Raw genomic sequence first — 230,686 nt, forward strand, 5'->3', positions numbered from 1 at the left:
ATTCCTCTCCACCCCAACGTGCAAAAATATGTTCAGGTGCAATTTTAGATTTTATAAGTTCCGCTAATTGAATTAATGCTAAATCACCAAAATCATGACCGTATGTGTCATTCACTTTTTTAAAATCATCTATATCCAAAAGAATAAGTGCGATTGTTTGATCTATTCGCTGCTCCTTTTCCAATCTTTCATCTAAAATTTGTTGAAATTTCAAACGGTTATATACTTCAGTTAGAGAATCAATTGTGGCAAGCCGTTCTTGTTCTTGATATAGTTCATCTAATTCTGTAATATCTGTACACTTAACAATAAACCTAGATAAATCTTCTGGTAAAGGTGCCGCACGTAGTAAAAAAACAAATTCGTCTCCTTCATAATTGTACATTTTTATTTTTCTAGCTTGCGATAAAGAATCATCCAGCCAAGTTACATCATGATTTGTCGCATAATATCCCTGTTTTTGAATAAAATGTTCCGCAAATACCATGTGATGTTCATGATATAAAAGTAAATTCTCATATCCAAAAAAACTCAAAAAGTTTGTATTACAGTCGACGATTTCATCATCCTCTACAATAAATAATAAATCATTTTGAAAATCAAACATCATTTGGAGAAGCTCTTGTTGCATACGTACTTGCTGTAATAATGATAATTGATAGAGGCACTTATTCACCTCTTCTAGCACAACTTGCGGAGTAACTGGGGGGATAATAATATTCCGTATTCCAATTTTGAGCATCTCTACAAACTTGGTTGTCACTGGCTGATCCCAAATAATAATAAAAGAGCTCTGTGAATTATATATGTGTTTTATATACTCTACTTGTTTACGTTTTGACACATAAATAATTACAATTTGTGGTCGCACTTTTTCAAACAGTTTTTCACCTTCTTCAAAACTACTGGCTACAAACATACATTTTGGATGTACATTCGCAATCATATGCTGATGCTTACATCCTTCTTCTATATAAAGTACATTTACCTGAAGATCTTGTAATACATTTTGAAAAATCGTATTCTCTAATAAAAAATGCAATATGTTCACCACTGGTCTTCACTCACTTCATATATCCTGTTCTACTGAATTCCTCACCATCTTGTTTATAAGGGATTTTCATCAAAAGAACCCGATTTGTGAGGGCTTCTATCAGCAGGAGTGAAGAACTCTCCCACTGACAGGAGCCTTACTTTCTCCATTCTTAATCTACGAATCATCTTTTTATTGTATGACTACACGAATAATAGCGTTTGTACGAATGCCCTCATTTATTCTATTCTCAAAAACTTGACAATCAAAATAGAGATATTATATTCTTTTACAGTAAAAACTTACAAAATGTAAGTAAGTGATTTATTATATTTTATATTTGACAGTAATTTGGAGGAAATATGATGACAACAAAAGATTTTTTTAGCGTTTTATATGAGCGTACATCTACTCGTGCATTCAATCCAGAAAAAGAAATTTCAAACGAGGAACTACAGGAAATTTTAAAAGCAGCTGCCCAAGCACCGTCAGCTTGGAACTTACAACATTGGAAATTTCTTATTTTCCAAGGTGAAGATGTACAAAGTCGCTTACATCCTATTGCTTATAATCAACAACAAATTCTTGATGCTTCTGCAGTAGTCGCTATTCTAGGTGATTTAGAGGCATATAAAAACGTTTCACCTGTTTATGGTCCAATTGTTGAACAAGGATTTATGAAAGAGGAAGCGAAAGAACGTTTAGCACAAAATATTGAATCTGCATACAACCGTGAACAATATCCACGAGATGCAGCATTCTCTAATGCATCTTTAGCCGCAATGCAACTTATGCTTGCAGCAAAGGCAACTGGTTGGGATACTTGTGCGATTGGTGGATTTAACCCTCAAGCATTAATGGAAGAATTTAATGTTTCTTCTCGTTATGTACCAATTATGCTAATTACAATTGGTGAAGCTACACTAAAAGGCCATCCTGCGCCACGCATGACTGTAGAACAAGTAGCTGAATGGGCAAAATAAGATAACATGAACCTTTAGTCAGTCTAGAAAATTGCCTATCTGCTTTTCTTTCACTAAGTTTTGAAGTGAAACAATTACTGACTATGAATAACAAATTAAAACGAAGGCCAGTGTCCTTCGTTTTTTCATGTCATCTTCTTGTAATATTCCTATATAAAAATCGACATAACATTGTAATCCCAACTTTGATATCCTCTTATCCACATCTTAAGATGACATATTATGTCGAACTTTGTTCCACATTTGAAATATAGGGGTGTTTTTTTGTTACAATTATGATACAATAGTGACAAATAGATAACAAGAGAGGGATTTTCATTGAATTCATATGGAAGCTTTATTGCATTTTTAAGCTACGCCGTAACTGTACTGCTTCTATACTTTATTGGTGATGCCACAAATATTGCAATACTACAATTTTCAAAAGAAAAAGCATTCCAAGTAGAAGACGGATTACATACCTCACGACCTATCGCACCATTACTTTTAGCTCTTCCAGTGTATATAATCGTTTTATATAAAAATAAAAAAGCGTAAAGGCTACCTTTTTATAAATGAAGGTGGTCTTTTCTATTTTCTCCTTCATACAAAATCCCAAAAAATCTACAGTATATCTGGCGAACAACCTCCCATAAAGCTATGATTCCTGAAAGCTAATTATCAATAGGAGATACAGGTCACCTACTGACAAATCAAAACTTTATTTAGCCCTCACCAACCAGACTTTTACAGATAATAAAACCCCTACCTAATTTCTTAACGGGTTCGGATTTGAAGTACAAAATTATAAATAACCATTTAAAAAGAGGTGCAATTAGCACCTCTTTTGCATTTATTTTAGCAATTAAATTAACACCTAAATTGGTGAACTTTTGATAATATCAGTTTATCACTAATTTGTCCTAACGGTTTCTTGGAGTTTTTCCAGTACCCTTGATAAAGCTAAAATTGAATTTGTTGTTTCGAATTCTCCAATATCCAAGGAATGGTTTGCATTTTGGATAACCTCTATTTTAAAATTTGATTTACTTAATTGCTCGATTTGATTTGAATTGAAATGAGGGTCTTTGTCTCCAATAACTAAAAACCCTTGATGTTCACTATCCAAGATTGAATCAAAAATCGAATCAAACTTTATCAGAGGGGTGAGTAAAATCATTTTTGACTTTAAAAAGTCATCTCTTTTCATTAGGTCATTAGCGATTGGTATAGTTCCGAGTGATTTACCTAAAAAAATCGTTTCATTGTATTGACCATTTTTAAGAACATCCAATATGACTGGATTTACATCATCCATCATTGTTTTTGATATTTCTTCAAGAGATTTTTTAAATACATGTTCATCATAGTTGTAATGGATATGAACAATATCAATTTTATTTTGAAGCATTGTCATAGTTGCATAATAAAATAGGGGTTTATCGTAATTGTAACCTGAACCTGAAAACATAAAGCAAATCGTCTTGGAACCCATTTCTATATGTGTATAACTAATCGCTTTGTCGTTTGTTTGTATCTCCTTTTTATTTCCTTTCATCATTTTCCCCTCCGAAACTTTTATAACATTATAACATAAATTACCAATTTTTTTATATCCTTTATGTCAAAAACCTTTTTAACGATACCTAACCGCTATGCAGGAGTACCAATGACTTCTTGCTTTCCTTCCTTTGTCTTATATACCAAACAGAAATTGTAATAAGTCTGAAGGATGGTCAAAGTCACTCAAGCATATTTAGGATTGAAATTAGAATAAATATAGCTTTTTCCATCACCACAAGCCGTTGTCAGCGGTCTTTCTAAAATGGATAACCTTCTCCTAATATGTTGAATGAAAGTGTTCGTGGCATTATCATTCACATTTACAATGAGTGATGCAATATCCTTCGGTTCGAGAAAAGATACATCTGTTGTGCAATCCACTGACCGAAATCCTCTATCTAGAGTAGCTAAAGGATGTTCGATTCGATTATCCGCATATTCGTTATGAGAACTTGTCCCATTTGATACGACTTTATGGAATTTGTGAGTTTCAAATAATTCTTTAAGATACAGATTTGCTAATTTGCGTAAAGAGGTAGTTCCAATATCTCTTACTGAACCCTATTCCAATAAATTCGCTTTTACCTCTTGAAACTCCTCATAGGCTCTTTTTCGGGGTTTTGTTTTGTCCGTTTGACATAAAAATGGTGCCCATCTGTACGGCGAACTTTTTGCGAGAAAACACGGTGGATGGAGTTGATTAGTGATTTATCATCATCAGCTACAAAACGCCATTCAGAAGCCTTTACGAGTTGTTTAATAAACCAAAAGTGGGAAATAGTGGTGTAAGCAACCTGAACGTGGAGTCCATCAATGTACTTTTCCCTACGTTCCATTTTAAGCAGTTCTCGATGGTATTCGGATTGCGTTTGTGTATCATTTTTTGATGGCGGTTGCGGATAATGAGAATACCCATCAAATTGAGCGTGTTTCTTAGCGAATTCGCTTAAATGGTCTTCTTTTAACAATACTGTATCAAGGACGATGTCATTTAGGGCAATTTCCCAATCATATGCTACATCGTATCGAAATACATACCTTGATAAAACATCAGCAGAAATGACCACACTTGTAGGCAGTTTATCTCCCACCTAACTTCTTTGCTTCCGCCGAATTTTGAGGTGAGAGTATTACTGCCCACAAATAGCGGAATAAAAGTTTTACTTTCTCTCTTACTTATGGTGTTTGCCCTATCCATATAGCATAAGGTAACAAACACCTACCTAGTCATTTAAAATAAGAAAATATCCCAGTAAAAATTCCACGCTCTGTCCAATCACTCCATGTGTAACTTACATACATTATAAGTGTGAAGGGGGTGATGAGAATTATGTTTGGATCTTTTGGATGCCGTGACGACTTTAGAGGTTGTCACTTCGACAATGATTGTAAAAAAGATGATTTCCGAAAAGATGATTTCCGAAAAGATGATTTTAACAAAAAATCACTATGTAATGTCCTGTTTAATATTTCAATTGGAACAAAAATTTCTCTTCTAAAAATTAAAGATCATGGTACGTTCCGTGATGTAATATTTGAGGGATTTTCCTGTGGGGTAGCTCTCTTCTCCAATCAAGACCATAAACACGATTGGGATGATGAAGATGAAAATTGGCATAAAGACAAATTTAGAGGGTTATTACGCGTTTGCCCAGAGGATATAATTGCGATTGCAGTTTAAGACTTTCGTCTTTATTAGATTAGAAAAATTACACTTGCACAAAAAAACCTGAGACCGATTTCAAATCGGCTCAGGTTTTCTTTTTTATTAGATGCTTTTAACTAATTCAACAACTTCTTCAGTAGTTGACATTGTTAATGCTTTTTGTGCTAACTCTTCCATTTGTGCTTTTGACAACTTGCTTAGTTGTGTTCTTGCAGGAAGAATAGATGTTGCACTCATACTAAATTCATCTAATCCTAATCCAAGTAGTAATGGGATTGCAAGTGAATCTCCTGCCATCTCACCACACATACCAGCCCATTTGCCTTCTTTATGAGCAGCATCGATAACCATTTTTACAAGACGTAAAATTGATGGGTTATATGGTTGGTATAAGTAAGATACACGCTCATTCATACGGTCTGCAGCCATTGTGTATTGGATTAAATCATTTGTTCCGATAGAGAAGAAATCAACTTCTTTAGCAAACTGATCTGCTAATACCGCTGAAGCAGGGATTTCAACCATCATACCCACTTCAATATCGCTAGAAACAGTTGTACCAGCTTGAACAAGTCTTTCTTTCTCTTCTAATAAAATTGCTTTTGCTTGACGGAATTCATCAAGAGTTGCAATCATTGGGAACATAATTTTTAAATTACCATATACGCTAGCACGAAGTAATGCACGAAGTTGTGTACGGAACACATCTTGTTCTTCAAGACATAAGCGAATCGCACGGTAACCTAAGAATGGGTTCATTTCTTTTGGTAAATGTAAGTATGGAAGCTCTTTATCTCCACCAATGTCAAGTGTACGAACAACAACTGGTTGACCTTCTTTTACACCTTCAAGAACTGCTTTATACGCTTCGAACTGTTCTTCTTCTGTCGGAAGATTGTCACGGCCCATGTATAAGAATTCTGTACGGTATAAACCAACGCCTTCTCCACCATTATCGATAATACCTTGTACATCATTTGGTGTTCCGATATTTGCAACAAGCTCAACGTGATGTCCATCGCTTGTTACAGTTTCTTGGTCTTTTAATTTTGCCCATTCAGCTTTTTGCTCTTCAAATTTTGCTTTCTTTTCCTCAAAAGTACGAAGAGTTTCTTCAGATGGATTTACAATTACTTCTCCATCTAAACCATCGATGATTACCATATCGCCGTTTTGGATTTTCTCCATAACAACTTTTGTACCAACAACAGCTGGAATTTCCATAGAGCGAGCCATAATTGCAGAGTGAGATGTACGTCCACCGATATCAGTTGTAAAACCTTTTGCATATTTGCGGTTTAATTGTGCCGTATCAGATGGTGTTAAATCTTCAGCAATAATGATTACTTCTTCAGAAATTGTACCTGGATTTGAGAAGTTAATTTCTAGTAAATGTGCAAGAACGCGTTTGGTTACGTCGCGAATATCCGCTGCACGTTCTTTCATATATTCATTATCCATGTTTTCAAACATAGTAATGAACATTGTTGCAACTTCGTCCATTGCAAATTCAGCATTTACTTTTTCGTTATTTACTTTATCTTTTACTGGATTTACTAGTTCTGGATCATTCAATACTAATAAATGTGCTTCAAAGATAGCAGCTTTATCAGCACCTAGCTCAGCAAAAGCATGGTCCTTAATAGCTTCTAGTTCAGATTTTGCTTTCTCAAGCGCAGCGTCTAAGCGTGCAATTTCTGCAGCTTCATTCGTAATCGTTTTCTTTTCAATGTTAAATTCAGGATTTTCAAGTCTGAAAGCCTTTGCAATAGCAATCCCACTTGATGCAGCGATCCCTTGAATATTAAGAGTCATTATTCTCCTAATCCTTCGTTTTTCATAGTTTCTTCGATAGCTGCTAGTGCTTGAGCTGCATCATCACCATTTGCAGTGATTTTAATTTCCGCGCCTTGTTGAATACCTAAAGACATAACGCCCATGATTGATTTTAAGTTAACGTTCTTACCGTTATACTCTAAGTTAATGTCAGCACCGAATTTACTTGCAGTGTTTACAAGTAGAGTTGCTGGACGAGCATGAATTCCTGAATCGCTAGTTACTTTAAAGATTTTTTCCATAATAATTTATCTCCTTTAAATACAGTATTTTTTTAGTTGTATAGACGTGAGTACTACATCATCTATTGTATATAATAGGCGATGTTCGGTCAACCACATCGCCTATTATAATTATAAACATTTTGCGTCAATTTCCTACTGAATGTCAATAATAGCTGTTTCACCTTTCTTGACATTTCCATCTTTTTTCAATTTAACTTGTTGCCCTTGCCCTAAATTTGTAAAAATAATTGGTGTAATAATAGATGGTGCATTTTCTTTTACAAATGCAAGATCTACTTTTAATAATGGTTGCCCTTGCTTCACTTTATCGCCTTGTGCAACAAGCGCTTCAAAACCTTCACCATTTAATTTTACAGTATCAATACCAAAGTGAATTAAAATTTCTTTTCCGCCTTCAGATTGAATTCCAATTGCATGTTTTGTTGGGAATACATTGACAATTTCACCATCAACTGGGGATACTACTGTTCCTTCTGTTGGTTCAATTGCAAATCCATCACCCATCATTTTTCCTGAAAATACTTGATCAGGTACTTCTGTAATTGGTAAAAGTTTTCCTTCGATTGGAGATACAATTGTTTCATTTATATCTGTTTTTTGCACTGTTTCTTCTACTTTTACAGGCTCCTCTTTTTCAACATGAGGCGCACGCCCTGACATAATATCATGAATTTGTGATTTTAACGTGTCAGATTTCGGTCCAAAAATAGCTTGAATGTTATTTCCAACTTCAAGTACTCCCGCTGCCCCAAGTTCTTTTAGACGATCTTTGTTTACATTTTTTTGTTCGTTTACTTGAACACGTAAACGTGTAATACAAGCATCTAAAGAAGCAATATTTTCTTTACCACCAAGTGCTACTAGCACTTCACGTGGAAGTTCACCTGCTTCTGTTTTCCCAGCGCCATCAGTATCTGTTGTTACTTCACGACCAGGTGTTTTTAAATTCCATTTACGAATTGCAAAGCGGAATCCGAAGTAGTAAATAACTGCCAGTACAAGACCTACAACAATTACCCACCACCATGGTGTACGGCCAGGTAAGACACCAAATAACATAAAGTCAATTAAACCACCAGAGAATGTCATCCCAATTTTAACACCTAAAATGTGCATAGTCATAAATGATAGACCAGCGAATACAGCATGTATTCCGAATAACACTGGTGCTACGAATAAGAATGAAAATTCAAGTGGTTCTGTAATACCTGTTAAGAAAGATGTTAACGCAGCAGACCCTAAAATACCAGCTGCTAATTTTTTATTTTCTGGACGTGCTTCATGATACATCGCTAACGCAGCTGCTGGAAGACCGAACATCATGAACGGATACTTACCTGTTGTAAATGTACCAGCTGTTAATTCTACGCCGTCTTTTAACTGTGCCATAAAGATTTTTTGGTCACCGCGGATTAACTCGCCAGCTGCATTTGTATACTGACCGAATTCAAACCAGAATGGTGAATAGAAAATGTGATGTAATCCAAATGGAATTAATGAACGCTCAATTAAACCGAATACAAGTGCAGCTAAAGTTTTATTTGCATCAATCATTTGATGTGAGAAAGTATTTAAACCACTTTGAATGTACGGCCAAACGAAACACATTAAAATCCCTAAAAGTAAAGAGAATGTTGCAGTTGCGATTGGTACGAAACGCTTGCCTGCAAAGAAACCTAAGTATGATGGTAATTCAATATTGAAGTATTTATTATAACAATATGCCGCTAATATCCCGACAATAATACCACCAAATACTCCTGTTTGTAACGTTGGAATCCCTAATACATTTGCGTAAGCTGGATCCGTAAAACCAATTTTAACTGGATCTGAACCAGTACTTGTTACTTTTACTAGCTTATCTACTTCCAAGAACACACTCATTGTCTTGTTCATAATTAAATAACCAACGAATGCTGCTAATCCAGCTACTCCGTCTCCACCAGCTAGGCCAATCGCTACCCCCACTGCGAATAATAGCGCAAGGTTTGCGAAAATAATATCACCAGATTGTTCCATGATTTTTGCAACCATTACAAACCAATCTGCTTTTAAAGCAGGAATTAAACTTGTTAGCTGTTCATTTTGAAATGCGTTACCAAATCCAAGTAAAATACCTGCTGCCGGTAAAATCGCTACTGGAAGCATAAGCGCTTTTCCGACTTTTTGAAGAACACCAAAGATCTTCTTAAACATGGAAACCCTTCCTCTCTTATCTATATTGATACTTTTCGACAAACGCCAAAAAGGCATGAGGAAAAAAAGATAGAACGATAGCTATACAAAGGGTAGTATGTCCCTTTCTCTAGCTTACATTCCTGGCTTTTCTCCACTCATGCCTGATCGAATCAGTAACACGTGTCAAAAATAGGTTTACATATAAGTTCACTATTTTAAAGCAAACGTTTTCGTCGCTTGTCGAATTTTGTATAACTTTGCATGACTTATTATACAAAACAATTGTAAGCGATTCAATCATTTTTTTTAACGTTTTCATTTTAGACAAAAACAAAGCGATTCTATACCTGTTCTGCTTTTACTAATCTTTGCAAATGCATCGTTAAATAAATGCTTTCCGCTTCATATACAGGAAGCTGTAATTCTTTTTGCATTACTTTCACAAGCTTCCATGCTAGATTATAACAAATTGGATACTCTTTTTTTAACAACTCAGCAAAACCTTGAGACTCTTCTACCTTCTCACCATTTTTCACCCGCTCGATTGCATATTGTAAATGACGAATAAGACGTAAATAATGAATGCTTTCTTGATCTAGTGTAAGATGTAGATTTGTTTCAATTAAAGAAACGAGCTGTGCAATAAGACGGGAGTTTTGATTAACAGAAGATAGATCAGAGTTTGTTAACGAACTATAAATATGGAGTGCAATAAAACCAATTTCCCCTTCCGGTAATATAATTTGCAAACGGGAATTAAGGAGCTGTACGACACCTTCAGCAATTTTATATTCTTCTGGGTACAACATTTTTGTTTCCACTAAAAAAGGATTATCTACTGTAAATCCTTGTTTCAATCGTTTAATTGCGAAAGAAATATGGTCTGTTAGGGCAATATGAATATGTTCATTTAATGGTGACTCGGCTTTTTCTTGAATATACAGCATAATGTCATTCATAAGTTCAATTAACTTTTCACTTACATGTGGAACTAATAGCTTATATTGTTCACGGTCACGTTCATTTTTTAAAACAAACATTTTTTCAATTTGTTTTGCCTCTAGTACATCTTTCGCCTTTTTGCCAAATCCAATCCCTTTACCAATCACTACTACTTCCTTATGTTCCGGATGAGCAGCAATGATGACATTATTATTTAAAACTTTTTTAATTTCTAGATAATTATTCATATAACACCACCCTCGGTACTTGACATTCTGCTTTTATGTTACAGAACATCCATCTTTTTCGTCAATGCAAAACATCTACCATTTTTAAAAATGTCCTTTTTTAGACATGATTGTACAAGATGCGTATAATGTAAGAACAAATGTACATAGAAAGGAGAGAGCAACATGATTAAAATGTTTGTAAGCGATATTGATGGTACAATGATGCAACATAGAGGTGTGATTGATCAGCAAGATATTGCAGCACTTCGCAGTCTTGCGAAGCAAAATGTGATTCTATGTTTTGCCTCCGGTAGGCTTGATAATGAAATTGCTGATTTGATGAAAGAGGTTGGAACACATTTTCACCGCATCAGCGTGAACGGTGTCTTTGTATATACACATGAAAATAAACAGCTCTTATCAGCAACATTTGATTCCAATATTTTACCTGACTTATTAGCTATAACAAAAGAAGAACCATATTTTCGTTATGTAAGTGATGAACATAATTATTACATTGAAGAAAAAACACCTTTTATCCATGAACTTGAAAAACAAGTAATGATGACCTCAGTAGAAGAACCTAATTTGCTACAAAAAATTGATGATACAATTTTCCCAAATAAAATTTCTGTCGGGGGAACAAAAGAAGACCTACAAGTACTTCAGAAAAAAATTGATACGAAGTTTAGTGGAAAAGTGAGTACTTTTATTTCAGCTGAACAATGCTTGGATGTCATGCCTCCAGATATTAGCAAAGGATCTGCTATTTCTGTTTTATTACAAGAATTCCAAATAAAACCTGAAGAAATTGCTTGTGTCGGTGATTCTTACAATGATATTCCAATGTTTCATTTAACTCCTCATAGTTTTGCTATGGTACAAGCAGACGAAGCAGTCAAAAAACATGCACATGATGTCGTAAACTCTGTTAAAGACGCTGTAGAATATGTGCTAGCCTATAATAAAAATACGACTCACTCCTTATAAGGATGAGTCGTATTTTTCCTTTACATACGAAATGAATGAAACGTTTACTGCATTTCACAAAATAAAGTATATTACTTATTTCGTGAAATACTCGTAATAAACTTATAACGGTCACCACGATAAATACATTTCACGTATTCTAACGGTAGTTCACCTTCTGCATATGACCATTGTCGCATTACAAGCACAGGTGCTTTTTTAGGAATATGCAGATGCTCCGCTTCATCATCCGTTGCAATTGAAGCTTCAATTGCTTGGGTAGCACGAACAAGCTTAAAGCCCAACTTTTTCTCTAAATGTTCGTATAAAGATTGTTGCAGAATTTCTTCGTTAATATCTTTCACAAGAGTTAGCGACAAATACGTCGTCTCAAAAGCAATCGGTTCATCATCAGCTAAGCGTATACGCCTCACTTCATAAACCGATTCCCCCTCTTGAATTCTAAGCCGGTCTGCTATTTGAGCAGTAGCGGGAACTAGGCGGAAGCTTAATAATTGACTGCTCGGTTTCATACCACGAGAAAGCATATCCTCTGTAAATCCGGTCATTCCTTGCAGCTTCTGCTCCACTTTCGGAAGTTGAACAAACGTTCCAATTCCGCGTTTTCGATACAAATACCCCTGTTCCACTAAGTTATTAATTGCCTGTCTGATTGTCATGCGACTTACTTCGAACTTATCACAAAGTTCATTCTCAGATGGAATTTTATCTCCCGGCTTCCATTCACCGTCCTCAATTAGCTGTTTCACCCACTCTTGAATCTGATAATAGATCGGAAATGGTGAATACTTGTCGATGTTCATCAGCAATCGCCTCACTGCATAAAGATAGAGCTTCTTGATCAGCAATTACGGTTACATTCGGATGACGTTGCAGCACTGTAGCAGGACACGCTTCGCTAAATTCACCTTGTAATAATTCTTTGATTGCTTCTGCCTTTTTCGGACCCATAGCAACAAGGAGAATTCGTTTCGCTTTCATAATGCTTCCAATACCCATTGTAATTGCATGAGTTGGTACATCTTCTTCGTTTTCGAAGAAGCGAAGGTTCGCTTGGCGCGTAGACTCTGTTAATTCTACAATATTAGTTGGAGAATTAAATGCTGTTCCTGGCTCGTTAAATCCGATGTGACCGTTTTCACCGATTCCAAGAATCTGTAAGTCAACTGGGTTAGCTGCTAGAATGCTTTCATAACGCTTGCATTCCTCTTCCAAATCACTTGCCATCCCATTTGGTACATAAGTTTCTTTGAAAGGAAGATGATTAAACAACTGTTCTTGCATAAAGTAATGATAGCTGTTTTTATCTTCATGTGGTAAATTTACGTACTCATCTAAGTTTACAGTGGTTACACGGCTTGTATCAAGTTTATTTTTTCGCATTTCTGCATAAATACCAAGTGGAGAGCTTCCTGTAGCCATTCCTAACGTTGGATTTTCTTTTGATTTTACAACTTCTTCAATTAATTTATAGCCTGCCTCAGCTAATTCTTCTGGAGTTTTTACAACAAGAATATTCATCTATTTACTTCCCTTCCTTCATATGAATTCCTAATCGAACTGTATCATATACATGTAAATCTTCAGTCATAACAACAAAATCAGCATCTTTCCCTGCTACTAATGCCCCTTTATTTGTTAGTCCAAACTCTTCTGCTTGGTTAACTGACGTCATAAGTACAGCCTCTTCAACAGAACATCCTGTAAATTCAATTACATTACGAAATGCTTGGTCCATTTTCAAAATACTACCAGCTAACGTTCCATCTTCTAATCGTGCACTACCATCTTTTACATGTACAGGCTGTCCGCCAAGTTCATATAATCCATCTTCTAGACCTTTTGCACGCATTGCGTCAGTAATGACACTTACTTTTTTAGGCCCTTTTAATTTATATGCTAATTTCACCATATCTGGATGAATGTGAATACCATCAGTAATTACTTCAACCATTACATCTGGGTTTAGTAAAACATGACCCACAACCCCTGGCTCACGGTGATGTAAACCACGCATTTGATTGTATAAGTGTGTAGCATGTGTAATGTTTCTGTTTTTGAGGTCAGCATCAATCGCATCAGTATGCCCGATTGTGCCAACAACACCAGTCTCAGCCAGATACTGTTCAAACGCTTCTGCACCTTCTTCTTCTGGTGCATACGTTACTAATTTAATTAAATTACCACTTGCTTCTTGCCATTGCTTAAATTGTTCAATATTCGCAGGAACGATATGCTCAAGTGGTTGTGCTCCTGCACGTTTTTTTGAAACATACGGTCCTTCTAAATGAATATATTCAAAATGTGCTCCTTTTTCTTTCGCTTCTTTTGCAGCATGTAAAGCTGCTTCAATTGCTTCTGGAGCTTGCGTCATTGTTGTTGGGAAGTAAGTTGTAACCCCTTCTTTTAACATTTCTTTACCAAGGGTTACTAAACCATCGCTATTTGCATCCATCGCATCAATATCGTATCCACCATGAATATGAACATCGATCATACCTGGAATCACAATCTTTCCTTCTGCATCAAAAACAGTTTCATTTTCTTGTGATACATATTGAGCCATCAAACCAATTTCTTCAATTTTTTCTGCGTAACGAATAAATCCACTTTCCATTACTTCTTGACCTGTATAAATGTTGGCATTGATGACAACTTGCGTTTTCATTTTCATCGATCCTTTCCCCTAAAATACCTACTTGTTATTATTACCTATTTGCCTAACCCCATCTTAATATATACACGAGTAGTTGTCTATACATTATAAATAAATTTCCTCTTTGTTTAGTAAAAAAGGAAATTTACATTTCTTCTCTAATTATAATATATATTATTCATTTTTTCCAAAAGAAGACAGTTCACCTTTTATGAATTTTGGTAACGATTCCTTATTCATTGTATGAACATATACTCCTTTTTACTTTAACAGTGGGTATGGCGAATTAGGCAACATTGCAATATGCTCACCATCCGTCTCAATCTCTATCGTTTGTTTATCTGTTGCATATATCATTACACCATATCGCTTTAATCTTTTTACTACACTTTGGTGTGGATGCCCATATGGGTTTTTATTCCCATAAGAAAGAATAGCAAATTGAGGTCCTACCTTTGTCAAAAAGGTTTCACTAGTTGAGGTGTAGGAACCATGATGCCCAACTTTTAATACATCTGCATGTACATCATAATCGTTTATTATTTTTTTCTCCGTTTGTACGTCAGCATCTCCCATTAACAAAAAATCAGCCTTACCATATCGCACCTTTAAAACAATGGAGGACTCATTATTTTCATCTTTTGATTTCCCATTATTCAACACTTGAATTGAAACATGCGGATCCAATGGGATATGTTGACCTTGTTTAACACGAATAAACGGAATCCCCCTCTTTTTAATATTTCTTCTATACGTATGATACGTAAAAGAGCTATATGTTTTCCCACTATCTAATACGAGTGATACTGGCATTTGTTCTATAATTGGAATAAGACCACCTATATGATCCATATCAGGATGAGTTCCTACTACAACATCTAAATGGTTAATTCCCTTTTGAATTAATTTTTGAATAATTACTTCACCCGCTTCATAAGGCCCTCCATCAATCAACATTGTTTTGCCATTTGGGAAAATAATAAGCGAAGCATCCCCTTGTCCTACTTTCAAAAAGCTAACTTTCATTTTCCCAAGATGTGGACGTTGCATATATAAAGAAGACGCAGTATGAATAGACGTCATATATCTTTTGACAGATGTGCTGTTTAATGAACAACATAATAAAACAGAAACTAACAACAGAATAATCCGTACCCTCTTCATAACCCGTCTCCTTTTTTTCATTTAGTATGACTCGCTATGTATTTCATATACAAAAAAAGCTTAGCAAAATGCTAAGCTTTTATTTAGATAATTCCTGCAATGAGCCAAAGAATAGATCTGCCTCATTCATTTCTTCATTTTCTTCAGAAAGAGCTGGTAGATCATCTAATGTCTGTAATCCAAACGTATCTAAAAACTCTTTTGTTGTGCCGTACAAAATGGGACGTCCCGGGCCTTCTGCTCTACCAGTTTCTTTGATAAGCAAATGTGATACCAGTGTTTGCAATGCCCTGTCCGTTTTCACACCACGAATCTCTTCCATTTCACTTCTTGTAATTGGTTGACGATATGCAACAATCGCTAATGTTTCAAGAGCTGCCTGAGAGAGAGAAGCGGCTGTTGGTGTATCCATTAACTTTTGATAATATAGCGCGTGTTCCTTCTTTGTAGCAAGGCGATACACTTTTGCAAATTGTACAATTTGCAATCCTCGCTGCAGCCCTTCCCATTCTTTTTGCATTTCTTCAATCATTTTAATTACATCTTTCACTTCAACTTCAAGTACTTTTGCAATTTGTTCTGGATAAATCCCTTCATCTCCCGCAACAAATAAAAGCCCTTCAATAATCGCCATCTGTTCTTTTCTATTCAACGTACGATCTCCTTTCTCATATTTTCATTCGAAAAATATCCACAACAAAAACCGAATCACAGCATACTGTGCCCGGTCTAACATCCCTTTTATTGTTCCAAATGGTAAAGTGAAATTTTAACCAGAGGGTGAGATAACCACCTATGCATAGCAGGATAAAGTGAAACTTCCACTAGTCAGCTACGCTCAACTAATAGAAAGCTTTCACTAATCACCATACTCCTATTTCCTCACACTTCTGCTCTATACCTTATTACTTATTTAGAACGCGACAAAAAGATTTCATCAAAGTTTTGTTCTTGCTCGATAACAATCTGTTGGTTTTTCATTAATTCAAGTATAGCTAAAAATGTTACAACCATTACTTCACGTTCTTCATCAGCAAATAAATCATAAAAACTTTGACGACCGCCTACTGTTTCCAACTGTTTTAAAATATCAGTCATCCGCTGTTCAATCGGTATTTCTTGTCGAGTAATCCGCGTTGTTACTGGACGCTTTGATTTTTTACGACGTATGAGCTTTTGGAACGCTGCTAACATATCATAGAGTGTGACATCCAGAGGTAAGTTTGTCTCTTCTTCTTGCTGAAACGATGTAAAATCGATCGGTGGACGTGTATAGAGCTGAGCTCTTTCCTGTTCTCTCTCTTTTAACTCAGTAGCAACTTGCTTATATTTTTTATATTCAATTAACCGCTCCATCAATTCTTGACGAGGATCATCTATAAAATCTTCCCCATTATCAGGTATATCTTCCTCCTGCTTCGGTAACAGCATCTTACTTTTAATTTGTAATAGCGTTGCAGCCATCACCAAGTATTCACTTGCAACATCCAACTGCAAATCTTTCATCGTATGAATATAGGATAAATACTGCTCTGTAATTTCCGCTACAGGAATATTATATATATCAATTTCATAACGATGAATTAAATGTAACAATAGATCTAAAGGCCCTTCAAAAGCCTCTACCTTAAAATTATATTGCACAAAGCATCCCACCACATTTTTTCTATAACAACATAAGTATAGAGCATACTTATGTTCTATCCAACCTTTTTGAGAAATTTAATTAAAAATAGACACTTACCCATGCAACAATGCCCACCCCTTCATATGATAGCAGTGTAGTAAGTACAATGTAGGAGGTTAAAAAACTATGGGCCATGTTGATTGTGGTTTTAACGGCGGTTTCGCGTTACTTGTTGTACTATTTATTTTATTAATTATTGTAGGAGCTGCTTGCTTCTGCTAATGCGTATTGTAGTAAACGACTAGAGAAATCTAGTCGTTTATTATATATATCGTACTAACAATTGTATTTCTACATCACTTTTTAGCAAGTAACAAAGAAGTTGATACTCTCCCCACTCATCACCATTTCACTTTATGATACACTGTACATAAAACCGTTTAGACAGGAGCGAGCAGGATGTATCCTACAGCATACATACAATTTTTAACTCATTTTCACGGAGACTACGATTATTTTGAATGTCATGAAGTGTTAGAAGAATATTGGAAATTAAAGCCACGAGGAATGCGTGATAACTACTGGGTTGGTTTTATTCAAATTGCCGTTTCATTATACCACCAAAGACGATTGAATTGGAATGGTGCAGCAAAAATGATGAAAAGCGCAATTACTATTTTAGAAAAAGAACAGGACTCCGTGTATAAATTGGGACTAGATTATCAAGAACTTTTATCTTTACTAAAAAAACAACTGCAATCTATTCAAATAAAAGAATCTTTCACACCTATATTTTTACCCATTTTGGACATATCTTTAGAAAACACATGCATAAAATTATGTACCGAAAGAGGTCTCTCTTGGAAAAACGCGCAATCCTTCCCCAATGAATATATTGTCCATAAACATACTTTACGCAACAGAAGTGATGTAATATTCGAACGAAACGAACAACTAAAAAAAAGAAAGCAGAGATGACACGATTTCTATCTCTGCTTTCATAAATGTATATTCTCTTCGAATTCCTTACACTTTTCACAAAAACTAGCAGTTTGTTCATTTCCACAAATTGCAATTCCTTGAAATTTATTTTTCAGTTCTTGAACCATCATCGTTCCAATTCCCATGTAACGATGAGATGGATTCACACTAAGATGTTGAACCTCTAATACATTTTCTTCTTTTTTAATAATCCCAATTATCCCAACAAAGTCATCATTTTGTTTCCACAAATACAATTGCCAATTATCTTTTGTATCATATTCCTTCATTGTCAATTGTAATGTTTTCACATCTTTTTCAGTTGGCATAAAAGAAAGAAGCCCCATTGCAATCTTTTCATAACTTTTTTTAAAACGAATTAACATAAACTTTATCCCTTCTTACAAAAGTTACAAACTGTCTATCCCCTCAACCACTACTTCTACATCACATCTATTCTACAATATTTTCACTATAGTGAGAAGAGCTGTCAAAACAACTTGATAATCATACAAAGAGAAATTAGGAAAGTCAACCGTACACAAATCCTTTATTCCTTACTCATACAATGACTCTTTTTAAGTAAGGCGGTTCTAGAGAAAGACCGTTCCCTTCTTGTGGTCCTTTCGCTAATAGATTATTAAAAGTAAGATATAAACTCTACTGCATCCTATGTATTTTTACGAAATACGTTTCTCAGTATGACATTCATTTTAATGCAATAAACTTTGTCCTCCTACTTTATCATTTACTGCACGTTACCTACCAATTCCTGTTTATTAAGTAAAAAAGTCCAACTTCATCTATTCTCATCAATAAATCCGAATATACCTTACAATATTTCGAAACTAAAATAATCTAACCGCTATGTTAGCCTGAACAGTAACCTGCTGACAATATAACAAAACAAAAAAAGAGAGCTAAATAGCTCTCTTTAACTTATTCTTCCCAAACTTTAACTTCTTTCATTACATCGCCTTGACGCATGTTCAGTACTGTTTCGATGCCGCTTGTTGCTTTACCAAATACAGTATGCACACCATCTAAATGTGGTTGTGGCTCATGAACAACAAAGAATTGGCTACCACCTGTATTACGGCCAGCATGTGCCATAGAAAGTGATCCAACTAAATGTCTATGAGGATTTCCTTCAGTCTCACATGGAATAGAGTAACCTGGGCCACCTGCTCCTGTTCCTGTTGGATCTCCACCTTGGCTTACAAAACCAGGAATAACGCGGTGGAATGTAACCCCATCATAAAATCCTTGCTCTGCTAGTTTCTTAAAGTTTTCAACTGTTTTTGGTGCTTCCTCTGGGAAAAATTCTAATTCGATTTTTTCACCATTCTCCATTAATATGTATCCTAAAGTTTTCATACGTATATATCTCCTTTCAACTATCTCAGCACTATATTACCATATTCGTGCCGAGAAACAAAAAGAATCCGACAATCTGTATACTTCTTTTTTAAAATCAACAAGAAGATGGATGACAAATTTAAAAAATATACTATAATTACTGTGTTGCCCGCAAATTTCAGAAAGAGAAAGGGAGCGATTTTTCGTGAAAACGAAACTATTAGCTCTGCTATTAGCTGTTACGGTATTCATGATTCCTACAGCTTCATTTGCAGACGTGATTGAGGGAGAATCAATCGTTACATTAGGAGAAAATTTATCTGAACAACAAAAACAAGATCTTTTAAAAGAAATGAAAGCGCCAAAAGATGCGCAAATTATCACTGTATCTAATGCGGAAGAACATAAATTTTTAGAAGGTATCGTTCCAAAATCACAAATTGGTACGAGAGCGATTTCCTCTTCTATGATTACGTATACAAAACCAGGATCTGGTCTTATTGTACGAGCAAAAAATATTAATTGGGTAACAGATGCAATGTATACAAATGCACTAATCACAGCCGGTGTGAAAGATGCGGAAATCCAAATCACTGCACCATTTAAAGTATCAGGAACAGCTGCTTTAACAGGCTTAATGAAAGCTTACGAAACAACATCAAAAAAAGAAATTCCTGAAGAAGTAAAAAAGGTTGCCAATGAAGAAATGGTTCAAACAGCTAAACTTGGTGACAAAATTGGTGACGAAAAAGCTGTTCAGCTTGTCGCAAAAGTAAAAGAAGAAATTTCCAAAGAACAGCCAAAAACAACCGAAGATTTACGTGCATTAATTAAAAAAATTGCAGAACAACTTGGCATTACACTAACAGATGAACAGTTAGATAGTTTAGTTTCACTCTTTGATAAGATGAAAAACTTAAATATTGACTGGAACCAAGTTGGTAGCCAATTAAATAAAGCGAAAGAACATGTTTCAGCCTTCCTAGGATCGGAAGAAGGCCAAGGGTTTCTAGATAAAGTAAAAGATTTCTTCTCTAGTATCATTGATTTTATTAAATCACTATTTAAGTAAAAGCTCGTCAATGACGAGCTTTTTTCTATATAAATCCAATTTAAAAAACGACATAAACTCCTTCTTTTTAGGTGGAAGAGAAAACGAGCGCAAATCACCTTTTGTTCTTCATAGTAGCAACTTATATGTCGAAAAATCAAAATGGATTTATATATTACATAAGCAAAGGTAATTTCATAATTGCTTCTTCTACAGAACGAACGACATGACATGCTTTATCTTTTACATACGGATGCGCATGATGAAGTGTAAAAGAATGCGGCGTTACTGCAAACATGGAAATATCATTGAACGAATCACCAATACACGCTACTTCATGTGCTTCAACCTTTAAATGCTCCATTAAACGTTTTAAAGCACTTCCTTTACTAACACCCATGGGCATAATATCAACGTATCGTTTCCCAGAAATGAAAATTTCAGCTTGCTCATGAAAATTTTCTCTTAACTCTTGATCCAAATTCACAATTTTTTCTTCTTCTCCATACACAAATAACTTTGCAGGGCGGACTGTTTTACCGAATTCTTCTTCCAATGATTCTACTTCAGCAATATGTACACCCATATACTCCTCAAAAATATGATGATGTTTATTTTTTCTTTTCGTATATCTCTGCTCTTTCGCACACACAATATCAGCTAGTCCTTTTTCATGTATATATCGATATATTTCCTGGGCAACTCTATCATCAAACGTCGATTCATGAAATATTTCCCCATCTGGTAATAACATCGTAGCCCCATTGAGTCCCGTCGTATAATACGGAAAGGTAAATTTGTTAACCGCATGATGAATTCGATGTGTGAACCGTCCAGAAGCAAAGCAAATATTTGTCCCTTGGTCCGCCAACCAACAAAGCGCTTTCTCATCTCCTTTATCCATATGACTCACATTATAAACAAGTGTATCGTCTAAATCACTTACAAATAATTTAATCATGCTCTCTTCCCCTTTCATACACAATGTCTACTCTAAGTGTACGAAAAAAATGTTGTGTTTTTGTTAAAAAATGATAAATTTATAATAAAAAATAAGCAGGAAAATCACCCTGCTTATTTTTGTCTACGTATATTTTGCGGATGTACAATGCTTGGACGCACTTTTAAGCTCGATATCGTCGGGCGTAATAATATTGTTTTTAACGCTCCCCAGTCAAATGGTAAGAATGGCCATAAATATGGTGTTTGTAAACTTTTAATAGATGTTAAAAATAAAATCAGCAGCGTCATTCCAATCACAAATCCCATCTCATGGAAAAATCCAGTTAAAATAATGACAAATAATTTTCCGATTTTATTTCCGAGCCCCAATTCATAACTTGGTGTTGCATACGATCCAATCATTGAAAGTGCTGTATATAAAATAACTTCTGGAACAAATAAGCCAACATCAATGGCAATCTGGCCGATTAAAATTGCTGAAATAAGACCAGCAGCTGCTGATAATGGACTTGGAGTATGAATCGCTGCCATCCTTAAAAATTCAAGTCCAATATCCGCCATAATAATTTGCAATAAAATTGGTAGGTGCGTCATTTTATTTGGTCCAATAAAAGCCAGTTTCTCCGGTAATAATGTTGGATCCAAAACAAATACAAGCCAAAATGGTACTAAAAATAAAGAAAATAAAATACCAACAAATCGTACCCAGCGTAAAAATGTTCCTACCGCTGGATTTTGCCGAAACTCTTCTGCATGCTGCACATGATGAAAATATGTTGTTGGTGTAATCATAACACTTGGTGATGTATCAACAATAACGAGCACATGCCCCTCCAATAAATGGGTCGCTGCTACATCTGGTCTTTCTGTGTAGCGAATAAGCGGGAAAGGATTATAACCTTGTTTTACTAGAAATTCTTCGATCGTTTTGTCAGCCATCGTAATTCCATCTACTTCAATATTCTCTAGTTCTTGCTTAATAATCTTTACCATATCTGGATTCGCAACATCTTGAACATAAGTAATACAAATATCCGTTTGCGACCTATCCCCTACTCGAATAATTTCGTTTCGAAGACGCGGATCACGAATACGTCTTCTTATGAGCCCTGTATTTACAATAATATTTTCTACGAAACCATCCCTTGCTCCGCGCACCACTTTTTCTGTATCTGGTTCTGTCGGTGTTCTTCCTGGATAACTACGGACATCAATTGCAAAGGCCTCTGTTTCACCTTCTACAAAAATAATAATAAGACCAGATAATACTTGTACCATTACCTCATCCATCGTTTTCACTTTACTTACTTGTTGATGAATAAAGCGATTTTCTAGTAGCTTAACAGTATCTTCCTCAACATGTCCTAGCTCATTCGTATCCACTACTTCTTCTAAAATTGGGATAATATAGTTCGTATCACACAATCCATTTACAAACAATACACCAATTTCTTTATCAAGAATTTGAAATTTACGAATCCCAACATCAAATGTGACACCCAGTCCAGCTGTTTGCTTTAAATAATTTTCATTGTCGCTCAAAAAGGAAGAAATCGGGATATTAACTTTCTTTTGTTTTGTCATAAAACCCACTTCTTTCTAAAATTAATTGAATTGCTTTTTTAGTAATTGGTGATCCTCGCTCCCATTCATCATTTCCATACATCTTTCCAACATCACCAATCCCAACAATAATAGGAACATTCAATTCATCTAAACAATAAATTGTATCTCCATTAATCCTTCCAATTTCACCATCAGGAAGTCCAAATTTATCAACACCATATTCTGTTAATCTGCCTTCTCGATCTACACTCACATCTACGCGTGCCCACTCCCAATGATGTGTATTAGACGCGACTGCTAAAACACCGAGAACATCAATTTGTTTATGTATCGCTACATATTTCAATGCCTTCTCACCAGGACCTTCTCCAATAAATCCACTATCATCAAACATAACAAATACAGGGTCATATGGCGTTTGCATAATAAGCTCAACAATCTTCTTTCCTGTCAATTTCGTTGGATTGCTTTGCGATGCTGAAATACATCGTCCGTTAAATTCTTTTGCTATCAATGCAATTGTTCGCTGTGCATATTCATCTCCATCTGTCACCAAAATAACCCTTCGTCTCATTTGATTTATCCTTTCGGTTTACATATAAGTGCTACAAAGAACGAAAATACTATGGCTGCTGTAATACCCGCGGAAGTTAAACTAAACATCCCTATTCCTATTCCTAAATAACCATGCTTTTCAGCTGATTGTAACGCCCCATGTAGAAGGGAATGCCCAAAACTCGTAATAGGAACTATCGCCCCAGCACCTGCAAATTTTATGAGCTTATCATATATACCAAAGCTATCTAAAATAGCTCCAGCTACTACAAAAGTTGCCATTAAATGAGCAGGCGTAAATTTTGCAAAATCCAATAAAATCTGTCCTACTACACAAATGGCTCCTCCAACGATAAATGCATATATAAAATCCACAACTTTACACTCCTTTTACTCTTTCGAATACAACGCCGTGTGCAATCGTTGGGATTGTTTCTTTTTGTTGCATCATAATCGGGCTTAATAACGCTCCTGTTGCGACTACAAAAATACGCTGTAAATTCCCTTTTTTCATTTCTTGTAGTAAATGGCCGTATGTTACAACTGCTGAACAAGCACAACCGCTTCCACCTGCAAAAACTTCTTCTTGATCCCCGTGATAAATCATTAACCCGCAATCATGATATATATTCCCTAAGTCATATCCTTCCTCAAGTAAAAGTTGCTTCGTAATAGGCGCTCCAACACCTGATAAATCCCCTGTAACGATAAGATCATAGTCAGCTGCACTTCTCCCTAAATCTTCAAAATGTTGTTGAATCGTATGAGCAGCAGCTGGTGCCATCGCCGATCCCATATCAAAAGGATTCGTAATTCCTAAATCCTGTACTTTCCCAATCGTCGCAGCCGTTATTTTAATTTGGCTTTGTTCTTTACTAATTAAAGCTGTTCCTGCTCCAGTAACAGTTGAATTTGCTGTTCCAGGCTTTTGAACGCCATACTCTGTCGGATAACGAAATTGTCTTTCAGCAGTTGCATTATGACTACTTACTGCAGCAATCACACGGTTAGCAAAGCCTCCATCAATAAAAGCCGATCCAATCGCTAAAGTTTCCATCGATGTTGCACAAGCACTGAACACACCTAAAAAAGGAATCCCCAGCTCACGAGCGACGTAATTTGCTGTCACCGTTTGATTTAACAAATCCCCTGCTAAAAAAAAATCAATTTGCGATTTTTTTACATTCCCTTTTTGCATAACTTGTTGAATAGAATCTTTCATTAATTTCCTTTCAGCAAGTTCCCAATTTTCTTCCCCGCAATGTAAATCATCATATGCAATGTCAAAACACTTACCAAGTGGACCTTCCGCTTCTTTCGGACCGACAGCCGTACCCGTTGCATTCACAAATATATGATTTTGAAATACCCATGTTTGCTTCCCTGTCAATCTCATATCTAATCTCCTTTTATCCCGCTATTCGCGGGCAGTAATCCCTCATTAAAAAACAAAGAAGTTAAGCGTGAGGTAAACTACCCGTGAAAGTTTGATTGTTGAGGTCTGGTACTCAGTAGAAAATGATGTCTCCCAATGAGTATCCTTTCACTTTATGACATTAAAATTTTAAATGTATATCGAATTAAGCCAACAATATACGCTCCAACAACCCCAAACACAATTACACTTCCCGCAAGTTTAAACATATTTGTAGCAACACCTAGTACAATTCCCTCACTACGATGCTCTATTGCAGCACTTGCTATAGAATTTGCAAATCCAGTAACAGGAACCACTGATCCAGCTCCCCCAAATTGGCCGATTTTATCATATACACCAAAGCCAGTTAATAGCGCTGATAATAATACAAGAGTTGCTATCGTAGAGTTTCCCGCATTTTGCTCACTAAAGTGAAAATAGTGCATGTAAAATTTCAGAAAGCATTCTCCCACTGCACAAATCAATCCCCCTACAACAAACGCCTTTACACAATTCATCACATAATTTGGCTTTGGATGATAATCTTTTATTTGATTTATGTAATCATCTTTTAATTTTTTTTGTTTCATCTTGATGCCTCCTACCTTACGAAATAAATCCAATGAAACAAAGATCCCATTACTTTACCCAGCACAAGTGCAACGAGTAGCACTACAATTTTCCCATCTACCCCTATCCTTTTTGCTAATATCGGTAGAACATTTAATACTTCAGTTAAAGCTGCAGCAAGCATCCCAACAAACGTTCCACAAAATAACCCAAGCACAATGAGCCAATATTGAGATACGTGAAACGTGATATCGCGTAAACTACACCACGCTCCAATTAAAGAACCACCAATAACTGCCCACTCAAAAAATTGAATACAATGTCCACTTCTTGTTAACTGAGCTAAACGAGGAATTACACCAAGTACAGCTAAAAACGCAACATACCCGCCTCCAACTGCAATTCCACCAGCAAGACCAATTACGATAACCAACCCGTACTCAATCATCAGCAATTTGTTTTGCACTCTCTTTATTCTCATGAATCATGACATATTGATCGAGTGACTGTTGATACTGAAACATTTCAACTTCTAATGGACTGGGTTCTTCGTTAATTCTTTTCTGAAACACATGGTTAAAAAACAAAACCATACCTAATCCAAGACCTAAAGAATATGGGATTTGAAATAAGAGTGGTTTATAGTTAATTTCCCCTGTAATCATGTAATATAAGCGCAAATGTACTTGCTGCATACTCACATCCTCATGAAAATAAATAATAGCAAGAGCCGCACCGACAAAAAGTAGCATCCAAACCATTGCAAGGAAAATTGGATGTACTTTCTTTTTTTCATACACGATTTCCACGAGTATTTGTCCAGGACCTAGTAAATTAACTTGTATATGCTTGGTAGTCTGATGAATCATTTGAATGACTTTCATCGCATCAATTACAACATGTGTTTTATCATGTTTTGTAATTTTATAAACAGATTGTCTTTTTACTTTTTCTACTACCTCAGAATCCCCCACTACTTGTGCAATATCCTCAATTTTCAACTCATATGAAGGAGATACTTGCAGACGATTTCGCATTTTGAGATAGATTGTTTGTTCCAACTCCATTCACCTCTTCCCTATTCCTCGTAGTTGTAGTATGGTTTCTGGAAAATTTTCTAATACAACTTTTTTTATAAACCGCAACTTAATCCGATATTTTTATCAATCATTATTCGTAGATTGAACTTATAAGTTTCGCTCCCTATTCATAAAACAAAAAACATCTACACCATTTTGGTGTAGATGTTTTTTGTTTTATGCTTTCTTTTTCTTAAATAAATTTGCAATGCTTAGTGCGAGCCCTCCCCAAATCACTACAATTCCAATAAGCATCATCATAATTGCTGATCCACTCATCATGAAACACCTCGATCTTTCCATTCTTTTTCAAGCTGGGCTGAATCTGAATGTATTTGTGTATTCCATTTTTTCAAACTAATAATTAATGCAACAACAAGAAACGCCGCTGCGAGACCCCAACCATACGTCACAACAAATTGTGTCGGATAACCACCATAATTCTTTTGAATGTTTTGAATCGTACCATCAATAAGCATATACCCTAACATAAGTGGTGTAATAACAAGTAAACTAACTCTCCAAAATGTTCCTAGCTTTATATCCGATACAAAGTTAGCATGATTTTGATACATTGGTAAACGCTGAAGAATGATCCCTACCGTAACCACTTCCGCTAATGCTATTATAATTAGTCCAAAGTTATTAGCAAAGTAATCAACAACATCCAAGAACATAAGTCCACCACGTGTCGCGAAAACAAGAGAAACCAATACAAGAAGCGTGCCCATAATTCCAATTGTCTTTTGACGGCTTATACTAAATTTTTCAGATACAGCTGCAAAACATACTTCTGCCAATGAAATAAGTGATGTAATGCCAGCTACTGTTAATGATAAAAAGAATAGTACCCCAAATAGTGGTGACATTGGTAATTCATTAATAATCTGTGGAAACACGACAAATGCAAGCCCAACACCAGCACTCGCTACCTTATCCACTGGTACCCCCATGTTATTTGCCATAAAACCAAGAGCTGCAAAAACACCAATTCCAGCTAATAATTCGAATCCTGAGTTTGCAAATCCTGTAATAAAAGCATTATTTGTTGTATCTGAGTTTTTTGGCAAATAACTAGAGTACGTAATCATAATCCCGAACGCTAGCGATAGACTAAAGAAAATTTGTCCGTAAGCTGCGAGCCACACTTTCCCATCTAAAATACGACTCCAATCTGGTTTAAAAAATGCATCGAGTCCTTGCATTGCCCCTTCCATCGTAACAGCACGAACAACAATAATTAGAAACATCACAACAAGCAAGGGAATAAAAATGCGGTTTACAACTTCAATCCCTTTCTTAACCCCTTTAAATGCAACACCAAGTACAATAATCCAAACGAGTGCGAGTGGGATTAAAACTTCCGGAACAAGACCGCCAAATTGTCCCGGCTTATCAGCAACTTGTAAGTACTCTTTAAATAAAAACGCTTCTGTATCTTTTCCCCACGCCCCATTAATAGAAAAATACGTATAAGAAATGGACCATGCAATAATAACGGCATAATACGTTGAGACAATAAATGTAACAGCCATTTGCCACCACCCAATAAATTCAGCACGTGGATTGATACGAAAGAATGAAAGCGGCGCTGAACCACGGTGACGATGTCCAAGAGCGAATTCAAAAGCTAATAATGAAATACCAGTCGTTAATAATGCAAATAAGTACGGTAAAAAGAATGCGCCTCCTCCATTTTCATACGCAGTATACGGAAAGCGCCATATGTTCCCTAATCCAACGGCAGAACCGATTGCTGCAAAAATAAAGCCAGCTCTCGTTCCCCATTGCTGCCTCGTTTCCATGTTTTCTTCCCCCTTTATGACAAGTTTATACTTGGATTATATTTTAAATTTACTAAATTATCAATAAATTCTGTTAATTTTATTAATGATTGAAATGATTTAATTTTAGAAAGAATAACATCGATAGAGAGAGATAGACTGTGAATCTTAATCTTATTTAAAGCATCTTTCTATTTTAGAATAAAATAAAGAATCGAATAGATGCTACTCATCTATTCGATCCTTCATCTGTTTCAATATTTTCTTTTCAAGTCTTGATACTTGTACTTGCGATATTCCAATCCGCTCCGCTACTTCCGATTGAGTTTGATCTTTATAATAACGCAAGTATACAATTAAACGTTCTCTTTCATCTAGTTCTCTAATTGCCTCTTTTAAAGCGATCTTATCAAACCATTTTGTTTCAGATTGATCTGCAATTTGATCCAGGATTGTAATGGGATCTCCATCATTTTCATAAACTGTTTCATGTATAGAAGATGGAGCACGGCTCGCCTCCTGCGCAAGGACAACTTCTTCTGGCGTCAGCTCAAGCGCTTCTGCGACTTCATTAATTGTTGGAGCCCGTCCATATTCTTTTGAAAGCTCATCTTTCATTTTTCGAATCTTATTTCCTGTCTCTTTTAAAGATCGACTTACTTTCACTGATCCATCATCACGTAAAAAACGCTGTATTTCTCCAATAATCATCGGGACTGCATATGTTGAAAATTTCACATCGAAAGATAAATCAAATTTATCTACCGATTTCAAGAGGCCAATACAGCCAATTTGAAATAAGTCGTCTGGTTCATATCCTCGATTGAGAAAACGCTGTACAACCGACCATACGAGACGCATATTACTTTGGACAATCGTATCTCTTGCTTGTTGGTCTCCATCTTGACTTTTTTGAATTAACGCTTTTAACTCATGGTCTTTTAACTGAGGTTTCTTCTTCTCATTTCTGACCTCTATGTCCATAGGCAATTCTCCTTAATTGCATAGAGCGTTACTATTTGATAAGTATTTTGTCAAATGGATTGTTGTCCCGAAAGATTCGTTTGAAATAACTTCTACTTCATCCATAAAATTTTCCATGATAGTAAATCCCATTCCGGAACGCTCTAATTCAGGTTTAGTTGTAAAAAGAGGTTGTCTTGCCTCATCTAAATTAAAAATGCCAACCCCTTCATCTCGAATCGTGAGTTTCACCATTGCTTCTTCCAAAACCGCTGAAATGTAAACAACACCTTCTGCATTCCCTTCATATCCATGAATAATTGCATTTGTCACCGCTTCAGACACAACTGTTTTAATCTCTGTCAATTCTTCCATCGTTGGGTCCAATTGTGCAATAAAAGCAGCAACTGTTACGCGAGCAAATGATTCATTTTGACTCAATGCTGAAAATTGAAGGTTCATCTCATTTCTCATTATGCCACCCCCAATGTCGCGAGCGCATGCGCTTCACTTTCTTCTAAACGAACGATCTTAAACAGACCCGACATTTCAAACAAACGTTTTACAGGGGCTGAGATTGCACAGACGACCATCTCCCCTCCCAAACCTTTAACATGTTTATATCGGCCTAATATAACACCTAGCCCAGAACTATCCATAAATGTTAAGTTTTCTAGGCTTAATACAATATGATGAACACCATGCGTCTCAATCATATCTGTTACTTTCGCTCGCAACTCTTCAGCAGTATGATGATCTAATTCACCCGCTAACCTAACACATAAGACGTCACGTTTTACTTCTAAATGCATGGAAAGACTCATACGATTTCCTCCTTATGCTCAAACTTTACTCATTTACATAAGATTTTCGTGAATACAAAATAAGAATCCTTCCTATTGACAAAAGAAGTACTATTTCGCCATAATGTGCACCTTTTAGCAATTATTCTATCTTTTTCATGTATGTGGGTAGGAAAGCAGCAATACCTTTACCGCTATTTTGATGTTGAAAACATCCCAAAACTTCTTTTAAATAACTCCCACCAACTTGCAGCAGCGACATCTTCTTTCGCCACAATCGCCTGCTTCAATAAAACATCCTTGTCTTTTTTTACAACAAGCGTACCAAGTACATCACCTTTTTTAATTGGGGCTTTCACTTTCTTTTCAGCAATAACTTCTTGCTTTACCTTGTCCATACTTTCTCCTTTTTTCATAAGAAGAGATACATTATCTGATGCCACTAAATCTACCTTTTCTTTCTTACCTTTTCCGACATTTACAGTCTTAATTTTTTCACCACGTTTATACAGCTTCTTCGTCGTAAATTGTCCAAACGCATAATCAAGGAGCTTTGTTACTTGATTGTTACGTTCTTTTGATGTCGGTGCTCCCATTACAACAGAAATGACCCGCATTCCATTTTTCTCAGCTGATGCTGTTAAACAATATTTTGCTTCTGTCGTAAATCCTGTTTTTACCCCATCTACCCCTGGATAAAAACGAACTAATTTATTTGTATTTACAAGCCAAAACTTTTTCTCCGTGTCTTCACGTAAATAATCTTCATATTTCCCTGTATATTTCCGAATGAGTGGATATTTCATCAATTCTTTTGCCATAATTGCCATATCATATGCTGTTGAATAATGATCTTTTGCCGGAAGCCCCGTTGGATTTTGGAAATGTGTATTTTTCAATCCTAAATCCTTCGCTTTTTTATTCATCATGTTTACAAATCCTTCTTCCGAGCCAGCGATATGCTCAGCAACTGCAACAGATGCATCGTTTCCAGATGCAATTGCAATCCCTTTTAGCATTTCATTCACTGTCATCTCTTCACCAGGCTCCAGGAAGATTTGTGAACCACCCATTGAAGCTGCATGTTCACTTGCTCTGACTTTATCATCTAGTTTCAATTTTCCCTTTTCCACTTGTTCCATAATAAGCAACATCGTCATAATCTTCGTCATACTAGCAGGTGGTAGTTTTTCATTTGGACTTTTTTCAAATAAAACTTTACCTGTATCTTGCTCGATAACAATTGCTGACAATGCTTGTTCCGCTAACTTCGGTGTCGTTTCTACTTCTGTTCTTTCAGACTGCGTTTTCTCAGATTGGGCAAAACCAACTGAAGCACCAGAAAGCAGCAACATGAAACAAATAAGCATTCCAAAAACTCGCCTCATGACTAACCCTCCATTCTATATCAAACCTATTTTTTCCAACCAACACTTTTTTATACCATATTTTTCTATTTTAGTATTGACAAACAATCCTGGCGCATATATTGTATTAAGTGTATTACATCTAATAGTACACTTAAATTTTATCAGGAAGGAGACATTGCTCTTGCACATTCAACTCGATCCAAGAAGCAACACTCCGATATGGGAACAAATTGTTCAAAGTATAAAAGAACTCGTATTAAAAAATATGTTAGCTCCAAGCGATAAACTGCCCTCTGTACGTGAACTCGCTTCACTCCTTGTTATTAATCCAAATACCGTCAGTAAAGCGTATCAAGAATTAGAAAGGCAAGGGATTATTGAAACACTGCGAGGAAAAGGAACGTTTGTCTCTCAATCGATTACACCGACATTAGATGAAAGGAAAATTGCTATGGTTGAAAAACAATTTCATCAATTATTGCTAGAAGCTTCTTATCTTGGTATTACAAAAGATAAAATTCATGATTGGATTGACTCATACTATAAAGAACTGGGAGGGAATACGGATGCTAAAAGTGGAGAACCTGGGGAAAACAATTGATAATCAAGTCATTTTAGAAGATGTTTCTTTCACATTACCAAAAGGAAGCATTGTAGGATTACTCGGAAGAAATGGTGCAGGGAAAACAACTTTACTTCGGACGCTTGTTGGTATTTTAGATTCCGACGAAGGAACCGTTACATACGACGATGTAGATGTTCATAAGCATCCAGAAATTAAACAAAAGGTCGCTTATGTGCCGGATTCTACTAATATATTAAGCGGATATACAGTAAAAGAAATTGCGACGTTTTATAAGGCTGTTTATACAAACTTTAATGAAGAATATTTTTATCAACTGCTAGAGCGCTTCCATCTACCTAAAAAACGCATTCGTAGTTACTCACGTGGTATGAAAGCACTTCTCGCTATCATTTTAGCTTTTTGCACAGGTGTAGAATATATTATTTTAGACGAACCAACAAATGGACTGGATCCGATTGTAAAAAGACAAATTCTACAATTTTTAATTGAAGAAGTAGCGGAACGGGAGATTACCATCCTCATTTCTACTCATCATTTAGATGAAGTGGAAAAAATTGCAGACACAGTCATTATTTTAAAAAATCATACGATTGCTTCGATTACAGCATTAGACGATACGAAATCTCGCTATGCAAAAATACAAGTCGCTTACGAACGTTCGCTACCGCAAAAACTAGAGAACTTAAATAATGTAAAAGTATTAAACCAAACAGGCAAAGTGTATACAATTTTAATTGAAAGCAATGTAGCAACTACGCTAGAGAAATTTCATAAAGAACAACCACTTTTATTAGAAGAATTACCAATGTCACTCGAAGATATATTTGTCACGACATTTGAGGAGGATTCACATGTTTCATAAAGCTTTATGGATGCGACAATGGAAGCAGGGGAAATATATTATTCTACTGTTTTGGTTAAGTAGTTTATATCTACTACCGTATAAATATTATAAGGCTGCACAAATGGAACTAAGCCAATCAAAAATGAAAATCGATGACTATGTTTATTATTATTCCTACTCTTTTAATACATTTGATAGCGCCTTCGTAATACAAGGAGTCATTATTATTACACTCGCTTGTCTTTTAATTGGCTGGGAACGTAACAATCAATCTACCGATTTTTTATTATCAATGCCTTTTAAGCGAAAAGATATCTTTTTAACAAAATGGTTGTTTGGCGTTTTGAATATCATTACAGTAAATATCATTTGTTGGATTAGCATGTACGGAATAAAAAACATATCGTTTCACAATGAGTATCAAATCTTTACTCCGTTCCATATTTACTTTTTATATACTACAGTTGTACTCATTGCCGTCTATACATTCGCTTTATTTATCGGTACGATTACTGGAAATATTTTCTCACAAAGCAGCTTAACTGCAATTTTATTATTTCTACCATACGGTTTAGTATTATTAATATCCGGGTTTGTTTACACCCATACACAAGGGTCAGTAGAAGCATTGGGAGAAATAGAATATAAGACTCATAAATATTTACAACATGCAGGTATCGCTTCACCATTAGAATCTTTCAATATCACTTATGATTACCACCCTAGAGTAACTTTCGATGAGAAAGGGAATGAAATTTCTAAATCACCACAGGACAATCCAATGGAACATACATCTATTCCTTCTCCTTGGAAACTATTAACGCCATTTACTTATATTATTACCTTTTTACCGATTGCAACTTTTCTATATACACGTGCGCCGAACGAACAAAACGGAAAAATATTATTGTTCCCTAGGTTACAGAAATGGTTCATGTTTTGCACCGTTCTTTGTTTTGCTTTATTTGGTGGTAGATTACTTGGCGGAAGAGATGCACTCCTTTCTTATTACGTCGGATTTTTCATGGCAAGTATTATCAGCTATTTCATTTTTACTCGTTTGCTAAAATTGAAGTTTTCTTTTGGCGGAAAATAACGACAGTAATTAAAGTAGGAATAAGAAATAAAAATTGAGGTGGGATATATGTTTCATAAAGCGTTATGGATGCGCAACTATAAACAAGGAAAATATGTGATTTGGCTCTTTTGGCTTAGTACTTTATACGCCTTACCATATAAATATTATACGAGCGCACAGCACACGGCCGAGTATTTACGCAGAACAACAGGTACTTATTATGGATATCATTTACAGGGAGCTGACGCTATACTATTTCCAGCTCTTCTATTAATGGGGCTCTCCCTTCTATTAACAGGATGGGAACGTAATAGTCAAACAATCGACGTACTATGGTCTATGCCATTTAAACAATCACATCTATTTTTGTCGAAATGGTTATTAGGAATCATTCATATTGTGAGCGTACTTAGCCTCAGTTGGCTCCTTATGTATATTATCTATAGAAGCACGATACATGCTCAGTATCAATCCTTTTCACCATTTCATATATACTTTTCTTATGCAATTATTACCCTAATTGCAGTCTATACGTTCACGCTCTTTATTGGAACGATTACAGGAAACATTATTTCACAAAGTGTCTTAAGTTACATTCTCATGATTTTTCCTATCTATATCTTTGGGTTAATATTTCCTTTCTTCGCATTACATGTAGATTTATCACAAGAAGAATACAATTATAATTATAATAAATATGTAAATTATACAGAGAATACAAGTGTAGTAGCTCCTCTTACTCATTTTCGCATTAACTACAACTACAATCCACAGAGAGACACTTTCAAAGATGAGTTTGGAAACATACACGTAGGACCTGATTATCACCACATCCCGTCTGCTTGGACACTGTTAAGTCCGATTCTCTATATACTTGTTTGTCTTCCGCTAGGCGCTTATTTATATACACGTGCTCCGAATGAGCATAACGGAAAAATATTGCTATACCCAAGACTTCATGTATATTTCTTAATCTGTACTTCTATTTGTTTCGGACTTCTTGTTAGTAGTATTTTTACTAACGGCAGTAATTCTTTGCCTCTTTACTATATCTATTTTATAGGATCTGGCATACTGACATATGCTATCTTACATCGACTGTTAAAACACAAGCTTTCTTTATATGTAAAATAACCTCCTCACCCAGAGGAGGTTATTTATTATTTGACATTCTCTCGTCTTTTCCCATACTCCTTCTCTTCCACCATTCCAAACCCATCACCATTCTCAACAATTTGATCTGTTGGCGCGACCACACTTTCAGCAATTTTCCACTCACCACGTTCTTTCACAAATACTTGGAGAAAGTAATTCATTCCATTAAGCTGATATGGATTTTCTTTTTGCACGTTATACCGCACTGCCACGTAATAAACTTGAATGTTTTCTTTTCCGGCTCTTGAAACGTATTGAGATAGTCTTGGAATATACACAGATGCTTTTATAAATGGTAACTGCTTCGTTTTTACAAGAGATGAGCTTGTCACATTGCGAAGCGTATCTTGATGACGAATGTTATCACTGTGATGAAACAATACTGTATTTTGCATCGAACGAATCCATAATTTTGAATATAATACTGGATTATCTTTCGCAATGTATTGCACTTCTTTTTGCATAACTTGAAGAGGCGTGTCAGCATACATCAATTTACTAAAACAAAAAAAGCTCCCTATAATAATGATCAGTGAAATAATTTGTTTCATTATTTTTCCTCCGATACTTTTTATTTCAAGTATCGGAATTTCAAAATACTTTTATTCAAAAGAAAAAAGGTAGGAAAGCACATTGCTTCCTACCCTCATTTATCATATTATAGTACGCGACCAAATAACTCCAATACCATTTCAATCTCTTGATCGCTCCAACCTTTAAATTTCTCTTTATAGTACTCTTTACGTACAACTTCAAGCTTCTCAGTTACTTCTTTTCCATGATCTGTAATTTCCAGATACACAATACGACGGTCTGAATCAGAACGTTTTCTCGTTACAAAACCTTTTTGAACAAGACGATCTGTTACAGCTGTAATATGACTGGATGTTACGTTTACTTCACTTGCAATTTGCGAAGCCATTTGTGGGCTCTTCAAAAATAACGCACGTAATACAGAGAATTCATTATATGGCATATGCTCTGAAAAACGTGTATTAATATCATTTTGTAATAAACGTATCATCTTTCGAAATGATGTAGATAAATCTAAAATCAGTTCTTCTCTTTTTTCGTTCACTAGCCTCGACCCTTTTTTATCATATTTATACATATTATAATCTATAAATACCTATGTTGTATATGTTTTCTTTGCCCTTGATTCTCAATTATGTAACTTTTTACATACAATTTTCTCGCTCCTCCACTCATATACATATAAAAAGGATGGTGAGCAAAAATGCAAGTTGGCATGAATCCCTATTCACCCGATATCCGCAATGGAAAACAAGCAACCATTACTGTACAAGGAGAAGGCGTCATCAAAGCAAAACCAAATGTTGTTATATTAACAATTGGTATTAGAACAGATAATAAAGATGTGAAACAAGCGCAGGAGGAAAATGCAATCCAATCTAAACAATTACTTGCTGCACTTAAACAAATTGGTATCCCTGATAAAGATATAGAAACTATTTCATACACAATTACTCCTCAATATGAACACATAAACGGGAAAGCAGTATTACAAGGTTACCGCGTAGAGCACTTGTATGAAATTACCGTTTTAAATGTACAAAAAGCTGGGGAAGTATATGATATAGCCGTTACAAATGGAGCAAATGTAGCAAGAGGATTACGCTTTCGTATTTCCCATCCAAACGCGTACTATCAACAAGCACTGTTACAAGCAGTCCAGCACGCTCAAGAGAAAGCTCGTACAATCGCGAGTTCATATAATTTAAATATTAATCCTGTCCCACTTTCACTCGTTGAAGAATCAGCACAATTACCGCGCGAATTTATGTCTCAAGCTACGTTACAAGCACATGCCGCTCCTCCAATTCAACCTGGAGAATTAGAAATCATCTCTACTGTTCGTGCTATTTTTATTTATTTGTAACACCACTTAACTTTTAAGTAACCGTTCTCATTTTCTTTATTGTAAAAAGATTATGTTCTGATATAATAAAGAACGGTGAGCTCTTTACAAAAGGGATATCACGGGTGGGAGAGGGATATGAAAAAGAAGGTTTAACATGAAAGGAATACTTGAAAGAACATTTAAATTAGACCTACACCACACATCACCAAAACAAGAAATATTAGCTGGAGTGACATCATTTTTCACAATCGTTTATATTATGATTGTAAATGCGTCAATTTTATCAGATGCCGGCATTCCGCTTGAAGCAGGAATTTTGGCAACTGTTTTTAGTTCATTTGTCGGATGTCTAATGATGGCATTTTGGGCAAATGCCCCTGCTATTCTTGTACCAGGTATGGGTGTAAATGCATTCTTCACGTACACAGCTGTGCATACGCTTGGACTAAGCTGGCAAGAAGCTTTAGCCGCTGTCTTTATCGCTGGTATTATTTTTGTAATTGCCGCGTTTACACCGATTGCTCGTGTGCTCTCACTATCGATTCCAAAATCGTTAAAAGAAGCAATTACTGTCGGCATCGGTTTATTCTTAGCTTTTATTGGATTGCAAAAAGGTGGTCTAGTCGTTTCACATCCGAACACTGCTGTTGCATTAGGAAAATTAAGTAGTCCTGTTGTTCTTGCAACACTACTTACACTTATTGTAGCACTCGTTTTATTTGTTCGTAATGTGCGTGGAAACTTTTTATGGACGATTGCAATTGGAACTGGTATCGCATGGCTATTTGGTCTTGTTGATACAAGTCAAGTAGGAAGCAGCTCATTTTCATTCGCTAGCTATGGGGATGTATTTGGAGCTATGTCATTTGGAAAGCTTTCTTCCTTGCCATTTTGGATTGCAACATTCTCCTTAAGCATGGTGCTTATTTTTGAGAACATGGGACTATTGCACGGATTATTAGAAGATGATCGTAAATTCCCACGTGCTTATCAAGCAAATGCAATTTCAGCAATGACATGCGGTCTATTCGGCACAAGTCCTACCGTTTCAACCGTAGAAAGTGCTGCAGGTATCGCAGCGGGAGGCAAGACAGGTCTGACGTCTATCGTTACAGGGATGTTATTCTTCGCATCACTATTTGCACTTCCGTTTGTCAAATTAATTCCTGATAGTGCCATTGCACCAATCTTAATTATTATTGGTGGTCTAATGATTACAAACATTCTACAAATCCCTCTAAATGACTTTTCAGAAGGATTTCCAGCGTTTTTAATCATCGTTATGATTCCACTCACATATAGTATCGCTGATGGCATTGCGTTCGGATTTATCGCTTATCCTATTTTAAAGATTGCTCTTGGAAAGCATAAAGAAGTCGCACCATCCATGTATGTTATTACATGTCTGTTCTTAGCCATGTTTGTGTTACACGCTATTGGCTAAAAAAACGCCGGGGAATTTCCCAGCGTTTTTTTATTTAAACCACCCTTTTTTATAAAACCACACCATCATTCCCCCACCTATGAATGCCATAACTGCTAAACAAATAAAATAACCATACTCCCATTTTAACTCTGGCATATTATCGAAGTTCATCCCATATACACCAGCAATAAATGTTAATGGCATGAAAATGGTTGAGAATACCGTTAATGTTTTCATTATGTTGTTCATATGGTGAGAGTTTAATGAAAAATAACTATCCCGAATATCTGCTGTTAATTCTCGACTTGCTTCAATCATTTCTGATAGCTTTAACAAATGATCATGAATATCTTTAAAATAAATTTCATGATCACTTACACCGTAAAAACGAGTCGAATTTAAAATACGATACAACAAATCACGCATCGGTATAATCGTCCGTCTAAGCTTAGATAGGTCCGCACGAATATCAAATACTTCTTCTAATACACTTCCTGCTGTCTCTCCTGTTAAATTATCATCAATTGCATTCAAATGATCTTCAATATAGTAAACAGGTGCAAAGTAATCATCAACAATTTGATCGATAATCGTATGTGCTACATGCAAAGGACTCTTCTTGATACGTTTACTCTCACCAAGTGTTGTCCACACTCTTTCAATTGCATTATTATGTGAGAAATGAAAAGAAACAATATAACGATCACTAACAAATAAATCAATTTCATGTGGTTCTAATCCATCTTCTCCAAATGCATGGAGAACTAAAAAGTTATAACCATCATAAAAATCTACTTTTGGCCTCTGTACATATTCTACACAATCTTCAATTGCAAGAGGATGGAATTTAAAATGGTCTCGTAAAATATATGTATACTCTTCTTTCGTTGGCTTATATAAATCAAGCCAATACCATACAATGTCTTCTCTCTTCGTTTCTTCTAATGAAACATCATATAATACTTCATCTTCTTTCGTTATTGCACAAATTCTAATCATAATTTCACCCATTATTATTATAAACAAAAAACAGCAAAAAAAGCCAAGGAGAAGGCTCCTTAGCTTTTTCATTTTATTTCGTTACAATACCATGCACTAATTTCGGTGCATCGACATGCGCTGTCGCTATTTTCATGTTCTCATAAATTTTCGCTTTTACATCTTCTACATTGTCGCGGTTTGCGTAAATCGTAACAAGTGAGTCACCTTTTTTCACACTATCGCCAACTTTTTTGCGAAGCATAAGTCCAACTGCTAAATCAATCTCAGATTCTTTCGTTGCACGTCCTGCACCTAAAAGCATCGCTGCTGTTCCAATTTCATCTGCAACAATTTCAGACACATATCCGTCTTCTTTTGCTTCTACTTCAATTTTGTACTCTGCTTGTGGAAGCTTAGAAGGATCATCAACAACAGAAGCGTCCCCGCCCTGCGCCGCTAAGAACGTTTTAAATGATTCTAGCGCTTTTCCATTGTTCATTACTTCAATTAACTTTTCACGCGCATCCTCTAAAGATGAAGCTTGTCCAGCAAGGTATACCATTTGACTTCCAAGCGTTAAACATAGCTCTTCTAAATCTTTCGGTCCTTTACCTTGTAATGTATCGATTGCTTCTTTTACTTCTAATGCGTTACCAATTGCTTCACCAAGTGGTTGGCTCATATCTGAAATAACTGCCATCGTTTTACGACCAACGTTATTACCAATGCGCACCATTGCTTCCGCTAAGCGTTTTGCATCTTCATCCGTTTTCATAAATGCACCTGCACCTGTTTTTACATCAAGTACAATTGCATCTGCACCAGCTGCGATTTTTTTACTCATAATAGAGCTTGCGATAAGCGGAATAGAGTTTACTGTAGCAGTTACATCGCGCAGTGCGTATAACTTTTTATCAGCAGGTGTTAGGTTTCCACTTTGGCCGATAACAGCAATTTTATTTTCATTTACAAGACGAATAAACTCGTCATTTTCAATTTCCACATGGAATCCCGGTACTGCTTCTAATTTATCAATTGTACCACCTGTATGTCCTAAGCCACGGCCAGACATTTTTGCAACTGGTACATCTAAAGCAGCAACTAATGGACCTAATACAAGCGTAGTTGTATCACCAACACCGCCTGTTGAATGCTTATCTACTTTTACCCCTTCAATCGCTGATAAGTCAATTGTATCGCCGCTATTCACCATTGCCATCGTTAAATCAGCACGCTCTTGATCATTCATATCTTGGAAGAAAATCGCCATCGCCAGTGAGCTCATTTGATAATCTGGGATATCACCATTTGTATAGCCTTCTACAATAAAGTTAACTTCTTCTGTCGTTAATGTATGTCCATCACGTTTTTTTGCAATTAGGTCCACCATTCTCATTGTGAACTCACCCCTTCATTTGTTTTACGATTGCTTTTACTAATGCTAAGAAATTAGATTTCACACGTTCTGTCGTTTCAATTACTTCATCATGATGAAGTGGTTGATCTAAAATACCAGCTGCCATATTTGAAATACAAGAAATACCAAGTACTTTCATGCCAGCATGACGCGCGACAATTACTTCTGGTACAGTTGACATTCCAACTGCATCTCCGCCAAGTGTACGAAGCATACGAATTTCAGCAGGTGTTTCGTATACTGGACCTGTCATCCCAACGTATACACCTTCTTGTACTTTAATATTTAAGTCCGCTGCAACTTGTTTCGCCATTCCGCGAAGCTCTTTGCTATATGACTCAGACATATCAGGGAAACGTACGCCCATTTCAGAATCATTTGGTCCAATTAATGGGTTAGTCCCCATGAAGTTAATGTGATCTGAAATTAACATAAGATCGCCTGGTTCAAATGTTGTATTTACACCACCAGCTGCGTTTGTTACCACAACTGTTTCTACACCTAATTCTTTCATAACACGAACTGGGAATGTTACTTTTTGCATGTCGTATCCTTCGTAATAATGGAAACGTCCTTGCATTGCTACTACTGTAACACCTTGAAGTATACCAAATACAAGTTGACCAGCATGGCCTTCTACAGTTGATACAGGAAATTCAGGAATTTCACTATATGGTACTGTTACTGCATTTTCGATTTCATCTGCTAATACGCCTAGTCCAGAACCAAGGATAAGTCCTACTTGTGGTGTTTCTTGGAATTTCTCTTTTAAGTATGAAGCTGATTTTGTAATAAGTTCACGATTCATTATATTGTCCCCCTTATTTCTTTAAGTCGTTTAAGAAACTTTTTCCGTATTTTGGCATTGTGACACCGAAGTTTTCTGCTACTGTTGCACCAATATCAGCAAATGTTTGACGAAGTTCTAATTCTTGTCCGCCTTCTTCCATGCTTGGGCTATACGCTAGTAATGGTACATATTCACGCGTATGGTCAGTACCAGGGTGAATCGGGTCATTACCATGATCTGCTGTAATGAGTAATAAGTCATCTTCTTTTAGTTTTTCAAATACTTCCGGAAGACGCGCATCATATTCTTGCAATGCTTCTCCGTACCCTTGAGGATCGCGGCGGTGACCGAACAACGCATCAAAATCAACTAAGTTCAAGAAGCTTAAACCTGTAAAGTCCATGTTTAATGTATCTACAAGCTTGTCCATTCCGTCCATGTTAGATTTTGTACGAAGAGATTCTGTTACCCCTTCTCCGTCATAAATATCAGAGATTTTACCAATTGCAATTACATCATAATCGCTATCTTTTAACTCATTCATTACAGTGCGACCAAATGGTTTTAATGCATAATCATGACGATTTGGTGTACGTGTAAAGTTTCCAGGCTCTCCAACGAATGGACGAGCAATGACACGGCCTACCATATATTTCTCATCTAACGTTAACTCACGCGCAATTTTGCAAATCTTATAAAGTTCTTCAAGTGGTACTACTTCTTCATGAGCTGCGATTTGTAATACGCTATCAGCAGAAGTGTACACAATTAAAGATCCTGTTTCCATTTGCTCTTTACCAAGCTCATCAAGAATTTCAGTTCCAGAAGCTGGTTTATTACCGATAATTTTGCGTCCTGTTTTTTCTTCTAACTCGTCAAGTAATTCTTTCGGAAATCCTTCTGGAAACACTTGGAATGGCGTATCAATATAAAGTCCCATAATTTCCCAATGTCCTGTCATTGTATCTTTCCCAGTAGATTTCTCTTGCATTTTTGTATAGTAACCAAGTGGTTTCTCTACTTTAGAAATCCCCTTCATTTCACGAATGTTACCAAGACCTAATTTCACCATGTTTGGCATTTGTAATCCATTCATATGCTCAGCGATATGACCAATTGTATCAGAACCTAAATCACCAAATTTTTCAGCATCTGGTGCTTCCCCGATTCCTACAGAGTCCATTACGACTAGGAAAATACGTTTATATTTATTCATAACTGCAACCTCCTATATGTTCAGTTCTACTTCTTGTAGTATGTTCAAAACGCTGTAAAGTGAAACTGTTATCAGTGATATTTCCCACTAAGAAAAACCACTTCTTTTAGTCGTTCTCCAACCCTCTTCGCCCTATTTTCAAACGAAGCAAACACTTTCCTGGTTTTTCTAAGTCAGATGTCAGACATCTAATATTGATATCATAACATGTTTACGCTTTCTTTTTAATACATTTTCGTAGAAATTCTTATTTTCCTTACACCTTCTATTCTGACTACTTCCACAGCTAAAGCAGTGGGAATCTTATGTACTTAAGAGAAGCGTTACAAAGCTCTCCACAGATGGTGTTTCCATGTCCTGTGTACAACATCTTTGATTTATCTTCTATTCCATAAGACTTTCTTATTTACACAACCAATGTTGTGTTGACAATAAGCTTTGACGAAGGTAGGTAGCTCTACCTACGAAGGAAACATTCCCTTACATGATTTGTTTGATACCCATACTTAGAGGTATTGTTTTTTTGATTTGTCGCAATTCTTCTATGTGTTGATTGTGTAACCTTAAAAAGGTAGCAAAGGTTTTATTACATAATTCTCGATTGGTTTGTTGCAAATCTACGTCACTATTCATGAGTAAGAAAGCACTATATAAATCACGTTGTACGAGATGATTACCTATTTGACTCCATCGTTGATGGAGTTTTTTCTTTTCATAACTATTCTCTATATGATTGTATTGACTTGCCCTAAAAGTTATCGTGTTTACTTTATGAACGGTTTGTTTTGTATATCCTAATTTTTTGTTGATTATTTCAACTAACATCGCAGGAGCGTGATTCCCAATACTGGTTCCAAATCTCTTTTTAGATAAAAACTTACCTTGTTTATTTGTTTTGGTTTCTTTTGTACGCTTTGCTAGTCCTTTAAAATGCATGGTCTCGATATACACTTCATCACCAAGAGATAAAATGACATTTGCTAAAGAACCATGTTGCTCTTTGATATACGAAACTTTCTTTCGATACAACTCTTTTAATTGATATAATTTTTTTTGATAGTTTTTGCTGTATGTCCAGTGTAACTGAATCCCTCGTTTCAAAGTGCTGTCACTTCTAAAGTTGTCAGGATTTGTACTTCTACGACTTCTGTCCAACTTGCGTAATAAACGTCTCTTTTGTTTTTCAAATATAGGTACATTCGGAGCAAGTTGTTGGAGACAAACTGTTTCTTCTGAAACAATCGCAATGATAGAAGGACCAATATCTATACCTATTCGCTTTTGTTTTTGGTACTGATGACGAAAGGCTCCTGTAGAACTGATTCTCTTTGCAGGGGGAATCCCATCCATGACGAGTTGCACATAAAAGGTATGTTTCCCACGAATGATTTTTTTGACAATACGACAATATTTTACGGTATGAAGAGCAAGAGATTCCTCTACAAACAAATCTTGTTTTCGGATACGAACAGGAAGCGCTAATCCATTCCAATATACTGTATTTTCTTTAAAGCGAATGCCTGCTTTATTCGATTTGCCTTCTACAGAATGAAGCATTCCATACCGTTTGAAATGAGCTTTATTTCCTTTGAATACGATTTCTTGAACAGCTTTCCAAACTGTAGAAACAATTTTTTGAGAGGCATGGCTATCTATATGTTTTTTATAATTATGCTGATGTTTTTTTATGTAGGTGTGAAGTTGATATTCACTTAATCCAAAGGATTGACGAATACCATCTAATTCCTTCGTATGCTGTTTCAACTCTTTTTGGTTATTCGCTTTTATTGCTTTTATTGTATTTTGATACAAACGTAATTGTTTTCGATAACGTTTAGATTCTTTCATTAACGTATATTGTTTTAATGCATACGACAGAGTTTTATTGTAGAGTTTACGGGCAATTTCAAAGCGTTTCAATAATATATCTTTTTGCCATGAATCTACCATTAACTTTAGCTCTAAAACAAAACAATCTTTTTTAGATTTCGGCATTGCCCGTCACCCCTTTCTCTTTTCTCTATTTCTATTATAAAACTCAACGCTCGTTCTATAAAGGGAAATTTTTCTTCTGTATCGTGGAAAAAATATATATAATTCATAATACAATTGTTTTTGTTCTTCTATAGTTGTTTATCATGTTTACATTGTGTTGGTTTGATTACTAAACCGCAACACAATGCTTAAAAAATAAAGATACCAACATTTTGGATACTTGAAGTACCACAAACCTTATGTTTTTTAGTGGCGCTCCGTATCCAACCTCACTTTCACCCCATACCTAAAGGTGATTGGCTTTCTCGTTCGGAAAAGGCTGTAATATAAAAATAAAAAAGCAGCTCTAAAGAGCTGCTCCTCATTTTACTTCTACTGTTTCTTCTTTATGTTCGTGAAGTTCGCCTTTTCTCACATGAACTTTCACTTTATAAGCCGCTGCATCTTTAAACGTGTGTTTGCTTACATACTCGCCTTTATTACCTTCTTTAGCGGGAATAAACTCATGCTTTTCCACGCCATCTTTCCAAATTTCAAGTTGTACTTCAGCACCAGTTAACGCTTCTTCTTTTTGTTTTAGATGTACTTTCATTGTTGATTCAGCATTTGCTTTTACATCACCAGCCATAAGGTGAATCATCGTGTCGCTCTTGTGATCACCATGACCACCCTTTTCTTTCTTTGCGTCCTCAACTTTTGCATTTCCTACAGCTATTTTCACTTCTGGCATTACGTGCATTTCACGTGCATTTGTATGTGCAATAACATGATACACACCGTCAGATGGGAATGTTTTCTCTACTGCATAAACACCTTTTCCTTTATGCTTACCATTTAGCATTTCATGTTTCTCTTCGCCGTCTTTCCAAATTTCAAACTTCACATCGTCAGCATCCGTTACTTTTTCTTTCCCTTGTGTAACAAGTGCCTGCACTTCAGTTTTTTCATTTGGTTTAATTTCTTTCGGATTTGTTTGAACCGCTACCTTAACTTCTTCAAGTTTCTCTTTTTTCGTTGTGTCTTCTTTCTTTGTATTACAACCAGCTAACGCTAGCATCGCGATAAATAAAGTGATTACAAGTTTTTTCATAATTATTTCCTCCTTCATACTTTACTTAGTATAGAGGAAATGCGTAGTTATATTCTAGCCTTCTGCTGAAAACAATGTACGAAATGTTTGTGAAGTTTTTGTGAAGTGCTTAATTTTGTTGATTTTCCATTTTCAATATACATTCTAGAATTACTAGTAAACTAAATCCGGTAATAGTGAACTATTACAAAAAGAGCATAATTATTATGCCCTTGGATGGAACTGTTTATATACATCTTTTAATCTAGTTTTTGAAACGTGTGTGTAAATTTGTGTTGTTGAAATATCAGCATGTCCAAGCATTTCTTGCACAGCACGTAAATCCGCTCCATTTTCTAATAAATGTGTTGCAAACGAATGACGCAACGTATGCGGTGTTAGCTCTTTTTCAATATTCGCTTCTTTTGCCAGTCGTTTTAAAATCTTCCAAAACCCTTGGCGAGATAATCGATTACCATGATGGTTCAAAAAGAGTGCATCGACTGTTTTTTTTCCCATCAATTCTTTTCTACCTTTTTCAATATAGCGTTGAATGGCTTCTGTAGCTAAACTTCCTAGTGGAATAATTCTCTCTTTATTCCCTTTTCCAGTGCAACGAACAAATCCCATTGTCAAATGAACATCCTCTAAGTTTAGCGCTATTAGTTCTGAAACGCGAAGTCCCGTTGCATACAATAGCTCTAGCATTGCTTTATCTCGAATACCAAATGCGCTCGTCGCTTTTGGTGTTTGAAGCAATGCTTCTACTTCACTTACTGATAATACTTTCGGTAATTTCCGTTCGCCTTGTGGTGTTTCAATATGTACAGATGGATCATGCTCCACAGCTCGTTCACGAAGTGAAAATTGATGAAACGAACGAATAGACGCAATATGACGCGCTAATGTTTTGGAGGATTTTCCATTCTCTTTTAAGTACTGCAAAAAATTCACAATGTGTATCCGCGTCACTTCCTGAAATGTTTTCGTCTGCTCCACATTCTGTAAATACTTCACATAACTCTTTAAATCTCTTTCATAAGATACAACTGTATTTTTCGCTAGTCCTTTTTCGACAATCATATAATGAATAAAATCTTTTAATTGATCTTCCAATCTACACTACTCCCCATTTTCATAGAAAAAAATCATTCTATTTACGAAAGCATCCTTTGCTGGTTCCTCATTCCCTGATACTTTTTCTACTGTCTCTTCTTTTGGCTTTTCATAACGATGGTAACTTTCATATTCTTCATTTATCCATAGTATAGCGAAATAAAACAAAATCGTACAACTTGTAAATAATAAAAATACTTTCATTCCATCAAAAGTTAATTTCAAAGCTCGGCGCATTGTAAATTCCTCCAAAATATATGTTATTACAACATATGCCAAGCTTTCAGTGATTTATACCTAATCTAAATAAAAAACCTCTTCCTAGCTAGATAGGAAAAGGTTATTTTTCATCCGTTTCATTTTCTTGACAATTTTTACAAATCCCATGGAAAGTTAAACGATGATCTTTCACCTTAAAGTTCCAATCACGCTCTACTTTTCTTTCCACTTCACCAAGTAAATCTTCTTGAATTTCTTGTACAGCACCACATTTTGTACAAATTAAATGATGATGGAAACGCTGTGCACCTTCTTGACGTAAGTCATAGCGTGAAACACCATCTCCGAAGTTAATCTTATCGACAACTTTTAACTCAGATAATAACTCTAAAGTTCGATAGACGGTTGCTAATCCGATCTCTGGCGACTTTTCTTTCACAAGGAGGTAAACATCTTCTGCGCTTAAATGATCTTCTTCATTTTCTAGCAGCACACGAACTGTTGCTTCACGTTGTGGTGTTAATTTATAGCTCGCTGCATGCAATTGCTTCTTAATTCGTTCAATTCTCTCTTCCATTCGGTACTACTCCCTCCTCGCCACTCTTACACCATTATATCAGAAGAAGGGCTTCTGTCAAAAGAAAAACAATCAAAATAACTTGATAATTATTCTCATGTAGTATTTATTTTTTATTAATAGCTTCCACGACTTCTTTCATTAAAACTGGTGAGGCATATGCCTCAATGCTAGAAGCAATCGCTACCACCACCCCAATTATAAGAAAAAAGCAAGTGTACCGAATTAACATCGGTAATACAGGCTCATTAATTTTTCGAATAAATTGATGCCTAATCATCCTTAAAGAGAAACTTGCAGCAATTGTCGTCATGACAAGAAACGCTGGAATGATAATTAAATTTTGTGGCAATACAGATACAAATGCTAACAATAGTCCGTTCCAACCGTGCTGGCTTACTAGAAAGCCGACTGTAAATCCAACAACTACCCCTTTTAAAAACAATAAAATAAAAATGAGTGGTAATCCAATAATAGAGATCCCTAAAATCCAAATAAACCCAATGTATTTTAATTGTGAAAAGTAACTTTCTCGAAACATTTCACCCGCAATTGCAAATTCACCTTTGGAAACTTGTCCAAAAAAACGATTCAAATAAAAAGATAAATCTTGTTTTTGATTCACTTGTAAACTATTTACAAGAATCGCTCCAAATACTACACCCATCAATAACAAAACAGAAACAAATATGTAAAGCGAAGAATTTTCTTGTATATGAGAAATCACACGATCTTGCCACGTTTTTCGCAACATTTTTTCTTCCCTCCGTTCACACTCTTACTACAATGTATGAAAGAAAGAAAAAAAGTATGACGAATTAACATTGAAATTCCGCTCTACTTTGCTAAACTTAAAAGTAGAGAATAGGAGGGATTTTACTTGAAACCATTATTATTAGATTTTCCAACATTATTTCAAACTGAGCGCTTGCAAGTACGCAAACCATTTCCTGGTGACGGGACAGAGGTATATGAAGCTGTTCAAGCTTCTTTAGAAGATTTACAACCATGGATGCCAATTACATCCGAAACTGAAGAAAGTGCTGAAGAAATAGTTCGAGAAGCTCACGGGCAGTTTTTACTTCGTGAAACGTTAGCTTTTCACTTATACGATAAAGTATCTGGCACATTTATTGGAGCCCTGACTCTTCACCCAGAGAACTGGGATATTCCTAAGTTTTCGATTAGCTTCTGGTTACATAGTGCGTATACAAAACAAGGTTATATGACAGAAGCGATAAAAGGTGCTGTCCAGTTTACTTTTGATAAGCTTGGTGCTAGACGACTTGAAATTCGCTGCGATGCTACAAATGTAAATGCATCTGCCTTAGCAGAACGCCTTGAATTCATTTTAGAAGGTACACTTGAAAATGATTTTCTTGCGCCAGACGGCAGCTTACGCGACACACGCGTATATGCCAAAATTAATTAAAACACTCGCCTTAGGCGAGTGTTTATTTTTGTAATTGCAAATATTGAACAGCGAACATCGTCTTTGCATCATGAATACGCTGATTTTGCATAAGCGAAATCGCTTCTTCTAATGACACTTCCATTAATTCCACAAATTCATCTTCATCTAGCGCTGCCTTATGTTCTTTTTTCTTTAATCCAGTTGCTTTATATACATATAAAATCTCATCTGCAAAACCTGGTGATGTGTAAAAGGATGTGATGAACTCCATTTTGTCACATACATATCCTGTTTCTTCTTCTAATTCACGAACTGCTGTTATTTCTGGTTTTTCTCCAGGCTCTAATTTTCCGGCAGGGATTTCCACGATCTCTTTTTCTAGTGCTTTACGATACTGCTCTACAAGCACAATCTTGCCTTCATCTGTAACAGCAATAATAGCAACTGCTCCCGGATGATTTACAATCTCACGTTTACTCATTTCTCCATTTGGTAATACTACTTCATCAACACGAACTTTAATAACTCTACCATCAAAAATCGGTTCAGTTGCAACAGTTCTCTCTGCAAGATTACTCACAATACTTCATCTCCCTGTTCTATTTCCTAATCGTTCTTCATACATTTTACCACACTGAAAGGAGCGTGATAAAAATGAAAGTATATATTTTACCAAATCGTATCACGTTGGTCGGAAAGGCTTGGCAAATTCGGCACATGCTAAAACAATATGGAAAAGATTACGAAACCGTACAAGAATGGATTACAGCAAACAAAAAATAAATTGAAACGTTAATCAGTGGGTGCTTTATCCCTCGCTCATTATTAGTCCTTACCAATCGGGATAAACGTTTGTCAACCTCCTTCAGCTTTCGTACAATGAAAGAAAGCTAAAGGAGGTTGACTTATGAAAAAAAGAAAATTAGGAAATTCAGATTTATATATTACTGAAATGGGACTCGGTTGTATGTCTCTTGGCACATCTGAAACCGAAGCTACACGTATTATTCATGAAGCAATTGATTTAGGTATTAATTTTTTTGATACAGCAGATTTATATAATTTTGGTCAAAATGAAGAATTTGTTGGAAAAGCTCTTCGTGGAAAACGGGACCAACTCATCCTCACAACGAAAGTAGGAAACCGTTGGACAGAAGAAAAGAACGGTTGGTCTTGGGACCCTTCAAAAGCTTATATTAAGACTGCAGTAAAGGAAAGTTTACGCCGCCTGCAAACAGATTATATTGACCTATACCAACTACATGGTGGGACACTTGAAGATCCTATCGATGAAACGATTGAAGCATTTGAGGAATTAAAACAAGAAGGTGTCATTCGCCATTACGGTATTTCTTCTATTCGTCCAAATGTCATTCGTGAATATGCAAAGCGTTCTAGTATCGTTAGTGTACTAATGGAATATAGCCTATTAAATCGTAGGCCAGAAGAATGGTTTTCACTGCTTCAGGAGCAGCAAATTAGTGTTATTGCTCGGGGACCACTCGCGAAAGGTTTGTTAACTGACAACAATGAAAGAAAAATAGAAAAGGTGAAAGAAAAAGATTATCTTTCTTATTCCTATAACGAGTTAACAGAAACGCTAGCTACTGTAAAAGCAATTACAAAAGAACGATCCTTAACTGAAACTGCTCTTGGGTATTGTTTGCATGATCCGGCTGTTGCAGCTATTATTCCTGGTGCTAGCTCGATCCAGCAGCTACGCGAAAATGTACAAGCTAATAATCAATCTCCATTAACAACTGAAGAATATAAACAAATTCAAACAGCTGTTAAATCTGATACATATGCATTACATCGTTAAAAAACGCTACCATTTTCGGTAGCGTTTTTTTACATCGTATCGTATTTATCAGGATTTGTGCCCACGTGTAGATTACGATCAAGTGTATCAATTTGCTTGATTTCATCTTCTGTTAATGCGAAATCAAAGATTGTAAAGTTCTCTTTAATACGAGATGGCGTAACTGATTTAGGTATTGTAACGATACCACTCTGAACATCCCAGCGTAAAATGATTTGTGCTGGTGTTTTACCGTATTTTTCAGCAAGTTCTTGAATAATTGGATGATGAAATACTTCGCCACCTCTCATTAATGGGCTCCATGCTTCCATTTGAATTTGTTTATTTTGACAAAAATCACGCAGTTCAAATTGTGCTAGCATTGGATGAAGTTCCACTTGGTTCACCATTGGTTTCACATTACAATTTTGCAACAACTGCTCTAAATGATGTTGATGAAAATTTGAAACACCAATTGCACGTACTTTTCCCTCTTCATATAATTTTTCTAAAGCACGATATGTATCTATGTATTTCCCTCTGATCGGCCAGTGGATTAAATATAAATCTACATAATCCATTTGTAATCTCTGTAGACTTTTTTCAAACGCTTGCAGTGTCGTTTCATAACCTTGATCGTCATTCCATACTTTGGTCGTAATAAATAATTCTTCACGTGCAATACCTGATTTACGAATCGCTTCTCCGACACCGCTTTCATTTTCATATACAGTCGCTGTATCAATAGAACGATATCCAACTTCTAAAGCTGTTTTTATCGCTTGCTTTACTTCTTCTCCTTCTTTTGCTTTATATACACCTAAACCAAGCATCGGCATTGTCACGCCATTATGAAGTGTAGTTGTTGGAATATACATGATGGTTCCTCCTTCTTCTCTCCCCAAAATTCTATAAAAAGATGTCACTATTTTTATAACTGTCACTTTATTTGAACAAGATTTACGAAAAAAGTCAAAAAATATATACAGTTTACATAATAATTTTATAAAAATGAGACCGTTTCATCTTATAGCTTCTGTAAAAATTCCTCTAATTCAGCTGAAGTTTTGAAAATAACAATGTTTTTCTCAGCAGATATAGCTTGCAATTTCCCCAAAATAACAGGCCGTTTCACTTTTGGATACGTCCATACCCATTTCAAAAATTCAAAGTCTAGTTGTTCATTGCATCCTTCTCCCATATCTGGACGCGTTTTGTTATGATATTGTACTCTCCTTTTTATTACGCGATATAGGCATTGTATTCTTGGTAAATCAATGAAAATGATTGTATCAGCTGCCTCTAATCGTATATCCATTGTAAAACCATAATTCCCATCTATAATCCAAGAGTCTTGTGTCACTAACTCTCTTTGCACTTGTATCTGTTCTTCATGACTTGTTAGCACCCAATCTTTTTTCCAATAGAGCGCATCAAGGTGATATACAGGTAGTTGTAAGACTTCTCCTAATCGCTGTGAAAAAGTTGATTTTCCAGCTCCCCCAGAACCAATAATCATTATTTTTTTCATCGCTGCTCCCCCCATACCAAAAATAACGCAAGCTTACTCGCTTGCGTTATTTTCTCTCCACTCAAGTGCCTTTTTATCAATATTACGTACAAAGTCAGTTTTCCCTTCTGTATATTGACCTCCATCATATGTATACTTTTCTGCTAAATCTTTTTTTAATGCCGTATATGCCTCCGCTTCTTCACAATGCGCCATCATATAATCACGAAACGCTAAATGACGTGTAATTTCTGGATTTCCCGTTTCAAATACATGTAAATGATATGCTCGTTTTTCTTCCGTTCCATGAATAAAAAATCGACGACCCGAAATGCCATTTTCCCCTTTGACAATATAACCAAGTTTTTCTAAAATCTCGTTCCAATTATCTACTTGCTCAATATCTCCTACCTCCATAATCATATCAACAATTGGCTTTGCTGCTAGCCCCGGTACTGATGTACTACCAATGTGATGCACTTTCACAGCTTCTGGCATCGATGCTTTTAACCTCTGTGATTCTAATTGAAATTTCTCACTCCAATGGTTTTCATAAGGAACAACTACAATCTTTCTCATCCCAACTCCCCTTTTCTCATCAAGTCGTAAAAAAATCATCAGGACAATTGTCCTGATGATTTTTACATTATTTAAAGTCTTTCCAAGTGAGACTACTTTCACTTAATAGCTCTTCAAATGATTTATTTTTTTCACGTTCTCTTTGCTCTTTACGCTTTCTTTCTTGTTCTTCTATTTCCTTTTGCTCTGCTCTTACTTGTAATTCTTTCTTCTTACTTTTTAATTGATCCATTAACGATCTATTCAATTGATCTCCAATTGTAATGGAATCATTTTCTGATTGATTCATTTGTGTTTGTCTTTGCACTTGTCTTTGTTTCTTTTTCTTCATACTACTCACCTTTTACTTTTTTCTCCATTATAGGTGAAATGAATGACTCTCGACAATAAAAAAGGGAATTCACTCTCTTTTTTTCTATTATTTATATTTTGTAAAGATGTAAAGAAAAAATAAAATTTTATTAATTTTTATAATAAAGAGATTTTTACGTAGAAATAACTCTCTCAATCTATTAAAATTATGTCGTATGATGTCAGATTATAAAAAAGGGAGAGAAAACACATGTGGAAAAAAGCTATTCCTATTGCTCTAGCGTTAAGTACAATTACTTTTTCAAACGTATTTGCTGCACCTCCATCTCAAATACCTACAGAACAAAATCGTTACATAGACGTACAAATGCTTGGCATTAACGATTTTCATGGTCAACTAGATACCGTGAAGAAAATTAATAACAAAGAAGCAGGCGGTGCTGAATATTTAGCTACCTATTTACGCGATCGCGAAAAACAAAATCCAAATACATTAAAGGTCCACGCTGGTGATATTGTCGGAGCAAGTCCTCCAGTTTCAGCACTACTACAAGACGAACCAACAATTGAATTTTTAAATGATCTAAAGTTTGATGTTGGAACCATTGGAAATCATGAATTTGACGAAGGCATCAACGAAATGAATCGCCTTATTTATGGGGGATATCATGAAAAAACAGGGAATTTTAAAGGAGCAAGCTTCCCTTACGTCGCTGCCAATTTTTACAATAAATCAACTGGCCGCTTATTTTTACCACCATTCACTGTAAAAATGGTAGAAGGAGTCCCTGTCGGCTTTATCGGGGTTGTAACAACAGATACACCTAATGTCGTTATGCCTACTATGCTTAAAAATGTACAAATTACAGATGAAGTGGAGGCTGTTAATAAATCTGTAAAACAACTGAAACGACTCGGTGTCAAATCTATCGTTGTTCTTGCACATGTCGGCGGTACAACCGATGATACCGGGGTAACAAATGGGGATCTCGTTCGCTTAGCAAATGAGACTGATCCAGAAGTCGATGTCATTTTTGGCGGGCATAGTCATACTTTTGTAAATGGAACTGTTAATAACAAACTTGTCGTACAAGCGAATTCTTACGGAATGGCTTTTGCTGATGTTGATGTGAAAATCGACCGTAAAACAAAAGATATTATTGAGAAAAAAGCAGAAGTTGTTACAACCTACCATGAAGGAATAGAGCCTGACCAACAAGTGAAAAAGAAAATGGATCAATATAAAGAAAAAATCGCACCTCTTGTAAATCAGATTGTTGGAAAATCTACTGCTCCAATAGATCGTAAACAAAATGCAGCTGGTGAATCCACTCTTGGAAATTTAGTTGCCGACGCTCAGCGTACAACGATGCAAGCGCAAATTGCCCTTATGAATCCTGGTGGTATTCGAAATGACTTAGATACTGGTGATATTACATGGGGAGAGTTATACGGAATTCAACCATTCGGAAATCAATTAATCAAAGTCAATTTAACTGGTCAAGACATTCGTGACATTTTAAATCAACAATGGCAAAAAGATAAAACAAGAATGCTTCAAATCTCAGGTATTCAGTACACTTGGGATTCCAATAAACCAGATGGTGAAAAAGTTACAAATATTCATTTAACAAGCGGAGAAGAACTAGTTGCATCTAAAACCTACACCGTTGTTGCGAATGCTTTCCTAGCTTCAGGTGGCGATGGATTTGTATCCTTTAGAAATGGTAAAGATGCTGAAACAGGCCCAAATGATTTTGAAGCGTTACTTGATTATGTAAAACAAGCAAAAGAACCGATTCAACCAATCATTGATGGGCGAATTCAAAAAATCAATTAACCTTTTGCATCATAATAAGGATAATCCCAACCAAAACATAACATGTTTCATCTAATAAAAGAGAGGAGTCTATATCACTTCTCTCTTTCATTTTGTTCCAATTCATCAACTTCTTTGTATCTTTGCAAAAATTCTTTTAACGCTTCTTCTACAATTTTAGATTTTTGAATCCCTGTCGTACCAGCTACAACGTCTAATCCTTCTAAAATCTCCGTACATATAGAAAAAGTACGCTTTTTCTTTTCACTATTTTTGAAGTTTTTTGTAACAATAATACGCTCCTCACGTTTCCGCAACAATTCATAAATACTTTGCAATTGTTCATAAATCAAAACTTGGTAATCCGTTTTTACAGATTGAAGTGCAGTAGCTTCTTGAAAATATAAATGACGAGGTTCTTCTCCCTCTCCAATGAATATTCGTTTCTTTTGTTCACCATCATATTCATATCCAAGCACCCTTAGCTTTTTCGACAATGTATACGGGCTTATCTCGAGGCGCTTTGCAATAATCGCAAGTGGTTCACGTTTGTTTAAGCGATCTATAATTTCTCCAATCGTCACTTCCGTCCTCCTCTCCCAAGCGCGTATAGTTGAAAGAAAGTTGGCATGTTATGATACAATATTTTTTTAACAGTATATGCAAAATTGATAGCCTGTGCGATACATATCATTTCAAAAGAGGAGGTTTTTTATATGCTTTTTCGTAGCCATACCCCACCATTTTACAATGAAAGAAAAAAACTAACCCCCACAAGTGTCGCTACGATAGAAAGCGTTGTAATTAATAAATGTAAACACTCTTTACTTATACGTGGTCAAGATATAGATCAACCTATTTTATTATGTTGTCATGGCGGCCCTGGTATGGCACAAATTGGATTTATTCGTCATTTTCAAGAAACGTTAGAAAAGCACTTTATTGTCGTTAATTGGGATCAGCGCGGCGCAGGAAAATCCTTTTCATGGCGAGATATAAACAAATCCTTTACAATCGAAGAATTTGTTTTAGATACACTTGAAATCATTCAGTATCTTCTTTCTCGCTTTAAAAAACAAAAATTATTTTTTGCTGGGCATTCATGGGGAAGTATTATTGGGTTACAAATTGCACATAAATATCCCAAGTACCTTGAAGCTTATATTGGAATTGGTCAAATTGTACACATGAAACAAAACGAAGAGTTACTGTATCAACATTTAATTCATTCTGCTAAAAAACATGGACACGAGCAAGCTTTAACATCTCTTACAAAACTAGGTAAACCTCCTTTTTTAGACATGCGGCGTCTTATTATTCAAAGAAGATGGCTTGGTACATTTGGAGGAGCAGTTCAAAACGGGTCATCCTTTTCTTTTATTCGAAAAGGATTACTTTCTCCAGAATATACGTGGATAGATTGGTTAAAATTCCTCGCAGGAAATATGAAAGCTGGAGCATTATGGGAAGAAATGCTTACTATAGATTTCTTTTCTACTATTTCAAAACTCTCCGTACCTGTTTATTTTTGTTCTGGGCGTTTTGATTATCAAACACCTTATGCGCTTGTTCAGCAGTATTGTGATATGGTTCAAGCACCAATCAAAAAAATGATTTGGTTTCCAAACTCCGCCCATTCACCAAATTTAGAAGAACCCGAGCTGTTTGCGAGGTCTTTATGCTCTATTAAACAAGAGTTATCTTTTCCACACGGATAACAAATCTTATCCCTTTTACATTTTACAGAAAACATTTTATAATGATATGTCACAACTTTGATCAGTAGGGTTCTTTACCACTCACTGATCTTGCTTTTACGAACTGGCAATTCCCCATCCAACCTCTTTACTTTCAGTTCATTTTGAGGCGAGGTATTGCCGGCCTTACATAACAAAATTCACAGAATAAAAATCAGGGAGATTACATTTATTATGAACGCTGTACTTATCGCAGTAGCAGTGATGCTACTGCTTAGTTTATTACGCGTCCAAGTCATCGTCGCTATTATTGTTGGTGCCTTAACAGGTGGACTAATTGGCGGGCTTGGCATTTCAGAAACAATTAACACTTTTACCACTGGTCTTGGAAACAGTGCTCCAATCGCTTTAAGTTATGCCATGCTCGGCGGATTCGCTATTTCTCTTTCCAAAACAGGGCTTCCCGATGCTATGATTCAAACTGCATTAAATTGGATTGGCAACGAACAAGATACGAAAAAGCAAGTCTATTCAAAAATACTTATTTTATTTATCATCTTAGCAATGGCTTGTTCTTCACAAAATATAATCCCTGTTCATATTGCTTTTATTCCAATCCTAATTCCAGCACTTTTAAAAATATTAAACGAGCTAAAAGTAGACCGCAGGCTTGTTACGTGTCTCATTACATTCGGGTTAATTACCCCTTACATGTGGATTCCAGCAGGATTCGGAAAGATTTATCACGACGTATTACAAACAAATGCTCAGCAAAGCGGCCTTACATTTGATGTAGCGCTCATTCCAAAAGCCATGACAATTCCAGCAATCGGGATGATTATTGGGCTATGCGTCGCGGTCTTCATTACATATCGGAAACCGCGTACTTATCATACCGAACAAATCCCTGCTTCATCTGATGAGATTGCTCCTTACACAAAAAGAAGCATTTCCTTTGGTTTATTATCTATTATTGCAACATTAAGTGTACAATTAGCAACTGAATCAATGATCTTCGGGGCATTAGCAGGAATTATTGTCTTGTCCGTTAGTGGTAGCCTTCCTCTAAAACAAGCTGATGCTATTTTAACAAGCGGGATGCGTATGATGTCATTTATCGGTTTTGTCATGATTTCTGCTGCAGGATTCGGAGCTGTTCTCAGAAAAACAGGACATGTTGAATCACTTGTACAAACGAGTGCTCATTTAATTGGAAACAACAAACCACTCGCTGCTTTTCTCATGCTTGTCATTGGTCTACTCGTTACGATGGGGATTGGTTCTTCCTTTTCAACGATTCCAATTTTAACAACCATTTTTGTACCGCTATGTATCCAGCTTGGCTTTAGTCCGATGGCAACCATCGCTATTATCGGTACAGCTGGCGCATTAGGTGATGCAGGATCTCCAGCCTCTGATAGCACCCTTGGACCTACCTCAGGTTTAAATGCCGATGGTCAGCATCATCATATATGGGATACATGTGTTCCAACTTTTCTTCACTACAATATTCCATTACTTATATTCGGCTTTATTGCCGCAATTACATTGTAAAAAGGTGCGTCAAATAGACGCACCTTTTTACTTTGTGGATTCTCTCTCAATGCATGCAAATTCTTTTTCTAATTCTTCCTGCTGCATTGGTTTATTTTTTATTTTCCCGACCAATTTTTGTAGCGCTACTTCCCCTTGTTTTTCAAAAGAGGCTCCAATTGTTGTCAATGAAGGAGTAACCCATTCCCCCTGCAAACTCCCGTTAAAGCCAATGACTTGTAACTGCTTAGGAATTTTGATACCAAGAGATTTTGCCGCCCGGATAATCGTAATTGCAATATCGTCACTAGAAGCTATAACACCATCTATGTATGGGTATTTTCGTAATAGCTCGATAATCTGTTTTTCTTTACATCCTTCTATGGTTACTTCACGATAAGCAATTCTGTCTTCCCAAACACCATCTAAAAATCCCGATATATGCTCTTCCATCGCCTCATCTTCTATCTTTTCTCCAATATAAGCAAGAAAATGACAACCTTTTTCTTTTAATAAAACAACTGCCTTTTTCGCACTTTCATAATAGGTAGCAGGCTCTGATTCATCCAGTACAACAAATGGAATTGAAATTCCCTCCAATTTCTGAAATACCTCGCTCGTCATAATGACACCAGCAATATTATTTTGCATCAATACATCTATATATCCACTCTTATTTTCTGTATTACAAACAACAATTTGATACCCCTCTTTATATGCAGCTTCCTCCACTGAACGAAGCAAAGTTATATATGATGGATCCCGTAAATTGGATACGAGTATAGCAATCATTGTTGAAGATTTTTTAAATAAAGCCTTTGCTACGGCATTTGGTTTATATTTTAATTCTGTAATTGCTTGCTTTACTTGTTTTACTGTATCTTCATGGACATACCCTTTTTCATTAATTACTCGTGAAACGGTTGCGACTGAAACACCGGCTAATTTTGCAACATCACGTATGGTTGCCACATCGTCACCCCTTAATATGGTAATAGCTTACAATTTAAAATTAAAACAAAATATGACATTCGTCAAGTTTATTATTTTATATTTCTGAAAATTGTTACATATAAAAGTACATGCCGTAAACCTTCTAGCAGTGTAGAACTTACCATCTGATAGCGGCCGCCTAAATTACACCTACTTGTATTTCAACTCCAATTGAATTTCATGCAAAATTGGGATGTTATCATATCCCAAAAGCGGAATTTCCGGTTTTATTTTTCTTGCTTGTATCACGGCATCCATATATAAATTTGTCATTACAAAACCTTTCTTCTGATAAAAACGAAGTGCATTTGTATTGTCATTCGTTGTAATTAACCATACTTTTTCAAAACATTTCTCTTTTGCCACCCTAATAACACACTCTACAAGCTTTGTCCCAATTCCTTTCTTTTCATCAAAACTATCCAATGATACAATCTCACAGCAATCTTCTATTAATTCATACGTTATAATTCCTACTATTCTGTCATTTTCAATTGCAACAAAACCAGGTAATTCATCTAATTGGTGTAGTTTCTCACGTGAAACCATCTGTGTACTTCCCCAATTTTCGCGCATAAAAAGTTCAATTGTTTTCCCATTTCTTCTGTAATTTTTTGTATATGAATCATACTCTACGTTCTCCCCTTTTAACATCCTTATGATACAATATAAGTGTATCATAAGGATGTATTTGGAGGATGAGGTATGAAACGTTTTCTCACAATATTGTTGACCCTACTAGGTGCGTTCATCGGCATTGGTATCTTCTTTACCAATAAAGTAATGTACTTAAAGAAAAAAACAGAAGAAGAAATTTTAGAGCGTGAAACGAAAAAGCATTTTCGTTTAGAGGACTTTAACGCGGTTCCCAAAGAAGAAGTTCGTATTCCTTCTCAATTTGGATACGACATTCACGGTTACTATATTTCTGCAGGAAACTCAAATAAATTTATGGTTTTTTGTCATGGTGTAACCGTAAATAAAATAAACTCTGTCAAATATGCAAACCTATTTTTAAACAAGGGATATAATGTATTTATTTATGATCACCGTCGCCACGGGAAAACAGGTGGGAAAACGACAAGTTATGGCTATTATGAAAAATATGATTTAAAAACCGTAGTCGACTGGCTAAAAAATCGTTTTAGCGCCAATATTACACTTGGTATTCATGGCGAATCAATGGGGGCTGCAACACTCCTTCAATACGCAGGGATGGTGGAAGACGGTGCAGATTTTTATATTGCCGATTGTCCTTTCTCTGATTTTTATGAGCAGTTGCATCATCGCTTAAAAGTCGAATTCCATTTACCAAAATGGCCACTATTACCGTTAGCAAACGCATTTTTAAAAGTTCGTGACGGCTATACAATACGTGAAGTTTCTCCCATTGATTGTATAAAAAACATAAAAAATCCAGTCCTCTTTATTCATAGTAAAGACGATGATTATATTTTATGTGATATGACCAAGTCACTGTACGAAGCGAAAGAAGACAATAAACAGCTTTATATTGCAGAACACGGTGCACATGCTTGCTCTTATAACGAAAATAGACATGAATATGAAGCGGCAGTTGATCAATTTTTAAGAACATATGTAAAAGAAACAAAAAACAGGCTTGCATAAGCCTGTTTTTTGTTAGTTACTGTGCTAAAACATCTGTAACTTGTTCCATATTTTCAGAAATCCACATCATCGCTTCATCAAGCGTTTGAAATTCTGTCGTTTGAAAAGTTACCTCATCTTGAAGTAACCACACATCTTTTGGTTCTTGTCCTACACCTGCAATCGACCAATGAAGCAAACTATACGGATGATTATCATTTAAAAATGATGCCCAAGTACGCTCATTCGCAATATTTTGTAGTGTACGTAATTGTTTATTCATGTTTTTCACCTTACTGTATCAATTATAAACGTTATTATAACACTCTCTTCTCTTACACACAAAGGTATATTTTTATTGTCAAGTACTTCCTGCAATTATATGATGGACATAAGCGTTTGGGAAGGAGGGATAACGTTGGCAAAAGTACAGATTAAAGTGAATGATAACGGTTCGTTTCGCATTACAGGGGATGTGGAACTAGTTGACTCACAAGGGAATGCATTTCCCGCAAAACCTGCATTTTCCTTATGTCGTTGTGGCTTATCAAAAAACATGCCTTATTGCGATGCTTCGCATAAGGGAAAATTCGAGTCTATCGTTCGAGCACCAAAAGAAGATTAATAATGCAAGAAGCACGTACAATAATTTGTAGGTGCTTCTTTACATGCGTCCCATATAAAAACCTAAAAATGCAGAAAAAATGCCTAGTATATAACTCATTATTATATATAATGCCGCCTTTTGTCCTTCACGTTTATGTATCAACTGAACAATTTCAAGTTTAAATGTCGAAAACGTCGTAAATGCTCCCATAAATCCTGTTCCCCATAATAATAGCCATGTGCTACTTACCTCAGTTCCATACAATAGTCCGAGTATAAATGAACCTACTATGTTTACAAATAGTGTTCCATATGGAAACAAACTCCCATACTTTTCTTTCATTGCATTACTAATAAAAAATCTAGCAACTGCCCCGAAGAAACCACCGATTCCTACAAGTAATATATTCATAGTGACCCTTCTTTCTTCATCCTTTTTTCATACAATACATTCCCAAGATAAAACCCAACTAAAGATAGGAGCAAGCCACCAACTACACTTGTACTCACATAATAAAATGCTATTAAAAAAGCATCATACTGCATGAGTTTCAATGTCTCTACACTGAACGTTGAAAAAGTTGTAAATGAACCAATCATTCCGGTTCCAACCGCACTCGTTATCACGTATGAAACATGTTTCACACGAAACAAATATATTGTTAAAAATGCTAATAAAAAACTACCAATCATATTCGCTAACCATGTCGCTAACGGAAAAGCCTCTGCAGAATGAGTACCAATCCATTGACCTAATCCATACCGTGTTAAAGCTCCGACAATGCCACCGATTCCTACCGCAGTATATTTCATATTTCCACCTCATTTACATATATACCGAAATCTTTCCCGTACTAGTATAACAAAATTTATCCTCTTATTTACGAGCGGTACTACCACATCTCAACATACAGAACAAGAAAAGAAGCTAAACGAGAAAAATGAATTGATGAAAACTTACCATCAGCAGATGAAGTTTCACTTTATTCATCTTTCATTTTCACACAATTCTTCACATTCGAATATTTTTTACTATCCTTTTTTCTTTTTTGTGCTATAATGTGAGCAAACAGCATCCTTCGGGGTCGGGTGAAATTCCCAACCGGCGGTGATGAAGTGCACACTTCTAAGTCCGTGACCCGTTTTCAAGCTTGAAAACGGTGGATCTAGTGAAACTCTAGGGCCGACAGTATAGTCTGGATGGGAGAAGGATATGTTTTCTAGTGCTTATATAGCGAATACACTTTTATTTTGGCATACACATTTTTAGAGATTTGATGTAAATCACTGTATATGTTTTATTTCATATACCTATGTTTCTATGCTGAAATAAAAAGATACGACTAGCGTATGAAAAAATTGATAGTTTGCTAGGCTTCTTTCTAATGCAAAAATATCAATCATCGTTAGGTTTCTTTCCTATACTTTCGTATTCAAGCTATATTTCTAGAAATCACGTCTCCCAAACCCCAAGGATACTATTATCCTTGGGGTTTTTTGATTTTTCTTAGGAGAGGTGAAAAGAATGACAGACCAAGAATATATGAGGGTTGCCTTGCAATTAGCACAAAGTACTGAGGGGCAAACAAGTCCAAATCCAATGGTCGGTGCTGTTATTGTAAAAGATGGAAAGATCGTTGGAATGGGAGCTCACCTGCGCACAGGTGAAGATCACGCAGAGGTTCACGCTCTTCGTATGGCAGGAGATAAGGCGAATGGCGCTACTGTGTATGTAACACTTGAGCCATGTAGTCACTTTGGAAAAACGCCACCGTGCTGTGAATTACTTATTGAAAAGCAAGTAAAGCGTGTTGTGATTGCTACTCTCGATTGCAATCCGCTTGTTTCAGGTAATGGAAAAAAACGATTACAAGATGCTGGTATTCATGTAACAACTGGTATTCTTGAAGAAGAAGCCACCTTATTAAACCGATACTTTTTTCACTATATGAAAACAAAACAGCCATTTGTAACAATAAAAACAGCCATGAGTTTAGACGGAAAAATAGCAACTACTGCTGGAGAAAGTAAATGGATTACAGGTGAGAAAGCTCGCGCAGATGTTCATCAATCCCGTCATACACACGATGCCATTCTTGTCGGTGTGAATACTGTTGTAACTGATAATCCGCATTTAACAACGCGGCTTCCAAACGGCGGGGAAAATCCGATTCGAATTATTTTAGATACACACTTACGAACTCCGCTGTCCTCTCATGTTCTTACAGATGGGATGGCACCAACATGGATTGTTGTTGGTAAAGACGTAGAAAAAGAAAAAATAAAAGTTTATGAATCTCAGAATGTATCTGTACTTCAAATGCAAACGAGTCAAATTGAAATATGTGACCTCCTCTCCCTTCTTGGCGAGAAACAAATCCTTTCACTCTTTGTTGAAGGGGGACAATCGGTACATGCAAGCTTTTTAGAAGCAAGATGTTTCAATGAAATCGTAACTTATATAAGCCCAAAATTAATTGGCGGAAAAGATGCACCGACTTTGTTTGGAGGCACTGGATTTATAAAACTGCAAGATGCACTTTCCTTGCAAATTCAAGAGATGAAACAAATTGGTGATGATATAAAAATTGTTGCCAATGTGCGAGATGAGGTGTCTGAATGTTTACAGGAATTGTAGAAGAGCTTGGAACTGTTTCGAATATAAGACAAAGTGGAGAAGCCATGAAGCTAACGGTTACAGCAAATTTGATTGTATCAGACGTCAAATTAGGTGACAGCATCGCTGTAAATGGTATCTGTTTAACTGTCACTTCTTTTACAGCGTCTTCTTTCACTGTTGATGTTATGCCCGAAACGATGCGAGCAACATCCCTCTGTATGCTAGGGCCCCGTTCTAAAGTGAATTTAGAGCGAGCGATGGCTGCAAACGGACGCTTTGGTGGGCACTTTGTCACGGGACATATCGATGGAATTGGCACCATTTTAAGCAAAAAGCAGCACTACAATGCTATATATTACAAAATTGGAATTTCAGATCATTTACTCCGTTATTGTTTACCAAAAGGATCCATTGCTGTTGATGGTACGAGTTTAACGATATTTGATATAGATGAAGCTTCAATTACCATCTCACTCATTCCACATACTGTAAGCGAATCTATTATTGGTGAAAAAGTAGCTGGAGATATTGTAAATATTGAATGTGACATGATTGGAAAGTATATCGAACGTTTTATTTCAAATCCAACAAAACGAAGCACTTCAGTTACAGAAAGCTTTTTACAAGAAAACGGATTTCTATAAGGAGGAAGCACAATGTTTCATCGAATTGAAGAAGCGTTAAAAGATTTAAAACAAGGAAAAGTCGTTATTGTATGTGATGATGAAAGCCGTGAAAACGAGGGCGATTTTATCGCTTTAGCAGAGTATATTACACCAGAAACAATTAACTTTATGATTACGCATGGCCGTGGCCTCGTCTGTGTACCAATTACAGACCAATATGCAAATCGCTTACAATTAGAGCCTATGGTGTCTCATAATACAGATTCTCATCATACTGCGTTCACAGTTAGCATTGATCATATTTCTACAACAACAGGTATTAGTGCTTACGAACGAGCAACAACAATTCGCGAATTATTAAATCCAGAAGCTAAAGGCACAGACTTCAACCGTCCTGGTCATATCTTTCCGTTAATCGCCAAGGAGGGCGGTGTTCTTCGTCGCGCAGGACATACCGAGGCTGCTGTTGATTTAGCAAAGTTATGCGGAGCAGAACCAGCAGGAGTCATTTGTGAAATTATAAATGAAGATGGCACAATGGCACGTGTGCCTGACTTATTACAAGTTGCAAAACAATTTGATATAAAAATGATTACCATTGAAGATTTAATCACTTACCGTCGCCATCACGAAACGCTTGTAACAAGAGAAATTGAAATTACATTACCAACAGATTCTGGTACATTTCATGCAATCGGCTATTCTAATTCATTAGATACAAAAGAACATGTCGCTCTTGTAAAAGGAGATATTTCAACAGGGGAACCAGTTCTCGTTCGCGTCCATTCTGAATGTTTAACTGGTGATGTATTTGGCTCATGTCGCTGCGATTGCGGTCCACAACTACATGCCGCTCTCGCTCAAATTGAACGTGAAGGAAAAGGAGTTCTTCTTTATATGCGACAAGAAGGACGCGGCATCGGGCTACTTAATAAACTCCGTGCATACAAGTTACAAGAAGAAGGATTAGATACTGTAGAAGCAAATGAGAAGCTAGGGTTCCCAGCTGACCTTCGCGATTATGGTATTGGCGCTCAAATCTTAAAAGATCTAGGATTACAGCAATTACGATTATTAACGAATAATCCAAGAAAAATTGCAGGCTTACAAGGTTATGATTTAGAAGTTATTGAACGCGTACCATTGCAAATGCCAACAAAAGAAGAAAACAAAGTATACTTACAAGCAAAAGTAACAAAATTAGGTCACTTATTAAACTTATAATCTATGAATTAAGGGAGAGATATAATATGGTATTCGAAGGTCATTTAGTTGGTACAGGATTAAAAGTAGGGATTGTTGTTGGACGTTTTAATGAGTTTATTACGAGTAAACTTTTAGGTGGTGCTTTAGACGGATTAAAGCGCCATGGGGTAGAAGAAAATGATATTGATGTCGCATGGGTTCCAGGTGCATTTGAAATCCCATTAATCGCAAAAAAAATGGCAAACAGTGGAAAATATGATGCGGTCATTACGCTAGGTACAGTCATTCGCGGCGCTACCTCTCATTACGATTACGTTTGCAATGAAGTCGCAAAAGGGGTTGCCTCTCTATCACTCCAAACAGATATTCCAGTTATCTTCGGTGTATTAACGACTGAAACAATCGAACAGGCAATCGAGCGTGCAGGTACGAAAGCAGGTAACAAAGGTTATGAGTCCGCAGTTGCTGCTATTGAAATGGCTCATTTATCAAAGCAATGGGCATGAAAAAAGAGGCTTCGGCCTCTTTTTTCTTCTATTAATACTTAAGACACTACTTTTAATCCCACAATGCTAATCACAATACCACTAATAAAAATAATTCGTTTTATATCTTTTGATTCTTTAAAGAGTAGCATACCAACTAATACACTTCCAGCTGAGCCAATTCCAGTCCAAATCGCATATGCTGTACCTACTGGTAGTGTTTGTACAGAAGACGATAATAAATAGAAACTTGCTCCTCCAAACAACAGACACGAAATAGTTGGCTTTATTTTCGTAAATCCTTCTGTAAGCTTTAATGAAATTACGCCTACAATCTCACACAATCCTGCTATTATTAACATTGCCCTGATCTATTTAGTTTAGCTGACAATATAGTTATACATTTTATTCTTTAACTTTTTTCCTCACATCTTTTATCAATTCATCCATCGTTTTTCCTTCTGTTTTAATACGAAGCTTTTGAGCAGTCTTCCAAACATTCTCCCTTTTCTTTTCTTCCTCCACAAAATGAAGTTCTTTCCGCACTTCCTTTAAATCTTTTCCATCAGTCTCAATACCAAGATGCTCAGCTTGTGTTCGAAAATGTTGTTCAATTCTTTGTTGCATTTCTTTCTGCTCTGGATTTTCAGCTACTTTAACTGGATCAGCACTGATTGCCTTTAATAATATAAGAAAAGCCATAATAGCTAATATATACTTGTGCATACGCGATCCTCCAACCCGAGATAAATTACACCTTTACTATGCACAATTAGAGGATGGAAAATTCGTCCACACATTTTATTTTTCCGCTAAGAAACCACTCTCTTCAAGGCTTCAAAAGATTTTATTACATTTTATTTACAAAAAAAGAAAGCCTCCTCAGGAGCTTTCTTTTTTCATGATATATCACTATTTGCAAATAGGAATCCTCTCTTATGAAAACTCCACTTTATAATGCACATTCCTCAATTTCAAATCCTAAATCTTCAATCATACCCCAGTCAGCTGTCGGCTCTTGTCCCTCTGTTGTTAAGTAGTCACCAACGAAGATTGAATTTGCTGCAAATAGCCCCATTGGCTGTACAGAGCGTAAATTAATTTCACGACCACCAGAAATACGAATTTCTTTTGATGGATTCACGAAACGCATCATCGCTAGCACTTTTAAACATTCTACCGGCGTTAATTCTTTTTGCCCTTCAAGCGGTGTTCCTTTTACAGCAACAAGGAAGTTACATGGAATGGAATCCGCATCTAAACGTTTTAATTCAAAAGCAATTTCAGCGCGTTGTCCTACCGTTTCTCCCATTCCGAAAATTGCACCTGAACATGGAGAAATACCAGCTTGTTTTGCTTTTTCTACTGTATCCACACGGTCATCATACGTATGGGTTGAGCAAATACTGTCGTAATTATTTGCATGTGTATTTAGATTGTGATTATAGCGGTGAACACCAGCTTCCGCCAAGCGTCCTGCTTGATCTTCATTTAAAAAACCTAAGCAGCAACAAATTTTTAAATCCGTTGTTTCACGAATTTCTTTCACTGCCCCAATAACATGGTTTACCTCTTTATTCGTTGGCCGGCGACCAGATGCAACAATACAATATGTACCCGCTTTACGGCGAATTGCTTCATGTGCCCCTTCCACAATTTTTTCTTGTGTTAACCATGCATACTTATCAATTGGTGCTTCTGAAACGATAGACTGTGAACAATACCCACAATCTTCTGGACATAATCCAGATTTCGTATTAATAATCATGTTTAACTTTACTTTTTTACCAAAATGATGGTGACGAATAATATAAGCTGCATTCATAATATCTAAAACTTCTGTATCATCTGCTTCTAAAATAGCTACTGCTTCTTCCTTCGTTATATCTCGTCCCTCTACCACTTCAGATGCAATTTGTTTCCAGTCTGTTTTTGTTTGTACTTGTCTCATTTCTTCTCTTCCCCTCTTTTTTCAATATACGCAAATAAAGCATGGTACGTTGCGACAATCTCCCCTTCTTCCCTGAAATCTCTTTCGTATATGCGAAGCATTGTTCGAAAGAGAGAAGGGCTTTGGCAATACGATTCCTCATTACTATTCGTCGCTCCTACTTTCCGAATCGATTGTAGAAACTCCCGCACAGCAAAAAACTTCTCTATGTAACATGTTTCAGAAACATGAACATCCCCTGTTATACTTTCACATACATCATGCAGCTGTTTTTTCGTTAAAAAGTGTTGTCCGATGGATGAACCTTTTTGTACATTTTTTTCTGCTTTGGCATATTGAAATGCTGTATGAAGCTCTTGAAACGTTTGATTTCCAAACGTTGAAAATAATAGCAGACCACCCGCGGACAAATAACGATATAAATTTCTCACCGTTGTTTGTAAATCATTTAACCATTGAAATGTAGCACTTGAGATAATCACATCAAACGATTCATGTAACGTGAGATGTTCAATATCTTCACAACGAAAAGTAACCGACTCTACATGCTGTCTTTTTTTGGCAACAGTAATCATACTTTCAGCAAAATCAACGGCTGTAATAGAAGCGTTTGGAAATGAAGTTGCTAACTGCTCTGTTACATACCCTGTTCCACATCCAAGCTCTAAAATACGAATTGACGACATCGTGTTATAATATTTCTTCATCATAGAAAGCAATTGATGTGCCATCTTTTTTTGTACATTGGCATATTGATCATAGGATATAGCTGCCCCATTAAACCGTTTTTGTAATAACGTTTTGTTGATCATTTTGTATCCCCTTTACAAACTGGATAATTTCATTTGCACAATATTCAAAATGCGTTATGCAAAGTGCATGCCCAGCTCCATTTACCACTTTCATTGTCCCATTCGTATTCTCGTCTATATAGTAAGCGGCAGCAAGTGGACATATCTCATCTCTTTCTCCATGAAGAATTAGGATTGGTGTCTTTATATATTTCAACTGGTTTCTCATATCTGTCTCTATTAAATAATCAAGTCCGAGTTGTAAAGATTCAGTGGAATCACCTTGAAAATGCTCCGTAACACTTACAAATTGTTCACTTTTTTTCATCTCTTGTTCTGCAAACATACTTTTATAGAAACGCTTTAGTGTATCATCCTTTCGCTTCAATAAGCCTCTTTTCATTCGCTCTACAAAAGAACAGTTCCATCCACTTGCATAATCTTTATCCGTCGTAAACTTAGCCGTACTTCCTATTAAAATCATTCCTTTTGTTTGCACTCGATTACAAGCCTGAAGAGCAACCAATGCACCAAGCGACCAACCAACTAAAATTACATCCTTTCCATTCGCTTCTTCCATCACTCGCTCTGTAAAATCACTCATTTTTTTCACATCGCGCCATTGAACGCACTGAACGGAGTATTCCTGAAAGTATGGAAGGATCGAGTCCCACACCATCTCTTCCATCCCCCAGCCAGGAATAAAAATAATCTTCAGTTGCTTCATACAAAAATCTCCTCTTCTTTACCGATTCGAATAATTTGTTTAATTGCCCATTCCAAATCAGTTTTTGCATGCTTAGCTGTAACCGCAAATCTAATTCGCGAACTATTATAAGGAACGGTTGGGGGCCGAATTGCAATTGCTGCAATGCCCACTTCTTGTAATTTCCTACTAAAATGGATGGCAGCTTCATTCGATCTAACAATAACCGGTACAATATGTGTCGAACTATCACCAATATCGAAACCAGCTTCTTGCAAAGCATTTCGGAAATATCCACCATTCTCCAAAAGACGCTGACGACTTCCCTCATCTTCTCGAACAATTTCAATTGCTCGTTTCATCGAACCAAGTACCCCAGGTGGCAATGCTGTTGTAAAAATAAAACTTCTCATCATATTTTTCATATAGTCAATACAAATTGCATCACCCGCTAAATATGCACCATAACACCCTAGCGCTTTACTAAATGTTCCCATATGAATGTCAATTTCCTTAGATAATTCCTTCTCTACATGCGCTAAACCAGCACCATGTTTTCCATATATTCCACCTGCATGTGCTTCATCAACCATCAAAAGTGCTCCATATTTTTCTTTCAGTATAATTAAGTCTTTTAGATGAGCCATGTCACCATCCATACTAAAAATCGTGTCTGTTATAATTAGTTTTCGTTTTGAAATTGGGGACATTCGTAATAACTTTTCCAAATGCTCCAAATCATTATGACGGTACCTTTTATGCTCAGCACCACTAAGTGTGATCCCATCAACAATGCTTGCATGATTCAACTTATCGCTAAAAATAATATCGTGGCGACCGACTAAAGAAGCGATTGCACCAATATTTGCGGTATATCCACTATTCACGATGACTGCTTTTTCAGTTTTTTTCCAATCACAAATACTCTGTTCAACCTCTTCATACAGTGGATAATTCCCCACAACAAGACGCGACGCCGTAGCTCCAGCACCATATTGATTTGTCGCTATAATAGATGCTTCTTTTAATCTCTCATCTCCAGCTAATCCTAAATAATTATTTGATGCTAAATTCAACATCCTTTGACCATTTCGAACAAGCCATGTCTCTTCTGAATGCTCGGTTACATATAGGCGACGATACTGTGATTGTTTCTTTAAACACTTTAATTTAGCTTGAAGGTGTGTGCGCCACGCTTGATCCATTTTGGATGAACTCCTCTAATTTTGAAATCATAATATGCTCTTCCGCTGCTCTCAATAATTCTTTACGAGTAAAGTTTTCTCGCAGAGAAGGCAATAAACCAAGAACAGGTACACCACTTAACTCCTCAATCATCTCTTTATTTTCTTGTACTCGTTCTTTTTCACAATCTTTGCAGCCAGATAAAATAACACCAGCAACTGTTAAGCCATGTACTTTCGCATAAGAAATTGTTAAAACGGTATGATTCACAGTGCCGAGTAGCGGACGTGCGACAATAATAACCGGTAATTGCAATTTCTTTGCAAAATCAACAACTAATGCATCTTTTGTATACGGAACAGCAAGGCCACCTGCTCCTTCTACAAACAACTCATTAAATTCTTCCATTAGCTCATTGTAATAAGATGTAATTTGCGCTAGAGTTACAGTTCTTCCCGCTCGTTTCATCGCAAGTCTCGGTGCAAGAGGTTCTTCAATAGAATACGGACAAATTCTCCCAACCTCTGTTTCTACTCCAGATGCCACTTTCAATCTAGCTGCATCACCTTCTGGATTCGAAGCAATATGTCCGCTTTGCAACGGCTTATACACCCCAATGTTATACCCGCGATTTCTAAGTACTCCTGCTAAAGCACCTGTAACAACTGTTTTGCCAACTTCTGTATCAGTTGCCGTTATAAAAAAGCCGCCCATCATTCTCCCTCCGTAACATCTGCAATTGCTTGATATAAAATGCGTAGCATTTCATCAATTTCATCAATTCTAGAAGCTAGCGGTGGCATAAATACAATTGTGTTACCAAGTGGTCGTAAAATCATTCCTAGTTCCCTTGATCGCTTACACACTTCCACTCCTACTCGCTCAGTCCACTCAAACGACTCTTTCGTTTCTTTATTTTTTACAAGCTCAATTCCAATCATCAATCCGCACTGTCGAATATCTCCAACATGTTTGTATTCATAAAGCGCTTCTAACTGTTTTGCTACATATTCTGCTTTATATGACACATCTTCTACAAGGTTTGTTTTTTCGTAAAGTTCTAGATTGGCAATCGCAACAGCGCAGCCTAGTGGGTTACCAGTATAGCTATGGCCGTGGAAAAAGGTTTTTTGTTCTTCATAATCACCTAAAAAAGCATTATAAATTTCATCTGTTGTCACAGTAATGGCCACTGGTAAATAACCACCTGTTAACCCTTTTCCAGCTGTTAAAATATCAGGTGTAACCCCTTCATGTTCACAGGCAAACATTTTTCCCGTACGACCGAATCCTGTTGCCACCTCATCTGTAATAAATAAAACATTATATGCTGTACAAAGATCACGAAGACCTTTCAAATATCCTTTCGGCATGGTAATCATACCACCAGCCCCTTGCATTAACGGTTCTACAATAATGGCTGCAACCTCTTCGTGTTTTTGTTTTAATAGCTCTTCCATTTCTTCCAAATGTTTTTGAACAATTTGTTCTTTGTCATCTCCATAAGGAGAACGATATGTATATGGATAAGGCATTTTAATTGCATCAAATAAAAGCGAACTATACACTTGGTGAAACAAGTCAATTGCTCCTACTGAAACAGCCCCAATTGTATCTCCATGATATGCTTCTTTTAATGTAATGAATTTTTGTTTTCTAGGTTTTCCTTTATGCTGCCAATATTGAAAAGCCATTTTAATTGCAATTTCAACAGCTGTAGAACCAGAATCTGAATAGAATACTTTCTTCAAACCTTCTGGAACAACTTCAACGATCTTTTCCGCAAGTAAAATGGATGGCACATTAGCAAGTCCTAACATAGTCGAATGTGCGACTTTATTTAATTGTTCACGAATCGCTTCATCCAATTCCGGCACATGATGCCCGTGAACGTTTAACCAAATTGATGAAACACCATCCCAATAACCATTTCCATTCACATCGTATAATTTGCGTCCTTCTCCCCGTTCAATAATAACGGGATCTTCCGCTAAATAGTCTTTCATTTGTGTAAACGGATGCCATACATACGCTTTATTCTTTTGGGCTAACTCTTCATATGTATAGGTTGTTTTTTTACTTGTATTACTACTAACAGTCACAATTGTCACCCCTAATGTTAACTTTTATATAAATATAGTTAACATTAAAATTAAAATACTGTCAATTATTTTTAAACTATATCGTTCTTAAAAAAGAACGACTTATCATAAGATAAGTCGCTTTACTTTCCATGTTGTATCTTTCCAATTTCCAAGATGATCTCTTCATCTTTTTTTCCTTCTGTTTCAATTCCTAGTTGTTTTGCATGCTCAACTAACAACTCATGACGTTTTTCAAATCTTGCTGTATTTAACTCTTTTTGGATTTCTTTCTCTGTTTTTCCTTCAAGAGAAACACCAAGCTTAGCAGCTGTTTCTTTCTTATTCTTTTCTTCTTTTACCTTTTCTAATTTCTTTATCTCTTCCTTCTGTACGATCTTTTGCTTTGATTGATCAGGAGATGCTGCAAGTGCTGTGTAAATCCCAGCACTACCGACAACTGTGAGTAACGTTGTAAAAAGAATTACTTTCTTTTTCATTTCCTCCCTCCTTTCTTTTTTCATTATAACGCACAAACTAAGAATATAAAAAACATCCTCCCATTATTTACTTTTTGAAAAATAATATATATATGTATTGACATACTAGATAAATTTATGATAAAAATTTAACTAACATCATATGAATCGGCAATGATAGGATCTAGTAGTATTTCGTTTTTTGATTTCAGAGAGCTGGTGGTCGGTGCGAACCAGTACAGAGCGAATTATGAATTACCCCCTGGAGCTTCTTTTACGAAACATTCGGAGTAGTAAAAGACGGTTATGGACCGTTATTCCTATAGAGTGGTGAAATGAAGCTATTTCACAATTTAGGGTGGTACCGCGATTTTTTCGTCCCTGCATTACATGCAGGGGCGTTTTTTATTTTTTGTGGTGCGTAGTTTACTTCCCTTTATTTTGTATTACCTTCACTTCACAAGCTAGGGTGGTACCGCGATCTTTTTCGTCCCTGCATATATATGCAGGGACATTTTTTTATGATGTTACACAATCACCGGTGATTTGTCGTAAAATTCAAAATTTTAGAAGGAAATATATAATATTGGCGAAATTTATATAAAAAAGAACTATTTTATATTATTAGGAGGGGCAAACAATGGTTTCAAAATTCGAATCTATTCTTTTAACAATTTTAATCTTTTTTTGTATTGGCTTTAGCGTTATTAAATTAGAAACATCACCACATATCCCAATTCTATTCGGCATTATTGTATTGTTAGCTTTTGGCTTTATTAAAAAAATCTCTTGGTCTGATATGGAAAAAGGTATGATAAGTAGTATTTCAGCTGGTATTCCATCCATTTTTATTTTCTTACTTGTCGGTGTATTAATTAGTGTTTGGATTGCCGCTGGGACAATTCCAACATTAATGGTATACGGCTTCCAACTTGTATCACCTAAAATTTTCATTCCGACAGTATTTGTTGTTTGTGCGATTGTTGGAACGAGTATCGGTAGTGCCTTTACAACAGCAGCAACAGTAGGACTTGCCTTTATGGGAATGGGCACTGCTCTCGGATACGATCCAGCGCTTATTGCTGGAGCAATTATTTCTGGGGCTTTCTTTGGGGATAAAATGTCTCCTTTATCTGATACAACAAACTTAGCTCCTGCTGTAACAGGTGTAGACCTTTTTGAACACATTCGTAACATGCTTTGGACGACAATTCCTGCTTTCCTTATCGCCTTTATTGCTTTCTTCATTTTAGGGAGCGGGTCTTCAGGAGATGTTGATTTCTCTACTTTTACAAATACATTAGAGAAGAATACAATCATTTCAATTGTTACGCTTATTCCGATTCTATTACTATTCTTATTCGCATTTAAAAAGGTACCAGCTGTTCCAACTTTACTTGCTGGAATTGTTGCTGGAATTATTATCCTCTTTATTTTCAAGCCAGGTACATCACTTGCGGATTTAATGAAAATTATGCAAGATGGCTATGTATCCAAGACAGGTATAAAAGATATTGATAGCTTATTATCACGCGGTGGATTACAAAGTATGATGATGTCAATCGCACTTATTTTCCTTGCTCTTTGTATGGGTGGTCTGCTACAAGGAATGGGCATTATTACACAACTTATGAACATGCTTTCTAATTTTGTTAAGACAAGTACACGTTTAATTGTTTCTACTGCATCGACAGCAATCGGCGTTAACTTCTTACTTGGTGAACAATACTTATCTATCGTTTTAACAGGACAAGCATTTGCTAATAAATACGATGAAGTTGGTTTAAAGCGTCGTAATTTATCCCGAGTACTAGAAGATGCTGGTACAGTTATTAACCCACTTGTACCATGGGGTGTAAGTGGAGTCTTCTTAGCAAACGTACTAAGCGTTCCAACTGTTGATTATGTTCCATACGCAATCTTCTGCTTAGCTTGTCCACTCGTTACAATTATCGTTGGATTTACAGGGTTTGGACTTTCATGGAAGAAAGAAAAAGCTGTTACTGTTTCTTAAATTAGATGTACAAAAAGAGGATTACCACTATTGGTAATCCTCTTTCACTTTATCTATTTGCTTTTTTTCGTCTAAATAGCATGAACACACCTGCTCCAACAAATGCAAGTCCTGCCCCAATTGTAGAAAAGACAGTAGTTCCCGTTTTTGGCAAGTCACGATCTACCTTACTTGTTTCTTTCTCTTGACTTACGTTTGTATCTTTAGTTCCATCAGTAGAAGTTGTTGGGTTACCCCCATTGTTATCTCCACCTGTCGTTGGTGGCGTTGTTGGATTATCCCCGTTGTTGTCCCCACCTGTCGTTGGTGGCGTTGTTGGATTATCCCCGTTGTTGTCTCCACCTGTCGTTGGTGGCGTTGTTGGATTATCCCCATTGTTGTCCCCACCTGTCGTTGGTGGCGTTGTTGGATTATCCCCATTGTTGTCYCCACCTGTCGTTGGTGGYGTTGTTGGATTATCCCCGTTGTTGTCTCCACCTGTCGTTGGTGGTGTTGTTGGATTATCCCCGTTGTTGTCTCCACCTGTCGTTGGTGGTGTTGTTCGTTGGTGGTGTTGTTGGATTATCCCCGTTGTTGTCTCCACCTGTCGTTGGTGGTGTTGTTGGGTTGTCCCCTTCATTCTTCTTCGTTAAATCAATAGCATATTTCGCAAACTCATTTTCGGACGAACCAATATAAGAGATTTTCCCATCTTTTGTAATATACTTTTGTGCATTTGGTGAAGAATCAAATGTAGTATTCAATTTTTCAGCAGCAATTGGTTTAAACGCCCAGTTTTGATCCGCTGCTGGATTAATAACTGGTGTTTCTTGCATATATTTCACAATAATTTGACGTGTTTCATCTTGAGATTGATATACCACTTCACCTTTACTTACACCAGGGAAGGTTTGGCTACTACCGCGATAGTTATTTGTCGCAACAATAAACTCCTGATTATCAACAATCGGCTTCCCATCGTACGTTACATTCGCAATACGATTTGCATTTGAATTCACAACTTTTCCATCTTTATCATATTTTGCTGGCTGTGTAACATCAATTTCGTATTTCAAGCCATCTAAAATATCAAAGTTATATGTAGGGTAGTTTACATTTACTAATGATTGTTCTGTTGCTTTAGTTGAATCTATTTGATTAAACTGACCTGCAGACATTTCAAGCCATTCTTTGACTTGAGCACCATTTACTTTTACCGCATACAATGTATTTGGGTATACATATAAATCTGCAACGTTTTTAATTGCCAAAGTTCCTGCTGGAATATCCGTATAATACGTTGCACCGTTTCGACCACCTGCTTTAAAAGGTGCTCCTGCTGACAAGACTGGAATGCCTTTATATTTGCTGTACTGTCCATTTTCAGCAAATAACTTTTCTACATACCATTTTTGAGCATTTGTAACAAGTTGTACAGATGGATCATCTTGTACAAGTGAAAAATAACTATTAATTGGTGCTGTCGTTTTACCTACAGGTGTATTCACATATTTAATCGTTGCTTCATGATCATCTTTGATTTCATCGACTAATCTTTTATCAGATTCCACTAGCGCATTTCCTTTACTATCCGAAATTGCACGGACTGTCGGAACAGATTTATCTTTTTGTACTTCCCATTTACCGTTTACTTTTTTCAGTTGCATATCGATGATCCCTAAATTACTTCCAAAAACACCTGGCATAACAACTGGAACACCATTAAACGTGTCAGTTACTACTGTATGCGAATGTCCCATCAACACTGCATCTACGCCAGGAACTTCTGTTAAATAGAATGATGCATTTTCCATTCCGACATTATAACCACTTTTATCGACACCAGAGTGTGCTAATGCAACAATAATATCCGCGCCTTCTGCTTTCATTTTCGGAATCATTTTCTTCGCTGTTTGGACAATGTCTTTTGCTTTTACGTTTCCTTCTAAATTCGCTTTATCCCAACCCATTACTTGTGGTGGTACAAAGCCCATTACTCCGATTTTCACATTTTGCTTTTGACCAGATTCATCTACTACTTCTTTGTCAACAATATGGTACGGTTTAAAGTAGTTCTCATCATTTTCTTCATTATTATCATGATCATCTTTATAAACATTTGAATTGATTACTGGGAAATCAGTTTTACTAATTGCTTTCTTTAAGTAATCTAAACCATAATTAAATTCATGATTCCCAAGAGAAATGACGTCATACTTCATTAAGTTCATTAAACGATATAGTGGATGTATATAGTTTCCATCCAAACCTTTTTGCGCTACATAATCCCCGAGTGGTGTTCCTTGTATCGCATCCCCATCATCAAATAGCACAGAGTTCTTTGCCTCTTCACGTGCTTTATTAACAAGAGTTGCAGTTTGAACTAATCCTACCTTATTATCTGTTTTCGTTTGATAATAGTCATAGTTCATTAAGTTAACGTGAATATCTGATGTTTCTAGAATTCGTAAGTTAACTGTACTCCCTTCTGCTTGTCCTTCTGCATGAGCAATTGTTGGCAATACTTGCGGTGCCATAACTCCTAATGCAAGGGTTGCTCCCGCTAACACTTTCTTTGACTTCTTCACAAAAAATCCCCCTTGTACAATTGTCCTTTTTAAAAATAAAATGAGTTTCTCATCAAATTCTAATAAGGAATTCTCTCTATCTTTATTCTCTTCTTTCCTCATATTAGAGTGACGCATCTTCACTTATCTGACATTATCATATCGAACATACTTTCATATCGTCAATATTTTTTGACATACTTCTACAAATTTTCTGTAAAGTTGTTGTAAACTTTACAGAAAGATATAAATATCTTCTTCCATTGCTTATACTGCTGAATATGATACAATAACCAATTACAAGGAGGATGAGTTTATGAAAAAAGCCATCTTAGCTATCGTTTGTCTCCTCCTTCTAATCATTTCTTATTCGAATTTCGAAAAGATTGATGGGACAAAACAAAAAGAAACAGAAGAACAAACAACAGCATCTTCTCCTAGGTGGATTGATAAGCAAACTAACGATTCTCTTTATCACCTTGTACTAGGCGATTCTCTTGCAAAGGGATACGGCTCCACACAAGGAGGGTATGCGGAGTTAGCCTCTAATCAAATAGGAGAACAAATTCACAAACCCATTCGAGTGGAAAACCTCGGTGTAAATGGGTTAACAACGGATCGACTTGTTCAAAAAATTAAATCCGAAGAAGTAACGCAGAAGATTAAAGAAGCGAACATAGTTACTATTAGTGTTGGCGGAAATAATTTATTTCGCTTAAATCGAAATGTAGGCGTTATGGATGGTATTAAAATGTTAAACAAAGAAAAGAGTCATTTTGAAACAGATGTAAAAAACATCGTAACAACTATTCGTGCACTCAATCCAAGCGCTTTGCTTATCTTGTCTGAACTCTATAATCCTTTACAACTCGATGATTCAATCGCTTCATATGCCGATATGTTTTTAGATGGTTGGAATGATTCAGTTTATTCTATTTCCAAAGCAAATCCTCCATCTATCGTTTTACCCGTTCGAAAGTTAATACCGAATAATCAAAAAGAATTATTGTACGACCAAGTGCATCCAAATGATCAAGGTTATGAAATTATCGCTAACGCGTTTACTAAGCAGGTACTATCCTATAAACATTAAGATGAAACCGAACAATTTTATTTTTATACGGTACCTTTTTTGTTACAATGATAATGGAAGGGGGCCTTTATATGGAATCACGCGAGTGGGAACGTATTGTTGATCATCTTCTTTCGTTAGTGCCTCTTTTTTATCGTAAATTCATGCTTCCCGGAGAATTTTCTTCTCAAAGGCACATGCCACCGTCACATACACAGGTGTTACTGCTATTGCATGAACGTGGCACATTAGCAGTGTCAGAAATCGGAAAGCGATTAGCGATTTCAAGGCCTAATATGACACCTCTATTAAATAAACTGATTCATGAAGAACTTATAGAGCGTCATTATAGCGAAAAAGATCGACGGGTCATTTTAATTTCTCTGACAGCTGAAGGGAAATTACTAGTAAGTCAATATCAGCAATTCATTTTAGACAAACTAAAAGAAAATTTTCAAACCTTATCAGAAAGCGATCGTGAACAACTTATTCACTCGCTTCAAACGATTCAAAATTTAATTTTGAAAACAAACGTGTAAAGCTGCTTCCAAAAGAAGCAGCTTTATGATTCATAATAATTCCCATAATATACGTTTGAATATGGCCACGTCATTAAATACGGCTTCCGTCCCTGAGACGGCTGTGACTGAGAAGCCATTGGCTGCTGATACGTCGTAAATTGCTGTCTTGCGTACAGATAAGGATTAGCATAATAATTCACATATGGGTATACTTGAGGTGCATAGTAATAATACATTCATTCTCTCCTCCTTTTTCTTAAGCATATTCTAGGTAGAAAATGAATGTGACATTCTTTATATTTGTACAAGTGGTTCTCTCACACGTTTTTTCTTTTTTCTAACTTTACCTTACAATTTTTTCCATAAAAATACACTACAAAAAAACCTCCCCCATTAGGAAGGTTTTTTCACATTTTGAAACAAACTTACTAATAACGCTTTTTGAGCATGCAATCGATTACCCGCTTGCTCGAAAACAATAGAATGGGATCCATCAATGATTTCTCCCGTTACTTCTTCCTCACGGTGAGCTGGTAAGCAATGTAAGAAGCGATATGTTTTCTTAGCATATTGAACAAGTTGTTCATTTACTTGGAATGGCTGAAATAATGTATATTTCTCTTCTACATCTTCTTGCCCCATACTCATCCAAACATCTGTATAAACAAAATCAGCCTCTTTTACTGCCTGCTCTGGATGATTCAAAACTTCAATAATTGCTCCCGTTTCATTTGCAATTTCTAAAGCATGCTTTACAATTTGTTCATTCGGTTCATACCCTACAGGAGTGGCTACTGTCATATGCATACCCACTTTTGCGCTCGCTAGTAGTAAAGAATGACAAACATTATTTCCGTCACCTACGTAAGCGAGTTTAATCCCTTTGAATGTATGAACTTCTTCATATATTGTCATTAAGTCAGCCAATGCCTGACATGGATGATGATTATCCGTCAATCCATTAATAACAGGAATACTTGCTTTTTTCGCAAGCTCCTCTACATCCGCATGTGAAAATGTACGAATCATAATTCCATCAATATAATGAGATAATACTTTCGCGGTATCTGAAACACTCTCTCCTCTCCCAATTTGCATTTCTTTTCCACTTAAAAACATTCCATGTCCACCGAGCTGTACCATTCCTGCCTCAAAAGAGACACGTGTACGAGTCGAATGTTTATCAAAAATAAGTCCTAGTATTTTTCCACTTAATAGCGATTCATGCTTATTTTGTTTTAAGTACATAGCAAATTCAATTAACGCAATTATTTCTTCCTTCGTCAGTTCTTCCAATGTTAAAAGATCTTTCGTTTGTAATTTCGGTACTTGTACAGTTGACATAGAATTTCCCCCTTATATGATCGGTAATTTTTGTGTACGAATCACTTTTTTTATCATAGCTACAGCTTCCTCTAGTTCTTCATTCGTTACAATAAGTGGCGGTAAAAGCCGCACCACATTCGGCCCCGCTTGCAATACAAGAAGACCTTCTTTTTCTAGCTGTTCTATAATTGTTTGGACATCACACTTACAAGAAATTCCGATCATAAGTCCTCTCCCACGAATAGAAGTAATCCACTCAATATCAGTTAATTCTTGCTTTAATTTTTGCAGTAAGTATTCTCCCTTCCCTTTTACCTCTTGTAAAAATGAAGGTTGTTTTATAATTTGCAACACTTCTTTTGCCGCTGTCATTGCAATATAATTTCCGCCGAAGGTTGAACCGTGGGTGCCTGCTGTAAAAGCGGACACAAGCTCTTTTTTCCCAAGCATCGCCCCAACAGGAATACCATTTCCGAGTGCTTTTGCAACTGTAACGATATCTGGAGATATTCCTGTCTGTTCATAAGCAAACAGCGTTCCGGTTCTTCCTATTCCCGTTTGCACCTCATCGATTATATAAAGAGCACCACATTCTTTACATAACTGTTCAATTTCTTGTAAAAAGGAAAGATCAGCAGGTAGTACACCGCCCTCCCCTTGAATAATTTCCACCATAACTGCGGCAACATCTTCACTCATCACCTCTCGAAGTGCTTCTAGATCGTTAAAGGGAATATGTAAAAAGGATGGAAGAAGCGGCCCGAATCCCTTTTTCACTTTCTCTTGACCTGTTGCGCTCATCGTCCCATACGTTCTACCGTGAAAAGATTGCTGAAATGTTATAACAAGAGATCTCCCAGTATGCTTACGCGCTAGTTTAAGAGCTGCCTCATTTGCTTCTGCTCCACTATTACAGAAAAACACGTAATCTAACTCACTACCTTCTGTTAATAGTGTTGCCACATCTTCTTGTACTGTATGTGGAAAAAGGTTTGATATATGCCATATTTCACCTAGTTGCTTTGCTGCTGCTTCAACAAGTACAGGATGACAATGTCCTAGATTACATACCGCAATCCCAGAAGTGAAATCTAAATATTGCTTCCCGTTGCTATCTATAACTTTTGTTCCACTTCCTTTGATCACTTCGATTTCTCTTCTCCCATATGTCGGAAAGATACGAATCGTCATACAATATTCACTCCTTTTGTTACTGTCGTTCCAATCCACTCTCCTGTAATCCCAACAAAGTTCTTCGTACCATTCACAATGCTGGCATACTGTACTCCCATCTGTAACGATGTAAGAGCGGCCCTGACTTTCGGGATCATCCCACCTGTAATAACACCTGTTTTTATCAGATGAAGAATCTCAGCTTCATCCGTTTTCTTTAACAACTCTCCTTGAGACAATACTCCATCTACATCTGTAATAAAAATAAGCTCCTTTGCCCCTAGCGCAGCTGCAATTCCAGCTGCGGCAGTATCTGCATTGATGTTATAAACTTGATTTCCTCTTATCCCAATTGGTGCAATAACCGGAATATAATTCAAATCTAGTAATCCTTTTAGTAGTGAGGAATCGACATGACTAACTTCTCCAACATATCCAAGCCCTGCATCCAGCGGTCGAACCTGAAGTAGATTCCCATCACAACCAGAGATTCCAATTGTAGACAAGCCATGCTTTTGAAAATTCATTACTAATTTTTTATTTGTACTTCCGCATAAAACCATCTGAACAACATCCATAACTTCTTTCGTCGTCACCCGCAGCCCTTGTTTCTTTTCTATCGGAATGTGAAATTGATTTAACTTTGCATCAATTTCTGGACCACCACCATGTACAACAACAACTTGGTATTTTTTCTTTAATTTCTCTATACATGTAAAAAACACACGATCTAAATGCTCTAACATACTACCGCCGCACTTTACTACGATATACTCGTTCATCTTTTCTCTCCTTATGTACGATAACAAGCATTTATTTTTACATAGTCATAACCTAAGTCACAGCCCCAGGCTCTTCCTTTTTCTTCTCCAAGGTGTAAATGAACATCAATGATAATTTCAGGTTGCTTTAACTTTTTCTTCATTTCCTCTTCAGAAAACAATTGCGGTTCACTGCTTTGTAAAACAATAATAGATTGGACCGCAATATCAACAGCCCTCGGTTTAATAACAACTCCACTTTGGCCAATCGCACTAATAATGCGGCCCCAGTTTGGATCCTCACCATACATCGCTGTTTTCACAAGACTTGAGCCAACAATTTGCTTCGCAATCTTGTTCCCCTCTTCCACAGTTCGAACGCCGCATACGTTTACTTCAACTAACTTCGTCGCACCTTCACCATCTTTCGCAATCTGCTTTGCTAAATCTTCACACACCGTTTGCAAAGCAATCTTAAACTTCTCCCACTCAGCATGATTCGTATCAATAGCAGTCGTTTCTGATAATCCACTTGCCATGACAATGACCATATCATTTGTAGATGTATCTCCGTCCACTGTAATTTGGTTAAATGTATGATTCGTAACTTGTGATAATGCTAGCTGGAGTGCATCTTGTTCTATATTTATGTCTGTTGTAATAAAACTAAGCATCGTCGCCATATTCGGATGAATCATCCCCGATCCTTTAGCAGCCCCAGCAATCATTACTTCTTTTCCTTCCACCGTAAACTGATAACATGATTGTTTCGTCGTAAGATCCGTTGTTAAAATCGATTCATAAAAGGAGACTGCTTTCTCTTTTTCTTTCGTTGGTACAAGCGATACAATTCCAGCACGAATGACATCCATCGGCAAAGGTACTCCAATGACACCTGTTGAAGCAACTGCTACATAATTTTCTTGTACATGGAATTGTTTTGCTACTAGCGTTCGTATTTCATACGCATCTCGCACCCCTTGTACACCTGTACATGCATTCGCATTTCCACTATTTACAACTATTACTTGCAATTTCCCTTCCGCTGCAATACTTTCTTTTGTTACTTGCAGTGGCGCTGCTTGAAATTGATTTGTTGTATAAACAGCACCGCAATTAGCTGGAACTTCACAAACAATTGCTCCCATATCCTTCTTTCCTTTTTTCAATCCGACCTCCGTACCAATCGCTGCAAAACCTTTCGGTGATACAATTGATCCGTCATCTACTTTTATAATAGAATCGATTTTAATCACCATTCTCTCCCCCTTATGGATAAAGCGGCATATGTTGTAGACCCGCTGTTTCGTCTAGACCCGCTAATAGATTTGCATTTTGAATTGCTTGCCCAGCTGCGCCCTTCATCATATTGTCAATAACCGAAACAACTGTAATACGTCCTGTTCGTTCATCATAAGTTACTCCAATATCACAATAATTTGAAGCTCTTACCTCTTTTGGACTTGGAAATTCCCCTTTAGAACGTATACGAACAAATGGAGAATCATAATATGTTTCTTTATATAAATTTTGAAGTTTTTGCACCTGAACCTCTTGCTTTGCTTTTGCATAAAGAGTAACCAAGATTCCGCGTGATACTGGGATTAAATGTGTGCTAAATGTAATTGGTCTGGCTTGTTTATTCCACTCGGTTAGCATTTGCTCAATCTCCGGAATATGCTGATGCTCATTTACTTTATAAATATGAAAATTATCATATAGCTCTGGAAAATGAGTCATTGTTGTCGGTGTTTTCCCTGCTCCTGATACACCTGATTTCGCATCAATAATAATGGAGTCTTCCTCAATTATTTTATTTCGCATTAATGGAGCTACAGCTAGTAATGCTGCTGTTGCAAAACATCCCGGATTCGCAATCAATTCAGCGTCTTGAATTGATTGCTTTTTCCACTCACTTAATCCATACACTGCCTTTTGAAGAATTTCTTTCTTTGCCGCTGGCTTTTTATACCACGTTTCGTATGTAGAAGGATTCATCATACGAAAATCGCCGGATAAATCAATAACTTTTAAACCAGCTTCCAGCAAACAAGGAGTCAACTCGGCCGAAACTCCTGCTGGTGTCGCTAAAAATACAATATTCGATTCTTTCGCTATTTCATCTACATCAATTTCTTGTAATGTATGTACAAGAAATTTTTGCAAATACGGATATACATTTGTTATGTGTTCTCCTACTTGTGAAAAAGAATGTAGAGATGCAATTGAAAAGTATGGATGCTGATGTAACAACCTAATCAATTCAATTCCCCCATATCCTGTTGCCCCAATAATCGCGACTTTCATAAGCCCCTCCTTATATCGATTCTTTAAATTAAGTATGATTATAATATTGTATATTTATAGAGTCAATTAAATATTTATTAATTTTTAATTTTAATAAACACACAAAATATAATAATTTTACTGAAAAAACAATACTACCTTATTCACTTTATGCATATTTTATGTATACTAGTGTTTTTTCTACACTTCAAGTACAATAAAGACAATACATTTATACATGCGAGTGGGGAAAAACATGAATGAAAAATTAATTAAAAAAATGATATTGAAAAGTTTTGGGCAATATCAATGTAGACCGATTTCAAAAGAGGATTATGAGATTCTAATTCGAGGAGTTCAAACAATGATTGTTACACAACCTGACATCGATGTGTACGAAGCAGTTGAAGATATTGTTTATGAGTATGTAACGGGAACATAAAAAATAGGAGATTTCTATTTGGAAACCTCCTATTTTTTACTTAATGATTTACCCGCTATACGTTCAAAAAGACCTGGAAATAGCGCAAAAAACTTCGGCCCAACACTCATCCATTTCGGCAAGTTCACTTCACGTTTTTTCGTTTGCATTGCTTTGACAATTTGTTCTGCCACATATGTCGGCTTTAGCATATAACGCCCCATACTTTTTACATATGTACCTGATTGATCGGCAATTTCAAAAAAGTTCGTATCAATTGGCCCTGGATTAATTGCCGTTACATGAATATTAGTGTTCGAGAGCTCCATACGTAAACTATTTGTAAACCCCAATACCGCATGTTTCGTTGCAGCATACGCACTAGATTTTGGCGTTGCAATCTTCCCAGCTAACGAAGCAATATTAATAATTTGCCCCTTATTTCTCTCTACCATATGAGGTAATACCGCCTTCGTACAAGCCACTAATCCAAATACATTGACCTGAAACATATCTTTCACTTCAGCCATAGACGCTTCTTCAAACGTTTTGAAAATGCCAAATCCCGCATTATTTACTAATATATCAATCTGCCCTACATCTTGTAACACCTTCGTAAAAACAGCCTCCACTGCTACTTCTTCACTTACATCTAATACATAATAATAGCAAGGCGTATTGTAAGTCGTTTTAATTTTATCTGCTAATACTCTTAACTTTTCTTCTGTCCGGGCCATTAATACAGGAATTGCTCCCCTGGCTGCAACTTGCATCGCAACTTGTTCTCCAATCCCACTTGAAGCCCCTGTAATGACGATTACTTTTTCTTGTAAACGTCTTGTCATTGCTGTCACCTACTTTGCATAATAAATCAATTGTGGCGTGGATTCATCAATCATCACTTGTTGATTATATTCTAAAAAGTCCAATTGTCCAACTGTTTCAGAAATCGTAAGCGGCAATTGCTCTTTATATAGTATAGGAAATAACTTTACACATACTTCAAAAGCCGTCATCGGTTTTTCTTTTAATAACTCTAATACTTTAAATGCACGTGTTTCTTGCTTTTGCAATCTTCCTTCTATCAATTGTTTCACATTCACAATGTCATCTCCATGACCTGATAAAATACGTGAAATATTCATTGTACTTAAACGTTTTAATGTTCGATTATACTGTAGTAAGGGCCTAGCTCGTTCTGTCTGTCCTTCATATGGCGGCTCTAGTATCGGATTAGAAGAAATATGACTAATTAAAGCATCCCCTCCAATTAACAATCCATCACACTCTCTATATAAGGAAATATGAGTAGAAGCATGTCCGGGTGTTTCGATAACTGTAAATCCAGGTAATGATTCAATACTGTCTCCTTCTCGTACAGTATGTGTTAACGATCTATTGCAAGAATATTTAAGTGTTTTCGTTGTAAGTAGCACTTCATCTTTCAAAAACACTTCTGGTACCCCAAACTGTAATGCAGCTTCCTTAAAAAATTGTTGATAACGTTTCAAGAATTGCGAATTCTGTGTAATCCATGGTTCATTCCAAGGATGACCAACAATATTCACATCCGCAGAAAATGCATTTAAAAGCCCACAATGATCTGCATGATGATGCGTAATAACTACGTTTTCAATATCTGCTATCTTATATCCTAAATCTCCTAGTTGTTTTTCTAATGCTATCTTTGCTTCCCCTGTATTTGTCCCTGTATCAATTAATGTTAATGATTCTCCCTCTACTAAAAACACATTAACTGTCTCAACTGCAAATGGAACAGGAATCTCCATTCGATGAATTGCCATCATATTTATGCCCCCCTGTCTCTTTCCGGTTCAAAAATGAATCTTCCTTCAGTTTACAACTTCTATAAAAATTTGTCATTATTTTCAGATAAAAAGAAGGTGTTTTCTATATGAAAACGAATGTATGTAAATTTATAAGTTTTCTTATAAAAAATAAAGGGGGCACATCATGTTGATTCAAAATATTTCCTTTCTAGGAGCTGGTTCTATAGCTGAAGCAATTATCGCAGGGCTATTAGACGCTAATGTCGTAAAAGGTGAACAAATTACAGTAAGCAATCGTTCGAATGAAACACGATTACAGGAATTACATACAAAATACGGTGTCAAAGCAACACATAACAAACAAGAGCTACTTGCGCATGCAAATATTATTTTCCTCGCGATGAAGCCAAAAGACGTTGCAGAAGCACTGCAACCTCTAAAAAAATATATAACAAATAATCAACTCATTATTTCATTATTAGCAGGTGTTTCTACTAGATCTATTGCGGAACTACTTCAAAAAAACGTTCCAATTATCCGTGCAATGCCAAATACATCCGCTACTATTTTAAAGTCAGCTACAGCGATTTCTCCGTCCTTCCATGCAACAGATCAACATGTTCACATTGCCAAATCTCTATTTGAAACAATCGGCCTCGTTTCGGTAGTGGAAGAAAAGCATATGCATGCTGTTACAGCATTATCTGGAAGCGGACCTGCCTACGTATATTACGTGGTAGAAGCGATGGAAGAAGCCGCAAAACAAATTGGCTTAGAAGAATCTGTTGCAAAATCTCTTATTTTACAAACAATGATTGGCGCAGCTGAAATGCTTAAAGCGAGCACAAAGCATCCTTCTGCCTTACGAAAAGAAATCACCTCTCCTGGTGGAACGACTGAAGCAGGAATCGAAGTACTACAAAATTTAAATTTTCAACAAGCACTCGTCGCATGTATCGCGCAGGCTACAAAACGGTCACACGAACTCGGAGAAACATTAGAACAATTAACAAAAGAAAAATAAAAATTTGTTTCATATCAAAAACGGAGCCCACAACATTCATCCGGGCTCCGTTTCTTTGTTCTATTTTCTTATTTACTATTCTTTCCGAAAATCTCTTCTTGGAGACGACGACCGGTCGGTGTCGCTGCAAGTCCGCCTTCAGCTGTTTCGCGGAGAGCAACTGGCATTGTTTGCCCAATTCTGAACATTGCTTCAATTACTTCATCGCACGGAATCGTACTTGTTACACCAGCTAATGATAAATCCGCTGCAATCATAGCATTTGAAGCACCTGCTGCATTCCGTTTTACACAAGGTACTTCTACAAGTCCCGCAACAGGATCACATACTAATCCTAGCATATTTTTCAAAGCAATTGCCATTGCTGTGGCAGCTTGTTCTTGCGTTCCTCCAGCCATTTCAACAGCTGCCGCTGCTGCCATTCCACTTGCTGAACCAACCTCAGCTTGACACCCTCCAGCTGCTCCAGAAATACAAGCATTATTGGCAACAACCATACCAAACGCTCCTGCTGTAAATAAGAATTCAATCATTTCTTCACGTGTTGGCTGTAATTTTTCTTTAAGTGCAAACAGTACACCCGGTACTGTTCCAGCTGATCCAGCTGTTGGTGTTGCACAAATAATTCCCATTGCTGCATTAACCTCATTTGTTGCAACAGCTTTACTCACTGCATCCAAAATCGTATGTCCAGATAAGCCTTTTCCACTCTTCATATACTCTTGTACTTTTACCGCATCTCCGCCGGTTAAACCAGTCGGTGATTTTACACCTCGAATCCCGCGCTCTACTGCTTGTTCCATTACAACTAAGTTTCTCTCCATTCCAGCAAGCACTTCTTCACGAGAGATACTTCTTGTCTCCATTTCACATTGAATCATAATTTCTGCAATTTTTACATTCTGTTCTTTAGCTTGTGCCACAAGTTCCGCTGCGTTCCGAAACATGGTGTGTCCCCCCCTGCAATTAATCCATAATAGTTACTTGACAAATATTTGATTGTCCTTTTATTTCCTCAATAACTGCATCTGCCAATAATTCATCTGTTTCAATGACCATAAGTGCTCTTCTTCCCTTCTCCTTACGTGAAACACTCATTGTACTAATGTTAATTTCATGTTTCGCAAGTATAGAAGCTACAGATGCAATTGCCCCAAAACGATCGTTATTTACAATTAAAAGTGCGGGACTTGTTCCTGATAGCTGCAAATCAAATCCATTTAATTCCACCACTTCAATCTTGCCACCACCAATTGAACAAGCGACAACTTCGATTTCTTCTTCTCCTTTATATAAACGAATTTTCGCTGTATTCGGATGTGGTGCATTCGCTTCTTCTTCAATAAAGTCCACTTCAATTCCACGCTCTTTTGCAATTTCTAATGCACTCGGGATACGTGTATCATCTGTTTCAAATCCTAGTATTCCACCAATCAGCGCTACATCCGTACCGTGACCACGATATGTTTTTGCAAATGAGCCATATAACGAAATGGTAACTCGTTCTGGTTCATAGCGAAAGAGTTGACGAGCAACTTGCCCCATTCTTGCTGCACCTGCTGTATGTGAACTCGACGGACCAATCATAACTGGACCGATAATATCAAATACTGAGCGATATTTCATCATGATTCCCCCTAAATCTCTATGAAAAAATTACTTACTTCTATTCTATTAAGCTGCCGATTCTGTTGCTTTCCCGCCCGTTCCACGAATTTGATCCGCTGTACGAATTGGATAGTTTTTAAATAGACGTGAGCCAATATATCCTGAAATAATGCCTGATACCATAATACATAAGAAACATAACGTCACTTTCATTGAATCATTAAATCCATACATAACCATAAGTCCGGCAATTGGTGTTGCCGTTCCAGTTGCATTATTAATAAGGTCAAACATTGAAATAATAATACCCGCTGCTGCACCACCAATAAAGTTTGTTACATAAACAGGAATTGGATTTGCTGAAATTAGATCAGCTTGCGTAAGTGGCTCGATTGCAACCGCGATTGTCGTACGCTTATCTCCAAACTTCATTCGTTTAAAGAATACATAGTTCATAAAGGATGAGCTTGTTACTGCTAAAGCTCCTATAGCCATCGGTAATCCTGTTAAACCAAGAAGTGCTGTTAACGCCATTGAACTTAGTGGTGCAGTCGCAACGACTGTAATAATACCACCTAATATAATCCCCATAACAATCGGACTTGCATCAGCAGCTGATGTAATTACTCCTCCGATTTGTTTCAAAGTTGCTGTTACAACCGGATCCATTCCCTGTGCAATTAATCTTGTTAATGGCGCCGCAATTACGATACATGCAATTAAATCTAATCCTTCTGGTACTCGTTTTTCAATTTGTTTTACTAAAAATGATATAAGATAACCAGCGATAAATCCTGGTAGCAATCCAAATTTTAACACAGAAGCCCCTACAAGCATAGCATAAACAGGTGATACTCCCATCGCTAATGCGACAAGGGTCGCACCAGCTACTCCGCCTAGGCTACCTGCTGATTCTCCAACCTCTTTTAAAAACGGTATTCCGATTAAATCTCCACCAACGTATAGCTGAAATGCTTCTACTAAGAAACTTGCAACTGCAGCACTAGCTAAGGCCCCCATTGCTTTCATACCATTCGGTGCTTTAAAACTAAAGAGTGAAACTTAATACAAATAATAATAGTACAGTTCCCTTAATAATCTCCATGTTGTCCTCTCCCTTTTAGTCAATTTCGTTTCGTTACGAAAAATGGCTAAAATGCACGATGTAACTCACGATGAATTGTAATGTGCCCTCATTATAGCTTGTTTTTTATGAAACGCTTACTTTTATTGAATTTTAAAATTTCTGAATTTAAAAATGTTTATTTTTCTTGTATCACAATATGATATTTCACTTATATAACAGTTTCTCAAAATAACAGTTATTTTGTATTTTTCTCATATACATCCGAAATTCTTAAAACTTCTGTACCAGTTCATATAGATATAAAATAAAAACAGTTCTATCTGTTTATTAAGAAAAAAATTTTTATAAAAAATAAAACAATGGCAAATTCATATTGCCATTGTTTATAAAAAACTTATCGTTCTACATCAAAACGTTTCAAGTCCATTGCAATTTCAGTGTTCACAAACAGTGCCTGTGCCTCTTCTAATAATTCTTTATAAGTATCTCCCTGATACCGAGAACTAATATGCGTTAAAATTAACCGTTTCACATTTGCCTTTAGCGCAATTCTAGCTGCCTGCTCTGTTGTAGAATGAAAATAATCATGTGCCTGCTCTTCATCTTCCGCTGCAAATGTTGCCTCATGTACAAGTACATCTGCATCTTGCGCAAGTTGGCTACTTGCTTCGCAGTAACGTGTATCTCCTAAAATTGTAATAATTCTTCCCTTTTGCGGTGGACCAATAAAGTCTTTCCCGTGTAAAACTCTTCCATCATCTAACTTGACTGTCTCACCATCTTTTAACCGTTTAAAGATTGGGCCTGGCTTCACTCCTACTTCTAACAGCTTCTCAACAAGAAGATGTCCCTGTATATCTTTCTCTACAATTCGATATCCAAAACATTCAATTCCATGTGATAATCTCTTCGTTTCCACACAAAATTGTTTGTCTTCAAAAACAGTACCTTCCTCAGTAATTTCCACAATTTCAAGTGGATACTTAACATGAGTTGTACTCACCGACAATGCCACCTCGATAAATTGCTTAATTCCTTTCGGCCCGTACACTGTTAATGGCGTTGTTCCGCCTTGAAAAGAGCGACTTCCTAATAAACCCGGTAAACCAAAGATATGGTCGCCATGTAAATGCGTAATAAATATTTTTTCAATGCGACGCGGGCGCACAGATGTATGTAAAATTTGATGTTGCGTTGCTTCACCACAGTCAAATAGCCATGTTTCACCACGTTCTTCTAATAATTGCAAAGCAATTGCTGAAACATTCCTTCCCTTTGAAGGAACGCCTGCACCAGTTCCTAGAAATACAAATTCCACTTTCTTTCCTCCAGCTCTTTATAGAATCTATCTTTCATCTTACGGAATGTTATTTCAAATGGCAAATGAATTTTCATGAATTAAAATCAAGATTTGGCTTCATCACAAGCTTAACTTCCTTACTTTCTCTACACTTTAGGATGAAAAGCTCACTACTCATCTAGATGACTATATATTACGAACGTTTTAAATAAAAACTTAACAATCGTTCGTGTTTTGTAGTAAAATAATTGTATCACATATAAAGGGAGCGTTTAACTATGAAAGAAGTATTTCGTTTACAAACTGATTTTTCATCTTCATTTGATCGCTGGGTAAGTTCTTTCGTTTCTGATCACCCAGCACAACTAGAATGGACGACTTTAAAAGAATTAATTCATGAGTACACAACATTCCATACAAGTCAGACACTACCAGAGTATATTTCTTCATCAATCACATATTATGCACAACGTATTTCCACACCAAATAATTCAGAGATTGTGATTTATGAAAATCATACCATCTCATAATCTATAAAATGAAACTTTAATCAGTGGGGATTTTCTTCATCCCCCACTGATTATTAGTTAAACCAATCGGGCTTTTACGGGCAGTTTATCTCCTGCCTAACTTCTTTGCTTTCACCGAACTTTGAGATGGGAGTATTACTGCCCACGAATAGCAGGATAAAATAAAAAAGCATCGAAAACCGGTGCTTTTTTACATGTTCTTCTTACTCATGATGTAAAATAAATTCCTTAATCATTGCATTTAAATTCTTTGCAGCTTTTGTAGGAATTTGATGCTTTACCTTTTCAATAAATTTCAATTCATTACATGGTAATTTTTCATGCAGTAACTTCGCATAATCATAAAAGACTTTATCTTCCTTACCATAAATCAATAAAATGGGAAGTGCAATGTTTGCGAGTTGCTCAGTACAAGTATAGTTCAAACTATACTTGTAATACTGCTCAATATTTTTGGCATTTCCTTTTCGAGCTTCCTTTAACATCTTTATAAACAATTTGTTTGTATTTGAATTCCCCCATGCAATAGATACCGCTAACAGTAAAACAGCCCTAAACTTCGCAAGTTTTACACCTAAAGAAATCTTATTCTTTAAATAACTATCACTCACTTCTGGCATACCACTAATAATAATTCCCCCAAACGCTCGATCCGCTGCAGTCAGCAAGAATTCTAATACAATTGAGCCGCCTGTTGAATATCCACATATAAAAGCTTTTTGAATACTTAAGTGATCCAAAATGAGCTTCATATCTTCTACAATTAACGGGTAAGTTATTGGTTCCCTTGAATACTCACTTCGTCCATGACCTCTAATATCAAAAGTAATTACTTTAAATGTTTTAGATAACTCTTCTACCTGATATTGAAAATTTGTACTGGTAAGTAAAGGAGGATGAATAAAAATAATAGGTATCCCTTCTCCACGAACGTTATAGTACAAACTAGTACCATCTATCTTAATCATTGACATATATCATCACCTCATATCATTACACTCTTAAGTATGTACCTTGCAATTCATTTCTTATTCACCTGTATAATAGAGAGACTATTTGAAAAATTTAACGAAGCAGTTCGAAGCGAGTTAACAATAAAAAGTGTCATGGATACTGAATTACCATGACACTTTTTACATAAATTTATTCTTTAATTTCTGCTGAAACGATTTCTCCTGCTTTCGAAACAGTTGACTGCCTCTTTGCAAAATAGGAGTTCCATACTTATCATTAATTTGGTCAATCACAGCTAATAATGGTTCTTCTTTCGCATCTTCCTCAAATGAAAATAAATCTAGTTGTTTAATTGATTCGGTCTTCCATTCTATTTCAGTAGCTGTAACACCAAGCAACCTGATCGGATCTCCATCCCAATGCCCTTTCCATAAACGTGAAGCAGCTTGAAAAATATCGCGTTCTTCCCAAATTGCATTTTTTAATTGCTTACTCCGCGTTACTGTACGCCGATCGTGATATTTGATCATAACTTGAATATTATAGGTGACAAGGGTACGTTTTTGTAACCTTTTACTAACTGACTTCGATAATCGCTCTAACATATCAAGCAATTCCTTCTCTTCATCCATATCTTTCGAAAATGTTGCCGAATTCCCTACGCTTTTATGTTGTCCCATTTGATTTGGATCTACTTCTCTATCATCTACACCTTTTGCCCGTTTCTGTAAATCCACACCATGCTTTCCTATTTTAGCGCGAATCACATGCTCTTCCCCGTTTGCTAACTGTCCAATTGTATCTATATGAATTTCTTTTAATTTTTCCGCTGTTTTCTGACCAATCCCATGCATCGCTTCAACAGGACGTGGCCAAAGTAACTCTTGAATATCTCGTTTCCGAAACACGGTAATACCAAGTGGTTTTTTCATATCCGACGCAGTCTTTGCAAGAAAAAGATTAGGAGCGATCCCAATGCTACATGGTAACTTTAATTCTGTTAATAAAGTTTGTTGAATCATCTTGGCAATTTCAAGAGGTGATCCTAATCCATAACAATCTGTTATATCTAAATAACCTTCGTCTATAGAAACTGGCTGTATCTTTTCAGTAAAGCGCGAAAGAATTTGAAACATCTCAAATGACGCCTCGCGATACAACTTAAAGTTCGGATGCTTTACAACTAAATTTGGACATAACCGCTTTGCTTCCCAAAGTGGCATTGTTGTACGTACTCCGTGTTCCCTTGCTTCATAGCTGCATGTTACAATGATCCCTTTTCGCTCTTTTTCATTTCCTGCAACCGCTAATGGCTTTCCTTTTAACGACGGATCATGTGCAATTTCAACTGATGCAAAGAAACAGTTCATATCCACATGTAAAATAACACGACCGTTTTTTGGATACATTTCTCTCATATTTCCACCTCCGAAAAAGAACATCTGTTCTTAAATGTATTATATCAAATACGATAAGGACTGTGGAGCTTTTCCAATATAAAAAGCAGGTTCTTTCACATTATATTTTTTGATATACTTAAATTAACAATGGATAATCCTGTAAAAGGAGTGGGTGATATGAAAAATCATAGTAAACTCAATTACACCTTTCTAGTTATTATATTAATTATTGCTATTAACTATTTATTACTGCCAGTTTTCAATGTTAATATTACCTTTGCACTTCTACCTCACGTAGTGCGCATTGCAACAACCTATATACTCCCATGGATTTTTTTATATTGGCTCATTCGCCTTGTGAAAGCAATTGAATCCAAATAAAAAAAGAACTTGTAAACCAATTATAGTTTACAAGTTCTTTTTTGTATTACTTACAATTATTTCGCTACTTCTTCAATAATCGCTACAACTAATTCAGCTGTTTTTGCTAATTCTTCAACAGGAATTTTTTCGTTTGTTGTATGAATTTCTTCATAGCCAACTGCTAAGTTTACTGTTGGAATACCATGTCCAGCAATTACGTTTGCGTCACTTCCGCCACCACTTTGGTGAAGAGAAGGCGTACGACCAATTTTTTCAGCGGCACGTTTTGCAACCTCTACAACATGATCGCCATCAGCAAATTTAAATCCTGGGTACATAACTTTTACTTCAACATCTGCTTGACCGCCCATTTCTTTGGCAGTTGTTTCAAATGCTTCTTTCATTTTTGCAACTTGCTCTTGCATTTTTTCATTCACTAAAGAACGAGCTTCTGCAAAGATTTGCACATGGTCACAAACGATATTTGTTTGTGTACCACCTTCAAAACGACCGATATTTGCAGTTGTTTCAGAATCAATACGACCAAGTGGCATTTTCGCAATTGCTTTCGCTGCAATTGTAATTGCTGATATACCTTTTTCTGGTGCTACACCAGCATGAGCTGTTTTCCCGCGAATGATTGCATTCACTTTCGCTTGTGTTGGTGCGGCAACTACGATTTCGCCAACTTTTCCATCACTATCTAATGCATAGCCATATTTCGCTGTAATACGTTCACGATCTAGTGCTTTCGCACCAACAAGACCAGATTCTTCACCAACTGTAATAATAAATTCGATTTTTCCATGAGGAATATTTTTTTCTTTTAAAATACGGATTGCTTCAAACATAGCTGCTAATCCAGCTTTATCATCTGATCCTAAAATTGTAGTACCATCTGATACGATATAACCATCTTTAATAGAAGGCTTAATTCCTTTACCAGGAACTACTGTATCCATATGAGAAGTGAAATAGATTGTCTCTACCCCTTCTTTCGTTGCTGGTAGCGTACAAATTAGGTTACCAGCACCATGTCCAGTTACACCCATTGTGTCATCTTCAAATACTTCAACACCTAAAGCAGTAAATTTCTCTGTTAACACTTTGCAAATTTCTGCTTCATATTTCGTTTCAGAATCTACTTGTACAAGTTCCATAAATTCATTTACTAAACGTTCTTGATTAATCATAAGAATGCGCCTCCTGCACTACGTTATGTATGTAACAACATTAATTATAACAGAATTTCGCAAAAGTTTCGAAAGACAGAACAAAAAACAGATGGTTCACACATCTAGATAGCCATCTGCTTTCTCCTACTCATTTAAAAGCACCCAGCGCATATGGTCTTCCCAAACCCCATTTACCATTAACATTTTCCGGGACACACCCTCATATTGAAAACCAATCTTCGTTACAACTTGTATAGATGCTAAATTACGTGGCATAATCGGCGCTTCTATGCGATGTAACTGAAATTCTTGAAATGCAACATCAATGGCTTTTCTAAGTGCTTCTGTCGTATAGCCTTTATTCAATTCATCTTTATCTAATTTATAACTAAGAATGCACGACTGATAAATCCCGCGCACAATTAAATTGAATGAAATACAACCAATAACATTCGTATTGTCACCTTTTTTAAAAATCCATAGTCGAATAATTTTCCCATCCGAAAACTCTTTTCTATCTTTTTGCAATCGTTTCTTTTGATAATCTAGTGTAAAAAAATCATCTGGTCGATATTCTTCCCACGCTTTTAAAAACTCACGATTTCTGTCGTAATATTGAAGAACTTGTTCTGCATACGACTCATCGATTTCTCTCAATTGTAAACGTTCTGTTTCGTATATTTTCATCATCGTATCCCCATTCTTCATCTTGTGAAACTTTCGTAAAAAAGCACTACATACAAGAGAATTGTGTTCCATGCCCATACCCCTCTCCTTCTATATTCGCTATTCACTTCGAATTTTCCTGTTGCGTTTTAAATGCACTTCTCGGTTTTTGTCTTCTCTATACCCTTGTCTACGTTTTCGTTTCTCGATACAATAAGATTGAACCGATTGTAAGGAGGATTCATATGAACAAAAAAGCACAAAAAGTTGTGATATACGTTATGCTGATTTCCATGCTTGTAACAACATTACTTGCTGGTGCAAGTATGTTTTGGTAAGAAGGACGATATATCGTCCTTCTTTTACTTTCTATTCATGTGCAAAAAGGCTGTTTATTCTCCAAGATAGAAAATAAACAGCCTGTTCAATCATAATTGTTTTCATATTATTTTATGAGTAACACAATCGCTACAACACTAAATGAAAAAGCCATCACAAGAGCCATAACGAAACTCGTGTAATGTTTCTGCTGAAACGCTCCAATTACAAATGTCAGATTCAGCAGTGCCATAAACACAATAGATATAAGAAAAGAGCATACATGAAAAGTTGCTAATATGAAAGTAACAATGAATAGAAAGCCGATAAAAAATTGCATATACGAAATCTTTGGATTCAAATACATACAAGCAACTCCTTTTCCTACTATCTTTTTATACTTTCATTAACGCATGGTTATGTACACATGTCAAGACAACTTAGACAGAAAGAAAAAGCCAACTTGTACGGTTGACCTTTTCGTATGCAATAGCCCCTTTTTCCTTCGCGAGCTTCTGAAACGGTTTGTTTGATTTTACAATCCACACCTTCGTTCCAATTGGAATACGATCAAATAAATATTCGACATCTTGTTTCTTCATTCGTATACATCCTTGTGAAATATACTTTCCAATTGAGCTTGGCTGATTTGTGCCATGTATACCATATTTACTTCCATCAGTCTCTCTCGCATTGAATCCCATCCATCTAGACCCAAGTGGGTTTTCGGGTGATCCACCAGGGATATTTTTTGCAATATAATATGGATCTTTCGCTTTTAAAACAATATCAAAAGTTCCCTCTGGCGTTAACTCATTTGTTTTCCCTGTCGCTACAGGAAAAACTTTTTGAATTTTACCATTATCAATATAAGCCAGCTTATTCGTCTGCTTATTTACAATAATAAAAGGATCGCCAACACGAGGGTTATCACCCAGGGGCCAAATCGGCGAAAGAGAAAAACATAATAATAAAGAAAGAAGATACGGCATAATCAATTCCTACCTTCTATATAAGTTCTTTTATATTATCCTTCCCTTTAAACCTACTTTTAATGAGCAAATATTGCTCCATTTCATAAACAAGTTGAACAAGTTTTGCACGCATTTCAAATTCCTCACGTGTCTCTGGAAGAGGCATTACCCTAAAAATCTCTCTCATTTCCTGTAATTGTCTAAGTGAAATAATTCCCGTACTTTCTGGACGAATCGAATTCCCCACATTTTTAATTACTTCCGCAATCATACTAGCCTGCTCATACGACCATGATAAGGAAGCAGCTAGTGGCATAATTCTTTCTAAAATCGCAAATTGCTGCATGCGCATATCGAAATACCGATAATAGTAATCGTCTTCTCTCATAAATTGATTTTCAAGTTTTTTAAAGGATATATCCTTTGCTTGTTTCAATATTTCCTCTGTTTCAATTAATTCTCTTCCATCCCAAGTACTATCTCGATTTCGTAAATAGGCAGCCATTTCAAACAAAATGATTTTAAAATTTGCTTCTACTTGTTCCTGATACTCCTTTAATTTCTTTTCCGCGCTTGGCATATACATATTCATTAATAAAGCTACGCTAATTCCAATTGTTAAAATCGCAATTTCATTTCCAACTGCTAACCACGTAATATGTTTTAATGAATATAAATGCATAACGATAACGGAACTTGTAACAATTCCTTCTTGAATTTTAAACATAACAGCTGTTGGAATAAAAGTAAGAAGTAACAAACTAATGGCAAGTGGTGTATAACCGATTGTTTCAAAAATACAAAACGAGAACACCATTGATAATAAACACGCTAAAAATCGGTGTAAAGAGACTTGAAGTGATTTACGTTTCGTATTTTGCACACACAAAATCACCAAAATACCCGCAGAACTATAAAATTCTAAGCCTAATAACTGAGCAATAAAAACTGCTACACCTGTTCCGACCGCTGTTTTCACTGTACGATATCCAATTCTAAACATATCATTGCTCCTATATGTATAAACGTATTTACAACAAGTATAAAAAAAGGATGACAAGCTGTCATCCTTTTCAACTTATTATTCACTTAACTTTTACAGGTTACAATATTTTTTGTAAAAATTCTTGCGCTCGTTCACTCTTTGGTGCTGTGAAAAATTTCTCTGGGTTCGTGTCTTCAACTAATTTCCCACCATCTAAGAAAAGTACACGATCAGCTACTTCCTTTGCAAATCCCATCTCATGTGTCACAATTGCCATTGTCATTCCAGTAGTGACTAACGATTTCATCACTTCTAATACCTCTTTTACCATCTCTGGATCTAGTGCAGACGTTGGTTCATCGAATAGCATAACTTGCGGTTCCATAGCGAGCGCTCTCGCAATTGCTACCCGTTGCTTTTGTCCACCTGAAAGACGGTTTGGATATGCATCTTTTTTCTCTAATAAACCAACTTTTTCAAGAAGTTCCTTTGCTTTTTTCTCCGCTTCTGGTTTTGCTACACCTTTTACATTTACAGGGGCGTACGTAATATTTTCTAACACTGTCATATGAGGGAATAAATGAAAATGCTGAAACACCATCCCAACGTTTTCACAAACACTCATAATGTTTGCTTTTGGATTTGTCACCTCTTCGTTACCAATCCAAATTTGACCACTTGTCGGTGTTTCTAGCACATTCATACAACGTAAAAACGTTGATTTTCCTGATCCAGACGGCCCAACGATGGCAACAACCTCACCCTTTTCAATTGTTGTCGTAATTCCTTTTAATACTTCATTTTGTCCAAATGATTTATGAAGGTTTTCAATTTTAATCACTTTTTTTCATTCTCCCTTCAATTACTTTTCCAACTAATGTAAGAATAATCACTAGAATATAGTAAACAAGTCCGACAAATAGTAATGGTTCCAGATACTTAAATGTTTCACCGCCTACAATGTATGCACGGCGCATTAAATCCGTAGCACCAATTACTGTCACTACTGCCGACTCTTTCGTAAGTGTTGCAAATTCGTTCACAAGCGCTGGTAATATATTTTTTAATGCTTGCGGTAATATAATATTTTTCATCATTTTTCCATATGGAACACCTAGTGCCATCGCAGCTTCTGTCTGTCCTTTATCAACTGCTTGAATCCCTGCACGGATTACCTCAGACATATATGCACCTGAGTTTAAACTAAATGCAAGTACTGCTGCTAAAAAAGCTGGTATATCATATCCGATCATTTGTGGAACACCGAAATAAATAATCATTAGTTGTAAGACAAGTGGTGTACCACGAAATATAGATGTATATAAATCAGCAGCGATGTTTAAAACTCTTATACTAGCAATTTTACAAAGTGCTAGTAACGTCCCCAATACAAAACCAATTAGAGCAGATACAGCTACAATTTTTAATGTTACTTCTAAACCTTTTAAAATATATGGTATCGACGGAGTAATTGCCGAGAAATCTAGATTCATCTTTTGTCATTCCTCTCACAGAAAATAGAAAGGCAGCTTATTTCTCGCTGCCAAACCATTTCTTCACTAATTTATCCATCTCGCCATTCTCTTGCATTTTTTTAATTACCTTATTGAATTCCGCTGTTTTATCACTATTTTTCGGAAGAGCAATTGCTGCCCCTACTTCTTCCGGAGCTTCTTGAATTTCAATTCCTTGTACATCTTTCATTTTTTCTAAATAATTTTTAGCAACTGTATCTTCTAAAATAGCAGCATCAAAGCGTCCTGCTTTAATTTCCTGTACGATTTCTGGTATACGGTCACGACCTTCAGCTTGGAAGTTTACTTGCTTTGTAAATTCCTTTGCCTTTTCTTCTTGAATAGAACCTGTTTGTACACCTATTTTTTTATCTTTCAAATCTTGTAATGACTTAATACCAGATTCTTTTTTCGAAACAATCATGTTTTTAGCAACAAAATAAATGTCTGTAAAGTCCGCATTCTCTTTACGTTCTGGAGTTGGCGTCATACCAGCCATAACAAAATCAACTTTTCCTGAGCTAAGCGATGCTAATAATCCACCAAAATCCATATCTTTTATTTTTACTTCATACCCAAGTTCTTTTCCAATATATTTTGCAATATCTACATCAAAGCCGATAATTGCATCACTTTTCGATGCTTCTACATATTCATACGGTTTATAGTCTGCTGAAGTCCCCATAACAAGTACTTTTTTATTTGCACTTACTTTTTCTGTCGCTTCCCCCTTACTACAAGCACTGAATATACTTACGATTAAAATAAGTGCAAATGAAACTGATAATATTTTCTTCATGTTTCTTCCCCCTAATAATGTATATTTAAAAGTTTTATAGAATTTTTATTCGATGTATGTATTGTAACAACATATTTATTTTTATGCAATATTTAAAATAAAAATAAATAAATATCTCTTTACAAATAACAAAAATACTATTTAAAACGTATAAAACAATGCATAAAAATAACTTTTATACATACCTCATATAATCTAAGAGTACATATTAAACAAAATAAAAAAACGGTACGTACACTTTTATGCGTACATACCGTTTTTTATCGTTTTTATTATAGCTCTTCACAATTTTCTTCAAAGTATGATTGTAATTTTGCAATGACTTGCATTGGATCGTGCCCTTCAATTTCATGGCGTTCTACCATCGTTACAATCTTTCCATCTTTTAATAATGCAAAAGATGGAGAAGAAGGTGGATACCCCTCAAAATATTCACGCGCGTGCGCCGTTGCCTCTTTATCCTGCCCTGCAAACACTGTTACAAGGTGATTTGGACGTTTATCATAATGTACGGAATGCGCAGCAGCAGGACGAGCAATACCGCCTGCACAACCGCATACTGAGTTTACCATTACAAGTGTTGTGCCATTTTTCTTGAATGCTTCATCGACCGCTTCTGGTGTTGTTAATTCTGTATAACCAGCGGAAACAATTTCTTCACGCGCTTGACGGACAACATCATTCATAAAAAAGTTAAAGTTTATCAATGTTTTCCCTCCTCTAAATCTACCTATTTGTATCTTACCAGTAACCGTTTCTGAAATACAAGTAAGTTTACTTGTATTTCAGAACATAAAAGGTGTTAGAGCAAGGACTCTAACACCTTTTCTTAATGTCCACGATGTTTTTGCTTTGCCTTTTGTACTTTTATGAAACGCTTTCTTTGTTTTTCTGCTTCCCGTTCCTCTTTATATTGCACTCGCTTTTCTTGCTTATACACTTCATAAGATAAACTGATTGCCTCTTGTGCTTTTGTATTTCCATCACTATTATATCGTATTTTACTTAGTATTTACTATTTCTACATACGTCTCAATCATTTTTTTATGTGAGCCTACAATATAATCAGGAAGCTCTCTTATCGGAAAAAACTTAAGTTCGACTGCTTCTTCTTTGTTTATAGATAACGTGCCTTCATACTCGTTTGAATAATAGGCCGTCGTTACCGCTTGAAACTCGTCACCGTTTGCTAATTTCATAAAATAGTTAGCCCCAGAAAACACATTGATTAAACGTAAATTTTTCACATGAATACCTGCTTCTTCATACACTTCACGGCAAGCTGTTTCTTCTGGTGATTCACCAAGTTCCATCAAGCCGCCAAGCAATCCCCATTTTCCATATGGTTCTGTTCGTTGTTGTAATAAAACATGTCCATTTTCATTTATTACAAGAACAACAGCACCTACTAAAATTAAAGGGCGATGACCAACTACTTTTCGTAACTCTTCCACATATCCCATGGAAACACCTCCCTCTTTTTATTTCGTTGTCCACACTATTGTATCATATGCATAGAGTGGTAAAATGCGTATACATTTCATTTTTTTAACAAAATATCAATTCGTTCCACCTCATCTATCATTGCTAATTGAATGAATTCTAGGAAGACCTTTTTAATAATTCTTCCTTTGCTCATATTTCTGTTTTCCTACTAAAGCAAACACATCCTATATGAGAAAGATGATGGGCCTACTCAAAAATATATATGCATGAATCCGTACTCCTTAATCATTACAAACTTTCTTTAATTTGTGATCATTAAGACCCTCTCTATACAAAAAAGCTGATTCGTATAAGAACGAATCAGCTTTTTGAATAAATTAACTTTAATTAACTGAAAACATGTACTTTTTGTACGTTTTCCGTACCGATAAGACGAGCCCCATCATCATCATATTCGAGAATAAGGAACTTCCTCCATATGATAAAAATGGAAGTGCAATCCCTTTTACCGGCATTAATCCAACAATCATACCAACATTTTGGAAGATTTGCAGTGTTAAGACACCAATGATACCAGCACATAATAGTGTACCAAATAGATTATCTGCTGAATAACCAATTATAATTGTTCGATAGAGAAGAAGAAGGAACATAAATACAACAAAAGCTGCAATTAAAAATCCACCTTCTTCAGCAATTGTAGCGAAAATGAAATCGGTATGTTTTTCAGGAATATAGACACTACCATACCCAAACCCTTTTCCGTCCATTCCTCCACTACCAACCGCTAAAATAGATTGTTGTGTTTGATACCCTTGATCTGCATGCTCAAATGGATCTAACCAACCCAAAATTCGTGATTGTTGATGCGGCTTTAATAACGGAACCAATTTTTTAAAAATAATATCTGGATATTTCAAAAAGATAAACACTAACGAGGACAATATGGTCAGTGGAATAACTGTACATATTGCAATTAATTTCTTTTGAATACCTGACATAAATAAAATACATGCAATGCCTGCTGCATATAAGAAAACCATCCCTGTATCAGGTTGACTATATACAATCAATGAAGGCGGGATTGATACTAAAATGATTTTACCTACTAATATCATATCCGTTTGAAATGTTCGTGCTGTATATTTCGCATTATGCTTCACTGCTAAACTTGCAATTAGAATCAGCAATGCGATTTTGAAAAACTCTGACGGCTGGATAGCCCCAAGAACCGGAACTTTAAACCATCTTTTTGCTCCTAAAATTTCAGGCGTTAAAGCTTTAAATGGTGAAATCTTAAGTATTATAATCGACGCAAACCCAACAATATAAAATGGCCAAGCTAACTTTTGCAATTGATCTAAATCGATACTCGCAACGAGTAGTAACAATACAGCACCTATTACATAGTTGATTCCTTGTTTCATTGCAAAGTTTGAATTTCCATATTGTCCTGTTTGCTGACTGCTATATATAGCAGCTATACTTGTGACGCACAGCACACACAAAATTAAAATTAATTTTACATCTAAACTCTTTAGAAACTCGGTACTTCTCTTCATGACATCCTCCTGAAACATTGTTAAAGCAAAATAAAAAACCAGGAGTCAACAACCTTCATGTTTTGACGACTGATTGCACAGAATCTATAAAATACTTATATAGAATAACTTTCTTTTTCATACAATACAATATATTATACTACAGATTCATCAGTAAGGTTTGCCAAAAAAATTATTCTTTTCTTATTTTATATCTATATAGAGAATATCAGCAATGGATTTTCGTAAATTTATAATACATTGCTATTCATTGTAAGATTACTGGAAGAATGTTTATTTTATTGTGGAATAGAGAATAGGAAAGTAAACTTTTACAAAGAAAAAAGCTCGCATGTTGCGAGCTTTTTATTAATATACAGATGTATTATTTTCAGATACATTTTCAAGAATTTCTTTTACGTGTCCTAAGAACTTACCACAAATCAAGCCATCCAGTACACGATGGTCAAGCGATAGACATAAGTTAACCATATCACGTGCACCAAACATACCATTATCCATAATAACCGGGCGTTTCACAATAGATTCTACTTGTAAAATAGCAGCTTGTGGATGGTTAATAATACCCATAGATTGAACTGAACCAAATGATCCTGTGTTATTAATTGTAAATGTACCGCCTTGCATTTCATCTGCTTTTAACGATTTTGTCCGTACTTTGCCTGCAAGTTCTGTAATTTCACGAGCGATTCCTTTAATTGTTTTCTCATCCGCTTGTTTAATAACAGGTACAAATAATTCATTTTCTGTTGCAACTGCGATAGAAAGATTGATATCTTTCTTCTGAACGATTTTATCGCCAGCCCACATTGAGTTAATTTGTGGGTATTCTTTCAATGCTTGTGCAACTGCTTTTACGAAGAATGCAAAGAACGTTAAATTGAACCCTTCACGCTTTTTAAATTCGCCTTTGATTGAATTACGGTATGATACAAGATTTGTTACATCTACTTCAATCATCATCCAAGCATGAGGCGCTTCATGTTTACTACGTAGCATATTTGCTGCAATTGCTTTACGCACACCTGTCACTGGAATTTCGATATCTCCAGGTACTGTCGGTACAGAAACTGGTTTTTCCGCTTCTGTTTTTTGTGCTACTGGTGCTGGTGTAGTCACTTTTGGTGCTTCCGCTGGTGTCGGTACAGATACAACCGCCCCCTCTTTCTTCGCACCTACTACTGGAATACTTCCAGATTCAACTAGCTTTAAAATATCTTTACGTGTAATACGGCCATTTGCTCCCGTACCTTCTACTGCATCTAAATCAATATTATGCTCACCTGCAAGCTTTAATACAGCTGGTGAGAAACGTGGCTTACCATCAGTTGGTTGCTTCACTTTTGATACTTTTTCAGCTACAGCTACTTCTACTTTTGGTTCCTCTTTTGTTTTCTCTTCTACAGCAGTGGCAGCTACTTCATCTGCGCCCTCTACTTGAATCACACAAACAGTTTCACCTACAGCAAGTGTATCGCCTTCACCAGCGATTAACTCTTTCACAATTCCCGTGAAAGAAGATGGTACTTCTGCATTTACTTTATCTGTCATTACCTCTGCAAGCGGATCATATTTATTTACGTGATCGCCAACGTTTACGAGCCACTTACTAATTGTACCTTCTGTTACGCTCTCCCCGAGCTGAGGCATTGTAATATTTTCTACAGCCATGTATAGTCCCCCCGATTAAAATTCCGCAAGTTCACGCATTGCTTTTTCAACTTTATCTGGATTTACCATAAAGAATTTTTCCATTGTTGGTGCATATGGCATCGCTGGAACGTCTGGGCCTGCAAGACGCGCAACTGGTGCATCTAAATCAAACAAGCAATTTTCCGCAATAATTGCTGCCACTTCACTCATAATGCTTCCTTCTTTATTATCTTCCGTTACAAGAAGAACTTTACCTGTTTTTGACGCCGCTTCAATAATTGCTTCTTTATCTAATGGATACACAGTACGTAAATCAAGAATATGTGCTGAAATACCATCTTGCGCTAATTTTTCAGCTGCTTGAAGAGCAAAGTGAACACATAATCCGTATGTGATAACAGTAATATCATCACCTTCACGCTTTACATCCGCTTTTCCAATTGGTAATACGTAATCATCTTCTGGTACTTCACCTTTAATTAGGCGATATGCACGTTTATGTTCAAAGAATAATACTGGGTCTTCATCACGGATTGCCGCTTTTAATAATCCCTTTGCATCATATGGTGTTGAAGGAATAACAATTTTTAAACCTGGTTGGTTTGCGAACATTGCTTCTACAGACTGCGAATGATACAAGGCACCATGAACCCCACCACCAAATGGCGCACGAATTGTTAGTGGACAGGTCCAGTCATTATTTGAACGATAACGAATTTTTGCTGCCTCAGAAACAATTTGGTTTACTGCTGGCATAATAAAATCAGCAAATTGCATTTCAGCAATTGGACGCATACCATACATTGCTGCACCGATCGCCACCCCTGCAATTGCAGATTCTGCAAGCGGTGTATCAAGCGAACGGTCTTCACCAAATTGGTCATATAATCCGTGGGTCGCTTTAAATACGCCACCTTTTTTACCAACGTCTTCTCCTAATACAAATACTTTCTCATCGCGTTCCATTTCTTCGCGCATCGCTAATGTAATCGCGTCAATATAAGACATTACAGCCATGAAACGTTCCCCCCTATTCTGCGTATACGTGCTTCAATGCGTCTTCAGGTGCTGCATACGGAGCATTTTCTGCATATTCTGTAGCTTCATTTACAATATGCATAATTTCGTCTAACATTTGTTTTTCAGATTCCTCTGTTAACACGCCAACCTCTTTTAAATAAGCCGCAAATGTAAAGATTGAATCTTTTTTCTTCGCTTCTTCTACTTCTTCTTTATCGCGATATACACGATCATCATCGTCACTAGAGTGTGCTGTTAAACGATAGGATACCGTTTCAACTAAAGTTGGGCCTTCACCTCGGCGACCACGGTCTGCTGCTTCTTTTACAACTTTATATACTTCAAGTGGATCATTTCCATCCACTGTATATCCTGGCATTCCGTAACCAATTGCACGATCGGATACATTTTTACATGCTAATTGCTTTTCAACTGGGATAGAAATCGCGTATTTATTATTTTCACACATGAAGATAACAGGTAATTTGTGTACACCTGCAAAGTTAGCACCTTCGTGGAAATCTCCTTGGTTAGAAGAACCTTCACCGAAGGTAACAAACGTTACTAAATCTTTCTTTTCCATTTTTCCTGCTAATGCAATACCTACTGCATGAGGTACTTGCGTTGTAACTGGTGATGAACCTGTCACAATACGATTTTTCTTTTGACCGAAGTGACCAGGCATTTGACGGCCACCAGAGTTTGGATCTCCTGCTTTTGCAAAGCCAGACAACATAAGCTCTTTTGCTGTCATACCAAATGCTAGCACAACACCCATATCACGATAATATGGTAATGCATAATCTTTTTCACGATCAAGTGCAAATGCTGCACCTACTTGTGCAGCTTCCTGTCCTTGACAAGAAATTACGAATGGAATTTTCCCTGCACGGTTTAATAACCACATACGTTCGTCAATTTTACGTGCAAGCAACATCGTACGATACATTTCTAATACTTGCTCATCACTTAAGCCAAGCTCTTCATGGCGCTTTTCTTTTACTTCTGCCATTTTCATAACCTCCTAAATCCACATTTTTATGCGTGTAACGCTTTCCCATCTACTGCTAATGCAGCTTCACCAATCGCTTCTGATAATGATGGATGCGGATGAATTGTATGTGCCACTTCCCAAGGTGTTGCATCAAGTACTCTTGCAAGACCAGCTTCAGAAATCATGTCCGTTACATGTGGGCCGATCATATGAACACCGAGAATGTCATTTGTTTCTTCATCAACTACAAGTTTCACAAAACCATCTGATTCTCCATATACAAGTGCTTTTCCAATTGCACGGAATGAGAATTTACCTACTTTTAATTTGTAGCCTTTTTCTTTCGCTTCTTGTTCCGTTAAACCAACGGAAGCAACTTCCGGACTACTATATACACATTTCGATACCATAGAGTAATCAATTGGCATAACTTCTTTACCAGCAATATGTTCCACAGCAACAATACCTTCATGTGAAGCAACATGTGCAAGCTGTAAGCCGCCAATTACATCACCAATTGCATAAATATGTGATTCTTTCGTTTGATAAAACTCATTTGTTTGAATGTATCCTTTTTCCAGGGTAATGTCAGTATTCTCTAGGCCAATGTTTTGCGTATTTGCTCGTCTTCCTACGGATACGAGCATTTTTTCAGCCTTGAATTCTTTGTTTTCACCATTGTGTTCTGCTTGAATTGCTACGCCATTATCTTTTACTAATGTTTCTGGTAATACTTTTGCACCCGTCACTACTTTAATTCCTTTTTTCTTTAAGAGACGTTGCATTTCTTTTGAAACATCTTGATCTTCCAGAGGTAAAACATGCTTTGCATATTCTAATACAGTAACCTCTACACCGAAATCAGCAAGCATAGACGCCCACTCAATCCCAATTACACCACCACCGACAATAATGATAGACTTCGGAAGCGTTTCCATTTTTAGAGCATGATCCGATGACATTACGTATTCTCCATCTAATTCTAATCCTGGTAATGAATTTGGATGAGAACCTGTTGCAATGAGCACATTTTTCGGGATTAACATTTCATTCTCTTCCCCACTCGCAAGTTCAACCGAAATTGTTCCTGGCATTGGAGAGAAGATAGAAGGTCCAAGAATTCGGCCGATACCTTCAAACACATCAATTTTACCTTGCTTCATTAAATGCTGAACACCTTTGTGAAGCTGCGTTACAATCTTTTCTTTACGCTCTTGTACTTTAGCAAAATTTAATTCCACATTACTCGTTACAACACCAAACTCTTCACTCTTTTTCGCAGTTGCAAATACTTCAGCACTGCGTAGTAGCGCTTTACTAGGGATACAGCCTTTGTGTAAACAAGTACCACCAAGATTATCTTTTTCAACAAGCGCTGTTTTTAGCCCTAATTGTGATGCACGAATAGCAGCAACATATCCACCAGTACCGCCGCCAACGATGACTAAATCATATTCTTTTGCCATTATCTCAACCCCTAGCTACCGTTTCTTTTTCTCGTACAACATACTCTTTTGGAGCTTCTTCCTCACGTAATACACGAAGCGCTCCTTCTGCTAATGCTTGTAATTCATCTTCTCCAGGATGCACAATGACATCTGCGATCCAATGAACACGCTCTTTTATTTCATCCACAAGGATTTTGCTATATGCGAGTCCACCCGTTAAAACGATAGCATCTACTTTCCCATGAAGAACAGCGCTTGCTCCGCCAATTTCTTTTGCAACTTGATATGCCATTGCTTTGTAAACCAAAGTTGCTTCAGGATCACCTTTTTCAACCATGTTTTCAACCTTAATTGCATCATTTGTACCGATGAGACTCACTAATCCGCCTTGTCCAACAATCTTTTTCATCATTTCATCACGGTAATACTCACCAGAGAAACACATTTCTATTAATTGACCAACCGGTACTGTTCCAGCACGCTCTGGACTAAATGGTCCTTCTCCGTTCAAGCCATTATTTACATCAATAACTTTTCCATTTTTATGAGCACCAACTGTAATTCCCCCGCCCATATGAGCAATTAATAAATTTAAATCTTCATATTTACGATCTAGTTCTTCTGCAACTTTACGTGCCACAGCTTTTTGGTTTAATGCATGAAAAATACTTTTTCTCTCCATACCAGAAATACCGCTAATACGCGCAATTGGATCCATTTCATCCACAACAACCGGATCAACGATGAATGCTGGAATATTTAATCCTGAGGCAATTTCATATGCTAAAATGCCTCCAAGATTTGAAGCGTGATGGCCACTATATCCATTTCTTAAATCTTCTAACATCGATTCGTTTACTGTATAAGTACCACCTTCAATAGGACGAAGTAAGCCTCCGCGGCCACAAACAGCGTTTAATTTCGAAATATTAATACCATGAGAATGTAAAACTTCTAAAATTGTCTCTTTTCGAAATTCATATTGATCAATAATTCGTTTATATTTCCCAATTTTATCTACATCATGACGAATAGTTTCTTCTAAAACGGGTCTCTCATTATCAAAAACACCTATTTTTGTGGATGTACTACCCGGATTAATAACAAGGATTCGATTTAAGGACAATGTTGCTACCTCCACCTTTAAATTCAAAAGGCAGCGGAAACCTCATAAGAGGTAACCACAGCTTTTGTAAAATTTATATATGATAGATTAGCGACGGCTAATAATGTTATGGCCGTTGCGTAAGAATGTACTACGAGTATTTTTTAAACTTGCAATACGTTCTTCAGCTAGACGATCTGCTGCAACATAAGTTGGTACACCGTCACGTTTTGAAATCTCAATTACTTTTGCAATTGTGTCATAAATAGATTCTACGCGTTTTAGTGCACGTTCTCTATTATATCCATACAATTCATCTGCTACGTTAATTACGCCGCCTGCATTAATTACATAGTCTGGTGCGTATACAATTCCCATTTCATGAACCGCATCACCATGACGATCTTCTTTTAATTGATTATTTGCAGAACCTGCAATTACTTTTGCTTTAAGTTGTGGAATTGTTTCGTCATTTACTGTTGCACCTAATGCACATGGTGCATAAATGTCACATTCTACACCGTAAATTTCATTCGGCTCAACTGCTGTTGCACCAAATTCTTCTACTGCACGTTGGACAGCTTCTTTATTAATATCTGTAACAATTAGTTGTGCCCCTTCAGCGTGTAAATGTTTGCATAGGTGGTATGCTACGTTACCAACACCTTGAACAGCGATTACTTTTCCTTCTAGGCTATCTGTACCAAATGCCTCTTTAGCAGCTGCTTTCATACCACGATAAACACCATATGCAGTTACTGGAGATGGGTTACCAGAAGAACCGAATGAAGGTGAAATTCCTGTTACGAAGTCAGTTTCTTCGTGAATGATATCCATATCATCAACAGTTGTACCGACATCTTCTGCAGTAATATATCGCCCGTTTAGTCCTTGAATGTAACGGCCTAATGCACGGAACATTGCTTCACTTTTATCTTTACGTGGGTCGCCGATGATAACTGTTTTCGCACCACCTAAGTTTAAACCAGCTGCTGCATTTTTATATGTCATCCCTTTTGCAAGGCGCAATGCATCTTCAATCGCCGCTTCTTCAGAATCATATGTCCACATTCTTGTTCCACCAAGAGCTGGTCCAAGCGTTGTATCATGAATTGCAATGATTGCTTTTAAGCCAGATTCTTTATCTTGACAAAATACTACTTGTTCATAATCATATTTTTCTAAGTATTCGAAGATTTCTAATGTCATTGTCATTTCCCCCTAATTGTTTTACCCTTTTAGTTTATTTGGAAGCAGTCGCAACTGCTAGAGCTAATGAATATACTTTTGTTTCTGCTGAATCTGCACGAGATGTTAAAACAATCGGTGCCTTCGCGCCGGCAATCATTGCACCTACATTTGCATTTGCAAAATAGACAAGCGATTTATATAACACGTTTCCAGCTTCAATTGTTGGGACGAGTAAAATATCTGCCTTACCTGCTACATCACTTATTATGCCTTTATGTTCTGCCGCAATTTGTGATACAGCATTATCTAAAGCAAGTGGTCCATCAACGATACAATCTTTAATTTGTCCGCGGCGATTCATTTGTGTTAACATCGCTGCATCAATTGTCGCCTGCATCGCCGGATTAATAACTTCCACCGCCGCAATCGGAGCCACTTTCGGCAATTCGATTCCTATTGCCCGGGCAACGGAGGCAGTATTTTGTATAATAGCAGCTTTTTGCTGTACATCAGGAGCAATATTCATTGCTGCATCTGTGACAAAAATCAAGCGATCATAATTTGGAACTTCAAACGCTGCAACATGTGATAACACGCTACCTTTACGAAGTCCCCATTCTTTATTTAATACTGCTTTTAAAATATTTGCTGTTGGGATGTTCCCTTTCATAAGTACATCTGCTTCACCATTTCTCACAGCTTTAACAGAAAGTTCTGCGGCCTCAGTACTTGATGCTGCCGCAATTACTTGGATATGTTCTGAATCCTGTAAATCATGTTCTTTTAGCATCCCCATAATTTTTTCTTGATTTCCATATAGACGAAATTGAGCTAATTGTAGTTGTAGAGCCTTAGCTACCGCTTCAATTACTTCATGATCTTCAGCTACTGCTACAGCCACAGTTTTTTGGGGCTGCCCTGCCGCTTGATCAATTAGGTGTTTTAAATTCATATTTTGTAATCAACCCTTTCCGTCGTCCCTCGTCTATTCTAATAAGCAAATACTGTGCCAACTTTTCAAAGTGGTCATACCAATTATGAAAACGCATACAAAACACAGTAAAATCAATACTTTCAGAAAAACACATAATATTCTGTCTTAAATTGTCGTTTTTTGTATACCATGCAATAAATTGCACAGTGCGCAATTTATTGCATGCTATTTTTTGCATGGTCATACTTTTCTAACTTGTAATATAAATTTCGAACCGAAATTCCTAACATTTTCGCTGTCTTTGTTTTATTCCCTTCAAACTTCTCTAAATATTCATGAATGATATTCCCTTCAAACTCCATGACCAAATGATCAAGAGACTTTTCTTCTAATTCCGGTAACAGATTACTACCTTTTAGCTCTACCTGACCTTCCTTGTGCAAAGAAGGTAAGTGGTGTACATCAATATATACCTCATTGTAATTCATAAAAATAATAGCTCGTCCTAAAATATTTTCAAGCTCCCTGACATTCCCCGGCCAATCATACGATTGCAAATACTCAATAGCAGATTCCGTTAATCCTTCTACATTACGACCGTAATCTTGGTTAATTTTTTGAATCAATCGTTCCGATATAGTAGGAATATCCTCCTTCCGCTGACGCAGAGACGGAATTTGAATTGGAATTTTATTCAAACGATAATATAAGTCCTCCCGAAATTCACCTTTCAAAATTGCTTTTTCTAAATTCACATGCGTTGCTGCAATAACCCGGACATTAATAGGAATCGGTTTTGTTCCTCCAACTTTCACAATTTCTTTCTCTTGCAGTACACGCAGCAGCTTAGCTTGTGTGTTCGCTGAAAGTTCTCCAATCTCATCTAAAAAAATACTCCCATTGTTTGCTTCTTCAAAGAAACCACGTTTCCCACCTCGCTTCGCCCCAGAAAACGCGCCTTCTTCATAACCGAACAATTCACTTTCCAATAAATTTTCAGAGATTGCAGCACAGTTCACACGCACAAACTTATTATACTTTCGGTTACTCCCATTATGAATAGCATGCGCAAATAGTTCTTTCCCAGTTCCTGACTCTCCTCGCAGTAATACAGTTGCTGGTGTATTCGCTCCTAGTTTCGCCTGTTCAATTGCCGCCATCGTCTCATCAGATGTCCCGACAATATCATCAAAAGAATATTTTGCTTCAAGCGTTCGAATAATTTGTCTAGCCCGGTTTAGTTCATGTGTTAACTTTTGAATTTCGGATACATCACGAATTACACCTACACTACCTTTCAATATACCATCCACAATAACCGGTGCTACATTTACAATGACATCTCGTTTTTTCTGTCCAATCTTCATATGTATTCCTCGTACTGCCCTACGTGTCCGAAGTACTTTCATATGCATACTTTCGCCCTCTACAATATCAGTTGTTGCCGGTTTCCCGATAATATCATCCTCTGTAAGACCTGTTAGCTTCGTGTAAGCAGGATTTATAACAAGCCCTCTTCCTTTCTCATCTACAACAGAAATCGCTTCCTCAGACGAATGGATAATAGCTTCTAGTAAAGTCTGTATTTCCTTTAAATCTGTAACCTCCTCAGCTAAGTCCACAACTTCTGTTATATCTTTAAAAATCGCAAAAGCTCCTTGAACCTCGCCATCTTCTTTCAGAATCGGAATACGTGTTGTAATAATCTTTTTTCCATTTTCTAATGTAAGTTCATGATTTACCTCTATTTGCTTCGTTCGCACAATCCGAAGTAACTTACTGGTTGGAATTACTTCTAAAATATATTTCCCTATCGCTTCTCCTGTTTTATAACCAGTCATTCGCTCTGCACTTTTATTAAACAACCTTATATTTCCCTTTTCATCAACAACGATCATTCCGTCATGTGTAGAATTTAAAATTAAATTCCCTTGCTGCGTTTGTTCTTTCAGCTTCTCAATTAAATCTTCCTTCTCATGCGCTAGCTTTGTAACAATTTTCGCAATATCTCCCGGTATAAGAAGTGTACGTTCTTGTTTGTTTGCTAAAAGAATTTTATGTAAATGAGAATCACCACTCATATCAAAAATTACATCACTGTCCATTTTAAGAAGTGTATTCAAATCGTCTCCGATTTGGATTTCCTGTTCTTTCGCAAGCTTCAGTCCCTTCGCATTTGGATTTATATCAATAATTCCTACCACTTTAAATATATTTGAATGTTGCAACAAACTAAGGATCGTACTACCACCCTCGCCCGCTCCAATAACTAATACCTTTTGTTTCATACATTACACTTCCTCTCGAAGTATCTCTGCAAAATTTTTCACACCTTTATCTTACTCGCTCAGCATCTACTTGACAAATACCCTTTCTATATAACATCATTTACTATATACGAAATTATCTGAAAAGGAGCGTTACCTATGCAGCGTTACCTTGCCCTTCTACTAGCACTCGTTCCTATTTCATTAGCTGTGCTAGGTATCAAATTAATGAGAGATACTGTATTCGGCATTCTTTTCTCTCCAATCCCTGTATTATGGCTCCAATTTTTAATTGGTGCACTTTTCTTCGCAATTGGTTTTTATATCTTCGGCAGCTTCGTTTTGCATCGCGATCGTAAACGAAACAAGGTACAAGCTCGTTTCCGAAGATAGATGAACACAAAAATGAGACCTCTCTCATGAAAGGTCTCATTTTTTTATTTGCAACAACGCTCTAGCTGTTTCTGGATAATCACTAATAATGGCCGATATGTTCATATCAAAATACTTGCGTATAACCGTTTCATCATTAATTGTATACGGCCTAACTTCTATTCCATTCTCCATCGTTAATTCCGCAATTGCATCTTGAAGATAACGATAGTTCGGATGAATCGCAGTAGCTCCCATTTTATGTGCATACGCCCATGGACTATGTAAGCCTTCTCGGTATAAAATAGCCGTTTGAATATCCGGAGCCATCATATGACACCTTTTCATACTGTAATGATTAAAAGAAGAAAAAATAACCCGTTCTTCTAAACTAAACTTTCGGACAAGAGTAATTACTTCTTCTTCTAAACCTCGATATGGGATTTTATTATTTTTCAATTCAATATTTAGCAATAAACGATTCGTTTGTAGCCACTCTAACACTTCTTCCAACAAAGGAATTTGGCAAAAACCTACTTTTTCGGAAAACTTGTGACTTGCATCTAACTTTCGTAAATCTTCATATAAGTAATTCCGAACTGCCCCTTTTCCATTTGTTGTCCGGTCGACTGTTTCATCATGAATGACAACAACTTTTCCATCTTTCGTAAGTTGAACGTCTAATTCAATCCCGTCTGCTTGAAACGATTCCGCAGCTTTAAACGAGATCATTGTATTTTCTGGATATGTTCCTGCCGCGCCTCGGTGCGCAAATATAAGAGTCATCCTCTCTCCCCCAATCTTATGCTATACTATACGAAAAAGGAGGTACTTCTATGAAACCATTACAAATCTCTCCGGACACTGCAATCCGCCTATCAAAAGCTCTAGGTGTTCCACTTGAGCAAATTATGCATATGCCGCAGCACATTCTAGTTCAAAAATTAGTTGAGTTAGAAAAACAACATAAAGATGAAGAATAATATAGTCCTGTTTTGCAGGGCTTTTTATTATCACTTCTCCCCTTCCTTATCCCTATTATATCATGGAGAAATTCTCTAGTGAAAACACTTTCCAGCTAATGATCACCAATCGGACTTTTAACGGTTAGTTTATCTCCCACCTAATCCCTCCCCTTTTATTTCCACTGGATTTCGAGACGAGGGTATTACAGTACGCAAATATCAGGATAAAGTGAAACTTTAACCAGTGGGAGGTTCTTCATCCCCCACTGGTTATTAGTTGAACCAATTGGGCTTTTATGGGCAGTTTATCTCCCACCTAACTTCTTTGCTTCCGCCGAATTTTGAAGTAGGAGTATTACTGCCCGCAAATAGCGGGATAAAAAAACTAACGAATCCTAACATTCATTGGTCTTTTCACAAAAATCTTATCGATTTTAAAATTGATACTGGATGCAAATAAGACAAGGAATAACACCTTACCAATTTACAAGCAACGTTTATTCAACAACACTCTAAATCCCTAATACTAGAAAACGAATGATTAAACAAATGTTGAGAAATACAAAAAATTCATTTCCATTAAATTCTATTCTTGCTATCATAAATTATAAGAATATTCAAAACAGGAGGGGATTTCGTGAACGTTTCATTAAAAAGAAACGAACAGGTTACAAAAATAGTAAACGACTGGTATCACGCAATGTTACAACAACAAGTTTTAAAGGCAACTAATTTAAAACGAGAAATTGACGAACAAATTAACATTTTGAAAAAAGAAGAAAATATAGAACAACAAGACCAAAATTTATTACTATATTACTCCTTACTAGATTTTAGATATAAAGTGTTGACTGACGGTTTAAGCATTACAAAAGATAGTTTTGACATAGTTGAATCATACGACATACCGTCTGACAACCTTCTAAATTATTATTACCACTTTTTCAAAGCAATACATGCTACTTTAACAACACACTATAATGAAGCTAATGAATATTATGAGAAGGCTGAAAAATTATTAAAACACGTACCAGACGATATAGAACGTGCTGAATTTTACTACCGTTTTTCTGCATTTTTCTACTATACAACGCAACCAATGAATACTATAAAATATGTAAGTAAAGTGAAAGAAATTTTCTTAAAGCATACAGGATATGAAATAAGTGTTGCTTTATCTGAAAACCTTTTAGGATTAACCGCTATTCAAATAGGGGAATATGCCCAAGCTGAAGAACATTTAAATTCTGCGATAAATAGTTTGCAAAAACAAAATGATGAAACTCTTCTTTTAAGAGTTCGCCACAATCTAGGGTGGCTGTATTCAAGTCAAAATCTTTCCTCACTTGCTATCCGACATTTGTCAGAAGTTACAACAAAAATGCCGACACATTTTAAAGCCCTCTTCTTACAAGCTAGGGAACATCATAAACTAGGCGAAACAAATATTGCTGAAGAATTAGTTACAAAAGGTTTAAAAATTTGCAATGAAATAGAAAATGTGAAATATATACACCACTTTACAATTCTAAAAGCATTAAACAATAATGTTCCAGTGGAAGAATTAGAAAAGATTATTTGTGAAGGAATTACCTATTTCGACACAGAATCACTATATAACTACACTCAAGAATATGCAGAAAAATTGGCAGTTAAATTTTATGAGGAAAATAATTATATGAAGGCAAGTAAGTATTTTTATATAGGCTTACAAGCTAAAGAAAAAACATTTGAGAAAGGGGCATTAAAATGATTAAAAAGATTACTGCTGCTGTAACAGGATTAGCGTTAGTTGGTATTGTATCAATTGGTTTAAATAGTTCATTTTCACAACAAGCGAATCATGGGGATGTACCAGCACCACAAAGACCTGACTTAGCGTTAAATATAGGTGACGGAGGTTCTCCTGCATACTCCCACGCTGATACGTGGATTGCTGATGGAAACGGTGGTGGTGCACCTGCATGACCACGGGGAACCTTGGGGCTTAGCTGATGGAGACACTGGTGTAAGTATTGGCGACTACGGCGGTATTGTAGCACAAGGCACTCACGCGGATTTGTAATCAAATTATCAAATAAAGAAAAAGCCGCGAATTAAATCGCGGCTTTTTCTAATCTGTCCGATTATGCGGACAATTAATATCATTGGATATTGATGTAGAAGCCACAATGTACTTCCCACGTTCCCGCAAATACTTAATATACCGTCTAATATGTACAGACTTTACCTTCCCTGCTTCCTCCATATGATACGTCTCCCTCATATACAATAAAAATAAATTTAACGTCTGGTCATAGCTTTTCAATGTTTTAATCGATAAGTTTTTACTTAAACAATACAACATAAAATTATCTAGCTGTAATTCAAATTCAGTCAAAACAAAAAACACTGCCTTTCATTCGTTTGATTTACAAACCAATAAAAGACGGTGTTTATTAAAATACATTAACGTTATTTGTTGGTACGAAAAGAAGTTTGTTGATAACTTTACATTACTCCTACACATTAAAAAACCTTAATACAACAACGTTTACGAAGCCTTATGTTCAAGCCTTAACTTATCCGCAACCATTGCGATGAATTCACTGTTCGTAGGTTTTGCTTTTGACATTGATACCGTATAACCAAATAAGGACGAGATTGAATCAATATTCCCACGGCTCCATGCTACTTCAATCGCATGACGGATTGCACGTTCTACACGGCTAGCTGTTGTATTGTATTTTTTCGCGATATCTGGATACAAGACTTTCGTAATAGAACCAAGTAGTTCAATATCGTTATATACCATAGAAATCGCTTCTCGCAAATACATGTATCCTTTAATATGAGCTGGTACACCAATTTCGTGAATAATGCTTGTAATACTCGCATCTAGATTCTTCGGTTTTCCATCTACTGTTGTTGCAGATCGGAAAGATGGTAGTGGCCGTTTAATTGTCATACTCGTTTTACCGCTTACTTGACGTATATGACTTGTTAAATTCTCCATATCAAATGGCTTTAAGATGAAATAAGAAGCACCTAAATCAACTGCTTTTTTCGTTACATCTTCTTGACCAAACGCCGTTAACATAATAACATTCGGCTGTTTCAATCGCTCGATATGTCGCATTTTCTCCAGTACTGCTAGACCATCTAAATGTGGCATAATAATATCTAAAACAAGTACATCCGGTTGTTTTTCCTTCAGTAAATTTAAACACTCTTGACCATTATACGCAATTCCGACTACTTCCATATCATCTTGAGCAGCAACATAACTTTCTAGCATCGATACTAGTTCCTTATTATCATCTACAAGACACACTTTAATTTTCTCCACAACTTTTCCTCCCTTACCGAATCGATTCTCCCGACATGTGTAAGCTTCTAGGCTACATGAATTGTTCGACAATTGTGTGAAATTTCCCTTTTAAAGTTTCTTAATTTTCGATAAAATCACAAAAAAATATCTTTATCGTTCATTTATTTTCTTTCTTTACACATTCCATCATAGGATTACAACGAAACGTCCACCCTTTGCTTTTATTTTACAACAAAAAACAGCTCTTGCGGAGCTTTTACAAAATTTCAACGAATTTCTCAAGAAAAAAGCAAGCTGAAATATGTCAGCTTGCTTCTTTCTCTTGTTCATAAATGTTAATTCCTGCTTCATGTAACATCCATTCAATATGAACACCGTACCCTGAAGTTGGATCATTTACAAACACATGTGTAACCGCTCCGATTACTTTTCCATTTTGAACGATTGGACTACCACTCATTCCTTGCACAATACCGCCTGTTTTTGCTAATAAACGTTTGTCTGTCACTTTTACAACCATCCCTTTTGTAGCTGGGAATTTTTGTGGTACTGTACTTACAATTTCAATATCGAATGCTTCTACCTTATCTTGATCGATAACTGTTAATATTTTTGCTGGTCCTTCTTTTACTTGATAAGATAATGCAATTGGCAGAGCTTGATCCATTATTCCATTTTTCATACCTGTATTTAATTTACCAAAAATACCGAACGGACTATTCGTTGTAATATTTCCAATCACTTCACGGTCCGGTGAAAATCTTGCTAATTTTTCTCCTGGATTTCCATGACTACCGCGTTCGATAGATGTAACTGTTGAACGAACAATCTGTCCATCTTCTACTTGAATTGGTTTCTTTGTATCATTATCAGAAATCACATGACCAAGCGCTCCATATTTCATAGAATCTGGATGAACAAAAGTCATTGTACCAATGCCAGCAGCTGAATCACGAATATATAGACCAATTCGATAAGAAGACTCACCATTATCTTTTTGTGGCTTTAATTTTGTCCGAATGTACTTACCATCTCTTAATAAAACAAGGTTAAGTGGCTCACCTGTTTTTCCACTATCATGAATAAACGGCGCTACATCACTCATCCGCTCAATCGTTTTCCCATTAATTTCGGTAATCATATCCCCAACCTGTACGCCAGCCATTTCTCCAGGAGATACTTTTCCTCTTTCTGTTTGAATTAAATGATGCCCTACAACAAGTACACCTTTTGTATTCAACTTCACTCCAATAGATTGACCACCTGGGACTACTTTAAAGTCTTTTAACACTTTAACATTTACTTTTTTCACTGGAAAACCAGCAAGTTGAAAAACCATATCCGCTTCACCATTTTGGTGAGAATTTACCATAAGTCCTTGCGCTTCTTTATTTGAACTTACTGTAAAAACATTATGATTTGTAGATGAAGCCTGAAAAACTGGCAATGATGATATTTCTGATTGTTGTCCTTCAAAAATAACGAGTTGCTTCGGGGATGAAATAAACGTCCGAAGTGGTTTAAAACATCCAATAAAAATTAACGAAACAAGGAGACAAAGACCTATTATTTTTCGAAATTGCTCTATTTTCAATTCGTTCACTCTCCTCGCTCCTACCCTACATTCAGCCTATTGGCTTCACCTTTTAATTTCTCCTTTCAACGCTTTGTTTATAACCGGAAGAATTAAGAAATCATCATTTGAGCAAAAAAGCTATCCATTATTGGATAGCCTCTGCTGTCTGTTTAAAATGATGTGCTTGCGTAAGTAACTCTTTTGCATGTTCCGTCGTTAAATCAGTAATTTCCACGCCAGAAATCATTCGAGCAATCTCTGTTACCTTATCATCCATGCTTAATACAGTAACTGATGTAATCGTCCGATCATTCGCAACTTGTTTACGGATAAATAAATGTGAATCCGCCATCGATGCTACTTGAGGTAAGTGCGTAATACAAAGTACTTGTGAATTTACAGATACGCGATAAATCTTTTCTGCAATCGCTTGTGCAACTCGTCCACTCACTCCTGTATCCACCTCATCAAAAATGACAGATGCAACACCTTGATGCTTAGAAAAAATGCTCTTTAAAGCTAAAATAATACGAGATAACTCTCCGCCCGAGGCTACTTTTGAAAGTTGTTTTAGCGGTTCACCTGGATTTGTTGAAATATAAAACTCCACATGATCATATCCATCCGCCGTAAGTTTTACCGGCGTACCTTCTACAAGCGGATCATCTATACTACCTTCTCTTTTTGTAATTCTTACTTCAAATTTCGTTTTTTCCATATACAGTTCTTTTAATTCTTGGTGAATTGCAGTTGTAAGATGATCTGCAAGTCCATGACGCATATCGCTTAATAACGTCGCTTCTTTCAAAATCACGATTTCTGATTCTTTTAATTTCTTTTTCGTCGTTTCAATGTGCACATCTTTATTCTCAATCGTAAAAATTTCTTGTTCTATTTTATCAGCATACGCTAAAATCTCTTCTACAGTATTTCCATACTTTCTCTTCAGCATACGAATTTCATTTAAACGCGTTTCAATTTCATCTAAACGTTTCGGATCATATTCCATCATATCTAGCTTTTCACGAAGCTGATAGGCAACTTCTTCTAATAAATAATAGCTATTTGCAATTGAATCATGATTCTCCTGATAAGCCTCATCTAAATGTGTGATACTCTCCATTTGTCCCATTGCATTTCGGATATGATCAAGTCCTTGACCATCCTCACTTAATGAGCGATACGCATCACCTAACGCTTTATAAATCTTTTCGAAGTTAGAGATTTTTAGTCGCTCTTCGGTTAATTCATATTCTTCATCGACTTTCAAATCAGCTTTGCGAATTTCCTCGTGCTGGAATTGAATTAAATCTAACCGATGTGCCATTTGCTGTTCATTCTCTGTTAATGATTTAAGCTGCCTTTTTAACTGTTCATACTTACCATATACCTCACGATATACTTCCAATTGGTTCACAATACGATCCCCATCGAAATGATCGAGCATAAATAAATGGCGTTCCTCATTCATTAAATCTTGCGTCTCATGTTGCCCATGAATATCAACAAGCGTTTTTCCAATTTCTTTTAATATACTTAATGTGACAAGCTTACCATTTACACGACATACACTTTTTCCATTTGCAGCAATGTCACGTTTTAAAATCATCATCCCATCTTCAATTTCAATATCCAATTCTTCTGCCTTCGCAATACACGGATGCTTATCATCCTCTACATAAAATAAACCTTCAATTTCAGCCTTTTCTGTTCCGTATCGAACAAATTCAGCCGAACCACGGCCACCAACAAGTAAGCTAATTGCATCAATAATAATCGACTTTCCGGCCCCTGTTTCACCGCTTAAAACGGTTAAGCCTTTTTGAAAAGAAATATTTAATGACTCAATAATAGCAAAGTTTCTAATCGATAATTCCGATAACAATGCCCATTCACCTCGTTATAAACTAATCCCCTAAAAAGGGCTTTCGCTGAGCGTTTTTCACTCAAGTAGTTATCTATATATGTTGTATGTAAATTTTACTCTTCTAGCCCGCTCCATTGTACCAAACATTTGTTTTACGGGTCAATGGAGCGATTTCTTAATATTATTCTAAAAAAACAAGATATTCTACTGTACATTCATTTATTTTCTCCATAACAAAAAACATCTTGTTTACTTTCCGCTTCTTTAGCGAAAAAATAAACAAGATTTTTTTGTTACAGCATATTTAGGAAACGATCTGATACAACACCTGTATCTTCAGGTGTACGGCAAATAATTAAGCAAGTATCATCACCACAAATGGTACCAATGATCTCATCCCATTCTAAATGATCAATAAGTGCTCCAAGCGCATGCGCGTTACCAGGTAATGTTTTTAGCACCAGCATATGTCCAGCTGTGTCTAACTTTACAAACGAATCAACTAGATTACGTTTTAATTTTTGTAACGGGTTAAATCGTTGATCTGCCGGTAAGCTATATTTATAGCGACCATCATGTAATGGCACTTTTACTAAGTGCAATTCTTTAATATCACGAGATACTGTTGCTTGCGTTACATTAAAGCCTTCATTACGTAAAATATCAACTAATTCATCTTGTGTTTCAATTTCTTTATTTGCGATAATTTCTCTGATTTTAATATGGCGCTGACCTTTATTCATACATTTGCACCTCACACTATCTCTTACCATAGTTTAAACATTGGTATACTTCACTTATTTATGTTAACGTATAATCGTTTACTTGTACACAATTGTTTTTACAATCATTATACAATTCCAACAAAAAGAGGAACAACAACCGTTATTCCCCTTTCCCTTTTTGTTTTAATGCTTCGTGTGCTTCTGTAACAACTTGTTCTACAGAAACTGGAGAATGATTTTTACCGCTCTCACGTTCACCATGCCATTTTAAATGAATTAAAAATTCAATATTACCGTCTCCACCTGTAATAGGTGAGAATGTTAAGCTTTCAACATCATATCCTTCTTTTATCGCAAAATCGACAATCATTTCTACAACCGCTTCATGTACTTTCCGGTCGCGGACAATTCCCTTCTTCCCAACTTGCTCTCGCCCGGCTTCAAATTGCGGCTTAATTAAAGCTGCAACATCACCATTTGTAGTAAGAATTGTTTTTAGAACTGGAAGAATGAGTTTTAATGATATGAATGAAACATCGATACTAGCAAATTGCGGCAATCCACGTCCTAAATCTGCCGGTGTCACATAACGGAAATTCGTTCGCTCCATAACAACAACACGCTCGTCTTGACGAAGCTTCCAAGCAAGTTGATTATAGCCTACATCTAAAGCATAAGATAACTTTGCTCCATTTTGCAGGGCACAATCTGTAAAGCCACCAGTTGATGAACCAATATCTAACATGACTTTATCTTGTAAATCAAGATGGAACGTCTCTAATGCCTTTTCTAATTTATAACCACCGCGGCTTACGTACGGCATAACTTGTCCCTTCACCGTAATCGGTGTATCTTGAGGGATTTTTTCTCCCGGCTTATCGAGTCTCATCTCGTTTGCGTATACAAGTCCTGCCATAACAGCACGTTTCGCCTTTTCACGTGTTTCGATAAGCCCTCGCTCTACTAATAGTACATCTACTCTTTCTTTTTTTACACTCATTTGTTACGCCCTTTTTTGTTTTGATGGAATCATTGTATGAATACGATCTACAACAGCATCTGTCGTTAAACCGATTTCTTCTAACAACTTTGTAACACTGCCATGTTCAATGAAATGATCCGGAATACCCATTCGTTCAATTAAAGCACTATGATATCCGTGCTCCGTAGCAAATTCCGCTACCCCTGTTCCAAATCCACCAATTAAACAAGCCTCTTCAATTGTTAAAATTGGTGTGTTTTTCCCTAAAAGTTCATGTAAATATGTTTCATCCATTGGCTTAATAAAACGCGCATTTACCACTTCCACTGAAACGCCAGCTTTTTCAAGACGCTCAGCCGCTTCCATTGCCATTGGAATTGTTGTACCAAACGTTAAAATTGCCGCTTGCGTACCTTCTTTCAAAGTCTCCCATGTACCAATTGGAATAGCTTTCAATTCTTCATCCATCGGAACTCCAAGCCCATTTCCACGTGGATAACGTAGTGCAATTGGACCATCTTCATATTGCATCGCCGTATACACTAAATGTTGTCCTTCATTTTCATCTTTCGGCATCATAAGCACCATATTTGGCAGATGGCGTAAGAATGCGATATCAAATATACCTTGGTGCGTTTCACCATCGGCTCCAACTAACCCCGCGCGATCAATGCCAATGAATACATTTAACTTTTGACGGCAAATATCATGAACAACTTGATCGTATGCCCGTTGTAAAAACGTTGAATAAATTGCTAAAAATGGCTTCATTCCTTGTGTCGCCATCCCTGCAGCCATCGTCGTCGCATGTTGCTCAGCAATTCCTACATCGATCATACGATTCGGAAATTCTTGATGAAACTTTTCAAGTTTAGAACCAACAGGCATCGCTGGTGTAATCGCAACAATACGTTCATCTGTTCTTGCGAGCTTACGTACAGTTTCACTTACAACTGAGCTCCATGCTGGTGCAACCTCTTTCGGCTTTACAAAATCACCAGATTCGATTTTATACGGTCCTGTTCCATGCCAAGTTCCAACAACATCACTCTCGGCCGGTTTATAACCTTTTCCTTTTTTCGTGATGACATGAACCAGCACTGGACCTTTTGTTTTCTTCGCATATTGCAACGTCTCAAATAGATTTACATAACTATGTCCATCAACTGGACCTAAATATGTAAAACCTAACTCTTCAAAGAAGACACCTGATACAAGTAAATATTTCAAGCTATCTTTTACCTTCTCGGCAGTTGCTGCAACTCTCCCCCCAACTGCCGGAATTTTCTTGAGCAAGTACTCTAGCTCATCTTTTACCCATTGGTATTTCCCAGCAGTACGCAGGCGTCCAAGCACATTATGAAGCGCTCCAACATTCGGAGCAATTGACATTTCATTATCATTAAGAATAACAATCATATCTGTTTTTTCATGCCCGATATGGTTTAGTGCCTCTAAAGCCATTCCGCCAGTCAAAGCGCCATCACCAATAACGGGTATCACATATTCTTTCGTTTTCTTTAAATCACGTGCTAGAGCCATTCCCATTGCAGCAGATAACGAAGTCGAACTATGACCGGTTTCCCATACATCATGTTCACTCTCACAGCGTTTCGGGAAACCACATAGACCTTTATATTGTCTTAATGTGCCAAATTCTTTTGCACGTCCTGTTAAAATTTTATGTACATAGGATTGATGTCCTACATCCCATAAAAATTTATCCTTTGGACTATCAAATAATTTATGCAGAGCAATTGTGAGTTCTACTACACCTAAGTTAGGAGCAATATGTCCACCTGTTTGAGAGAGCTCTTTAATTAAAAACTTACGAATATCCTCACTCAATTCCTCTAGTTCACTGATAGACATACCTTTCAAAAAACTAGGGTCTTGAATTTGCGTTAGATCCACATGGATCACTCACTTTCGTATCATAATCTGTCAACATGTCAAATATTATAAAAAACATTTGCACAACACAAGAAATTCTTCATTGTATTTCCTATTACACTCTACCCTATCTTGCTTTAGCAGACAATCCACCATCTTCCTCAGACAGTGAAATACCTCTTTCATAAGTAGAGCTTCTTTATACGATGAAAAAAGAGCCGCTAACACAAAGTGATAACGGCAACGTATTCTAGATATATTTTTGCCAAGAACAAGAAAAGAAAAACCTTTTTCTACATTTATACCACAAAATGATGAATGACTCAACAAATGGAAACGCTCTTATATTAGTTATTACGCTTTGCAATTAAATCACAAATGGATAATAAATATTCATCTTGTAATTGTAAAGAAACAATTGCTTCTTTCGCTTTGACAATTGTTTCTTCTAAGATACTATTTGCCTCATCTATTGTAAATAATGTCGTATATGTACTTTTTTCATTGGAAGCATCACTACCAATCGGCTTTCCAATCTCTTCTTCGATTCCTTCTACATCTAAAATATCATCACGAATTTGAAAAGCTAGACCAATATATTTCGCAAATGCAAGTAACTGCTGTTCTTGCTCCGATGTAGCTCCAGCAAGCACAGCACCTGCAAGTACAGCAAATTCTAATAATCGCCCTGTTTTATGCTTATGAACGTATTCTAATTCACTAAGCGTAAGTTGCTTCCCTTCCGCTTCCATATCCGCCACTTGCCCAGCAACCATCCCTTCCGGTCCCGCTGCTTTCGCAAGCTCAAGCGCAAGTCTTAATTTCTTTTCTACAGAAACTTCTTCATGGTGATATGATGTCACCACTTGGAAAGCATATGTTAACAATCCATCACCAGCTAAAACAGCCATTGCCTCGCCGAATACTTTATGGTTCGTTGGCTTCCCTCGTCTTAAATCATCGTCATCCATACATGGTAAATCATCATGAATTAACGAATACGTATGAATCATTTCAAGAGCACAAGCCGCTCCGGTTCCAAGTGCTCGCTCTTTTCCAAACGCTTGCAACGTTGCAAATAAAAGCAACGGACGGAGACGTTTTCCGCCCGCTTCCAATGAATATGCCATCGCTTCACGAAGCACATTTGGGCATTGCAATTGATTTGCATAGTGCTCAAGCTGTTCTTCTACGAAAGTTTTACTCTCTTTCACAAAAGCATCAAAAGCTACATATGCCACTATGCTTCATCTCCCAAAGCAGTAAATGGCCGAAGTTCCCCATCTTCTCCAAGGATAACTGCCATTTGTTCTTGTACATCTTTCAACTTCTCATCACAGAGCTTAGACAACTCCATACCTTCTTTAAAGTATGAAATCGCTTCTTCTAAAGGAACATCACCTTGTTCGAGCTTAGAAACGAGATGTTCAAGCTGCGAAATTGCTTCTTCAAAGCTTAATTTATTTTCCATTATTCAATTCACGCTCCTCTATGCCCAACACGTTACAATCTAATATTCCATCTTGCAATTGTACTGAAACAGCTTCACCAAGTCCGACATCTTTCACACTTTTTAGTACTTGCTTCTTTTCACTATATACAAGTCCATAGCCTCTCATCATTACTTTAAGAGGACTTAACGCCTCTAGTTTTTGAGCTGCCCTCATAAATGTGAATTCTTTCGTTTGCAGTACTGTTTGCATTTCACGTTGCAATTGCTTTTGCAGCGTTTCTATCGCTGTCTTCGTTTGTGAAATTTTTTGAGAAGGATGATGCTTCTCTAAATAGAATGAAAATTGTTTTAACTGATTTACCTTTTTCTCTATATAGCGTTCTTTCGCTAAAATAAGTTGCTCAAGTGCTCGATCTAACTGCTCTTCCTTTTGTTCATACACTTGCTTTGGATAACGAAATGCATACGACTTTTGCAACACTTGTAGTCGTTCTTGCTTTTTATGTAACATTTCTCGCATTGCTCTTTGCAGACGAAGCGTCCGTTGCAATACTTTCTCGTTTAATTCGAGTACATTCGGTACTGCAAGCTCTGCTGCTGCTGTTGGCGTTGGCGCACGTAAATCCGATACAAAATCAGCTATCGTAAAATCAGTTTCATGTCCAACAGCTGAGATAATTGGAATCTCACTTGCAAAAATTGCCCGTGCAACACTTTCTTCATTAAAAGCCCATAATTCCTCAATCGAACCACCACCACGTCCGACAATTAATACATCTACATCATTCATCTCATTTGCCATTTGAATCGCTTGTACAATCGAGGGAGCTGCTGACTCCCCTTGTACAAGTACCGGAAATACAATTACATTTCCAATTGGATAACGACGTGTGATCGTCGTTATAACATCTCGAATCGCCGCTCCTGTTGGTGATGTAATGACACCAATTGTTTTTGGATATGCAGGAATTGATTGTTTATAGACTTGAGAAAACAACCCTTCTTCCTCTAAGCGCACCTTTAATTGCTCATAGGCTAGGTGAAGGTTTCCAACTCCATCCGGCTGCATGTCATGAACATAAATTTGGTAGGAACCACTTGCCTCATATACAGAGATTTTCCCTTTTACAAGTACTTTCATCCCATCTTCTGGTCTGAATTTTATATTGCGATTATGACCCGCAAACATAACCGCTGCTATTCTTGCATTTTCATCTTTTAATGTGAAATACATATGGCCACGGCTATGATTTTTAAAGTTTGAAATTTCTCCTTTTAACCAAACAGACTGCAAATGCGGGTCATACTCTATTTTTGTTTTTATATAGCGTGTTAATGCTGTAACGGTTAAATATTGCTTTTCCATCTCTCTCTCCTCATAGCCGATTCAAATTATTTACAAACTACACCTGCGCGTTTTGCAGATTCCACTGTATTATGAAGAAGCATTGTAATTGTCATTGGACCGACTCCTTTTGGTACCGGTGTAATAAACCCTGCAATATCCAATACATTTTCAAAATCAACATCACCGCATAGTTTTCCTGTGTCTAAACGATTCACACCAACATCAATTACAACTGCGCCTTCTTTTATATAGTCAGCTGTTACCATTTTTGCTCTTCCAACAGCGACAATTAAAATATCAGCTAGCTTCGATAATTCTTTTATATTTTTCGTTTTGGAGTGACAGTATGTTACAGTCGCATTTTCATTTAAAAATAGTTGTCCTACTGGTTTTCCAACAATATTACTTCTTCCAATTACAACAACGTGTTTTCCTGCAATATCAAGATTAGTTTCTTTTACTAACTCTACAATGCCATGCGGTGTACATGGAAGGAATGTATCTTGGCCTGTCATCATACGACCAACACTAATTGGATGGAATCCATCGACATCCTTTTCAGGCGAAATTCTTTCAATGATAGCTTTCTCTTCAATATGTTTCGGTAAAGGTAATTGTACTAATATCCCATTAATACGGTCATCTCCATTTAAGCGATCAATCTCGGCTAACAAACGCTCTTCTGTAAGCGTATCTGGAAACTCAATTAGCTCTGAATAAATTCCAACTTGTTCACAGCCTTTTTCTTTTCCTTTTACATAAGAGCGAGACGCTGGATCTTCTCCAACTAAAATAACTGCTAGTCCTGGTACAATTCCTTGTTCTTTCAACTTCACAACTTCTTCTTTTAATTGTGCTCGTTTTTTCTCCGCAACTTCATTTCCTTTGATGATTACTGCTACCATTTTAAGATTCCCCCTTAAAGAAATTACAGTGTATCTTTTATATTAGATAAAACGCCGTTTATAAAACGACGAGATTCCTCATCCCCAAATGTTTTGGCAATTTCAATTGCCTCGTTAATTGTTACGTTGTGTGGAATTTCTTCCATGTATTTCATTTCATACACAGCTAAGCGTAAAATACTGCGATCCACAATACTGATACGTTCTAGTTTCCACTTCTTTAAATTTTGACGAATTGCTTCATCAATTGCTTCTTTATGTTCCACAAATCCAACAACAAGTGAATTTAAAAATTCATTTGTTTCTTCGCCCTCTTCTAACGTATTTTCTACCGCTACTTCAGGCTCTAATTCTCCAGTAATATCCATTTGGTATAATGCTTGCATCGCTCTTTCTCTAGCCGTCCTACGTTTCATTGTAACTCTCCTTTATATCTCAAGTCTTTCCTTATGTTTTGTTATATTATTATAATTTATAAGCCGTCAATTTACTTACTCTTACAGTTTTCATTGATTTTTCAACCTTATAATACAATGATAATAACACAATTTATCATTTCATACACGAGTTACAAGGCTGAAAAATAATAAAAAAATTAACTTCAAGTTCCATATCATATCACAATGTACGTTTTTTGGAAAAACACTTCGTTCTCTTTTTATATTTTGTATTTTTAAAATAGTATAATAATTAAAGGGTTTTATATGTGAAGAAATGAAACGAGAAAAAAGGTGCCTATTTGACAAGGCACCTTCTCATTCTTACACTGGTTCGATTTCTGTTTTTTGCGTTTCGAATGTTACGCCAACGATGTGAACGTTCACTTCTTTTGGCTCAAGACCTGTCATTGTAAAGAGCGCTTGGCGAATATTATCTTGAATTTTTTGTGCAACAACTGGAATTGCTACACCAAAATACATAACAACGTAAACGTCAACAATAATATCTTCGTTTGCTAATTCAACCTTTACACCTTTACCATGATTTTTCTTTCCTAATTTCTCAACAACATCTGTAGCGAAGTTTCCACGCATTGCCGATACACCATCTACTTCAGCAGCAGCGATACCTGCAATTACCTCAATTACTTCTGGTGCAATTTCTACTTTTCCAAGAGTTGTATCTTGACCCATATCTAACATATGTTCAGCCATGAAAAAAACCTCCTTTAAATATATCCCGCACCAACGGGCAGTAAACTCCTTCTCAATATGTTAAAGAGCAAATAAAGATAACTAGGAGATCCCTGCTCGTTGGCACTTGATTCGTGAGGGCTTCTATTGGCGGAGATAAAACGTTCCACTGATAGAAGTTTCACTTTATCACTGCGTCACAAGTTCATGCTCTTCTAGAAACTTCGTATTAAATTCACCTTTTATAAAATCAGGATGATCTAGCAATTGTAAATGGAACGGGATTGTCGTATGTACGCCTTCAATGACAAATTCACTAAGTGCTCGCTTCATTTTTGCAATTGCTTCTTCACGTGTTTTTCCGTGAACAATTAATTTCGCAATCATCGAATCATAAAAAGGTGGAATTGAATAACCAGGATAAACAGCTGAATCGACGCGAATACCAAATCCTCCTGGTGGTAGATACATTTCTACTTTACCTGGAGATGGCATAAAGTTTTTGGCAGGGTTTTCCGCATTAATTCGACATTCAATTGCCCAGCCTTTAAATTGTACTTGTTCTTGCTGTAGCGATAGCTTTTCTCCAGAAGCAACACGAATTTGTTCTTTAATTAAGTCGAGCCCTGTTACCATCTCTGTAACTGGATGTTCTACTTGAATTCGCGTGTTCATCTCCATAAAGTAAAAGCTTTTCGTTTTATATTCATAAATAAACTCAACCGTACCAGCACCTGTATAATCAACCGCTACCGCTGCTTTCACTGCCGCTTCCCCCATTTGCTCACGAATATTTGCATCAAGAGCAGGAGAAGGACTTTCTTCTAATAGTTTTTGCAAACGGCGCTGAATTGTACAATCACGCTCTCCTAAATGAATCGCATTGCCATGTGTATCTGCCATTACTTGAATCTCAACATGACGGAAATCTTCAACGTACTTTTCTAAGTATACACCAGGGTTCCCAAAAGCGGTACTAGCTTCTTGTTGTGTAATTTGAATTCCTTTTACAAGCTCCTCTTCATGGCGGGCAACACGAATCCCTTTTCCACCGCCACCTGCAGTTGCTTTAATAATCACAGGATATCCAATTTTATTTGCAAGCTCCATCGCTTCTTCTGTGTTTTTGATAATCCCTTGTGAACCCGGTACAATTGGAACCCCTGCTTTTTTCATTGTATCACGAGCAACGTCTTTTGTGCCCATTTTTGAAATAGCTTCTGGGCTAGGCCCGATAAAAATCAAGTTACATTCACGGCACAGTTCTGCAAAATCCGCATTTTCAGCTAAAAACCCATATCCAGGGTGAATCGCATCACAACCCGTTAATTTTGCAACGCTTATAATGTTTGTTAAATTTAAATAGCTTTCTTTTGACATCGTTGGCCCAACGCAATACGCTTCATCTGCGATTTGCACATGAAGTGATTCTTTATCCGCCTCTGAATAAATAGCGACTGATTCAATATTCATCTCTTTACAAGCACGAATAATTCGTACAGCAATTTCCCCACGATTGGCTATCAATACTTTTTTTATCATCACAAAGACTCCCTTATTACGCTTTTACAAGAAATAGCGGTTGTCCATACTCTACAAGTTGTCCGTTATTAACAAGAATCTCAACAATTTCGCCCTCTACATCTGCGTCAATCTCATTAAACAACTTCATCGCTTCGATAATACACACAATAGATTCTTTTGACACTCGATCCCCAACACTTACGTATGGAGGTGTATCAGGTGAAGAAGAAGAATAGAATGTTCCTACCATCGGTGATGTGATTTTATGTAAATTCTCATCTTGAACAGCTTTCTTCTCTTCCTGTTTCGGTACTTCTACCTGTGCCGCTGCTACCGTAGTTTCAACTTCTACAGCAGGTGTTTGCAACGCTTGCTTTGCTACTGGAGCTGCCTGCATGGAAGCAAGTTCATTACCACGCTTTTTCATTTTAATTGTCGTACCATCTTTTTTGTATTCAAATTCATCAATGTTAGAGCTATCAATTAATTTAATTAGTTCACGAACTTCTTGAATTTTAAACATGTAAAATCCACTCCCATACAATTGTTTGTCCCGTTTTTACAGATCTGTATTGACCGTAAAAATACGATTCATTCTACTAGAAAGATTATTCTTATGACACTCATGAATAACAATATTTACTATTCTCATCTTACGATAAATATTTTTAACATTCCAATTTATATTTCTGTGCGATAAATTGAAACTCCTGTAAAAATATTATTTCACTAAAAAATTATTACCTAGTAATAATACCAAGTTTCACTCAAAATTGGCAAGACCACTTCTAAAAAAACATATTTTTTGTTTCTTTTAAACTTACAATGTAAAGCTTTTATTCCCTGTTCTCACTTCATTCTATCCATCTAAAAAACATATTTTTACCAAATATTATTTTTTTATTTACAAGCCGTTCATTCTGCCTTCACATAAGAATAGTATGTTCAAAGTGCAAGAAAATATAGTAAAGTGAGGTGCGGAAATATGCTATGGCTCATTTTATTTCTACCGGCTGTAATCATTTGGTTCACCGTCATCTTCATCCATATAAAATTTGGAAAAAGCAATCACCATTACCACGAACCTTTAATTTTTTATTCCCAGCGCATTTCGCCTTTCCCAATTGAAAAAATCGAAAGAGAACATAGAGATGAAATAGAAAAAAGCTATCGAAAACGATAGCTTTTTTGCATAATTTTACTTCACTGGATCAAACTTAACACCTACATCTTTTGATCCAGCTTCACTTCGAACAAGTTGAATAATTTTATTTGCTTCTTTTTGTGAATGTTTTGCTGCTTTTACGGTTACTTTAATATTATTTCCCTCTGCTCTTACAAGCGCATCTTTATAGCCTCCTTGCGATTTAATAAATGTTTCAAGCAATCCTTCTTTTGTTGCAACATCATTTAGAGCATCAAAATCTGCTTTTGCCTTACTGATTTCCTCAGCTGAAGATTTTGTTGATTTCATAACATCCTGCAACTTTTCTTTCTCTGCACTACGTTGATCATCCATTTTCAAGCGCAGCGCTGTAAAGTCTTCATCACTTGATTGAACTGATACATTACTTTCTTTTTTACTTGTTTCCTTTTTATCACTTTCTTTATTTGAGGTTTCTTTTGTCGCTCCTGCCTTGCCATTTTCTTTATTTGTTGTTTCTTTCGTTGCTCCTGTCTTACCATCTTCTTTATTTGTTGTTTCTTTCGTTACCTCTTTTTCAGCACCTTGTTTTTCTTGTCCAATCTTTTCGCTTGCTGTCGGCGTTACATTATTCATTTTCTCAGGTGTTGTTACGTAATAAACAGATAGTACAACAACTAAACTTAACATCGTTAATAACCAAACTGTTTGTTTTTTTAACACTTTATTTCCTCCCTAACTCTTTTTTGGTAATACTGCAACGCGGTGAGATGGCACATCAAGCATACGCGTCACCGCTTCCCTTACCAATGCTTTTATTTGTATATTATCCACTCCTTTTGCTACGACAAGAACACCTCGTACTTTCGGTTTCTCTGTTCGTAAAACAATTGGAGTTTCTTTATCACCTTGGCGTATAATAACTGTCTTTTCATCAAGAGACTCATCTTCCACTTGCCTTTTGCCTCCTGTTTTATCGGTTTCACCTGTTGTTTGTGACCGCTTTACCGTATTTTTCTCGAGTATTTTTTCTTCAGATGAATCTAAATTCACTTCAATAGATACATCTTTTACTCCCTTTATATCTTCTAGTGAAGATTTCAATTCTTGCTCGTATGCTTTTTCATATTTTTCTATAGTTGACATATTATCGCTATTTTTTTGACCAAAGGTTGGTACATCTTCCTCTGTCTCTTGCGCTGTTTTTTCTTTAAACACAGGTACTTCTTGTTTTTTCGGTTGAAAGAAATTACTAGAAAACATGAGCAACATTCCAAGTATAAGTAGGACAAGTAAAAACTTCGGTGTTACCTTCTTCCCTTTCTCTTTGTCATCTTTTTCGTCCCCTTTCAATAAGTTGCGAAAAAATGAGAGTTTCGATTTCTTATCTTTATTGTCCATTTACTCTACCTGTCCCCCCTTCCATTTGAACTTGGATTTGTTTACCTTCTAGCTGCCATTGATTTGAAAAGAACTGTTTCATTTCTACATTTGTTTCTTCTGACGTTTTCCATGGTTCTTTCGTGTTAATTTCAACCTGTTTTACTGTTTCAATTGTATCCTTCTTATTCGATTCAGCTTCTTTTAGCGTCACCATCACAGATTGAATATCTTTCGTTGTTTTTACTTCTTCCTTATTTTCTGCTGCAATTACTTTTACAGTGGACACTGTCATGCCATACTTTTTCTCAAGTTCTTTCTCAACTTCTTTTTTCATTTGGACAGCCATCTGTTCTAAAATATATGCACGTTGTGAAGCTTGTATTTCTTTTTTCTTATCATCAATTGAATTTTTTATTGATCCATCTGCTACGTATTTTTCTTCATTGAAATTTGCAATGACTTCACTCACATCTGTTTGTAACAATTTAAAGAGTGGCGTTAAGATTAATACAACTAACAATAAGCTCACAACAAACTTGACATACTTTTGTAAATTTGAGTTAGGAAGGATGAGGTGGAGCATTGTCGCTAAGAGTAAAAAGACGATAATATTTCTAATCCACTCGGTAATAAATTGCATACCTTTCACCTCCTATCGCATCATAAGGGTAATATTCCCTGCGGCAATAATAATGGTGATACTTAAAAAGAACATAAAAGATACGATAGCTAAGCACGCAAATACATAGATGATACTTCGTCCAATAATATCTAGACACTGAATAATTGCTCCTCCGCCAACCGGCTGAAGTACTGCTGCAGCAAATTTATAAATAAACGCAATACAAAAGATTTGAATTGCTGGAAAAGCAACGATTAAGCACAAAATAACAAGCCCGATAATTCCTACCGTATTTTTTAACAATCCAGACGCACTAATGACCGTATCCGCCGCTTCTGTAAACATTCGTCCCACAACCGGAATAAAGTTCCCCGTTACAAATTTCGCTGTTTTAACAGCAATTCCATCAGCAACAGCTGTTGCTGTCCCTTGCACCGATAATACGCCGAGAAAAACTGTTAAAAAAATCCCGATAATCCCAACGCTTACATTTTGCAACAGCTTGGACAATTTTGTTACTTTATATTGATCGCTCATTGTACTCACAATGCTTAAAATCGTTGCAAGTAATAAGAGCGGGAGTACAATATAGTTCATCAGGAGCCCGCTTGTGTTCATTAAAAAGATAATAATCGGGTGAAAAAATGATACCGATACGACCCCGCCCCCAGTTGCTATCAGTGCTAGTAAAATTGGCAATAAGGCTAAAATGAAATCTACCATTGTTTGAATTGTTTCTCGTGCATACGTCATTACCACATAAAAACTATTTAAAGCAAAAATAATTAACACCATGTATACGACTGCATCTGCAATTTTACTAATGCTGCTCTTTGAAAAGGCCGTTTGTAAAGATTGTAATAAAGCACTAAAAATTGTGAGCATAATGAGGGTCCCAAGCAGTTTCCCATTCGCAACAAGCTCATGAAATAAATATTTTAATAACCCTATCATCCATTCTTTTATAGAAAACTCCTTTTCGCCCTTTACGAATTCCATAAAACTTCCCTTTTGGCTCTCTGGTAAATAGCCACCATACTTTGTAACAATCCCGTCCCAATACTGCTTCACATCTTCAATTCCTAGCTTATCCAATTGTTGATCTACGACGTTTTTTTCTACAGGAGAAGCTTGTACGACAATCGGTAAAGAAAAGAAGAGGAAGCAAGCAAACAGTAGCTTTGCTCCGAGCCTTCGCAACATTCACTCCCCCCTTATCCCGTAGGTAAAAAACCAAGAATTGTTTCAATTACCACCGTTAAAATAGGAATTGCCATTACAAGAATTAAAATTTTCCCTGCCAGTTCAATTTTGGAGGAAATCGCACCTTGTCCAGCATCTTTTGTAATTTGCGCACCAAACTCTGCAATATAAGCAATTCCAATGATTTTCAGCAGCGTCTCTACGTATACGTTGCTTACTTTCGCTTCACTTGCAACCCGCTCTATCATTCTTAAAATAGAATGAATTTGATCAATAAGTAGAAGAAACATTACACTCCCGATGAACACAATAAACAATGAGGTAATACTCGATTTATGTTGATTTAAAACAGCAGCCAAAAATGTTGCAACGAGGCCTAATCCGACAATTTGGATAATCTCGATTCGAACCGCCCCCTTTACTGGAAGAGAAAGACACTTTTAATCTTGTCAAACAAAGTATTAATCAAAAATGCAACATGAAACAAAATAACGACAAAGCCAACGAGAATGACCCAATTTGCAATATCTTCTCGTTTTAATTCTTTTAGTACTGTATGAATGAACGCTAAAACAATGCCGATTCCGGCGATTTGAAATATTAATCCAACATCAATGGACATCGCCTTTCTCCCCCCTATAGCAGTAAAATTACGATAAGTAGTCCTGCTAACACACCTAAACTCTTTATCATCTTTTCATATTGAAGTTGCAACGCTTTCGCTTCTCCTTCTTCCCTTTCTAAATGTGTAATACATAAACGAATATGCTTTTGCTGTGATTCGCGATCGTGCTGCCCTAGCGTTTCACCAAATTGCTGCAGTATCTCGTATTCTGTTTGTCTAAATGCGGTTAATTTCCAGTTCTCTTCTAAACTATCCATCCAAGCTTCCCTAACTGTCTGTTCACCGCTTTCTAACCGCCTGGAGAAACTGTGAAATATCCAATTCAACGGTTTTGGCATTTGTTTCACTAAACGTTCCGCTGCTTCCGATAATGGCGTATGTCCATACATAATCTCAGCTTCTAACGATTGAAGTGCTGCTTTTAAAAGTCTGAGTTGCCGCGGACGTTCACTATACCTTTTCGCGTAAGAGAAACCAAAGAAAGTAGTAACCGCTACAATTAACACCGCACCAAATATTTTCACCATACGCTTTGAACCTTGCCTCTTCTTTGAATAGAATTTCCATCTCTATCCTTCACTTGAACAACCGTTCCAGGTCCTTTTGCTTTTGATAATTCAATAAAGCGATCAAACACACCAAGCTCCACCACAGCCTTTAAAGATGGTCGTTTCATTACATCATCAAAAGAAAATCCGTGCGCACTTATAAAAAGCTGAACACCAGCATGCACCGCCTCCATAATCGCTTCACTATCTTCCTGGCGCCCAATCTCATCAACAATTAATACATCCGGACTCATCGAACGAATCATCATCATCATTCCTTCTGCCTTTGGACATGCATCCAGCACATCAACACGTGGACCAAATTCATATTGCGGAATTCCTTTTACGCATCCGGCAATTTCAGAGCGTTCATCAACAATTCCCACTTTGCATGAGGGTATTTTATAAGAACTAACTCCTTGACTCATACAACGTGCTACGTCTCTTAGAAGTGTTGTTTTCCCTGTTTGCGGTGGGCCAATCACCATTGTGTTTAACCAGCGTGAATCGTACAAATAAGACAAGAGCGGCTCAGCAATTCCAATTTTTTGACGAGCAATCCGAATATTAAATGATGAAATATCCCGAATCATCTTCACTGCACTCTTCTCCGTAATTACCTTTCCTGCCAATCCAATTCGGTGGCCACCTCGCAAGGTAACATACCCACGTTTTAATTCCTCTTCCATCGTATAAATAGAATATTGACTCAGCTTATTTAATAAGTAGATGGCATCCTCTGCTGTAACGATATAGTCATAAAAAAACACCTTTCCATATGCAATACATTCAAGCGGTCTTCCAATTCGAACTCGAATTTCTTCTAATGAGCTATATTGTTCACAGCCTTCAATAAACTGTTTCATCGTTTTCGGTAAAACCTCTAATACTTCTTTCATCAGCTTCTCCCCACCAGACTTGACTTACTATTTCAACACTGCAATAAAAATACAGCCAATTCCAAGAGTTAGAAAAAACAGCTTTAAAAAAGAAATCTCACTTGCAACGCTCGCAATACCGATTGACATCGTTAGAATTAATATAGTCGGTCCAACAAATGCCAACATACCGTTTATAAATAATGCTTTTTTCGCATCATTTACATAGAGCATAAGCAAAGCGGCGAACACTTCCACACTACCTGAAAACAATCTAAGCAGCCCCATAACAAGCACAGATGTTTCCATTGCCGCCAGCCACTGTTTCATCCTTCCACCTTCTCTCCTAGCAATTACTTTTCGAACAGCTTCTTAGGCTCAGTGAAAAAGCCGTATTTCAAAAAGAATATATTTGTACAACCATATGCAGAGGTTGTCTATTTCAGAAGTAAAAACATATTTTTCGCATCAGTTATCATTAAAATCTGAATATTATAATTAATTTATGTTATATTTAATACAAGAAAGGAGATTTTTGATGAAGCACATAACATTATTACCACTTAATTTACAATATGCAGAAATCATTTTTACATTATCAAGTGATTCACATGTGAAAGACGCGTTAGGACTAAAAGTAGAATCTGTAGAAGATACAAAAACATTTATTCGTTTTGCAATGGAAGAAGAACAGCAAAAACGCTCTTTATCAAGAGTTATTTTAAATGAAAAGCAAGAAATAATTGGCATTACTTCCCTCAAGCATATCAACCACGAAAAAAAGACATCCCATATCGGTAGCTGGCTCGGCTATTCATATTGGGGAAAAGGGTACAATGAAGCTGCTAAAAAAGAAATTTTTAAAATTGCATTTGAGGAATTGAATCTTACATACGTATTTGCCGGTGCCAAAACTACTAATATCCGTTCTTTAAAGGCACAGGAAAAACTACCTTACATTTCATTACATGTAGAAAAACAATTTCCAGATGAACATGCAGCGTTAGAAAAAGAAACAAGATTCCCTTGCGTACTACATGTTGTATCTCGAGAAAACTTTTTAAAGTGGATGAAATTAAATGATTAGGAGGTTTTGCAGTGAAAGCAATTAAATTTATTATGACAATCGCATTTGAGTTTGTCGGCATCTATCTTTTTTCAAAAATCGTTGATTGGTCATTTATGGAGATCTTCTTTCTTGGGAGTTTAGCGATATTCGGTGTTATTTGGTTGCTTACGTTAAATATCAATCTTAGTGCAAATGTGGATCACGCTATATACAAAACAGGGATAGTAAAACCATTCCGATTCATTTGGAATCCTTACATAATGGGAACAATCAGTCTTATAGCTATCAGTCTTATTACAAGCATCATTTATTATCTACCTTATTTCACATAAAAAAGCACTCGTGATCATCACGAGTGCTTTTTTTACTATGCACGAGAAACGTATTTACCTTCACCTGTGTTAATGATAAGCATTTCGCCTTCGTTAATAAAGATTGGCACTTGTACAACAAGGCCAGTTTCTAATGTAGCTGGTTTTGTTACGTTAGAAGCTGTATCACCTTTAATACCTGGTTCTGTTTCTACAACTTTTAACTCAACAGTATTTGGAAGCTCAACGCCAAGTACTTCACCTTGGTACGTCATAATAGATACTTCCATGTTTTCTTTTAAGAATTTTAGCTCGCGCTCGATTTGAGCTTCACCAAGTTCGATTTGTTCATAAGTTCCGTTATCCATAAATACGTGAGACTCACCGCTCGCGTATAAGTATTGCATACGACGGTTTTCGATATGTGCTTTTTCTACTTTTTCACCAGCACGGAATGTTTTTTCTTGAACAGAGCCTGTGCGAAGGTTACGTAATTTAGAGCGAACGAACGCTGCGCCTTTACCTGGCTTTACGTGTTGGAAATCAAGTACTTGCCAAAGGCCATTGTCTACCGCAATTGTTAAACCTGTACGAAAATCATTTACTGAAATCATGCAAAAAATCCTCCTGTGTATTACAAAATAATAAGTTCTTTTGGAGATTTCGTGATTACTTCATTACCTTCACTTGTTACGATGATATCATCTTCAATACGTACACCGCCAACACCTGGAATATAAATGCCCGGCTCTACTGTTACAGCCATACCTGGCTCAAGTACCGTTTCAGAGCGGAATGCTAAGCCCGGTGCTTCATGGATTTCAAGCCCTACTCCATGACCAGTAGAATGTCCGAAATATTCACCGTATCCTTTTTCCGTTATGTAGCCACGTGTTAATGCATCGGCTTCACGACCAGTTAAACCAGCTTTAATGCCGTTCACACCGCGAAGCTGTGCTTCTAAAACGACATTATAAATTTCTTTTAATTTATCAGATGGTTCGCCGACTGCAATTGTACGCGTAATATCAGAACAATATCCTTTATAATAAGCACCGAAGTCTAATGTTACGAAATCTCCTTTTTCTATCACTTTTTCAGATGCCACACCGTGTGGCAATGCTGAACGAAGTCCTGAAGCAACGATAATATCAAACGAAGAAGATGTTGCTCCTTGTTTTCTCATGAAAAATTCAAGTTCATTTGACACTTCAATTTCAGATACTCCTGGGCGAATGAATGATAGAATATGTTCAAAGGCAGCATCTGCAATCTGTGCAGCTTCCTTTAATATCTTAATCTCTGAATCCGTCTTAATCAAGCGTAACTTTTCTACAAGCCCAGAAGTTGGGATAAATTCAGCTTCAATGGCTTCTTTATGTGCTGTATAAGAGCTATATGTAAGAGTATCTTGCTCAAAACCAAGCTTTTGAATTCCCAAGTTTTTCACTTGTTTAGCAACTTCATCAAGAATTGGTCCTGTATGCTGTACAATTTCATAACCAACTGCTTGTTTACCAGCTTGCTCTACGTAACGAAAATCCGTAATAAACAGTGCACGCTCATTAGAAATAAGTACAACACCAGCTGTGCCTGTGAAATTTGTCATGTATCTACGACTATACTCATTCGTTACTAAAATTCCATCAATGCTAGCTTCTCCAAATGCACTTCTTAATTTCGTAATCTTTTCCATCGGTTTATGCCTCCCTCAGTTTCTCCAATAATGCAAATAACGCTAACTTATAGCCATAAAAACCAAATCCAACAATTTGTCCCGCCGTGACAGCTGCCGTCACAGATTCATGACGAAACGATTCGCGTTGGTGAATGTTAGAAATATGTACTTCAATAACCGGAATCGAAATACTTGCAATTGCATCTCGAATCGCATAGCTATAATGCGTGAATGCTCCTGGATTTAGAATGATTCCTCTATATATGTCATCAGCTTCATGAATGATGTCAATAAGAGCACCTTCATGATTCGATTGAAAACATTCTAACTCCACTCCCAATTTCTCTGCTTCTTTCTTCATCTCTTCTTCTAATGATACCAACGTTCCTTTCCCATATACATTCACCTCTCGAACACCGAGACGATTTAAGTTAGGGCCGTTAACGAGGAGTACTTTTTTCATATACTTAAACTCCTTAATATAAAAATGTCTATACAACATTCTAACACAGGAGTTACTTATTTGAATAGTTTGTCTACTCTAATCCTTCTCCTTGATTCACATTGTTTGCTTCAAACGAAACAGAATATGAAATAAATACACCATATAAAATAAAAATACATATTGTTGTTACAATTGTTTCTTTCGGTAACTGAAGTGCACTTTTAATAACAGGTGCAATCGAGCCGATTCCGAAAAACAAAATCCCCCACCAAAAGAGGCCATAAAGCACTCCTGGTAATACCCCTTCAAATCTTTTGAAAATGGCTTTGTAGAGAAGGGCTACTAAAATGGAAAGGAGCCCCATACAAACAATGCCTAACACGTTTCCCCAAACCCCTTCTTTCCATGCTCCAAACTCAAACGGTAAAAGGAAATAGTTCGGTCCAGCTTCCGTAAATGAAAAAACATGAAGGAAATACCATATACTTCCCCAAAAAACACCACCAAATAAACCAATCTGTACAAACTTCTTTGTCATTGATTGTTCTTGCTTCACATCGACACCTCCGCTTACTAGTATGTCCGAAACTATTTTGATGCATGTTTAAATTATGCGAAATTTGTCTATAAAAAGAATAAGAAATGTCCTACTCTCGTAACAATTTCCCTTGTCATCAGCTTGTATTTGTCGATAAAATAAAGGAAACTAGGTGATTGTCAAATCTCACAATGACAGAACCAAGTGTGACAATTACCTCTTTTCTACATAAGAGAGAAACAAGTACAGGTTGGTGTTAAACATGGCAGAGGAGAAAAAACAAATATATGGCGGGCAAGCAGTCATAGAAGGAGTTATGTTTGGCGGTAGAGAATATACTGTTACAGCGATTCGTCGTAAAGATAAATCAATCGAATTTTATCGATTACCACGTGTTCGTAATAAAGTATCATCTGCGCTAAAAAAAGTTCCATTTTTACGAGGAATTGCCGCTATCATTGATGCAAGTGCCAATGGAGCAAAGCATTTAAACTTTGCTTCCGAACGATTTGATGTTCATCCTGAAGACGATGAACAACTGGCACAAAAAAAGGAAGAACAATCAAAATTAACGATGATACTAGGAGTAGCAGCAGTCGGAGTCTTATCATTCATATTCGGCAAAGTCATTTTCACAGCTGTTCCAGCGCTGTTAGCGGAATTGACACGACCTATTTTCCCATCTCATACTGGGCAAATTATTGTCGAAAGCATTATTAAGCTCATTCTTTTGCTTAGCTATATATACATTGTGTCACTCACACCACTGATTAAACGCGTATTTCAATATCACGGTGCAGAGCATAAAGTTATTAATGCTTATGAAAACAAACTCCCTTTGACTGTAGAGAATGTTCAAAAACAAACTCGACTCCATTATCGTTGCGGTAGTAGTTTTATTGTATTTACTGTCATTGTTGGCATGTTCGTCTACTTTCTTGTTCCAACAGATCCTCTTTGGGCCCGAGTTGTGAACCGAATTTTATTAATTCCAGTTGTTCTTGGTATTTCATTTGAAGTCTTGCAGTTTACAAATCGCTTACGAGATATTCCAATTTTACGTGTATTAGGATACCCAGGATTATGGCTTCAACTATTAACAACAAAAGAGCCAGCAAATGACCAGGTTGAAGTTGCGATTGCATCATTCGAAGAATTATTACGTTTAGAAAACAAACAACAATAATTTAAAAATGATGTTCAATTCCTTTCCTCATCGCTAATATACTAATTTTAATATATGTTTTTAGGAGGTGTTCCTTATGAACGGTCGTTCGTTTATGTTCGCTTTTTTTGTACTTATTATTGGGTTAGCAATATTTGGTCTCATTTCATCTGTAATTACAGATCCATATGGAATGTTAAAAAACATTGGCATCATGTTACTTGTTGTCGGTATCTTTTACTTGCTATATAAAATGTTTACAAACTCCAGCGGTTCAGCCAATTCGCAAAACTCCTATAAGCGTGCTGCGAAACAATCGAACCGAAAATACGGAAAACAAAATGTAGCACCCCTAAGCAATTCTTTATTAAAGCGAAATACTTCCGATGACAAAGGTAAAAAAGGAAATCCATCCTTATTAAAACGGAAGAAAAAACAATCTCACTTAACCGTGATTGAAGGTAAAAAAAATAAAAAGAAAGACCGCGCTTCCTTTTAGGAAATGCGGTCTTTCTTTTTATTTACACTCGCTCCCTCACATATTGAAGTACTTCTGTCAAACTCTTTTCTTTCATACTGCTTAAGCGAAGGTGGTAATTTTCAAATTGCAACGCCTTTGTAACCTCATTTGGAACAACGACACATATTAACCCTGCTGCAAGCGCCGCTTTTAACCCATTTAATGAATCCTCAAACACTACAGCTTCTGAAGGCTCTATACCTAATTCTTCAATGGCCACTCTATACAATGCTGGATCGGGTTTTACTTTCTCTACATCCTCTTGTGTCTTAATGACTTCAAAATATTCCCGAATTCCTAAGCCTTCTAAAAATCCAACTACCCATTTTCTTGAAGAACTAGAAGCTAAACCGATTTTCAATCCAAGGTCTCTTGCTTCTTCTATATATTCTTTCACACCATCACGCGCGACCGGTATTTTCATTTTCTCTTGATGTAAAGTCCAAACCTTTTCCTTTAGCACGTTCTTATCAAATTGCTCTTTCAATTGTTGTTCAATATATGTATAGAGTACTTCATCTGTTGTTCCAATACATTTCGCAAACTCTTCTAGAGGTAAATCTCCACCATATTCGCGAATTACTTCTTGAAAAGATTGGAACCAGATTGTTTCTGTATCGACAATTAATCCATCAAAGTCAAAAATAATTGCTTTCATTCCTATCCCGCCTTTTACGAAACGTTCTTTTATCTCTCTATACATTCTACTTAAATCAAGCCGTTTCCTTCTCTAAACAAAAAAAGGAAACTTATTTCGTTTCCTTTACTTCCCTTGCTCTTCATTTGCTTTTTGAACACCGCGAAGATTCTCAATTCGAAGTCCATCTTGCTCAAAGTATTGTACTAAGTCACCAATGCGGTCGATCGCTTCCCAACTTAAATGATGCTCAATTCCTTCTACATCATTATAAATCTTACTTTCATCCACACCGATAATACGCATAAATTGCTCTAATAATTCATGACGATATACAAGACGTTCCCCGATTTTCTTCCCTTTTGTTGTTAATACAAGCCCTCTATATTTTTCATAAATTAGATATTCATCTTTATCTAATTTTTGTACCATTTTTGTTACAGAGGATGGATGTACACTAAGCGCTTCGGCAATATCAGATACGCGGGCATATCCCTTTTCATCAATCAACAAATAAATTTGTTCAATATAATCTTCCATACTAGGGGTAGGCATCGTTTTCCTCCATCCAATTTCATTTTGTGTTTTCCGCACTAAGCAATCAATAAAATGATACACCAGAAAGAATATCGTGACAAGGGTGGAAACAAGCCTAAAAATACAAAATAAAAAAGAATCTGCAAAGTACTTACAAATTCCCCTATGTGAAATATTGAATTTCGCCACCTGGAAAATATTCTTGAATATACCCTCTTATCGTTTCCTCTAATCTCGCCTCATCATCCTTTTGATAGACATATTTCCAATTCCATATCGTCCCCATTTATATTTTCTTTTCTCTTCATCCATTTCAAGTTTTTTATTTGGATAACGTTGCTGTATCACTTTTTTTGCAGGTTTTGTCAAACGATGCTGTATCAATTCGAATGACAAATTCGGCAAAGGTAAATCTTTTAAAGCATGATACAGTCGTTCAAAATAAACGAGCTTTGGCATAAATGGCTTCATACTCATTCCCTCCCTACTTCTAGGATGAACAATAACAAAGCTGTTCAAAGTTTTCCACTTCAGTAACTTGCGTAGCAAGTTACTGAATGTTATAATTTGGATAACAACTACCTTGCACAGCAAGTTACCTAAACTGAAGGTGGTGAAATAATGCACAGTCAAATGTTAAAAGGTGTGCTCGAGGGATGCATTTTATATATTATTTCCCAAGAAGAGGTGTATGGATATGAACTAAGTACGAAATTAAATAAACATGGCTTTACATTCGTAAGTGAAGGCAGCATCTATCCCCTCTTGCTACGAATGCAAAAAGAAAAACTCATTGCTGGCACATTAAAAGCTTCAAGCCTTGGGCCAAAGCGCAAATATTATCATGTAACAGATAAAGGATTTGAACAGCTAGAAGAATTTAAAAAAAGCTGGGGAATGGTCTCGACGACAGTTAATCATTTATTACAAGGAGAGTGAGAAGCATGAAAGCTAAAGACATGATTGAATTAAACAATAAAAAACGCAAATTATTGACCGAAGAAAATGAAGCTGCTTATGGGGATATGCTAGTGTATATTCGATTAGCTAATATTCCAGAACAGCAAGTAGAAGAACTACTGCTAGAAATTTTAGATCACCTACTTGATGCACAAGAAGAAAATAAAAATGCTTATGATATTTTCGGACACAACTTACAATCTTACTGTGACGAAATTATCGCCGCTCTTCCAAAACAAAATAAATGGCAGCAAATAGCCACACCAACCTTTATGAGCAGTTATTTACTTGCTATATTTTTCGCTATCAATTCTCTTGCTGCTTTTATTTTGCCCTTCTTCTCCGACAACGAACGCTTTCAATCTGTACATGTAAATTTTATATTTGTGTTTGTAATAATTATTGCTATACATCTTGTCATTCGTTTTGTATTTGACTTTATCAAAGGAGATTTATTCAACACCCCTATGAGCAATTGGCAGTGCATAAAAACATTCATTTTTCAACAAAGCCCGTGGTTTATACTCATTGTCATTTCCCTATTTTTTATAGACCATCCGTTTTTAAATTATCAACTTTCCCCATGGATCGGTGCATTGCTTGCTATTGCTTTTTATCTTGTTTATAAAATTTTTTATAGACGAATTAATTTTTAATTGTAAAGGAAGTGAGTGAAATGAACGCAAGAGACTTAGCAAAAATGAATATACAAAAAAGCGAATCATTAACCGAAGAAAATAAAAAAGTCTATGAAGGAATGCGCATCCATTTAGGATTCGCCAATGTTCCTGAACTTCAGCTTGAAGAATTATTACTTGAAATCTTAAATCATATGTTAGACGGTCAAAAAGATGAGAAAAATGCTCACGAAATTTTCGGTCCAGATTTAGAAGCGTACTGTAATGAATTAATAGCTTCTTTACCGAAAAGAAATCATTGGCAAACTATTACAAACTTCATTTTTATGACCAGTATTATGTTTGGGATTTATTTTGCTTTTACAACGGGAACAGCATTCATTGGATCTTTTTTCATCGAAGATACACGAGTAAGTATAATTCATATCAATTTAATTTATATAGCCGCCGCACTTTGGCTTGCCATTTTCATGTTAAAAATAGTCATACGCATTTCTAAACGCGAGGCATTTACAGAAAAACAAACCAAGTATAGAATGAAAATTTTTATATTTTATCAAATTCTATCTTTTGTGATTTTTTTAGCTCTTGCCTTTCTCATTTTAGATAAGTTTTTATTCTCCTTCCAACTCCAAATTTGGCAAGGGGCAATATTAGCACTCATTTTTTATGCTTTATATAAAATTTTGTATCAAAAGGTAAACTTCTAACAGCCTCCAAAAAGGCTGTTTTTCTTCTGTATAATTTTACAAATTGAAAAATTTCATAAAGAAAAAAAGAAAAATGCAAAATAATTAAAGTTAATTGTTGACGTGATGCTTTTATTATCGGTATCATATTTCTTCGTGAGCAATTATTTTTCGTTATACGATTTTTTTATTATTACTGAATTTTTGAGAGGGGAAATTTGATGTCACTTAAGAAGAAAACGCAAGTACGCACCGGCAAAATGGTACGTGAACTAATGTTAGCAGATGAAGATGTAAATGCTTCGCTAATTATGGTATATAGTGAAAACGGTGTAAATGCAGAAATTAAAATCGAGGGCTTAACGCCAAAATGTAACGAAGAATTATTTTTGAGCGGGAACGTAGATTGGAACAAAAGTGTGATTTATAAAATTGTCGATTTCACTGGAAACGCTGAAGTTGGTAAAGTTACATTAACTGCAATGAACAAAAACAATGTTTCCCTAGAAATTGAACGCGTTATGTGGAGTAAAGAAAATAAAGAGGCTGTTGAGCAAGAAGTAGCTCCTGTAGAAACTACTCCGAAGAAAGAAGTAGTCGTAGAAGCACCTAGGGTAGTCACAGCTGCTCCAAAACCTGTTACACGTGTTGAAGAGCCTGTTGTAACTCCTAAGCCTACTCCGGCACCAGCGCCAAAGCCAGTGCGTTCAGAAACGGTTGTAGCAGCATCTACTCCAGCGCCTGTAAAAAAAGAAATAGCTACTCCAGTTGCAAAGCAAGAAACGGTTACGGCTATGCCTACAAAACCGAAACAAACAGCTCCAACTGAAACAAATTCAAAACTACAAGAAAATTATGTGAAGCTTGTGAAAAAGACAATAGAAGTATGTCAGGATTACGAGCTTGGCATCGACATAGATGATTCTATTGAGAATTTAAAAGAAGAATTACAAAACCAAGGTATTAGCGTTACTTTTGATAAAGAAATTATGGATGTTGTAAATCGTCTTCGTTCTTTACAAGACAAGGGAATCAAAGTAGAAAAAGTACTTAATTTATTATAAAGAAAATAAGGAGGTGGCAAATGCCACCTCCTTATTTTTTATAATTCCATTCATTACTTTCATACTTTTCTTTTGCTAATGTTTGTACTTCCTGAAGCTGTTCTTCCGTTAATTCATATGGAACAAGCTCAACATCTAAACCTTTTTCAAATCCAGCATGGAACGCTTCAATCAACTGTTCAATTGTAAACGTGCGATCTGTTAATGCATTGATTGCAACTGCTTTAGAAGAAAACATGCTCTTCATACGCTCTTTCACTCGCTCATTTGGGAATAAGAATAAATCATACAGCTCATCTAAATCAATTTCTAGTGGAATCGAACCATGCTGCAGGATAACTCCTTTTTGACGCGTTTGCGCACTTCCAGCAATTTTTCGTCCTTCAACAACAATTTCATACCAAGACGGTGCATCAAAGCATACACCTGAACGTGGATTTTTCAAATTTTCACGATCTGCCTCTGTTTTCGGAACCGCATAATATGCTTCTAATCCTAACGCCTTAAAGCCTTCCAATAACCCTTGTGATATAATCCGGTAAGCTTCAGTCACTGTTTTTGGCATATTTGGATGATCCTCAGACACGATAACGCTATATGTCAATTCCCTATCATGTAATACACCCCTACCGCCTGTTTGACGACGGACAAAGCCATATTTTTTTTGATTCACTACGTCCATATTAATATCTTTTTCTACACGCTGGAAATATCCCACTGTTAATGTTGGCACTTCCCATTCATAAAAACGAATTGTTGGTGGCATTTTCTTTTCACTTTGCCAATTTAACAAGCATTCATCTAACGCCATATTAAATGCCGGTGAACATTGACCAGAGTTAATATAACACCATTTTTCTTTTCCCATCCTGCACCTCATATAACCAATTATTTTTCACAGTCTCTAGTCTATCAAATTCGACAAAATTTGTGAAAGAATACGAAATTTCTTCTTATCACCGCATGAATCTGTTGCATAAATACATATGGGCATTATAATATTGAAAGTAGGATAAGAAAAAAGGGAGCGATAGAATCGTGTCAACAAATTTGATTATTATACTAGCCGTAATCGTAGCATTCATCGGCTACTCTGCATGGATGTTTTTCTATCAGAAGAGATTAATTAAAACACTTTCAGAAGAAGAATTTCGCGCTGGTTACCGTAAAGCACAACTTATCGATATTCGTGAAGCTGATGAATTTAACGCGGGGCATATTTTAGGTGCTCGTAACATTCCATTATCACAAATCCGTCTTCGTTACAAAGAGCTTCGCCTGGACCAACCGGTTTATTTATATTGTCAAAGTGGCTTCCGTACAGGTCGTGCAGCTCAATATTTAAAAAAACAAGGTTACAAAGATTTCTACCAACTACAAGGTGGCTTTAAATCTTGGACAGGTAAAATTAAAAAGAAATAACATGCTAAAGAACTAGCTTGATTTTCCAGCTAGTTCTTTTCTTCCATATTGTTAGCAATATATAATAAATTTTGTTTTACTACTTCTTCATCTCGTGATTCCACATTACGATACAACAACTGGTACTCTAGCCCTTTCTCTTTCCAAATGAGCGTTGCAAATTCTTCCCCACGCTCCCACTCGTCCCTATTTTTGAAATAAGCGGCTGCACCATTATTCAATTTCCGTTGTTCCTGAAATCGATTTTGTTCCACAATGCTCGGAAAGCTGTAGGAAAAATTAGCTACCGTTAGTTCTACATAATCTTTCCGCCCTTTTTCCTGTTGCTTATATTTAATCGTTAAGACAGCTTTCTGTTTACCAATCGCTCTCGCGTCTGCTTTCACATCACGCACACTTTCGTACGGTAAAAATGTTGGAGATTTAAATGGAGCGGGAAAATATTTATTTGCATCCTTTAGCGAAATAGAATCAGATACTCGATCCACAGTTGCATCTGCATTTCCCACAAATTGTTTTTCTTCTTTTATCGTCTGCTGGAAAGAACATGCGCTAAGTAAAACACTAGAAAACACGAAACAAACGATCCTTTTTTTCAATTTGTTTCCGCCCCTTCATGCCGCTCTCTTAACGAACAAAGCGTTTATATGTTGTTCATATTCGCTTCGCCTGTTCACTCTCCCTTTGAAGACTTTCCACGTTATTCTCACACATTTTGACATAGCGCATCTTTTTAGACAAAAAAAGACTTCTGCTACTCTTACGCCCAAGTGAAAAGGTTACGCGAATAACAGAACGCCTTATTTATACCATAGATTGTGAAAAGCTTTTCAGGTCAAGCCTTTTTCAGTATTTTTCCATTCTTGCCAATTTGCCTTTATAATGTATTAAGAGGTGATACATATGGCGAATATAAAACAAATTGCGCAAGCAGCTGGTGTATCCATAACGACGGTTTCGCGCGTGCTAAATGACCATCCTTATGTAAGTGATGAAAAACGAAAACGCGTTTTAGATGCTATTGCAGAATTAAATTATGCCAAAAATATAAATGCGGTTCATTTAATCAAAGGAAAGACATTCACAATTGGTGTCATGCTTCCTTTTATCAACTTACCCTACTTTAGTACGATTATTGAAGGGATTGGGAATGAAGCATTAGCTGCTGGCTATCACATTAATCTCTGTCAAACAAATTACGATAGCAAAGAGGAAATTCGCGTTTTAGAAATGATGAAGATGAAGCAATTTGATGGCATGATTATTTGCTCCCGTACGAGCTCCTGGGAAGCTATTGAATCCTACGCTAAATTTGCCCCTATTATTTCTTGCGAAAAAATGAAGCACCCATTTATCTCATCTGTTTATGTTGATCACTACGAAGGATTTCGCATCGGTACAGAATATTTACTGCGTAAAGGCCATGAGCGTATTGGTGTTTGTTTAGCAAGACAAACAAGCGTGAATACAAAGCAACGCGAAAAAGCATTTGCTGACACTCTTCATACCGCTAAAAAACAAATACAGCCAGAGTGGATGTTTTATCAATGCTACAATATGCAAGATGGTGCAAAAGTTTTGCACAGCATTCTAAAAATGACAGAGCGTCCAACTGCTATATTTGCTGCTAATGATCAAGTGGCTGCTGGCTTACTAACTGAAGCAAGAAAACAAGGACTACGTGTGCCAGAAGATTTAGCCATTCTCGGTTTTGATAATCATGAAATTTCAGGAGCATTAGAGATTACAACAATTGAACATCCAGGCTTAACAATGGGAGCAGGTGCCTTTTCTTTATTTTATAAACAAATACAGAACGAACAAATTATAGGCCACTCAGAAGAACTCCCTTTCCATTTAATTGAAAGACAAACTGTTTAAAGAGTACCAAATGAGGTACTCCTTTTTAGTTCATCTAACTTATTGACTTTATTTTTACTATCTTTTATAATAAACCTAACAAACGGTAGGTAGGGGATGGAGATGACAGCAAACCGCATTAAAGCTGTAGCACTTTCTCATTTCGCACGCTACGGCTATGAAGGGACTTCATTAGCAAATATTGCTCAAGAGGTCGGGATTAAAAAACCATCGATTTACGCACACTTTAAAGGAAAAGAAGAATTATATTTCATCTGCTTAGAAGCAGCCCTGCAAAAAGATTTACAGTGCTTTACAGATGATATAGAACTCTTTTCAGAATCATCTACTGAAGTCTTACTCGTAAATTTATTAAAAGGTTACGCAAAACGATTTGGCGAAAGTGAAGAATCAATGTTTTGGTTACGCACTTCTTATTTTCCACCTGATGCATTTCGCGAACAAATTATCGAAAAAGCAAATGCTCACATTGAAAATATTGGAAAACTTTTATTTCCTGTATTTAAACGAGCAAATGAACAAGGTGAACTGCATAACATTGAAATAACAGACGCTTTAGAGGCTTATCTATGCTTACTGGATGGCCTTATGGTTGAACTATTATACGCAGGTTTAAATCGCTTTGAGACCCGCTTAAACGCCTCTTGGAAAGTATTTTGGCGCGGCCTTTCAAACTGACGGATTGCAAATAGCAATGCGTCGTTTTTCAACCCTTTACCTAACGACTGGTAGGAAGGAGAGACAATATATGGCATGGTTTTATGTAATTTTAGCTGGTATGATTGAAATTTTTTGGGTGATCGGACTAAAGCACGCATCAACACCTCTTGAATGGATTGGTGTTGCCCTTATAATCGCAATTAGTTTCGCCCTCTTGTTTAAAGCTTATAAAGACTTACCCGTTGGAACTGTATACGCTGTTTTTACGGGAATCGGAGCTGGTGGAATCGTTCTTACAGAAATCTTCATTTTCGGGGAGCCTTTTTCCATTACAAAAATCTTATTTATCGGTTTAATCTTCTTTGGCGTTATTGGATTGAAACGAGTAACGGGTGAGCAAGAAGAGAAGGAGGCCGCATAAAATGGCATGGGTATTTTTAATTATTGCTGGTATTTGTGAAATCGTTGGTGTACTGTTTATGAAGATAGCTAACGAAAAGAAAGGCTGGGCACCAAAACTTATTTTAATCGCCAACTTTGGCGTAAGCTTCTTTTTCTTATCACTTGCAATGGACTCATTACCGATGGGAACAGCTTACGCAATTTGGACCGGAATCGGAACTGCGGGAAGTGCCCTTCTAGGTATTCTTATATTCCGTGAATCAGCTGATTGGCGTCGCCTTGCCTTCTTAAGCTGCATTCTATGCGGTGCAGTTGGCTTAAAATTATTAAGCTAATATGAGGTGAGTGTCATGTGGAAATAAAAGGGGAAATAAATTATAACAGGAATTACAATTGGAATCGTTATTCTGTTACAAATAACATTCCATATAATTGAATGGCTTTTTCATAAAGTAGTTTCTGTTCTTACTTTCCTTCCAAGTATGGCACTTGAAGTTGCATCCATCGCCTGGTCGATCATTGCCTCCATTACAATTATTATTATTTGGAGTACCGCTAAGTTTTGGAATAAATTACCAAAAAGACAGTTCTTCCGAAAAGGAGTAACTGTCTTTTTCATGTTTAATGATTAGCATTTTTTGATTCTCTAAAGAAATTGGACGCGATAAGACATATGGTTCCAAGGATAAGAACTCCCCCACCTACGCTCTTATTCACGTTCTCGAATACAACTATATCTGAAATAATATTAAGCATAATAAGTCCCCAGACAAATAAGACCACTCCAAACCCCCGTAGTATTCTTCCTTTTACTGTTTGCTTCCTCACTATGCACCTCTCCTTTAAAATTTTTAAACTCCAACTATATCCTCTCTCCATTTGGACATACTACAAAAAAAGGAGCTGATTATATGCAAAATTCCATACATAAACATATCCTATTGTTGTTCTTCTTATTTCTTTTCTTTGTTATATGTTTCAGCCTTATATTACATATACCAAAAGATATGCCAAGCACCGTTTCAGTTTATAAGTTACTCTTCTCTTATTTCTCTTATTGAAGAAAGGTGTCTTGTGATGAGACACCTTTTATACTGTGCGTTTGTCTTTTTTCTAATGATATTTCCTGTTGTTACGAAAACTGTTCCGAATAACAGACAGATTGGAACTGAAATAGATGAAAGAATGACATGTAATGTTGTTCCTATTCCGATTCCAATAATGAGGAGAAATCCAACAATTATAAAAAGGCTACCGATAATTTTCACCATTATCCCTTCCTCTCTATATTTCTCGTCGCTCATATAATTTCGTACAAACTAACATTGATAAAACCAACATACAAGTTGCACCCATGTATAAGAAACCACTATGTAAGTTCACCTTCTCTATATTTATTTTAAAGAAAAACTCCAGAATAAATATCGGTGCTATTAAAATAAAAAAGGCAATAATAAACGTTTTCTGATAACCGAGCATAAAGTATACCGGCAGGACTAAGCTTAAAAAAATTAAAATAAGACTAATACTAGGAAAAACTGTTGTTTTTATAAACTCTGCATTCTCTGCTTTCAACTGTATACCCACTGTAAAGTAAGCAATTATGACACTTATTATGAGAATTACAAGTGCGAATATATACTTTGCCAATACAATTTGTTTTCTAGATACCGGTAGACTATTAAATATCTTTTCACTTTTATTTTTTTCATCACTATAAAAAGTTCTCACCATCACCATAATTGGAATAATAACTGTCATAAATGCGAATACACTGTGACTATCTTTAGTTGCTGAATATAATAAAAAGGGGTACAAAAAATACCAAACTAAAATTTTCCATTGTACGATAAAATCTTTTATGATAAGTTGCTTCATCCAAATCCCCTCCTTCTTTTATAAATCACGCTCTTTATATAAACTAACCGATAAAACCATAGATGCAACATAAATAAGAAAAATTCCAGTTAAAAGGATTGCATTTACGAATAGACTAGAACTCCACTGATTTTCTACATTCATCCATAAATTTTTCACTATCATTCCACTCGAAAAAGCAAATATTGTTCCTACAAAAAGAGCAATATATTTTGAACTAATATGTCCCATTCCAAATCCGATAGGCAAGGCAATACTTACATAAAGAATCGCCCCGACAATTCCTCCAAGCATTGCTCCCCACATCATCATTCCATTCATATCCAATGTTCCAAGTTGATGCTGAATCAATCCGATAAGAAATGATAGAATAATGCCTATCACAATCAATATACTCGCTAATATGTACTTTGCTATAACAATCTCTTCACGCTGAAATGGCAAGCTATTTAATATGATTTCACTCTCATTTTTCACTTCATGACCTACGGATACTATTGTTCCAATGAATGGTATGGTCATGCAACATATCGTTAAAAGGGCATCATTATTAAAATTGATTAATAACAGGAAGAACGCATACGCAAGATAGAGAACAACAAGTTTCCTTTGCAATAGTAAATCTTTTAAGACTAGTTGTTGCATTCTTTTTCACACCTCCTGGCGTACAAGCAAACTTGCTTATAACTCTTTCTCTTGAAAAACTTTGATTGAAAAAAACACAGACATTATATATACGACCAACACCCCGATACCAATTGTGCCCATAACTACTATAAGATCCTCAGAATGAAAAACTTTTAGCATAATTGCTTTATTGCCGAGAACATTACAAACAAAATCAAGAATTCCTACAAGCGGAAATATTAAGATAACATTTAATAAACTAACAGCCTCATAACCACCCATATATTTGATAGGTAGTGCGACTAAGCTATAAATAAACGCCGCCACCCCCGCTGAAAATATAGCATATTCTGGAATGTTTACAGGTTGATTCAAAAGACTATTTACTAGTATCGCTACCACATATGTTATAATCATCCCTAGTATAATAAAGAGTACGCTTGATATGTATTTTGCTATAACGATGTCCTTCCGCGTAACTGGTAAACTCGCTAGCACCTTTTCTACTTTGCTTTTATCTTCAAAATATAAAGAAATAAATAAAATCATACTGCATGTAAAAAAACAACCTATTGCGATTCCAAATGGTTCATTAGAATTTCTCAAAAAGGAGAAAATAGGAATCAGACAATATACGAGCCATAGCTTCTTCTGTAAAAAAATTCTTTCCAAATCAACTGTTTCATACATATCCCCCTTTTTATATATCACGTTTTTTATAGAGCTTAATGGTAATAAACATAGAAATTATATATATACTCGCTAATACAATTCCGCCTGCTATAACAATACCGATATGTGACAAATTCAGAATCCAATCACCAAATGGCTCTTTTACACTAGCTGAGTCATCACCTATCCAAAAACTAATACACACTGGAATTGCTGCTGCTAATGCAGATATTACACCTGCTATTCCTTTGCGCTTCGCCTTCCTACTATACTCAATAGGTAGAAAAATCGCGAAATATAGAAAAGCTACTACAATGCTTCTAATAACCACATACCATGGAACTTCAATACTTAAATTCGGATGATAAACACCAATGTCACCAATTGAAGCAATTCCTCTCCCACTCAAGACGACTGCTGTTGTCATCATCATTCCCACTACAATAAATATTGCACAGGAAATATATTTAGCTATGATAATATCCTTTCGTTCTAACGGTAAACTATTTAAAATCATTTCACTTTTGTTTTTTTGATCCATAAATTTGACTGTTCCAAACGAAAACATTGCTATAAATCCACAACTCATAATAAATGCGACTTCTCCTTCCGAATCAAAAGAAAAGAGTATAATAGGTAAAACAAAATAACCTATACAAATTTTATAAAAAAAGAGCAAATCCTTATATACGAGCTGACGCATAAGCACCTCTCCCCTTCGCCGTATACACAACAATGTCATCTAAAGTCGGTTTTTCTAGCACAACTTCGTTCCCAAACCAATCTTCAATCGCTTGTTTATCCTTCGCCAATCCTTCAAAGCCAAATTTATTTTTACGTAACCCGATAAAGAGTTCTTTTCCTTCAGGATCTAATAAGTCATTACTGCCTTTTACGATTACATGAGTATCTAATATTCCGTCTTTTTCTCCCGTAAAGACGATTTCTCCTTCGTTAATAAACGTAATGTAATCGGCAATGCGCTCTAAGTCTGTTGTAATGTGCGTCGAGAATAATACAGATACTTCTTCTTCCATTACAATTTCTTGCAGTATATCAAGCAATTCACTACGGACAACTGGATCTAAACCTGATGTTGGTTCATCCATAATGATGAGTTCTGCATGATGAGAGAGCGCCATTGTAATCGCAAATTTCATTTTCATCCCTTTTGATAACTGCTTAATCTTTTTGTCTGTCGGCACTTGCAATCGCCCCATATACGATTGGTACTGTACTTCATCCCACTTTTTATATAACGGTGCAATAATTCGCTTCATTTGTTCACATGTTAACTCTTCATAATAGTGATTTTCATCGTATACAAAACCGATCTTTTGCTTAATTTCTTTTTCAGCCTTTTTATTGTCCTTACCGAAAATCGTAATATCCCCACTGTTTTTTCTTACTAAGTTCATAATCATTTTAATGGTTGTACTTTTTCCGGCACCGTTTGGTCCAACGAACCCCATAATATATCCACGAGGCAATGTAAAAACTATAAAGATTTTTTAACTCTAGCATGGTGCTTATTCCCCCTTATATAGAAACGTAATCATTTGTTGCAACTCTTCAAGTGAAAGTTGCAACAACTTACTTTCATTTACCAATTCCTCCGCTTTACTTTCTAACAAACGCAATCGTTGTTCTCGTATGAGCTCGTTATTTTGCACGGAGACATACGTTCCTTTCCCGGCAACCGTTTCAATATACCCTTCTTTTTCTAGTTCTTCATACGCGCGCTTTGTCGTAATAACACTAATCTGTAGTTCTTTCGCTAAGCTACGAATAGACGGCAATTGATCCCCACCTTTTAGACCACCATTTAGAATAAGCTGCCGCAGAGCTGCTTACTAATTTGTTCATAAATAGGATCCGGTGAAGAGTTTGAAATAATAATATTCATGTTTCCCTCCACTGTGTATATACACATCATCCTATTTTTGGCAAGAAAAAAAGACCAACATTTTCCACGTTGGTCTTTTGTATATGTATCACTTCTCAAAGCGTTCTAACATTTCATCTCTCATCCCGAAGCTAACAACCGCAATTCCTACATACATGAAAATAAGAAATGCCGGATGCACCGTATTGTACCAGCTACTATCAACAATTAAGTATACCGTTAACGCTACAACAAGTACAAATGCCAAAATGAACATATAAAAGTGTCTTGTACTACCCATAATAAACTCCTCTCTCCTCACTTAACCATTCAACAGTATATTTTATCGAATAATTCGATACGACTCAAGGTTAACTTTCTTTTATGTAATCAAGTTCCACCTTTATAATATCTTCACAAGCTATTGAAATAATCGTTCCTTTTTGATCAATCGCTGTCACTTGGCGGTTATCCATCACACGATGTGCTACACGTTCTAACATTTTTCCATGATCTCGATAACAAAATTCCTTTATATCTTTAATGGTTTTACCATTTTCTAAATGGTACACCATCCTATAACACTTATAGCTCATTCTCCCACCCCACCTTGTTCGTGATTTCACATATACGTAAAAATGAGTTATTTTCCTCTCATTCCATTCTCTTAATTTCAATAAAATTCTAACAAAAATACACAATTTTATCAAACTGACTTTTTCAACAAAAAAGCCTATGAAATCCCCTTTTTTCATCATTCTTACATAAAATATATAAATTTTTTACATTATTTTCACAATCTCTGCACCGTTTCTTCACAAAAAAAGAACCCGCATATAGCGAGTTCTTTTTATTTCGTATTTTTTCAAACTTGTACAGGAGCTGGTTTTTTGTAACGTAAAACTGGTTTACGAGCAGCCAACGTTTCGTCAAGACGTTTAATTACCGTCGTATGCGGTGCTTCTTGTACAACTTCTGGATTTTCTTCTGCTTCTTTTGCGATTTGAATCATCTTATCGATGAAACCATCTAATGTTTCTTTTGACTCTGTTTCTGTTGGCTCAATCATAATACATTCTTCCACGTTTAATGGGAAGTAAATTGTTGGTGGATGGTAGCCAAAATCAAGCAGACGTTTTGCAATATCTAGTGTACGTACACCAAGTTTCTTTTGACGACGACCTGATAATACAAACTCATGCTTACAATGTCTATCAAATGGAAGATCATAGAATGGCGCTAATCTTCTCATCATATAGTTTGCATTTAGTACAGCATATTCTGTTACTGCACGCAGTCCATCTGGACCCATAGAACGAATATACGTATAAGCACGAACATTGATGCCAAAGTTTCCATAGAATGGTTTCACGCGTCCAATTGCTTGTGGACGATCATAGTTAAAGTGATAACCATTTTCTGTCTTCTCTAAAATTGGTTTTGGTAAAAATGGAATTAAATCAGCTTTCACACCTACTGGACCAGAACCTGGGCCACCGCCGCCATGCGGGCCTGTAAATGTTTTATGAAGATTTAAATGCACAACGTCAAATCCCATATCTCCTGGACGTGCTTGACTTAATACCGCATTTAAGTTCGCACCATCATAATACAATTTACCACCTGCATTATGAACGATTTCTGCCATTTCTAAAATGTTTTCTTCAAATAAACCAAGCGTATTTGGATTTGTTAACATAAGTGCTGCTGTTTCTTCATTTACAACACGTTTTAAATCTTCTAAGTCAACAAGACCATTTTTATTTGATTTTACTGTAATCGTTTCAAATCCAGCTACTGTTGCAGACGCTGGATTTGTTCCGTGAGCAGAGTCAGGAACGATAACTTTTGTACGGTTATAATCACCGTTTGCTTCATGATATGCACGGATTAACATTAATCCTGTCCATTCTCCATGTGCACCAGCTGCCGGTTGAAGCGTTACTGTATCCATACCTGTAATTTCGATTAAATGTTCTTGTAAGTCGTACATTAATTCCATTGCGCCTTGCACTGTTTTTTCATCCTGAAGTGGATGAATATGTGCAAATCCTGGGAAGCGTGCCACGTTTTCATTGATCTTTGGATTGTATTTCATCGTACAAGATCCTAATGGATAAAATCCCGAATCAACGCCATGGTTACGATTAGAAAGTGCTGTATAATGACGCATAATATCCAGTTCGGATACTTCTGGAAGCTCAGCGTCTTCAGTACGAATATAGTCGCTCTCAAACACATCTTCTAATTTTATTTCTTCTACATCTAACTGGGGTAAGCTATATCCTATGCGTCCTTCTCTGCTCACTTCAAAAATAAGTGCTTGGTCTTGGTTCTTCATTGGATAGCCCCCATTTCGTTTACAAGTGTGTCAATTTCCTCTTTTGTGCGAAGCTCTGTTACAGCTAAAAGCATATGATTTACTAGTTCTTTATAATCACGGCCTAAGTCATAACCACCGATAATATTCTTTTGTACTAATGCATCATTTACTTCTTGTACTGGACGTTTGCAATCTACAACAAACTCATTGAAGAATGGACCAGCAAATGTTACTTTAAATCCTTTTGCTTCAAATTGACGTTTTGCATATTGTGCTTTAGAAATGTTTTGACGTGCCATTTCTTTTACACCTTGTTTTCCAATCGCTGTCATGGCAACAGAAGCAGCTAATGCATTTAGTGCTTGGTTTGAACAAATGTTAGATGTTGCTTTATCACGACGAATATGTTGTTCACGAGCTTGTAGTGTTAATACGAAGCCACGCTTTCCATCTGAATCCACAGTTTGCCCTACAAGACGTCCTGGAATTTTACGCATAAATGCTTTCGTTGTTGCGAAATAGCCGCAGTGTGGTCCACCAAACTGTGTTGGAATACCAAATGGTTGTGCATCACCAATGACAATATCAGCACCAAATTTTCCTGGTGGTGTTAATGCACCTAATGATAGCGGATTTGAAGAAACGATAAATAATGATTTTTGCTGATGAACGATTTTCTCAATATCAGTTAATCTTTCTACTTGTCCGAAGAAGTTTGGATATTGGACGATTACGCAAGCGACTGTATCATCTACTTCACTTTGTAATACATCTAAATCTGTTACACCGTCTTTATGATCAATTTCAACAACTTCAAGATGTTGACCTTTTGCATATGTTTCAAGTACTGCTCTTGATTCTGGGTGAACTGCTTTAGAGACAAGAATTTTCTTTTTGCGAGTATGACCAGCTGCTAACATCGCCGCTTCTGCTAAAGCTGTACCTCCATCATACATAGAGGAGTTTGCTACATCCATACCTGTTAGCTCACAAATCATTGTTTGGAATTCAAAAATTGCTTGTAATTCCCCTTGTGAGATTTCTGGTTGGTATGGTGTATAAGCTGTATAAAATTCTGAACGAGAAATAACATGATCAACAATGACTGGTGCATAATGATCATATACACCTGCTCCTAAGAAGGAAGCATACTCTTTTAAATTTGCATTTTTACCAGCAAGCTCAGACAGTTCTTTTAAAAGTTCTGGTTCTGATTTCGCCTGTTTAATGTTTAATTCCCCTTTAAAACGAACACTTTCTGGAATATCAGAAAATAATTCATCAATCGTTTGAACGCCGATCGTTTGTAACATTTCTTTTTTGTCTTCTTCTGTCATTGGAAGATAACGATGCAACATGAAATCTACCCCTCTCCCCGTTACTTTGAACGTTTGTAAAATGGTGTTGGAACGACAACTGCTTTAACGCGTTTATTACGAATTTCAATTTCTACTTCAGTATCAACTGCTGCGTATTTTACATCAACTAGTGCTAATCCAATGCTTTTCTTTAACGTTGGAGACTGTGTGCCACTTGTTACTTCCCCGATTTTCTCTTCTCCGATATACACAGGGTAATGAGTACGCGGAATACCACGCTCAATCACTTCGATACCGACTAATTTACGAGGTGCACCGTTTTCTTTGTATTCTTTTAATGTTTCTTTTCCAAAGAAATCTGCTTCTTTATTCGTTTTTACCGCAAAGCCAATACCAGCTTCAATTGGTGTAATATCTTTCGATAGTTCTTGTCCATATAGCGGCAGTGTCGCTTCAAAACGAAGTGTATCACGAGCCCCTAAACCACATGGTTTTAAACCATCTTCTGCTCCAACTTCAAGAAGTTTCTCCCAAATTTTTGCAGCATCTTCACTCTTACAGTAAATTTCAAACCCGTCTTCACCTGTATAACCAGTGCGAGATACAAGTGCAGGTGTACCATCTACAAGAACAGGATTCTTAAATTTAAAGAACTTGATTTCTTTTAAATCTTCTGACACAACTTTTTGTAAAATGCCTTCTGCTTTTGGTCCTTGAATTGCAAGCTGCGCAATTTCACTAGAAACATTGACTACCTTCGTATCGCCAATTACATGACTTGCTAACCATTCGTAATCTTTTTCGATATTCGATGCGTTGATTACTAATAAGTAGTCTTCTTCGCCACGTTTGTAGATTAATAAATCATCTACAGTACCACCATTTTCGTAACACATTGCTGTATATTGTGCGCCTCCTACCTTTAAGGTAGAAACGTCATTTGTAACAACACGTTGTAAAAATGCTAGACTATCTGATCCCGTTACTTCTACTTCTCCCATGTGAGACACATCAAACAAACCCGCTGCTGTACGAACAGCCTCGTGCTCTTCTTTAATACTTGAAAATTGAACTGGTAATTCCCAACCACCAAAGTCGATTGTTTTCCCACCATACTTCGCGTATACATCAAATAGTGGTGTACGTTGTAATGTAATCATGTTCTTTCCCCCTTATGCTGTCTATGACAAATCAATAAAAGTTGGCTTCCCGTATCTAAACATTTTTGATTCTGAAAAGATAGGATATACGGAATCTCATACCGTTTTTTTATGAAAGCGTAAATAAAAAAGCACTTTCTTGGATAAAATACGAAAGATTCCATACATTTCACACCATTATCCTAACATTTTTCGATCTATTTCATCAATATTCTAGCATAAAAAATAATTTAGAATTTTTCCATCTTATAAACGTAAGAATATCTTCCCTACAAAATACTAAAAAGAAAAGTATTTTAGACAACGGAGATAACATGAATCGTTTTACTTTACAGAAGGTAGGAGAGTCTCAATGAATGTCGATATTTCCGTAGATCGAACATGGCAAAATAATTTTTTAAAACGAATTGATGAAGACGGTCCTTGGACAAATTGGGACTTGTATCATCTAGCCTATGAAACAGAAAAATCATTGCTTGTACCTACATTTGATGGTTTACAAGCACCGAAACATTTATCACATTTCACACCGCTTCCTCATCAGTTAGAAGTCGCACAAACTGTAATTGAACAAATGAATGGAAAAGCGATACTAGCAGATGAAGTTGGACTTGGAAAAACAATTGAAGCCGGTCTTATTTTAAAAGAATATATGGTACGCGGCCTTGTAAAAAAGGTGCTTATACTCGTTCCAGCCTCCCTTGTTTCACAGTGGGCATATGAACTCAATACAAAGTTTTTCATTCCTGCTGTTGCTCAGAAAAAAAGTTATTCATGGGAACAAGCTGACGTTATTGTTTCATCAATCGATACAGCGAAGCGGTCACCGCATCGTGACATTGTTTTAAATCTAGAATATGATCTCATCATTATTGATGAAGCACATAAACTCAAAAATAATAAAACAAAAAACTATGAATTTGCGCAACGTTTAAAAAAGAAATTTTGTTTATTGCTAACTGCAACACCTGTTCAAAACCGAATTGATGAAATCTTTAATCTTGTTTCTTTATTGAAACCAGGACATTTAGGTAATCAATCTAACTTTGAAGAATATTATGCTTCTAAAAATCGATCAGCAGAGTCCGATGAAGATTTAAAAGAGCTCATTAACAAAGTTATGGTACGAAATCGACGACATAACACAGGAATCGATTGGCCGAAAAGACACGTCCGAACAATATTTGTTGATTTTAACGAAGAAGAACAAGCTTTGTATAGCGCCATCGAAAAATGGAAAGGACAAGATGCATTTACTTCTGCCTTTTCATCATTAACTTTGAAACGAGAAGTATGTAGTAGCCGTGAAGCGGTGTATTACTCACTCAAAAAACATGTAGAAAAAAGACAAAAAGAAAATGAACATTACATACGAGATCCATATATTGACGTGCTAATGGATAAAATCAACCATATCCCTTTTAACTCAAAAGCCAATCAAGCATTAGAACTTATAAAAGAAATTGATGATAAAGTCGTGATTTTTACAGAGTATAGAGCCACGCAAATGTATTTACAATGGTTTTTAAAACAACACGGTATTTCATCAGTTCCTTTTCGCGGTGGATTTAAACGCGGAAAAAAAGATTGGATGAAAGAGCTTTTTCAAAACCATGCACAAGTGTTAATTGCAACAGAAGCTGGCGGCGAAGGGATCAATTTACAATTTTGCAGTCATATGATTAACTACGATTTACCATGGAATCCGATGAGGCTTGAACAACGAATTGGACGTATTCACAGGCTTGGTCAAAAAAATGATGTTCATATTTATAACTTAGCAACAAAACATACAGTTGAAGAGCATATTTTGAAACTTCTGTATGAAAAAATCAATTTATTCGAGCGGGTCATCGGTGAACTTGATGAGATTTTAACGCGAATTAATATGAAAAATATCGATGCTCATATTCAAGAAATTTTCGCGCAGTCAAAGAGCGAAGGAGAGATCCGAATTAAGATGGAAAACTTAACGTCTATTATCGACTTTGCAAAGCGAAATGAAGCTGAGGTGCAAGGCTATGCAGCAACATGAAATTCATCATTATTTATGGAACTTTTTTGAAGCGAATGAATGCGAAATTTTACAGCGTTCCCCACATCTATTAGATGTGCAGCTAACAATCGAAATGGATAAATTATTAATGAATCGTCCTTTCTATTGGCATTATCTTGAGAAAACGGGTGGCATACCAAATCCGATGCGACTTACTCTTATTACAGATTCCAAGAGTGACGAAGACGAAGGTGAGCTGATTCACTACGGCTCCCCTCGCCTGCATCAAATCTTTCAAACAACAAAGGAACTTGGCTCCTACATACGTTTATTCGAAGATGTGACTCCTAGCGGTACGACACATACACCACTTCATCCATGGCTTGGTCTTAATATAAAGGTGTCCTATCAATGTGATCGAAAGAAAGATATGCTGCATTCCATAGGGATTCATCTGATTTCTGGAACAATGATTACAAACTTTCATGAAACCTTAGCAAAGATTCGCCTTACACCTAAAATACCAGATTTCAGTTTTACACTCTCTCCAATTATTAAACCGCAAAGCGGATTACAGCGAGTAGAAGATGCACTAAAGAGTATTATTTCAGCAGATGATCATACATGGGCGAAAGAAGCAAGAGTGCGTTGGAATCATGATTTACAGCTTCTAAGCCGTTTTTATGAAGAAAGTGAAGAGCTTCCTGAGAGCTATGAAATCGAAAAGCAGGCACTAAGGGAACAATATGAACCCCGTATTACGATGCAAATTATAAACGGTGGTCTCTTCTATGTTACCGCTAATCATTTTCTTTCATGAAAAAAGCTCCTTCATTTCAGAAGGAGCTTTTCTTATATTTTCCCATTGTACTTTCTGCCGTCATTATGCTCTTGTTGTTGTTTTTCTGTCATACGCTTTTGATACTCTCGATCTTTTGCACTCACATGATTTGCATCTGTTGGAAGATTCTTTTTCGAACGTCCTATTCCATTGCTCATTTCTTTCACCCCTTAAGCTTTTCAAATTCATCCTTATTTTCAGCTAGAGGAGCAATCCTTATACAAATAAATAAGAGGAGCTTTTCGCTCCTCTTACTCCTTCACATATTTCTGAAACATATCATGTATGCCTTGATTTACGAGATGAGAGATCTGTTCGTCAGATTTATGCGGATAACGATCACGCAACCTGATAGATGCCTTCACCATTAAATTTTCTAATACAGAACGACCACCTTCACCATAAATAATTTCAGCATACTCTACAAGCCTTCCATCTTCTATTGTTGCTGGATTATGATTGAAGAAAAACTTACTCATTGTCTCCACCTCTCTTTTTTGATAACGTTTACATTTATATAGATTATTTATGTTATTTATTTCACAATATTGTATTCATGTATAGATGATTAGTTTCATTATAAAACAACATGACGATAGGAATAATGTAAATTTTCGTCAATTTTGTGAACAAACACTAAAAATGAAAGCGTTTTAATTATTATATAATAAAAAAGATTACCACGCTAGGGGCAATCTTTTTATTTCTATTAAACTATGACTTACGCTTCGTTTGCTTCGTTTAGTACACGCTCAAGACGTTTGCGAAGCATTGGCATACCGCTGCCACCTGCTTGGAAATGACGAAGTTTTCCTTCTTTATCAAATACATAATAAGCAGGAACATATTTATTTTCAAATCCATCTGTAATCGCATGTTTGCTATCAACTAAAATTGGTTGAATAATATCGTGGCTCTCTGCCATTTTTTCAATTACTGCTAAGTCTAAATCTTCTTCTGAACGAGGCATATGAACTGCCACAACGTTTAAGCGGTCGTCATACTCATCACGTAATTCATTTACTTCTGGCATCGCTTCTTTACATAAGTAACAACTTACAGACCAAAAATGAATTAATGTCGGCTTGTCGCCAATTAAATCTTCACGCGTTACTGCGTCGTTTAAAATTTCTGTTGCCCCTTCTAATGATGGCATTTGCTCACGTAATTTCATTCTATTTATTCCTCCTATGATCTACAAATTATAGAGTTTCTTGTCCTGGTTTCCAGTTTGCTGGGCAAAGTCCGCCTGTTTGCAATGCCTGAAGAACACGTAATACTTCGTCTACTTCACGTCCGATATTGTTATGGTGTACAACTTGGTACATTAATTCGCCTTCTGGACTAATGATAAATAATCCACGTAGTGCAATTCCTTCATCTTCTAATAACACGCCGTAGTCACTTGATACAACATGATTTGTATCAGCTGCTAATGGGTAGCGTAAGTCGTCTAAACCATTTTTCGTACGATCTGTATTAATCCACGCTAAGTGTGTGTGTACAGTATCTGTAGAAACACCGATTACTTCTGCATCTAAATCTTCGAACTCATCGTAGCGATCAGATAATGCGATAATTTCTGTTGGGCAAACGAAAGTGAAGTCCATTGGATAGAAATATAATACTGTCCATTTATCATTTTTCATATTTTCTTCTAAGCTAACATTTTTGAATTCTTTATTTGGCATTACTGCATTCATTTCGAATCTTGGCGCTTGTTTTCCTACTAAACGTTTTGTCATATCTATATTCATCCTCCTGAAGCTAATTGAGATTAATTTCTAATTTATAATGATTACAATTTGTATTATATACAAGTTATCAAATTAAAGTCAACACTAAATTAAAATTATTTTAATTTGATTTCAATTATCAATTAATCTTGTGCAATATTCAGAAATTCTATTGTAAAATAGACCTATTACTTAAGGAGGCATAACATGAACCAAAATAAGAAAGTTGTATTCGATCTTATCTTTTATCTCGTCTTTCCTTTTGTCATTTGGAAATTCGCAAAAACTCATATTGATCCTTATTACGCGATGCTTATTTCCTCAGTACCGGGAATTCTTTATACACTCTACTGCTTCAAAAAGGAGAAGCAGTTCCATGTGACTGGATTCTTCATTCTCACTACTCTTATCACAAATACGACTGTAGATCTACTATCTGGATCTGCTGAACGTATGCTTTGGAACGATGTATATTATCATATCGTGCTTGGGTTGATCGTCATTTGTACAATCTTTATTAAGAAACCACTCATGTTATATTTCGCAGCTGATATTGCGGTACTTCAAGGACATGACCGAAATGAAAGCCGCGCTCTTTACCGTGACAAACGCATATATCCAGCGTTGCAATATTTAACACTATTTTTTGGTCTCCAGTTTATCGCAAAGAGCTGTTTAAAGATCTATTTTATTTCTGTTTTTGGAGTAGAAGGATATGGCGAAATGAGGGCCATTATGACCGCAGTTGGTTGGGGTATTTCTATCTGCCTCGGCATAGGATTTGTTTGGGTAAGTAACAAAATAAACCTGGTAACAGAAAAAAAAGAAACCGCACACTAAAAATCCCCCTGTACAATACATGTACAGGGGGATTTTTATAGGTTTATCTGTCGAATCGATGACGAGTACACACTCGTCTCAAAAATCTTACTATACCGCCTAGCACAATTACTAGCGGTAAATCATTCCAATTTTTATTAACTTGATTTTTGTCTTTTCTTCTTTACTTTTTGATAAAACAAAGCAGCGCTAAGTGGCATCATGCCAAACCATCTATTTAAAAAAGGCGCTTTTTCAGCACGACGCTGCTGCTTTTGCTGCTTTCGATCCTCTTTTGGAGCATCCATATACGATACGAATTGTTGCGTTACAAAACGCACATAATCATTAGTAGACATATCATCACCTCTACTTGGTTAGTATGTCCACTTTTTTATGCATTAATCTTAAGACGTAGCGCTTCCATAATTTCTTGCACACTTTTATTTGTCGTATCAATGTGTATCGTCGCTTCTTCATAAAAAGAACGGCGATTCTCAAATTTCGCTACAAACGCCTCTATATTCTCTTTTTGAAATAAAGGACGCGTTATATCTTCACGAAGACGCTCTGCGATTACGTATGGATCACAATATAAATACACAACAGTTCCATTCTCTTTCATCCACTGGCGGTTCTCCACGCGTTCAACGATTCCACCACCTGTTGTAATAATTAAGTCACTCGTTGGCAATGAACGTAGCATGTCAATTTCATATTGACGGAAAGAGCCTTCCCCTTCTTCCGAAAAAATATCACGAATTACCTTCCCTTGCTGCTCTTCAATTTTTTGATCCGTATCTACAACAGCAATACCAAGCTCTTTACTTAATGCTTTTCCAATTGTTGTTTTGCCTGCTCCCATATAACCTGTTATGTAAATGGACTTCACTTTGTTTCCTCTTTTCTATTTGGTGATTCATTATTTATTATTTGTATTATAACGAAAGATGTTGTTTAGTTTATATAATTCTCTACAAAATGAATAAAAAACGTTTTGTTCTTAAGTCTCGATTAAGAACAAAACGTAATGTAAACCACCTGTATTTCATCTTGTTTCTACCCAGTTTATAATCTTTCTATTTTCTTTATCGTACTGAAAATTCACTTTATACTCCCTACGTTGCTTCGTTAAACATTGTAATGAAACAAAGACCGTTTCATTTTCAAATATATAACTCCCACTTGCTTGACCTTTTTCATATAGGAATGAAAACATACTATTTTTCTCTTTTTGCTGCAAATCTTGCTTGATATTTGAAACAGCTTGATCAGTAAGCTCTTCAAGAATAAATTTCTGTTCTGCTTCTATATAAAATTTTTTATCAGATAGGAGCATATTCGTTTCATATATAAAGAATGAAAACAGTAAAAAAAGAAGAATCAACGTCCCTGGCATCGCAAAGCCCTCTTGCTTTCTCATGTCATCATCTCGATTGCCACGTAACGCGTCGCTACACCATGATATATTTTACCGCTTATATCTTGTACATGTACGGATAACGTATAGGGCGTCAATTCATAAGAAATCATTCTTACCTTTTGTAATATAATTTCTCTTCCTAACCTATTTACTTTTCTCACAACATTCCGATTTAACCTTTCATACGTTACAACTTCACCATTGTTCATTTGAAACAGTACGTCCTTCCCTTCTTTCTCTGATAATACAACTTTCCCCATTGGAACTTCTCGAAACTCTAACTGGACTTGTTCCATGAACACATCCCATTCCCAATTATTCATTTCCTTCGAATACGGTTTCTCGATAAATAAACTATGCAAGCGTGGTACAAGAAGAAAGAAAACCGATAAGAACAACAAGCATAAAATCATTTCTAACAATGTAAACCCCGCTTCTAACTTCTTATTTTTTCGCATGACGACATTGTTCCATCCTCCTTTGTTTGACATCCTTCCAAATGGCACAAACTTCTTCCCCACGCCAATACGTCTGATACACAGTACGATCTATTGTCTCTTCTTTTGCTTGCTTCTCTTCATTTTGATGCACATATAACGCAAATTCCTTCTTCAGTAATACTTGCGCCTTATAGCGAATTTGTATATTTTTTCTTTCTTGCATAATGAAAAGTGTTTGCGGCAGCAAAAGTGCTACTGCCATCATTAATAAACTTAACGATACGAGCATTTCGAGCATAACTGATCCTCTTTGACACTTCACGATACGTAAATCTCCCTCTTCCAAGCTGGAATACAATTTCGTAGGTACGTGCACGATAGGAAAGTAAAAGTGTGCCACCTTGATTTATATTTCCACTTGCGTTATAAGTCATCGGATTAGGAAAAGTATTTAAATCAATCTTTATATCACGGTCATATTCCCGAGTAAAGATAAATTGTTTCTCACCAGATTTTCCAATACGATACAAATGGTTCTCGGGGAACCATCGCAATGTATAACGTTTCCGGTGACCTATTGCTAACTGCTGCATATACAAAACATCTTGCGAAAATTGTTTTAAAAATTGCTCTACCTTTTGTTTTTCGTATAGAGGGGTCACATTAAAATAGGTGATGACGCTTAATATAGAAATTACACATAAAACGAGGAGCATTTCTAAAAACGTAAAGCCGTTTTGTTTCACGATTTACCAACGGATACTGTACCATCCTCACTTGAAATACTAATTGGCTCACCTTTCGGACAAGTCGTAGAAGTGATGTATTTGTCTTTTACTAGATCATCTACTGTTGGTATTTTATTGTTTTGTAATTGATAAGCTTGTACTTGTGCTTCTACAGATTTCACGTAAGCATCGCAGCCCTTTCCTTGTACCGACGAACGCTGTTTAATTACATTTGGAATAATTAATAAAAGCAATACCGAAATAACGACCATTACTAATAACATTTCTAACAGAGTAAATCCTTTTTCATTTTTCATTAAGAGCGCCTCCTATATTGAATTCATCATTTGAAACATTGGCATAATCATCGCTAAATACATAAGTACAACAATGATGCCAATACACGTAAATAAAAACGGCTGAATCACAACTAAAATACGATTGATTTTTCCTTCCATTTTCTCAACTGTTAATTCACTATAATCTCCTAATTCTGTTGCTAAACCTCCATTTACCTGTCCATGTGCTATTACATAGGATAGCTCACTTTCGTAGTAGCCACTTTTCATAATGATAGAATCTAGCTGTTCTCCTGCAATTAATCGTTCTTCAATCCGGACAGCCTCATACTGAAAAAACGGATGATGCTTCTGTTCAATCATTAACGTAAGGGCTTCAAGTACGGACAAACCACCTTGTAGTAATCCGCTTAATTGGACGGATAAATAATGAGAATTTGTTAAAATAAGAAATGTTTTAATAAGGGGAATTCGAATCATAATATTTACCCTTTGAATGGGAGGAAGTTTCTGCAGATAAAACACATACATACATGCTCCAAGAACAATGAAGAGAAAAAATCCACCTATCATATACGGAAGTATTTGCATAAAGGTCATAATTTGATCGGCAAAGGAAGTAGAGGAGGTGCGCATAGAGCTATATAAGGTTTCAAATTGAGGAAGCAAAACAAGATTGAATACAGCGAGAATCCCGATTAAAAAAAAGGATAAAAAAATCGGATAGCGCAGCACTTTCATCATATCCTTTTGATACTTATCTTTTCTATGAAGTAGTACACTTCCTTGCTTCAATGCAAACGAAACATCACCGTGCCGCTGGGCATAAAATAAGTAACTTAATATGTCTGGATGAAACATGAGTTGATGAAAAGCATCGTGTAAACTCTGTCCATTTTTTAGTTCTTCGGTAATACACTGGAGTTGTAGTCGTTTTTGAGGGGTTAATTGAAACTGCAGAAATTCTAGTGCTTGTAAAAGTGAATATCCTTTTTCTATTAATTCTCCAAGCCTTTTTAATAACAAAACTTGTTCATGTAATCGCCATCCTTTTCGTTTAAACATAAACATCCTCTTCTAAAAATCCTAAAGCGTATCCTTTCCTTACCGATGATTGTAAAGTTTCATACTTATAGGTTACATGTTCTCCATCTGCTTCCCGAATAGCTTGTTTTAATTCATGTCCATACAACAGCTCATAAATGCTCGCTTGCCTTACTTGACGCATCGCTTTACATAATGGAGAACATTTCCCTTTGCAAAATGGACATTTCAACTCAACAAGTCGCTGCGCCGCAACAGCCAATAGTGATTGCTCGATTTCTTGCCTTGTGATTCCATAGTCCATAAAACGTAACACAGCTCCTTTTGCATCATTCGTATGCAACGTTGTCATCACTAAATGCCCTGTTAAACTTGCACGTACTGCTACTTTTGCTGTCTCTTCATCACGGATTTCACCGACTAAAATAATATCAGGATCATGGCGTAAAATTGCTTTTAAACCTGTTGTGTATGTGATGCCTGCTTTTTCGTTAATTTGAATTTGTAATAAGCCATCCTTTCTTTTCTCAACTGGATCCTCAAGTGTAACAATCCGGCGCGTTTGTCCTTTTTTAGCTACTTCTAAAAGAGCGTACATTGTTGTTGTCTTTCCTGATCCAGTTGGTCCAGTAAAAACGAGTAATCCATGAGAATGATGCAAAAAAGAAAGAAGTGTTTTTGCTGAGCTTGGAAATAAAGAGAGGTGAGAAAGAGGCTGGACTGAGGCCTGGAGATGCAAACGAATAACGAGACTTTCTAAATAGACGGTAGGAAGTGTAGACAGTCGTAAATGAACTTCTTGTCCATCCATTTGTAAATATAATGAACCATTTTGTGGCTTTCGTCTTTCACCTATATCCATAGATGCTAAAAATTTAAAATGTGACACAAGTCTTTCTCCAAATTTTTTTCCAATACAATGCTTCGTTATTAAGTCTTTTCCTATACGCAACTGTATGACTGCATCTTCTTGCCGCGGCACAATATGTAAATCCGATGCTTGTGACGCACATGCTTCTTTCATAATTGTATTTGCAAAATGTTCAATACCATTCATCGTTATCCCTCCTCACTATGTATATATCATGAAGAACTCAAAAAGAAAAATAGTGAATTTTATGTTTTTACATACTTAAAAAGGAAAAATGTATTTGTGAAATTATGAACAATTTCTGAATTATTGTCTAAAATTACCTATACGCAACATTATCTGTATTATAATATTAATATCTTGGATAAAGTGATAAAGGTGGAGATCATCATGGAACAAGCTTTAAAAATTACAGGTGTATTATCTGATCCAACTCGATATTATATTTATAAATATATTTCTCAAAAACATAATTCTGTAACTGTACAAGAAATTGCAGATGAATTTAATATTCATCCAAACGTAGCACGTCTTCATTTATCAAAATTAGAAGATGTAAATATGTTGAAATCAGAGACAAAGAAAACAGGAAAAGGCGGAAGACCAAGCAGATTATATGCGTTATCTGAAGACTTAATCCAGCTGCAGTTCCCATTTCGCGATTATCAATTATTAGCAAAAATCGCTTTTAACTCATTACTTAGTCTCGGTGCGGCTGGTGAAAAAGCACTATATGAAACAGGAAAACAATTCGGTAAGGAATTAATGGAACAACATGTACAGCGTCTAAATCTTGATGAAGGTGCATTAACATTAGAACAAAAAGTACAGATTGCAAAAGAAGCACTAGCAACTGCTGGTCTATCTCCTGCTTTTGAATTAAGTAAAGACGGTACACAAATTTTCTATGATGTTCATAATTGTCCATTTAAGGAAGTTGCTGTTCATCATCCAGAAGAAATTTGCAATATGCATAGCGATATGATGCAGGGCATTTTTGAAATCCTATTCCCGAACATGGAACTAACACGACATGATAATTTATTAGACGGATGCAAATCTTGTAACTATAAAGTTCAACTATAACTGCTTTCACATGAAAATGTGTCAAAAGGAAGTCAATTACATTTGACCTCCTTTTCTTTTTCCGCAAATATTTACAATAGTAAGAAAAATAAACTATAATGGATAGAGGTTTACTTTTTTAGAAAAGGGGGGAATTGCATGGAGCGCATGTTTCGCGTTCTCGGCTTTTGGACTGGAATTTTCGCAGTTATGTTTTACTTAGGGGATATGTACGCAACTGCATTATTATTTTTAGGACAAACTGGATTCTTTGTACTTTTAAGTTATTTAAAATTAACAGAGCGTATGTATATATACGTATTTGGGGCATATTTAACTGTTTTCTTCATTGGATTTACATACTATACAACATTTTTACTTGTCCCTGGCGCTGGGCATTAAAAAGATGGCAATTTGCCATCTTTTTTTATTTTTCTTAATCACCTAGTTGACTTATAGGTTTTCTTGAAATATATTTTATATAACAGATTGGAATTAGGGGGAATAAACATGAATACACTGCTAGTCGGAATTAACATTGCGGTCATGCTCATATTAGTCGGCGTATTATACTATATGCAACGTAAGCATGTATCTTTTAATAAACGCGTATTTATAGCTTTAGGAGTCGGAATTACATTCGGTCTTATCTTACAATTTATCTATGAGCCTACTTCTCAAGTCATCATCGATTCAAATAATTGGTTTAGCTTAATCGGTAACGGTTATGTGAAGTTGCTACAAATGATTGTTATGCCACTGATTTTAGTTTCTATTATCTCAGCATTTACGAAGTTAAAATTAACAAAAAATCTTGGTAAAATTAGCGGACTTATTATTGGAATTTTAATTCTTACAACTGGCATTGCTGCGGCAGTTGGGATCGCAGCAAGTGCAGGATTTGATGTTCAAGCAACTGGTTTACAACAAGGTGATGCAGAGTCAGCTCGCCTAAAATTAGTGGAAGAGAAATTTACTTCTATTGAAAAAACACCAGTTCCACAAAAATTATTAGAATTATTACCTACAAATCCGTTTCTTGATTTAACAGGTGCACGTCCAACATCAACAATTTCTGTCGTAATCTTTGCTGCATTTATCGGAATCGCCTTTATAGGAGTGAAAAGAAAGTATCCAGAACAAGCAGAGTTATTTAAAAAGATGCTTGATGCTGTCTATGCAATTGTAATGCGTATGGTAACGTTAATTTTACGTCTTACTCCATACGGCGTATTAGCTCTTATGACAAAAACAGTCGCTGGTAGTGATGTAAGTGCCATTTTAAAACTCGGTAACTTTGTTCTAGCATCTTATGTAGCACTTATCGTTATGTTTATTATTCACTTATTATTAATTGCTCTATCTGGTTTAAACCCAATTCAATATTTGAAAAAGGTATTCCCAGTATTAACATTCGCTTTCACTTCTCGCTCTAGTGCTGGTGCAATGCCATTAAATATTGAAGCTCAAAAAGAAAAACTTGGTATTTCAGAAGGAATCGCAAACTTTGCCGCTTCCTTCGGGGTATCTATCGGTCAAAACGGTTGCGCAGGTATTTATCCAGCTATGCTTGCAATGATGGTCGCTCCAACGGTAGGAATTGATCCATTACAACCACAATTTATTTTAACTTTAATCGCTGTTGTCGCTGTTAGCTCATTCGGTGTTGCCGGCGTAGGTGGCGGTGCAACATTCGCTGCTTTAATCGTACTTTCTACAATGAACTTACCAATTGGTATTGTCGCTCTTGTTATCTCTGTTGAACCATTAATTGATATGGGTCGTACAGCTCTAAACGTAAGTGGTTCAATGACAGCAGGTCTTATTTCTAGTAAATGGCTTGGTGAACTTGATCATGATACGTATAATCAAGATGATGTGAAAAGCGAGGAAGTTGCGTCGTAATACTAAATACAAAAAAGCCCTAACATATGTAACTACTATGTTAGGGCTTTTCACATTAATCTCCCAAAGCAAATACTAAGCAATTGTTGCTTAATGCTTCTACACATAAGTTGTATAACTCTTTGGCAAATTGTATGATATCCGGCTCATTATAATCTTTTATAAGAATTTCAGACCTATTCTTAAATACGATATTCAATACCCTATATCAGCATAAATAGATTTCTCCACTTCCGGAAGAAGTCTGTATACACTCATTCCGATTAAAGATTCTATTTCTTTTTTAATTTCATAAAAACCTTTCCAATGGATAGAAGTATGGACATTAGTACCATGCCTCAATCCAACTGAAATCAATCTTTTTTCAAGTGTAGTAAATCCCTTTTCATCAGCTAATGCATCACAAAGAGTAATTACTTTATCATATAGATCATAGTTACTATTCTCATTTAATATCTCTACAAGTTTCATCTTCATATCAGAGGGGACAAGACTCCAATTAGCCGCTATTTCTATATTCTTATTCCTACAAGGAAATGAATGTGTTACACATTTAATTGCATTCCCTCTAAATCCCAATTGATCTAAGTACATGTATCCATCATAAGAATGTATAACAGACTTAGTAAAACCTTTATATCTCCCTATATCATGAAGAAGTCCAGCATTATAAGCCAAATTATGGTCCAAATCACATCCTTGTTTCCTAAGTTCTAAGATTATGTATTCAGTAGCCTTAGCAACGTTTATCGAATGTTCATACCAGGGACCAGGATTTTGTTGATACGCACGTCCCAATAATTCTTGTGCATACACTCTATCCATGATATATTCCATCATATCACCCCTTGTAATAATTACTTCGCATGTCTAATCTGTTTCTTTTGCTCACAAAGATCTAATTCAGGAATGTGTGTATCAGCCAAAATCAGTACTTCTTCGATTAATACTTCCAAGTCCCTTACACTATCTTCTGGATTTCCCATCAGGATATTCGTCATTCGCTCATAAAGATTTTCAGGTTTTATTGTCATTCGTTCAATATTAAAAGGCATCCATTTAAATGCAGGGTGATGCACATACATTTTATTAAGACCGAATAAAACACCAAATACATTCTTTTGTACTTCACACATTACATCGCATAGCATAAGCCAATCTTTTCGTTTTAAAAGTGCCTCACGGTTATTCCAGCGATTACTTAGCAGAAGGTTCTCTGCAATCATCTGTTTGGAAAGTTCTAAAGGATATTCTGTGACCCTATCTTTTAGCTTTCTAATTTTGTCTTCTCCATACAAACTCACACCATCGTGAATGGAAGCTACAATGCATTGTTTATCATAATCAGTTTCATACTTGTCCACCACATCTGAAATAAAACTTTCAACCGTTACCGATAAAAAGTTACTTATTTCTAATTTAATCCCATCTTTCGTCAAATAAGATTCAGACCACTCTTCCTCTTCATACGGATGATACGACAAAATAGTTCCGCAAACATCTTTAATGGGTGCTTCACGGTCGTCATCTTCTGGTGGTGTTGACCATAAAATGTGTAATTCTATATCTGAATGTTCATCTTGCCAGTTTCTTGATACGGATCCAGCTAAAAGAATTGTATCTATTTTGGGATTTTGTTTATAAATGTCTACCATCTCTTTTGCTTTTTGCATTAAGTTCATTTAAGTTCCTCCACGTTTGATTGAACCTTTACATATTTTACTTTGCCATTATTACACTATTTCTATTTATAGATTAATAGGAATTTATTACTATATCAATTTACTTTTTCATTTTTCACAAAACTCTTTCAATAAAAAAGAGGATATATACCTTGGAATAAAGGTAGTATCCTCTTTTTTTCTATTGATTTCTATCAAAATTTCCTTTCACAGCCCGTCCTTTTTACAAATAGCCATTCTGCTCACACCATTCATGAAATTGCCGCACATCTACCCCTACTAAGACAATATCTTTTAATTCCACATCTATCATTTGATCGTCAATCACAATAATAAAATTTTGCCCTTCTTGTTTTCCTTTTTGCTTTACAATTCCAATTCGGTTCCTGTGCGGTCCATCTTTTACGTATGCTTTTTGCCCTGTAATATCAAAATTCAAGATTCTCACCTCTTTTACTGCGCTCCAATCGGAAATACTACCTCCTCTTCGGAAAATTTCCTTTCATTGCACTATTTCTGTATATATATGATGAAACAGTAAAAGAGTCCTTCCTTTATTACAATTATTTTTTCTTTGTGTCATTTTTATAAATTATACGTAAAGATTACGCAAACAAGTACTTGAAAACGCTTTCTCGAACTTATTTCATGTTATAATAGAGAAGCAGAACTTCGTAAAGAGGGAGAAAAATGGATATAACAATTATTACAAAAGTAATCGAATCATTAAAATCATATGGATTTCAAGACGTAACATACTGCGAAGACACAAAACAATTCTTATTTCATAACCATACAGATATCATGAGCGGCTATGCGGAAATCACATATAGCAGTCAATTTGAAAAGTTTAATGTGCAAATTCACCCAATTGAAACGCACCATCAAGCAGAGTTACAAGAAGTTGAAAAGCACATTCAATCTTGTATACGAAAAGTTGAGTATTTGAATGCGCTTCTCACAGGACAAAAGAAATTAACTGACAAAATTATTGTTATGTAAAAAAAGAACGTGATGATCACGTTCTTTTTTACTATTATATACTCATCTTCTCTTTCAATTGTAAACCCGTAACAGACTCTAATACATCTATCGCTTCTCCAATTGTCATATCAAAAATTGCCTTATCTTCTACATGTGGAAACTGTCTGAAACGTTTTTCTAGCATTTTCACTGAATCCGATGTAAATACTGCACTGTCAATACCAAACTCAGTTTCAAGAAGAACGATCCAATCTAGAATATGAAATCCTAATCCATTTACAAATGAAATTAACTTTTCTTCAGGTTGCGAAGATAAGAATACGTGACGTTCCATTTCACTGAAAAGTTCTTCTCCTAAAATTTCCGCAAGCTCTTCATCATGTTCACGATTTACAATTTCGTCATATCCGTAATCATCTACAATCTCTTCTACTTCTTCCCCGTCCATACAAAGTAACTGAATGCGAAGTGCACCTTTTTTAAATTCACTTTTTTGTACAACTTCTAAGAAGCTTGTTTCCCATCCTTGTTCTAATTTCATGTTTATAACTCCTTTATACCTGTTTTATTTTCAAATATATACTTTGATTGAATTTTTCTTTCGCTTTTTGATTACACAACCTCACATGTTCAGATAAGCTAGATGCCTTATACATTTTACCATTCATATGCACAAGCGGATCGATTAATCGTTCTTTACCACCTGTATAACAAATATCATAATCCTGTTCATTCTCTTCTAATACTACCTTTTCATGCAAAGTAGACAACAACCTAGTTATCTCTTCATCCTGACAATTTTTTAATTTTTGGAACAGCGTCTCATCATCGAACAAAAAATCCGCAGTATGTATCACATGGTTTTCTAACGCAAGTTGCAACACATTTGTTAATACGTAATAACTATAAGAACCTAATGGATGTAGAAAAAAATCGATCGTTTCTTTATAGTACACTTCTGTAAACCACTCTGCAGCTTCTATTGTACGCAGACAAATTTGGTCTTCCTGAACAATTAATTCATCTAAAAATGTACATACCTCTTTTTTCGAAATCATTCCATATGTATATAAATCACGAAGTGTATAATCGATTCGATCGACACATAGAGCTGGTAATGGTTGTTCCAACAGCATCCATTGTTCCCAGTTTTGAAGTATTTTAGAATTATACCCATACTTTTGTAAAATGAATGGGATATCCGACTTTTCAATAACTGTATCAAAGATAAGTTCATGATAGTCTTCATCTTTATGATGTAATACCCGATCTACAACGTGCGAAAAAGCAGTATGTGATACATCGTGGAGTAATGCCGCAATTTGCTCTGCTTCACTCCCACCCAGCCTTTTCACAAGAAGCATAACTCCAATTGAATGCTCATAACGAGTTACATTCCACTTTGGATTTACTAAAAAACTCGCACCAACTTGATGAACCTTTTTTAACCTTTGCATAGCTTCTGTTTGCAATAGTTCTTCTAGTACGCCGTCTATTTCAAAATTACCGTATATCGTATCATAAATCTGCATGACCTATGCGTCTCCTTTATTCATGACGTATGAAATAAACTCCTCCACTTCTCCTTGAAAAATATTCACTTCTGGTAAATAGTAAAACGTTGTTTGCAGCGGATTGTTTCTATGGTACAGATAGACTTTCTTTTCTAAAGCAATTGCCATACCAAGCTCTGTATGGCTACCACTTCCTCCATCTAATAAAAGCAGAAAAACATCAGCTTCCTGTATCGCCTGCTTTTCTGCTTGACCAATTTTCTGTAGTTGTTCTCTATTTGTTGCTTTTTCATTTTGAGTCCAATCATATGTATGATGCCATCCTGCCTCTTTCAATTTATTTGCTACAAATTGAACAAGATGCTTATTTTGAAAACCTGAAGCTATATAGAAATTCATCTCTATTCACTCCTTATTTATAAAAAATGAAAGGGAAACTCCTTTTAGCGTTAATAATCATAACAAAGAAGGATCTCTCCAAAAGAAACCCCCACCTTTACAACTTATTTGCGTTTAAATGGTGGGGCGTAGCATGATCCTCTTTTATTTTTTGCTTTTTATCACTTTCATCGGCTAACATATCTAGTTCTGCCGTTATTTCTGATTTTTGCAAGTTTCGTTCTTGCGAAAACTTTCTTGCAATGTAAACAATAACACTACCAACGTACAACACAAAGCATATAATAAGAGCTATATTTTCATAGAGACTCAGCTCCAACACAGTCACTCCTAATCCATTCGTATTTTTACGCTCAAAGAAATGGAATTTCCCTATTAAATCTCTGTTATTGTAACATAAATATAGCAATTCTTCGAACCTTTCATTCTACTAAAAAAGACATGATTTTTTAGTAATCATGCCTCCGTAATATGTTTGATAATGGTCTGGACTGCTTCTTTTCCATTATACTTTTCTAATTCTTTTTTATACTTCTCAGAATTATAATTTAACTCTTCTATATGTTTCATAAGAGATGTTACTGTTACATCTTCTTCATATAAAACCGCTGCGTACCCTTGTCTTTCAAACGATTGTGCATTTAAGATTTGATCTCCGCGGCTTGAAGCTTTCGGTAATGGAATTAAAATCATCGGCTTTTGCAACATTAAAAATTCAAAGATTGCATTTGACCCAGCACGTGAGATAACGAAATCTGTCGCTGCTAATACATCAGGTAATTCTCCGTGCACATATTCAAATTGCCTATATCCTTCCGTACTTTGTAACTTCTCATTTAGATTTCCTTTTCCGCATAGGTGAACAACTTGATAATTTTTAAGGAGCTGCGGCAAAGCTTCTCGTACTGTTTCATTGATTTTCTTTGCCCCTAGACTTCCTCCCATAACTGTGATTACCGGTTTTCTAGAATGAAAGCCAAGAAAACGTAATCCTTTTTCACGATTTCCACGTAACACTTCTTCCCTCACAGGTGAACCTGTATAAACCACCTTTTCTTTCGGTAAATGCTGTGCGGCCTCTTCAAATGTAACAAATAGTTTCGAAGCAAAACGGAGTGCGATTTTATTCGCTAGTCCTGGTGTCATATCCGATTCATGCAACAAGACCGGAACACGATTTAGCCATCCACCAATTACTACCGGTACAGATACAAAACCACCTTTTGAGAAAATAACATCCGGTTTTATTTTTCGTATCCGTATATATGCATCCATAACGCCCTTCATAACAAGAAAAGGATCTTTTATATTTTTTAAATCAAAATAACGGCGTAACTTTCCGCTCGCTATACTATGGTACGGGATTCCTTCGTTCTCTATAATTGTTTTTTCAATCCCTTGATGAGAACCAATATAAGAAATATCCCAACCCTTTTCTTGTAAATGTGGAATAATTGCTAAATTTGGTGTTACATGCCCCGCAGAACCGCCACCTGTAAAGACTATTTTTTTCATATGTCTCCCCCTTCTACACTATAGTACACTAAAATACCGTGCTTCTGGGTGAGAAAATACCATGGCGGTTACAGATGCTTCAGGCTCCATCATAAATCCTTCTGTTAGTGAAATTCCAATTTCCTCTGGGTGAATTAAGCGAAAGAGTTTTTCTTGATCCGCAAGCTCTGGACAAGCCGGATAACCAAAAGAAACGCGAATTCCTTGATATTTCGTACGGAATCTCTCTTCCATCGTCATCTCAGGTGAATCTGGAATTCCAAAGCGATCCCGAATCAACATATGTGTTTTTTCAGCAAGACCTTCTGCTAATTCCAGTGCTAGCGATTGGATCGCATGACTACGTAAATAATCTCCTTTCTCCTTCCATTCCTCTGCGATATCACGAACTCCTTGCCCTACTGTAACAGCTAAAAAGGCTACATAATCCATTTCATCTCCGACCGGTCTCAAGTAATCTCCTAATGTACGGTACGGTGCTTTTCCCTGTCTTGGAAATGAAAAGCGCTCTAATACACGTGTATGATCTTCCGGGTCATAAATAATAATATTTTGCCCATCACTTTGAGCAGGGAAAAATTGATAAACAGCTTTTGGCCTTAGCCAAGATTGTCCTTCTTGTAAGAGTTCATCAATTAAATTATTTAATTCATGTGCCCTCTTATCGCCTGCTTGTAATAATTTTTTCACATTTCCTTTTAAGCCAAGATGATGACCAATCAGCATTTGTCTATTTAGAAATGGCGCCAGGTGTGAAACAGGTATATCACGTAGTACGACTCGCTTGGTGGAGTCTGGTACCGTAACCTTTGCTGGTGGCAATGGTTCAATTACAGCTGGTATTACTTCTACTTTTTTCTCCTCTTGTTTCACAACATGAAGATGTCGATTTTTTTTATCCTGCTTCATCTGTTCCCGTTCTTCTTCTTTTTGTAATCGATTGATAAGATCGAGTCCTGACATTGCATCGCTTGCATACATTACGAGCCCACCATAGGAAGGTGAAATACGGTTATCAGTAAACTTTCTCGTCAATGCCGCACCACCCACAACGATCGGAATATCAATATCTGCTGCTTGTAAATCTTCCGCAGTTGTTACCATTTGTTGTGCCGACTTTACTAACAAACCAGAAAGTCCGATAATGTCTGGTTTCTTTTCTTTCACCTCTTGAACAATGCGATCGGAGCGAACATTAATCCCTAAATTGACAATCTCATAGCCGTTATTCGATAAAATGATTTCTACAAGGTTTTTACCAATATCATGTACGTCACCTTTTACTGTTGCTAGCAGCACTTTTCCTTTTTTGGCGCTATCACTTGATTCCATATAAGGCTCTAAATATGCAACAGCTGCTTTCATACTTTCTGCACTTTGTAATACTTCAGCGACGATCAACTCATTGTTATTAAATAGCCGACCCACTTCGTCCATTCCAGTCATAAGCGGACCGTTAATAATATCAAGCGGCCTTCTCCCTTCGCTAAGCGCGAGGCTTAAATCATCCTGTAACCCTTGCTTTGTTCCTTCTACAATATAATTCGCCAGTCGTTCATCAAGTGTTAATGTTTCTTGTATGGCCGTTTCTTTCTTCTTCGCACCCCGATAAAAGTTCGTAAACTCTTCTAATGTTTCTTTCGTTGTTTCAAATAATAATGCATCTGCTAACGCTTTTTCTTCCTCTGGAATGGATGCATAACGTTCTAGCTTTTCAGTATTTACAATCGCATAATCAAGCCCTGCTTTTGTTGCATGATATAAAAAGACCGAATTTAATACTTCGCGACCAGCTGGTGGCAACCCAAATGATATATTACTTACTCCTAGAATCGTTAAACACTCTGGCAACGATTCTTTAATGAGACGAATTCCTTCAATTGTTGCTTTCGCTGAGCCAATATATTCTTCATCCCCAGTTCCGACCGGGAAAACAAGCGCATCAAAAATAATATCCGATGGGCGTATACCATATTTCTTTGTTAATAATTCGTAACTTCTCTTTGCAATTTCTAACTTTCTTTCTGCACTAACTGCCATACCCTCTTCATCAATCGTTCCTACTACAATTGCCGCACCATATTTACGGAGAAGCGGCGTCACTTTCTCAAAACGCTCCTCTCCATTTTCTAAATTAATAGAATTAATGACACCTTTTCCTTGAACATACGTAAGAGCTTTTGCCATAACATTCTCATCCGTCGAATCGATCATGATCGGCACTTTTAAGACTTTCGTGACTTCTGCCAAAAAGTTCTCCATATCTTCTACTTCTTCACGGTCTGGATCCGCCATACAAATATCAATAATATGAGCGTTTTTCTTCACTTGTGCTCTCGCAATTTCAGCAGCCTCTTCAAAATTCCCTTCAGCTACTAATCTTTTAAACTTTCTTGATCCGATTACGTTCGTTCTTTCACCAACAAATAATGGACGCATCGAATCATCATATTGAAGTGCTTCTAACCCACTAATTCCATGACCTTCTCGCTCATGGTTCTCACGCGGTTTCAACTCCTCAAGTGATGCTTTTATCGCTCGTATATGATCAGGTGTTGTCCCGCAACACCCACCAACTATATTCATCCATCCTTCTTCAGCAAATCGTTTCACCTTTTCTGCAAGGGAAGTTGGCGATTCATGATAATGTCCATCCTCATCAGGAAGACCTGCATTTGGATAACAAGAAATATAGCACTCTGATAAATCAGAGAGAGAACGAATGTGCTCACGCATGAACTCTGGACCTGTCGCACAGTTCAACCCAACAGAGAGTGGCTTCATATGTTCAACTGATAAATAAAAGGCCTCAATCGTTTGTCCTGCTAAAGTCGTTCCCATTGGTTCAATCGTTCCAGAAATCATAAGGGGTACTGTTTGATTTACTTCTGTAAATGCTTGCTGAATCCCCAAATACGCTGCTTTCACGTTCCTCATATCTTGACTCGTCTCAACGAGCAATACATCAACACCGCCCCGTAACAACCCTCTTACTTGTCTAGTGTAAGCCTCAATTAATTCTTCAAATGTTACGCCACCCGTTACACTAATTGCTTTTGTCGTTGGTCCCATCGCACCTGCTACATATACTTCTTTCCCACTCTCAGTTACCGCTTGTTTTGCAAGCTGTGCCGCTCTTTCATTTAACTCCTCATCTAAATGAGATAACTCGTAATCATGCAATACGATATTCGTAGCTCCAAACGTATTCGTTTCAATAATATCTGCACCAGCTTCAATATATGCTTTATGAATTTCTAAAATCACATCTGGCCTTGTTTTTACTAAGTATTCATTACAGCCTTCATATTCTTCTCCGCCAAAATCTTCTGCCGTTAAATCCGCTTGCTGAATCATTGTTCCCATCGCACCATCTAATATTAAAATCTCCTGTTGTAATCTCTCTTCAATCGGTCTCATCAATTAATTCCCTCTTTCACGTCTTGCTTTTCCCTCACATACTTAACGAGATTTTCTGTAATTTCATATTTTAAAAATGGCGTGATGAGATAAATACCGTTAAAGTATTTCATCGCAGCATCAATTAATTCTTGTGAAATACGAATCCCCTCTTCAATCGCTGCTTCTTGTGTTTCATGCCCATCCATTCTTTCTCTCACTTCATCAGGAAGTGTAATACCCGGTACTTCAAAATGAAGAAAATCAGCATTCCGCTTACTTACTAAAGGCATAATTCCAATAAAAATTGGCTGTTCTAAATGTTTCGTTGCCTCGTATACTTCTTCAATTAAAGCTACATCATAAATTGGCTGTGTTAAGAAATACTCTGCACCAGCTGCAATTTTTCTTTCCATCCGTTTTACTGCCGCTTTTAAATGTCTCACGTGTGGATTAAAAGCTCCGCCTACAGAGAATCTTGTCGCAGGACCAATTGATTTACCTAAAATGGAACGACCGTCATTCATTTCTTTAATCATTTTAATTAATTCAATAGAAGATAAATCATATACCGAAGTTGCACCTGGAAAATCACCAACACGAGCTGGATCACCTGTTAAAGCTAACACTTCTTCCATGCCTAAAGCTGATAAACCAAGTAAATGAGATTGCAAACCAATAACATTATGATCGCGACACGTTAAATGTGTTAATACTGGAATATCATGTTTTGTTAGTAATGCACCCATTGCCATATTAGAAATACGCGGAGATGCTAACGAGTTATCCGCTAACGTAATAGCATCAGCACCTGCTCTTTTCAATGCTCTTGCACCTTCGAAAAAACGCTGTGTATCCAATGTTTTAGGAGGATCTAGTTCAACAACAACAGTCGTTTGCTTCTTCGCTTTTTCGGCAAGAGTAACATGCGTGCGAGAACGTTTCGTTTGTGTATGAATCACTTGTGGTCTTTGAACAATTTTCTTTTCTGTAACAGGTGTTACATTCGCTATTCCGCGCTTCATCCCTTCAATATGTGCTGGCGTTGTACCACAACAACCTCCAAGTAGGCGAATCCCCTGTTCGATAAATTTCGGCGTCATCGCTTCAAAATAAGCCGGACTCCCTTCATACACGTAACGCCCTTCCACATAGTTTGGCAGACCTGCGTTTGGATAAGCTGATAAATAACCATTTTCCGGAATCGATATCATTTTAAAAGCTTCCGTCATATGAAGTGGCCCTAGTTGACAATTTAAGCCGACTACATTTGCACCGTAATCTAGTAACTGCGCTAATATTCCATTCACATCATTACCGTTTTGCGTTGTACCAGCTTCATGGAGAGCTAGCTGCGCAATAATCGGAATATCTGTTTGCTTCCGCAACACTTTCACTGCATGCAGCAATTCGAATTCATCATAGAAGGTTTCTAGTAATAGTCCATCCACCTTTTCCTCTATTAATGCACTAGCCTGCTCGAGCAGCATAAATTCCCGTTCCATATCAGTGGTTGTCACCGCTCCAATATGTTTCATCCCACCAATTGTCCCTAAAATAGCATTCCGATCCTTCGCAGCTGCTTTCGCAAGTTTTACCGCCGCTCTATTAATTTGAACCACTTGATTTTCTAAACCATATATGCGCAGTTTTGCTTCATTTGCACCATACGTATTTGTTTGAATCACATCTGCACCAGCAGCTACATATTGTTTGTGGATGGATATAATTAAATCTGGATCTGATAGGTTTAACTCTTCAAAACTACTTTGTAAACCATGTGAATGTAATAACGTTCCAATTGCCCCATCACCAATAACGATATCTGTTGCTAATAAATCTAGTAATTTCACTTGTCTCCCTCTTTTCTATCAATATAAAAACCCCCTCTTCGCCTTTGAAGAGGGGGACATGAACGGTCCACCTCTCATCATGCAAAACAATTCGTTTTGCAGGTATTAGCACCGTTTCAAACATTTCGTTTGAAGGTTGCTGGGCTTCACAGGGCCTTTCCCTCCACCGCTCTCAATAAGAGTTTGTCTTTACTATTTATTTATGTGATTAAAAGGAAATACGTTCCCCTTTTAACAATGTTTGTTAATTTTTTAATAAATTTAGCATGCGATGTAATGAAAGTCAATGACACTTGCGGAAAAATAAAAATTATTTAAAATAAAGTTGCAATTCGAATATCTTTTATTGTAAAGTTAAAAGCATAATAAAATTTCATACAAAATATTCTTATCTAGAGAGGTAGAGGGACTGGCCCGTCGACACCTCAGCAACCATTAACGCAATCCGTTAATAAGGTGCTAATTCCAGCAAATTGTGACAAGATTTGACAGATGAGAAGAAGACTATATTCGACTGAAAGCCTTCTTCTTAGAAGGCTTTTTTTTATTTTTATCTCGCATTAATCGAGTATAAAAGCTCAATTGATGAGGGAACCATCAGTAGTGGATGAAACTCCCGTTGATGGAAACTTCAATTTATATCAATCTAACTCAGTGCTTTACTTTATAAAGGAGGAATTTTATATGTCAACAATCGAAACAAAGCTCGCTCAAATTGGAAATCGCAGTGAAACAACAACAGGAACGGTCAATCCCCCTGTTTATTTTTCAACAGCTTATCGTCATGAAGGAATAGGCAAATCTACCGGATTTGATTATTCACGAACTGGGAATCCAACACGTGGTCTTCTAGAGCGTGCAATTGCTGATTTAGAGGAAGGTGAACAAGGCTATGCCTGTAGTTCTGGAATGGCGGCGGTTCTTCTCGTTCTTTCCTTATTTCGTTCTGGTGATGAACTTATCGTATCTGAAGACTTATACGGAGGTACTTACCGCTTATTCTCTGAGCATGAAGAAAAGTGGAATATTCGATGTCGATACGTAGATACACAATCTATTAAACAAATAGAACAAGCTATCACTTCTCAAACAAAAGCTATTTTTATAGAAACACCAACCAATCCATTAATGCAAGTCACTGATATTGCAGCTGTTGCAACCGTTGCAAAACGACATGGATTACTCCTAATTGTCGATAATACCTTCTATACTCCCTATATACAGCAACCATTAACAGAAGGAGCAGACATTGTCCTTCACAGTGCAACAAAGTATTTAGGTGGTCATAATGATGTATTAAGCGGCCTTGTCGTTGCAAAAGGCCAAACACTCTGCGAAGAACTTGCCCACTATCATAACGCTTCCGGTGCTGTATTAAGCCCATTTGATTCATGGCTATTAATTCGCGGTATGAAAACATTAGCACTCCGCATGAAACAACATGAAGAAAACGCTAAAAAAATCGTTTCTTATTTAAGTGAGGAAGATTGTATAACTGATGTTTTTTATCCAGGAAGAGGCGGTATGATTTCGTTTCGCCTTCGCGATGAAAAATGGATCAATCCTTTCTTACAATCCTTATCATTAATTACATTTGCCGAAAGTCTTGGCGGAGTTGAAAGCTTAATGACATATCCAGCAACTCAAACACATGCTGATATCCCAGAAGAAGTACGTACAGCACGTGGTGTATGTAATCGGCTCCTTCGCTTCTCTGTCGGTATCGAAAACGGTGATGATTTAATTCAAGACCTAAAGCAAGCTATTAAACATGTAAAAGAAGGTGTGAGAATATGAGTTACTCCTTAGATACACTCTTACTTCATAACCAATATAAACATGATCCACAAACAGGAGCTGTTAACGTTCCCATCTATAACACATCAACATTTCATCAATTTGATGTAGATACATTTGGAAAATATGACTATAGCCGCTCGGGTAACCCAACGCGCGAAGCACTAGAAGACATCATCGCTTTATTAGAAGGAGGGACAAAAGGATTTGCCTTTGCATCTGGAATCGCAGCAATCTCTACTGCCTTTCTTCTTCTATCCCAGGGAGATCATGTTCTCATTTCAGAAGATGTGTACGGGGGAACGTATCGAATTGTAACAGAAGTCCTTTCTCGTTACGGTGTTTCACATACATTCGTGGACATGACAAACCTTGAAGAAGTAAAACGAAACATTAGACCAAACACCAAAGTATTTTACGTTGAAACACCATCTAATCCATTATTGAAAGTAACAGATATTCGTTCTGTTTCCAAATTAGCAAAATCTGCTGGAGCCCTTACTTTTGTTGATAACACATTTTTAACACCACTATTCCAAAAACCACTTGAACTCGGAGCAGACATAGTTCTCCATAGTGCAACAAAGTTTATTGCTGGTCATAGTGACGTTACTGCTGGATTAGCTGTTGTAAAAGATGAAGAACTTGCTAAAAAATTAGGATTTTTACAAAATGCATTTGGCGCCATATTAGGACCACAAGATTGCTCTCTCGTTCTTCGAGGCCTGAAAACATTGCACGTACGTCTCGAACATTCAGCAGCAAATGCAAATAAAATTGCTCATTATTTAAAGCAGCATTCCAAAATCCAAAATGTCTACTATCCTGGATTAGAATCGCACCCTGGCTATATCACACAACAATCACAAGCAAAATCTGCCGGGGCTGTTTTATCTTTCACGCTGCAATCAGAAGATGCGCTGCGACAATTTTTATCACAAGTAAAACTTCCTGTATTTGCAGTTAGCTTAGGAGCTGTTGAATCTATTCTCTCCTATCCTGCAAAAATGTCACATGCAGCATTATCACAAGAAGCTCGTGATGAAAGAGGTATTTCTAATTCATTACTTCGCTTATCAGTCGGCCTTGAAAATATAAATGATTTAATTACCGACTTCAAAAATGCGCTTTCTTATGTAGAGGAACCTGTGAATGCATAAGAGATTTTTATCCAATTAGTTTTATTTGAACATAAGAATAAAAATTTAAAAAGAACCTGAATTCAGGTTCTTTTTAAATTTCTACCCTCAGCGTATCATATGCAAAAGTAATATCCAGACCTTCCTTTTGAAGATCCATTGCAATATCCTGCAACTCATCATGACCGAGATTATCAACTTCTTCTATATGTGTAATAATAGTTTTCTTCGCTTGCAGTTTCTTCACAACTTCTAAAGTCTCTTCAAACGTCGCCTCACGCATACTTTCAATATAAACACGATCTAGCACACGGCCTTTCGTTTTCCAGTTGAATTCCACCATACCCATTGGTAATAATCTAAATCCCCTATCAAATGTGCTGGCGGCTCCCACCTATATAATTCATCTGGTGCAATCAACACCTTCTTTTTCTCTTCTTCTAATAAAAATGCGTATACATACTCTTCATGTAAACGAAATGGAGTAACTTTAATGTTGTTCTTAATAAAAGATTGTCCATCTTGTAAAACTTGCAGATCAATCCATCCTTGCCGATGCATAAATTGTAAATGATCCCATGAACCTAAAAATTGTTTCATATCCTGAGCTACTTGTTCTGGTACATAAACCGTTGTTTCCCAAGCTCTCTTCGTTTCAAACGCCATTGTTTCCCAAATTCTTCTCCCCATTGTATGGTCGGGATGCCAATGCGAATAAATTCCAACTTCCACTCTGTCAATATGAGCGCGTTCTAATTGTAGACGTATTTCCTCTGGCTTATCGATTAATAAACGCAAGTCGTGAATAAAGACGCTAGGTCCCATTCGACTATATGGAACACCTTTTTCGCGTGCTTCTTTACATACTTTACTATAGCTTCCTGGCCTCGGAATAGGAATAGCCCCACCTGTTCCTAAAAATTCAATTTTCATGATATCCCTTCTTTCCATCTTAATCCGTATTCTATAGAAAAGTACAAAATCACTTTTTCATATTATTTGAAAAATTTTGTATATTAATTTGAAAGAACGAAAAAATCGTGATAAAATTGGGTTACAAATGTATCTTTATTTTTAAAATCGTATATTTTCAAGGAAAAAACATCTTGTTACAAATTTATCTACTTTATTTACATCATGGTCTCTTTTCTTACAATTTCTTTACTGTAGAACATTTTTTCTGCAACAACTGTTTTCTTTTCTTTAGATTTTTGGTATGTATAGTATGGTATAACAGTTCGCATGGAGGTGGAATAGAACATGTTAGAAACCTTTCAAAAGGAATTAGAATTATACGAAAGCAATGCAGAATTATTGAAAGTTCTTGCTCATCCTGTTCGCTTATGTATTGTAAAAGGATTAATCGAACGTGGCCCAAGCAATGTTTCTACAATGTATACAGGCTTAAATATGCCACAGTCCACAATTTCACAGCATTTGGCGAAATTGAAAAGCGCTAAAATTGTTTCTAGTGAAAGAAAAGGATTAGAAATTTACTACAAAGTAGAAAATGAAACAATCATTCAACTTGTTCGTGTATTACTAGGTTAGGGGTAACCAAGAAGAAAAGGGTGTATTCTATATTTTCTATCTCATATCTTTAATATAAATATATATCATGAGAGAAAATATTCAATACTACATATTTTTAAAGTCGTATCAAAAAACAAGACGCAGAAGAATTCTGTGTCTTGTTTTTTTCTACATATATAAATAACTGTTTGCCTCAAAATATGTCATGCCTTTTTTTTGCATGACAACATCAAAAGCACTCCCTATTCCCCCATGTAAAATCATTGAACGAATCGCACGGTTCGTCTTCTGCGATTCAGAAAAAGGATTAGAATCTCGATGACTAGCAAGCTGTTCTAATATACCCGCTGCCAATAAAAACTCGTTTTGCTTCGTATGCCACACTGTACAAAGCCCACACTCTTCTCCAGCTTCCTTCAGCTCATCCCAATGAATATGTGTGGTAAGATCCATTCCTCCTGGATACTGAAGAGGATTTCGAATGAGTCTATGATCATAATACCCTCTTAAACTTCCTTCATGATGTGCAGGATGCATCCATTCTGCCTTCGTATATCCATAATCAACTGTAATGAACAATCCTTCTGCAAGCCATTCTGTCACTTCTTGTATATAGGCCTCCATTGCAATTGGCACTTCAAAACGTTGCCCCTCTACAAGCTGAATATGATATCTTAATAGATAACGACCTATTCTTTCTTCAATCGGCCTTACTACTTCTGCAAGCCTTCCTCCATCTGTATAAGTAATACGCACTTCGTATAAAATGCCATCGCGCTTCTCAATTACTTCAACAGGAAAGGCGTCAAACAGTTCATTTGAAAATACAATACCTGTAAAAGACTCTCCCAACTCTTTATAGGACGTATACTGTGAAATATTTTGAAATGAATTCAGTTTATATTTTTGTAACTCCCTATGAAAAGGGCTCAATTCAATAATAGAATACTGTAAGTCTGTGAAAGTTTCCGGAGATACTCGTTGCCATTCTTGCAAAACATCATAAGCAAAACTTCCTGTACCTCCTCCGATTTCACAAATAGTTGCAGGTACCTCCCCATTTTCAACAAGACGAATAAAAAAACGTGCGAACGTCCTTGCAAATACAGAAGAGACATTACTACTCGTAAAAAAATCACCTTTCCTGCCAATTTTCTCACGTTTTTTCATATAATATCCGTGTTCCTCATCGTATAAGGCTAGGTTCATATATGTACAATACGAAATCGAATAATCTTTTTCTTTTTCCATCCATTTTCTTAACAGAAGTTCCATCCCCATATGCTCCTTATTGTAAAAATGGATTGTTTTCTTTTTCAAAACCGATATTTGTTTCTGGCCCATGTCCACATAACACCGCTGTATCATCTGGTAGTACAAATAATTTTTCTTCAATACTTCCAATTAATTCAGCAAAACTTCCGCCAGGTAAATCTGTTCGACCAATGCTCATTTGAAATAATACATCTCCTGAAAATACAGCATTTGCCTCTTTACAATAATATGAAATACTACCTGGAGAATGCCCAGGTGTCTCAAACATTTCAAATGTAAAAGATCCAATCGTTAATGTTCCTTCCCCATCAATGATTTGATCAGCAGGTTTTGCTGTAATACTTCGGTTCATCATAAAAATTTGCGAGCCATTTACTGTCGCATCTCCTAACCAATCGGCTTCCACTTTATGTACATATACCGGAATACGAAAAGCATCTCGTACAGTATCGACTGCACCAATATGATCAAAATGAGCGTGCGTTAATAAAATAGCTAGTGGTTTTAACTGCTCTTCTTGTAAATACGTTACAAGTTTGTCACCTTCACTACCCGGATCAAAAATAATACATTCTTTTTGATCATTACTTAAAATATATGCGTTTGTTTGTAATGGGCCTAACGGCATTTGTATCCACTTCATAATTTCAATCTCCTCCAGTTATTAAACTTACTTTTATGATACAACATTTCTTTCTCTTAGGAAAAGAAACGACGCTGTCTCGACAATCATTTCTAAAACATGTACAATAAAAAATGAGGAAATATTACAAAAACTCAAACGAAAGAATGAAAAAGCAGAGGGGGATATGTATGGGACTTGTTATCATTTTTGCGTTAGTCACTCTGTTAGCTGTATTCGCTACCCTTAGAACGTTACGTGAGAAAAATATGCTTGCAGGCGGTTTCGCTGTTGCAACTGTACTTGTTTTCGGTTGGTTTACAGTCATGACTGTCCTTTATAGCGGGTACCCACCAGCTTCTTAATTCACTTACAGTTCTATTCTTCATCAAGATTTCACATAGTAAAAGAGGAAGGGACTCCCCTTCCTCTTCTCATAATCTCACTACTTAGATCATTTTTGCTTCATATTTATGTTTCTTTACAAGCCAAGCTCCACCAATTACACCTGCATCATTTCCAAGTGTTGCAATCGCTAGCTTTGTGCTCTTGACAGCACGTGAAAATGCATATTGCTCAAAATAGCGCTGGATTGGTTGTAACAATGCATCACCCGCTTTTGATACCCCGCCACCAATTACAATTTTCTCTGGATTTAATGTACTAGAAAGGTTCGCTACCGCTAATCCTAAATAAGAAGCTACTTTTTCTACCACTTCTGCCGCTAAAACGTCACCTTTTCCAAGTGCCTCAAATACGTCTTTCGATGTAATACTTCCTTCTTCTTCTAACATAGAACGCAGTACACTTTCTTTATCTGTATCTTGTAACTTTTGCATTGCAACACGTACAATACCTGTTGCAGAAGCTACAGTTTCTAGACATCCAGATTTTCCGCAGTTACAAGGGAATGCATTCTCTGTAACGACTGTAATATGTCCAATTTCACCAGCGGCACCGCTTACACCGTGCACGATCTCACCGTTCGCAATGACACCACCGCCAACACCAGTTCCAAGTGTCATACAAACTAAATCTTTCGCTCCTTCACCAGCGCCCTTCCACATTTCACCAAGCGCTGCTAAATTTGCATCATTATCAATAACAACAGGTAAGCCTGTCTCTACTTCTAATAAGTCTTTCAATGGATAGTTTTTCCACCCTAAGTTAACTGCTTCATAAATCATTCCAGAAGCTACATGAACAGGACCAGGAGCACCCATACCGATACCAATTAACTTGCTTTTTAATTCACCTAGCTCCTCTAACTTCTTATCGAGTGCTTTTGCTACATCTAATGTAATATGCTTGCCTTGTTCACTTGTATTCGTTGGGATTTCCCACTTATGTAAAATTTCACCGTACACATTAATAAATGCTAATTTAATCGTTGTCCCACCAAGGTCAACACCAACTAACCATTTTTCTTCCATTTTGCTAACCTACCTTTATCTAGTACTTGCTCATCTCTTTTTGAATCTCTTGCTTCAATAAAAATAAAGCTGTTTGATAATCTTTTGGATCGATTAACTGTGATTGATTTAATTCACGTAGTTCATCTTGCATTAATTGTAAATCAGCGATTCGATCACCTGTATAAATGATCGTTCCAAATTTTTTTAGTAATTGTTGAATATCATAAATGGATATCATTTCATCACCCTCTATGTCCACTTATTATGGAAATATAATAAGAAAACGTTCACATATTTATTATAATCAACAAGAAAAAGGCTCGTCAATTTTTATTTGTCTATACAAGTCTATTTTAAACAATTGTTTCTTTTTCTGTAATAATTTTGTGCACATTTTGATCAAACGGCTCAGTCGGAATATCATTCACAATTTGAAACGCAAACGCCAATGACAGCGTTTTCCCTTTGTACTGTGCAAGATAACGATCATAGTAGCCACCGCCGTATCCAATTCGTTCACCATTTCTTGTATATGCAACTCCAGGTACAAAAAGAAGATCAATTTCTTCGGCATCCACTTCTGCTGTTAATGTAGGAATCGGTTCAAGTAAATTCATATATACTGTTTCTAATTGGTCAAAGTTTATAATTTGACGAAAAGTCATCGTCCTTGTATCTCGATTGCATTTTGGTACAACAACCCTTTTTCCTTCTCGCCATGCTTGTTCAATGATGGTATATGTATTTACTTCATGTTCCATTGAAAGAGTAATTCCAATTGTTTCAGATTCTTTCCACTCTTCTTGTTCATATAAAGAAAACACAATCTGTTCTGATAAAGTTTCGTGCTGTTCTTTCGATAAGGAATTCATCTGTTCCAATATTTGCTTACGTAAACGTATCTTCTCCTCTTTCACACACTTTTCCCCCTATAAAGTAAAACTTTACTCTACTTAAGAATCTTTATCTCAAAAAAATAAATTATCTTCTTATGGATAGTTTATCACTTTTAAATAAGGGCTGCACGACTGGTTGTTAACTCGAGAAAAAAAAGAAACAGTAGGAAATATTCCTACTGCTTACTTTGTTTCACGGTGTAACGTAGACTTCTTGTCACGCTTGCAATACTTTTTAAGCTCAAGACGCTCCGTGTTGTTACGTTTGTTTTTCTTTGAGATATAGTTACGATCTCCGCATTCTGTACATGCTAGAGTAATATTCACACGCATTCTTATTTCCCTCCAGTCACTAATAACTTAAATCAGACTATACCATAATACCACTTTTAAAATAAAAATTCTACACCTTTTGATATTGTCTAATTTTTTCTATAAGATTTTTCATATTTTCCTTTGCTATCACTGGGTTTCTTGCATGCGAATAAACAAGAAATTTGGGATGTTTTGCATCTGAAACGATGTAAGACCACTCTTTTTCAGTATATTTAAATTGAACTCCTTCTAATACTTCAACCTCTCTCGTTTCCCTATCTTGTAATAACATGCCCATTACTTTCCCTTTCTCTTTCCAGGAACATACAACTTCATCGCATAATAAATAAAGAGGTGGAGATTGCTCTAACATAGCCGATAACGTTTTTCCTTGGTTAGCAATTAACTCGAATAACTTTCCAATCCGATATAAAATGTCTCTTTTCCACCTGATTTGAAACTTATTTTTTTCATCATTCATATAAAAAAGAAGATAACATTCTCCTAATTTCAATGAGATTGGATACCTATTTTCGACCGATCCAAGTAATAAATCAGGTACATCTATTTCTTCAAAATTTGTATTATGGTAAATACCACCATGATTATCATATAGTTCAAACTTATTCCCTTGTTCATAAAACATAAGAGCCATATTTGCTCTGCTAGATTTCATTAATAATTTCACATGTTCTTTTTGCTCGCCTGCATAAATCCATGTCACTGTACACCCAAGCTTTTGCAAAAAGGACATGAGAATCGGCTGAAACATTTCATCCCTTTTGTTAATAAGAAGATGAAACTGTTGCTTTTGTATTTTCGTAACATCTAAATGCTCTAAAACAGCTTCAACATAATTCTCTAAACAAACATGTACCATTTCATTTCTTCCAATTTCTTTGTCATATACATAATGAAATGCTTCTGACATATATACGTTCTCAATTTCTTTTTGCTGCTTATACGTTAACCGTTTTCCTTGCTCACCATACAATTGAATAACAAGCCCCTGCTCTCTTTCTAAACGAAAAAAAACTCCTCCCGCGCATTCCATCTCATTGATTGCATACTGAAAAGCAGACTCATTCATTTTCTGACACTCCACAGTATGCAAGCCCACACCATGAATCGTATGTAGAAACAGTTTCTTAAAAGCATTCGCCTCTACATCCTCATAGCTACCAACTAATACACGCTCTCCTTTTTGAAAAAGAGAACCATACGCCATCGCAACTTTTACTATAACTTGAGGTGTTATTTCTATATTACTTCTACCTACAATTCGGCTTTTTTGTAACCAGCCAGATGTATTTTCACGTTCCATTACTCCTGATGATGCAACGATAGAATGACTATCAATAACTTTATAGGGCCAAAGCTTTCCATTTTGTTTAATCACTGTATTTTTTCCAATTTGACAATGATCGGCTACAACACTGTTCTGAAATAAAGTAACATCATCTTCAATTATCGTATTTTCTCCAATAGTCGTTTCCAGCAGTTCGCACCGTTTACCAATATGTGTATGAGCAAGTACAATACTTTTTTGAAGATGTGTATAATTTTCTATCATGCTGTACTTACCGATAATAGAATACGGTTCAATAATAGTCCCTGATCCAATGATTGCTCCTGATCCAATAAAAGACGGACCGTGAATCTTTGTTCCTTTTTCAATTGTTACTCCTTCTCCCATCCAAACCATCGGCAACACTTCCGTATAAGGAAGCTGTACTTTCACTTTCTTTGTCAGTAAATCAAACTGTGCCTGCCGGTATTGATCAAATGTACCAATATCTAACCAATATCCTTCCTCTTTATATCCAAATAACATATTTTTGTTTTCTAACAACGGAAATACATGATGACTAAAATCAACAAATTGTCCAGAAGGAATATAAGAAAAAATTTCAGGGTCCATTATATAAATTCCTGTGTTTACAATATTTGAGATTACCTCATTCCAACTTGGCTTTTCCATGTAGCGCACGATTTCTTGCTCCTTGTTCATCGTAACTAAACCAAATGATAATGGGTTCTCTACTTCTTTCACAAACATCGTTACCAGCCTCTTCTTACATTGATGAAATTCAATTCCTTCCGATAATTGAAAATCAGTCAATGCATCTCCACTAATTACTACAAACGGTTCGTCTAAAAATGTTTCTGCTTGCTTAATACTCCCTGCCGTACCGAGGGGTGGCGAGTCCTCAAAGTAATGTAACTTTACCCCCCACTTACTCCCATCACCAAAATACTGCCGAATGGCAGTACTCATATATTGAACCGTAATCGCAATGTCATAAATCCCATGTTGCCGTAGCAATTCTATGTTATATTCTAAGACCGGCTTTTCTAGTAATCGTAACATTGGCTTTGGTAAGCTACATGTTAATGGTCTGAGACGCCTTCCTTTTCCTCCAGCTAAAATAACCCCCTTCATATACATTCATCCTCCACTTTTGTAATGTTGAACGACTTTGTATATCATATGTATGTCGCCTATGTAGAAATTAATCTTTGCATTCCTTTTGATTCATACAGAAAGCGCTTTCTGTATTATTTAAATAAAAAATTTTCGTTAGATCTTTCACCCTAACAACTTAGCTATTGTTTCATTTTTCCATATTACATTATGATTCATCTTATCATCATCAATTAAATGAGACAACGAGCTTTTTTTGTCATGTTTTGACAAAAGAAAGCAGGTAATATTCCATCACCTGCTACTCTCTTCTTCCTATTCATTTAATAAATAATGCTTCCCTTTCACTAAATAGAAAACATTTTCAGCAATGTTCGTAATATGATCTGCTACACGCTCAATATAACGAGCAATAAATGATAATTGTGTAATTTGTGTGATTGCTTCAGGATGTTCTGGAATGGTAGATATAAATTCACGAATTGATTTTCCATATATTTCATCAACAGAATCATCCATTTCCGCAATCTGTTTTGCAAATGTTAAGTTTTCTTCTTTATATGCTTCCAATGATAAATTTAACATGTCCATAGCAATCGTGAACATTTCTTCTATATTATTTAAACTAACACACACACCTTTTTCCCCAAGTCGCATCGTTGATTTCGCAACATTTACTGCATGATCTGCAATACGCTCTAAATCTGTTGCTGTTTTAATAGAAACAAAAATTCTTCGTAAATCACTTGCAACAGGCTGCTGCTTTGTAATTAGCATAAGCGCTAAATCATTGATTTCTTCTTCTAAGTTATCCATACGATAATCACCATCAATAACTTCTAACGCTTTTTTTACATCCCTTTTTTGAAGTCCTTCCATAGAAAACAAAAGGGCTTCTCTTGCTAATTCCCCAAGCTCAATTACCTTTTGCTGCAATGTTTGTAAATCATAATGAAACTGTTCTCTTACCATGCTATTTCCCCCTTGAAATATTACTAGTATATAAAACCGATAAATGCCCCTTATAAGAGGGGCATTTCTTTCTACTCTTATATAAGAACGATATTAACCAAATCGTCCTGTAATATAATCTTCTGTTCGTTTATCTGTAGGTGTTGTAAATAATTTATTCGTATCTGTGTACTCGACAACTTCACCATTTAAGAAGAAAGCTGTTTTATCCGAAATACGCGCCGCTTGTTGCATATTGTGAGTTACAATTACAATACTAAAATCTTTCTTTAATTCTTGGATCAATTCTTCTACCTTTAATGTAGAAATTGGGTCCAACGCTGATGTTGGCTCATCCATTAAAATAACATCCGGCTCAATCGCTAAACAACGTGCGATACATAAGCGTTGTTGTTGTCCACCAGATAAGCCATATGCATTATCATGTAATCGGTCTTTTAATTCATCCCAAATCGCAGCACCGCGTAAACTTTTTTCAACAATTGCATCTATTGTTTTTTTATCACGAATACCATGAATTTTCGGACCATATGCAACATTTTCGTAAATAGATTTTGGAAATGGATTTGGTTTTTGGAATACCATTCCAACATGCGTACGCAGTTCTTCAACAGGATATGATTTATCGAAAATATTTCGCTCTCGATATTCGATTACTCCCGTTGTTCGAACGATAGGCACTAGCTCTACCATACGATTTAACGTTTTTAAATACGTTGATTTCCCGCAACCACTTGGTCCAATAATCGCCGTTACTTCATTCTCATGAATGCTTAAATTCACATCTTTTAACGCATGGTCTTCCCCATACCATAAGTTTAAATTTTTCGTATTAAATACAACCTTCTTCATTGCCGGCTCAATCTCCGCTTCCTTTTTCACCTTTACATTTACTAATGTCGCAACCATCTTGAAGTCCCCTTTCATCCACGTCCTACTTATTTTCGATTTCGTAACCATAAGACTACCGCATTCATAATGAGCAATAATCCTAATAAAACAATCATTCCAGCTGCTGCTACATGTTGAAATTCCTCTTGCGGTCTACTCATCCAATTGAAAATTTGAATTGGTAAAACTGTAAATCTATCAAACATATTAAATGGAATATAATTTGCAAAAGCAAGTGCACCAATAACTAATAGTGGTGCTGCCTCTCCAATTGCTCTCGATAATGCCAAAATACACCCCGTTAAAATTCCCGGAAGAGACGTTGGCAATACAACTTGATACATCGTTTGCCATTTTGTAGCCCCAACTCCGTATGAAGCTTCTAACAAAGCATTTGGTACCATACGAATTGCCTCTTGGCTCGACACAACAACGGTTGGTAGAACTAAAAGACTCATCGTAAGTGCTGCCGCTACTATACTCTCCCCTAACTGAAGAGCATATACAAAAATTGTTAAACCAAGCAATCCAAACACAACAGATGGTACTCCTGCTAACGTTTGAATATTTACTTCTATTATTCTTGTAAATATAGATCGATTTGCATAATGTTCTAAATATATGGCCGTACCGACTCCAAATACAAAAGAAACCGGTATGACAATACTCATAAACAAGACTGTCCCCGACAATGCAGCGGCAATACCAGTCTGCTTCGGATTACGTGAAGCAAAATTCATTAGAAAATCAATGGAAAGGTAGCTTACACCTTTTTCAAAAATTTGATACAGCAATAAAACAAGTATGCTAATTGAAAACAGCATGGCTATATAAAAAATCGACTTGTATATTTGATTCTTCCAAAAACGTGACTTCATATTTTCTTCTATACTCTTATGATTTAACATACGCATCTTATATCGCCTTTCTAAATCGACGCATAATCTGCTGAGAAATCATATTCATCATGAATGTAAACAGAAGTAACGTTGCCCCTACTGCGTACATGCTATAGTAGGCAATTGTTCCATGAGGCGCATCACCTAAGCTCACTTGCACAATATAGGCCGTTAATGTTTGAATAGAATGTGTTGGATCGAACGATACATTAGGTGTTGATCCTCCTGCAATGACAACAATCATCGTTTCACCAATTGCGCGAGAAGCTGCTAATAAAATTGCTGCTATAATGCCGGTAAATGCAGCTGGGAATACAACTTGCCTCACAGTTTCTAAACGCGTTGCTCCTAATGCTAACGAAGCTTCCTTTATGCCATGTGAGACAGCGCCCATTGCGTCTTCAGAAAGAGAAGCTATAGTGGGCACCATCATAAGCCCTATAACAATCCCTGGACTAATCGCATTAAAAAATTGTAAATCCGGAATCATTCGCTGCAACATTGGTGTGACAACCGTTAACGCAAAAAAACCATATACAATTGTAGGAATACCTGCTAATAGTTCTAATAATGGCTTTAATACTTTTCTAGCAAAATTTGAAGCATACTCATTTAAAAATATGGCACACCCTAGGCCAATTGGAATTGCTACTGCCATGGCAATCACTGTTACAAGTACCGTCCCACATATAAGAGGCAGTATCCCAAACTTAGGATCTTCAAAAAAAGGTAGCCATTCCTTTTCAGTGAAAAAAGAATATAGCGATACTTCACGAAAGAACATCATCGTTTCATTTGCTAATGTAACAATAATGCCAATCGTTGTTAGAATAGATACACTAGCAATTGCCTTTAACAGTAATGGAACGATTTGATTGATTCGCTGCGTTTTTTTTCTTCTGATTGTATTTCTTTCAATCAAATGTTGCACAGAAAACGTAATCTGACTTTTGTCATTACGAGCCAAAGATGAAAACCCCTTTCCACCCTGACATTATCTTTTTATTTCTGTTAACATTCGCAGCTGTTCATTATATTTCTCTTGTGGTAGCTTTACATAACCAACTTCTTCGGCTAAAGTTCCTACATGCCTAATCATAAATGCGATATAATCTGCCACACTGCTTTTATTGTGAATCGAGTGATGATTTACATAAGCAAATAGCGCTCGAGACAACGGCTTATATTCACCAGATTGAATCGTTTCTTTTGTCGGGAGTACACCATTTACTTTTATAGCTTTTACCTTATCTCGATTTGCCATATAATACGCATATCCCACAAATGCTATTGCATTTTTATCATTCATTACTCCTTGCATAATGACTTGATCGTCTTCAGATAAGGAAACTGTTTTTGCAAGACGATTTTTTTGCAAGACGACACTTTGAAAGTAATCATGCGTGCCAGAGTCCACACCTGGTGCATAAAACTGCACTTTGTCATGCGGCCATCCTGAATGAATATGTGACCATCGTTTCGTTCTCCCATCTTCGCTCCATAATAGGCGTAACTCTTCTATTGTCATATTATTCACCCATGTATTTTGAGGATTCACAATGATTGTGAGACCATCATAAGCAATTTCAAATGGTGTAAACTGAATGGAATTTTCCTTCATAAATTTCTCTTCTACTTGTTTCATCGAACGTGAAGCGTTATTAATATCCACTTCCCCTTTTCCAAATCGATGAAATCCGCCTCCTGTCCCAGAAATACTTATAGAAATTTTCACACGCGGCTCTTTCTTCGCATACTCTTCTGCTACTGCCTCCATAATAGGAAAAACAGTCGAGGATCCATCAACTTTCACTTCTCCCCATTCATTCGCAGCAGATGCAGTCGACAGATACGAACAAAAAATACATGTCGATATTACTAACAACCTAATCGGTTTTCTCGTCCACTTCACGTGTAAGCTCCTCCTAGAAGTATCCTAAAATAACAGGATTACAAATATAAGAATAATGCCGAACTATTAATCCGGTTTTAATTGTTTGTAAAAGTTTTGTAAAGTTCAACATAATAAATTGTAAATGATACCATCCCCCCTACCGATATCCACTCTTTCTTCTCACCGAAGTAGCACCCTTCTTTTAAAGGCTCGTCCATCTTTACTACAGCGTATGCATAAAATGCACAAAAAAGCACACTATCTTTTGAGATAGTGTGCCAAGTTTATACTTTTCTATTCTTCTTGATCTTTTTTGTTCTTGTCATCTTTCGGTGTTTCTCCTGTTACTTCTTGCTTTTTCAAATCGAAGTAAGCATCCATGATTTGACGTCCGATATTCCCGTTAATTCCAGACTTATCACTCTCTACCCATGGCACTACAACAGAGAACGCTACTTCTGGGTTATCAAGCGGTGCATAGCCTACTAATGTTAAATTATAAATGATTCGGCGATTCCCATCAGCATCTCTTCCGATTGGCTTAGGTTTGTCACCACCATAAGGTGTTTCCGCAGTTCCTGTTTTTCCAGCAACTTTATACGGTGCACCAGTAAAGTATTTTGTACCCGTACCACCCGAATCATTAAACACTTGTCTAAACCCTTCTTGAATACGTTTAATTTGTTCTTCAGGCATATCAATACGATTCAATACTTTCGGTTCCATTGACTGAATTACTTTTCCAACTTCATCTGACTTAGAAGTTGGCTGACGAATCTCTTTTACCACCTGAGGCTGTACACGATAACCGCCGTTTGCGATTGTCGATACATATTGCGCAAGCTGAAGCGGTGTATACGTATCATACTGCCCAATCGCTAAATCTAATAAGAAACCAGGTGTAGCGTCTTTACCTTGAAGTCCAGCCGATTCGTTCGGCAAATCAATACCTGTTTTCACTCCAAGACCAAATTGACCGAAATAATAACGCATATCATCAAATGCTTTTTGCTTAATGTCTATCGTCCCACCTTTAGTATATTGCGCTCCGGCAATATTCATAGCTGTTCTAAACATGTATACGTTAGAAGACTGTTTTAAAGCGGTAAGATCATCAATATACCCCATGTTTTTCCATGATTTCTTAGGTTTTGTACCCTTAAATTGAATTGGTTCATCAAACATAACATCCCCCGGTCTAATAGCCCCCGTTTGATACCCTGTCAGTAATGTCGCTCCTTTTACTGTTGAACCCATCGGATACGAACTTGTCATTGTTCCTAATGCATAATCCTGTACTTTTGTTGTTCCGTCTTCGTCCACAAGTTGCTTTCCAGCCATGGATAACACTTCACCATTTTTCGGATTCATCATCACAACAAATGCCCGGTCTAACGTTGGTTCTGCCCCTTTAAGTTGCATTAAATTCTTTGTAATAATTTCTTCTACACGCTTTTGCAATTCCATATCAATTGTTAAATTCAAATCGTTTCCTCGTTGACCTTTGGAAACATTTATCGTTTCTAATATGTTACCTTCTTTGTCCGTAACATTTCTTACTTCTGCTTTTGTACCGTGAAGAGCATCCTCATATTGTTGTTCAATATAACTTTTGCCAACACGGTCGTTACGATTGTAATCTCGAACAAGGAAATAATCTAATCTTTCTCTTGGTAACCCTTCATCTGAAGTTGTTACGCCCCCAAGTACACTGCGGAACATGTCATCATAGGCATATTTACGATCCCAATCAACTGTCGTATCTACACCCGGTAATAACGCTAAATTTTCACTAACTACAGCATATTCTTCTGGTGTTACTTGTTTTTTAATAATTTGTGGCGTCATTGCATAGCCGCCGTCCATCTTACTCTTAATTGCCAGTATTTCTAAATCTTCTGGTGTTAATTGATTAATTTCTGCTTCTGTCACACGCTTTCGCTGGCGCTCAGCAATTTCTTTATCATCAATCTTTTTCGCTTTAAATTCAGCTTTGTCTTTATCTGTAATTTTTGCTTTCGCTTCCTCTTCATGCATAGCTAGCCAATAATCTTTCTTATCACGTTCTGTTAATTTCTCTAATGATACTTCGATGAGATTTGAAAGTTTTTTGGCTGTCTCTAAACGTTCTTTTGAATCTGACCCCTTCATTCTTGTAAATGTAATCGTACGAACAGGATCATTATCTACAACAGCACGTCCATATCGGTCAAAGATTTTCCCGCGTGGGACTGGATTACTAATCGTTGAATTTTCTTTTTTCTCAACCTCATTTTTATAATCCTCTCCATGAACAATTTGTACGAACCCAAGCCTTACAATAACCGCGGAGAACATTAAAAACACGCAAAAAAACAACACGTTTAGCCGAAACGGAACGTGGGTCTTCTTTTTTTTCTTCTTACTCATACGAACCCCCTCTACCAGCAGCTATGTAATAGGAAAGGGACACCTGCTACAGGTGTCCTCACTGCTGTTTTACATGTCTTTTTATTCTAGCATAAAATAAGGCAGAAGTTAACCTTCTGGTTCAGTATGATTTCGCGTTGTTTCAGGTGCCAAAACACTTGCTTTATTCATATTCTGCTCACCATATTTGACATTTCTTACAGCAAAATAAATAAGGAAATGTCCAGATCCGAGAATACATAATAAAACTGGTAAACTTTTTTCTGGTGGGAAGAATGATACTGCGCATAGAAAACTTAAAATGGAACATATTCTTCCGCCATTTAACCATAACTCTCGAACAACAATATACTCAACACGCCACTCTTTTGCCTGCTTTGCCCTTCCAATTACATCATATGTCATAGACCCATATGGTACGAGTAAAATTGGGTATGCAATTGCAATACAAGCTGCATAAATAAGCAATTTTACATATGTAACTTGAAAAATGACCAAAAATACAACGGCATATAAAATAATTCCACCAAGTAAAATCGCCTTTTTTCTCCATTCCTTTTTCAGCATACGTGCAACCAAGTAATAACATACAAAGGAAACAGCAGAATTAACTAAACTATACTTACCTAATGCAAATTCACTCCCTGATGCTAAATAGACGTATACTGAGATAACAAAGATAAACGTCCCTTCTCTTAGCCCTTGAAAAAAATGAGCGCGTGTAATTCTCCCCCAGTTTTTATCACTCTTACGTTCTTCTACTACTTGAACAATCTCATAACGGCCTTCACATTCTCTTTTGGATAAAAAAAAGCTGATGACAACGGCAATTGTAAACAAGGTTAATGAAAGAAAAAACACAACAGTATAACCGCTCCACTTTTCCATACGTGAAATGGTATACCCAGCGGCGATCGGTCCAATCATCCCAGAAAAAGATGTAAGAAGACCGAGAAAACCATTAAAGAAATCACGTGTTTCTGGTTCTGTAATTTCAAATGTTAACAAATTAAATGCAAGCCAATAAAAACCGTATCCAATCCCCAAAAGGCCACCAATTAGCAAAATGTATTGCGAAGCATGTTTTCCTGTCAGTAAAACAACAATAAAAAAAACTGCTAATGTTCCTACACCTATTCGCAGCAAAATAGCGCGATCGATTCTTTTTGCTAATTTCCCCCCGAGGAGAAATGTGATTGGCTGCAACACAACACTTGCTAAATTATACAACCCTAAGTTCAAATAGTTTTGCGTTTGCTTCCATAAATAAATGTTCACAAACGTATTGGATAAAGAAATTGCAAGTGTGTATAATCCCCCCATAATAAGGAGTAATACTAAATCCCGATTCACCTCGACATCACCAATTACATGTTTCCACTTCATACATAACTCTCCTTTACTTCATGTTCTAGTCTTCCAAAGACAAGCGCAATTATGTAAAAGAAAGCATAGAAAAAAGCTAGGAGAATATTCCCCCTAGCTCTTTCCGATACAACTCTTATACCTCAAAGATGATATTACTTAGCTTCTTGGTAACGTTTTTCAGCTGCGTTCCAGTCTACAACGTTCCAGAATGCACCGATGTAGTCAGGACGACGGTTTTGGTAATTTAGGTAGTAAGCATGCTCCCAAACATCTAAACCGATAACTGGCGTTTTACCTTCTGTTAAAGGTGAATCTTGGTTTGGCGTGCTTGTTACTTCAATTTCACCATTGTTTACTACTAACCAAGCCCAGCCAGAACCGAAGCGAGTTGCGCCAGCTTTTGCGAATTCTGCTTTGAATGCATCAAAGCTACCGAATTTCGCTTCAATTGCAGTTGCAAGTTCACCTACTGGTTGTCCGCCACCATTTGGAGATAGGATTGTCCAGAAGAAAGTGTGGTTCGCATGTCCGCCACCATTGTTACGTACTGCTGTACGAATTGCTTCTGGTACTTCGTTTAAGTTTGCAACTAATTCTTCAACACTTTTGTCAGCTAGTTCTGCATGGCCTTCTAATGCAGCATTTAAGTTTGTTATATAAGTATTGTGGTGTTTTGTATGATGAATGTTCATCGTTTCTTTGTCGAAGTGAGGTTCTAAAGCATCATACGCATAAGGTAAATTTGGTAATTCATGTTTTGCCATTGGTAAATTCCTCCCATTTTATGTATTGCCAAAATAGTTTGGCATACAACTTCATTCTACCCTAATTGCCATAGGGTGAAAACAAATTAAATCACATTGTCTTGCTATCATTAAAGTAGCAAAATTCCCATTTCTTTTCAAACAAAATGCTCATGTATGTCGTAAAAAAAGCTTCCTTCTACAAGGAAGCTTCTCGTCTACAATATAAACGCGTGAAATAGGTATGGACCCTGTAGGACTCGAACCTACGACCGGACGGTTATGAGCCGTCTGCTCTAACCAGCTGAGCTAAGGGTCCAGAGTTATGTATATGACGATGGTTGAAAATCCTATACGTGTTACCACCACATTTCTAAAAAACATCCCTAATAATTAAATTACTATAGGATATATCAATTAAGAAATGTAAGATAAATTTACCATATAAAAAAGAAAAGTGTCAATTGTATTTTTACTTTTCATACAACGAGACTTTTATCCCGCTCTTTATGAACAATCACAAACTTCATTCTTAACACTCCATCGACTTCCCCCGTACAGTAACGCAATATAGCTTGTGATTCTCTTGATGCATACGTTACAATGATTTTATACGCAACACAGGATTTTATACACAACAAAGGAAGTGAATATATGTCCATATTTACACAACTAGTAAAAAGCTTATACTCACCAAAAGACATGGCGCTATTTCGTTTTCAAAAAATCGGAAAAACAATTTTGTTCATCATGTTACTTTGCCTAATCACTACTATTCCGAGAACCTTATTATATGGAAGCGCAATTCAAGATGGCGTTAGTATGGTCAACCGAGCACTTGAAAATGATATTCCAGAGTTTAAAATTGAAAATGGTGAACTTAAAGCAGATATAGATAAACCAATTGAAAAAGAGAAAATAAATTCCATCTTTTTATTTGATCCTAACAGTACGGAAGTGAAAACATACAGTAATAAAGAAGGATTATTTATTCTTAAAGATAAAGTAATCTCTATGGCAAACGGTCAAACAAGAACGTATTCCTATGACGATTTATTAGGTGCTTCTCTTGAGAAAAAGGACCTGCAAGATTTTATTTCCTTATTCGATAACATCTATCCAATCTTAATGTTCGTTATCGGTGCTTTTTATCTGTTCCAATTATTTATCACATTCTTAGGTATAACACTACTTGCATTCATTGGTTCTGCTATGAGCGGTCAGCGTAAGTTATCGTATAAACAAGTTTGGATATTAACTACTTATAGTTATACAATCCCTACTGTCTTCTTTATGATTATGGATTTATTAAAAATCAATGTGCCAGGATCATCATTGATCTACGTTGCTGTTATTTTAATTGTTCTATACTTAACTATTAAAGAAGTTCCAAAACCAAAAGAAAAACAAGAATTATATAAAAAAAATGCCATTTAGGCATTTTTTTTTTGGACAAGCATATATTCCTAGCAAAGGAGTGAGGAATATGAAGAGACTGGGTATACTCTTATTTGTGCTTGTTCTCGGTTATGTATTTTACTACGATATAAAAATTGGTACCTTACCAATGTTAAGCTCATACAAAAAAACAACTGCTGCTCAAACTGTCAAAAAAGAAGAAACAAACTCAAAACAAAAAAAAGAGACAGAAAAAGAAATAGATGTACAACATAAAGCAATTGAAGTGAAAACAGGAGATACTGTTTTATCTATTACCGAAGAAATTAATAAGAAAAAAGTTCCTTCTATTGAAAAAGTAATTGATGATTTTAAACAGTTAAATAAAAGTGCATCTTCTACAAAAATACAGATCGGAAAGTCTTATAAATTCCCGTTATATCAATGAACTATCACTTAATCCTTGTCAATTATATGAAGGCGCTGATACAATAGTAAAAGTGAAACCGAGCACATGGGTTTCTAATCCCTTATATCACATACACTATGCTTGATATGAGGTCCAAAATAAGAAACTTCTTTTATAAGGAGAGCGATCTATTCGTGAATGAAATGACTCATCGTACAAAAACACGTCCTGTTAAAGTCGGTAATTTAACAATTGGCGGTAATAATGAATTAATTATACAAAGTATGACAACAACAAAAACGCATGATGTAGAAGCAACAGTTGCTGAAATCAAACGTTTAGAAGAAGCGGGTTGTCAAGTTGTCCGCGTTGCTGTTCCAGACGATCGCGCAGCAAATGCTATTGCTGATATTAAAAAACAAATCAACATCCCACTTGTTGCTGATATTCATTTTGATTATCGCCTTGCTTTAAAAGCAATTGAAGGTGGCATTGACAAAGTACGTATCAACCCAGGTAACATTGGGCGTCGCCATAAAGTAGAAGCTGTTGTAAATGCTGCGAAAGAACGCGGTATTCCAATTCGTATTGGTGTAAATGCTGGTTCACTAGAACGTCATATTTTAGAAAAGTATGGCTACCCTACTGCTGATGGAATGGTTGAAAGTGCACTACATCATATTAAAATTTTAGAGGACTTAGATTTCCACGATATTATCGTATCAATGAAGGCCTCTGATGTTAACTTAGCAATTGAAGCATATGAAAAAGCTGCTCGTGCTTTTGATTATCCATTACATCTAGGTATCACAGAATCAGGAACACTATTCGCTGGTACAGTAAAAAGTGCTGCTGGTCTTGGAGCGATCTTAAGTAAAGGAATCGGAAACACACTGCGTATTTCATTAAGTGCTGATCCTGTTGAAGAAGTAAAAGTTGCTCGTGAATTGTTAAAATCATTCGGTCTTGCATCTAATGCGGCAACACTTATTTCTTGCCCAACTTGCGGTCGTATTGAAATTGATCTTATCAGCATTGCAAATGAAGTCGAGGAATACATCTCTACACTGAAAGTGCCAATTAAAGTTGCTGTACTTGGCTGCGCTGTAAACGGTCCTGGTGAAGCCCGTGAGGCTGATATCGGTATCGCCGGTGCACGCGGAGAAGGTTTATTATTCCGTAAAGGAAAAGTAGTTCGAAAAGTACCAGAAGAAACGATGGTAGAAGAACTGAAAAAAGAAATTGATGTCATCGCTGCAGAAATGGCTGCAAATCAAGAAAAAGAAAAACAAGAGCAATAACCAAAACGGCTGACCTAATTTTTCCGGTCAGCCGTTTCTTTAGAGCAATAGAAAAAGCTTATCAGTTTAATGACTGATAAGCTTTTTCTACTATTCACGGACCTGATCTCTACTCATTAAACTTTCACTTTATTCCGCACACTTCGGACACCGACCATATATTTCAAACTTATGCCCGGTTACTTCATATCCTTTAAAATCTTTATTCATAAACTCCATTGGACAAGAAGTAATTTCTTTCGTACCACCGCAGTCTAAGCAAATAAAATGATGATGATGTTCCATAACAGAACATGTAAAGCGAAAATGCTTCTCGCCTTTCAGCTCCGTTTGCTCTAAAATACCAATTTCGGCAAATACAGTTAAATTACGATAAATTGTATCAAAGCTCAATCCTGGATAATCATCTTTCATATGTTCTAAAACGTCTTTTGCAGTTAAATAACGATTGTGCGCCGCAAATAAACGTAACATTTCTTCCCTTTTTCCAGTGTGTTTATAACCTTTTTCTTTCATAAGGTGTAAAGCATCTGTTAGATTCATAACTATCCCTACTTTATGCAGTTTTTTTCTTCTTCCATAAGATTGCACCGATTAAAATAAGAACCGCTAGCATAACAATTGTACCACCTGGAGCTAAATCAAGCTGATAAGAAGCAAACATCCCACCGATTACGGAAATTTCACCAAATAAAATGGAGAAGAAAATTGTTTGTTTAAACCCTTTTGCAATGCGAATGCTTGCTGCTACCGGTAATGTCATTAAAGATGATACAAGAAGAACTCCGACAACGCGCATCGATACCGCTATAACAAGTGCAACTAAAATGATAAAAATAAAGTGAATCCACTTTGCACGAAGACCTGTTGAAACAGCATATTCCTCGTCGAACGATAATAAGAACAGCTCTTTATATAATAAAACAATTGTTGCAATAACTACGATTGCCACAATACCAATAATAATTAAATCCGTGCTTGTTACAGCGCTCACACTACCAAATAAATAACTAAATAAATCAGTATTAAACCCATTGGCAAGTGAAATGAAGATAACACCAATCCCCATCCCTGCTGAGAGAATAATCGGAATCGCTAGTTCTTGGTAATGTTTATATACGGTACGCAATTTTTCAATTAATAGCGCTCCACCTATCGAAAAAATCATTCCCATATATAATGGATTTAAAAAACCACCTGTAAAAATTGTTTTTTCAAGTAACAAACTTGCCGCAATCCCCGAAAGTGTCACGTGACTTAAAGCATCTGCAATAAGCGACAAACGACGAATCACAACAAACACACCGATAAGTGGTGCAACTAATCCTATTAAAATACCGGCATATAAAGAATTACGTAAAAAATCATATTGCAAAAAATCCTGTATCATTATATCCTCCCGTGATGCTCATGATCATGCTCTAAACGCTGAACATGATGTCCATATAAAATCGACATTTCTGCATCTTCTAACTCTCGGAATTTCTCTACATTCCCATGGAAATGTAGATGCTGATTTAAACAAGCAACATGCGTCACCTTCTCTGTTACAGCTCCCATATCGTGCGTAACCAGAATAAGTGTAATACCTAGTTTTTTATTTAAGTCTTCTAGTATTTCATAAAAGCTCTCTACACTCTTTACATCAATTCCAACTGTAGGCTCGTCCAAAATAAGTAGTTCCGGGTTACTTACAAGCGCACGCGCAATAAACACACGTTGTTGTTGTCCACCTGATAGCTCTCCAATGTTACGATTTTGAAATTCACTCATCCCTACATCCGCGATTGCCTTCGCTACCCTTTCTTTATCTTCTTTGTTTAAGAAGCGAAATAGACCTTTTTTTGAAACAAGTCCCATTGACACTACTTCAAAAACCGTCGCTGGAAAACCAGAGTTAAAGCTGTTAGCCTTTTGTGAAACATAGCCAATCTTATTCCATTCTTTAAATTTCTTACTATCAATACCAAATAACCGAATACTTCCTTGCTTCGGCTTCAAAACACCTAGCATACACTTCAATAAGGTCGATTTACCAGATCCATTTGGCCCAACCAAACCTAAAAAAGCTCCCTTCGGAACTTGCAAATTAATATCTTCTAATACATTCCGATCTTCATATCGAAATGTCAGACCTTCTATTTCCAACATATTTTTCATAGCATCTCACCTATTTTAATTCAGAATGATTCCGATTTATCTCTATTTGAATTATAGTATAGCTTACTATAGTTGTAAACCAATCTGCCCAAAATTATATTCTTTATTTTGAACAACCTTCTTATTATAACAAAAAAGCAGAGAAATTTTCTCTGCTTTTAGACGATGTTATAAAACATATTTTTAGTGAATTGCTGATTTAAATTTACCACCGTTTGTCTCTTGTGTATTCATAATTGTAATAAAGGCATTTTCATCAATTTCATGAACAATTGACTTTAATTTCGTTACCTCAAGACGTGTAACAACGGCATAAATAACTTCTTTCTCTTTATCTGTGTAACCACCTTTTGCAACAAGCTTTGTTGTCCCACGACCAAGGCGGTGTAAGATTGCATTTGATACTTCTTCATACTGATCTGATACAATTAGAACCGCTTTCGTCTCATCAAGCCCTTGAATAACCGTATCAATTGTTTTAAATGCAATGTAATACGTCATAACAGAATACATCGCTTGCTCGACACCAAACACAAATGCTGCCCAAGCAAAAATAAATAAGTTCACAAACATAACGAATTCACCGACAGAAAACGGTAATTTTTTCGTTAATAAAATCCCCATAATTTCTGTTCCATCTAAGGAACCACCGTGGCGAATCACAAGCCCTACACCAATTCCTAAAATAAGACCGCCAAAAACAGTTGCTAAAATCGGCTCTGTCGTAAATGGTGGAATAGCGTGTAATGTCGATTCAATACATGCTAAAGCGACAATTGCAAAAGCAGAAGATAACATGAATGTCTTTCCGATTTGTTTATAGCCAGAATACATAAACGGGATATTGAGGATTACAACCAGAGTAGAAAAACTTAACCACCAAATGTTAGGAGTGAGATAATCTAATATGAGGGAAATACCGATAATTCCGCCATCAATAATTTTATTTGGCATTAAAAATAGTTCAATTGCTACCGCCGCACATGTTGCACCAAAGACAATCATAACTAAACGATACAACAGATGCATAACACTTTCTTTTCGATGTTGTTTTTTCTCCATAAGCCCTCCTTATAGTCTCTATGTAATTTTGTTCTTTTATTATAACATATTCTTCTTTTTCTAATGAAAAAAAGAAACTGTTATACGAATATATACAAGCATTTCGCACATATATTTCAATATACGTATGCCTAAAGGAGGACTACATCATGAACCTCATCAAACAACTTGTAAATAAAAAATTAAACCATATTTCAACAAAAGAATTATTGAAATATAGTAAAGACTACGAAGTTCCTATTACAACAGAACAAGCTGATCAAATTGTTCTGTTAATGAAAGGGAAGAATATTAACATTTACGATAATGGAGAGCGACTTGAATTATTAAAGAAAATCGCAAAAGTAACCTCTCCTGCAACTGCTCAACAAGTAAATACGTTATTTCAGCAATTATTAAAATAAGGAGGGGAATCCCCCTCCTTATTGCCCCTTAATTTTCTCAAGAAGTCCTTCATCAAACGTACCATTTTTAAGCATTTCAATTTCAAATTTATATGGTGGTTTCTTATCCTTCTTATCTTCACCTACATACGGTGTTTCCAGAATTTTTGGTACATGCTGTAATTGTGGATGATGCACAATGTGATGCAACGCTTTATAACCAATATGACCGAAACCAATGTTTTCATGACGGTCTTTTCCAGCTCCACGTACATTTTTACTATCATTAATATGCAATACTTGTAAGCGATCAATTCCAACGATTTTATCAAATTCATTTAATACACCGTCAAAATCATTCACAATATCATAACCTGCATCGTGTGTATGGCACGTGTCAAAACATACAGATAGTTTTTCATTATATTTAACACCGTCAATAATTTTTGCAAGTTCTTCAAAGCTACGGCCGCATTCTGTTCCTTTTCCAGCCATTGTTTCTAACGCAATATTTACTGTCTGTTCTGGTGTTAACACTTCATTTAGCCCTTTAATAATCTGCTGGATACCAGCTTCAGCTCCTGCACCTACGTGAGCACCTGGGTGAAGTACAATTTGTTTCGCTACACCTAACGCTGATGTTCTTTCAATTTCCATACGAAGGAAATCAACACCTAATTGAAATGTTTCCGGTTTTGTTGTATTACCAACATTAATAATATATGGTGCATGGACAATAATTTCTTCAATGCCACTCAGTTCCATATGTTTGCGTCCTGCTTCTATATTCAATTCTTCAATTGGCTTTCTTCTCGTATTTTGCGGCGCACCTGTATAAATCATAAACGTTGTCGCACCATATGAAACAGCCTCTTCACTCGCTGCTAATAACATCTTCTTACCACTCATAGATACATGAGATCCAATCTTTAACATATAATCACCTCTTCAATATACAATAGCTATAATGATAGCATAATTTGTAGAAATATGTAGTGAATTGTTTGTTCACAAAAGAATTCACCAAAACAATAAGCTTTTCTGCTGAAAACAAATACGCAAGTTACACTTTCCCCTATTTCTAAAGCATTAAGCTTTTTCAATACATCGCCCTCTAAAAATACCGAGATAAAGTGAAACTTTAATCAGTGATGAGGATTTTATTTCTCACCTAACATCTTTACTTTTTTTCAACAGAAAGTATTGATATTCACAAATATAGTAAGAAAAAAAAGATAAGGGATTCCCTTATCTTTTTTTCTTACTATATTTGTTCTTCACTTTTGCACGTTCTGTTGCAAGCTTTCTCTTATAATTAGGTTTTACTTTTTTCGGTTTCTTAACAACTTTCGTTGCCATAATATCCAGTTCATCATTTGGTTTTTTACGACTTTTACGACGACGACGATCACCTAAGTCCGCCCATTCATCCCCACGTAAGTCTACATGGTTGAACGTGATATTACGTTGTTTTTCTAAACTATCTAACGCTTCTTCATTTGCTGGATCATAAATTGTCACTGCAATTCCTGAATATCCAGCACGAGCTGTTCTTCCAACGCGGTGAACAAAGAAATCTAGATCAGACGGAAGTTCATAGTTAATGACATGGCTAATCCCTTCAATATCAATACCACGTGCCGCTAAATCTGTAGCAACAATGTATTGAAACTCTAAATCACGAACTTGTTTCATCATTTTTTTACGATCACGTGGTGATAAATCTCCATGAATTCGTCCAACTTTTAATCCACGCTCTGCTAATCCGTCCGCAACTTCATCCGCCTTCTTCTTTGTATTTGTAAAGACGATTGCTAAATACGGCTTAAATTGAAGTAACATATTTTTCACTAATTCAATTTTATTACGATGTCTAGAAGGGACTAAATAATGCTCAATATTCCCTGCTGCAACTTGTTTTGGATTAATATGAATATGCTCTGGATTCTCCATATATTTCTTCATAAATGGTTTTAATTTTTGAGGAATCGTTGCAGAGAAAACAAGCATTTGCAGGTTCTTAGGCATACGTGCTGCAATTTTATCTACATCTTGAATGAATCCCATATCAAGCATTAAGTCTGCTTCATCAACAATAATAGTAGCTGCTGTATGAACGAATAACGCCTTTTCTTCTACTAGATCTTTGATACGCCCTGGCGTTCCAATAACAACATGAGGCTGCTTTTTCAGCTTTTCAATAGATCGTTGCTTATCTGTTCCTCCGATTAGGCAACGTGCTGTAATCATTTGATCTTCCGCACAAAACTTTGTTAGCTTTACAACCTCTTGATAAATTTGTTGTGCCAACTCACGAGTAGGTGCTGTAATAACAAGTTGTACTTCTTCTCGTTTTGCATCAATTCGGTTTAAAGTAGGAAGTAAGTATGCGTGTGTTTTACCAGAGCCCGTTTGGGACTGTCCGATTACACTCACACCTTTTTTCACAACCGGGAAAATTTTCTTTTGAATTTCTGTCGGCTCTGAAAAACGTAGTTCACGAACTGCATCTATTAAAAACGGTTGAAAATTATATTGTGTAAATGTTTGTAGTGTCATAAGTTACACCTTCTTTCTAAAATTTCTACTGCGCGCACAAATCAGTCAAGTCTACATTATATCGAACTCTACTAGTAAAATCCATCTTTAGTTTCGGTTTCCGCTCCAAAAACTAACCTTCTTTCTTTCCATTGCATATCATATGTGTATATACCTAACTGGAGAAAGGAGGATTTCTCTTATGTATCCGAGATCCCCTATGCAGCAAATGTATACAGGGCAACAGCAACCATACACACCTTATCCGATTCCTCATTTACCACCTATGGTGCAAAAAAAGAAAGGGTTTCTTTCTAAATTATTCCAAAAACACGACCCTACTCACTCCTTTATGCAAATGGTTCCTCCCTATCGACAAATGGAGAGCCCCCCGATGATGCATCAACAGCAACATCAACCCTACATGCAACAACATCAGCCCTACATGCAACAACCGCAACAAATGATGCCACCTCAGATGAACGAATCGAACGACATGCGCGGGGCAGCAGCCGTTACAACTAGTGCTAGTGGTGGTATCGGCAGCTTTTTTTCTAATCTAATTTCCAACCCTACCGGTATGTTAAATAACGTTGAAAAAGTTGTCCAAGTCGCACAGTCTGTCGGACCTGTCGTCGAACAATACGGTCCCATCGTTCGAAGTATACCAAGCATCGTAAAAATTCTCACTTCTGGAAAAGGTGTTGCGGAAGAACCAACAGAAACGGAAAAGGTGGAAGTAATTACTACGCCGTCAACACCTTCAAAAAAGAAAAAAAGAAAGAAGGTCATACTAGAATCTAGCGTTGAAAAAGAATTACAAAAAGAGAATATTGCACATATGACAACAAAACCAAAGCTATATGTCTAACAATCCTTTGTTTTCTGCCCTCTCCTCCTTTATAATGAAAAAGACTATGTACAAAAGGATTCCTTGTTTAGAAGGAGAGGATTACTCACATGAAGATTGTTAAAATTTCCCCTCGTGGTTATTGCTACGGTGTTGTTGATGCGATGGTCATTGCACGCAATGCTGCACTAGATAAATCATTACCGAGACCTATTTATATTTTAGGTATGATTGTTCACAACAAGCATGTAACAGATGCTTTTGAAGAAGATGGCATCATTACATTAGATGGTCCAAGTCGATTGGAGATTTTAGACCAAATCGATTCTGGTACTGTTATTTTCACAGCACATGGTGTTTCCCCAGAAGTCAAACAACTTGCAAAAGAAAAAGGTCTAACAACAATCGATGCCACATGCCCAGATGTAACCAAAACACATGACCTCATTGAAGCCAAGAAAGCTGAAGGGTACCATGTGATTTACATTGGTAAAAAAGGACATCCAGAACCAGAAGGCGCGGTTGGTATTGCACCTGATATCGTTCACCTTATTGAAAAAGCGACTGATCTAGAAACACTAGAAATTCCAACAAATAAGATTTTAGTTACAAATCAAACAACAATGAGCCAATGGGACGTTCAACACCTAATGGAAGACATCCAGAAAAAATTTCCAACGGCTGAATTTCATAAAGAAATTTGCTTAGCAACGCAAGTTCGTCAAGAAGCTGTTGCTAAACAAGCTGATGTAGCTGATTTAACAATTGTTGTTGGAGATCCAAAGAGCAATAATTCAAATCGCTTAGCTCAAGTATCACAAGAAATTGCTGGCACAAAAGCATACCGCGTTGCTGATGTAAGCGAAATTCAGTTAGAGTGGCTACAAGGTATCGAAAATGTTGCTATTACCGCTGGCGCTTCTACACCAACGCCAATTACAAAAGAAGTCATTGCCTTTTTAGAGCAGTACGATCCAATGAACCCAGCTACTTGGGAGCGAAAACGAAACGTACCACTTCAAAAAATCTTACCGCGTGTAAAGGTAAAAAAACAACAATAAAAAAATCCGTTGCTAGTAAATTAGCAACGGATTTTTTTATATAAATGTAAAAGGATCTGTATGTAACTGAGAAGCATGAATTTGCACTGCAAATTTTTTCGCATCTACTTTTTGTTGTAATTGTTTTTGTACACCTTGTTTCATCACTTTTTCAACGTTATGTCCTGGGTCAATAATATTTAATCCGAGCATCATCGCATCATGTGCAACATGATAATACATATCGCCTGTCACATACACATCTGCTCCTTTAAATTTCGCTTGATTAATATACTTATTCCCGTCACCACCAAGCACTGCTACTTTCTGGACTTTATCGTCTAATTTCCCAACAACTCGTGCACCTTTTACATCTAATGATAATTTCACATGTTCAGCAAACTGACCTAATGTCATTTCTTCTTGCAAATAACCAATCTTTCCAAGCCCTAATGTCTCTCCCTTATTATCAAGTGGATACACATCATAAGCAACTTCTTCATACGGATGAGCTGTTATCATTGCTTTTACAACTTTTCGTTGCAATGAAGCCGGAATAATTGTTTCAATCCTTATCTCTTCCACACGCTCTAACTGTCCAGTTTCGCCGATATAAGGGTTTGTCCCCTCCCGAGGCATAAATGTCCCTGTCCCATTACTACCAAACGTACAGTGGCTATAATTACCGATATAACCTGCTCCGGCATCACCAATAGCTTGACGTACCGCTTCTGCGTGTGTTGCAGGAACAAATACTACAATTTTTTTCATTTCTTCTGCATATGTCGGAACAAGCACTTCGGTATTTTGTAATCCTAGTGCCTCAGCAAGTAGATCGTTCACTCCGCCTTTTGCCACATCTACATTTGTATGGGCTGCGTACACAGCGATATCGTGTTTAATGCACGCTTCAATAATCTTTCCGTACACTTTATCCGTATGAATAGCTTTTAGTGGACTGAAGATAAGCGGATGATGAGCAATAATAACATTTGCTCCTATTTGAATCGCTTCTTCCACAACTGCTTCCGTTACATCTAGCGCAATCAATACATGCTGGGCAGGTTTATTAAGTGCACCAATCTGCAAACCAATCTTATCGCCTTCCATCGCTAAATGCTTCGGATACATACTCTCAAATAATGAAATCACTTCATGTCCATTTGGAATTTTACTCATGATAAAACCTCCTCTATCATTTTCATTTTCTCAGCTACTTCATTTCGTTTCGTTTTTGTATCTTCCGATTCTGTCGCACGCTCCAGCTGCTTTAAGATGTTTTGAAAGTTTTTCAATTCACCTTCCCATTTTTCGATAAAAGCATCACTTTTTTCTTTCATCAAAAATGGCCCAATAAATAACTCAGCTTGTTTATTCTCATGATAAGGTGCTAATGGATTTCCTTTTTCCCCAACTAAAATTTCATAAATCTTACCGTCTTCTTTTATAATCTTTTCATGAATAAGCTCCCATTCATTTTCAATAAACCATTCACGAATATGATGCGCGGCAATGTTAGGTTGTAAAATTAAACGCGTTACACCATTTAGCTTTTCTTTTCCGCTTTCTAAAATATCACGAATTAGTGCTCCGCCCATACCAGCGATTGTAATTACATCAACTTCCCCTGCTGTAATTACAGCTAATCCATTCCCTTTTCGAACATCCACTTTATCTTGTAAACCACTCTCGGCCACTGTAGCCTGTGCAGAACGAAACGGTCCGTCTACCACTTCTCCCGCTACTGCTTTTGTTGCAATGTTATTTATAATTGTATAGCACGGTAAATACGCATGATCCGAGCCGATATCTGCCACTGTAGATCCTACCGGAATCTCCCGCACTACTTCTTCTAGTCTTTTTGAAAGCTTCACTTCATTCATTTATTTCCATTACTCCTTCTCTTGTCAGTCTGTCTCCATGATAATGAATTTACAGTAGTTGTTGCAAGTAAAGAAACAAAACAATTCCTTTATTTAATCGTATTTTAGAAAGAAAAGAAAAACAAGTCCCTTACTATAAGCAAAGGACTTGTTTTTCAATCTTTATTTTTTCTTCGCTAACCAATCAGCTACTTTAGAAGCTTGATCTGCTGGAATTAAGTTCGGTGGCATGTTTCCTTTCCCTTTTGAAATTACTTCTTTAATTTCATCTTTGGAAAGTTTCCCACCAATTTTTTGTAAGTTAGGCCCTACCGCACCTTGTAGCTGATCACCATGGCAGCTCGTACAACTTTGTTTCACAATATCCTCTGGTTTCGAAGCTGCTTGCGTTGTTTTGCCCCCATTTTTCGCATCTGCTAGCTCTTTTGATTTATATAACCCCTCAAACGAAAATACAAACATAATGACAATACCCAGCGCTGCAATAAGAGCAAATGGAATCAATGGATTACGTTTCATATCTCTTCTCCCCCCTCTATACCCCCTAATAGTTAGATGATTCAGTTACTTCCATTGTACTTGAAAACGCTCCATCAGAAAAGACAAAACTGTCAGTTGTTAAAAATATTCCATAAATTCAGTTTATTGATTCTCTCGCGTTTATCGCATATTATTTTGATAAATATCTACGCTTCTCATCATATTTTTTGTTTTTCTACATATATTTTTGTATAGAATAAACGAAATTAATCGAAAAATCGAAAAATGACCATTTGCAAATCAAAAGACAATTCTGTAAAATAAATTACAAGAATTGTAATCGTTACTCGCAGCTAAATTTTAACAAAAATTAACAAAATAAAAAAGTTTACTTCACAAATGTGAAGTAAACTTAAAAAGAACTCTATTCTAAGAAATCTTTTAGACGTTTGCTACGGCTTGGATGTCTTAATTTACGAAGTGCTTTTGCTTCAATTTGACGAATACGCTCTCTCGTTACGCCGAATACTTTCCCAACTTCTTCAAGCGTACGAGTTCGTCCATCATCTAAACCAAAACGAAGACGAAGAACATTTTCTTCACGATCTGTTAATGTATCTAACACATCTTCTAATTGTTCTTTAAGCAATTCATACGCTGCATGGTCCGCAGGTGATGTCGCTTCTTGGTCTTCAATGAAATCACCTAAATGAGAGTCATCCTCTTCACCGATTGGTGTTTCAAGAGAAACTGGCTCTTGTGCGATTTTTAAGATTTCGCGTACTTTTTCTGGAGCGAGATCCATTTCTTCACCAATTTCTTCTGGAGATGGTTCACGTCCTAAATCTTGTAACAATTGACGCTGTACACGGATTAATTTATTAATTGTTTCAACCATATGAACTGGAATACGAATTGTTCTCGCTTGGTCTGCAATTGCACGTGTAATCGCTTGACGAATCCACCAAGTTGCATACGTACTAAATTTAAAACCTTTACGATAATCAAACTTTTCAACAGCTTTAATTAGACCCATGTTTCCTTCTTGGATTAAGTCTAAGAAGAGCATACCGCGGCCTACATATCGTTTTGCAATACTTACAACAAGACGTAAATTTGCTTCTGCAAGACGACGTTTCGCTTCCTCATCGCCTTCTTCAATGCGTGTTGCAAGTCGAATCTCTTCTTCTGCAGATAGTAAGTCAACGCGACCGATTTCTTTTAAATACATGCGAACAGGGTCATTAATTTTCACACCTGGTGGCACACTTAAATCATTTAAATCGAATTCTTCTTCTGTCTTTGTGATTTGATGATTATTAGGACCTTCATCGTTGTCACCAACTAAGTCAATCCCTTGTTCACCTAAATATTCATAATATTCATCCATTTGATCGGATTCAATTTCAAATCCATTCATGCGTTCTGCAATCTCTTCATATGTAAGAACGCCACGTTTTTTTCCGAGCTCAGTGAGTTGCTCTTTCACTTGCTCAAGGGTCATATCAGTTTCAATTTGTTTAGAACGAGCTGGTTTATCAGCCATCTGTTCCCCTCCTTACGCGAGATACAAACATTCATTATAATAAAATTTTATACAAAAAGCTATCTTCTTGCTTTCTGATTTTGTAAATACGCTGCATAAAATTTAGCAGCTTCTATTGGATCAGCTTTTTCCATTTGTTTTAATGCAAAGATGGTCTCCATCTTTTTCAGCTTTTCCTTTTGGCGCCTTAGCGCCTCTAAGTGACCTTGCAATACTTCATCTGTGTATTCTGGATTAATAAGTTCATCCGTTGAGATATTAGTGATAATATTTTTCAACTTTTCATCAGAGAGCCAACTTAAGAAATTTCCGACTGAAGGTTCATTTCCCTTTTCATAATATGCGTATAGTTCATATAAAATCCCTTTATGTTCTTCTGTATAAAAATCTTCTATATGAGGTTCGATACGAAAAGCAACCTCTGCGCTTTGCAACATATGGTAAATAATTTCTCTTTCAGCCCTTTCAAAACCTGAAAATTTCGGTTTAGCCTGAACAATTTGAGGCGGCTTAGAAACTTGCTTCGTTTGTTTTTGCTGTACCTTTTGTTCTTTGCGATATTGGTGCAATTGGCCTAAAAGTGTTTCCATTGAGTACGCAAATTCTTGCGATAATGATTTTAAATACGACTCAGCTTGCATCGCATCTTGCAATAATGCCAACTCTTTCAAAACACTTTTCACATATTCTTCTTTACCAGACTCATCTTGCAAATTTTTCCCTAAACGCAGGTAATTTATTTTGAATCCAACAAAACTTATACTCGATTTTACAAGATTTTCAAAAGACGCTGTTCCATATTGTTGCACATATTCATCAGGATCAAGCTTATCTGGCAATGAAGTAACCTTGACTTGGCAACCTACTTGCAATAATAATTGCCCTGCTTTCATCGTCGCTTCTCGTCCTGCTTTATCACCATCATAGCAAAGAACAACAGTTTCAACATTACGACGTAGAAGTTTCGCCTGTTCTTCTGTTAGAGCTGTCCCCATTGTTGCCACAGCTTCTTCAACACCACTTTTGACAGCGGCCAAAACATCGGCATACCCTTCAAAAAGAACAACTTGCCCACGCTTCCTAATAAACGGTCTTGCTTGATGAAAATTGTACAGTAACCTACTCTTATGAAAAATAGGTGTTTCTGGGCTGTTTAAATATTTCGGAGTATCATCCCCTAATGCCCTTCCACTAAATGCTGTCACTTTCCCTTGCAATGTGTGAATCGGAAACATGACTCTTCCGCGAAAGCGATCATAATGACTGCCATCTTTTTCACTCCGTATAAGTAAGCCTGCTTGTTCCATGGTCGATAGCGAAAAACCTCTTTTTTGTAATATTTTCGCTGCGGCATCCCAAGTTGGAGATGCATAACCAATTTCAAACTTTGCAATCATCTCTTTTGTAATACCTCGATTTTGTAAATAGGAGAGCGCTTCATTCCCCTCTTCTGTATTTACCAAAAGATGATGATAGTACTTTTTCAAAAGATCGTGTGCCTGTAACATAATGACATTGTCATCAGATATATTTTCTTGCTGTTCTTGCCCTGATGTATAATCTGCAACTGCAATGTTATTTCTTTCCCCAAGCTTTTGCACAGCCTCTGTGAAAGAAAGTCCTTCCATCTTCATGAGAAATGAAAAAACATTTCCCCCTTCTCCACATCCGAAACAATGAAAAATTTGCTTGTCTGATGAAACAGAAAATGAAGGAGAATTCTCACCATGAAATGGACAAAGCCCAAAATAATTGCGCCCTTGCTTCCGAAGCTGAACATATTCACCAATCACTTCTACAATATCAGATGTCGTCCGAATCTGTTCAACAACTTCTTCGGGAATTCTGTTCCCCATAACTCCATCTCCGTGTCGTATTTTGTATTCGATACAAATTAATGGATTCCTTTATAATTCGACAATATTTTTTCTAAACTTGTAAAAAAACATTGTCGATCATGCTTTGAAAATGATTTTGGGCCTTTCGTATAGGTCCCTTGTCTGCGTAACTTCGCAGATACATATCTACTATATAAAATTGTATCCATTTGCTCATCTGTCACAAATGTACCTCTTGGAGATAATACATATACTCCTTTTTTAACAAGAAGACCAGCAAGTCCCATATCTTGTGTGATCACGAGATCTGTAGCTTTAGCGTTTTTATAAATATAAAAATCCACCTCATCTTGCTCAGAATCTACATAAATCCAATTCCCTTGCTGCTTTCTTGAACGATGGGCATAGGAAGCGACAAACAAAATTTCGACATGAAATTTTGTTCCAACTTGCACAATTTCATCCTTCACAGGACATGCATCTGCATCAACTAAAATTTTACTGATGTTTTGCATATTTCTGTATTCTACATCCCTTCTGTGAATCCTTCCATAATGTGCGTTTTCTTGTCCAGATTTTTGTCGATTTTACGTAAATGTTTATCTTTTTCCGTAAATCCTATCCCTAGTTTATTCTGAAAAATTAAAGTCTAAACGTAAAATATACGTTTTTATCACAATTTTTTATTATAATATATTTTCTTCAACTTCGCTACATATCCTCTAAAAAATTATTTTCATTGTTCACAGAGAGTAAAACTACGATATCAAAACGATAAAAAAACCAAAAAGACAGATAAGCTAGTTGGCCTTTTAGAATAAAGAACATACTAGGAAATCATTCCTTTGTTATGAGCGAAAAAAGGCACATTCACCTTTGGTAAATGTGCTAAAACATTTTTTGGTTTTGCACTGCATTCACAATAATATTCGCCGTTTCTTCAATCGCTTTATTTGATACATCAATGACTTGACAGTTGATTTTTCCCACTACTTTTTCAAAGTGATCAATTTCTTCTTTAATACGATTGATGTTAGCATAAGTTGCCCCGTCACTTAGACCAAGTGACTTTAATCGTTCTTTTCGAATATGATTCAATTTATCCGGTGTAATTTTTAATCCGAAGCATTTTTCCTTTGCAACTTGGTATAACTCTTCAGGCGGATCCACTTCAGGTACAAGCGGTACATTGGCAACCTTCAGTCGCTTATTATGAGCTAAATATTGCGAGAGTGGCGTTTTTGATGTACGCGATACTCCAATCAGCACGATATCAGCTTTCAAGATTCCACGTGCATCCCTACCATCATCATATTTAACGGCAAACTCAATTGCTTCAATCTTTTTGAAATATTCCTCGTCTAATCTTCGAACAACACCCGGTTCATACCTTGGCACTTGTCCTGTGATTTCTTCAATTTGATCAATAAGAGGCCCGATAATATCATATGCCTCTACTCCCTCTTTTGCTGCTTCCACTAACAAATACCGACGCATATCAGGTTTTACTAGTGTAAAGCAAATAAGAGCTCGATTACTTTTAGCAATTGAAATGACTTCTTTTAACGTCCCTGTATCTTCTACATATGGTACACGTCTAATATCAGGAGCGAACGGAAACTGCCCCATTGCAGCTCGAACAACTAAATCAGCCGTCTCTCCAACAGAATCAGATACGACATATACGATTTTATTATCCATTACATTACCTCACTTTAAACAAATTACACTTATTCATTATTTACTAAATTCACAAACGCACGCGTAATATTCGTTTTTGTAATCCTGCCAATAACCTCTAAGCCTTGTTTCGTATCTTTTACTACTGGCACAGCATCAATCTGTCTTTCTATTAATTCCATCGCAATATCATATAGAGAGTCTTCTCTACGACACATCGCAATATTCGGCATCCTTGTCATAATAATATTAACCGGAAGCGATGTTAAATCCTGCTTTCCTAAGCTCGCACGTAATAAATCCTTACGAGAAACGACCCCAACTAAAAGCGTAGTTTGATCTACAACAAATAAAGTACCAACATCCTCTAAAAACATGGTGCAAATCGCATCATATACAGAAACGTTCTTATCAATTACGACTGGTCTAGATTGATAATCTTGTACTTTAATTTTTTTAACAGCTTCTGATAATAGCTGTCCTCCAGTTTTTCCTGTATAAAAATAACCGACGCGCGGACGCGCTTCTAAATAACCAGCCATCGTTAAGATCGCTAAGTCCGGTCTTAGCGTCGCACGTGTTAAACCTAACTGTGCAGCGATTGACTCTCCTGTAATAGGACCGTGATCTTTTACAATCTGAATGATATGTTCTTGCCGTTTATTCAGTTCTATGATAATCACCACCTTCAATGCAAAACGAAAAAAGTTATACTATCTTTTAAATATTATATACTAAATATGCTTTTCAAAAAAGAAAGTATGTAAAAAGGACCTGGATATGGTCCTCGTTATATTTGAAATTTATCAAGTTGTTCAAGAAAACGCCTCGATTTTAAATAAATCCCACAATATTCATCATAATATGTATTTAATACTGTGCGCATTTGTCTCTTTGTTCCATCTTTCACAGACACATTACCAAGCCGAGTTAAATCAAAATGATAAAAAAGGCGTAATAATTTATGAACGGCCTCTCCCACCGGAATCCGGTACGGATCTTGCTCCGCATGACGTGAGCACAGAAAACCGCCTTCTCGAACAGAGAAGGCGACAAAGTCTGTTTCTTGGTGACAAATTGCACATGTATCAAAGTATGGATGCATCCCAAGTACTGGAAGCATTTTCGTTTGATAAATTAACGCCAACACCTCAGGATCAACACCCTCACACATATAATGCAACGTTTCATATAACATTCCAAACAAATACGGATTATGTTTTTTATCTTCAGTTGCTTTATCAGTAAGTTCAACAATAAATGATGCATAAGCGGTTAAAAATATATCTTCACGAATTTCTTTCATAGATGAAATCATTTCACCTTGTTGCAAAGTTCCGAGTCCAGACCCCATTTGAATTAGAAAGTGACCATGGGTCATAAGTTGCGAAATAGATGCTAACCTACTTTTTGGTTTTTTCGCTCCCCTTGCCATTGCACTCACTTTTCCAAGCTCACGAGAGAATATCGTAACAATTTTATTCGTTTCTCCGTAATCTGTTGTCCGGATGACAATCCCCTCAACTTTTTGAAACATGTTCGTCACCATCCAAGGTTTGAACAAAACGGGTCAAGAAATTGGAGAATCTAGATGCGCTAGCTCCTCTTCATGTTGATCCATCTCATCGGTTACGTCTTTTTCCATTTCCTTCAAAAGCAAATACGTTTCAATGCTTCCTGTCTTGGAGAAAAACTTCCAGGTAAAATCTAGCATAAAGAATCCACCTTTCTCAATAAGCGTAGCATATAAACCAATTTCTTTTGTTGTTATTAAAATGACCCATTTTGTCCATTTTCATGTGAGAAAAATTTTCCCTAATTTATACAACCCTTAAATCAATACTCATCTTCACGGAAACCAAGATCACGAAGCTGAGACATTTTATTACGCCAATCTTTTTGCACTTTTACCCACACTTCTAAAAACACCTTAGAACCGAGAA

Annotated in this window: 261 protein-coding genes, 1 tRNA gene, 10 pseudogenes, 3 riboswitches and 1 other annotated feature (2 of these 276 cut by a window edge); of the genes and pseudogenes, 70 read left to right on the forward strand and 202 right to left on the reverse strand. The window is 36.4% G+C overall.

Annotation, left to right across the window (positions count from 1 at the left end):
- A protein-coding gene (locus tag AZF08_RS01775) for a sensor domain-containing diguanylate cyclase (RefSeq protein ID WP_033672880.1) crosses the window boundary here: on the reverse strand, positions 1-1,051 show its 5' portion. Its footprint begins 242 nt before the window's first position; only the first 1,051 of its 1,293 coding nucleotides appear in the window; it begins with the start codon at positions 1,049-1,051; the stop codon falls past the left edge of the window.
- Between the two features lie 347 nt (positions 1,052-1,398).
- Between AZF08_RS01775 and AZF08_RS01780 the strand changes: the two genes are divergently transcribed.
- Together AZF08_RS01780 and AZF08_RS01785 are read left to right on the forward strand one after the other, a co-directional pair.
- Positions 1,399-2,016, forward strand: coding sequence for a nitroreductase family protein (locus tag AZF08_RS01780; RefSeq protein WP_033672326.1), 618 nt, complete (start codon positions 1,399-1,401; stop codon positions 2,014-2,016).
- 318 nt (positions 2,017-2,334) lie between these two features.
- Positions 2,335-2,553 (forward strand): hypothetical protein, encoded by a 219-nt coding sequence (locus AZF08_RS01785; RefSeq protein WP_033672327.1) that lies wholly within the window; start codon positions 2,335-2,337, stop codon positions 2,551-2,553.
- 355 nt (positions 2,554-2,908) lie between these two features.
- Here the strand turns inward: AZF08_RS01785 and AZF08_RS01790 are convergent, their stop codons facing one another.
- The 3 genes from AZF08_RS01790 to AZF08_RS30660 all read right to left on the reverse strand — a co-directional run bounded on the left by AZF08_RS01790 (position 2,909) and on the right by AZF08_RS30660 (position 4,649).
- Positions 2,909-3,553, reverse strand: a complete 645-nt coding sequence (locus AZF08_RS01790) for a hypothetical protein (RefSeq protein ID WP_033672328.1) — start codon at positions 3,551-3,553, stop codon at positions 2,909-2,911.
- Between the two features lie 188 nt (positions 3,554-3,741).
- The gene (locus tag AZF08_RS30655) at positions 3,742-3,939 is read right to left on the reverse strand and encodes a hypothetical protein (RefSeq protein ID WP_051725613.1); all 198 of its coding nucleotides are present in this window, start codon (positions 3,937-3,939) and stop codon (positions 3,742-3,744) included.
- A 200-nt stretch (positions 3,940-4,139) separates the two neighbouring features.
- Entirely contained in the window at positions 4,140-4,649 is a 510-nt protein-coding gene (locus AZF08_RS30660) for a hypothetical protein (protein ID WP_051725615.1), read from the reverse strand.
- 239 nt (positions 4,650-4,888) lie between these two features.
- Between AZF08_RS30660 and AZF08_RS01805 the strand changes: the two genes are divergently transcribed.
- Entirely contained in the window at positions 4,889-5,239 is a 351-nt protein-coding gene (locus AZF08_RS01805) for a DUF3915 family protein (RefSeq protein WP_033672329.1), read from the forward strand.
- 87 nt (positions 5,240-5,326) lie between these two features.
- Here AZF08_RS01805 and ptsP read toward each other — a convergent pair whose 3' ends face one another.
- The 4 genes from ptsP to glcT all read right to left on the reverse strand — a co-directional run bounded on the left by ptsP (position 5,327) and on the right by glcT (position 10,673).
- A complete protein-coding gene (gene ptsP / locus AZF08_RS01810; protein ID WP_033672330.1) occupies positions 5,327-7,039 on the reverse strand; it encodes a phosphoenolpyruvate--protein phosphotransferase in 1,713 nt (570 codons plus the stop codon).
- Positions 7,039-7,302 (reverse strand): phosphocarrier protein HPr, encoded by a 264-nt coding sequence (gene ptsH, locus AZF08_RS01815; protein WP_000411078.1) that lies wholly within the window; start codon positions 7,300-7,302, stop codon positions 7,039-7,041. The genes ptsP and ptsH overlap by 1 nt, the downstream gene beginning before the upstream one ends.
- 135 nt (positions 7,303-7,437) lie before the next feature.
- The gene (gene ptsG, locus AZF08_RS01820; RefSeq protein ID WP_033672331.1) at positions 7,438-9,501 is read right to left on the reverse strand and encodes a PTS glucose transporter subunit IIABC; all 2,064 of its coding nucleotides are present in this window, start codon (positions 9,499-9,501) and stop codon (positions 7,438-7,440) included.
- A 323-nt stretch (positions 9,502-9,824) separates the two neighbouring features.
- The gene (glcT, locus tag AZF08_RS01825; RefSeq protein WP_033672332.1) at positions 9,825-10,673 is read right to left on the reverse strand and encodes a glucose PTS transporter transcription antiterminator GlcT; all 849 of its coding nucleotides are present in this window, start codon (positions 10,671-10,673) and stop codon (positions 9,825-9,827) included.
- Positions 10,674-10,838: 165 nt separating this feature from the next.
- Here glcT and AZF08_RS01830 point away from each other — a divergent pair, with 165 nt between their 5' ends.
- Complete coding sequence (locus AZF08_RS01830; RefSeq protein WP_033672333.1) at positions 10,839-11,645, forward strand: Cof-type HAD-IIB family hydrolase; 807 nt, start codon at positions 10,839-10,841, stop codon at positions 11,643-11,645.
- Between the two features lie 71 nt (positions 11,646-11,716).
- On the opposite strand, the gene phnF is transcribed toward AZF08_RS01830, so the two are convergent.
- The 6 genes from phnF to AZF08_RS01860 form a co-directional block, all read right to left on the reverse strand.
- Entirely contained in the window at positions 11,717-12,448 is a 732-nt protein-coding gene (gene phnF / locus AZF08_RS01835) for a phosphonate metabolism transcriptional regulator PhnF (RefSeq protein ID WP_082245966.1), read from the reverse strand.
- Positions 12,378-13,166: a glucosamine-6-phosphate deaminase gene (gene nagB, locus AZF08_RS01840; RefSeq protein WP_033672335.1), complete on the reverse strand. Its 789-nt coding sequence runs from the start codon at positions 13,164-13,166 to the stop codon at positions 12,378-12,380. Before nagB ends, phnF begins: the two co-directional genes overlap by 71 nt.
- A 4-nt stretch (positions 13,167-13,170) precedes the next feature.
- Entirely contained in the window at positions 13,171-14,313 is a 1,143-nt protein-coding gene (gene nagA, locus AZF08_RS01845) for an N-acetylglucosamine-6-phosphate deacetylase (protein ID WP_033672881.1), read from the reverse strand.
- A gap of 249 nt (positions 14,314-14,562) precedes the next feature.
- The gene (locus AZF08_RS01850; RefSeq protein ID WP_033672336.1) at positions 14,563-15,465 is read right to left on the reverse strand and encodes a ComEC/Rec2 family competence protein; all 903 of its coding nucleotides are present in this window, start codon (positions 15,463-15,465) and stop codon (positions 14,563-14,565) included.
- A 79-nt stretch (positions 15,466-15,544) separates the two neighbouring features.
- Positions 15,545-16,117: an SMC-Scp complex subunit ScpB gene (gene scpB, locus AZF08_RS01855; protein ID WP_033672337.1), complete on the reverse strand. Its 573-nt coding sequence runs from the start codon at positions 16,115-16,117 to the stop codon at positions 15,545-15,547.
- 257 nt (positions 16,118-16,374) lie between these two features.
- Entirely contained in the window at positions 16,375-17,109 is a 735-nt protein-coding gene (locus tag AZF08_RS01860; RefSeq protein WP_033672338.1) for a segregation/condensation protein A, read from the reverse strand.
- Positions 17,110-17,278: 169 nt separating this feature from the next.
- On the opposite strand from AZF08_RS01860, the gene AZF08_RS01865 reads away from it, so the two are divergent.
- Together AZF08_RS01865 and AZF08_RS01870 are read left to right on the forward strand one after the other, a co-directional pair.
- Positions 17,279-17,374, forward strand: a complete 96-nt coding sequence (locus AZF08_RS01865; RefSeq protein ID WP_000510192.1) for a YjcZ family sporulation protein — start codon at positions 17,279-17,281, stop codon at positions 17,372-17,374.
- A 177-nt stretch (positions 17,375-17,551) separates the two neighbouring features.
- A complete protein-coding gene (locus AZF08_RS01870) occupies positions 17,552-18,070 on the forward strand; it encodes a DUF309 domain-containing protein (protein ID WP_033672339.1) in 519 nt (172 codons plus the stop codon).
- 20 nt (positions 18,071-18,090) lie between these two features.
- On the opposite strand, the gene AZF08_RS01875 is transcribed toward AZF08_RS01870, so the two are convergent.
- Entirely contained in the window at positions 18,091-18,459 is a 369-nt protein-coding gene (locus AZF08_RS01875; protein WP_033672340.1) for a GNAT family N-acetyltransferase, read from the reverse strand.
- A gap of 553 nt (positions 18,460-19,012) precedes the next feature.
- Complete coding sequence (locus AZF08_RS01880; RefSeq protein ID WP_033672341.1) at positions 19,013-19,450, reverse strand: peptidylprolyl isomerase; 438 nt, start codon at positions 19,448-19,450, stop codon at positions 19,013-19,015.
- Between the two features lie 187 nt (positions 19,451-19,637).
- Here AZF08_RS01880 and AZF08_RS01885 point away from each other — a divergent pair, with 187 nt between their 5' ends.
- A complete protein-coding gene (locus AZF08_RS01885; RefSeq protein ID WP_033672342.1) occupies positions 19,638-20,504 on the forward strand; it encodes a DUF1002 domain-containing protein in 867 nt (288 codons plus the stop codon).
- A gap of 154 nt (positions 20,505-20,658) precedes the next feature.
- On the opposite strand, the gene AZF08_RS01890 is transcribed toward AZF08_RS01885, so the two are convergent.
- From AZF08_RS01890 to AZF08_RS01955, 14 genes are all read right to left on the reverse strand, one after another.
- On the reverse strand, positions 20,659-21,462 hold the full coding sequence (locus AZF08_RS01890) for a Cof-type HAD-IIB family hydrolase (RefSeq protein ID WP_033672343.1): 804 nt from the start codon (positions 21,460-21,462) through the stop codon (positions 20,659-20,661).
- Between the two features lie 95 nt (positions 21,463-21,557).
- Positions 21,558-23,030, reverse strand: a complete 1,473-nt coding sequence (locus tag AZF08_RS01895) for a spore germination protein (protein WP_033672344.1) — start codon at positions 23,028-23,030, stop codon at positions 21,558-21,560.
- Positions 23,008-23,586, reverse strand: a complete 579-nt coding sequence (locus AZF08_RS01900) for a stage V sporulation protein AE (protein ID WP_033672345.1) — start codon at positions 23,584-23,586, stop codon at positions 23,008-23,010. The genes AZF08_RS01895 and AZF08_RS01900 overlap by 23 nt, the downstream gene beginning before the upstream one ends.
- A 5-nt stretch (positions 23,587-23,591) precedes the next feature.
- Positions 23,592-23,942: a stage V sporulation protein AE gene (gene spoVAE, locus AZF08_RS01905; protein ID WP_033672346.1), complete on the reverse strand. Its 351-nt coding sequence runs from the start codon at positions 23,940-23,942 to the stop codon at positions 23,592-23,594.
- Between the two features lie 4 nt (positions 23,943-23,946).
- Complete coding sequence (spoVAD, locus tag AZF08_RS01910) at positions 23,947-24,963, reverse strand: stage V sporulation protein AD (RefSeq protein ID WP_033672347.1); 1,017 nt, start codon at positions 24,961-24,963, stop codon at positions 23,947-23,949.
- Positions 24,964-25,115: 152 nt separating this feature from the next.
- The gene (gene spoVAC, locus AZF08_RS01915) at positions 25,116-25,574 is read right to left on the reverse strand and encodes a stage V sporulation protein AC (protein ID WP_033672348.1); all 459 of its coding nucleotides are present in this window, start codon (positions 25,572-25,574) and stop codon (positions 25,116-25,118) included.
- Between the two features lie 11 nt (positions 25,575-25,585).
- The gene (locus tag AZF08_RS01920) at positions 25,586-26,002 is read right to left on the reverse strand and encodes a stage V sporulation protein AB (RefSeq protein ID WP_033672349.1); all 417 of its coding nucleotides are present in this window, start codon (positions 26,000-26,002) and stop codon (positions 25,586-25,588) included.
- Positions 25,995-26,615, reverse strand: a complete 621-nt coding sequence (locus AZF08_RS01925) for a stage V sporulation protein AA (protein ID WP_033672882.1) — start codon at positions 26,613-26,615, stop codon at positions 25,995-25,997. The genes AZF08_RS01920 and AZF08_RS01925 overlap by 8 nt, the downstream gene beginning before the upstream one ends.
- Positions 26,616-26,810: 195 nt before the next feature.
- Positions 26,811-26,912 (reverse strand): methionine/alanine import family NSS transporter small subunit, encoded by a 102-nt coding sequence (locus AZF08_RS01930; protein ID WP_153019473.1) that lies wholly within the window; start codon positions 26,910-26,912, stop codon positions 26,811-26,813.
- Positions 26,912-28,438, reverse strand: a complete 1,527-nt coding sequence (locus AZF08_RS01935; RefSeq protein ID WP_033672351.1) for a sodium-dependent transporter — start codon at positions 28,436-28,438, stop codon at positions 26,912-26,914. Before AZF08_RS01935 ends, AZF08_RS01930 begins: the two co-directional genes overlap by 1 nt.
- A gap of 204 nt (positions 28,439-28,642) precedes the next feature.
- A complete protein-coding gene (gene sigF / locus AZF08_RS01940) occupies positions 28,643-29,401 on the reverse strand; it encodes an RNA polymerase sporulation sigma factor SigF (protein WP_033672352.1) in 759 nt (252 codons plus the stop codon).
- Between the two features lie 12 nt (positions 29,402-29,413).
- On the reverse strand, positions 29,414-29,854 hold the full coding sequence (gene spoIIAB / locus AZF08_RS01945) for an anti-sigma F factor (protein WP_033672353.1): 441 nt from the start codon (positions 29,852-29,854) through the stop codon (positions 29,414-29,416).
- Positions 29,854-30,204, reverse strand: a complete 351-nt coding sequence (spoIIAA, locus tag AZF08_RS01950) for an anti-sigma F factor antagonist (RefSeq protein ID WP_033672354.1) — start codon at positions 30,202-30,204, stop codon at positions 29,854-29,856. The genes spoIIAB and spoIIAA overlap by 1 nt, the downstream gene beginning before the upstream one ends.
- 173 nt (positions 30,205-30,377) lie before the next feature.
- Positions 30,378-31,571 carry a D-alanyl-D-alanine carboxypeptidase family protein gene (locus tag AZF08_RS01955; RefSeq protein ID WP_033672355.1) on the reverse strand — a complete coding sequence of 398 codons (1,194 nt, stop codon included), beginning with the start codon at positions 31,569-31,571 and terminating at the stop codon, positions 30,378-30,380.
- 163 nt (positions 31,572-31,734) lie between these two features.
- On the opposite strand from AZF08_RS01955, the gene AZF08_RS01960 reads away from it, so the two are divergent.
- Genes AZF08_RS01960 through AZF08_RS01975 form a run of 4 tightly spaced genes read left to right on the forward strand, consistent with a single transcriptional unit; the run spans position 31,735 to position 35,195 of the window.
- Positions 31,735-32,154, forward strand: coding sequence for a GntR family transcriptional regulator (locus tag AZF08_RS01960; protein ID WP_033672356.1), 420 nt, complete (start codon positions 31,735-31,737; stop codon positions 32,152-32,154).
- A complete protein-coding gene (locus tag AZF08_RS01965; RefSeq protein WP_033672357.1) occupies positions 32,120-33,001 on the forward strand; it encodes an ABC transporter ATP-binding protein in 882 nt (293 codons plus the stop codon). Before AZF08_RS01960 ends, AZF08_RS01965 begins: the two co-directional genes overlap by 35 nt.
- Positions 32,991-34,079, forward strand: a complete 1,089-nt coding sequence (locus tag AZF08_RS01970) for an ABC transporter permease subunit (protein ID WP_033672358.1) — start codon at positions 32,991-32,993, stop codon at positions 34,077-34,079. Before AZF08_RS01965 ends, AZF08_RS01970 begins: the two co-directional genes overlap by 11 nt.
- Before the next feature lie 48 nt (positions 34,080-34,127).
- Positions 34,128-35,195 carry an ABC transporter permease subunit gene (locus tag AZF08_RS01975; RefSeq protein ID WP_033672359.1) on the forward strand — a complete coding sequence of 356 codons (1,068 nt, stop codon included), beginning with the start codon at positions 34,128-34,130 and terminating at the stop codon, positions 35,193-35,195.
- Between the two features lie 26 nt (positions 35,196-35,221).
- Here the strand turns inward: AZF08_RS01975 and AZF08_RS01980 are convergent, their stop codons facing one another.
- Positions 35,222-35,767 carry a hypothetical protein gene (locus AZF08_RS01980; protein ID WP_033672360.1) on the reverse strand — a complete coding sequence of 182 codons (546 nt, stop codon included), beginning with the start codon at positions 35,765-35,767 and terminating at the stop codon, positions 35,222-35,224.
- Positions 35,768-35,874: 107 nt separating this feature from the next.
- On the reverse strand, positions 35,875-36,294 hold the full coding sequence (locus AZF08_RS01985) for a MarR family winged helix-turn-helix transcriptional regulator (protein WP_033672361.1): 420 nt from the start codon (positions 36,292-36,294) through the stop codon (positions 35,875-35,877).
- Positions 36,295-36,453: 159 nt separating this feature from the next.
- Between AZF08_RS01985 and AZF08_RS01990 the strand changes: the two genes are divergently transcribed.
- Positions 36,454-37,116, forward strand: coding sequence for an SIMPL domain-containing protein (locus AZF08_RS01990; protein ID WP_033672362.1), 663 nt, complete (start codon positions 36,454-36,456; stop codon positions 37,114-37,116).
- Between the two features lie 136 nt (positions 37,117-37,252).
- Positions 37,253-38,542 carry an NCS2 family permease gene (locus tag AZF08_RS01995; protein ID WP_033672363.1) on the forward strand — a complete coding sequence of 430 codons (1,290 nt, stop codon included), beginning with the start codon at positions 37,253-37,255 and terminating at the stop codon, positions 38,540-38,542.
- 30 nt (positions 38,543-38,572) lie between these two features.
- Here the strand turns inward: AZF08_RS01995 and corA are convergent, their stop codons facing one another.
- The 10 genes from corA to spoIIM all read right to left on the reverse strand — a co-directional run bounded on the left by corA (position 38,573) and on the right by spoIIM (position 48,658).
- Positions 38,573-39,535, reverse strand: a complete 963-nt coding sequence (gene corA, locus AZF08_RS02000) for a magnesium/cobalt transporter CorA (RefSeq protein WP_033672883.1) — start codon at positions 39,533-39,535, stop codon at positions 38,573-38,575.
- A gap of 61 nt (positions 39,536-39,596) precedes the next feature.
- Positions 39,597-40,901 carry a pyrimidine-nucleoside phosphorylase gene (locus tag AZF08_RS02005; protein WP_033672364.1) on the reverse strand — a complete coding sequence of 435 codons (1,305 nt, stop codon included), beginning with the start codon at positions 40,899-40,901 and terminating at the stop codon, positions 39,597-39,599.
- Positions 40,902-40,908: 7 nt separating this feature from the next.
- Positions 40,909-41,730 (reverse strand): purine-nucleoside phosphorylase, encoded by an 822-nt coding sequence (locus tag AZF08_RS02010; protein WP_033672365.1) that lies wholly within the window; start codon positions 41,728-41,730, stop codon positions 40,909-40,911.
- Between the two features lie 13 nt (positions 41,731-41,743).
- Positions 41,744-42,928: a phosphopentomutase gene (gene deoB, locus AZF08_RS02015; RefSeq protein WP_033672366.1), complete on the reverse strand. Its 1,185-nt coding sequence runs from the start codon at positions 42,926-42,928 to the stop codon at positions 41,744-41,746.
- Positions 42,929-43,408: 480 nt separating this feature from the next.
- On the reverse strand, positions 43,409-44,923 hold the full coding sequence (locus AZF08_RS02020) for a hypothetical protein (protein WP_033672367.1): 1,515 nt from the start codon (positions 44,921-44,923) through the stop codon (positions 43,409-43,411).
- 361 nt (positions 44,924-45,284) lie between these two features.
- On the reverse strand, positions 45,285-46,031 hold the full coding sequence (locus AZF08_RS02025) for a FixH family protein (protein ID WP_082245967.1): 747 nt from the start codon (positions 46,029-46,031) through the stop codon (positions 45,285-45,287).
- Positions 46,032-46,217: 186 nt separating this feature from the next.
- Positions 46,218-47,108 carry a site-specific tyrosine recombinase XerD gene (xerD, locus tag AZF08_RS02030; protein ID WP_033672369.1) on the reverse strand — a complete coding sequence of 297 codons (891 nt, stop codon included), beginning with the start codon at positions 47,106-47,108 and terminating at the stop codon, positions 46,218-46,220.
- Between the two features lie 6 nt (positions 47,109-47,114).
- On the reverse strand, positions 47,115-47,345 hold the full coding sequence (locus AZF08_RS02035) for a YqzK family protein (protein WP_033672370.1): 231 nt from the start codon (positions 47,343-47,345) through the stop codon (positions 47,115-47,117).
- A gap of 103 nt (positions 47,346-47,448) precedes the next feature.
- Positions 47,449-47,904, reverse strand: coding sequence for a ferric iron uptake transcriptional regulator (gene fur, locus AZF08_RS02040; protein WP_033672371.1), 456 nt, complete (start codon positions 47,902-47,904; stop codon positions 47,449-47,451).
- 106 nt (positions 47,905-48,010) lie between these two features.
- Positions 48,011-48,658, reverse strand: a complete 648-nt coding sequence (gene spoIIM / locus AZF08_RS02045; protein WP_033672372.1) for a stage II sporulation protein M — start codon at positions 48,656-48,658, stop codon at positions 48,011-48,013.
- A gap of 126 nt (positions 48,659-48,784) precedes the next feature.
- Between spoIIM and AZF08_RS02050 the strand changes: the two genes are divergently transcribed.
- On the forward strand, positions 48,785-49,336 hold the full coding sequence (locus tag AZF08_RS02050) for a GNAT family N-acetyltransferase (protein WP_033672373.1): 552 nt from the start codon (positions 48,785-48,787) through the stop codon (positions 49,334-49,336).
- 22 nt (positions 49,337-49,358) lie between these two features.
- Here AZF08_RS02050 and AZF08_RS02055 read toward each other — a convergent pair whose 3' ends face one another.
- A complete protein-coding gene (locus tag AZF08_RS02055) occupies positions 49,359-49,898 on the reverse strand; it encodes an NUDIX hydrolase (protein ID WP_033672374.1) in 540 nt (179 codons plus the stop codon).
- Between the two features lie 74 nt (positions 49,899-49,972).
- Between AZF08_RS02055 and mciZ the strand changes: the two genes are divergently transcribed.
- A complete protein-coding gene (mciZ, locus tag AZF08_RS02060) occupies positions 49,973-50,101 on the forward strand; it encodes a Z-ring formation inhibitor MciZ (RefSeq protein ID WP_033672375.1) in 129 nt (42 codons plus the stop codon).
- 124 nt (positions 50,102-50,225) lie between these two features.
- On the forward strand, positions 50,226-51,140 hold the full coding sequence (locus AZF08_RS02065) for an aldo/keto reductase (RefSeq protein WP_033672376.1): 915 nt from the start codon (positions 50,226-50,228) through the stop codon (positions 51,138-51,140).
- 29 nt (positions 51,141-51,169) lie between these two features.
- Here the strand turns inward: AZF08_RS02065 and AZF08_RS02070 are convergent, their stop codons facing one another.
- The 4 genes from AZF08_RS02070 to AZF08_RS02085 form a co-directional block, all read right to left on the reverse strand.
- A complete protein-coding gene (locus AZF08_RS02070) occupies positions 51,170-51,997 on the reverse strand; it encodes an aldo/keto reductase (RefSeq protein ID WP_033672377.1) in 828 nt (275 codons plus the stop codon).
- Positions 51,998-52,146: 149 nt separating this feature from the next.
- Positions 52,147-52,650 carry a DNA topology modulation protein gene (locus tag AZF08_RS02075; protein WP_033672378.1) on the reverse strand — a complete coding sequence of 168 codons (504 nt, stop codon included), beginning with the start codon at positions 52,648-52,650 and terminating at the stop codon, positions 52,147-52,149.
- Between the two features lie 33 nt (positions 52,651-52,683).
- Positions 52,684-53,208, reverse strand: a complete 525-nt coding sequence (locus AZF08_RS02080) for a GrpB family protein (protein WP_033672379.1) — start codon at positions 53,206-53,208, stop codon at positions 52,684-52,686.
- Positions 53,209-53,275: 67 nt separating this feature from the next.
- Complete coding sequence (locus tag AZF08_RS02085) at positions 53,276-53,539, reverse strand: YqkE family protein (RefSeq protein ID WP_033672380.1); 264 nt, start codon at positions 53,537-53,539, stop codon at positions 53,276-53,278.
- A gap of 231 nt (positions 53,540-53,770) precedes the next feature.
- Between AZF08_RS02085 and AZF08_RS02090 the strand changes: the two genes are divergently transcribed.
- A complete protein-coding gene (locus AZF08_RS02090; protein WP_033672381.1) occupies positions 53,771-55,360 on the forward strand; it encodes a bifunctional metallophosphatase/5'-nucleotidase in 1,590 nt (529 codons plus the stop codon).
- 74 nt (positions 55,361-55,434) lie between these two features.
- On the opposite strand, the gene AZF08_RS02095 is transcribed toward AZF08_RS02090, so the two are convergent.
- Positions 55,435-55,923: a ribbon-helix-helix domain-containing protein gene (locus AZF08_RS02095; protein WP_033672382.1), complete on the reverse strand. Its 489-nt coding sequence runs from the start codon at positions 55,921-55,923 to the stop codon at positions 55,435-55,437.
- A 132-nt stretch (positions 55,924-56,055) separates the two neighbouring features.
- On the opposite strand from AZF08_RS02095, the gene AZF08_RS02100 reads away from it, so the two are divergent.
- Together AZF08_RS02100 and AZF08_RS02105 are read left to right on the forward strand one after the other, a co-directional pair.
- Complete coding sequence (locus AZF08_RS02100; RefSeq protein WP_033672383.1) at positions 56,056-57,057, forward strand: alpha/beta fold hydrolase; 1,002 nt, start codon at positions 56,056-56,058, stop codon at positions 57,055-57,057.
- A gap of 213 nt (positions 57,058-57,270) precedes the next feature.
- A complete protein-coding gene (locus tag AZF08_RS02105; protein WP_033672384.1) occupies positions 57,271-58,590 on the forward strand; it encodes a Na+/H+ antiporter family protein in 1,320 nt (439 codons plus the stop codon).
- Positions 58,591-58,617: 27 nt separating this feature from the next.
- Here the strand turns inward: AZF08_RS02105 and AZF08_RS02110 are convergent, their stop codons facing one another.
- On the reverse strand, positions 58,618-59,541 hold the full coding sequence (locus tag AZF08_RS02110; RefSeq protein WP_033672385.1) for a LacI family DNA-binding transcriptional regulator: 924 nt from the start codon (positions 59,539-59,541) through the stop codon (positions 58,618-58,620).
- Positions 59,542-59,712: 171 nt separating this feature from the next.
- Positions 59,713-60,191: pseudogene (locus AZF08_RS02115) on the reverse strand (GNAT family N-acetyltransferase).
- 76 nt (positions 60,192-60,267) lie between these two features.
- Here AZF08_RS02115 and AZF08_RS02120 point away from each other — a divergent pair.
- Positions 60,268-61,191, forward strand: coding sequence for an alpha/beta hydrolase (locus AZF08_RS02120; RefSeq protein ID WP_033672386.1), 924 nt, complete (start codon positions 60,268-60,270; stop codon positions 61,189-61,191).
- 16 nt (positions 61,192-61,207) lie between these two features.
- Here the strand turns inward: AZF08_RS02120 and AZF08_RS02125 are convergent, their stop codons facing one another.
- On the reverse strand, positions 61,208-61,453 hold the full coding sequence (locus AZF08_RS02125) for a DUF2552 family protein (protein WP_033672387.1): 246 nt from the start codon (positions 61,451-61,453) through the stop codon (positions 61,208-61,210).
- Between the two features lie 99 nt (positions 61,454-61,552).
- Here AZF08_RS02125 and AZF08_RS02130 point away from each other — a divergent pair, with 99 nt between their 5' ends.
- The gene (locus AZF08_RS02130) at positions 61,553-61,795 is read left to right on the forward strand and encodes a CDGSH iron-sulfur domain-containing protein (protein WP_082245968.1); all 243 of its coding nucleotides are present in this window, start codon (positions 61,553-61,555) and stop codon (positions 61,793-61,795) included.
- 39 nt (positions 61,796-61,834) lie between these two features.
- Here the strand turns inward: AZF08_RS02130 and crcB are convergent, their stop codons facing one another.
- Positions 61,835-62,188, reverse strand: coding sequence for a fluoride efflux transporter CrcB (gene crcB / locus AZF08_RS02135; RefSeq protein ID WP_033672389.1), 354 nt, complete (start codon positions 62,186-62,188; stop codon positions 61,835-61,837).
- The gene (locus AZF08_RS02140; protein WP_033672390.1) at positions 62,185-62,589 is read right to left on the reverse strand and encodes a fluoride efflux transporter FluC; all 405 of its coding nucleotides are present in this window, start codon (positions 62,587-62,589) and stop codon (positions 62,185-62,187) included. The genes crcB and AZF08_RS02140 overlap by 4 nt, the downstream gene beginning before the upstream one ends.
- Before the next feature lie 258 nt (positions 62,590-62,847).
- Positions 62,848-62,992: riboswitch (FMN riboswitch) on the forward strand.
- A 309-nt stretch (positions 62,993-63,301) separates the two neighbouring features.
- Between AZF08_RS02140 and ribD the strand changes: the two genes are divergently transcribed.
- From ribD to ribH, 4 genes are read left to right on the forward strand one after another with little or no spacing between them, the layout of a single operon-like run.
- The gene (gene ribD / locus AZF08_RS02145) at positions 63,302-64,414 is read left to right on the forward strand and encodes a bifunctional diaminohydroxyphosphoribosylaminopyrimidine deaminase/5-amino-6-(5-phosphoribosylamino)uracil reductase RibD (protein ID WP_033672391.1); all 1,113 of its coding nucleotides are present in this window, start codon (positions 63,302-63,304) and stop codon (positions 64,412-64,414) included.
- Positions 64,396-65,040 carry a riboflavin synthase gene (gene ribE, locus AZF08_RS02150; RefSeq protein WP_033672392.1) on the forward strand — a complete coding sequence of 215 codons (645 nt, stop codon included), beginning with the start codon at positions 64,396-64,398 and terminating at the stop codon, positions 65,038-65,040. Before ribD ends, ribE begins: the two co-directional genes overlap by 19 nt.
- 12 nt (positions 65,041-65,052) lie before the next feature.
- Positions 65,053-66,246 (forward strand): bifunctional 3,4-dihydroxy-2-butanone-4-phosphate synthase/GTP cyclohydrolase II, encoded by a 1,194-nt coding sequence (locus AZF08_RS02155; RefSeq protein ID WP_033672393.1) that lies wholly within the window; start codon positions 65,053-65,055, stop codon positions 66,244-66,246.
- Positions 66,247-66,272: 26 nt separating this feature from the next.
- The gene (ribH, locus tag AZF08_RS02160; RefSeq protein ID WP_033672394.1) at positions 66,273-66,734 is read left to right on the forward strand and encodes a 6,7-dimethyl-8-ribityllumazine synthase; all 462 of its coding nucleotides are present in this window, start codon (positions 66,273-66,275) and stop codon (positions 66,732-66,734) included.
- Positions 66,735-66,772: 38 nt separating this feature from the next.
- Here the strand turns inward: ribH and AZF08_RS02165 are convergent, their stop codons facing one another.
- The 9 genes from AZF08_RS02165 to AZF08_RS02205 all read right to left on the reverse strand — a co-directional run bounded on the left by AZF08_RS02165 (position 66,773) and on the right by AZF08_RS02205 (position 73,927).
- Positions 66,773-67,075, reverse strand: coding sequence for a DMT family transporter (locus AZF08_RS02165; protein WP_033672395.1), 303 nt, complete (start codon positions 67,073-67,075; stop codon positions 66,773-66,775).
- Between the two features lie 43 nt (positions 67,076-67,118).
- Positions 67,119-67,439, reverse strand: a complete 321-nt coding sequence (locus tag AZF08_RS02170; RefSeq protein ID WP_033672396.1) for a hypothetical protein — start codon at positions 67,437-67,439, stop codon at positions 67,119-67,121.
- A 226-nt stretch (positions 67,440-67,665) separates the two neighbouring features.
- Positions 67,666-68,664 carry a biotin synthase BioB gene (gene bioB, locus AZF08_RS02175; RefSeq protein WP_033672397.1) on the reverse strand — a complete coding sequence of 333 codons (999 nt, stop codon included), beginning with the start codon at positions 68,662-68,664 and terminating at the stop codon, positions 67,666-67,668.
- Complete coding sequence (gene bioC, locus AZF08_RS02180) at positions 68,661-69,476, reverse strand: malonyl-ACP O-methyltransferase BioC (RefSeq protein WP_033672398.1); 816 nt, start codon at positions 69,474-69,476, stop codon at positions 68,661-68,663. The genes bioB and bioC overlap by 4 nt, the downstream gene beginning before the upstream one ends.
- Positions 69,442-70,182 carry an alpha/beta fold hydrolase gene (locus tag AZF08_RS02185; RefSeq protein ID WP_033672399.1) on the reverse strand — a complete coding sequence of 247 codons (741 nt, stop codon included), beginning with the start codon at positions 70,180-70,182 and terminating at the stop codon, positions 69,442-69,444. The genes bioC and AZF08_RS02185 overlap by 35 nt, the downstream gene beginning before the upstream one ends.
- Positions 70,179-71,366, reverse strand: a complete 1,188-nt coding sequence (gene bioF / locus AZF08_RS02190) for an 8-amino-7-oxononanoate synthase (RefSeq protein WP_033672401.1) — start codon at positions 71,364-71,366, stop codon at positions 70,179-70,181. The genes AZF08_RS02185 and bioF overlap by 4 nt, the downstream gene beginning before the upstream one ends.
- Positions 71,332-72,060, reverse strand: a complete 729-nt coding sequence (gene bioD, locus AZF08_RS02195; protein WP_033672403.1) for a dethiobiotin synthase — start codon at positions 72,058-72,060, stop codon at positions 71,332-71,334. The genes bioF and bioD overlap by 35 nt, the downstream gene beginning before the upstream one ends.
- Positions 72,060-73,457, reverse strand: a complete 1,398-nt coding sequence (gene bioA, locus AZF08_RS02200; RefSeq protein WP_082245969.1) for an adenosylmethionine--8-amino-7-oxononanoate transaminase — start codon at positions 73,455-73,457, stop codon at positions 72,060-72,062. The genes bioD and bioA overlap by 1 nt, the downstream gene beginning before the upstream one ends.
- Before the next feature lie 113 nt (positions 73,458-73,570).
- Entirely contained in the window at positions 73,571-73,927 is a 357-nt protein-coding gene (locus tag AZF08_RS02205) for a hypothetical protein (protein WP_033672406.1), read from the reverse strand.
- A 144-nt stretch (positions 73,928-74,071) separates the two neighbouring features.
- Positions 74,072-74,292: a binding site (T-box leader), on the forward strand.
- Positions 74,293-74,546: 254 nt separating this feature from the next.
- Here AZF08_RS02205 and nhaC point away from each other — a divergent pair.
- Positions 74,547-75,920: a Na+/H+ antiporter NhaC gene (nhaC, locus tag AZF08_RS02210; protein WP_033672407.1), complete on the forward strand. Its 1,374-nt coding sequence runs from the start codon at positions 74,547-74,549 to the stop codon at positions 75,918-75,920.
- Between the two features lie 49 nt (positions 75,921-75,969).
- Here nhaC and cpdB read toward each other — a convergent pair.
- Positions 75,970-78,487 (reverse strand): annotated as a pseudogene (cpdB, locus tag AZF08_RS02215) (bifunctional 2',3'-cyclic-nucleotide 2'-phosphodiesterase/3'-nucleotidase).
- A 295-nt stretch (positions 78,488-78,782) separates the two neighbouring features.
- Here cpdB and AZF08_RS02220 point away from each other — a divergent pair.
- Positions 78,783-79,559, forward strand: a complete 777-nt coding sequence (locus AZF08_RS02220; RefSeq protein ID WP_033672408.1) for a GDSL-type esterase/lipase family protein — start codon at positions 78,783-78,785, stop codon at positions 79,557-79,559.
- A gap of 71 nt (positions 79,560-79,630) precedes the next feature.
- Positions 79,631-80,077 (forward strand): MarR family winged helix-turn-helix transcriptional regulator, encoded by a 447-nt coding sequence (locus tag AZF08_RS02225; RefSeq protein WP_033672409.1) that lies wholly within the window; start codon positions 79,631-79,633, stop codon positions 80,075-80,077.
- A gap of 23 nt (positions 80,078-80,100) precedes the next feature.
- On the opposite strand, the gene AZF08_RS02230 is transcribed toward AZF08_RS02225, so the two are convergent.
- The 6 genes from AZF08_RS02230 to argC all read right to left on the reverse strand — a co-directional run bounded on the left by AZF08_RS02230 (position 80,101) and on the right by argC (position 85,626).
- Positions 80,101-80,295, reverse strand: a complete 195-nt coding sequence (locus tag AZF08_RS02230; protein ID WP_033672411.1) for a hypothetical protein — start codon at positions 80,293-80,295, stop codon at positions 80,101-80,103.
- A 157-nt stretch (positions 80,296-80,452) separates the two neighbouring features.
- A complete protein-coding gene (argF, locus tag AZF08_RS02235; protein WP_033672412.1) occupies positions 80,453-81,403 on the reverse strand; it encodes an ornithine carbamoyltransferase in 951 nt (316 codons plus the stop codon).
- 12 nt (positions 81,404-81,415) lie between these two features.
- Positions 81,416-82,576, reverse strand: coding sequence for an acetylornithine transaminase (locus AZF08_RS02240; RefSeq protein WP_033672413.1), 1,161 nt, complete (start codon positions 82,574-82,576; stop codon positions 81,416-81,418).
- Complete coding sequence (gene argB, locus AZF08_RS02245) at positions 82,573-83,340, reverse strand: acetylglutamate kinase (protein ID WP_033672414.1); 768 nt, start codon at positions 83,338-83,340, stop codon at positions 82,573-82,575. The genes AZF08_RS02240 and argB overlap by 4 nt, the downstream gene beginning before the upstream one ends.
- A gap of 11 nt (positions 83,341-83,351) precedes the next feature.
- Entirely contained in the window at positions 83,352-84,578 is a 1,227-nt protein-coding gene (argJ, locus tag AZF08_RS02250) for a bifunctional glutamate N-acetyltransferase/amino-acid acetyltransferase ArgJ (RefSeq protein WP_033672415.1), read from the reverse strand.
- 10 nt (positions 84,579-84,588) lie between these two features.
- Positions 84,589-85,626: an N-acetyl-gamma-glutamyl-phosphate reductase gene (gene argC, locus AZF08_RS02255; protein ID WP_033672416.1), complete on the reverse strand. Its 1,038-nt coding sequence runs from the start codon at positions 85,624-85,626 to the stop codon at positions 84,589-84,591.
- 235 nt (positions 85,627-85,861) lie between these two features.
- On the opposite strand from argC, the gene AZF08_RS02260 reads away from it, so the two are divergent.
- The gene (locus tag AZF08_RS02260) at positions 85,862-86,047 is read left to right on the forward strand and encodes a YqzH family protein (RefSeq protein WP_033672417.1); all 186 of its coding nucleotides are present in this window, start codon (positions 85,862-85,864) and stop codon (positions 86,045-86,047) included.
- Positions 86,048-86,076: 29 nt separating this feature from the next.
- On the opposite strand, the gene AZF08_RS02265 is transcribed toward AZF08_RS02260, so the two are convergent.
- Both AZF08_RS02265 and AZF08_RS02270 read right to left on the reverse strand, forming a co-directional pair.
- Positions 86,077-86,871, reverse strand: coding sequence for an SDR family oxidoreductase (locus AZF08_RS02265; protein WP_033672418.1), 795 nt, complete (start codon positions 86,869-86,871; stop codon positions 86,077-86,079).
- A gap of 9 nt (positions 86,872-86,880) precedes the next feature.
- Positions 86,881-87,834, reverse strand: a complete 954-nt coding sequence (locus AZF08_RS02270; RefSeq protein WP_033672419.1) for an MBL fold metallo-hydrolase — start codon at positions 87,832-87,834, stop codon at positions 86,881-86,883.
- A gap of 166 nt (positions 87,835-88,000) precedes the next feature.
- On the opposite strand from AZF08_RS02270, the gene proI reads away from it, so the two are divergent.
- Positions 88,001-88,840, forward strand: coding sequence for a pyrroline-5-carboxylate reductase ProI (gene proI, locus AZF08_RS02275; protein ID WP_033672420.1), 840 nt, complete (start codon positions 88,001-88,003; stop codon positions 88,838-88,840).
- Positions 88,841-88,908: 68 nt separating this feature from the next.
- On the opposite strand, the gene sdaAA is transcribed toward proI, so the two are convergent.
- The 4 genes and pseudogenes from sdaAA to rnz all read right to left on the reverse strand — a co-directional run bounded on the left by sdaAA (position 88,909) and on the right by rnz (position 92,853).
- Positions 88,909-89,787 (reverse strand): L-serine ammonia-lyase, iron-sulfur-dependent, subunit alpha, encoded by an 879-nt coding sequence (sdaAA, locus tag AZF08_RS02280; protein ID WP_033672421.1) that lies wholly within the window; start codon positions 89,785-89,787, stop codon positions 88,909-88,911.
- 19 nt (positions 89,788-89,806) lie between these two features.
- Complete coding sequence (gene sdaAB, locus AZF08_RS02285; protein WP_033672422.1) at positions 89,807-90,466, reverse strand: L-serine ammonia-lyase, iron-sulfur-dependent subunit beta; 660 nt, start codon at positions 90,464-90,466, stop codon at positions 89,807-89,809.
- A 48-nt stretch (positions 90,467-90,514) separates the two neighbouring features.
- Positions 90,515-91,553, reverse strand: a pseudogene (locus tag AZF08_RS02290) (PTS sugar transporter subunit IIC).
- A gap of 376 nt (positions 91,554-91,929) precedes the next feature.
- Positions 91,930-92,853, reverse strand: coding sequence for a ribonuclease Z (gene rnz / locus AZF08_RS02295; protein ID WP_033672423.1), 924 nt, complete (start codon positions 92,851-92,853; stop codon positions 91,930-91,932).
- 260 nt (positions 92,854-93,113) lie between these two features.
- Between rnz and AZF08_RS02300 the strand changes: the two genes are divergently transcribed.
- Positions 93,114-93,365 carry a DUF3932 family protein gene (locus tag AZF08_RS02300; protein WP_033672424.1) on the forward strand — a complete coding sequence of 84 codons (252 nt, stop codon included), beginning with the start codon at positions 93,114-93,116 and terminating at the stop codon, positions 93,363-93,365.
- Positions 93,366-93,568: 203 nt separating this feature from the next.
- On the opposite strand, the gene AZF08_RS02305 is transcribed toward AZF08_RS02300, so the two are convergent.
- Positions 93,569-94,339 carry an alpha/beta fold hydrolase gene (locus AZF08_RS02305; RefSeq protein WP_033672426.1) on the reverse strand — a complete coding sequence of 257 codons (771 nt, stop codon included), beginning with the start codon at positions 94,337-94,339 and terminating at the stop codon, positions 93,569-93,571.
- 159 nt (positions 94,340-94,498) lie between these two features.
- The gene (locus tag AZF08_RS02310) at positions 94,499-95,737 is read right to left on the reverse strand and encodes a DNA polymerase IV (protein ID WP_033672427.1); all 1,239 of its coding nucleotides are present in this window, start codon (positions 95,735-95,737) and stop codon (positions 94,499-94,501) included.
- A 159-nt stretch (positions 95,738-95,896) separates the two neighbouring features.
- Here AZF08_RS02310 and AZF08_RS02315 point away from each other — a divergent pair, with 159 nt between their 5' ends.
- On the forward strand, positions 95,897-96,100 hold the full coding sequence (locus AZF08_RS02315; protein ID WP_033672429.1) for a hypothetical protein: 204 nt from the start codon (positions 95,897-95,899) through the stop codon (positions 96,098-96,100).
- Between the two features lie 56 nt (positions 96,101-96,156).
- Here the strand turns inward: AZF08_RS02315 and AZF08_RS02320 are convergent, their stop codons facing one another.
- Positions 96,157-97,275, reverse strand: coding sequence for a tripeptidase T (locus AZF08_RS02320; protein WP_033672430.1), 1,119 nt, complete (start codon positions 97,273-97,275; stop codon positions 96,157-96,159).
- Between the two features lie 126 nt (positions 97,276-97,401).
- Positions 97,402-97,947: a GNAT family N-acetyltransferase gene (locus AZF08_RS02325; protein WP_033672886.1), complete on the reverse strand. Its 546-nt coding sequence runs from the start codon at positions 97,945-97,947 to the stop codon at positions 97,402-97,404.
- Positions 97,948-98,168: 221 nt separating this feature from the next.
- On the opposite strand from AZF08_RS02325, the gene prli42 reads away from it, so the two are divergent.
- Complete coding sequence (gene prli42, locus AZF08_RS29590; protein ID WP_153019474.1) at positions 98,169-98,261, forward strand: stressosome-associated protein Prli42; 93 nt, start codon at positions 98,169-98,171, stop codon at positions 98,259-98,261.
- Positions 98,262-98,368: 107 nt separating this feature from the next.
- Here prli42 and AZF08_RS02330 read toward each other — a convergent pair whose 3' ends face one another.
- The 18 genes and pseudogenes from AZF08_RS02330 to AZF08_RS02420 all read right to left on the reverse strand — a co-directional run bounded on the left by AZF08_RS02330 (position 98,369) and on the right by AZF08_RS02420 (position 116,154).
- Positions 98,369-98,608: a DUF3894 domain-containing protein gene (locus tag AZF08_RS02330; RefSeq protein ID WP_033672431.1), complete on the reverse strand. Its 240-nt coding sequence runs from the start codon at positions 98,606-98,608 to the stop codon at positions 98,369-98,371.
- A gap of 73 nt (positions 98,609-98,681) precedes the next feature.
- A complete protein-coding gene (locus tag AZF08_RS02335; protein ID WP_033672432.1) occupies positions 98,682-99,233 on the reverse strand; it encodes a L,D-transpeptidase in 552 nt (183 codons plus the stop codon).
- Positions 99,234-99,249: 16 nt separating this feature from the next.
- The gene (locus tag AZF08_RS02340) at positions 99,250-100,218 is read right to left on the reverse strand and encodes an aromatic acid exporter family protein (RefSeq protein ID WP_033672433.1); all 969 of its coding nucleotides are present in this window, start codon (positions 100,216-100,218) and stop codon (positions 99,250-99,252) included.
- Positions 100,219-100,318: 100 nt separating this feature from the next.
- Positions 100,319-101,041, reverse strand: coding sequence for an amino acid ABC transporter ATP-binding protein (locus tag AZF08_RS02345; RefSeq protein WP_033672434.1), 723 nt, complete (start codon positions 101,039-101,041; stop codon positions 100,319-100,321).
- Complete coding sequence (locus AZF08_RS02350) at positions 101,034-101,693, reverse strand: amino acid ABC transporter permease (RefSeq protein WP_033672435.1); 660 nt, start codon at positions 101,691-101,693, stop codon at positions 101,034-101,036. The genes AZF08_RS02345 and AZF08_RS02350 overlap by 8 nt, the downstream gene beginning before the upstream one ends.
- A 37-nt stretch (positions 101,694-101,730) precedes the next feature.
- Entirely contained in the window at positions 101,731-102,513 is a 783-nt protein-coding gene (locus AZF08_RS02355; RefSeq protein ID WP_033672436.1) for a transporter substrate-binding domain-containing protein, read from the reverse strand.
- A 272-nt stretch (positions 102,514-102,785) separates the two neighbouring features.
- A complete protein-coding gene (locus AZF08_RS02360) occupies positions 102,786-103,199 on the reverse strand; it encodes a BrxA/BrxB family bacilliredoxin (protein WP_162177846.1) in 414 nt (137 codons plus the stop codon).
- 143 nt (positions 103,200-103,342) lie between these two features.
- Positions 103,343-103,489: pseudogene (locus AZF08_RS02365) on the reverse strand (DUF2992 family protein); the annotation flags it as partial.
- 25 nt (positions 103,490-103,514) lie between these two features.
- Entirely contained in the window at positions 103,515-103,976 is a 462-nt protein-coding gene (locus AZF08_RS02370) for an NUDIX hydrolase (RefSeq protein ID WP_033672438.1), read from the reverse strand.
- Positions 103,977-104,342: 366 nt separating this feature from the next.
- Positions 104,343-105,521 (reverse strand): FtsW/RodA/SpoVE family cell cycle protein, encoded by a 1,179-nt coding sequence (locus AZF08_RS02375; RefSeq protein ID WP_033672439.1) that lies wholly within the window; start codon positions 105,519-105,521, stop codon positions 104,343-104,345.
- 348 nt (positions 105,522-105,869) lie between these two features.
- A complete protein-coding gene (locus tag AZF08_RS02380) occupies positions 105,870-107,192 on the reverse strand; it encodes a dihydrolipoamide acetyltransferase family protein (RefSeq protein ID WP_033672440.1) in 1,323 nt (440 codons plus the stop codon).
- 15 nt (positions 107,193-107,207) lie between these two features.
- Positions 107,208-108,191: a 3-methyl-2-oxobutanoate dehydrogenase subunit beta gene (gene bfmBAB, locus AZF08_RS02385; protein ID WP_033672441.1), complete on the reverse strand. Its 984-nt coding sequence runs from the start codon at positions 108,189-108,191 to the stop codon at positions 107,208-107,210.
- A gap of 13 nt (positions 108,192-108,204) precedes the next feature.
- Positions 108,205-109,206 (reverse strand): 3-methyl-2-oxobutanoate dehydrogenase subunit alpha, encoded by a 1,002-nt coding sequence (gene bfmBAA, locus AZF08_RS02390; protein ID WP_033672442.1) that lies wholly within the window; start codon positions 109,204-109,206, stop codon positions 108,205-108,207.
- Between the two features lie 26 nt (positions 109,207-109,232).
- Complete coding sequence (lpdA, locus tag AZF08_RS02395; RefSeq protein WP_033672443.1) at positions 109,233-110,654, reverse strand: dihydrolipoyl dehydrogenase; 1,422 nt, start codon at positions 110,652-110,654, stop codon at positions 109,233-109,235.
- A gap of 4 nt (positions 110,655-110,658) precedes the next feature.
- Positions 110,659-111,762, reverse strand: coding sequence for a butyrate kinase (buk, locus tag AZF08_RS02400; protein ID WP_033672444.1), 1,104 nt, complete (start codon positions 111,760-111,762; stop codon positions 110,659-110,661).
- An 87-nt stretch (positions 111,763-111,849) separates the two neighbouring features.
- Positions 111,850-112,950: a leucine dehydrogenase gene (locus AZF08_RS02405; protein WP_033672445.1), complete on the reverse strand. Its 1,101-nt coding sequence runs from the start codon at positions 112,948-112,950 to the stop codon at positions 111,850-111,852.
- 34 nt (positions 112,951-112,984) lie between these two features.
- The gene (gene yqiS / locus AZF08_RS02410; protein WP_033672447.1) at positions 112,985-113,884 is read right to left on the reverse strand and encodes a phosphate butyryltransferase; all 900 of its coding nucleotides are present in this window, start codon (positions 113,882-113,884) and stop codon (positions 112,985-112,987) included.
- Between the two features lie 197 nt (positions 113,885-114,081).
- Positions 114,082-116,154, reverse strand: a complete 2,073-nt coding sequence (locus tag AZF08_RS02420; RefSeq protein WP_033672448.1) for a sigma-54 interaction domain-containing protein — start codon at positions 116,152-116,154, stop codon at positions 114,082-114,084.
- A gap of 138 nt (positions 116,155-116,292) precedes the next feature.
- Between AZF08_RS02420 and AZF08_RS02425 the strand changes: the two genes are divergently transcribed.
- Complete coding sequence (locus AZF08_RS02425; protein WP_033672449.1) at positions 116,293-116,526, forward strand: DUF2627 domain-containing protein; 234 nt, start codon at positions 116,293-116,295, stop codon at positions 116,524-116,526.
- A 36-nt stretch (positions 116,527-116,562) separates the two neighbouring features.
- Here AZF08_RS02425 and AZF08_RS02430 read toward each other — a convergent pair whose 3' ends face one another.
- Entirely contained in the window at positions 116,563-117,291 is a 729-nt protein-coding gene (locus AZF08_RS02430) for a glycerophosphodiester phosphodiesterase (RefSeq protein WP_033672450.1), read from the reverse strand.
- Between the two features lie 50 nt (positions 117,292-117,341).
- Here AZF08_RS02430 and AZF08_RS02435 point away from each other — a divergent pair, with 50 nt between their 5' ends.
- From AZF08_RS02435 to AZF08_RS02445, 3 genes are all read left to right on the forward strand, one after another.
- Positions 117,342-117,488 carry a YycC family protein gene (locus AZF08_RS02435; RefSeq protein ID WP_063177225.1) on the forward strand — a complete coding sequence of 49 codons (147 nt, stop codon included), beginning with the start codon at positions 117,342-117,344 and terminating at the stop codon, positions 117,486-117,488.
- 619 nt (positions 117,489-118,107) lie between these two features.
- Positions 118,108-119,223 (forward strand): response regulator aspartate phosphatase, encoded by a 1,116-nt coding sequence (locus AZF08_RS02440; protein ID WP_033672451.1) that lies wholly within the window; start codon positions 118,108-118,110, stop codon positions 119,221-119,223.
- Complete coding sequence (locus tag AZF08_RS02445; protein ID WP_033672888.1) at positions 119,220-119,438, forward strand: Phr family secreted Rap phosphatase inhibitor; 219 nt, start codon at positions 119,220-119,222, stop codon at positions 119,436-119,438. Before AZF08_RS02440 ends, AZF08_RS02445 begins: the two co-directional genes overlap by 4 nt.
- A 145-nt stretch (positions 119,439-119,583) precedes the next feature.
- On the opposite strand, the gene AZF08_RS28325 is transcribed toward AZF08_RS02445, so the two are convergent.
- The 15 genes from AZF08_RS28325 to accB all read right to left on the reverse strand — a co-directional run bounded on the left by AZF08_RS28325 (position 119,584) and on the right by accB (position 134,709).
- Positions 119,584-119,817, reverse strand: a complete 234-nt coding sequence (locus tag AZF08_RS28325) for a site-specific integrase (protein WP_033672889.1) — start codon at positions 119,815-119,817, stop codon at positions 119,584-119,586.
- Between the two features lie 186 nt (positions 119,818-120,003).
- Positions 120,004-120,798 (reverse strand): sporulation transcription factor Spo0A, encoded by a 795-nt coding sequence (gene spo0A / locus AZF08_RS02450; RefSeq protein WP_033672452.1) that lies wholly within the window; start codon positions 120,796-120,798, stop codon positions 120,004-120,006.
- 286 nt (positions 120,799-121,084) lie between these two features.
- A complete protein-coding gene (gene spoIVB / locus AZF08_RS02455; RefSeq protein ID WP_033672453.1) occupies positions 121,085-122,383 on the reverse strand; it encodes a SpoIVB peptidase in 1,299 nt (432 codons plus the stop codon).
- 118 nt (positions 122,384-122,501) lie between these two features.
- A complete protein-coding gene (gene recN, locus AZF08_RS02460; protein WP_033672454.1) occupies positions 122,502-124,241 on the reverse strand; it encodes a DNA repair protein RecN in 1,740 nt (579 codons plus the stop codon).
- A gap of 275 nt (positions 124,242-124,516) precedes the next feature.
- Positions 124,517-124,966, reverse strand: coding sequence for an arginine repressor ArgR (gene argR / locus AZF08_RS02465; RefSeq protein WP_001032579.1), 450 nt, complete (start codon positions 124,964-124,966; stop codon positions 124,517-124,519).
- Between the two features lie 142 nt (positions 124,967-125,108).
- Positions 125,109-125,948 carry a TlyA family RNA methyltransferase gene (locus AZF08_RS02470; protein WP_033672456.1) on the reverse strand — a complete coding sequence of 280 codons (840 nt, stop codon included), beginning with the start codon at positions 125,946-125,948 and terminating at the stop codon, positions 125,109-125,111.
- Positions 125,949-125,951: 3 nt separating this feature from the next.
- The gene (gene dxs, locus AZF08_RS02475; protein ID WP_033672457.1) at positions 125,952-127,844 is read right to left on the reverse strand and encodes a 1-deoxy-D-xylulose-5-phosphate synthase; all 1,893 of its coding nucleotides are present in this window, start codon (positions 127,842-127,844) and stop codon (positions 125,952-125,954) included.
- Positions 127,845-128,170: 326 nt separating this feature from the next.
- Positions 128,171-129,064 (reverse strand): polyprenyl synthetase family protein, encoded by an 894-nt coding sequence (locus AZF08_RS02480; RefSeq protein WP_033672458.1) that lies wholly within the window; start codon positions 129,062-129,064, stop codon positions 128,171-128,173.
- A complete protein-coding gene (xseB, locus tag AZF08_RS02485) occupies positions 129,064-129,294 on the reverse strand; it encodes an exodeoxyribonuclease VII small subunit (protein WP_033672459.1) in 231 nt (76 codons plus the stop codon). Before xseB ends, AZF08_RS02480 begins: the two co-directional genes overlap by 1 nt.
- Positions 129,284-130,642, reverse strand: coding sequence for an exodeoxyribonuclease VII large subunit (gene xseA / locus AZF08_RS02490; protein ID WP_033672460.1), 1,359 nt, complete (start codon positions 130,640-130,642; stop codon positions 129,284-129,286). The genes xseB and xseA overlap by 11 nt, the downstream gene beginning before the upstream one ends.
- Positions 130,643-130,668: 26 nt before the next feature.
- The gene (gene folD, locus AZF08_RS02495; RefSeq protein WP_033672461.1) at positions 130,669-131,529 is read right to left on the reverse strand and encodes a bifunctional methylenetetrahydrofolate dehydrogenase/methenyltetrahydrofolate cyclohydrolase FolD; all 861 of its coding nucleotides are present in this window, start codon (positions 131,527-131,529) and stop codon (positions 130,669-130,671) included.
- Between the two features lie 23 nt (positions 131,530-131,552).
- Positions 131,553-131,945, reverse strand: coding sequence for a N utilization substance protein NusB (gene nusB / locus AZF08_RS02500; RefSeq protein ID WP_033672462.1), 393 nt, complete (start codon positions 131,943-131,945; stop codon positions 131,553-131,555).
- Positions 131,946-132,290: 345 nt separating this feature from the next.
- Positions 132,291-132,683 (reverse strand): Asp23/Gls24 family envelope stress response protein, encoded by a 393-nt coding sequence (locus AZF08_RS02505; RefSeq protein ID WP_033672464.1) that lies wholly within the window; start codon positions 132,681-132,683, stop codon positions 132,291-132,293.
- Between the two features lie 168 nt (positions 132,684-132,851).
- Complete coding sequence (gene accC, locus AZF08_RS02510) at positions 132,852-134,204, reverse strand: acetyl-CoA carboxylase biotin carboxylase subunit (protein WP_033672465.1); 1,353 nt, start codon at positions 134,202-134,204, stop codon at positions 132,852-132,854.
- Positions 134,205-134,220: 16 nt separating this feature from the next.
- A complete protein-coding gene (gene accB / locus AZF08_RS02515) occupies positions 134,221-134,709 on the reverse strand; it encodes an acetyl-CoA carboxylase biotin carboxyl carrier protein (RefSeq protein ID WP_033672466.1) in 489 nt (162 codons plus the stop codon).
- A gap of 462 nt (positions 134,710-135,171) precedes the next feature.
- On the opposite strand from accB, the gene AZF08_RS30665 reads away from it, so the two are divergent.
- Positions 135,172-135,369, forward strand: coding sequence for a DNA recombination protein RecO (locus AZF08_RS30665; protein ID WP_082245972.1), 198 nt, complete (start codon positions 135,172-135,174; stop codon positions 135,367-135,369).
- A 15-nt stretch (positions 135,370-135,384) separates the two neighbouring features.
- On the opposite strand, the gene AZF08_RS02520 is transcribed toward AZF08_RS30665, so the two are convergent.
- The 9 genes from AZF08_RS02520 to AZF08_RS02560 are packed head-to-tail and all read right to left on the reverse strand — an operon-like array spanning position 135,385 to position 140,919.
- Positions 135,385-136,053 (reverse strand): SpoIIIAH-like family protein, encoded by a 669-nt coding sequence (locus tag AZF08_RS02520; protein ID WP_033672468.1) that lies wholly within the window; start codon positions 136,051-136,053, stop codon positions 135,385-135,387.
- A gap of 12 nt (positions 136,054-136,065) precedes the next feature.
- Entirely contained in the window at positions 136,066-136,731 is a 666-nt protein-coding gene (spoIIIAG, locus tag AZF08_RS02525) for a stage III sporulation protein AG (protein WP_033672469.1), read from the reverse strand.
- Positions 136,721-137,353, reverse strand: a complete 633-nt coding sequence (spoIIIAF, locus tag AZF08_RS02530; protein WP_033672470.1) for a stage III sporulation protein AF — start codon at positions 137,351-137,353, stop codon at positions 136,721-136,723. Before spoIIIAF ends, spoIIIAG begins: the two co-directional genes overlap by 11 nt.
- 12 nt (positions 137,354-137,365) lie before the next feature.
- Positions 137,366-138,538, reverse strand: coding sequence for a stage III sporulation protein AE (gene spoIIIAE, locus AZF08_RS02535; RefSeq protein WP_033672471.1), 1,173 nt, complete (start codon positions 138,536-138,538; stop codon positions 137,366-137,368).
- 11 nt (positions 138,539-138,549) lie between these two features.
- The gene (gene spoIIIAD, locus AZF08_RS02540; RefSeq protein ID WP_082245973.1) at positions 138,550-138,933 is read right to left on the reverse strand and encodes a stage III sporulation protein AD; all 384 of its coding nucleotides are present in this window, start codon (positions 138,931-138,933) and stop codon (positions 138,550-138,552) included.
- Between the two features lie 23 nt (positions 138,934-138,956).
- Positions 138,957-139,160: a stage III sporulation protein AC gene (gene spoIIIAC, locus AZF08_RS02545; RefSeq protein WP_000020914.1), complete on the reverse strand. Its 204-nt coding sequence runs from the start codon at positions 139,158-139,160 to the stop codon at positions 138,957-138,959.
- A gap of 14 nt (positions 139,161-139,174) precedes the next feature.
- Complete coding sequence (gene spoIIIAB / locus AZF08_RS02550) at positions 139,175-139,690, reverse strand: stage III sporulation protein SpoIIIAB (protein WP_033672473.1); 516 nt, start codon at positions 139,688-139,690, stop codon at positions 139,175-139,177.
- Positions 139,684-140,610 (reverse strand): stage III sporulation protein AA, encoded by a 927-nt coding sequence (gene spoIIIAA, locus AZF08_RS02555; protein ID WP_033672475.1) that lies wholly within the window; start codon positions 140,608-140,610, stop codon positions 139,684-139,686. The genes spoIIIAB and spoIIIAA overlap by 7 nt, the downstream gene beginning before the upstream one ends.
- A 27-nt stretch (positions 140,611-140,637) precedes the next feature.
- On the reverse strand, positions 140,638-140,919 hold the full coding sequence (locus tag AZF08_RS02560) for a YqhV family protein (RefSeq protein WP_033672476.1): 282 nt from the start codon (positions 140,917-140,919) through the stop codon (positions 140,638-140,640).
- Positions 140,920-141,127: 208 nt separating this feature from the next.
- Here AZF08_RS02560 and AZF08_RS02565 point away from each other — a divergent pair, with 208 nt between their 5' ends.
- The gene (locus AZF08_RS02565) at positions 141,128-141,676 is read left to right on the forward strand and encodes a GNAT family N-acetyltransferase (protein ID WP_033672477.1); all 549 of its coding nucleotides are present in this window, start codon (positions 141,128-141,130) and stop codon (positions 141,674-141,676) included.
- A gap of 11 nt (positions 141,677-141,687) precedes the next feature.
- Entirely contained in the window at positions 141,688-141,990 is a 303-nt protein-coding gene (locus tag AZF08_RS02570) for a hypothetical protein (protein WP_033672478.1), read from the forward strand.
- Between the two features lie 35 nt (positions 141,991-142,025).
- Here the strand turns inward: AZF08_RS02570 and efp are convergent, their stop codons facing one another.
- The 4 genes from efp to AZF08_RS02590 all read right to left on the reverse strand — a co-directional run bounded on the left by efp (position 142,026) and on the right by AZF08_RS02590 (position 144,648).
- Positions 142,026-142,583: an elongation factor P gene (gene efp, locus AZF08_RS02575; protein ID WP_033672479.1), complete on the reverse strand. Its 558-nt coding sequence runs from the start codon at positions 142,581-142,583 to the stop codon at positions 142,026-142,028.
- Between the two features lie 20 nt (positions 142,584-142,603).
- Positions 142,604-143,665, reverse strand: coding sequence for a Xaa-Pro dipeptidase (gene pepQ, locus AZF08_RS02580; protein WP_033672480.1), 1,062 nt, complete (start codon positions 143,663-143,665; stop codon positions 142,604-142,606).
- A 4-nt stretch (positions 143,666-143,669) separates the two neighbouring features.
- A complete protein-coding gene (gene aroQ, locus AZF08_RS02585) occupies positions 143,670-144,110 on the reverse strand; it encodes a type II 3-dehydroquinate dehydratase (protein ID WP_033672481.1) in 441 nt (146 codons plus the stop codon).
- A gap of 73 nt (positions 144,111-144,183) precedes the next feature.
- Entirely contained in the window at positions 144,184-144,648 is a 465-nt protein-coding gene (locus AZF08_RS02590) for a YqhR family membrane protein (RefSeq protein WP_033672482.1), read from the reverse strand.
- Between the two features lie 244 nt (positions 144,649-144,892).
- On the opposite strand from AZF08_RS02590, the gene AZF08_RS02595 reads away from it, so the two are divergent.
- Positions 144,893-145,816 (forward strand): DUF1385 domain-containing protein, encoded by a 924-nt coding sequence (locus AZF08_RS02595; protein ID WP_033672483.1) that lies wholly within the window; start codon positions 144,893-144,895, stop codon positions 145,814-145,816.
- A 76-nt stretch (positions 145,817-145,892) separates the two neighbouring features.
- On the forward strand, positions 145,893-146,294 hold the full coding sequence (locus tag AZF08_RS02600; RefSeq protein WP_033672484.1) for an SA1362 family protein: 402 nt from the start codon (positions 145,893-145,895) through the stop codon (positions 146,292-146,294).
- 22 nt (positions 146,295-146,316) lie between these two features.
- Here AZF08_RS02600 and AZF08_RS02605 read toward each other — a convergent pair whose 3' ends face one another.
- The 3 genes and pseudogenes from AZF08_RS02605 to AZF08_RS02615 all read right to left on the reverse strand — a co-directional run.
- Entirely contained in the window at positions 146,317-146,973 is a 657-nt protein-coding gene (locus AZF08_RS02605; protein ID WP_033672890.1) for an HAD family hydrolase, read from the reverse strand.
- A gap of 105 nt (positions 146,974-147,078) precedes the next feature.
- A complete protein-coding gene (gene mntR, locus AZF08_RS02610; protein WP_033672485.1) occupies positions 147,079-147,507 on the reverse strand; it encodes a transcriptional regulator MntR in 429 nt (142 codons plus the stop codon).
- Between the two features lie 145 nt (positions 147,508-147,652).
- Positions 147,653-147,930, reverse strand: a pseudogene (locus AZF08_RS02615) (spore photoproduct lyase family protein); the annotation flags it as partial.
- A gap of 180 nt (positions 147,931-148,110) precedes the next feature.
- Between AZF08_RS02615 and AZF08_RS02620 the strand changes: the two are divergent.
- The 4 genes from AZF08_RS02620 to AZF08_RS02635 all read left to right on the forward strand — a co-directional run bounded on the left by AZF08_RS02620 (position 148,111) and on the right by AZF08_RS02635 (position 150,840).
- Entirely contained in the window at positions 148,111-148,428 is a 318-nt protein-coding gene (locus AZF08_RS02620) for a PadR family transcriptional regulator (protein WP_033672486.1), read from the forward strand.
- 5 nt (positions 148,429-148,433) lie between these two features.
- Positions 148,434-149,105 carry a DUF1129 family protein gene (locus AZF08_RS02625; RefSeq protein ID WP_033672487.1) on the forward strand — a complete coding sequence of 224 codons (672 nt, stop codon included), beginning with the start codon at positions 148,434-148,436 and terminating at the stop codon, positions 149,103-149,105.
- A 20-nt stretch (positions 149,106-149,125) separates the two neighbouring features.
- Positions 149,126-149,797 carry a DUF1129 family protein gene (locus tag AZF08_RS02630; RefSeq protein ID WP_033672488.1) on the forward strand — a complete coding sequence of 224 codons (672 nt, stop codon included), beginning with the start codon at positions 149,126-149,128 and terminating at the stop codon, positions 149,795-149,797.
- A 200-nt stretch (positions 149,798-149,997) separates the two neighbouring features.
- Positions 149,998-150,840 (forward strand): hypothetical protein, encoded by an 843-nt coding sequence (locus AZF08_RS02635; RefSeq protein ID WP_033672489.1) that lies wholly within the window; start codon positions 149,998-150,000, stop codon positions 150,838-150,840.
- A gap of 31 nt (positions 150,841-150,871) precedes the next feature.
- On the opposite strand, the gene AZF08_RS02640 is transcribed toward AZF08_RS02635, so the two are convergent.
- Entirely contained in the window at positions 150,872-151,708 is an 837-nt protein-coding gene (locus AZF08_RS02640) for a lipoate--protein ligase family protein (RefSeq protein ID WP_033672490.1), read from the reverse strand.
- Between the two features lie 170 nt (positions 151,709-151,878).
- Between AZF08_RS02640 and AZF08_RS02645 the strand changes: the two genes are divergently transcribed.
- Entirely contained in the window at positions 151,879-152,262 is a 384-nt protein-coding gene (locus tag AZF08_RS02645; protein WP_033672491.1) for a rhodanese-like domain-containing protein, read from the forward strand.
- A gap of 29 nt (positions 152,263-152,291) precedes the next feature.
- On the opposite strand, the gene AZF08_RS02650 is transcribed toward AZF08_RS02645, so the two are convergent.
- Entirely contained in the window at positions 152,292-152,837 is a 546-nt protein-coding gene (locus tag AZF08_RS02650; protein WP_051725627.1) for a DNA polymerase III subunit delta, read from the reverse strand.
- Positions 152,838-153,165: 328 nt separating this feature from the next.
- On the opposite strand from AZF08_RS02650, the gene AZF08_RS02655 reads away from it, so the two are divergent.
- The 5 genes and pseudogenes from AZF08_RS02655 to AZF08_RS02675 all read left to right on the forward strand — a co-directional run bounded on the left by AZF08_RS02655 (position 153,166) and on the right by AZF08_RS02675 (position 155,811).
- Entirely contained in the window at positions 153,166-154,143 is a 978-nt protein-coding gene (locus AZF08_RS02655; RefSeq protein WP_033672493.1) for a LacI family DNA-binding transcriptional regulator, read from the forward strand.
- Between the two features lie 96 nt (positions 154,144-154,239).
- Positions 154,240-154,821 (forward strand): TetR/AcrR family transcriptional regulator, encoded by a 582-nt coding sequence (locus AZF08_RS02660; RefSeq protein WP_033672494.1) that lies wholly within the window; start codon positions 154,240-154,242, stop codon positions 154,819-154,821.
- A 70-nt stretch (positions 154,822-154,891) separates the two neighbouring features.
- A complete protein-coding gene (locus AZF08_RS02665; protein ID WP_033672495.1) occupies positions 154,892-155,224 on the forward strand; it encodes a DMT family transporter in 333 nt (110 codons plus the stop codon).
- Position 155,225: 1 nt separating this feature from the next.
- Positions 155,226-155,540 (forward strand): DMT family transporter, encoded by a 315-nt coding sequence (locus AZF08_RS02670; protein ID WP_033672496.1) that lies wholly within the window; start codon positions 155,226-155,228, stop codon positions 155,538-155,540.
- A gap of 39 nt (positions 155,541-155,579) precedes the next feature.
- Positions 155,580-155,811: pseudogene (locus AZF08_RS02675) on the forward strand (DUF3975 family protein).
- A gap of 15 nt (positions 155,812-155,826) precedes the next feature.
- Here the strand turns inward: AZF08_RS02675 and AZF08_RS02680 are convergent.
- From AZF08_RS02680 to gcvT, 13 genes and pseudogenes are all read right to left on the reverse strand, one after another.
- Positions 155,827-156,033 carry a hypothetical protein gene (locus AZF08_RS02680; RefSeq protein WP_064504747.1) on the reverse strand — a complete coding sequence of 69 codons (207 nt, stop codon included), beginning with the start codon at positions 156,031-156,033 and terminating at the stop codon, positions 155,827-155,829.
- 206 nt (positions 156,034-156,239) lie between these two features.
- Complete coding sequence (locus AZF08_RS02685) at positions 156,240-156,476, reverse strand: hypothetical protein (RefSeq protein WP_033672497.1); 237 nt, start codon at positions 156,474-156,476, stop codon at positions 156,240-156,242.
- A 13-nt stretch (positions 156,477-156,489) separates the two neighbouring features.
- Complete coding sequence (locus tag AZF08_RS02690) at positions 156,490-157,083, reverse strand: ABC-2 transporter permease (protein WP_033672498.1); 594 nt, start codon at positions 157,081-157,083, stop codon at positions 156,490-156,492.
- A gap of 18 nt (positions 157,084-157,101) precedes the next feature.
- Positions 157,102-157,728 carry an ABC-2 transporter permease gene (locus AZF08_RS02695; protein ID WP_033672499.1) on the reverse strand — a complete coding sequence of 209 codons (627 nt, stop codon included), beginning with the start codon at positions 157,726-157,728 and terminating at the stop codon, positions 157,102-157,104.
- 36 nt (positions 157,729-157,764) lie between these two features.
- Positions 157,765-158,396, reverse strand: a pseudogene (locus AZF08_RS02700) (ABC-2 transporter permease).
- Positions 158,397-158,410: 14 nt separating this feature from the next.
- On the reverse strand, positions 158,411-159,085 hold the full coding sequence (locus tag AZF08_RS02705) for an ABC-2 transporter permease (protein WP_033672501.1): 675 nt from the start codon (positions 159,083-159,085) through the stop codon (positions 158,411-158,413).
- Positions 159,066-159,890, reverse strand: a complete 825-nt coding sequence (locus tag AZF08_RS02710; protein ID WP_153019476.1) for an ABC transporter ATP-binding protein — start codon at positions 159,888-159,890, stop codon at positions 159,066-159,068. Before AZF08_RS02710 ends, AZF08_RS02705 begins: the two co-directional genes overlap by 20 nt.
- A 21-nt stretch (positions 159,891-159,911) precedes the next feature.
- A pseudogene (locus tag AZF08_RS02715) lies at positions 159,912-160,288 on the reverse strand (GntR family transcriptional regulator).
- A gap of 88 nt (positions 160,289-160,376) precedes the next feature.
- Positions 160,377-160,568, reverse strand: coding sequence for a hypothetical protein (locus AZF08_RS02720; RefSeq protein WP_033672504.1), 192 nt, complete (start codon positions 160,566-160,568; stop codon positions 160,377-160,379).
- Positions 160,569-160,638: 70 nt separating this feature from the next.
- The gene (locus tag AZF08_RS02725; protein ID WP_033672505.1) at positions 160,639-160,863 is read right to left on the reverse strand and encodes a DUF3929 family protein; all 225 of its coding nucleotides are present in this window, start codon (positions 160,861-160,863) and stop codon (positions 160,639-160,641) included.
- 269 nt (positions 160,864-161,132) lie between these two features.
- Positions 161,133-162,608, reverse strand: a complete 1,476-nt coding sequence (gene gcvPB / locus AZF08_RS02730; RefSeq protein WP_033672507.1) for an aminomethyl-transferring glycine dehydrogenase subunit 2 — start codon at positions 162,606-162,608, stop codon at positions 161,133-161,135.
- On the reverse strand, positions 162,605-163,948 hold the full coding sequence (gene gcvPA / locus AZF08_RS02735; RefSeq protein ID WP_033672508.1) for an aminomethyl-transferring glycine dehydrogenase subunit 1: 1,344 nt from the start codon (positions 163,946-163,948) through the stop codon (positions 162,605-162,607). The genes gcvPB and gcvPA overlap by 4 nt, the downstream gene beginning before the upstream one ends.
- A gap of 20 nt (positions 163,949-163,968) precedes the next feature.
- Complete coding sequence (gene gcvT, locus AZF08_RS02740) at positions 163,969-165,069, reverse strand: glycine cleavage system aminomethyltransferase GcvT (RefSeq protein ID WP_033672509.1); 1,101 nt, start codon at positions 165,067-165,069, stop codon at positions 163,969-163,971.
- A 352-nt stretch (positions 165,070-165,421) separates the two neighbouring features.
- Between gcvT and AZF08_RS02745 the strand changes: the two genes are divergently transcribed.
- Together AZF08_RS02745 and AZF08_RS02750 are read left to right on the forward strand one after the other, a co-directional pair.
- On the forward strand, positions 165,422-167,104 hold the full coding sequence (locus AZF08_RS02745) for a DEAD/DEAH box helicase (RefSeq protein WP_033672510.1): 1,683 nt from the start codon (positions 165,422-165,424) through the stop codon (positions 167,102-167,104).
- Positions 167,091-167,885, forward strand: coding sequence for a YqhG family protein (locus AZF08_RS02750; RefSeq protein WP_033672511.1), 795 nt, complete (start codon positions 167,091-167,093; stop codon positions 167,883-167,885). The genes AZF08_RS02745 and AZF08_RS02750 overlap by 14 nt, the downstream gene beginning before the upstream one ends.
- Before the next feature lie 32 nt (positions 167,886-167,917).
- On the opposite strand, the gene AZF08_RS30670 is transcribed toward AZF08_RS02750, so the two are convergent.
- Both AZF08_RS30670 and AZF08_RS02760 read right to left on the reverse strand, forming a co-directional pair.
- Positions 167,918-168,064, reverse strand: a complete 147-nt coding sequence (locus AZF08_RS30670) for a hypothetical protein (protein WP_063177227.1) — start codon at positions 168,062-168,064, stop codon at positions 167,918-167,920.
- A gap of 93 nt (positions 168,065-168,157) precedes the next feature.
- Complete coding sequence (locus AZF08_RS02760; protein WP_033672512.1) at positions 168,158-168,385, reverse strand: hypothetical protein; 228 nt, start codon at positions 168,383-168,385, stop codon at positions 168,158-168,160.
- A gap of 85 nt (positions 168,386-168,470) precedes the next feature.
- Here AZF08_RS02760 and AZF08_RS32080 point away from each other — a divergent pair.
- Positions 168,471-168,574, forward strand: a pseudogene (locus tag AZF08_RS32080) (GTP pyrophosphokinase).
- A 53-nt stretch (positions 168,575-168,627) separates the two neighbouring features.
- Here AZF08_RS32080 and AZF08_RS02765 read toward each other — a convergent pair.
- Together AZF08_RS02765 and AZF08_RS02770 are read right to left on the reverse strand one after the other, a co-directional pair.
- Entirely contained in the window at positions 168,628-169,080 is a 453-nt protein-coding gene (locus AZF08_RS02765; protein WP_033672513.1) for a TlpA disulfide reductase family protein, read from the reverse strand.
- 28 nt (positions 169,081-169,108) lie between these two features.
- The gene (locus tag AZF08_RS02770; protein WP_033672514.1) at positions 169,109-169,651 is read right to left on the reverse strand and encodes a peroxiredoxin; all 543 of its coding nucleotides are present in this window, start codon (positions 169,649-169,651) and stop codon (positions 169,109-169,111) included.
- 198 nt (positions 169,652-169,849) lie between these two features.
- Between AZF08_RS02770 and AZF08_RS02775 the strand changes: the two genes are divergently transcribed.
- On the forward strand, positions 169,850-170,482 hold the full coding sequence (locus AZF08_RS02775; RefSeq protein WP_033672515.1) for a VC0807 family protein: 633 nt from the start codon (positions 169,850-169,852) through the stop codon (positions 170,480-170,482).
- A 137-nt stretch (positions 170,483-170,619) separates the two neighbouring features.
- Here AZF08_RS02775 and AZF08_RS02780 read toward each other — a convergent pair whose 3' ends face one another.
- The 9 genes and pseudogenes from AZF08_RS02780 to comGA form a co-directional block, all read right to left on the reverse strand.
- Positions 170,620-170,820 (reverse strand): YqzE family protein, encoded by a 201-nt coding sequence (locus tag AZF08_RS02780; protein WP_033672516.1) that lies wholly within the window; start codon positions 170,818-170,820, stop codon positions 170,620-170,622.
- A 35-nt stretch (positions 170,821-170,855) separates the two neighbouring features.
- Positions 170,856-171,353 (reverse strand): shikimate kinase, encoded by a 498-nt coding sequence (locus AZF08_RS02785; protein WP_033672517.1) that lies wholly within the window; start codon positions 171,351-171,353, stop codon positions 170,856-170,858.
- 156 nt (positions 171,354-171,509) lie between these two features.
- Positions 171,510-171,884 carry a competence type IV pilus minor pilin ComGG gene (comGG, locus tag AZF08_RS02790; RefSeq protein WP_033672518.1) on the reverse strand — a complete coding sequence of 125 codons (375 nt, stop codon included), beginning with the start codon at positions 171,882-171,884 and terminating at the stop codon, positions 171,510-171,512.
- Positions 171,881-172,375 (reverse strand): competence type IV pilus minor pilin ComGF, encoded by a 495-nt coding sequence (gene comGF / locus AZF08_RS02795; RefSeq protein WP_033672519.1) that lies wholly within the window; start codon positions 172,373-172,375, stop codon positions 171,881-171,883. Before comGF ends, comGG begins: the two co-directional genes overlap by 4 nt.
- Complete coding sequence (gene comGE, locus AZF08_RS02800) at positions 172,329-172,646, reverse strand: competence type IV pilus minor pilin ComGE (RefSeq protein WP_235190006.1); 318 nt, start codon at positions 172,644-172,646, stop codon at positions 172,329-172,331. Before comGE ends, comGF begins: the two co-directional genes overlap by 47 nt.
- Positions 172,627-173,070 (reverse strand): annotated as a pseudogene (comGD, locus tag AZF08_RS02805) (competence type IV pilus minor pilin ComGD); the annotation flags it as partial. The pseudogene comGD and the gene comGE, both read right to left, overlap by 20 nt.
- Positions 173,067-173,369 carry a competence type IV pilus major pilin ComGC gene (gene comGC / locus AZF08_RS02810; protein ID WP_033672521.1) on the reverse strand — a complete coding sequence of 101 codons (303 nt, stop codon included), beginning with the start codon at positions 173,367-173,369 and terminating at the stop codon, positions 173,067-173,069. The gene comGC and the pseudogene comGD, both read right to left, overlap by 4 nt.
- Before the next feature lie 12 nt (positions 173,370-173,381).
- A complete protein-coding gene (comGB, locus tag AZF08_RS02815; protein WP_033672522.1) occupies positions 173,382-174,422 on the reverse strand; it encodes a competence type IV pilus assembly protein ComGB in 1,041 nt (346 codons plus the stop codon).
- On the reverse strand, positions 174,409-175,452 hold the full coding sequence (gene comGA, locus AZF08_RS02820) for a competence type IV pilus ATPase ComGA (protein WP_033672523.1): 1,044 nt from the start codon (positions 175,450-175,452) through the stop codon (positions 174,409-174,411). Before comGA ends, comGB begins: the two co-directional genes overlap by 14 nt.
- Positions 175,453-175,656: 204 nt before the next feature.
- Between comGA and AZF08_RS02825 the strand changes: the two genes are divergently transcribed.
- The 3 genes from AZF08_RS02825 (at position 175,657) to AZF08_RS02835 (ending at position 178,236) form a co-directional block, all read left to right on the forward strand.
- The gene (locus AZF08_RS02825; RefSeq protein WP_033672525.1) at positions 175,657-176,352 is read left to right on the forward strand and encodes a helix-turn-helix transcriptional regulator; all 696 of its coding nucleotides are present in this window, start codon (positions 175,657-175,659) and stop codon (positions 176,350-176,352) included.
- A gap of 138 nt (positions 176,353-176,490) precedes the next feature.
- Positions 176,491-176,733: a DUF2626 domain-containing protein gene (locus AZF08_RS02830; RefSeq protein WP_033672526.1), complete on the forward strand. Its 243-nt coding sequence runs from the start codon at positions 176,491-176,493 to the stop codon at positions 176,731-176,733.
- Positions 176,734-176,841: 108 nt separating this feature from the next.
- Positions 176,842-178,236 carry an L-cystine transporter gene (locus AZF08_RS02835; protein WP_033672527.1) on the forward strand — a complete coding sequence of 465 codons (1,395 nt, stop codon included), beginning with the start codon at positions 176,842-176,844 and terminating at the stop codon, positions 178,234-178,236.
- 195 nt (positions 178,237-178,431) lie between these two features.
- Here AZF08_RS02835 and AZF08_RS02840 read toward each other — a convergent pair whose 3' ends face one another.
- The 3 genes from AZF08_RS02840 to AZF08_RS02850 form a co-directional block, all read right to left on the reverse strand.
- Positions 178,432-179,073 carry an HD domain-containing protein gene (locus tag AZF08_RS02840; RefSeq protein ID WP_033672528.1) on the reverse strand — a complete coding sequence of 214 codons (642 nt, stop codon included), beginning with the start codon at positions 179,071-179,073 and terminating at the stop codon, positions 178,432-178,434.
- A gap of 20 nt (positions 179,074-179,093) precedes the next feature.
- Positions 179,094-179,918: a DUF4037 domain-containing protein gene (locus AZF08_RS02845; protein ID WP_033672529.1), complete on the reverse strand. Its 825-nt coding sequence runs from the start codon at positions 179,916-179,918 to the stop codon at positions 179,094-179,096.
- 223 nt (positions 179,919-180,141) lie between these two features.
- Positions 180,142-180,357: a DUF3912 family protein gene (locus AZF08_RS02850; protein WP_033672530.1), complete on the reverse strand. Its 216-nt coding sequence runs from the start codon at positions 180,355-180,357 to the stop codon at positions 180,142-180,144.
- A 251-nt stretch (positions 180,358-180,608) separates the two neighbouring features.
- Here AZF08_RS02850 and AZF08_RS02855 point away from each other — a divergent pair, with 251 nt between their 5' ends.
- Complete coding sequence (locus AZF08_RS02855) at positions 180,609-180,920, forward strand: hypothetical protein (RefSeq protein ID WP_033672531.1); 312 nt, start codon at positions 180,609-180,611, stop codon at positions 180,918-180,920.
- A gap of 34 nt (positions 180,921-180,954) precedes the next feature.
- Here the strand turns inward: AZF08_RS02855 and AZF08_RS02860 are convergent, their stop codons facing one another.
- From AZF08_RS02860 to AZF08_RS02890, 7 genes are all read right to left on the reverse strand, one after another.
- On the reverse strand, positions 180,955-181,443 hold the full coding sequence (locus AZF08_RS02860; protein ID WP_033672532.1) for a hypothetical protein: 489 nt from the start codon (positions 181,441-181,443) through the stop codon (positions 180,955-180,957).
- Between the two features lie 13 nt (positions 181,444-181,456).
- On the reverse strand, positions 181,457-182,434 hold the full coding sequence (locus tag AZF08_RS02865) for an HD domain-containing protein (RefSeq protein ID WP_033672533.1): 978 nt from the start codon (positions 182,432-182,434) through the stop codon (positions 181,457-181,459).
- 3 nt (positions 182,435-182,437) lie between these two features.
- A complete protein-coding gene (locus tag AZF08_RS02870; RefSeq protein WP_033672534.1) occupies positions 182,438-182,815 on the reverse strand; it encodes a nucleoside 2-deoxyribosyltransferase in 378 nt (125 codons plus the stop codon).
- A 97-nt stretch (positions 182,816-182,912) separates the two neighbouring features.
- Positions 182,913-183,191: a DUF3966 domain-containing protein gene (locus AZF08_RS02875; RefSeq protein ID WP_033672892.1), complete on the reverse strand. Its 279-nt coding sequence runs from the start codon at positions 183,189-183,191 to the stop codon at positions 182,913-182,915.
- 80 nt (positions 183,192-183,271) lie between these two features.
- Complete coding sequence (locus AZF08_RS02880; RefSeq protein ID WP_033672535.1) at positions 183,272-184,330, reverse strand: undecaprenyldiphospho-muramoylpentapeptide beta-N-acetylglucosaminyltransferase; 1,059 nt, start codon at positions 184,328-184,330, stop codon at positions 183,272-183,274.
- Positions 184,331-184,348: 18 nt separating this feature from the next.
- On the reverse strand, positions 184,349-187,750 hold the full coding sequence (gene metH, locus AZF08_RS02885; RefSeq protein WP_033672536.1) for a methionine synthase: 3,402 nt from the start codon (positions 187,748-187,750) through the stop codon (positions 184,349-184,351).
- The gene (locus tag AZF08_RS02890) at positions 187,750-189,582 is read right to left on the reverse strand and encodes a bifunctional homocysteine S-methyltransferase/methylenetetrahydrofolate reductase (protein WP_033672537.1); all 1,833 of its coding nucleotides are present in this window, start codon (positions 189,580-189,582) and stop codon (positions 187,750-187,752) included. The genes metH and AZF08_RS02890 overlap by 1 nt, the downstream gene beginning before the upstream one ends.
- Before the next feature lie 71 nt (positions 189,583-189,653).
- Positions 189,654-189,764, reverse strand: a riboswitch (SAM riboswitch).
- A gap of 203 nt (positions 189,765-189,967) precedes the next feature.
- Positions 189,968-190,081: riboswitch (SAM riboswitch) on the forward strand.
- Positions 190,082-190,266: 185 nt separating this feature from the next.
- Between AZF08_RS02890 and AZF08_RS02895 the strand changes: the two genes are divergently transcribed.
- Positions 190,267-191,379, forward strand: a complete 1,113-nt coding sequence (locus AZF08_RS02895; protein WP_033672538.1) for a methionine biosynthesis PLP-dependent protein — start codon at positions 190,267-190,269, stop codon at positions 191,377-191,379.
- Positions 191,376-192,539, forward strand: coding sequence for a cystathionine beta-lyase (gene metC, locus AZF08_RS02900; protein ID WP_033672539.1), 1,164 nt, complete (start codon positions 191,376-191,378; stop codon positions 192,537-192,539). Before AZF08_RS02895 ends, metC begins: the two co-directional genes overlap by 4 nt.
- A 73-nt stretch (positions 192,540-192,612) precedes the next feature.
- Here metC and AZF08_RS31030 read toward each other — a convergent pair whose 3' ends face one another.
- Both AZF08_RS31030 and AZF08_RS02905 read right to left on the reverse strand, forming a co-directional pair.
- Positions 192,613-192,828, reverse strand: a complete 216-nt coding sequence (locus AZF08_RS31030) for a hypothetical protein (protein WP_235190007.1) — start codon at positions 192,826-192,828, stop codon at positions 192,613-192,615.
- A complete protein-coding gene (locus tag AZF08_RS02905; protein ID WP_235190008.1) occupies positions 192,822-193,451 on the reverse strand; it encodes an MBL fold metallo-hydrolase in 630 nt (209 codons plus the stop codon). Before AZF08_RS02905 ends, AZF08_RS31030 begins: the two co-directional genes overlap by 7 nt.
- A 327-nt stretch (positions 193,452-193,778) precedes the next feature.
- Between AZF08_RS02905 and AZF08_RS02910 the strand changes: the two genes are divergently transcribed.
- The gene (locus AZF08_RS02910; protein ID WP_000894377.1) at positions 193,779-194,069 is read left to right on the forward strand and encodes an ArsR/SmtB family transcription factor; all 291 of its coding nucleotides are present in this window, start codon (positions 193,779-193,781) and stop codon (positions 194,067-194,069) included.
- 150 nt (positions 194,070-194,219) lie between these two features.
- Here AZF08_RS02910 and AZF08_RS02915 read toward each other — a convergent pair whose 3' ends face one another.
- Both AZF08_RS02915 and AZF08_RS02920 read right to left on the reverse strand, forming a co-directional pair.
- The gene (locus AZF08_RS02915; protein ID WP_033672541.1) at positions 194,220-195,332 is read right to left on the reverse strand and encodes a class I SAM-dependent methyltransferase; all 1,113 of its coding nucleotides are present in this window, start codon (positions 195,330-195,332) and stop codon (positions 194,220-194,222) included.
- Between the two features lie 7 nt (positions 195,333-195,339).
- Positions 195,340-195,969, reverse strand: a complete 630-nt coding sequence (locus AZF08_RS02920) for an MBL fold metallo-hydrolase (RefSeq protein ID WP_033672543.1) — start codon at positions 195,967-195,969, stop codon at positions 195,340-195,342.
- 170 nt (positions 195,970-196,139) lie between these two features.
- Between AZF08_RS02920 and AZF08_RS28160 the strand changes: the two genes are divergently transcribed.
- The gene (locus AZF08_RS28160; RefSeq protein WP_033672545.1) at positions 196,140-196,313 is read left to right on the forward strand and encodes a DUF2759 domain-containing protein; all 174 of its coding nucleotides are present in this window, start codon (positions 196,140-196,142) and stop codon (positions 196,311-196,313) included.
- Positions 196,314-196,397: 84 nt separating this feature from the next.
- On the opposite strand, the gene glcK is transcribed toward AZF08_RS28160, so the two are convergent.
- The 14 genes from glcK to AZF08_RS02990 form a co-directional block, all read right to left on the reverse strand.
- The gene (gene glcK / locus AZF08_RS02925) at positions 196,398-197,381 is read right to left on the reverse strand and encodes a glucokinase (RefSeq protein ID WP_033672546.1); all 984 of its coding nucleotides are present in this window, start codon (positions 197,379-197,381) and stop codon (positions 196,398-196,400) included.
- Positions 197,382-197,400: 19 nt separating this feature from the next.
- Positions 197,401-197,601, reverse strand: coding sequence for a YqgQ family protein (locus tag AZF08_RS02930; RefSeq protein ID WP_033672547.1), 201 nt, complete (start codon positions 197,599-197,601; stop codon positions 197,401-197,403).
- A 115-nt stretch (positions 197,602-197,716) separates the two neighbouring features.
- Complete coding sequence (locus tag AZF08_RS02935; RefSeq protein ID WP_033672548.1) at positions 197,717-198,280, reverse strand: 5-formyltetrahydrofolate cyclo-ligase; 564 nt, start codon at positions 198,278-198,280, stop codon at positions 197,717-197,719.
- A 162-nt stretch (positions 198,281-198,442) separates the two neighbouring features.
- Positions 198,443-198,592: a 50S ribosomal protein L33 gene (rpmG, locus tag AZF08_RS02940; protein WP_001265618.1), complete on the reverse strand. Its 150-nt coding sequence runs from the start codon at positions 198,590-198,592 to the stop codon at positions 198,443-198,445.
- A gap of 70 nt (positions 198,593-198,662) precedes the next feature.
- Positions 198,663-201,017, reverse strand: a complete 2,355-nt coding sequence (locus tag AZF08_RS02945; protein WP_033672549.1) for a sugar phosphate nucleotidyltransferase — start codon at positions 201,015-201,017, stop codon at positions 198,663-198,665.
- 297 nt (positions 201,018-201,314) lie between these two features.
- Positions 201,315-201,971, reverse strand: coding sequence for a phosphate signaling complex protein PhoU (gene phoU / locus AZF08_RS02950; RefSeq protein WP_033672550.1), 657 nt, complete (start codon positions 201,969-201,971; stop codon positions 201,315-201,317).
- Between the two features lie 93 nt (positions 201,972-202,064).
- On the reverse strand, positions 202,065-202,880 hold the full coding sequence (pstB, locus tag AZF08_RS02955; RefSeq protein WP_033672551.1) for a phosphate ABC transporter ATP-binding protein: 816 nt from the start codon (positions 202,878-202,880) through the stop codon (positions 202,065-202,067).
- A gap of 29 nt (positions 202,881-202,909) precedes the next feature.
- On the reverse strand, positions 202,910-203,776 hold the full coding sequence (gene pstA / locus AZF08_RS02960; protein WP_033672552.1) for a phosphate ABC transporter permease PstA: 867 nt from the start codon (positions 203,774-203,776) through the stop codon (positions 202,910-202,912).
- A gap of 1 nt (position 203,777) precedes the next feature.
- Positions 203,778-204,728 carry a phosphate ABC transporter permease subunit PstC gene (gene pstC / locus AZF08_RS02965; RefSeq protein WP_033672553.1) on the reverse strand — a complete coding sequence of 317 codons (951 nt, stop codon included), beginning with the start codon at positions 204,726-204,728 and terminating at the stop codon, positions 203,778-203,780.
- A gap of 27 nt (positions 204,729-204,755) precedes the next feature.
- Positions 204,756-205,673, reverse strand: a complete 918-nt coding sequence (locus AZF08_RS02970) for a PstS family phosphate ABC transporter substrate-binding protein (RefSeq protein ID WP_033672554.1) — start codon at positions 205,671-205,673, stop codon at positions 204,756-204,758.
- Positions 205,674-205,949: 276 nt separating this feature from the next.
- The gene (locus tag AZF08_RS02975; protein ID WP_033672555.1) at positions 205,950-208,064 is read right to left on the reverse strand and encodes a peptidoglycan D,D-transpeptidase FtsI family protein; all 2,115 of its coding nucleotides are present in this window, start codon (positions 208,062-208,064) and stop codon (positions 205,950-205,952) included.
- A gap of 108 nt (positions 208,065-208,172) precedes the next feature.
- Positions 208,173-209,450: an MFS transporter gene (locus AZF08_RS02980; protein ID WP_033672556.1), complete on the reverse strand. Its 1,278-nt coding sequence runs from the start codon at positions 209,448-209,450 to the stop codon at positions 208,173-208,175.
- A gap of 134 nt (positions 209,451-209,584) precedes the next feature.
- Positions 209,585-210,196, reverse strand: a complete 612-nt coding sequence (sodA, locus tag AZF08_RS02985) for a superoxide dismutase [Mn] (RefSeq protein ID WP_033672557.1) — start codon at positions 210,194-210,196, stop codon at positions 209,585-209,587.
- A gap of 224 nt (positions 210,197-210,420) precedes the next feature.
- A tRNA-Ile gene (locus AZF08_RS02990) sits at positions 210,421-210,494 on the reverse strand.
- Positions 210,495-210,829: 335 nt separating this feature from the next.
- Between AZF08_RS02990 and AZF08_RS02995 the strand changes: the two genes are divergently transcribed.
- The 3 genes from AZF08_RS02995 (at position 210,830) to ispG (ending at position 213,283) form a co-directional block, all read left to right on the forward strand.
- Positions 210,830-211,612 carry a DUF1189 domain-containing protein gene (locus tag AZF08_RS02995; RefSeq protein WP_033672558.1) on the forward strand — a complete coding sequence of 261 codons (783 nt, stop codon included), beginning with the start codon at positions 210,830-210,832 and terminating at the stop codon, positions 211,610-211,612.
- 49 nt (positions 211,613-211,661) lie between these two features.
- Positions 211,662-212,021, forward strand: a complete 360-nt coding sequence (locus tag AZF08_RS03000) for a hypothetical protein (protein ID WP_033672559.1) — start codon at positions 211,662-211,664, stop codon at positions 212,019-212,021.
- 164 nt (positions 212,022-212,185) lie between these two features.
- Complete coding sequence (ispG, locus tag AZF08_RS03005) at positions 212,186-213,283, forward strand: flavodoxin-dependent (E)-4-hydroxy-3-methylbut-2-enyl-diphosphate synthase (protein ID WP_162177847.1); 1,098 nt, start codon at positions 212,186-212,188, stop codon at positions 213,281-213,283.
- 129 nt (positions 213,284-213,412) lie between these two features.
- Here the strand turns inward: ispG and AZF08_RS03010 are convergent, their stop codons facing one another.
- The 4 genes from AZF08_RS03010 to AZF08_RS03025 all read right to left on the reverse strand — a co-directional run bounded on the left by AZF08_RS03010 (position 213,413) and on the right by AZF08_RS03025 (position 216,505).
- Complete coding sequence (locus AZF08_RS03010; RefSeq protein ID WP_033672561.1) at positions 213,413-213,826, reverse strand: Fur family transcriptional regulator; 414 nt, start codon at positions 213,824-213,826, stop codon at positions 213,413-213,415.
- 13 nt (positions 213,827-213,839) lie between these two features.
- Positions 213,840-214,673 carry a metal ABC transporter permease gene (locus tag AZF08_RS03015; RefSeq protein WP_033672562.1) on the reverse strand — a complete coding sequence of 278 codons (834 nt, stop codon included), beginning with the start codon at positions 214,671-214,673 and terminating at the stop codon, positions 213,840-213,842.
- A complete protein-coding gene (locus tag AZF08_RS03020) occupies positions 214,673-215,443 on the reverse strand; it encodes a metal ABC transporter ATP-binding protein (protein WP_033672563.1) in 771 nt (256 codons plus the stop codon). The genes AZF08_RS03015 and AZF08_RS03020 overlap by 1 nt, the downstream gene beginning before the upstream one ends.
- 183 nt (positions 215,444-215,626) lie before the next feature.
- Positions 215,627-216,505, reverse strand: a complete 879-nt coding sequence (locus AZF08_RS03025) for a YitT family protein (protein WP_033672566.1) — start codon at positions 216,503-216,505, stop codon at positions 215,627-215,629.
- Between the two features lie 149 nt (positions 216,506-216,654).
- Here AZF08_RS03025 and AZF08_RS03030 point away from each other — a divergent pair, with 149 nt between their 5' ends.
- On the forward strand, positions 216,655-216,909 hold the full coding sequence (locus tag AZF08_RS03030; RefSeq protein WP_033672567.1) for a DUF2624 domain-containing protein: 255 nt from the start codon (positions 216,655-216,657) through the stop codon (positions 216,907-216,909).
- 18 nt (positions 216,910-216,927) lie between these two features.
- Here the strand turns inward: AZF08_RS03030 and AZF08_RS03035 are convergent, their stop codons facing one another.
- Both AZF08_RS03035 and AZF08_RS03040 read right to left on the reverse strand, forming a co-directional pair.
- The gene (locus tag AZF08_RS03035; RefSeq protein ID WP_033672569.1) at positions 216,928-217,824 is read right to left on the reverse strand and encodes a deoxyribonuclease IV; all 897 of its coding nucleotides are present in this window, start codon (positions 217,822-217,824) and stop codon (positions 216,928-216,930) included.
- A gap of 312 nt (positions 217,825-218,136) precedes the next feature.
- Positions 218,137-219,447 carry a DEAD/DEAH box helicase gene (locus AZF08_RS03040; protein WP_033672570.1) on the reverse strand — a complete coding sequence of 437 codons (1,311 nt, stop codon included), beginning with the start codon at positions 219,445-219,447 and terminating at the stop codon, positions 218,137-218,139.
- Positions 219,448-219,628: 181 nt separating this feature from the next.
- Between AZF08_RS03040 and vrrA the strand changes: the two genes are divergently transcribed.
- Entirely contained in the window at positions 219,629-220,297 is a 669-nt protein-coding gene (vrrA, locus tag AZF08_RS03045; protein ID WP_033672571.1) for a VrrA/YqfQ family protein, read from the forward strand.
- An 89-nt stretch (positions 220,298-220,386) separates the two neighbouring features.
- The gene (locus tag AZF08_RS03050) at positions 220,387-221,337 is read left to right on the forward strand and encodes a 4-hydroxy-3-methylbut-2-enyl diphosphate reductase (protein WP_033672573.1); all 951 of its coding nucleotides are present in this window, start codon (positions 220,387-220,389) and stop codon (positions 221,335-221,337) included.
- Positions 221,338-221,373: 36 nt separating this feature from the next.
- Here AZF08_RS03050 and AZF08_RS03055 read toward each other — a convergent pair whose 3' ends face one another.
- The 11 genes from AZF08_RS03055 to era all read right to left on the reverse strand — a co-directional run.
- Positions 221,374-222,495 carry a Nif3-like dinuclear metal center hexameric protein gene (locus AZF08_RS03055; protein ID WP_033672575.1) on the reverse strand — a complete coding sequence of 374 codons (1,122 nt, stop codon included), beginning with the start codon at positions 222,493-222,495 and terminating at the stop codon, positions 221,374-221,376.
- Positions 222,492-223,199, reverse strand: coding sequence for a tRNA (adenine(22)-N(1))-methyltransferase (locus AZF08_RS03060; RefSeq protein ID WP_033672576.1), 708 nt, complete (start codon positions 223,197-223,199; stop codon positions 222,492-222,494). Before AZF08_RS03060 ends, AZF08_RS03055 begins: the two co-directional genes overlap by 4 nt.
- Positions 223,200-223,361: 162 nt before the next feature.
- On the reverse strand, positions 223,362-223,718 hold the full coding sequence (cccA, locus tag AZF08_RS03065) for a cytochrome c550 (protein ID WP_033672577.1): 357 nt from the start codon (positions 223,716-223,718) through the stop codon (positions 223,362-223,364).
- A 385-nt stretch (positions 223,719-224,103) separates the two neighbouring features.
- Positions 224,104-225,225, reverse strand: coding sequence for an RNA polymerase sigma factor RpoD (gene rpoD, locus AZF08_RS03070; RefSeq protein WP_003200669.1), 1,122 nt, complete (start codon positions 225,223-225,225; stop codon positions 224,104-224,106).
- A gap of 59 nt (positions 225,226-225,284) precedes the next feature.
- Positions 225,285-227,081, reverse strand: a complete 1,797-nt coding sequence (gene dnaG / locus AZF08_RS03075; protein WP_033672578.1) for a DNA primase — start codon at positions 227,079-227,081, stop codon at positions 225,285-225,287.
- A gap of 38 nt (positions 227,082-227,119) precedes the next feature.
- Entirely contained in the window at positions 227,120-227,578 is a 459-nt protein-coding gene (locus tag AZF08_RS03080; RefSeq protein WP_033672579.1) for a YaiI/YqxD family protein, read from the reverse strand.
- Between the two features lie 373 nt (positions 227,579-227,951).
- Positions 227,952-228,764 (reverse strand): pyruvate, water dikinase regulatory protein, encoded by an 813-nt coding sequence (locus tag AZF08_RS03085; protein ID WP_033672580.1) that lies wholly within the window; start codon positions 228,762-228,764, stop codon positions 227,952-227,954.
- Positions 228,765-228,793: 29 nt separating this feature from the next.
- Positions 228,794-229,426: a helix-turn-helix transcriptional regulator gene (locus AZF08_RS03090; protein ID WP_200875201.1), complete on the reverse strand. Its 633-nt coding sequence runs from the start codon at positions 229,424-229,426 to the stop codon at positions 228,794-228,796.
- Between the two features lie 107 nt (positions 229,427-229,533).
- Positions 229,534-230,280: a DNA repair protein RecO gene (recO, locus tag AZF08_RS03095; protein WP_033672582.1), complete on the reverse strand. Its 747-nt coding sequence runs from the start codon at positions 230,278-230,280 to the stop codon at positions 229,534-229,536.
- Positions 230,281-230,313: 33 nt separating this feature from the next.
- The gene (locus AZF08_RS03100) at positions 230,314-230,457 is read right to left on the reverse strand and encodes a YqzL family protein (protein WP_016116362.1); all 144 of its coding nucleotides are present in this window, start codon (positions 230,455-230,457) and stop codon (positions 230,314-230,316) included.
- 122 nt (positions 230,458-230,579) lie between these two features.
- Positions 230,580-230,686 carry the 3' end of a GTPase Era gene (gene era, locus AZF08_RS03105; RefSeq protein ID WP_033672584.1) on the reverse strand. It continues 799 nt past the right edge of the window, so only the last 107 of its 906 coding nucleotides appear in the window; its start codon lies off the right edge, out of view; it ends in the stop codon at positions 230,580-230,582.

Origin of the sequence: Bacillus gaemokensis, from assembly GCF_001590835.1 — a bacterium.
Lineage (GTDB): Bacteria > Bacillota > Bacilli > Bacillales > Bacillaceae_G > Bacillus_A > Bacillus_A gaemokensis.

Bases quoted from the DNA above. Each gene is read 5' to 3' on its own strand.
- AZF08_RS02165 (WP_033672395.1), bottom strand. From the start codon at position 67,075: ATGTTAATAATAGCAGGATTGTGTGAGATTGTAGGCGTAATTTCATTA.
- AZF08_RS02750 (WP_033672511.1), top strand. From the start codon at position 167,091: ATGCAGCAACATGAAATTCATCATTATTTATGGAACTTTTTTGAAGCG.
- AZF08_RS01790 (WP_033672328.1), bottom strand. From the start codon at position 3,553: ATGAAAGGAAATAAAAAGGAGATACAAACAAACGACAAAGCGATTAGT.
- accC (WP_033672465.1), bottom strand. From the start codon at position 134,204: ATGATAAAAAAAGTATTGATAGCCAATCGTGGGGAAATTGCTGTACGA.
- glcT (WP_033672332.1), bottom strand. From the start codon at position 10,673: ATGAATAATTATCTAGAAATTAAAAAAGTTTTAAATAATAATGTCATC.
- AZF08_RS03000 (WP_033672559.1), top strand. From the start codon at position 211,662: ATGAAGAGACTGGGTATACTCTTATTTGTGCTTGTTCTCGGTTATGTA.
- spoIIM (WP_033672372.1), bottom strand. From the start codon at position 48,658: ATGTTGCGAAAAACGTGGCAAGATCGTGTGATTTCTCATATACAAGAA.
- sdaAA (WP_033672421.1), bottom strand. From the start codon at position 89,787: ATGTTTCGGAACGCAGCGGAACTTGTGGCACAAGCTAAAGAACAGAAT.
- sigF (WP_033672352.1), bottom strand. From the start codon at position 29,401: ATGGACATAGAGGTCAGAAATGAGAAGAAGAAACCTCAGTTAAAAGAC.
- mciZ (WP_033672375.1), top strand. From the start codon at position 49,973: ATGAAAGTATATATTTTACCAAATCGTATCACGTTGGTCGGAAAGGCT.
- AZF08_RS02660 (WP_033672494.1), top strand. From the start codon at position 154,240: ATGGAGATGACAGCAAACCGCATTAAAGCTGTAGCACTTTCTCATTTC.
- AZF08_RS02560 (WP_033672476.1), bottom strand. From the start codon at position 140,919: ATGAAACAGTGGCTGGCGGCAATGGAAACATCTGTGCTTGTTATGGGG.
- AZF08_RS01935 (WP_033672351.1), bottom strand. From the start codon at position 28,438: ATGGAAACGAGGCAGCAATGGGGAACGAGAGCTGGCTTTATTTTTGCA.
- AZF08_RS02995 (WP_033672558.1), top strand. From the start codon at position 210,830: ATGTCCATATTTACACAACTAGTAAAAAGCTTATACTCACCAAAAGAC.
- yqiS (WP_033672447.1), bottom strand. From the start codon at position 113,884: ATGAATTTAAAACACCTAATTGATCAAGCGGCAGGGCAGCCCCAAAAA.
- AZF08_RS03015 (WP_033672562.1), bottom strand. From the start codon at position 214,673: ATGATACAGGATTTTTTGCAATATGATTTTTTACGTAATTCTTTATAT.
- AZF08_RS02690 (WP_033672498.1), bottom strand. From the start codon at position 157,083: ATGAAGCAACTTATCATAAAAGATTTTATCGTACAATGGAAAATTTTA.
- AZF08_RS02005 (WP_033672364.1), bottom strand. From the start codon at position 40,901: ATGAGAATGGTGGACCTAATTGCAAAAAAACGTGATGGACATACATTA.
- AZF08_RS30665 (WP_082245972.1), top strand. From the start codon at position 135,172: ATGCTATGGCTCATTTTATTTCTACCGGCTGTAATCATTTGGTTCACC.
- AZF08_RS02435 (WP_063177225.1), top strand. From the start codon at position 117,342: ATGAAACCATTACAAATCTCTCCGGACACTGCAATCCGCCTATCAAAA.
- rpmG (WP_001265618.1), bottom strand. From the start codon at position 198,592: ATGCGTGTGAATATTACTCTAGCATGTACAGAATGCGGAGATCGTAAC.
- bioC (WP_033672398.1), bottom strand. From the start codon at position 69,476: ATGATCAACAAAACGTTATTACAAAAACGGTTTAATGGGGCAGCTATA.
- metC (WP_033672539.1), top strand. From the start codon at position 191,376: ATGAGTTACTCCTTAGATACACTCTTACTTCATAACCAATATAAACAT.
- AZF08_RS02630 (WP_033672488.1), top strand. From the start codon at position 149,126: ATGAACGCAAGAGACTTAGCAAAAATGAATATACAAAAAAGCGAATCA.
- AZF08_RS02355 (WP_033672436.1), bottom strand. From the start codon at position 102,513: ATGAAGAAAATATTATCAGTTTCATTTGCACTTATTTTAATCGTAAGT.
- AZF08_RS02185 (WP_033672399.1), bottom strand. From the start codon at position 70,182: ATGAAGCAACTGAAGATTATTTTTATTCCTGGCTGGGGGATGGAAGAG.
- AZF08_RS02325 (WP_033672886.1), bottom strand. From the start codon at position 97,947: ATGATGAAAATATACGAAACAGAACGTTTACAATTGAGAGAAATCGAT.
- corA (WP_033672883.1), bottom strand. From the start codon at position 39,535: ATGGGTGAAATTATGATTAGAATTTGTGCAATAACGAAAGAAGATGAA.
- spoVAD (WP_033672347.1), bottom strand. From the start codon at position 24,963: ATGAGATTGACAGGGAAGCAAACATGGGTATTTCAAAATCATATATTT.
- AZF08_RS02945 (WP_033672549.1), bottom strand. From the start codon at position 201,017: ATGAAGGGGGTTATTTTAGCTGGAGGAAAAGGAAGGCGTCTCAGACCA.
- phnF (WP_082245966.1), bottom strand. From the start codon at position 12,448: ATGAACATCGACAAGTATTCACCATTTCCGATCTATTATCAGATTCAA.
- AZF08_RS01930 (WP_153019473.1), bottom strand. From the start codon at position 26,912: ATGAGTGGATCAGCAATTATGATGATGCTTATTGGAATTGTAGTGATT.
- AZF08_RS02855 (WP_033672531.1), top strand. From the start codon at position 180,609: ATGGATATAACAATTATTACAAAAGTAATCGAATCATTAAAATCATAT.
- AZF08_RS02870 (WP_033672534.1), bottom strand. From the start codon at position 182,815: ATGAATTTCTATATAGCTTCAGGTTTTCAAAATAAGCATCTTGTTCAA.
- AZF08_RS02930 (WP_033672547.1), bottom strand. From the start codon at position 197,601: ATGATATCCATTTATGATATTCAACAATTACTAAAAAAATTTGGAACG.
- AZF08_RS02745 (WP_033672510.1), top strand. From the start codon at position 165,422: ATGAATGTCGATATTTCCGTAGATCGAACATGGCAAAATAATTTTTTA.
- phoU (WP_033672550.1), bottom strand. From the start codon at position 201,971: ATGGTAAGAGAACAGTTTCATTATGATTTACAAACATTGCAGCAAAAG.
- AZF08_RS03085 (WP_033672580.1), bottom strand. From the start codon at position 228,764: ATGGATAATAAAATCGTATATGTCGTATCTGATTCTGTTGGAGAGACG.
- AZF08_RS02920 (WP_033672543.1), bottom strand. From the start codon at position 195,969: ATGAAGTGGATACAAATGCCGTTAGGCCCATTACAAACAAACGCATAT.
- AZF08_RS02420 (WP_033672448.1), bottom strand. From the start codon at position 116,154: ATGAAACAAAAGGTATTAGTTATTGGAGCGGGCGAGGGTGGTAGTACG.
- gcvPB (WP_033672507.1), bottom strand. From the start codon at position 162,608: ATGAAGAACCAAGACCAAGCACTTATTTTTGAAGTGAGCAGAGAAGGA.
- AZF08_RS28325 (WP_033672889.1), bottom strand. From the start codon at position 119,817: ATGTTGTATTGTTTAAGTAAAAACTTATCGATTAAAACATTGAAAAGC.
- mntR (WP_033672485.1), bottom strand. From the start codon at position 147,507: ATGCCTACCCCTAGTATGGAAGATTATATTGAACAAATTTATTTGTTG.
- AZF08_RS02025 (WP_082245967.1), bottom strand. From the start codon at position 46,031: ATGAAGGAGGAAATAATTATGAAAAAACTTGTAATCACTTTATTTATC.
- AZF08_RS02695 (WP_033672499.1), bottom strand. From the start codon at position 157,728: ATGCAACAACTAGTCTTAAAAGATTTACTATTGCAAAGGAAACTTGTT.
- AZF08_RS02320 (WP_033672430.1), bottom strand. From the start codon at position 97,275: ATGATTAATCAAGAACGTTTAGTAAATGAATTTATGGAACTTGTACAA.
- bfmBAB (WP_033672441.1), bottom strand. From the start codon at position 108,191: ATGGCTGTAATGTCTTATATTGACGCGATTACATTAGCGATGCGCGAA.
- prli42 (WP_153019474.1), top strand. From the start codon at position 98,169: ATGAACAAAAAAGCACAAAAAGTTGTGATATACGTTATGCTGATTTCC.
- spoIIAA (WP_033672354.1), bottom strand. From the start codon at position 30,204: ATGAGTCTTTCCATGCATTTAGAAGTAAAACGTGACGTCTTATGTGTT.
- AZF08_RS01875 (WP_033672340.1), bottom strand. From the start codon at position 18,459: ATGTTAATTCGTTTTAAAAAAAGTTATGAAAAGATTGCAATGGGGCTT.
- AZF08_RS01850 (WP_033672336.1), bottom strand. From the start codon at position 15,465: ATGAAGAGGGTACGGATTATTCTGTTGTTAGTTTCTGTTTTATTATGT.
- xseA (WP_033672460.1), bottom strand. From the start codon at position 130,642: ATGGAAAAGCAATATTTAACCGTTACAGCATTAACACGCTATATAAAA.
- AZF08_RS01780 (WP_033672326.1), top strand. From the start codon at position 1,399: ATGACAACAAAAGATTTTTTTAGCGTTTTATATGAGCGTACATCTACT.
- AZF08_RS02595 (WP_033672483.1), top strand. From the start codon at position 144,893: ATGGCAGAGGAGAAAAAACAAATATATGGCGGGCAAGCAGTCATAGAA.
- AZF08_RS02335 (WP_033672432.1), bottom strand. From the start codon at position 99,233: ATGCCGTATCTTCTTTCTTTATTATTATGTTTTTCTCTTTCGCCGATT.
- metH (WP_033672536.1), bottom strand. From the start codon at position 187,750: ATGAGACCGATTGAAGAGAGATTACAACAGGAGATTTTAATATTAGAT.
- pepQ (WP_033672480.1), bottom strand. From the start codon at position 143,665: ATGGAAAAGATTACGAAATTAAGAAGTGCATTTGGAGAAGCTAGCATT.
- fur (WP_033672371.1), bottom strand. From the start codon at position 47,904: ATGGAAGAGAGAATTGAACGAATTAAGAAGCAATTGCATGCAGCGAGC.
- AZF08_RS02070 (WP_033672377.1), bottom strand. From the start codon at position 51,997: ATGTATATTCCAACAACTACACTTCATAATGGCGTGACAATGCCGATG.
- AZF08_RS02840 (WP_033672528.1), bottom strand. From the start codon at position 179,073: ATGGAATATATCATGGATAGAGTGTATGCACAAGAATTATTGGGACGT.
- gcvPA (WP_033672508.1), bottom strand. From the start codon at position 163,948: ATGTTGCATCGTTATCTTCCAATGACAGAAGAAGACAAAAAAGAAATG.
- AZF08_RS02775 (WP_033672515.1), top strand. From the start codon at position 169,850: ATGAACCAAAATAAGAAAGTTGTATTCGATCTTATCTTTTATCTCGTC.
- AZF08_RS02380 (WP_033672440.1), bottom strand. From the start codon at position 107,192: ATGGCTGTAGAAAATATTACAATGCCTCAGCTCGGGGAGAGCGTAACA.
- AZF08_RS02010 (WP_033672365.1), bottom strand. From the start codon at position 41,730: ATGAATCGTGAACTTATTACAAAATCAGCTTCATACTTAAAAGAGAAA.
- AZF08_RS02100 (WP_033672383.1), top strand. From the start codon at position 56,056: ATGCTTTTTCGTAGCCATACCCCACCATTTTACAATGAAAGAAAAAAA.
- AZF08_RS01900 (WP_033672345.1), bottom strand. From the start codon at position 23,586: ATGAGACGAAGGGTTATTTTGGTGACAGATGGAGATGAATATGCACAG.
- AZF08_RS02765 (WP_033672513.1), bottom strand. From the start codon at position 169,080: ATGAAATTACGTGAGCAAATGCCATCATTAGAAGGGGCAACAGAAATT.
- AZF08_RS02205 (WP_033672406.1), bottom strand. From the start codon at position 73,927: ATGAAAAAGAAAGTAATTCTTTTTACAACGTTACTCACAGTTGTCGGT.
- sodA (WP_033672557.1), bottom strand. From the start codon at position 210,196: ATGGCAAAACATGAATTACCAAATTTACCTTATGCGTATGATGCTTTA.
- pstB (WP_033672551.1), bottom strand. From the start codon at position 202,880: ATGGTTGCGACATTAGTAAATGTAAAGGTGAAAAAGGAAGCGGAGATT.
- AZF08_RS02425 (WP_033672449.1), top strand. From the start codon at position 116,293: ATGCAGCGTTACCTTGCCCTTCTACTAGCACTCGTTCCTATTTCATTA.
- accB (WP_033672466.1), bottom strand. From the start codon at position 134,709: ATGTTTAAAATTCAAGAAGTTCGTGAACTAATTAAATTAATTGATAGC.
- AZF08_RS03010 (WP_033672561.1), bottom strand. From the start codon at position 213,826: ATGAATCTAACAGATGCTTTACACCTTATGAAAGAAAAAGGTTATAAA.
- AZF08_RS03040 (WP_033672570.1), bottom strand. From the start codon at position 219,447: ATGACACTACAAACATTTACACAATATAATTTTCAACCGTTTTTAATA.
- AZF08_RS02565 (WP_033672477.1), top strand. From the start codon at position 141,128: ATGAAGCACATAACATTATTACCACTTAATTTACAATATGCAGAAATC.
- vrrA (WP_033672571.1), top strand. From the start codon at position 219,629: ATGTATCCGAGATCCCCTATGCAGCAAATGTATACAGGGCAACAGCAA.
- sdaAB (WP_033672422.1), bottom strand. From the start codon at position 90,466: ATGAAATATCGCTCAGTATTTGATATTATCGGTCCAGTTATGATTGGT.
- AZF08_RS02035 (WP_033672370.1), bottom strand. From the start codon at position 47,345: ATGCGCCGAGCTTTGAAATTAACTTTTGATGGAATGAAAGTATTTTTA.
- AZF08_RS02725 (WP_033672505.1), bottom strand. From the start codon at position 160,863: ATGAGCTATAAGTGTTATAGGATGGTGTACCATTTAGAAAATGGTAAA.
- AZF08_RS02155 (WP_033672393.1), top strand. From the start codon at position 65,053: ATGTTTCATCGAATTGAAGAAGCGTTAAAAGATTTAAAACAAGGAAAA.
- AZF08_RS02405 (WP_033672445.1), bottom strand. From the start codon at position 112,950: ATGACATTAGAAATCTTCGAATACTTAGAAAAATATGATTATGAACAA.
- AZF08_RS01955 (WP_033672355.1), bottom strand. From the start codon at position 31,571: ATGAGGCGAGTTTTTGGAATGCTTATTTGTTTCATGTTGCTGCTTTCT.
- ptsH (WP_000411078.1), bottom strand. From the start codon at position 7,302: ATGGAAAAAATCTTTAAAGTAACTAGCGATTCAGGAATTCATGCTCGT.
- AZF08_RS03100 (WP_016116362.1), bottom strand. From the start codon at position 230,457: ATGCTAGATTTTACCTGGAAGTTTTTCTCCAAGACAGGAAGCATTGAA.
- spoIIIAB (WP_033672473.1), bottom strand. From the start codon at position 139,690: ATGGTGAAAATATTTGGTGCGGTGTTAATTGTAGCGGTTACTACTTTC.
- AZF08_RS02760 (WP_033672512.1), bottom strand. From the start codon at position 168,385: ATGAGTAAGTTTTTCTTCAATCATAATCCAGCAACAATAGAAGATGGA.
- AZF08_RS02905 (WP_235190008.1), bottom strand. From the start codon at position 193,451: ATGAAAATTGAATTTTTAGGAACAGGTGGGGCTATTCCTATTCCGAGG.
- AZF08_RS02140 (WP_033672390.1), bottom strand. From the start codon at position 62,589: ATGAAATATACTGCGGTAGGAATCGGTGGCATTGTCGGAGCTTTAACA.
- spoIIIAG (WP_033672469.1), bottom strand. From the start codon at position 136,731: ATGGACAATAAAGATAAGAAATCGAAACTCTCATTTTTTCGCAACTTA.
- nhaC (WP_033672407.1), top strand. From the start codon at position 74,547: ATGGTTTCAAAATTCGAATCTATTCTTTTAACAATTTTAATCTTTTTT.
- AZF08_RS01865 (WP_000510192.1), top strand. From the start codon at position 17,279: ATGGGCCATGTTGATTGTGGTTTTAACGGCGGTTTCGCGTTACTTGTT.
- AZF08_RS03080 (WP_033672579.1), bottom strand. From the start codon at position 227,578: ATGCAAAACATCAGTAAAATTTTAGTTGATGCAGATGCATGTCCTGTG.
- AZF08_RS02860 (WP_033672532.1), bottom strand. From the start codon at position 181,443: ATGAAATTAGAACAAGGATGGGAAACAAGCTTCTTAGAAGTTGTACAA.
- bfmBAA (WP_033672442.1), bottom strand. From the start codon at position 109,206: ATGGCAGAAGTAAAAGAAAAGCGCCATGAAGAGCTTGGCTTAAGTGAT.
- AZF08_RS02880 (WP_033672535.1), bottom strand. From the start codon at position 184,330: ATGAAAAAAATAGTCTTTACAGGTGGCGGTTCTGCGGGGCATGTAACA.
- AZF08_RS03050 (WP_033672573.1), top strand. From the start codon at position 220,387: ATGAAGATTGTTAAAATTTCCCCTCGTGGTTATTGCTACGGTGTTGTT.
- bioD (WP_033672403.1), bottom strand. From the start codon at position 72,060: ATGGGCGGCTTTTTTATAACGGCAACTGATACAGAAGTTGGCAAAACA.
- AZF08_RS02120 (WP_033672386.1), top strand. From the start codon at position 60,268: ATGAAACGTTTTCTCACAATATTGTTGACCCTACTAGGTGCGTTCATC.
- ptsG (WP_033672331.1), bottom strand. From the start codon at position 9,501: ATGTTTAAGAAGATCTTTGGTGTTCTTCAAAAAGTCGGAAAAGCGCTT.
- AZF08_RS02090 (WP_033672381.1), top strand. From the start codon at position 53,771: ATGTGGAAAAAAGCTATTCCTATTGCTCTAGCGTTAAGTACAATTACT.
- proI (WP_033672420.1), top strand. From the start codon at position 88,001: ATGTTGATTCAAAATATTTCCTTTCTAGGAGCTGGTTCTATAGCTGAA.
- efp (WP_033672479.1), bottom strand. From the start codon at position 142,583: ATGATTTCAGTAAATGATTTTCGTACAGGTTTAACAATTGCGGTAGAC.
- AZF08_RS02240 (WP_033672413.1), bottom strand. From the start codon at position 82,576: ATGACGATTCGTATCTTTCCGACATATGGGAGAAGAGAAATCGAAGTG.
- AZF08_RS30670 (WP_063177227.1), bottom strand. From the start codon at position 168,064: ATGAGCAATGGAATAGGACGTTCGAAAAAGAATCTTCCAACAGATGCA.
- AZF08_RS02830 (WP_033672526.1), top strand. From the start codon at position 176,491: ATGGAGCGCATGTTTCGCGTTCTCGGCTTTTGGACTGGAATTTTCGCA.
- spoIIIAC (WP_000020914.1), bottom strand. From the start codon at position 139,160: ATGTCCATTGATGTTGGATTAATATTTCAAATCGCCGGAATCGGCATT.
- spoIIIAF (WP_033672470.1), bottom strand. From the start codon at position 137,353: ATGCAATTTATTACCGAGTGGATTAGAAATATTATCGTCTTTTTACTC.
- AZF08_RS02125 (WP_033672387.1), bottom strand. From the start codon at position 61,453: ATGAATAAACAATTACGTACACTACAAAATATTGCGAATGAGCGTACT.
- AZF08_RS02065 (WP_033672376.1), top strand. From the start codon at position 50,226: ATGAAAAAAAGAAAATTAGGAAATTCAGATTTATATATTACTGAAATG.
- deoB (WP_033672366.1), bottom strand. From the start codon at position 42,928: ATGAATAAATATAAACGTATTTTCCTAGTCGTAATGGACTCTGTAGGA.
- AZF08_RS01995 (WP_033672363.1), top strand. From the start codon at position 37,253: ATGAAAGGAATACTTGAAAGAACATTTAAATTAGACCTACACCACACA.
- AZF08_RS02265 (WP_033672418.1), bottom strand. From the start codon at position 86,871: ATGACAAGACGTTTACAAGAAAAAGTAATCGTCATTACAGGGGCTTCA.
- ribH (WP_033672394.1), top strand. From the start codon at position 66,273: ATGGTATTCGAAGGTCATTTAGTTGGTACAGGATTAAAAGTAGGGATT.
- rpoD (WP_003200669.1), bottom strand. From the start codon at position 225,225: ATGGCTGATAAACCAGCTCGTTCTAAACAAATTGAAACTGATATGACC.
- AZF08_RS01980 (WP_033672360.1), bottom strand. From the start codon at position 35,767: ATGAAACAAATTATTTCACTGATCATTATTATAGGGAGCTTTTTTTGT.
- AZF08_RS03025 (WP_033672566.1), bottom strand. From the start codon at position 216,505: ATGGAGAAAAAACAACATCGAAAAGAAAGTGTTATGCATCTGTTGTAT.
- AZF08_RS02430 (WP_033672450.1), bottom strand. From the start codon at position 117,291: ATGACTCTTATATTTGCGCACCGAGGCGCGGCAGGAACATATCCAGAA.
- AZF08_RS02270 (WP_033672419.1), bottom strand. From the start codon at position 87,834: ATGATGGCAATTCATCGAATGGAGATTCCTGTTCCATTTGCAGTTGAG.
- argC (WP_033672416.1), bottom strand. From the start codon at position 85,626: ATGAAAGTCGCGATTATTGGGGCAACAGGATATGGGGGAATTGAATTG.
- AZF08_RS02375 (WP_033672439.1), bottom strand. From the start codon at position 105,521: ATGAAGAGAAGTACCGAGTTTCTAAAGAGTTTAGATGTAAAATTAATT.
- comGB (WP_033672522.1), bottom strand. From the start codon at position 174,422: ATGTTTATGTTTAAACGAAAAGGATGGCGATTACATGAACAAGTTTTG.
- nagB (WP_033672335.1), bottom strand. From the start codon at position 13,166: ATGAATATTCTTGTTGTAAAAACTCCAGAAGAATTAGCTGAGGCAGGC.
- dnaG (WP_033672578.1), bottom strand. From the start codon at position 227,081: ATGGGGAACAGAATTCCCGAAGAAGTTGTTGAACAGATTCGGACGACA.
- AZF08_RS02835 (WP_033672527.1), top strand. From the start codon at position 176,842: ATGAATACACTGCTAGTCGGAATTAACATTGCGGTCATGCTCATATTA.
- argF (WP_033672412.1), bottom strand. From the start codon at position 81,403: ATGTCAACTGTACAAGTACCGAAATTACAAACGAAAGATCTTTTAACA.
- folD (WP_033672461.1), bottom strand. From the start codon at position 131,529: ATGGTAGCAGTAATCATCAAAGGAAATGAAGTTGCGGAGAAAAAACGA.
- crcB (WP_033672389.1), bottom strand. From the start codon at position 62,188: ATGAATATATTACTTGTAGGAATCGGTGGTTTCTTCGGGGCAGTTGCT.
- AZF08_RS01870 (WP_033672339.1), top strand. From the start codon at position 17,552: ATGTATCCTACAGCATACATACAATTTTTAACTCATTTTCACGGAGAC.
- AZF08_RS02625 (WP_033672487.1), top strand. From the start codon at position 148,434: ATGAAAGCTAAAGACATGATTGAATTAAACAATAAAAAACGCAAATTA.
- spoIIIAA (WP_033672475.1), bottom strand. From the start codon at position 140,610: ATGAAAGAAGTATTAGAGGTTTTACCGAAAACGATGAAACAGTTTATT.
- AZF08_RS02685 (WP_033672497.1), bottom strand. From the start codon at position 156,476: ATGGTGAAAATTATCGGTAGCCTTTTTATAATTGTTGGATTTCTCCTC.
- pstA (WP_033672552.1), bottom strand. From the start codon at position 203,776: ATGCGTATGTTAAATCATAAGAGTATAGAAGAAAATATGAAGTCACGT.
- ribD (WP_033672391.1), top strand. From the start codon at position 63,302: ATGACAGACCAAGAATATATGAGGGTTGCCTTGCAATTAGCACAAAGT.
- comGA (WP_033672523.1), bottom strand. From the start codon at position 175,452: ATGAATGGTATTGAACATTTTGCAAATACAATTATGAAAGAAGCATGT.
- AZF08_RS02020 (WP_033672367.1), bottom strand. From the start codon at position 44,923: ATGCCGAAATCTAAAAAAGATTGTTTTGTTTTAGAGCTAAAGTTAATG.
- AZF08_RS03030 (WP_033672567.1), top strand. From the start codon at position 216,655: ATGAACCTCATCAAACAACTTGTAAATAAAAAATTAAACCATATTTCA.
- AZF08_RS03020 (WP_033672563.1), bottom strand. From the start codon at position 215,443: ATGAAAAATATGTTGGAAATAGAAGGTCTGACATTTCGATATGAAGAT.
- comGG (WP_033672518.1), bottom strand. From the start codon at position 171,884: ATGAGAAAGCAAGAGGGCTTTGCGATGCCAGGGACGTTGATTCTTCTT.
- AZF08_RS02310 (WP_033672427.1), bottom strand. From the start codon at position 95,737: ATGAGAGAAATGTATCCAAAAAACGGTCGTGTTATTTTACATGTGGAT.
- AZF08_RS03055 (WP_033672575.1), bottom strand. From the start codon at position 222,495: ATGAGTAAAATTCCAAATGGACATGAAGTGATTTCATTATTTGAGAGT.
- AZF08_RS02975 (WP_033672555.1), bottom strand. From the start codon at position 208,064: ATGAGTAAGAAGAAAAAAAAGAAGACCCACGTTCCGTTTCGGCTAAAC.
- AZF08_RS01975 (WP_033672359.1), top strand. From the start codon at position 34,128: ATGTTTCATAAAGCGTTATGGATGCGCAACTATAAACAAGGAAAATAT.
- AZF08_RS02300 (WP_033672424.1), top strand. From the start codon at position 93,114: ATGAAAGAAGTATTTCGTTTACAAACTGATTTTTCATCTTCATTTGAT.
- AZF08_RS02705 (WP_033672501.1), bottom strand. From the start codon at position 159,085: ATGCGTCAGCTCGTATATAAGGATTTGCTCTTTTTTTATAAAATTTGT.
- AZF08_RS02220 (WP_033672408.1), top strand. From the start codon at position 78,783: ATGAAAAAAGCCATCTTAGCTATCGTTTGTCTCCTCCTTCTAATCATT.
- spoIIIAE (WP_033672471.1), bottom strand. From the start codon at position 138,538: ATGTTGCGAAGGCTCGGAGCAAAGCTACTGTTTGCTTGCTTCCTCTTC.
- nagA (WP_033672881.1), bottom strand. From the start codon at position 14,313: ATGAAAACGCAAGTTGTCATCAATGCCAACATTTATACAGGTCAAGAA.
- argB (WP_033672414.1), bottom strand. From the start codon at position 83,340: ATGAACGAGTATATCGTAGTAAAGTGCGGCGGTAGTATGTTAGAGCAT.
- cccA (WP_033672577.1), bottom strand. From the start codon at position 223,718: ATGAAACGTAATCCATTGATTCCATTTGCTCTTATTGCAGCGCTGGGT.
- AZF08_RS02915 (WP_033672541.1), bottom strand. From the start codon at position 195,332: ATGGGGATGGAACTTCTGTTAAGAAAATGGATGGAAAAAGAAAAAGAT.
- AZF08_RS02605 (WP_033672890.1), bottom strand. From the start codon at position 146,973: ATGAAAGCAATTATTTTTGACTTTGATGGATTAATTGTCGATACAGAA.
- AZF08_RS01890 (WP_033672343.1), bottom strand. From the start codon at position 21,462: ATGAAAGGGGAAGAGAGCATGATTAAATTATTTGTAAGTGATTTAGAC.
- bioB (WP_033672397.1), bottom strand. From the start codon at position 68,664: ATGAGACAAGTACAAACAAAAACAGACTGGAAACAAATTGCATCTGAA.
- AZF08_RS02670 (WP_033672496.1), top strand. From the start codon at position 155,226: ATGGCATGGGTATTTTTAATTATTGCTGGTATTTGTGAAATCGTTGGT.
- AZF08_RS02665 (WP_033672495.1), top strand. From the start codon at position 154,892: ATGGCATGGTTTTATGTAATTTTAGCTGGTATGATTGAAATTTTTTGG.
- AZF08_RS02845 (WP_033672529.1), bottom strand. From the start codon at position 179,918: ATGAACTTAATGCAAAAAGCAAAAGAGATGGTAGACATTTATAAACAA.
- xseB (WP_033672459.1), bottom strand. From the start codon at position 129,294: ATGGAAAATAAATTAAGCTTTGAAGAAGCAATTTCGCAGCTTGAACAT.
- AZF08_RS02445 (WP_033672888.1), top strand. From the start codon at position 119,220: ATGATTAAAAAGATTACTGCTGCTGTAACAGGATTAGCGTTAGTTGGT.
- AZF08_RS02470 (WP_033672456.1), bottom strand. From the start codon at position 125,948: ATGAGTGTAAAAAAAGAAAGAGTAGATGTACTATTAGTAGAGCGAGGG.
- glcK (WP_033672546.1), bottom strand. From the start codon at position 197,381: ATGGAAGAAAAATGGTTAGTTGGTGTTGACCTTGGTGGGACAACGATT.
- AZF08_RS02640 (WP_033672490.1), bottom strand. From the start codon at position 151,708: ATGGGAAAAGAAAAATGGTGTTATATTAACTCTGGTCAATGTTCACCG.
- aroQ (WP_033672481.1), bottom strand. From the start codon at position 144,110: ATGAAAAAAGTACTCCTCGTTAACGGCCCTAACTTAAATCGTCTCGGT.
- AZF08_RS02350 (WP_033672435.1), bottom strand. From the start codon at position 101,693: ATGAATCTAGATTTCTCGGCAATTACTCCGTCGATACCATATATTTTA.
- argJ (WP_033672415.1), bottom strand. From the start codon at position 84,578: ATGGTGATTAAAATCGATTCTATTATAAAAGTAGATGACGGATCAATT.
- comGC (WP_033672521.1), bottom strand. From the start codon at position 173,369: ATGAAAAATGAAAAAGGATTTACTCTGTTAGAAATGTTATTAGTAATG.
- AZF08_RS02600 (WP_033672484.1), top strand. From the start codon at position 145,893: ATGAACGGTCGTTCGTTTATGTTCGCTTTTTTTGTACTTATTATTGGG.
- ptsP (WP_033672330.1), bottom strand. From the start codon at position 7,039: ATGACTCTTAATATTCAAGGGATCGCTGCATCAAGTGGGATTGCTATT.
- recO (WP_033672582.1), bottom strand. From the start codon at position 230,280: ATGTTTCAAAAAGTTGAGGGGATTGTCATCCGGACAACAGATTACGGA.
- AZF08_RS02770 (WP_033672514.1), bottom strand. From the start codon at position 169,651: ATGACAAAACGTTTAGTAGGAAAACAAGCGCCAAGATTCGAAATGAAT.
- AZF08_RS02360 (WP_162177846.1), bottom strand. From the start codon at position 103,199: ATGAATGATGTTGTCCGTCAAGCGCGTGAAGAAATTGTTTCCGCTGGT.
- AZF08_RS02340 (WP_033672433.1), bottom strand. From the start codon at position 100,218: ATGTTTAGAATTGGATATCGTACAGTGAAAACAGCGGTCGGAACAGGT.
- AZF08_RS03035 (WP_033672569.1), bottom strand. From the start codon at position 217,824: ATGTTAAAGATTGGATCTCATGTATCTATGAGTGGTAAGAAGATGTTA.
- AZF08_RS02780 (WP_033672516.1), bottom strand. From the start codon at position 170,820: ATGTCTACTAATGATTATGTGCGTTTTGTAACGCAACAATTCGTATCG.
- AZF08_RS02315 (WP_033672429.1), top strand. From the start codon at position 95,897: ATGAAAAATCATAGTAAACTCAATTACACCTTTCTAGTTATTATATTA.
- AZF08_RS02260 (WP_033672417.1), top strand. From the start codon at position 85,862: ATGAATGAAAAATTAATTAAAAAAATGATATTGAAAAGTTTTGGGCAA.
- AZF08_RS01805 (WP_033672329.1), top strand. From the start codon at position 4,889: ATGTTTGGATCTTTTGGATGCCGTGACGACTTTAGAGGTTGTCACTTC.
- AZF08_RS01970 (WP_033672358.1), top strand. From the start codon at position 32,991: ATGTTTCATAAAGCTTTATGGATGCGACAATGGAAGCAGGGGAAATAT.
- argR (WP_001032579.1), bottom strand. From the start codon at position 124,966: ATGAATAAAGGTCAGCGCCATATTAAAATCAGAGAAATTATCGCAAAT.
- AZF08_RS28160 (WP_033672545.1), top strand. From the start codon at position 196,140: ATGGGACTTGTTATCATTTTTGCGTTAGTCACTCTGTTAGCTGTATTC.
- AZF08_RS02225 (WP_033672409.1), top strand. From the start codon at position 79,631: ATGGAATCACGCGAGTGGGAACGTATTGTTGATCATCTTCTTTCGTTA.
- AZF08_RS02105 (WP_033672384.1), top strand. From the start codon at position 57,271: ATGAACGCTGTACTTATCGCAGTAGCAGTGATGCTACTGCTTAGTTTA.
- AZF08_RS02895 (WP_033672538.1), top strand. From the start codon at position 190,267: ATGTCAACAATCGAAACAAAGCTCGCTCAAATTGGAAATCGCAGTGAA.
- AZF08_RS02635 (WP_033672489.1), top strand. From the start codon at position 149,998: ATGTCACTTAAGAAGAAAACGCAAGTACGCACCGGCAAAATGGTACGT.
- AZF08_RS02330 (WP_033672431.1), bottom strand. From the start codon at position 98,608: ATGTATTTGAATCCAAAGATTTCGTATATGCAATTTTTTATCGGCTTT.
- AZF08_RS02865 (WP_033672533.1), bottom strand. From the start codon at position 182,434: ATGCAGATTTATGATACGATATACGGTAATTTTGAAATAGACGGCGTA.
- AZF08_RS02130 (WP_082245968.1), top strand. From the start codon at position 61,553: ATGATGGACATAAGCGTTTGGGAAGGAGGGATAACGTTGGCAAAAGTA.
- AZF08_RS02910 (WP_000894377.1), top strand. From the start codon at position 193,779: ATGTTAGAAACCTTTCAAAAGGAATTAGAATTATACGAAAGCAATGCA.
- AZF08_RS02170 (WP_033672396.1), bottom strand. From the start codon at position 67,439: ATGCACAAGTATATATTAGCTATTATGGCTTTTCTTATATTATTAAAG.
- AZF08_RS02370 (WP_033672438.1), bottom strand. From the start codon at position 103,976: ATGGGATATGTGGAAGAGTTACGAAAAGTAGTTGGTCATCGCCCTTTA.
- AZF08_RS02075 (WP_033672378.1), bottom strand. From the start codon at position 52,650: ATGAAAAAAATAATGATTATTGGTTCTGGGGGAGCTGGAAAATCAACT.
- AZF08_RS02825 (WP_033672525.1), top strand. From the start codon at position 175,657: ATGGAACAAGCTTTAAAAATTACAGGTGTATTATCTGATCCAACTCGA.
- AZF08_RS01990 (WP_033672362.1), top strand. From the start codon at position 36,454: ATGCAAGTTGGCATGAATCCCTATTCACCCGATATCCGCAATGGAAAA.
- gcvT (WP_033672509.1), bottom strand. From the start codon at position 165,069: ATGATTACATTACAACGTACACCACTATTTGATGTATACGCGAAGTAT.
- AZF08_RS02655 (WP_033672493.1), top strand. From the start codon at position 153,166: ATGGCGAATATAAAACAAATTGCGCAAGCAGCTGGTGTATCCATAACG.
- AZF08_RS02980 (WP_033672556.1), bottom strand. From the start codon at position 209,450: ATGAAGTGGAAACATGTAATTGGTGATGTCGAGGTGAATCGGGATTTA.
- AZF08_RS01965 (WP_033672357.1), top strand. From the start codon at position 32,120: ATGCTAAAAGTGGAGAACCTGGGGAAAACAATTGATAATCAAGTCATT.
- AZF08_RS02720 (WP_033672504.1), bottom strand. From the start codon at position 160,568: ATGGGTAGTACAAGACACTTTTATATGTTCATTTTGGCATTTGTACTT.
- ribE (WP_033672392.1), top strand. From the start codon at position 64,396: ATGTTTACAGGAATTGTAGAAGAGCTTGGAACTGTTTCGAATATAAGA.
- AZF08_RS02305 (WP_033672426.1), bottom strand. From the start codon at position 94,339: ATGTCAATGATTAAGATAGATGGTACTAGTTTGTACTATAACGTTCGT.
- lpdA (WP_033672443.1), bottom strand. From the start codon at position 110,654: ATGGCAAAAGAATATGATTTAGTCATCGTTGGCGGCGGTACTGGTGGA.
- AZF08_RS01895 (WP_033672344.1), bottom strand. From the start codon at position 23,030: ATGACAAAACAAAAGAAAGTTAATATCCCGATTTCTTCCTTTTTGAGC.
- spoIIAB (WP_033672353.1), bottom strand. From the start codon at position 29,854: ATGAGAAATGAGATGAACCTTCAATTTTCAGCATTGAGTCAAAATGAA.
- AZF08_RS02080 (WP_033672379.1), bottom strand. From the start codon at position 53,208: ATGAGAAAGATTGTAGTTGTTCCTTATGAAAACCATTGGAGTGAGAAA.
- bioF (WP_033672401.1), bottom strand. From the start codon at position 71,366: ATGGATCAAGCGTGGCGCACACACCTTCAAGCTAAATTAAAGTGTTTA.
- AZF08_RS01830 (WP_033672333.1), top strand. From the start codon at position 10,839: ATGATTAAAATGTTTGTAAGCGATATTGATGGTACAATGATGCAACAT.
- AZF08_RS03060 (WP_033672576.1), bottom strand. From the start codon at position 223,199: ATGAATGAAGTGAAGCTTTCAAAAAGACTAGAAGAAGTAGTGCGGGAG.
- AZF08_RS02620 (WP_033672486.1), top strand. From the start codon at position 148,111: ATGCACAGTCAAATGTTAAAAGGTGTGCTCGAGGGATGCATTTTATAT.
- AZF08_RS01880 (WP_033672341.1), bottom strand. From the start codon at position 19,450: ATGAAAACTTTAGGATACATATTAATGGAGAATGGTGAAAAAATCGAA.
- spoVAC (WP_033672348.1), bottom strand. From the start codon at position 25,574: ATGAAACAAAAAAAATTAAAAGATGATTACATAAATCAAATAAAAGAT.
- AZF08_RS01920 (WP_033672349.1), bottom strand. From the start codon at position 26,002: ATGATTGAGTACGGGTTGGTTATCGTAATTGGTCTTGCTGGTGGAATT.
- nusB (WP_033672462.1), bottom strand. From the start codon at position 131,945: ATGAAACGTAGGACGGCTAGAGAAAGAGCGATGCAAGCATTATACCAA.
- AZF08_RS02085 (WP_033672380.1), bottom strand. From the start codon at position 53,539: ATGAAGAAAAAGAAACAAAGACAAGTGCAAAGACAAACACAAATGAAT.
- ispG (WP_162177847.1), top strand. From the start codon at position 212,186: ATGACTCATCGTACAAAAACACGTCCTGTTAAAGTCGGTAATTTAACA.
- comGF (WP_033672519.1), bottom strand. From the start codon at position 172,375: ATGTCAAACAAAGGAGGATGGAACAATGTCGTCATGCGAAAAAATAAG.
- AZF08_RS02505 (WP_033672464.1), bottom strand. From the start codon at position 132,683: ATGGCTGAACATATGTTAGATATGGGTCAAGATACAACTCTTGGAAAA.
- AZF08_RS02230 (WP_033672411.1), bottom strand. From the start codon at position 80,295: ATGTATTATTACTATGCACCTCAAGTATACCCATATGTGAATTATTAT.